Raw genomic sequence first — 230,686 nt, forward strand, 5'->3', positions numbered from 1 at the left:
GTAATCAACATCACACTCACAAACAATAGATACACAATTGACTAAATATTATATAAATAACCATCAATACACCAGTAACAATAATAGTAGTATAAATTATTGCGTAAGCAGGTACATCAAAACATACAATCAATCCATATATCGTTACTGATGCCCTTAATGATTCAAATTTTGATAAAAATGTTTGGAAAAATTAACAGTAATTTACATATAAAATGATGTATCTGTGCTTCTAATTATGGTGAAAGAATTAATCGAGCAAAGAGGTATTAGAAAAATGGAAAAAGCTGATATTCCAGGTAAATGGAATTTATATGAATTTGCAGGGTTACCTGATTTTTTTCACTGGGACAGAGGAGAAAAGGCCGATCGTATCTATAGTGAACGTACTGAGAAAATTGAAAAAACACAACTTTTGTATAAGCGAATCACTATTTTATCGCTTGTGTTAGGAATTTGGCTTTCACTGGCAATCATTGGAATTCCATTTCTGTTTGTTGCCTTTATCTTCAGAAAAAATGGTAGGTTAGGAAAGAAACTGACAGCCGAGCTTAATGAATCACAAAGACAGTTTAAAAAGGTTTGGTATGCCCATACGGATATTTTTGTAGAACCATTAGCGAAAAAATTCATGCATGGACAGTGGAAGATGTTTAGACACAACAGGATATGCCTAATTTATAGCAGTGAGAGGATTATTTATTTTGATGTGGACGAAGAACTGTTAGTGGTTTACAATATCCAAAATATTAAAGACGTAAGTCGAGAACGCTTGCATACGGGTGCTCAGACAAATGGCATGTCTAATTCAGTTGGTGGAGCAACAGTTGTCGGTAATACAGGATTAACAGTTGGTGGCGCGCAAACTGCCACACAATCAAATACAATCGATTTTTATGAATGGCATTTTGATATTTTAACCGATTTTTTTGATTATCCTAAAGTATCAATGGTATTACCAGACTCACAAAGCGTTGAAGATTTCATTGGTAAAGCGTATGCAATCTTGAAGCCTTAATGATGTATAGTTGTTCATTTATAGCAATCAGTGTGAGTTTTATTATAGATTTGAAGGAAAAATATGAACAGTTTAAAAATGAAGCAGTTATTATCCAGTAAGCGCGTGTTAATAGGAGGTGTTGCATTTTTTTTGGTAAGTACTATTATTTGTATGATATTATTGCTACCAAAACATCTACAAGGGAAGTATTCACATACTACAAATATGTTTTTAGTTACATCAACTGATACTTTGGAATTTAATGGAAACAAGGTTACTGAGTACACCGATGGACGTAAAACAAATATTGGTACTTATAAATTATCTGATAAAACATTAGAAATTAAAATTAATGGGTATTCAATGACCGCAAATCTCTCAAATGATAAAAAATCTTTTACCGTTAAATCTGCTAGCGGTGTTGCTGAGCTAGCTAAAGGTTTTGAATATACTAAATCGAATAAATAATTTATTTGTGGCTAACTACCAAAGTACAATTTGAAAAGAAATAAAACATATCTTTTGACATTATTCGATACAAATGATACTATTATGGTATAGGAAGCAACAACTCTAGCAAAAAAGCCGTGATAACGGATAATCGCATCGCACCTATCTAATGATAACGTGACGGGTGCGATTTTTGATATACAGAAGCGCCCCGTCCAATTGGATGGGGCGCTTTTATGCATTACAGAGTATCAATGGTAACTGTTAGAGATGACTTTATGACAAATACTAATTAAACCGAACTGAAGGAGAATCTGATGAAAAATAAGAATAGCTGTATTTGTAAAGATACAAAAGTAGATAGGTATAAGCACTCAATGATAAGTAAAGATAATTTATCCATAATAGAAATTAAAAAAAGTGACATTTTAAATGCCATTGATATTTTGGAATCCGAGGTATTCTGTCATTGGTCAATCATCAAATTAAGGTTCCCACAGATATGTATTCCGCTGGGCCCAATAACTATTAAGGTTATTGGAGAAAAAGAGTATATTCATTGTTTGCATGATTTAATAGCCCTTTTATATGTTAGAAATTGGAATCAAATGTACAGTCGAAAATAGGTATTCAATTATTTATTGAAATACGACCAAACAAAAACCACGATGTCGTTAAACTCTTGGTAGCAACGAAAGAAACTACAATAAAGTAGTTATAGGTATATTTTTATGGCTTTACAAAATACATGGGCGTTTACTCAAACAACGTTCAACGATAATAAGTTTAAGAACCAAACAAACAATCAGTTTGTTATGGTTTCACAACGACCTTATGCGAGCAAGAAAAATCCTCAAGATATTGGTGTGTCACTGACTCTCCAAGTTGTCAAAGATACTGGTGATTATGGATTTGATAAGCATACTGGTATGAAGCGAGACAATAATGTTTTTAACACATTTGATGTTACGATATTGAATCGCGTTCAACATCTTGATGCACAAAAGGGTGATATCATTCGCCTGGGTGACATGATTACTGAAAAAACCTTCATTATTGGGTTTGATCTCATTCTACGTTATAAGAATGTACAGGTGATTAAGCGTGAAACGAAGTAAAATAAAAACGTCGCGTTATTTGCGTGGACAACTTTTGCTGATGTTGGAATCCTTGTTACTAGTACTTGTAACAGGGATTTTCCTTTTAAACAAGTTCTTGTCGTTTGATATATCAGCGACCATATTTGACAGTATTATTTGTTTATTCTTTACTATTCTGCTATCTTCAATCGTACTTTGGGGATATCGAAACCATCTTTTTAAAGGCGTCAAATATGCTTTTAGACACTACATAATTTGTTTATCTATTAGGCGTTCTTTAATTGACTCTGATTATTTTGTTATACGTCAATTTTTTGAGAATGATGTAATTAAATTGCCAAAAATTAGTTTGTTGTTCGAAGATAACTATCAACGAGCGATACTGTTAATTGAAAACAGAGTAAATTATATACATCGGTTGGATAATGTTCAGTTGTCAAGTGCTTTGAAAAGTTTTGTTGTTGAAAACTCGTATTTAACAAAAAACGAAAACTATTATTGCTTTGAGTTATTTGATAGTCAATTTGAACGACGGTTAACTTTTGATTCTGTTGCGGATATGTATGCTTTCAGTTCTCATATCAGTAATACCGAATTATTCATTGATAAAATTACACAAGTTCCATTACATCATTCGCTAATAGTTGGTCAAACTGGCTCAGGGAAAACATATGGAGTTTATTCATTCTTGCTCCAGATGCTCAATAAGCCGATAAATTATCATCTATTTTTAGCTGATCCAAAAGGGTCAAGTCTTTCAGTTATTGGAGATATTTTAAATCAAAAATGTACTGCGGAAGATGTTGACGAAATTATTAACTTGTTACGTCAGTTTAACAATAAAATGGAATATCGAAAATCTAAGTTGAAGGCTAAGTTACCTTCAAAACTAGAAGCTTCATATATAGATTTTGGATTTCCTCCATATGTGTTTATATTTGATGAGTATGCTGCTTTTCAAAGTGTAGTTCAGACAATGGACAAAAAGCATCGTGATGAAGTAAATAAGTTAATCTCTCAAGTTGTTCTTCAAGGACGTCAACTAGGTTTCTTTCTTTTTATTGTGATGCAAAAGAGTGATAGTAGTTCTTTGCCTACGATGATTCGAGACAATTTGCCATTGAAGATTGTTTTGGGCAATGCTGAACAACAAACTTACGTGACGGCTTTTGGAACAGGCGTAGAAATTCCAAACTATAATTTTCGTATTGGGGAAGGTGTGTTCACTTATCCGGGCATTGCTAACAATCCCAAAATTTGTGCATTTAGTAATCTTAATTTTGATATTAATGATGCTTTTCAGTCCAAGCGGGGGTTATGTAATAACCCCCGCTCCATGAAAAAAAGAGGTTGATAATGAATCCAATACTATTACTCGGAATTGATGAATTCACAATGGTGTTAACTATAAGTAAAACGAAAATTACAACGCTGGCTGAGTGGTCAAACATCGCAATAAAATGCATTAAAAAATTCAGCCAGATGACTGATCTGGAAAATATATTTGGGAAGCAAGCACCATTAGAAAGCAAAACACCTCAAGGGTACACTATGGGTTATCAATATGGAAATAACCCATTCTATTTTGCAATAGCATACCACCCAGATAATATTCAAATGGGTATTGTCGTTAAGTTTTCAGCATATGCATGGGCATATTATTGTGAACAGTATCAATCATATTATCAGAAATCAATGAACATCAAACAATTTCTAACTGTGACTGATACGGATGATTTTCATTCTCGTCTAAGTCGAATTGACTTTACTGCCGACTTTCAAAATTGGAATTTCACAGTTGATGATATATATCGCCACATAACAGATGGGTCGTGGATAATTAAAAATGCTGAGGGAAAGAAAAATCCATCAGGTATTTCAGCCCATGAAATTAACAAGGTTGTTGAAACGTTCTACGTTGGTTCAAAGAGAGGTAATACCAGACTTTTTTTGAGAGTTTACGATAAGCATTTGGAACAGATGGAACAACCTAGTTTTAGGTATGAAGAAGCTTTGTCTGTAAGTAGTTGGGTGAGGCTCGAAGCAGTGTTTAAAGGTAAATATGCTCACCAAATTACAGAGAGCATTCGCACAGAACTAAATTATGAAGAAACTGCTTTAAAGGCGTTTATAGCTAGTAAAATGATGGAAAAATATCGTTTTGTGAGTATAGATGATAATATGTATGCCGAACCAACTGTAGCATTAGTGAATGCTGTTGAAGACTATCAGTTTGGCAGTTTGCGTTTAGAAAGTCCTCGTGATAATGAACTCGTCAAATCAATACGACATCTTATGAAAACATCAGGTCTGTATACAACTATGTATAAATGTGATGAAATTTGGGGTAAAAATGCAGGTATGGAACTTATATGGCGTTTAGCTCATGCATATCAATTTTGGAATCATCCATCTGATGATGCTATTCGTTGGGTGAATATTCATCGTAAAGAGATGGAAAAAACAACATTACAAGAATTATTTATGGATATTGGAATTAATCAAGAAGTAGTGCAGAAGAATAAAAAAGAGACCATTACTACGCCTCCTAAAGCAAATAGTAATGGCTCTATTCCTGATGTAGAGTTTTAATCTACGCATATATTATCTCATGCTTCTTGTTCGAATGAAAGAAATGAGAACAAAAATATGAAATCTACAATTTGTAAACAAGACTTGGTTCAATTAGGGTATAAAGAACATACGGCCCGTAGTTTGATTTGCCAAGCCAAAGCTATTATGGTACAACAGGGTTATCCGTTTTACAACAATCGACGTCTGGGACGTGTCCCGACAAAAATTGTTGAGTCAATTATTGGCACAAAACTTTATTTAAATAGTGGAGTGATTAATAATGATGAATAAAATGCAAGAAACTACAAAATATAGTGGAGTCTTTAAAGATTTGAAAAGTGGAATGTATTTCTACCAAACAGAACTTGGAATTGACCGAATAACTGGTAGAAGGGTGAGAAAGAAGTCACGTAAAGATTTAACAGGGCGCCCATTTAAAACGGCTATATCTGCAAACAAAGAACTAACACGGGTTAAGAGAGAGTATTACCAAGCTAACAGCTATGCTAATTATCAAATGACGTATCGTGAGTTTTTAGAACAAATATATATTCCTGCATATAGAACGGAAGTTGAAACAAGCACATTTTTAGTTCGTAGAGGGGCGTTAATGAAATTTTGTGAACGTTTTGGCGCTAAACAACTACGAAATATTAATATTGAAGATGTTCAAAATTATCGTACGTACTTATTAACTGATAGGGATGTGGGCGGCGCAGGATATTCGCAAGCGTATGCCAGTTTGATATTTGGAATGTTTCGAAAAACTTTAGATAAAGCAGTTGCTCTGAGATACTTAGAATATAATGTTTCTAAGCGAATTGATGCCATTCCAAAGTCAAAAGCTATTGTTCCTTACTGGACTGCTAACGAATTTGAGAAAGTTATTAAACAAATTTATGTTGGTGATTTTTTAGAAAATCTTTATTTCGTTATGTTATGGGTTTACTTTATGACAGGCGTACGTGTTAATGAAGGTATGGCACTTTACTGGGGCGACGTTGATTTAGACAAGAAGTTTATGCGAGTACATCACATGCTGTTTTTACAATCCCGTAGAAATTGGACACGTAAAAATTATACTAAGACCACAGGTGGAAAACGTACTATTTCTTTAGATGATACAACGATTGACATTCTTAGAAAATGGCGAAGAAGACAAACACAAGTGGGGCTTGGTAAAGACCATAATTTCATTTTCACTTATGATGGCTTGCCTATGATTAAATCAACCTTATCTCGTGTCATCCAACGATACGCAAAAGCTGCAGGTGTGCATTCTATTCAAGGGAAGGGCTTGCGTCATAGTCACGCTTCATACCTCATTAATGAGTTTAATGTTTCAGTTCTAGTTTTATCTAAGCGTCTTGGGCACAGTGGCCCAGATATTACTTTAAAAAACTATGCACATATGTGGGTAGGTGCTGACAGTGCTATCGTAGAGCAAATGAATGGAAATATCAAAGTAAACACTGCTGAAAAGACTTTAGTAAAGTTTCATGGAAATCAATCTATAATTGGTTTGGGTAAACTTGATTCCCCACCAACCTCCCCACCAAAGCAGTGAATAGATGATTAATTTGCTGATATATCAGTGCTTTCATAGATGGTTTACCTATTGAGTGGGAATAGACTTCAATTAAAAATAAACCTCTTTTGAGGTTTATTTTTTTTCGACAAATTAGCTATCTTGATTTAATTAATATTACGTCCAGAAGGACTTTTTATTTCAAAAAATTATTGCGGTTTTCCCAGAGATATGAAATTGCTAAGATAAGCAATCCTAAGTTAGAAGCAATAATAGCAAAAGTTGGCTGGCTCATAATCCAACTAATCAAAGATGCAAACATAAGTATGAGTGAAATCATTAAAACAAAAACAGATACTTTTTTCATAAAACATTCTCCCTAATTTTGATTGCTTAAAAATAAATGTAAAACATCGGATACAACTACTACCGTTCATGTTATCACAGCAATTATTTTTATTCAAATAGCCCGCTTTTGTAAACAAAGCGGGCTATTATTTGGCCTAGTAAAATTAATTTTTATAGTGATGGAATAAATATGAAGCACAGATAGATGAGCACAATAATTTGTACTACAATGCCAACAACAGTGGTGATGATTATATAACGATTGTGAAGAATCAATCCAGCGATTAAAAATGATGTTAATAGCAGGGTTAGAATAAGTAATAATGAAAAGGGCACTATCATATTCTCCGATGTTTTTGCTATTGCTATTTTATCACAAATAAGCTGAGAAAAATCCAACGGAATATGGATTTTTATACAGTTACTGAGTCTGAATTGGTAGATAATTTAGGTGAACATAAAGAAACGAAAAAAGCAAAACAGTATAGTTTGAATAGCAATACCAAACGAGGTGATCATGATTGTTCCGCGGCTATGAATTATAATTCCAACGAATAAAAAAGTCATTAAACAGAGTGTTACGAATAAAATAAAAATATAGAGAAAAATAATTGTCATGATGACTCCTTATTAAGCTTAGTAAAAATTATATCAAATTCTGTAAAGAGCGTACACAATCGATTTTGAAAATAAATTCTGATATAGACAGACCATCCACAAAAATGAGTGAATGGCATGTGACGTGAAGATATAATTCGATTATTAACGAGGATTAACTATAAATTAAATGACTAATTGCTTTTCTATGATGAAAGAGCAGGTGTTAAGTATACAAAGGGACTTACTGTGCGTTATTTACAAGCGCTTACATTTGAGTTATACTGGACTTGTAACATCAAATAAAGTTCAAGGAGGACATTATATGTCAGTTGAAGAAAAGTTTGATAATGCTAAGGACAAGGTTGCTGGTAAAGCAAAAGAAGTTGAAGGCAAAGTTACCGGTGACAAGAGTCGTGAAGCACAAGGTAAGGCACAGGGACTTTTTGGTAAGGCAAAAGATAAATTATCTGATGCTGCCGAAGCCGTTAAGGATTCTGCTGAAGATGCAGTTGATGCTGTCAAAGATGGTGTTGAAAAGTTGAAAAAATAGTCAGTAAAACCGTCCGACTACATCCTTAGTTGGACGGTTTTTGAGTGATTTATAACACGAGCAGTTACAATGCTTAACCTAATTATGGTTAAGTTCTTTTTTATGGTAAAATAAAAAATATATATTTTACAGAAAATATTGAGAGTTGCGATGACAATTAATTATCCAGTCGGTACTCATCATTTCAAGACGTTAAAAAATAACACATTGCGTACCGGTAAAACAACTAAAAAAGTATTATTTGGTAAGCGAGGTATGGGGCTGGAAGATGAAATTAATCTTGCAAATGACTATTACCTTGCTAATCGTTTGGCAGTAGTTCATAAAAAACCTACACCAATAACTATCGTAAAAGTTGACTATCCTGTTCGCTCTGCTGCCAAAATTACAGAAGCTTATTTTAAACAAGCTTCTACAACTGATTACAATGGTGTTTATCAAGGAAAGTATATTGACTTTGATGCAAAGGAAACAAAAAATAAAACGTCATTCCCTTTGAAAAATTTTCATGAACATCAAATTTCTCATTTAGCAAGTATTTTGTCCCAAGGTGGCGTTGGGTTTGTTATTATCAAATTTACGAGTTTAAATGAGAATTATGTCTATCCTGCTAGCGAATTAATACAACAGTGGCAACATTTGAATGGCAAACAATCAATTTCTTATCAAGAAATAGTTGATAAGAGTTTTGTTGTGCCTGAAAGTTTAAATCCGAGTTTGGATTATCTTACAGCTGTGGATAAAATGCTTGAAGCATTACATTAAATTTTAGGAGTTTTCAATAGTATGGCAAATGACAAAGCGAATCAATGGTCGCGTGTAAATCGTAATCACAAAATGTACGACCAATATCCTGCACAAGAACCACCACGTCCACCAAAACCAAATGATCCAAAGGGCAGTGGACCCAGAAAGCCAAGAAAAACTAAAAAGAAACGTCGTTGGATATTAGCCATATTTTTGTGGCTATTTACTCTTGGTTTGATTGCTGTGTTAGCGGGAACAGCAGTATTCTTCACTTATGCAAATGATGCGCCTAATATTACAGAGTCAGATTTAGCTTCGGAAAACTCCACACAACTCTTAGATTCTAAGGGAAACGTCTTTTGGAGTATGGCTACTCAGGATCGTGATTATGCTAATTCTAACGAGATACCCAAACAATTGAAACAAGCTGTGGTTTCTATTGAAGATCGACGTTTTTACAAACATCAGGGTGTAGACCCAATACGTATTGCCGGAGCTGCAATTTCAAACATCAAGGGTTCCTCTTTAGGGATGCAAGGCGGATCTACTCTGACTCAACAATTAGTTAAACTGTCTGTCTTTAGTACATCAACGGCTGACCAAACATTTAAACGTAAGGCGCAAGAGGCATGGTTAGCTTTACGTGTGGAAAAGAATTTTAATAAAAATCAAATTTTGACTTTTTACATGAACAAAGTTTACATGGGCCACGGCGTTTACGGAATGAAAACAGCTTCAGAATACTTTTATGGTAAAGCGTTAACTGATCTTTCCTTGCCGCAATTAGCCTTGCTTGCTGGTATGCCACAATCACCAACTTACTATGATCCTTATTTAGAGGACGCCACGGCTGCAAAGGAACGTCGTGACACAGTTTTGAAAGCTATGGTTACCTATGGTGCGATTACATCAAATCAAGCAACAGAAGCCATGAAAGTACCTGTCAACGATGGTTTACAAGATTTAAATGCTAAAACAGAGGCGGCTAACAGCACTCGTCAAATTACTGATGGTTACGCTTCATCAGTAATAGCGGAAGCTAAAAAACTCGGTTATGATACAACAAAAGCTGGTTTGAAAATCTATACTAATATGGATTCTAATTTGCAACAATCACTTTATGATAATGCTAATGATGGTTCTGTTGCTTTCACTAGTGATGAATTACAAATCGGTGCGACAATGACAGATCCAAATAATGGACACGTTATAGCCCAAATTGGTGGACGTAATGTGAATACTTTGCAGGCGCTTAACCGAGCAACTAGCCAAAACCGTTCATCTGGTTCGTCGATTAAGCCATTACTAGATTACGGACCAGCAATTGAGTACCTTAACTGGCCAACTTACCGAACAGTTGAAGATAAGAAATACAAATATAATGGCACCAATATAAATGTTTACAACTGGGATAAAAAATACATGGGAAACATTACCATGCGTACAGCATTAACACAGTCGCGAAATGTTCCTGCAATTAAGACCTTAGAAGAGGTTGGTGGTTCGAATGCCGAAAAGTTTGTTAATGGGTTAGGTATTATGACAAACTCAACACCGGGTGGGTCAATGGCGATTGGAATCGATCTTTCAACCGAACAAGAGGCAGCAGCTTTTGGTGCTGTTGCTAATGGTGGTGTTTATTATAAGCCAACTTATATTTCTAAAATTGTCACCGCAGATGGCACAACCCATAACTACACGTCAAATGGCACACGTGCGATGAAGAGTAGTACAGCCTTTATGTTAACGGACATGATGAAGGGGGTTATCAAGCCTAATGCAACCGCAGCAGATGCTGAAATTCCTGGGTTATATCAAGCTGGTAAATCTGGGTTAGTGGCTTATGCAGATGATGCTGGAATGCCTGATAAAGCGATATCAGATGCGTGGTTTACCGGATATACAAAATCATACGCGCTCTCTGTATGGACTGGATTTGATGTTCCTAGTAAAAATTATATTCCATGGACAGAACAAGATTTACCGGCGCAGTATTATGCCAAAGTGATGGCGTATGCTATGCAAAACAAGTCCAATGTCGATTGGACTGTACCAGATACGGTTAACGCTAAAGTGAAGGGGAACATTGTTGAATATGAAGTTAAAGATGCTTCTTGGAGCAATGGTGGGCTGCCGAGTGTAAACTCTATTGCGCAATCTGGGGAAACCCCATCTGAAGCAGGAATCAGTGCAAACTCTGCTTCGACTGGGTCTACAACTGGCAACAATTAACTTATATTGTACTGGTCTTGCTTTAATGGCAAGACCTTTTCTTATAGAGGAGGATACCATGCGACTTTGGGTAACGGGTTATCGAAGCTATGAGCTAGGAACCTTTGGTGACAAAGATCCTAAAATTAAAGTTATCAAGTATGCATTACATCAAACGCTAAAAGAACAGATTGATAATGGATTGGAATGGGTTATCACTGGGGCCCAATTAGGCATCGAGCAATGGACAATTGAAGTCGTTGCTGATATGAAGAAAGAATACCCGCAGCTTAAATTGGCTGTGATGTTGCCTTTTAAACAGTTTGGCAGTCAATGGCGTGAAGATAATCAAGTTAAATTGCAGAAATTGATTGCACAAAGTGACTTTTCTGAAAGCGTATCGACTAAACCCTTTCAATCACCAATTCAACTCAAAAATTACCAGAAGTTTATGTTGGCACACACAGATAGTGCATTGTTCTTTTATGATACGGAATTTGAAGGCAAGACATTGTTTGATTTCCAAGTTGTAACAAATTATCAAACACAAACACCATATCCGCTTGTTCAAGTGGACATGTATCAGTTACAAGAGTATGCATCGGAACTTGAAGAAAAAATAAATGAAAGCCATTATGATTATTAGTATTAAAAACACCTTGTAATTTATTAGAATTATTGGTAACATAGATTAAGTAAAAAAATAATCGAGGTATGGCTTGTGGAACAAGTAAAATACACGCAAAAAGACATTTTGGAACGCGTCTTTAAGCAGAAACGTATGGGGGTCGGTTATGACCCTGCTGATGTTGACAGCTTTCTAGATGATATTATTAAAGATTACGGTGCATTTGGTAGCCGTGTTGATCAACTAAAAAGTGAAGTGGCTCGTTTACAAGTTGCTTTGAAAGATGCACAAGATCAACTAGTTGCTGTTAAACAGCAACAAAGTGTTGCACCGCAACAACCAGTTCAAACTGTTTCTCAATCTCAGCCGGTTGAGGATCAAAGACAAGTAGCAGTCGCACAGCAAGCGGCAGTAACTAACTTAGATTTGATTAAGCGTGTTGCTAATTTGGAACGCGTAGTGTTTGGACGCGATCACAGTAGTGCTGAATAAATAAAAAGATAATAATTTTTGCAAGTATCGGGTAATTGCGCGTTATATTTCTAACGTGAGGAAGGTCCATGCTCGTACACTCTGAGATGAGCGTAGTGTTTGTGCTGGGATAAAAAATAAACCCAGGAACAGTGATGTTACGGCAGTCGAAAAGGCTAAGGCTTAGGCTATGTCCGAATAGGCTCGAAGGTGCCATAGAAACGTATATGCTAGTGAAAGCTAGTATTTGAGACGAGGTAAACCCCACAAACGGGCAACCCAAACTTTTGGTAGGGGCGGCTGGCCTAGTGAAATGAAGCGATGGTCGGTATGGTTCGTTTTAGCGAACTTAGATAGATGATTACCGAAGGTGTAATGTTACCTGCATTACACTGGAACAAAACATGGCCTATAGATACTTGCAACAGGTGGACTCGCTTCGGCGAGTTTTTTTGTATAAAAAATTTAATTATTCAATATATTTTGGATATCTACGTTTTTTTATTGTATAAAAATTCAAATCAAGGTAAAATTAGTAATGTTGTTTCACATGAGGAGAAAATAAATGAATAGTATAATAAAAAAAATATCAATCGTGATAATGACGATTACAATGTTACTGCCATTGTTAGCAGTTTTACCAACTCACGCTGATGCTGCGACTACAGATCCAGCCCTGGCTAAAATAAAGAAAAAAGGGACATTAGTAATTGGTCTGTCAGCAGATTATGCACCATTTGAATTCCACGCTACGGTCGACGGACGTGATCAAATTGTTGGTTTTGATGTTGAGATGGCTAAAAAAATCGCTAAGGATCTTGGTGTTAAACCTGTTATTAAAGAAATGGGATTTGATGGTTTAATCGGTGCTTTGCAAACGGGTAAAATTGATGTCATTGTTTCAGGTATCAACTCTACGCCAGAACGAGAAAAAGTGGTCGATTTCTCAAATCCATATATGAAGCCTTTACAGACTGTAATGGTTTTGAAGAAAGATGCTTCTAAATATAGTGGCAATCTGAATTCTTTTTCTGGTAAGAAAATTGGTGCACAAAAACAAACGACTCAAGAAACTTATGCTCAAGAACATATGAGTGGATCAACAGTAGTCAGTCTGCAAAAAGTTCCTGATTTGGTTGCACAATTATCTACTGGCAAAATAGCTGGAATTGTTCTGAATGAACCAATATCTAAAGCCTATACACAACAAAATAAAGCCTTTAAAATTATTTATCCAAAGCCTTCTTCTGGAGAAGGGGCAGTTTCAATCGCAATGCCTAAAGACTCTCCAGTTTTGAAATCCAAAATCAACAAGTCACTTGACAATATCATTAAGTCAGGTGAATTAGAAAATTATCAAAAGAAAGCTAATAAATTAATGTTTGCGGATCAAAGTTTCTGGGCTAAATACGGTAATTTGTTTGTTAAGGGAACATTGTTGACACTGGCCTTAGCTGCAGTAGCAGTAGTTTTGGGTATCGTTCTTGGAACAGTCTTTGCATTATTCAAGTTATCTCCCAACGCCATTTTAAGAATTATTGGTAATGTTTATGTTGAGTATGTTCGTGGTACACCGTTGCTAGTACAAGCGTTTATGGTATTTTTCGGTACGCAAGTCATTGGTTTGAATTTATCAGCTTTTGCTGCTGGTGCTCTGGCAATGGGACTTAATTCAGCTGCTTATGTTGCTGAAATTATTCGTTCAGGAATCAATTCTGTTGACTTTGGGCAAACTGAGGCATCGCGCTCACTTGGATTGTCAAAAAGTAAGACAATGCGATTTGTCATACTACCACAAGCGGTGAAAAATATTTTACCTGCTCTAGGAAATGAATTCGTGACAATTATCAAAGAAGGTTCGGTTGTCTCTGTTATTGGTGTTGGTGAATTAATGTTCCAAACTGGTGTCGTTCAAGGCGCTAGTTTCAAACCATTTTTCCCATTAGTAATTGCATCGTTGATTTACTTCGTTTTGACATTTGGAATCAGTCGTTCATTGGGCTACGCCGAAAAACGTATGAATCGTAGTTCACGATAAGTTAATTTAATGTAAATAAAAAAGGATACATCTATTAATGATGTATCCTTTTTCATTATTCAAATAATACGCGAACACCTTCTGGAACTGTGAAGTCTTTTTGAAGCAGTGATAATTCGCCGGACTCGTTGTCACGAGCGTATAATGATACGTTGTCGGTATCTTGATTAGCAACCACTAAGAATTGTTCTGATTCATCCCAATTCATGTCTCTTGGGAACTTACCTTCGGTACTAATTAATTGAATCCGTTCGATTTCAGATCCAAGATTAGTGGTTTTGAAGACTGCTACTGAGTTATGACCACGATTTGAAACATATATGAAGCGACCATCTTTACTAATTCGGATTGCAGCAGCCCCGTTATGTGCTGTCCAATCTGATGGTATAGTTGGTGCTGTCTGTACGTGTTCAAAAGAACCATCGTCACTATTGTATTTCAAAACACTGAGTAGACTTGATAATTCACCGAGAAGGTAAGCATACTGACCATCTGGTGAGAAGCGAATGTGACGAGGGCCAAAACCATCCTCTGCATTGAAACGTGAAGCTTCAGATAATTTACCATTATCTGATACGTCAAAGGTAATCACTTCATCCGTACCTAAATCAACTGCAACTAAACGGTTGTCGGGAGTTAAATTGCTAAAATGAATATGTGAAGATCCTTGTTCAGGACGAGGACCTGAGCCTTCATTTTGCCAAGTGTCAGTTAAACTCAAATTACCATCATCCTTGATTTGGTAAACTTCAACAGTTCCACGGTGATAATAACCTGCATAAACGAGTTGACGATCTTCATCAACACCAATATATGCTGGTGCAGATCCTTCACTTAATTGTGCATCAATTTCAGCAAGAGGGCGAACAGAATTGTCAAATGTAACAACACCACCTTGACCATCACGGTTCTCAACCGCATAGATTTTACTAGCTTTTGACATTGCCAGATAAGTTGGATTTGTCAAACCGCCAACAAATGTTGAGTTTTGTAATAATTTTTTCTCTGTATCAAGCTCAGCTTCATATATGCCTTTTGACACACGCTTTGTGTACGTACCAAATAGAATTTTATAGACTGCCATTATATAGTAGCTCCTTTGATTGTCTGTTTTAATTATACTTGTATGTAAGCATTTACACAAATATAATTTTAACCTGAATTAATTATCACATCATCGTAAAAATATTGCAAAGTAACAGCCATTGGCAATTCTATGGTAAAATAATTACAATTGTATAGCATGAGAAGGGGCATTTTTATGAAAAAACCAGAGCAACAGTCATGGTATAGTCGTTGGTTTTCTGGCAACGACTTGTTAAATGGTCTGATTGTCATTTTATTAGTTTTGTTAATCATTTTTTTGGCTTGGCAGGTACGTTTTTTGTTTGAGCCAATTCGTGCACTATTTACGGCTGTTGGTGCACCTATAATGATTAGCGGTGTGCTTTATTATTTGCTGAGTCCAATCGTCAGTCTTTTGGAAAAATATGTGCATTTACCAAGAAACTTATCGATTGGTGTAGTTTTGATTGTACTATTAGCTATTATTGGGGTGGCCATTGCTGCTATTGTCATGGTATTGCGCAATCAAGTCATTCAATTTATCGATAACTGGCCAAATTACTGGAAAACCACCGAAACTTTTATTAATGAAACTTTTGCTAGTGAACAATTTAAGTTTATTAGAGATTATTTGAATCATACAAGTTCTGATCTTAATCAAAACGTATTAGATTGGAGCAAGAAATATTTGACGAGTGGATTTGCGGGTATTAGTTCATTTGCCTCACTTCTTACATCAATTGGTGTGACCATTGTTTCAACGCCGTTTATTCTTTATTATATGCTGTTAGATGGACACAAATTTTCATCATTTGTTTCTAGTAAGTTTCCAAATAACTCACAATTATCAGTGCGTTATTTATTAACAGAAATTAGTAAGCAAATCGCTCAATATATTCGCGGGCAACTTGGTGTTGCACTCGCTGTAATGATTATGTTTTCGATAGGGTATACGGTTATTGGTTTACCGTACGGTATTTTATTAGCACTGATGGCAGGGTTCTTTAACTTAATCCCGTATGTTGGATCAATTATTGCACAAGTACCGGTCTTCACCGTTGCCTTGATTGCTGGTGGTCCAAAGATGCTGATATTAGCTATTATTGTGCTAGCTATTGAACAACCAATCGAAGCACATGTTATTTCACCAAAAATCCTTGGGGAGGCGTTATCAATTCACCCTGTTACTGTTATTGTTGTGTTATTGAGTAGTGGACATATTTTTGGTGTATTAGGTATTGTATTGGCGGTACCATCATACGCTGTAGCAAAGGTATTTGTTACGCATATCTATGATTGGTGGCGTGCCAATTCAGATTTATTTGAAGTAGAGGAAGTAGCTGAAAAATGACGAATCATATTGTTTTATTTGAACCTTTAATGCCTGCTAATACGGGAAATATTGCTCGTACGACTGCTGGGACCGATGCAGTTTTACATTTAATTGAACCGCTAGGTTTTGAACTTGATGACAAACACGTTAAACGTGCTGGATTAGATTATTGGGATCATGTACAGCTAGTGAAACATCCAAGCTTACCTGATTTTCTAGATAGTTTAACAGAAACAGATAACTTATATTTAGTGTCTAAATTTGCTAATCAAGACTATACACAACCCAATTACGCACAAAATGATACTGATAATTATTTCTTATTTGGAAAAGAAACTACAGGATTACCGGAAGTATTTATGCGTCAAAATCCTGAAAAGGCTATTCGTATCCCACAAGATGATTCACACGTTCGTTCGCTGAATTTATCGAATACAGTTGCAATTGTACTTTATGAAGCATTACGCCAACAATCTTTCTCAAATTTAGAAACAACTCACACATATGAGCAAGATAAATTGAAATAAAAGGTTGACAGATATAAAATTCCCTGATAAACTAATATAGTTGTTTCGTTACAACGAACAACTATTGACCATGGCTCGTTGGTCAAGTGGCTAAGACGCTGCCCTTTCACGGCGGAATCGAGAGTTCGATTCTCTCACGAGCTACTAAAAAGCGCAACGCTAGTTGCGTTTTTTTGTGTTTAAAAATTAAATTTTCGAAATAGAGTTAAGCGAAGCTTAAGAATTTAACGTGAACGTTTGTTCGGGTTTTAAAAATGATAAAATTAAGTGTTAGAATGAACTGACTAAGAGGTGGAACTTTGGCGACAAGAAAGACTACACAAAGACGACGTACAACACGTGGTAAAAATAGTAAAAAAAAGAACCCTTTAGTTCAAAATCTATGTTTTTTGGGTGGTATTGTATTAGGTATATTAGGTGTATTTAAGCTTGGTATATTAGGTGTGTTTATCGCCGATATTTTCCGCTTTTTCTTTGGAAATATGTATCTTGTGATTTTAATACCTACAACACTATTTTTGGGATACTATTTCATTACTCGAAAGACACCTAAAATAGCAACTCATTTTTGGATTGGCGCTTTTATGATGTTCATTGCTGTTGAGATAATCTCATCATTGTTATTTTTTGAATACACGCTAAAAAATGCGAATGGATATGTTGGCGAAGTGGCACGGTTAATTGGTCAAGATCTTGTTAATCAATCAGCAAACACGCCAGTTGGCGGTGGAATAATTGGTGCAGCTTTGTATCATTTACTCTTTATGTTAATGTCTAGCATCGGTACGTGGATCGTAACAATAATCTTATTATTCAGTGGTATTGCAATCTTTTTCCGTATTCCAGCTCGTGACATTGTTCAGCAAGGTGTTGAAAAAGCTCATGAAGGGGTTACCCATATTCAGGAAAAACGCGCTAACGAAAAGCCAATTCGACAATCGATTTTTAAACGTGATAGACACAAAAAGGATATCACTGATTATGGAGATGATCCATTAGGTGTGAACGGAGATGATAGCTTATCAACGGATGTTATTCCTAAAGTAGAAAAAGACATCAATACATCTAGTGTTCAAGAGAATTTCAATGAACCTGAAATTAAATGGAATGGCCCTATAGTGCCTCAACCAACAAAAAAGTTATCCAAAAAACAGATTGAAAAGCCTTCTGTTAGTGATGGGAAAATTTCTACAGATATGTTGGCAAAAGAAAATCCAGATTATCAGTTACCAACAGCTGACCTATTGACACAATTAGCGCCGACAGACCAAACAAAAGAGTTTAAAGGTTTGACTGAAAAGTCACGTCTTGTTCATGATACACTGCAAAGTTTTGGGGTTGAGGCAGAAGTGACCAGTGTTTCATTAGGACCCACGGTAACACAATATGAATTGAAACCGGGGCAAGGGGTAAAGGTAAATCGAATTGCTAACTTATCGGATGATTTGGCATTGGCATTGGCTGCAAAATCAATACGAATTGAAGCACCGATTCCTGGTAAACCCTATGTCGGTATAGAAGTTCCCAATGATACTCAGGCAACTGTCGGGTTCCGGGATATGATTGAGAATGCGCCATTTGATGATAATCCGCTCAATGTGCCACTTGGTCGAGATGTAACAGGAAATATTATCATGGCAGACTTATCTGCTATGCCTCATTTGCTGATTGCTGGATCCACTGGATCTGGAAAATCAGTGGGGCTTAATGGCATTATCGTTTCTATTCTTTTGCGTGCAAAGCCTAATGAAGTTAAATTAATGATGGTTGATCCCAAAGTTGTTGAGTTGTCGATTTATAATGGTATCCCACACTTGCTAACACCAGTTGTTTCGGAACCACGCAAAGCAGCGAAGTCTTTACAAAAAGTTGTTGATGAAATGGAAAATCGTTACAAGCTTTTAGCTCAATTTGGAAAACGTAACATTGGTGAATATAATGCGGCGGTTGAAAAGCAGAACGCTGAAGCCAAGGAAACAGATCAGCCAGTTATGCAACCGATGCCATATATTGTCGCCATTGTAGATGAGTTTGCTGACTTAATGAGTACAGTAGGTAATGAAATTGAAGTTTCTATCGCGCGCCTTGGTGCTAAAGCTCGTGCAGCTGGTATTCACATGATTTTGGCCACACAACGACCAGACGTTAAAGTGATTAACGGTACTATAAAAAGTAATATTCCTGGTAGAATTGCTTTTAGAACAGCTTCTGGAATTGATTCACGCACTATCCTGGATAGTAATGGTGCTGAAAAACTGCTCGGAAAAGGGGATATGATTTTTGCACCGCCTGGTAAAGCGACGCAACGTGTTCAGGGTGCATTTATTAGTAACACTGATGTGACTAACATTGTTGAATTTGTTAAGTCGCAACAAGAGGTCCAGTACTCAGATGCAATGACTGTTACAGATGAAGAAATTGCTCAAGATAATTCGGAAAATAGTGATGGAAATAGCGATGATGAGTTGTTCCAAGAGGCTTTGCAATTTGTTATTGAACAACAGAAAGCTTCAACTTCATTGTTGCAACGCCGTTTCAGGATTGGTTATAATCGAGCCGCTCGATTAATTGATGATTTAGAATCAGGTGGCTATATTGGGCCAGCGGATGGATCACGGCCAAGGCACGTCAATATTTCAGATGGTAGCTCAGGAATAGAAAGTTAGCATTAATTGCAAACTAAGTAGTTTAATTATATTTTTTTGAGTATAATTAAATGATTAAGTAGATAGGAGAATAATAAAAATGGCACTTACAAAAAATCAAATTGCTGCATTACAAAATGTTTTTGATAATGGTATTTTAGATCATGATTCCGAGGCATTAGAAGCGTTAAAAGTTGTATTAACAGATTTAAAAAAATAATTGCAACACAGCAAAAAAAGTGTTATGATGATTCTCAGAAACATTGATAAGGACAACTCGATTGTCATGCATTTAAAGAGAGTTCATGTTTGGTGAAAATGAGCAGTGCATACATAAGAGACTACCTTTGAGTGGTGATTTATTAGTTTTAAATGAAAAGTTACCCGGGTGATACCGTTATATATCATTTGAGAAAAATAGGTTTTTTCCTGTTTTAAACTTGGGTGGTACCACGGTAAAACGTCCCTTTAGATCCTTATTAGATCTAAAGGGACGTTTTTGTTTTATTAATGTAAAATACTACAATGGAATTTGAAAGGAAAATAGCATGGCAGAAATCAGTCTTACATTCCCAGATGGCGCTATTAAAAAATTTGATGAAGGAATTAAGCCAATTGGGGTTGCTGAAAGTATTTCAAAGTCATTGGCAAAAAAGTCAGTGTCAGGAAAAATAAATGGTTCGTATGTTGGTATGAACGATGTTATTACTGAAAGTGGCGATTTTCAACTAATCACTACATCTGATAATGAAGCATTAGATCTACTTCGTCATTCAGCATCTCATTTATTAGCACAAGCGTTAAAGCGAATTCCAAAATTTGCTAATATTCATTTTGGCGTTGGTCCTTTTATTGAAAATGGTTTCTATTACGACACAGATAATGGTGCTGGCAATCAAGTATCAATCGAAGATTTCTCTGAAATCGAAGCGATGATGCACAAAATTGTGAAAGAGGATCTACCCATTCTTTCTCGCGAAATCACACGTGATGAAGCATTAGAAATGTTTGCTGATGACCCATATAAAATTGAGTTAGTAAATGATTTACCAGTTGATGAAAAAATTACAATTGCAGTTCAAGGAGATCATGTCGAGCTTGATAAGGGTGGTCTGGTACCATCGACGGGTTGGATTAAGCATTTCAAGCTTACTTCAGTGGCTGGCGCATACTGGCGTGGAAATTCAAGTAATCCAATGATGCAACGAGTATATGGAACAGCCTTTTGGAAAGCAGCTGACGTTGAAGCCGAACTTGCTCGTCGTGAAGAAGCTAAGGAACGTGATCACCGTGTTATTGGACGTGACCTTGATTTATTCTTTACTAGCCAAGAAGTCGGCTCAGGCTTACCAGTTTGGTTGCCAAATGGCGCAACAATTCGCCGCCAAGTTGAAAGATATATAACAGATAAAGAACTATCAAATGGTTACCAGCACGTTTACACACCAGTATTGTCTAATTTGAACTTATATAAGACATCTGGTCACTGGGATCATTACCGTGAAGATATGTTCCCACCGATGGATATGGGGGATGGCGAATTTTTGGAATTACGTCCAATGAATTGTCCATCACATATCATGGTCTTTAACCATAAGCCACGTTCATATCGTGAATTACCAATGCGTATTGCTGAATTGGGAATGATGCATCGTTATGAAAAATCGGGTGCTTTGACAGGATTATCTCGTGTTCGTGAGATGACATTAAACGATGGGCATACATTCGTTGAACCAGAAAAGTTAGAAGAAGAATTTAAGTCTATTCTAACAATGATGATGGGCGTCTATCGTGACTTTAATATTAAAGATTATCGTTTCCGTTTGTCTTATCGTGATCCCAAAAACACAGAAAAGTACTTTGATGACGATGATATGTGGGAAAAGTCACAAAAGCAATTGAAAACAGCAATGGATGATCTTGGTCTTGATTATTTCGAGGCCGAAGGTGAAGCTGCCTTCTATGGTCCTAAATTAGACGTTCAAACAAAGACGGCTTTAGGGAATGAAGAAACATTGTCAACTATTCAATTAGATTTCTTATTGCCAGAACGATTTGATTTGAAATATATCGGGCGTGATGGTCTGGATAATCATCGCCCAGTGATGTTACATCGTGGAATTGTCGGTACGATGGAACGTTTCACAGCTTACTTGATTGAAATGTACAAGGGTGCTTTCCCAACGTGGTTGTCACCTTTACAAGTACAAATCATTCCTGTTAATTTAGGTGCTCATGGTAATTATGCAAATGCTGTACAACAGAAGCTACAAGATGCTGGATTGCGTGCCAATGTTGAAACGAAAGATGCAAAAATGGGCTACCTTATTCGTGAAGCGCAAACGAACAAAATTCCGTATACGTTGGTGCTAGGTGATTCAGAGGTAGATAGTAATACGGTTACGGTTCGTAAGTATGGTGATACAAAGACAGTTACTATGTCATACGATGAATTCCAATATTTGATTTTATCTGATGTTTCTAATTACTCACGTGAAACCGAATCAGCAAAATAGAGTTGTTTATTTTTAGAAAAAAATCAGCATACTAGATAAATGTATGTATGAAAAGTCAAAGCACCCTGAGATAATCGAGGGGTGCTTTGCAATAGGAAAGGGAAATTTATATTATTATGTCCGATTCAAAAGGCGACAGTAACCTTCCGAAACGAGGTTTACAAAACAGACACGTTCAGTTAATAGCCATTGGTGGAACAATTGGTACTGGTCTATTTATGGGGGCAGGAAATTCAATCCATTTTGCTGGACCGTCTATTTTATTGGTTTACTTGGTTATTGGAATTTTTATGTTTGTTGTAATGCGCGCCATAGGTGAACTATTATATGCTGACCCCAGTCAACATACTTTTATTTCTTTTATTACTAAATTTTTAGGCAATCGTGCTGGATTTTTTGCACGTTGGTCCTATTGGTTGACTGTTGTATTTATGGGGATGGCAGAGTTGACTGCAGTGGCAAAATATATTCAGTTTTGGCTGCCGGATTTACCAAGTTGGTTGATTCAAATCGTCATGCTTGTTTTGCTAACGTCAATCAATTTAATTGCTGTAGCACTTTATGGTGAAACTGAATTTTGGTTTGCCATGATTAAGATCATAGCTATTTTAGCGTTGATTGTGACAGGTATCATCATGGCTTTGACAGGTTTTGAAACACCAGTTGGAAAAGTTGCTTTTAGTAATGTTTGGCATCACTTTGAATTATTTCCTAATGGGGTTGGTAATTTTATTAATGCCTTTCAAATGGTGATGTTTGCATTTGTCGGTATGGAATTTATTGGTATGACAACGGCTGAAACAGAAAATCCTCGTTCGGTTTTGCCAAAAGCAATTAACCAAATTCCTTGGCGTATATTATTTTTCTACCTTGGTGCATTGTTCATTATTATGACGATTTATCCATGGCAAAAAATACCTGAAGATCAAAGTCCTTTCGTGATGGTTTTCCAGTTAGCAGGTGTGAAATGGGCTGCTGCTTTAATTAATTTCGTTGTATTAACGAGTGCTGCTTCGGCATTGAATTCGGTTTTGTTTAGCGCAAGCCGCAATTTCTTTGCTTTATCTTTCCAATCTAAGGCTAAATTCTTACAACCATTTAGAAAAACATCAAAAACACAATTACCAGTTAATGCCGTCTTGGTGACATCATTGATGGTTGCTTTTTCAGCCTTAATCTCGATTATTCCATCAATCACCAATGCATTTAGTTTTGTGACAAGTGCATCGACTGACTTGTTTTTGATGATTTATGTACTTATATTATTTGCCTATATGAAGTATCGTAAGTCAGATAGTTACATGCCTGATGGTTTTCTTGTCATAGCACCCAAGACATTAGTACCATTGGCAATTCTGTTTTTCAGCTTTTTATTTGTTACGCTCTTCTTTAATCCAGAATCTCGTCTACCAGCAATTGGTGCCACCATATGGATGGTTGTTTTTGGATTTATTTCAATGAGGCAACCGAAACAGGCATTGAATAAATAAGATGAAGTGATGTTGCTGGTTAGAAGAAAAGTTATATTTTAACATGCCATATTCAGATATGTGGTAAAATGTTATTATTCGTACTTTAGGGGAACTTTATGTCATTTCTAATTGATTTTATTTTGCATATTGATGTCCACATTGGCAATCTTGTGCAAGCGTTCGGGTTATGGACGTATTTGATCTTGTTTGTGGTCATTTTCATCGAAACTGGTAGTGTAATTATGCCATTTTTGCCTGGAGATTCATTGCTGTTCGCTGCAGGAGCTATTGCTGCTACACCTGCTGGGCTAGATGCCGGACTTAATCATTGGGTTTTTATGGTTGTATTTTTCTTAGCAGCTGTTATTGGTGATTCAGTCAACTTTTGGATTGGTCGTACAGGTGGTTATAAAATTTTGCACCATCGTTTCTTTGGTCGTTTCATTAAAGAACAACATATTAAAGAAGCTGAAATTTTCTTTGAAAAACGTGGTGCTGCGGCAATAATCATTGGGCGCTATATGCCGATTATCCGTACATTTGTTCCGTTTGTGGCAGGCATCAGTCAATTTTCATACAAGCACTTTTTACGTAATAGTTTGATTGCTGCGTTCTCTTGGAGTTTAATTGCAACTGGTGCAGGTTATATGTTTGGTAATATTCCATTCGTTAAAGCACATTTTTCGGTAATTATTATGGGCATTGCGTTGGTTACATTAATGCCAACAATCATCGGTGTTGTTCGTTCAGCAATGATTTCAAAAAAACAGAAAAAAATAATATCGAAATAGCCGCCATTTGTGGCGGTTTTTCTGTATAATTATAGCTATGAATAACTTAAAAAAACTACAAGAACTAACTGGAATTTCAACAATAGAGATCGCTGATGCATTAGATATTGAGGTAGAAACTGTTGAAGCATGGCAAAATGAAGAAAAAGTCCCCAGTGTGGGTGATTTTGAAGCCTTAAGTGGCATCTTCTCCTCTCAATTGGATGCTCAAGGAATCGACACCCAGTCTACTAAGCATCCAATTCATATCCGTTTATCTGTGGACTATTTATTGAACCTTGGAATAACACTTTCAGATTGGATTACCTTAAAGTGGGCCTTTGAAGGTCAGTGGAATAATGATCAGTTAGTCGTCGGATTTTTTTCTAATAACCAATTAGTACGCGTTATTAGCACTGAAAGTGAATTTTCGAATGCTTTTGCAGGCTATCTGATTTTACAAACTGAAGGTGAATTTGAACCATATATTGATGAATTTGATAATGACACGGAATACGATTGGCGCTTGTTACGTTTGAATGATAAAAAGTTTGTTGATATAACTAATAATTTAATTGCAGCCAATTTACCAGTCATCAGCTAACAGCAGAGAAGTATACAAAGTAGTGACGTCAGTATCATATTATGATACACTACAAACAGATGATAATACCTGTGGGACAATTGAATAAATTTGTCGATAATAAGGGTATTATTTTGTCAAAAACACAGTTTTCGTAATGAAAATTGTGTTTTTTTTGTTCCGATAATAAATTTTGGAGGATAATATGTACTTAGGCAATGATTTTGTTACTCGTTTAGGAATTGAAAAACCACATGATTTAGAAAGAGTTCGCGGTGGCGATATTAACGAGGCGTTTTCACTCTATTCGAATAACCAACGCTATTTTTTAAAGATTCAACAAAATGCTCAAGCAAGTTTTTTTGACCATGAAGTTGCTGGTTTAAAGGCTCTCGGAGAAAAGGTGATTGTACCAGATGTTTTAGCACAAGGTCAGTTACAAGGACACGCTTACTTAGTCTTGTCGTGGATTAATCAAGGCAATGGATCACAACCTGAATTGGCACGGTCACTGGTTAAAATTCACCAAGCTACAGCACCTAAGTTTGGATTTGATAGTGATAATCTAGTAGATTTTGTGCCTAAGAATAATACTTGGCGGTCTTCTTGGGCTGAATTTTTTGTGAAACAACGCTTGGATCCGCTAATGGCACAAGCGCAAAAAAATAATTTTTGGCTGACTCAACGTGGGGATCACTATAGTAATTTACGTGAAACCATATTAAATGATAATCACTCGCAAACAGTTCAACCATCATTACTGCATGGTGATTTCTGGGCAGGAAATTTTATGTTCAATAAGCAAGGTAAACCTGTATTTATTGATCCTAACGTATTCTATGGTGATCGAGAATATGATCTAGCGATTTCAAGAGTGTTTGCTGGCTTTAGCCAATCGTTTTATGATCAATATATGCAAGAGTGGCCATTGGACGATGGTTGGCAAAAACGTCAAAAATGGTATGAATTTTATTATATACTGATGCACTTTACACGCTTTGGTGATATTTATGCACCGAGAATGAACAAATTATTAACGTCTTTTTAAAATAAAATAATTACTAACAAAGAATTAAACGAAAAAAACTTGACATTCAATAATGATTCAGTCATAATAATGACAGAATAAAAAATATTTCACATAGAGGTCGCGATTGACAATACACTTACCGGAGTTGCTGTAGCAATTGATAGTAAGCTTAGGGGATATCGCCGAAATCAAGGTTATCTACAAATAACCTTGATTGGGCTAATAGTTAAGAGCTATTAGACTGTCGCAGAGATGCGGTGAGCTATGGAAACTGTCAAAAATGCTAACAATGCCCTTTGATAAGTCCGTTTTGCGAACCTATCAAAGGTTTTTTTGTGTAATTCAAGGGGAAATGATGACATATCCAACAAATGAAAAGCAACATCTGACAGTTGATGGTGTTGATACAATCGAACTGGCAAAAGCATATGGCACGCCGTTAGCAGTTTACGACGTAACACTTATTCGTAAGACGATGAGGGCGTTTAAGCGCATTTTTGAACAAGAAGGTGTCCCATATGTAGTAAGTTATGCTGGTAAAGCTTTTGCTACGAAAGCAATTTATCAGGTGGCGGCTCAAGAGGATATTCACGCTGATGTCGTGTCTGGTGGCGAATTATACACGGCAATTAAAGCTGATTTTCCAACCCATCATCTTAGCTTTAATGGTAACAATAAAAGCTATGATGAACTTATGATGGCTGTTGAAAATGGTGTAGGAACAATTATTGTTGATAATTTTCTTGAGCTACAGTTACTATCAGAAATCACAACGGAAAAAAATGTTGTTCAAGATATTTTACTACGTATTTCACCAGGAATTTCAGCCCATACGCATGAATTTATTAGTACCGGCCAGCAAGATAGTAAATTCGGATTTGATTTACAAACGGGTCAAGCCAAGCAGGCTTATGATATTGCGATAAAAGATATTCATCTTCACTTGCGTGGCTTACATGCCCACATCGGATCACAAATATTTGATGTGACTGGTTTTGAGAAAAATGCAGCGTTACTAGCAGATACGGCTTACTCATGGGGATGGCAACCAGAAGTCATTAATACTGGGGGTGGATTTGGTATTCGTTATACTGATGAGGATCAACCTTTGCCAGAAAGCGAGTTTGCTGACGCTATTATCCGTGTTTTGAAAGAAAAGGCTACGCAATACAATTGGACAATGCCAGAAATATGGATTGAACCTGGTCGTTCGATTGTCGGACCAGCTGGGCAAACTTTGTATACAGTTGGATCTCGTAAAGATATACCAGAAATTAGAAATTATTTAGCTGTAGATGGTGGTATGGGAGACAATATTCGTCCGGCACTTTATCAAGCGAATTACGAAGCGGTTTTAGCTAATCAACCAAATGCTAAAAGTGAAGAGATTGTGCGAATTGCTGGTAAGTATTGCGAGTCTGGTGATGTATTGGTGTGGCAGGAAGAATTACCAGCAACAAAGCCAGGTGATATTTTATCTGTACTTGCAACAGGTGCGTACGGTTACGCAATGGCTTCGAATTATAACCGAAATCCACGACCGGCCGTTGTCTTCGTGGAAAACGGTCAACATCAAGTGGTTGTTGAACGTGAAACTTTTGAACATATGATCAGTTTAGATCAGAATTACACTCTAGGAGATAAATAACATGGCTGAAAACGAAGCACAAAAACTAATTAATTTCATTGCAAATGCAAAAAAAATTACCCCAGTAAAAGTTACCTATAAAGGTACATTGGCAACTGAAGTGCCGGATACTGTGCAACAATTTGGCAATGAATCATTTGGACAATTAATTGGTGATTGGTCTGAAATTGAATCATTAATTAAGAATCTACCACCCACAGATGTATTTATTGAAAATGATTCACGTAACTCTGCTGTTCCTTTGCTTGACAAAAAAGAAATTAACGCGCGTATTGAACCAGGTGCTATTATTCGCGATCAAGTTGAAATTGGTGATAATGCGGTGATTATGTTGGGTGCTGTGATTAATATTGGTGCAGAGATTGGTGCCAACACAATGATTGACATGGGTGCTGTACTTGGTGGCCGTGCCATTGTTGGTGAAAATTCCCATATTGGTGCTGGTGCAGTATTAGCTGGTGTGATTGAACCAGCATCTGCTCAACCTGTTCGAGTCGGGAATAATGTTTTAGTTGGCGCTAATGCTGTTGTTATTGAAGGCGTACAGGTCGGTGACGGCGCAGTAGTTGCGGCCGGCGCAATCGTCACAAAAGATGTACCAGCAAATACAGTAGTTGCTGGTGTTCCTGCAAAAATCATTAAGGAGATTGATTCGAAAACGCAACAAAAGACTGCGTTAATTGATGCATTGCGAGGATTATAATGCCAGTTAGTGAAGAAGATTTAAAAACCTATCGTCGTGACTTGCATAAAATTCCAGAACTTGCTTTAGCGGAAGTTAAAACGCATCAGTATTTACTAGGAAAAATTCAATCCTGGCAAACTGATTTTATGACAATCCGTCAAGTAGAAGAACTACCTACGGCATTGTTTGTGAAATTCTCTGGGACCAATCCAAGACGGACGATTGGATATCGTGCTGATATTGACGCGCTACCAGTTACAGAAGATACTGGGTTACCGTTTGCATCAACTCACAAAGGTGTTATGCATGCATGTGGTCATGATGTTCATATGTCTTTAGCTTTGGGATTAGTTCAGTATTTTAGTAAACATCAACCTCAAGACAATTTAATTATCTTTTTTCAACCGGCTGAAGAGTCAAAAAGTGGTGGCAAATTAGCTGTTGATTTAGGTATTTTTGAAGGTGAGTGGTGTCCTGATGAGTTTTATGGCATTCATGATCAACCCAATTTGCCTGCTGGAACTTTAAGTACATTAGCGGGTACTTTATTTGCCGGAACGGCTGAACTCGAAATCGACATCTACGGTCAAGGTGGTCATGCGGCCTATCCTCATTTAGGTAAGGATCCAATTGTTATTTCGGCTGAATTAATTATGTTATTACAAACGGTTGTATCGCGTAACGTCGACCCGATAGAAGGTGGCGTAGTGAGTCTTGGAATGATTAGCGGCGGCTTTACAAATAATGTTATTCCAGACACTGTGCATCTTGCCGGAACAGTTCGTAGTATGACCAAAAGCGGCTTGGATAAAATGACAACACGAATTCGTCAAATAGTTGAAGGCGTAGCATTGGCAAATGATGTCAAGATTAATGTTCGACTTGAAACAGGAAGTTATTTACCTGTTGAAAATAATCCTAAATTAGCTAATAATTTGTTGAGTTTCATGGAACAGCGTCAAGATATTGCATTTGAAGAAGCAAAACCTGCGATGACGGGTGAGGATTTTGGTTATATATTACAACACATTCCTGGTGTCATGCTTTGGCTTGGTGTCAATGATAATCATTCACTGCACAGTGCGAAGTTAAACATCGATGAAGCAGCTTTGTTACCAGGATTCAATGCTTTGAAAGATTTTATTGAGTGGCGAATGTCACAAGGAGAATAAGCATGTACGAAGGAATTAATTTAATTACGGCAATTATTACGCCTTTTACAGTAAACGATGAGATTGATTATGAGTCATTAGAGAAATTAATTGAACACCTATTAAATCATGGTTCACAAGGATTTGTGATTGCAGGAACAACGGGTGAATCTCCAACATTGTCTTTTAAAGAAAAAGTTGAATTAACACAGTTTATTGCAAAACAAGTTGGTAATCGCGCACTTTTGATTGCTAATGCAGGTTCCAATAATACGAAGGAATCCGTAGAAGCAGCCAAAGCGTTAAGCAAAATCGAGCATATCAACGGTATCTTGGCAGTAACACCATATTATAATAAGCCAAGTCAAGCTGGAATGATTGCACATTTTAAAGCTATCGCTGATGCTTCTGAAAAACCAATTATGTTATATAATATTCCTGGACGTACGGTTGTCGGCCTGACTGTTGAGAGTGTGCTTGAATTAGCCCAACATCCTAATATTAATGCAATTAAAGAAACAACATCAACTGAATTTGTTGAAGCAGAGGTAGAAGGAACCACGGGATTTGCAGTCTATACTGGTGAGGATGCGATGACCCTTGCGGCCTATACTGTTGGCGGTGCTGGAACAATTTCGGTAGCTTCACATATTTATGGTGACGAAATGTCTGAATTGTTTAGTGCTATGAATGCAAATAACTGGCGTGAAGCTGGGCGCTTGCAACGTTACCTAACCCCACGAATGAATGCTCTATTTGCCTATCCTTCCCCAACGCCAGTTAAGACAAAATTAGCTGAAAAAGGGTTTGTACGTGAAGATGTACGTCTACCTCTCATTCCTTTAAGTGATGCACAAAAATTACATTTGAATGAATTATTGGAGAAATAATGACAAAAATAATTTTAGCCGGTGGTTTTGGTAAATTAGGCCAAGCTATTCAAGATAACTTGAGTGAAGAATATGAAATTGTTGGTATTGTGAGTGGACATCAACATGAGAGTAAGATACCTGTGTGGACTGCCTTATCAGATATAAATGTAGCGGCAGATATTTGGTTGGATGTTAGTACGCCAGCAACTGTATTTGACAATGCGATGTACGCCATTGAACACAACATGCCGTTAGTGATTGGTACCACTGGTTTGTCAGATGAACAAATAGCAACATTGCGTGAAAAGTCATCAAAAGGTGTTTTAATTGTACCAAACTTTAGTTTGTCAGCAGTTTTGTTAATGCAATTCTCACAATTAGCGGCCAAATATTTTCCCGATGCAGAAATTATTGAAGCGCATAACCCCAAAAAGGTAGATGCACCATCTGGGACAGCTAAGCAAACCGCAAGATTGATTGCAGAAGCCCGTATCGAGGAACCAACATCAACAACAGCAGCAACAGCTCGCGGTGAACAGATTGATCGTGTACCGGTTCATGCAATAAGGTTACCTGGCTATATCGCACAGCAAAGCGTTTATTTTGGTGGCGTGGATGAGCAATTCACGCTGACCCAAAGTACAACAAGCCGCTCAGCTTTTGTACCAGGTGTAATTCGCGCTTTAGAAGCTGTAAAAAATATAGACGGTGTTGTCATTGGATTAGACCAAATTATTTAATTTAAGAATTGTGATGTTAATAGTCGTATTAGCATCATTTTTTATTTTAAAATACATGTGAATAGCAATTTTTATCGTACAATAGAATTATGAAAAAGATAACTAAAATTTCAATTCAAAAAAAAGCGGGTCGCTATAATATTGATCTAGATAATCAATTCGCTTTTGGTGTGGCGGAAAGTGTTCTCATTAAATTTGGCTTGGCAAAAGGGCGAGAATTAGATGAAGAATTAATCGCAGAAATTAAGCATAGTGATTCTGTTGCCAAGGCGTTAAGTATTGCGCTTAACTTTCTTAGTCATTCGTTGCACACAGTCAAACAAGTGAAGCAGAGAATGAGTGAAAAGGAAGTGCCAGAGAATATTCAGGATGAAGTTATTGCTCAATTATATGAGCAAAAATATATCGATGATTTAAATTATGCACAACACTATGTTTCAACCAAAAAAATTATTAGCCCTAAGGGACCTAATGTTGTCAAGATAGATTTGAAGCAGGCGGGTGTTCATGATGATGATATTGAAACAGCATTGTCTGACTATACTCACGAGGAGCAACTTGAAATTGCAGAGAAACTTGCTTTAAAATCTGCTAACACATACAAAAGAGAATCAACTCGAGCTAAGAAACAAAAAATTGTACAAGCTTTAGCTGCAAAAGGATTCTCTTTTGACATTGCAGAAATTATTGTTGACAAGGTTATTACAGAGAATGACGATGATATTGAACTAGAAAATATCAAGCGTCAAGCGGAAAAAAGCTGGCAACGCTATCGTAAGGAAATACCAAGTCAAAGAATATATAAAACAAAAAACAACTTGTATACCAAAGGTTATCACTCTGAATTAATTAATGTGGTAATTCACGAGTTAGAAGTATCTGCAGATGATTGAAATGTGGTACAATTAAATAGGAATTCGGTGTTAGAAGAGTAGGTAGCGTTATGAACGTTGATAGACCCAGTCGTGGACCACGAGAAGGTGACTTCATCACGATCAAAAGCTATAAGCATGACGGCTCGTTGCATCGAACTTGGCGCGATACCATGGTACTAAAGACTAGTGAAAACTCTATCATTGGCCTAAATGATCACACTTTGGTAACGGAAGATGATGGTAGACGATGGGTTACCCGCGAACCTGCTATTGTTTATTTCCATAAGAAATATTGGTTTAATATCATTGCGATGATTCGTGATAATGGTGTATCGTATTATTGTAATTTAGCTTCTCCCTATGTACTTGACAAGGAGGCGTTAAAATATATTGATTACGATTTAGATATTAAAGTTTTTCCTGATGGCGTTAAACATTTACTTGATGCAGATGAATATGCAGCTCATAGTAAAAAGTGGCATTACCCGTCAGAAATCGATAAAATTTTGAAAGCCCATGTCAAAATTTTGGTTGATTGGATAAACGAAGGTTCTGGACCATTCTCACAAGGATACGTTGATGTTTGGTATACACGGTATCAATATTTGATGCAACAGCGGTTGAAAGATCGTCGTTGAGAAAAAGCATTCGATTTATCGAATGCTTTTTCTGATGCATACGAATAAGTTGATTCATTTATCACACAACAAAACAAAAAAACCCATAATCTGTTAAAATAAAGATTATGAAGGCATTAAAAGAACAATATCAAACAGCACCGATAACGACAATTATATTTTTGATAACTACATTTGTATTCCTAATTGAGCTTGTATTAAGTCGCGGAATGACGGAGAATAGTGAATTCTTAATTAATATGGGTGCAAAATGGGGACCATATATCCAGTTAAAACATGAATACTGGCGCTTGTTAACGCCGGTTTTTCTCCATGCTGGTTTTTTACACATTGTCACTAATATGATTACTTTATGGTTTATTGGACCACTTGTTGAACGAGCATTTGGCAGTGCAAAATTCTTTGGACTATATTTTTTTGGCGGCATTATTGGTAATATTTTTTCATATTTATTGGCGCCGTCGAGTGTTTCTGTAGGTGCATCTACAGCACTTTTTGCCATGTTTGGTGGCCTTATTTTGTACGCCATTCGTTTTAAAGAAGATCCTCAAGTTAAGTCGATGGGCACAATGCTGGGCCTTTTTGTCATTTTAAATTTAGTTACAGGCTTTTCATCAACTGATATTGATATATGGGGGCACATCGGTGGCTTAATCGGTGGAATGATGTTTGCAGTAATGTTTGGTTTTTATGGGCACAGTGGGAAATACGCTCTTCGATGGCGCTTAATCATAGGAGCTATAACAATATTGCTGATTATTTTAACTTTTTGGGCAGGTGTAAGAATATGAAAACATTTTATGATGTATTACAGTATTTAAAAGAATTCGGTGTCTATATTCATGTTGGGAAGCGTCTGTGGGATATCGAATTGGCAGCACTAGAAGTAGACAATCTTTTCAAAACGGAAATTCTAAATGCAAAAGATTATGCAACAATTAAGTTGATTTTATCACATGAACACACCATCGAATCCGAGAATCCCAGTGATTGAAAACATTTAGTGAAAATGATGAAAACGCTTGCACTATGTAAGCACTTTCTGTTAGAATATGTAGGTAATAAATTTTATGGAGGAAATATGCATTGCGTTGATTAATCATCACATAAGGCGATTAATTTGTTGTTAGAAATGCGCTTTGCACTTTAATAATCATGGCAAAAGATAAACTTATTGGCGTTGATCTTGGTGGTACAACTATCAAGTTTGCAATTTTGACTGATCAAGGTGAAATTCAACAAAAATGGTCAATTAAAACAAATATTTTGGATGATGGTGGACACATTGTTCCAGATATTATTGAATCCATTAATCATCATTTAGACCTTTATCAACTGGATAAAGAACGTATTATTGGCATTGGTATGGGGACACCTGGAACTGTTAACCGTGAAAAAGGTACAGTCACAGGAGCATTTAACTTAAATTGGAAAACAGAGCAACCGGTCAAAGCAGATATTGAGTCAGGAACAGGATTTACTTTGACAATTGATAATGATGCTAACTCTGCTGCTCTTGGTGAAGCATGGAAGGGTGCTGGTAATAATGATGACGAAGTTTCATTCATTACCTTAGGCACTGGTGTTGGTGGTGGCTTGTTAGCCAATGGTAAGCTAATTCATGGTACAGTTGGAGCCGGTGGAGAAGTCGGCCACATGATTGTTGAACCTGATGGATATTTGTGTACATGTGGCAATCGTGGTTGCTTAGAGCAATATGCTTCAGCTACTGGTGTTGTTCATTTAGCGCAAACTATTGCCGAAGAATATGTGGGTAATTCGAAATTAAAGAAGATGATTGACAACGGTGAAGAAGTTACATCAAAAATTGTCTTTGATTTAGCAAAGCAAGGCGATTTTTTGGCAAATAAAGTTGTTGACAAAGTTGCTTATTACTTGGGATATGCTACAGCTACCATGTCTAATATCTTGAATCCATCAGCTGTTGTTATTGGTGGTGGTGTTGCTGCTGCAGGAGAATTCTTACGTGCACGTGTTGAAAAACATTGGACTAAGTTTGCGTTCCCAACAGTGCGTCACTCTACACGTGTAAAGTTAGCAGAGTTAGGTAACGATGCTGGTGTGATTGGTGCGGCGAGTTTGGCTCGAATGCCTGCTTAAAGTGAATACAAATAAAAAAAGCTGCTATATGATAGCAGCTTTTTTTATTTGTATTTATTTATGCTAAATTAACTGATGCTTCTTCATTTTTTTCTGACACATCATTATCTGATATATGGGGTAAAAATGCAGGTAGCAAATCGTTAACAGAAAAATCTGTCAATATTTGCGTTTTTAAATCGATCGCATCATCGATCGCCACCGTAGCCTGAACTTTTGGCATCATACCGTGAGCGAGTTGTTGATCTTCTAGTATGGACAGCTTCGTTTCTTTTGAATTACGATTGTACAGAAAGTCTGTAATGTTGAGGCCTACTTTTTTAGCAATGTTGACGACTAAGTTGCGTGAGTATTTCTGATGACCAATTGTCAGCGCTTCTTGTAAATTGATGAGTAAGGCCCGTGCTTTTTTATTACCTTCAATTTGAGCAGCTTTGAAATCGAGAGTTAGGCGATAGACTAAACTAGCTTTGTCGGTAGGCTCATCGGCACATGTTGACTGATTATCCTTAATCATTTTCAGAATTGGTTCATTGATTAAAGGGACAAAAAATAGATGATGTGAACGATGGATTTGTTGACTAATTTTTTGTAGATATTGCTCTGTAATTAAGCAATTATCAGACAGTGGCGTATCAAAATGATATATAGATAGCATGATTGTTCTCCTGAATTATTAACTTATTTAATATACAAAATATTAGTATAGCCGTCAAGGGTGTACTTGACAAATGATACGCTCATAAATATGTTAAAATAGAATAGTAGTAATTAAAAAATATGATAGAGGATGACAGTATGAATTGGGATCATTTTTTTATACCATATATTCAAACCGTCTCAGAGCTTAAAGTAAAATTACGTGGTTTGCGTCAGCAATACGAGAAATCTGGTGAAGATTCATCAATTGAATTTGTAACTGGTCGTGTGAAATCTCGAGCGTCAATTGAAGAAAAGATAATTCGTCGACATTTAGATGAGAATCGGTTGGCTCTTGACTTACAAGATATAGCCGGTGTCCGTATTATGACAAAGTATGTTGAAGACATTTACACTGTGGTTGATTTATTGCGTCAAAGAACAGATTTTCAAATTTTAGAAGAACGTGATTATGTCAGTAATGCTAAACCTTCAGGATATCGATCGTATCATCTTGTGATTGAATATCCTGTCCAAATGTACACTGGAGAATTAAAAGTACTGGCAGAAATTCAAGTACGAACAATGGCCATGAATTTTTGGGCTACGGTAGAACATGATTTGCGTTATAAGCATGGAGAGTTGAACGAAGATTTAGCCAATCGACTGACTAAGCTATCAGAATCAACTTTTGCTTTAGATCAAGAACTGAGTGAGATAAGAGCAATAGAATGAAAATCGCAATCTTCAATAATCATGCTGAACATAGTGTGGTTATTGCCAAAAAATTGATATTGGCAATGAAAAAAAATAATGTCGATATTGATGATAGAAATCCGGATATTGTCGTTTCCGTCGGTGGGGATGGTACGCTTTTGGGTGCCTTTCAGAAGTATGTTGACCAAACGGAAAGTGTGCGTTTTGTTGGCCTTCATACAGGCCATTTAGGGTTTTATACGGATTGGTTAAGTACAGAACTTGATCAATTTGTTGAAAGTTTAATTCATGATAATGGACAAAAAGTTAGTTATCCACTACTTGAACTAACTGTTGTCAGAACTAGTGGAGAATCTTACAAGTTTTTAGCGCTTAATGAAGCAGTTATAAAGCAACCTGTTGGTACTTTGGTTGCCGATATATATTTAGGCGGTCATGCTTTTGAACGTTTTCGTGGAGATGGTATTGCTGTTGCAACGCCAACTGGGTCAACAGCTTATAATAAGGCTAATGGTGGTGCGGTATTACATCCAAGTTTGCCAGCAATTCAAATGTCTGAAATAGCCTCAATCAATAATCGAGTATTTCGAACATTAGGTTCACCGTTAATTGTGCCACAAGATCAAGAAATTATTATGAAACCAAAAAGCAACAATTTCTTGGTCATGTATGACCAAGAAGAGATTAAGGGACACAATATTACTGAACTACGCTTTAAGGTCTCCGAAAAAAATGTCCATTTTGCTCAATATCGGCATGTGGATTTTTGGCGACGCGTACAGAATGCCTTTATCAGTGAAATTGAATAGATCAAAAAGCTAATAATTGTCTCAAGGGACAGAGTTTTTATACATAAATTTGAGAGGAAATTTAGTAATAGTTTGTTCCAGGGCGGTACAAGCGAATTATTATATAATGCGATTGTTGTAGTATATAATTTAAGTTATTGAATAAGATTAAATATGAAATTTACTTGGAAATATAGTGGTAATGAACAACGTAAAGTACGTACTTTTTTGCAAAATCATGGCGTTTCACATAGAATGTTTAGCCAAATGAAGCATAATGGCGGCGCAATCCTTGTCAACGAAAAACCAGTTTATACATCTGATTATTTGACGAATGGTGACATGGTTACGATTGTTATGCCTACGGAAAAAAGTAATGACTTGGTTGCTCCAGACTATAAACCATTAGACATTATATTTGAAAATGAACATTGGCTACTTGTCAATAAACCATATGGTGTCACAACGGTTCCAGGGCATGCTGACCGTCTGCATACCTTGGTCAATCAAGTTAAAGGACATCTCGAAACTATTAAGGCTGATGATTTAGTTCCGCATGTTGTTACTCGTCTTGATCGTGATACATCAGGAATTGTTTTGTTAGCCAAGCATAGATTTGCTCATGCAGTTTTGGATCAACAATTACAAGAACACACAGTTGAAAAATTTTATTTAGCTTATCCATCAGGAATTTTAACGAATGACCATGGTGATATTAATGCACCAATCGGTCGTATGGATGGTGACTTTATAAAAAGAGAAGTCCGTGATGATGGCAAACCATCGCGCACAGAATATTGGGTCGAACGTCGTTATGAGGACGATGAACAGAATATGACTCGTGTGAAGGTACAATTGCATACAGGACGAACACACCAAATTCGTGTTCATTTTGCCAATATAGGGCACCCTTTGGTGGGAGACACTCTGTATGGTGGACCAACATGGCATGGACTACAAAGACAAGCGTTGCATGCTTATCATATGAAATTTTATGACCCTTTTATTGAGGAATACCGAGAATTTAATACGCCCTTACCAGAAGATTTAAAAACTTTGAGAGATATAGAGTAAACAGTGGAAGAAAAATCAGAACAACTACATCAAAACATCGCTCATCTTTCTGATTTATTACATTCAGGACAAGATGAGGCTTTTGTGACGTCATTTAATGCGCTACACGACTTTGAAATGGGACAAGTGTATAGTGGATTACCTGAACAATTACGTGCCGTAGCATGGCGATTGCTGGACAATGAAACATTAGCAACTGTTTTTGATAACATAGATGTTGACGATGAAGATATTGATGACCTACTGCAAGAAATGCCACCTCAAAAAGCTGTTCAAGTTTTGCGCAATATGTATGCCGATAACGAGGTCGATCTTCTTCAGGAAATGCCAACGCGGTTAGTTGCGACTTATTTAAGCTTGATGCCAAAAGATGAGGCCGAGGATATTCGTAAGTTGATCAATTATGAGGAGCAAACTGCTGGTTCATTAATGTCAATTGAGTACTTGGCAGTTGAGGCAGATTTGCGTGTTGATGAAGTGATGCGTATAGTTAAGCAGCAGGCACTTGAAGCGGAAGCCATTAACTACGTTTATGTATCGGATAAACAAGACCGGCTAGTTGGTGTCATTTCTCTTCGTGATTTGTTAACGCATCCGGATGATATGCTGGTTTCGGAAATTACGAAAGATAGAATTATTAGCGTTAAAGCTGGTGACGACCAGCAGGACGTTGCGCAAATTGTGGCCGATTATAACTTTATATCTATCCCGGTTACAGACGATAATGACCGATTATTAGGCGTCATTACAGTTGATGATATTGTGGATGTTATTGATGAAGAGGCTGTTGAAGATTATTCTGGATTGGCTGCCGTTAACGTTAGTCAAACAGATGATACAGCATGGCATTCAGCAATTAAACGTATTCCTTGGTTGATTGCACTTTTATTGTTAGGAATGTCAACGGCTACACTAATTAGTTCATTTGATGGTCTGGTACGAAAAGCATCAATACTGGCTGTGTTTATTTCTCTGATTACTGGTACAGCTGGTAATGCTGGAACACAAGCCTTGGCCTTGGCTGTCCGGCGCTTAGCCGTAGGTAGTAGTAACAGTGCTCTTAAAAATTTCTTAAGTGAAATATTTGCAGGGTTTTTAGTAGGGACAGCAACCGGTTTCTCAGTTTTTCTAATTGTTACTTTTTGGAAGCAGAATTATCAATTGGGTCTTGCAGTAGGTATAGCGATGGCAGCTGCTATTATGGTAGCTAACCTCGCAGGCTATTTAATTCCTGAAATTATTGATAAATTGGGTATGGATCCGGCAGTAGCAAGTGGTCCATTTATCACGACCTTATCCGACTTAACATCAGTTCTAATTTATTTTAATATTGCCCAATTATTTATTTCACACTTTACTGGTGCATAAAACTCAAACATAGAAAAAGCAATAGCGGTTCTCATCGCTATTGCTTTTTGTCTATATGATTTTAAATATTGGTTTGATTTGTTTCGCGAAACTACCATCAGGGTCATTTACAAATGAAGCGTAGTCTTGCCAATATCTGTCTGATAAAATAATTGGTTCAGCAATGTTATCGGGGATGTATTGACGAGGAATCGCACCATCCTCAGTGACGGGGCCGTCATAATTGTTGATGAAATCTTGCATTTTTTTCTCAATGACAAGTGCTTGTGGGCCAAACCAATTATATGGTTCTCGATGGATAGTACCTTCATCAATATCAAATAATTTGTTGTGATTAATCACTTTAAATGGATGGACCAAAGTAATCAATTTAACTTGACCAGTGTTACTAATTTCGGCTAGTGCGCCTGCCATTTCAGAAGGTAAGTTTGATTGTTGATGCAACGTTGTTGCTAAAAGTAGTTGGCCTGTATAAGAAATATCTATAGAAAGGGGTTGCCCAATCACCATTGTCAATAATTTTTCTGGGGAAATACTTAATGCTCTCATTTTTTAATCCTGTATTTTTATAAATTCAAATTTTTCGAAATCGAATAGACCTTGATCAGTAATCTTTAAACTAGGAATAACTGGTAATGCCATGAACGACAAAGTTAAAAATGGATCAAATCGCACGTCACTGATTTCTGAAAAAGCTTGTAGTAATTGCTGATTAGTTTTGATGACATTTTCAAATGGTTGATCTGACATTAAACCACCAATTGGTAGTGGTAGTGTCGTAATTTTACCATGATTGACGACAACTTGACCACCACCGATTTCATGAAGCGTATCTGCTGCTAAAATCATGTCGTCGTCATCTACACCTGCTATAATCACGTTATGGGAATCATGAGCGATTGTTGAAGCAATCGCACCGTTGCGCATGTTAAATCCTTTGATGATACCGACACCATGCCCGAGATTGTGATAACGCTCTGCGACGACAATTTTAGCAAAAGTTTCATCCGCAACGAACTGTTCTTGCTCGATAGCTACTTTTTCCACAGTGTGTTCAGTGGTGATATGATGAGGTGTGATATTGATGATATGCGCTGGCTTATCAGTTTGAAGCGGCAAGGTGATGTCAGATTTGTTTAATGAGAAGTTTAATGATTGGTTAGCTAACGGTGTGACAATTGATTGGTTGTCTTCGTACCAATGACCACCAATCATGACTTTTGGTGAATTCAAATGTGATAAATCATCAAATACAGCTAAATCAGCCACAAACCCATCTGCTAACGCACCAATGTTTTGCAGTTTATGTGCTTGAGCAGCATTATATGTTGCTATTGTAAATGCTATTGCTGGGTCCATACCATTTTCAATGGCAAGTTTCACACTATAATCAATGGATCCTTCGTTTTGGATATCGTTAGCTGTTTTGTCATCTGTTGCAAAAGAAAAGTGTGATTGATTGGCCATTGTAATTGCAGGTAGTATTGCTTTTTCATCACGCTCAACTGTACCTTCACGAACGAATATAGAGAAACCGGCATTTAAACGTTCTAATGCTTCTTTTGCATTCTCACTTTCATGATCGGTATCAATACCGACTTTTCGATAAACTGCAAGTTGCTTTCGAGTTAAACCGGCTGCGTGTCCATCGACATGCCGTCCAGCATCTTCAGCATCCTTAATTTTTTGTAACATATCGGGATCCAGATTTGCTACAGCAGGAAAATCCATAACTTCTGCTAAACCGTTGACTTCTGGAACGCTATAAAATGGCTTCAAAGCATCAGCGTGTAGCGTGGCACCAGCATGTTCAAAAGGTGTGGCGGGTACTGAAGAGGGTAGCATATAATGAATATTTAGCGGGGTCTGCTTAGCATCTTCCAACATATATTGAATACCAGATACACCAGCTACACTAGCAATTTCATGGGGATCTGCAAATATTCGTGTAATACCATGTGGTATAACTAGTTTTCCGAATTCGCTGGGCGTGAGTAGTGAACTTTCAATGTGTAAGTGGGAATCAATCAATCCAGGCACAATATATCTGCCACCAGCATCAAAGGTATTTTTAGCTGTTAAGTCGCTTCGCTTCCCTCGGTATAAAATTTGATTATCATTAATCCATAATTCTGTATCATCAAATTTTAAATTAAATACATCTAGAATTTTGGCATTTTTAATGTGCCACGTAACGATTTTTGTCACAATATGTCTCACCTTCAATTTTTGTATATGATACCATAAACTCATAATGTATAGAAGAAATAATCTAAAAAGTAATATTATACCAATCACTTTTTATGAGGTATACCAATAACTGAAAAGTTGTTTGACAATGCTTTTTAAGCTGTGTAAAATAGCACTTGTAAGCAAAATGAAAAATAAAACCATTTTTGAAAGTAGGACTATATAAATGTGTGGAATTGTTGGATTTACTAGTTTTAATCAAGTGTTACCAACGTTGTTGAAGGGTCTAAAAAAGTTAGAATACCGTGGTTATGATTCAGCTGGTGTATATGTAAACAATGGTGATCAAGAAGATTATTTGGTCAAGGAAAAAGGCCGTGTAGCTGATTTGGAACGCGTTACGGAAAGTAAAAATATCAGAGGTACTTCGGGTATTGCTCATACACGTTGGGCAACGCACGGTGGTGTATCTGTCGAAAATGCACATCCTCATGCTTCAGAAGACGGACGCTTCTACTTGGCGCATAATGGTGTGATTGAAAATTATGATGAATTACGTGATACATATTTGCAAGATGTAAGACTACATTCTCAAACAGATACAGAAGTTGCTGTTCAATTGATAGATAAGTTTGCGAAAGAAGAAAACTTATCAGGAGTCGATGCTTTTAAGAAAATGATTTCTTTATTAGATGGCAATTCAGCATATGCGTTCTTGTTGATGGATCGTCAAAAACCTGGCGTTATGTATACCGCTAAAAAGAAAAGTCCTTTACTAATTGGTGTGTCAGATCAAGGGAATGTCGTAACCTCTGATGCCGCTGCTATGTTGGATGTCACTCATGATTTTATTGAATTGATGGATGATGAAGTTGCGATTGTGGAAAAAGATAAAGTGACTCTATTTGACGCACAAGGTAAATCCATTACACGGTTACCATTCCATCTCGATATTGATGCTGCAGAGACAGATAAAGGTGTTTATCCATATTACATGCTTAAAGAAGTGGATGAACAAGCAATTGTTACTCGTACGCTTGCTCAATATTATTTTGATGCTGAGAATAATATTCAAAATATCGATGCTGAAATTATCGATGCAATGAAAGCGGCCGACCGCTTATATATTGTTGCTGCAGGAACATCGTATCATGCCGGATTAGTTGGTAAACGGTATTTTGAACAATGGGCTAAGATCCCGACTGAAGTGCATATTTCTTCAGAATTTGCTTATGATCAACCAATGCTCAGTCAAAATCCCTTCTTTATTTTCTTGAGTCAATCAGGCGAAACGGCTGACTCTCGTGAAGTTTTGGATAATATTACGAAACAAGGCTATCCAACCTTGACTATTGCTAATGTTATGAACTCAACATTAACACGAGAAGCCGACTTCGCATTGCCTCTGCTCGCCGGACCGGAAATAGCAGTTGCTTCTACCAAGGCATATACAGCTCAAATAAGTGTTGAGGCTATTTTAGCCCATGCTATTGGTGATTCAGGATTGGATTTGAAGCTTGAATTAGCAAAAGTAGCTGTTGAAATGCAAGTGATCATTGATCAAAAAGAAGACTTTAAAGCAATAGCAGAAAGTGCACTATCTGGACAACGCTCAGCATTTTATATTGGGCGTGGCTTAGATGCTGCCGTAGCTGTTGAGGCGGCACTCAAGTTAAAAGAAATCTCTTACGTGCAAACGGAAGGATTTGCGGCTGGAGAGCTAAAACATGGTACAATTTCACTTATTGAAGAAGGAACTCCTGTTTTTGCACTCCTTACACAATCGAAGACGGCAGGATTAGTTCGAGGTGAAATTGCACAAGTTGCTGCACGTGGTGCTAATACAATTGTTATAGCAACTAAAGAACTGGCTAAAGATGGCGATGCCTATATTTTGCCAGAAGTTAATGAATTACTGATGCCATTATTGGAAGTGATTCCAGCGCAATTAATCGCTTATTATGCGACTCTGGATAGAGCGTTGGATGTTGATCGACCTCGTAACTTGGCAAAGAGTGTAACAGTTCAATAAAATATAAAAATCGATAGAAATATTCTTATCGATTTTTTTGTACGCAGCGTTCCATTCTGGTAAAATGTATTAGATACCATTATGCAAAAAAATATTGCATACGAAGGAGGAGCGTTTTGGCGCTTTTTAAAACAAAAGAGAACACTGTTTGCGATACTACGCAACTTAAAATTCCAGAACATATTGCAATTATCATGGATGGAAACGGGCGATGGGCAAAGAAACGCTTAATGCCGAGAGCTGCGGGACACAAGGCTGGCATGAATACTGTAAAGCGCATTGCGTCTGTAGCAAGTGATATGGGCGTTAAAGTCTTGACACTATATGTGTTTTCTACAGAAAATTGGTCACGCCCCAATGATGAGGTCAATTTCCTGATGCAGTTGCCGATCGCTTTTTTTGACGATTTTGTACCTGACTTGATTAAAAATAACATTCGAGTTGCTGTTACTGGGAATGTTGATGCGTTACCAGCATCAACTAAAGATGCTGTTAATAGGGCGATTAAAGAGACTGCTAGTGGTACAGGTATGGTTTTGAACTTTGCAATGAATTATGGTGGGCAAGTTGAGATTGTTGAGGCTACAAAAAAAATAGCCGAAAGAGTGGCCAATGGGTCTTTGGCAGCGGATGATATTAATTCGGAGGTTTTCGCTGCAGCCTTACAAACAGCACATTTGGGAGAGCTGGCCACACCAGACCTAATGATTCGAACCTCTGGTGAATTGCGCTTAAGCAACTTTTTGCCATATCAAGCAGCTTACGCTGAATTATATTTTACTGATGTTCTATGGCCTGACTATTCTTCGGATGATTTAATGGCAGCCATAAAATCTTATACAAAAAGGGATCGCCGATTTGGTGGTCTCAATGACGAAAGTGAGAAACAAGCTTAATGAAAACACGTGTTATTACAGCAGTCGTTGCTTTAATTATCTTTGTGCCATTGTTAATAATTGGTGGTACACCTCTTTTGATTTTGACGTTAGCCATGGCAGTTGTTGCGATGGGCGAAATTCTACGTATGAAGCATCGCTTTTTCGTATCTGCCGAAGCATTGTTGAGCTTTATTGGTGTTATTGTATTCACGTTACCAAAAGCGACTTGGCAAGATATGCCCTTTAATATTAATGGAAACGTCATTTTTTACATTATTGTTTTCTTACTTTTGTTACACACCGTTTTGAGTCGTAATCATTTTAATTTTGACGATGCAGGAACATTGGCGTTGACGATTGTATATATTGGTACAGGATTCCATTACTTTTTTCAAGCAGATAGTAAAGGGATTGCTACGGTCATGTTCGGTATGTTGATTGTATGGATTACTGATTCAGGTGCTTATATGGTTGGACGTGCGATTGGCAAAAATAAGTTGGCGCCTAAAATCAGCCCTAATAAAACTTGGGAAGGTTCTATTGGTGGCAGCATGGTAGCTATTATTGTTATTCCGGCACTATTTACTATCTTCAAATGGTTACCCAATTATAACTTTATCGAATTGCTGGCGTTTACGGCTATTTTGTCTATTGCTGGTCAATTAGGTGACTTAATTGAATCCGGCTTCAAACGTCATTATGGCGTGAAGGATTCTGGTAATATTTTGCCTGGACATGGCGGGATATTAGACCGCTTTGACTCAATGTTAATCGTTATGCCCATGATGGCCGTATTGGGTATACTCAATTAAAAATGATTTTGAAAAATGTTAGATTTGTTCAAATCAAGTAGGTGCTAAATTTATGAATGTTACATCAATTATTGCTTTTATATTTGTTTTTGGCGTGCTCGTTACAGTGCATGAATTTGGACATTTTTTTGTCGCGAAAAAGTCTGGTGTATTAGTTCGTGAATTTGCAATTGGAATGGGTCCAAAGCTGCTTAGTTGGAATCGGAATCACACAGCCTATACCATTCGCATCCTACCTGTTGGTGGGTATGTTCGCATGGCTGGTATGGACGAAGAACCTGATCTGGATGCAGGTCAACGACTAAGATTGACCTTTAATGAACAGGGGAAAGTCATAAAGATAGATACGCAAGTAGATGAAGCTGGAATTGGTGTACCTTTTCAAGTGGATTCGTTCGATCTAAGTAATTCTTTGACTCTGACAGGATATTCAGATAATGCCACAGAAATGACGACTGTATATGTTGATCATGATGCAACGATTATTGAGGAAAACGGTGTTGAGGTTCAGGTTGCGCCACGAGATGTATGGTTACAAAGCGCAAGAGTATGGAAGAGGGCGTTAATTAATGTTGCCGGTCCGGTGATGAACTTTATATTAGCCTTAGTTATATTTTCAGGAATAGGGTTTGTGCTCCCTAATGTAGGTTTAAATGAACCTATTATTGGTACCGTTCAAAAAAACATGCCGGCTGATCGAGCTGATTTAAAAGCTGGCGATGAAATCACACATATTGATAATGTGAAAACAACTACATGGAACCAAGTTGCCAATGCTATTGGGAACGCTGAGAAAAATCAGCTCACTATGACAGTGTTACGTAATGGTCATAAAACGCAAGTTGTAGTGAAACCAAAAACTGTTAAAATAAATGGTGTGGAAACGAAACAAGTTGGTATCGTCGAAAAAACATATACGGACACCAATTCACGTCTGAAGTATGGTTTAATAAATACCGGTGCAACAATTAAACAAATATGGTATGGTCTGAGCCATCTATTTACTGGTGGCTTTAGTTTAGATAAGCTTGGCGGACCCGTTTCTATTGCTAAAACAACTTCATCTGTAGCAAAAACAGGATTCTTGAATATATTAGTATTTATGGCTATGCTCTCGCTTAATTTGGGTATTATGAATCTAATTCCAATCCCAGCATTGGATGGCGGTAAACTCATTTTGAATCTATTGGAAGGTATATTACGTCGACCATTGCCACAAGCATTTGAAAATGCTGTGACTATCGTTGGCGCTGTATTTATGATTATTTTAATGATTGCTGTCACTATAAACGATATTTTAAGATAAATACTGGTGCTAGCGGCACCGTACATAACAACAAAACATAAGGGGAACTCATGAAACAGTCGAAATTATTAATGCCAACAATGCGGGATATCCCAGCAGAGGCTGAAGTAAAAAGCCATCAGCTTTTGCTAAAAGCAGGGTATATTCGCCCAATTGCAGCAGGAATGTTTTCCTATTTACCATTAGCAAAACGTGTTTTAAATAAAATTGAAACAATTATTCGTGAAGAGATGGATAAAATTGATGCCAATGAAATGTTGGTGCCTGAAGTCTTGCCTGCCGAGTTATGGCAACGTTCTGGACGTTATGAAACATACGGACCAGCTTTGTATAAGTTTAAAAATCGACAAGATCGTGATTTCATTTTAGGCCCTACGCACGAAGAAACTTTTACGCAATTAATTGCTGATGAAATTAAGTCATACAAGAAATTACCGTTGACTGTTTATCAAATTCAGGCAAAATTCCGTGATGAAAACCGACCACGTTTCGGTTTATTGCGTACACGTGAATTTATTATGAAAGATGCTTACTCATTTAGTGCTGATCAAGATGGCTTGGATGAAGCATTTCATAATATGGAAGAAGCCTACACTAACATATTTGATCGGCTAGGACTCGAATATCGCGCAATAGTTGGTGATGCTGGTGCTATGGGTGGATCGGATTCCAAAGAATTCTCGGCACCCGCTGCAGCCGGGGAAGATACGATTGCTTATTCTGATGCAACAGATTATGCGGCTAATCTTGAAATGGCTAAAGACTTTTATGAACGTCAAGTTGCAACAGCTGAGCAATTGGCACTTGAAAGAATTTCAACTCCGAACGAAAAGACAATTGATGATATTGCAACATTTTTGAATAAGCCAAAAAATGAATTAGTTAAAACGATTATGTTTGTTGCAGACGACGAACTAGTGGCTGTTGTGACAACTGGTGATTTCGAGGTCAATGAAGTCAAAGTTCAAAATTATCTAAATGCTGATTCGTTTGCAATGGCTGAAGAAGCGGATGTTCGCAAAGCGGTCGGTGCAGGATTTGGTTCATTGGGACCTGTTGCATTGCCGGAAGAAGTTAAGCTTCTAGTTGATGAGAGAGCTGCTGATTTAGCTAATTTCGCTGCTGGTGCTAATGAAGATGGAATGCATTATGTCAACATTAACTGGAATCGCGATGTTGACTTACCCGCAGAAAATGTTGGTGATTTCCGCACAGTACGTGAGGGTGATTTAGCTATAGACGGTAAGGGTAAATTACAGTTTACTTCAGGTATTGAAATTGGTCACATTTTTAAACTTGGTACACGATACTCAAAAGCCTTAGGTGCACAGGTGCTGGATAATAATGGACGACAAACAGATGTTATTATGGGATCGTATGGTATCGGTGTGTCACGTTTGTTGAGTGCTATCGCAGAGCAAAAAGCTGATGAAGATGGTCTAGTTTGGCCTGCTAGCGTAGCACCATTTGACATTCATATTGTACCAATTAACATCAAGGATGAAGACCAATCTCGTGTGGCCGAACAGTTAGAGACATTGTTGGTAGCACAAGGCATGGAAGTGCTAGTTGATGACCGCAAAGAGCGCGCCGGAGTGAAGTTTGCTGATGCAGACTTGATTGGACTACCAATCCGTATTACAGTCGGAAAAAAGGCTAACGAAGATGTCGTAGAAGTTAAAGTTCGAGCAAGTAACACAAATATTGAGATGCGAGTTAGCGAAGTTGTAGATTCTGTCTCAGTACTGCTAAATGCGTCAGAAAAATAAGTATATTTAAAATTGCCGATATTTTATCGGCTTTTTTACTCAAGTAGAGGATAAAATGAAGTTAACGCAACAAGAACAATTACAACACTTACTTACGCATATTCAACTACCAGAAGAAATCCATCATTATTTTGATGACGGCTGTTTATCTCAAGTTGATGTTTCAGTTAGTCAAAAAATGTGGCTTTTTCATGTCGAAATTGGACAGATACTACCGGTAAATGTGTACATGCAATTTCAGCAGTATTTACGAAATGCGTTTACTAGTATAGCATTGGTTCAACTTAAAATCACCACGCCAGTGCAACAAGTTAACGAAGAAGTCGTCAACTCTTATTGGCATTTAGCGCTACAAGAATCAATTTTGAATCACGCGACAACGCAGCAACTTGCTAGCAATACGGTACTAAAGACAATTGCAACGAATCATTTTGGCGTTGCAGTCGGCGCATCAATTTTGTATCGCGCACTGACGGCTGAGGCGATTAATTCAATTACGACAGTTTATTATTCTTTTGGATTGCCAAAAGTTAAGTTGACCCCACAATTGGATGAACAACTTGAACAAGAAATTCAAGAAAATGTGGCACAACATCATGCTAAAGCGCGTGAAGATTTGCAAAAAGCAATTGTTGCCAATGAACAATCAAAGCCTAAAGTTTCCAGTGAAGGTGTTGCATTAGCTTTAGGGCGTAAGATACCTGCTGATGCTGAAATTACACGTTTGGATAGTATAGATGGTGAAGAAAATCGTGTTGTTGTAGAAGGGTATATTTTTGCGGAAGAAATAAGAGAGTTACGTTCTGGACGGAAATTACTGACGCTTAAGTTGACGGATTATTCAAGCTCGATTTCTGCAAAGAAATTTTCAAACAATGAGAATGATGAGGCCGTTTTTGACGGTTTAAAGTCTGGATTGTGGGTACGACTAAGTGGCAATATTCAAGAAGATCAGTATGCACGTGAATTGGTGATGAACATATATGATTTACAGGTCGTAGATCATGCTAATCGACAAGAAGATTATCAAGGTGAAGAAAAACATATTGAATTGCATGCCCACACTAATATGTCAGCGATGGATGCAGTTACTGATTTTTCAGGTGTTGCGAAATTAGCAAAAAGTTGGGGACAAACTGCTTTGGCTGTTACAGATACTGGTAATGTTCAGGGATTCCCTGAGGCATCAGCAGCGGGTGCAAAAAATGGTTTGAAAATGATTTATGGCATGGAAGCTAACTTGGTTGAGGATGGTGAGCCCATTGGCTTTAACTTAGATCAAACCGAATTATTGAATAAAGATACTATTTTTGTAGCTTTTGATTTGGAAACAACTGGTTTATCGGCAGTGACAGACCGTATTATTGAGTTGTCAGCGGTCAAAATGCAATTGGGTAACGTAATTGACAAGTTTTCAGAATACATTAATCCTGGATTCCCACTTTCTGAGTTCACCACCAAGTTAACTTCTATTACTGATGCTATGGTTGCTAATTCAGATACCGAAGAAAATATTATTAAACGCTTTCGCGAATGGTCTGGAAATGCGGTCTTAGTTGGACATAATGTTACTTTTGATGTTGGCTTTATGAATGCTGCTTATACGCGCTATAATCAACCGATTATCACGAATGCTATTATTGATACGTTACCATTTACACGATGGTTATACCCTGATTATAAGTCTTATAGGTTAGGTACAATTGCCAAGCGTTTCAATATTAATTTGGAACAAGCGCATCGTGCTATTTTTGATGCAGAAACCACTGGACATATCGCTTGGCGATTAGTTAAGGAAGCACACGAACGTTATCATTTAAACCGGCATAATGAGTTGAATGATCATATGACTGAAGGTGATGCCTGGAAGCATGGGCGTCCCGTGCATGCCACTCTGTTAGTTCAAAATGCTACTGGTTTGAAAAATTTATACAAACTAGTGTCTCGATCAAACATTGAGTTTTTTGCTCGGGTACCGCGCATTCCACGTTCTATATTGGAACAGTATCGCGAGGGGCTACTTGTAGGAACTGGTGATACCAGTGGTGATGTGATTATTTCTTTGATTGAAAAGGGTATTGAGGAGGCAGAGAAAAAAGCAGCATATTACGACTATATTGAAATACAACCAACGGCAAATTATCAACCGATGATTGAGTCAGGATTAATCGCAACTGAAGAAAAGTTACAGAGCATTTTAAAAGACATGGTAGCGATTGGGGATAAACTAAAAAAGCCCGTTGTAGTTACTCAAGATGTAAAGTATACAAATCCTGAAGATAAAATATATCGCAATATTTTAATCGCCACACAGCCTGGTAATCCGCAAAATCGTACAGCTTTACCAGATTTGAATTTTAAGACAACCCAGGAATTACTTGATGATTATAGTTTTATGGGTATCGATTTAGCAAAAAAGTTGGTCATTGATAATACACATTTGGTTGCTAATATGCTTGAAGATATTGAACCTTTAAAAAGTGGATCTTATCCACCAAATATTCCTGGTGCTGGTGATGAATTAACTGATAAAACTTATCGAACAGCTAAACAGTGGTATGGCGAGCCGATACCCAAAGAAATACAGGCACGTATTGATCAAGAACTGAAAGCGATTATTGGCAATGGTTTTGCGCCACACTATATCATTGCGCAAAGGTTAGTTGCTAAGTCAGTTAAGGACGGCTATTTAGTCGGTTCACGTGGATCAGTTGGCTCTTCTTTTGTAGCTACAATGTCTGGAATTACAGAAGTGAATCCACTACCACCACACTATCGTTCAGTACATGGGGACTACTTTGAATTGGTTGATCCGAAAGAATATGAATCTGGTTATGATTTGCCTGAAAAAGAAGATCCAAATCATCCAGGTGAATTTTTGATTGGGGATGGACAAAATATTCCTTTTGAAACTTTTATGGGCTTCACAGGAAATAAAGTGCCTGATATTGATTTGAATTTTTCGGGTGATTATCAACCAATTGCTCATAACTATATGAAGGTTTTGTTTGGTGAACATAATGTGTATCGCGCTGGAACCATTGCAACCGTCGCTGAAAAAACAGCATTCGGCTATGTTAAAGCTTATGAACGTGACCATGACCAACACTATCGTGGCGCTGAGATAGAGCGTTTAGCGCAGGGAATGACAGGTGTGAAACGTACTACCGGACAACATCCGGGTGGTATTTTGATTGTACCCCGTGAATATGAAGTCTATGATTTTACTCCGATTCAGTATCCTGCAGATGATCAAAAGTCACTTTGGCAAACTACGCACATGGATTATCATTCAATCCACGATAATTTGCTCAAAATGGATATATTGGGTCACGATGATCCTACAATGGTACGTACATTAAAGGATATGTCTGGTATTGACCCACAGTCAATACCTGCAAATGACCCAGGTGTATTAAGCTTGTTCACTTCAACTGAAGCTTTAGGTGTTACGCCAGAACAGATTTTTTCTAATACTGGTACACTAGGATTACCAGAGTTTGGTACAAACTTTGTGCGAGGAATGTTAGCAGAAACACAACCGCATACCTATTCAGAATTATTGCAAATTTCTGGCTTGTCACATGGTACGGATGTTTGGTTAGGCAATGCTAATGAATTAATTGAAAATGGGACGGCCACCATTGGGACAGTAATTGGAACACGTGATAAAATTATGACTGATTTGATTAATTGGGGTGTGCCTGCTGCAGATGCTTTTAATATTATGGAAAAGGTACGTAAAGGAAAAGGGATAACAGAGGAATATCAGAAGCAATTACGTGAAGAAAAAATTCCGGAATGGTATATTCAATCAATGCTTAAAATCAAATATATGTTTCCACGGGCGCATGCTGCTGCCTATGTGTTAATGGCATTGAGAATAGCGTACTTTAAGGTTTATTTTCCAACAATCTATTATGCGACTTACTTTTCTGTACGTGCCGATGCGTTTGATATTGTAGCCATGAGTCGTGGTAAAGATGCCACCAAAGCAGCTATTCAGAAGTTAAAGGCACTTGGAAATGATGCAACAGTTGGGGACAAAAACTTATTGACAGTTTTAGAAATGGCTAATGAAGCCTTAGAACGCAATATTACTTTCGCTATGGTTGATTTGAACAGGTCTGAGGCGTTAGAATGGGTAATTGATGGGGATACCTTGATTCCACCTTTCGTTTCTTTGCCGGGATTGGGTGATAACGTTGCTAAGCAAATTGTAGCTGCACGGACTGAAAAACCATTTATCAGCAAAGAAGATTTAAAGAAACGTGGTAAAGTTTCACAAACAATTATTGAGTTTATGACATTGCACTCGGTTTTAGATGAATTACCAGATGAAAATCAGTTAAGTTTGTTTGATTTTTAGTTATTATGTTAAACTTTTAATACAGATACGAAGTTGTTGTTCATCTATTTGTTCATATTTAAAGGGAGAAAAAAATGAAACATGAATGGCATCAAAAAGTTGCTGGATATTATGAGTACGTTTTGAATATTATGATGATTTTGATTGGTATCGTAATATTTGGATTTTTAATACGTGAAATTTGGAATTTAGCACAGATGCTATCGCTCAAGAATATCTCAGGACATTTTACCGAATTAGCTGAACAAATCTTGATTGTGTTTTTGTTTTTTGAATTTTTGGGGATTGGCAGAGAGTACTTTGTCAAAGATGCCCATATTTCTACTGATAATTTCTTATATATTGGTGTGACAGCAATAGTTCGTGCTATGCTTGTATATCATGATCAATCCTATAAAACCTTAATGCTGGCAGGTGCGATATTTTTATTGATTTCAGCACAAGCTATTTATCGCTATTTTCGGCCTAAATACAGATCTTAAAAACTGATTATTAGTTTAATAATTAGTTTTTTATTTTGTACCTATAAAATAATGTGAGTCATCTACACGATTAAACAACTATTTCATGGTATGATAATAAAAGAAATTTTATCAAAATTGGACGGAAATATGACTAAAAACATTGTCGTACTCGGCAGCTTGAATGTCGATAATATTATGAAAATGCCACGTATGCCACTTGTTGGCGAAACGATGGCGCTTACTGAAGTAACAACAGCACCAGGCGGTAAAGGTGCAAATCAGGCAGTTGCTGCATCACGACAAGGAGCAAATGTTTCGTTTATTGGTGCTGTTGGGAATGATGCGAATGGGCAGTTTATGAGAGCTACACTGCTCACTAATGGTGTCAACGTGGACGCAGTATCAACAAATAGTGATGTGCCAACTGGGTCAGCATACATTATGTTGCAAGAGAGCGGTGCAAATACAATATTAATTCATGGTGGGGCAAATCAAGCTTTAACGATTGAGGATATAAATACATACTTAATTGCTCAAGCGGATGTGGTAATTGCACAATTTGAAGTACCACTCGAAGTTATTTTGGCGGCATTCAAAATTGCGAAAAAAAATAATGTACAAACAATTCTAAATCCAGCTCCGGCTGTTTATGAACTTACGCCAGAACTAATGGCTGTTACTGATATTGTGCTTCCAAATGAAACAGAAGCGCAATTATTGACAGGCATCAATGTTATCAATGATGAGGGTGTTTTAAACCGAGTTAGCGATGCCTTACAATCAAAGGGAGTTCAACGAAGCATTATCACATTAGGGGAAGCAGGCTCATTTATCGCTGATGGTCAAAAAAGATGGTGGGTACAACCTGAAAAGGTAGATGCACAAGATACTACCGCGGCAGGTGACACTTTTATTGGTACATTAGCTAGTGTCATAGCACCTGATTTTAGTAATTTAGATGATGCCGTGCAGCGGGCTAACATTGCTAGCGCAATTGCTGTAACACGTCCAGGTGCGATTCCTTCCATTCCTACAGACAAAGAGGTTGATAACTATTGATGTTGCCTGAAAACTTTAAAAATAAATACAATCGGCTTCTCGGCGATGAGTATAAAGATTTTTTATTGAGTTTTGACGAATCGGTTCAAAAAGCCTATCGTGTGAATCCGTTAAAGCCACATCCTGTCATCAGTGATACAGAAGATCACGGTAATCTTCCCTATGGTAAATGGGGCCATTTTGGAGCTGTTAACGGACATTCAGTAGACCACGTTACCGGTGTCGTCTACTCTCAAGAACCGTCAGCACAATTTGTAGGTGAGGTTGTTCGGCCAAAACCCGGCGAACGTGTTTTGGATTTAGCGGCTGCACCCGGTGGAAAATCAACGCACTTAGCAGCATTCATGGGACAAAAAGGGCTATTATGGTCTAACGAAATATTTTTAAATCGTGCTAAAATTTTAAGTGAAAACATCGAACGTATGGGCATTAAAAATGCAATTGTTAGTTCCCATACGCCAGCAGAGCTGAGTTCAAAATTACCTGGTTTTTTTGATAAAATTTTATTAGACGCGCCTTGTTCTGGTGAGGGAATGTTTCGTAAGGATCCTGGTGCGATAGCCTATTGGCACGAACAATATCCAGCAGAGAATGCCATGAGGCAGCGTGAAATCCTTACAGATGCGGTTAAAATGCTTCGTCCGGGAGGGCAGATAGTTTATTCGACTTGTACATTTGCTCCAGAAGAGGATGAGCAAATAATCAACTGGCTCATGTCGACGTATCCTGAATTTAGCTTGGTTTCGATTGAAAAGCCAGAGGGTGCTAATCTTAGTGATGCACGTCCGGAATGGATAGATGAAGCTTTTGTCAGTGGAGAAAATGAGCACAGTACAACGGCTACAAAAGATGTGATGAAGAAAGCTGCAAGATTGTGGCCCCACCAGTTGGAAGGGGAAGGACATTTTGTCGCGAAGCTTGTTAAGAAGGCTGATGATGATCAAGCTATTGTTAAACCGCTTAAGAATAAGCCATTAGCTAAACAACAACTTGAAATCTTGTCCAGTTTTTTTGAGGAAACAGTGATTGCATTTAATCAAAAAGTGAATCAATATGTTTTGTTTGGTGACCATTTGTATATGGCACCAATTGGTACACCGGACATTTCGAATATGAAAATATTACGTCTCGGTCTTGAATTAGGTCTATTCAAGAAAAAAAGATTTGAGCCAGCACATGCTTTAGCTCTGGCGTTAAGCCCTAATGAAGTTAAACAGACCTATGAAATGAACTCTGAGGAGTGGGCACAATTTGTCCATGGAGATGTCATTCAGACAAGGAAGAACTTAGACAAGGGCTGGGTATTAATGACTAGTAATGGCAATGGCGCTGGATGGGGACGGTACGTTAACGGACAAATTAAGAACTTTTTCCCAAAAGGACTGCGATTTGTGGTTAAAAAATAGAATTGGTTTGGACAATGTTTTTTAAAAACAAGGACCGAAAATGGCCTTGTTTTTTCTTTTTGGTCACGTAAAATGTAATAATGTTAGCATTTGAAAAATTGTTACACTAAAAAATATTTATTCAGAACAAAGTGAAACGGGAGAAATTATCATGAATAGATCAACAAAAATTTTTACTGGTTTAGCAGCTGTTGCTGTGATTGCAGGTGGTATTTACATAGCTACTAGCCACAACTCATCTAGCTCAAACAATGCAAATAAAAATGCCACCTTAGGATTAGTTTTAGATGTTGGCGGTGTTGATGATCATTCCTTTAACCAGTCAGCATGGGAAGGCGCAAAATCTTATGCCAAGGAAAATAATTTAAAAGCTGGGCAAAATTCAGCAGTAACATATTTTAATACAAAAAGTCAGTCAGATTTAAATCAGAATTTTAATTTAGCTACAAAAAGCAAAAAATATGATATTATCTACGGAATTGGTTACTCATTAAACCAATCAATTAGCAAATCAGCAAAGCTTAATCCAAAACAGAAATTTGTACTAGTAGATGATGTTGTCAAAAATCGTAAGAATGTAGCCAGTGTGATGTTCCGTTCGGAGCAATCTTCTTATTTAGCTGGTGTAGCTGCAGCAACTAAAGCAAAAGAAAATGGTGAAAAAACAGTAGGCTTTATTGGTGGTATCCATGGAAACATCATTGATGCTTTTGATGCAGGATTCGAAGCAGGCGTGAAAGCAACAGATTCATCATTGACGGTTCAAAAACAATATGCAGATTCTTTCTCTGATTCTGCCAAGGGGAAGACGATTGCCGCTGCTATGTATGCTTCTGGTATTCGCACAATCTTTGCGGCTGCAGGATTTGTCGGGAATGGTGCATTTGCTGAAGCTAAAGCTGAAAATACAAAGTTAGATGCAGACTCAAAAGATCGTCTATACATTATTGGTGTTGACCGTGATCAAAAATCTGACGGATCATATACATCAAAGGATGGTAAAAAGGTCACATCAACGATGGCTTCTTCAATTACTTCAGTTGGTGATGGTGTGAAAAACATTGCTGATAAATATAATAAAGACAAGAAATTCCCTGGTGGTAAAACAATCGCTTACGGTTTGGACGATCATGGTGTTTATTTAACAAAGTCTGAATTGACTGAATCACAAAAGGCCGCAGTTAAAAAGGCAGAAAAGTCAATCATTAATGGCAAAATTACGGTACCAAATCATCCTAAGGGCTCACAATTTAATCAAAACTTCTAAATACTAAAAGCTATTCATTTGAATGGCTTTTTTTGTACTTATTTTCTAATGTTTGGTATTATATTCGTCTAAGAAGTTTATTGGTAGCAAAGCATTTGACTTAAATACTTGTTATAATATTAATTAGACTAATCAGGGAGAAAATAAGACATGGCTTTTGACAAAACGGTAACAATACCAGGCGATAAGACATACAAGCTCAGTAATAATGTTAAAAAATATACACTTGGAGACCTTGGCTTTATCACAAATAAAGCTGGTGTACATATTTTACATCGTGCTTTAGAACCGCAAAAAGCACTCGATAATGCTATTCAACTGAAAGTCTCAATTAATCAAGAGTTAACTGGATTTAAAATGAGTACAGTTTCTGCTGGAGATGTTGTACGAGTTGATATTTTCAAAAACAATAACGCTGCTGAGCTATCAAAACTTTATTATTTTTTTGTGAATGAGTTAATCGAACGAGGCGTTCTGGAAAAAATAAATGAATAAACTTCTTTTGAAATGGTTAATGCAGGAGGCCATAGTAATTAAATTATGACAAATTTTTATTTTGTACGACATGGACAAACTGAGTGGAATCTTGAGCGTCGTTTTCAAGGCGGGCATGGTGATTCAGAATTATTGCCTTCAAGCTACAGTGATATGAAAAAAGTGGGCAAGTTCTTGAGTGAAATCAAGTTCGACCACATTTATGCTTCGCCAATACGTAGAGCGCGCATTACCGCGATTAACATCGCTAAACAGCTAAAATATAAACCTGCTTTATCGTTACGGTCGAATTTAGCTGAAGTTGGTTTGGGCGCATGGGAAGGTGAACTAGTTGCTAATGTAAAAGAACAGTATGCATCAAGTTATGACAACTACCGTAATGATTTAGATAAATTTGAAGGTGCAGAATTTGGTGGTGAGGGATATACGAAAGCTGAATATCGTTTTGTGCGGTTTATTAAAGCAACCGCTAACAACTTCCCAGAAAGCAATATTTTAATTGTTTCTCATGGCATGGAGCTGTCTTTTGGATTAAATGGATTATTAAAGCAACCCCGTATGAGTATTCGTGAACGAGGAGGCTTAACAAATACATCAACGACTATTTTATCAACGACCGACGGTGAGAAATTTGTGGTAGAGGACTGGAATAATACCAGTTATCTGAATAAGAAACAGGACGATTCGACAACAATTTGATGGCATATCCGGAAAAACAATTAGATAAAATAACTGGCACGTTACAAAACGTTATTTTTTCATCGACGGAATCTTATTTTAAAATTTTGTCGGTACATATTGAAGAATCAACTTTAGAAGATTGGCAAGAGCCAGAAATGATTACCACTGGAACATTTGCTGACGTCCAAGAAGGAAGTGTATACGGATTTTATGGCCAATTGGTTCGACATCCAAAGTACGGACAGCAATTTAAAGTCGATCATTACGAAAATGAACTGCCTCCCGATGAAAACGGGTTGATTAAGTATTTTGCTAGTGGCCAATTTACTGGAATTGGTAAAAAAACGGCTGAAAAAATTGTTAATCATTTAGGATTAAATGCTGTTAATTTAATTCTAGATGACGCAAAAATTCTTGATGGTATCGTAAAAGCAGAAACAGCTCGAAAACTGGCGCGCACGTTGCGACTTAACCTAGGTTTAGAACGTTTGTTCCAAATCGGTAATCAATTTGGTATTGGTGCGGATATTGCCGGACGTTTATATGATCAATACGGCAATGAGGCACAAGACATTTTAACGCAAGATCCTTACCGTTTAGTATTTGAATTCGATGGCATTAGCTTTAAAAAAGCCGACGATATTGGCCATAAGATTGGTGTAGATAAATTCGATAAGCGACGTATGCAAGCCGCTGTTTATGCAACAATTATGAATGTGACATTTCAACATGGTCATATGTTTTTATCACATAATCAACTATTATCGTCAGTCGAGAAAATGTTGCACCAAAACAACACCGAAATGTCCGATCAAATTCAAAAGGCTATCCAGGGCTTAATTGAAAGTAATATTTTGGTTAATGATGATGGCCGTTATTATGCTAAAAGGTTATACGATGCTGAAAAAGAAACGGCTGTTAACCTAAAGCGTTTATTAAATACAAATTCTCCATTAAATATAACGGCAAACGATATTGATGAATCATTTGTGACGCCTGGACAAATGACGCTTGATCAAACACAAGTGGAGGCGGTTAAAACTGGGTTAAAATCACAAATTTTCTTGTTAACAGGTGGACCAGGTACTGGAAAAACAACAATTATCCGGACAATAGTTGCCACTTGGAAAAAAATGATTCAAAGTCGAGCAAAGTTTGCAGATAATACTAAAGATTTTCTCAAAAACTATCAAGTCAGAATGGCTTCACCAACGGGCCGTGCAGCAAAGCGTATGACTGAAGTAACGGGTTATGATGCTTCAACAATCCATCGATTATTGGGTATTACTGATTTAGAAGAGCCAGAGTTTAATGCGGATAATCCTATCGCAGGTGGTCTACTAATAATAGATGAAGCATCAATGCTAGATATTGAATTAACTTCAAAGTTACTGGCAGCAGTTCCAAATGGAATGAAAGTCATTATCGTCGGGGATAGCGATCAATTACCTTCGGTTGGACCAGGGAATGTATTAGAGGATTTAGTTAATAGCGGAGACATCACTCATATTGAATTAGAAGTTATTTATCGGCAAGGCCGTGGTAGTAGTATTACTGAACTTGCAAAGCATATTAAGAATGGTGAGTTGCCAGCAGATTTCTTAGAAAATCAGTCAGATCGTTCGAGCTTTATGGTGAAATCAGAGCAAGCTTCGCAAGCGATTGAACAAGTAGTTGCATTGGCAATTAAAAAAGGTTATACGCAAGATGATTTACAAATATTAACACCAATGTACAAAACATCTGCTGGCGTAATTACTTTAAACCAAATGGCTCAAAAATTATTCAATCCGCTTAAACCGAATCAAAAAAATTTGCAGTTTGGGATGACTATTTTCCGAAAAGGCGATAAAGTTTTACAGTTAGAAAATGATAGCGAGCGAGATGTTTATAACGGAGATATGGGCAAAATAATTGCTGTCCAGTACAAATCCGACATGGGTAATGATGATAATGAAGACCGCCTCATTGTTGATTTTGATGGTAAAGAGTTGGCTTATCCTAAAAAAAATTTGAATCAACTCTCATTAGCGTACGCTACAACTGTTCATAAAGCACAAGGCAACGAATTTCAATTAGTTATCATGGTCTTGACCAATCAATTTGGCTTAATGCTCAATCGAAATTTATTGTATACCGGAATTACCAGAGCTAAAGAGGCTTTGATTCTTGTAGGAGAGTATGCTGCTTTTGAACATGCTTCACGCACACTGGTTCCGAAGCGGTTTACATTCTTGCAACAAAGGCTTAATGATACTAAGACTGAAGTGAATGCGCACAACAGTATAAACGAACCGACAACTACCTATGAAAAAACACCCTATTTGACAACAACTATGGTTATGAATGATGTGGTTAATCCGATGATTGGAATGGAAAGTATTACCCCATATGATTTCATGTAATCGTTTTCATATAGTATAATGTATATTATAATAATGAATGGAGAACTTTATGACACCAGCATATGAGTTATTTAACCTTGGCAGTAATGATGAACTGGCAAGTGAAATATCAACAAATTTAGGTGTACCATTAGCCCCAATTGATATCAAAACATTTGCTGATAATGAGGTATATGAGCGAATTGAAAATACCGTTCGTGGTCGGAATGTATATGTTATTCAAGGAATTACAGCACCGGTGAATGATAATTTTATGAAATTAATGATTTTTATTGATGCAGCACGTCGTGCTTCGGCCAATTCAATCAACGTCATTATTCCCTATTTCGGTTATGCACGTTCAGACCGAAAAGCTCGTTCTCGAGAGCCAATTTCGGCACGAATGATTGCCAATATGTTGGAATCGCAGGGTGTAAAACGAGTCATGACGATGGATTTGCATGCGGATCAGGTTCAAGGATTCTTTGATATTCCAGTCGATCATTTGTTGGGCATGCCAGCATTGGGCCATTATTTTTATGCTAATGACTTATTAGGGGATGACTTGGTTGTTGTTGCGCCGGACCATTCTAGTGTTGCTCGTGCGCGCAAATTTGCCAAACTGTTACATGCAGATTGGGCACTAGTTGATAGACGTGTAGATAGTGTCCGTCCAAATATACCATACCAAATTACTGGTAATGTGGTGGGTAAACGTGCTATTTTGATTGATGATATCATTGATACAGGAACAAGTATGGTTCTTGCCAGCGAGGCGGTTGCTAATGCTGGTGCTGTCAAAACTTATGCGGTTGCTACACATGCTGTGTTGTCAGATAACGCGGTCGATCGTCTTGAGAAAGCACCAATTGATCATATTATCGTAGCAAATACTGTTGAAATAGCCGAACATAAACAAATGAGTAAGTTGAAAGTCTTGTCTGTGGCCGAGTCATTTGCTGAAGCAATCAGACGTATCAATGTGTTTGAAAGTATTGAGGATGTGCTGAAAAGCCCAGACAATGTGGACGTAGTATTATGAAAATAGTCAATCTAGAACCTTTTTTATCTCCAGAATGGGGAAAAACAAGTAATGGATTTGTTACAACTCAATTTGGCGCAGCATTGGTATTTATGGTTCAAGGTGCGCGAGAAGTTACTTTAAAGTTTGCACAAAAATACGAGGGTCTCTCGCTAGTATTGTCTCTTAACGGAGAAAATTGGCATGAAATTAATGTTGAAAATAATGTAACTAAATTATCAGTAACTGACGGCCGCTATATGGTATTACTACGTGCTATAGCTGGTAATCAAATGACACTATGGACTAATCCAATTACGTTAGTTTCTGCTCAAATTGATAATGGAAAGCTAGCCCCAATTGTAACCGATGTAAATTATATTACATTTATTGGCGATTCAATTACTGCTGGTGAGGAAATGGATGAACATGAGTCGCATCCTGAGTTTAGCTATCCTGAATTGGTTTCTGAAATGCTCCATAGACCATTAGCTCGAATTAGCTATGGTGGTTCAGGTTTAACACCAAGTGCTCCTTTTCAGGAGCCAACGGCTGTTGAAGCATTGTGGCATGTTGCTCCTAATGTTGAGCGTCCTAGAGTATCTTCTGATTTAGTGATTGTTAATTATGGCACAAACGACTATAATTATGGTGCAACGATGCAAGATTTTTGTTTTGGGTTACGCGTGTATTTGCTGGAGCTAGTTAAACGTTTCCATGATGCTAAAATAGTGTTACTAGTGCCGTTCAATGGTGCGTTTAAGGAAGTTTTTGAGCAAGAGATAAAACGCTTTGATTGTTTTGTTTTATTGGATACTACGTCGTGGAAAATTTCTCCACAACAAGTACATCCAAATATTATGGAGCACAAGCGCGCGGCAAAACTACTTTTAGGAGGATTGATTTAAAATGGTATATGCAGCAGATGAACAACGTTACGAAAAGTTGCCTTATCGCCGAGTTAGTGATTCTGGTCTTATTCTACCAGCAGTTTCATTTGGATTGTGGCGTAATTTGGGTGATCAAATGCCACTTGAAAATTCTAGGAATGTGATTTTGAAAGCGTTTGATAGTGGTATCTTTAGTTTTGATAACGCATCAAATTATGGGCCAAGCAATGGTACAGCCGAAGTAACATTTGGGAATGTTTACCGCAATGATTTAAAACCTTATCGTGACGAATTGGTGATTACAACAAAAGCCGGTTATCATATGTGGCCAGGACCTTTAGGCGAATTTTCCGGTAAGAAAACATTGGTTGCTGCGCTGGATTTGAGCTTACAACGTATGGGCCTAGACTATGTTGATATTTTTTATGCACATCGTTGGGATCCAAACACACGTTTAGAAGAAACCGCTCGTGCGTTAGACTTGATTGTAAAACAAGGCAAGGCGCTTTATGTTGGTGTTTCAAACTATACTGCTGAGCAAACAAGAGCAATCGCTAAAATATTCGATGAACTTGGTACACCCTTTATTGGTAACCAGGTATCTTATAACATGTTGAATCGTACAGCTGAACAGGACGGTCTTCTGGATGTTTTGGATAAAAATCATGCGGGTCTTATAGCATATGGACCACTTGCGGAAGGCTTACTGACTGATCGTTACCTCAAAGAGATTCCTGCTGATTATCCAATCCACCCAACGAACCAATTCTTATTTAAGAATGGTAAGGATGCGCTTATTGCTAAGCTAAATGCTTTGAATGCAATCGCGCAGGGTCGTGGGCAGAAATTGTCACAAATGGCATTATCTTGGTTATTAAAAGATGAACGTGTTGCAACAGTTGTTATTGGTGCAAGTAAAGTTGAACATTTAGTAGATAATTTGAAGTTTTCCGATAATTTAGATTTCTCCGCGGCTGAATTGAAAGAAATTCAAGCTATTTTAGACAAATAATTACCCAATATGTCAGAAATCAGTTTCTAACTGGTTTCTTTTTTATCGTCTAAAAGAAACCGTTTACAATCCAAACGTTCGACAAATCTTGTCAGATCGCAAAATTATATGTCAAAAAACGAACTATATCTTTGTTTATTATAAAAATATAATTTAAAAACATACAAAAAAGTTAATATAATTGTTAAACTATAGTTATTAACAAACAAAGAGGCCATTCATGACAAAAGTTTTGATTATCGGTTCTGGTGCGCGTGAGCATGCACTAGCACAGACATTTTTAAAAAGTCCACAGGTAGATGAAGTCATCGTTGCACCCGGAAATGTTGGGATGACAGATAAACATTTGCGACGAGTTGAGATTCCAGTGACTAATTTAATTGAACTAAGGGATTTCGCAAACCAAGAACACGTGGATCTCACGTTTGTTGGTAATGAAGAGCCGTTGACGCTAGGCATTGTGGATATATTCACAGAATCCTCCTTAAAAATATTTGGTCCAACGAAAAAAGCAGCTCAACTTGAAGGTTCCAAATCATTTACTAAGAACATTCTTCAAAAGTACAATATTCCAACGGCGCAATCTTTGACCGTAACTTCTTTGAATGAAGCTAATCGAGCTATTGCGAAATTTGGCTTTCCAATTGTTTTTAAGCTAGATGGACTGGCTTTGGGTAAAGGGGTAACTATTATTAATAATGCCGCTGATGCTCAAGTTTATTTGGAAAAATTGTATACGCAAAATACAGATACCAAATTGGTTATTGAAGAGTATCTGAAGGGGGTTGAGTTCTCTGTATTCACATTAGTAGGTCAAAATGGGGTGATGACTCATGCGCCTTTAGCACAAGACCACAAACGTCGTTTTGATGGTGATGAAGGGCCTAATACTGGTGGAATGGGGGCTTATAGTCCAGTGAAATGGATTTCAAACCAGATTCGTCAGGAGACTATTGAAAAGCTAGTGAATCCAACAGTGAAAGCCATGGTTGCAGAGGACGCCCCATTTACTGGTATTTTATATACAGGCGTCATGCTAACTGAAGAAGGTCCGAAAGTGATTGAATTTAATGTACGCTTTGGTGACCCTGAGGCACAAGTAGTATTACCTCAATTTGAAGGTGATTTTTATCAATTAATTTTGCAGCTATTGTCAGGTGAAAAACCAACGTCACATTGGCAAGACGAAGAAGTGTATATTGGGGTAGTTCTAGCAGCAAAAGGTTATCCTGAGCTTCCTCAAAAGGGGGCGATAGTGCCCCAAATACCATTATTGACGAATTATGCTGGCGTTACATTGACAGACAAGGTATTACGTGCAAATGGCGGACGTGTAGCGACTATTGTTGCTCATGACAAAAATGTAAAAGTGGCGCAAGAAAAAGTTTATAATGTATTAGATACGACACCCATGGACTTACAATATCGTCATGATATTGCATATCAAGCTGTTCAAAAATTGTAAAAGGAAACAAACATGCAAACAGATATTGAAATTGCCCAATCTATTGACATAAAACCAATCACTGAAATTGCTGCTACTGCAGGATTACAGTCCAATGAAATCGAGCCCTATGGATACGACAAAGCAAAAATTAATTTAGATTCATCTATCGTGCGTAAGCAAGAATTAGGTAAATTAATTTTGGTTACGTCAATTAATCCAACTCCGGCTGGTGAAGGAAAATCAACAGTCACGGTTGGTCTTGCTGATGCGTTGAGTTTGGCCGATAAAAAGACGATGATTGCGTTACGCGAACCTTCCTTGGGACCTGTGATGGGACTTAAAGGTGGTGCAACTGGTGGTGGATTTGCGCAAGTCGTGCCAATGGCTGATATTAATTTACATTTTACTGGAGACTTTCATGCACTAACCTCAGCTCATGATACACTTGCAGCATTACTAGATAATAGTATTCATCAAGGTAATCCGCTAAACATTGACCCACGTCGTATTTTGTGGAAACGTGTGGTGGACATTAATGATCGCGCATTACGTCATGTTACTGTTGGTTTAGGTGGGCCAACTTCAGGTGTTCCGCGTGAAGATGGTTTCGATATTACTGTAGCCTCTGAATTAATGGCTATTCTAACACTATCAACCGATTTAATGGATATGAAAGAACGTATCAAGCGTATTGTTGTTGGTTATACCTACAGCAAAGAACCAGTGACTGTTGCTGATCTAGGTGTTGCTGGAGCTTTAACTGTTTTGTTGAAAGACGCTATTAAACCAAATCTCGTTCAAACCCTGGCACACACACCGGCAATTATTCATGGTGGGCCATTCGCTAATATTGCTCAAGGAACGAACTCGATTTTGGCAACTAAAACAGCTTTAAAATTGGCAGATTATGTTGTAACGGAGGCAGGCTTTGGTGCAGATTTAGGTGGCGAGAAGTTTTTAGATGTCAAGGTACCGTTGCTTGGTAAAACGCCAGATACGATTGTTATTGTCGCGACTGTGCGTGCCTTGAAACACCATGGTGGCGTTTCATTATCAAATTTGAATAATGAAGATGTCACTGCACTTAAGAATGGCTTAGAGAATTTAGGTCAACATCTGACAGCAATGAATCGTTATGGCGTACCAGTATTAGTAGCCATTAATCGCTTCACCTCAGATACAGAAGCAGAGCTTCGGGTTATTAAAGACTACGTTCAACAATTTGGTGCTAGAGCTTATACAACAGAAGTGTGGGCAAAAGGTGGTGTGGGAGCCCAAGAGTTGGCTGCGGCTGTTATTGAAAAATCAGCTCAAGAAGCAGATTTCACACCGCTATATCAAGCTAACGATTCAGCTATTGATAAACTAAATAATATCGTGCAAACAATATATGGTGGAGCTGGTGTTGAATTATCAACTAAGGCACACAAACAATTACAAGATTTTGAAAAATATGGTTGGGATAAATTACCAATTATTATGGCAAAAACGCAGTACTCATTTACGGATGATGCTAAAAAGCTTGGTGCACCTAAAAATTTCAAAGTACATATCCGTGAATTTGTACCGAAACTTGGTGCTGGCTTTTTAGTCGCATTGACGGGAAGCATCATGACAATGCCAGGATTACCAAAACATCCCGCAGCATTAGATATTGATATTGACGAGGATGGTACGATTACTGGCTTGTTCTAGACTAAAAAATGGCTTTTAGGCCATTTTTTATTGTTTAGACATACGGAACACCAGGAAATCTGTAACTCAAAATGTTACTGATCTAGTTTATGTTGATTCAAACCATCTTAAGTCATAAACACAGTGTTTCCATCAAATCCGTCTGCCATTTTCTCGTGAAGAATGAGCTCTTTTTAACGTTGCGCTTGAAGCGTTTTAAACCAACAATATAAAGGTGTGTTATACTATACTTATGAAAACAGGAACAGTAAAAATTTGGCAAAAAGAACGTGGATATGGATACATTACACCTGATGAAGGTGGGGATGATGTCTTTGTTCATTTTAATGGTATTGATATGGATGGCTTCAAGTCATTGATTCAAGGCGAAAAAGTAGCGTACGTACTGGTACAAGGATATAAATCTTATCAGGCAGCACAAGTCCGTCCACTTTCGGTTGAGGCTGCAGACGTTTAATGGTAGCGTATCGTGAGACAGTAACATCGTCTAAGATAATTTATGAGGGACCAATTTTTAGTGTTGAAACACAAGAGGTTGATCTCTATAATGGAAAAAAAGCTAAAAGAGATATTGTTAGGCACGTGCCTGCAATTGGCGTTTTAGCTTTTGTTGATGATGAGCATATTATTTTAGAAAAACAATGGCGTGCCACAATTGGGGATTTTATTTTGGAAATTCCTGCTGGAAAATTGGATCAACGTGATTTTGACGAACCACACCATGCAGTTGAACGTGAACTTAATGAAGAATTACGTATGGCAGCGGGTTCTATTGAAAAAGCGTTAGGTTTTTTTGAAACCGTAGGCTTTTCGGATGCTTATATGCATTTATATGTTGCGAGAAATTTGACACCCATTGAACAAAAGCAACAACTACCACGTGACCTAGGCGAGACAATGGATTTAGTAACCGTATCTTTTAGTGAAGTGAAATCGTTGTTTGATTCAGGGAAATTGATTGATCAAAAAACTGTCACGGCCTTTTTGTATTGGAATTACTTGCGGGGTTAATTTATGGATAAAATGTCACGTAAAGCAGCCAAAAAAGAGCAGAAGGCGCGTGAAAAAGAACGTATTAAAGTTGAAAAAGAATACGCTAGAAAACATCCAACTCAAGTTGAAATTGTTCAACCAGAAACTCGAGAAGAGATGCGGTTAACACGTAAAGGGCGTTATGAATTAGGGTCAGATGGTAAGTTAACAGCGAAAGGCAAATCAAAACGCTTAACACATCGTTACAATGTCATTATTATTGTTTTAATTTTATTAATTATTGCAACGTACGCCGCCTTTTTTTTAATTAACTAGTAAATTTGGAGAAAAAAATGAAAATAGGAATTATCACGCCAATGGCGGAGGAAAAGATTGCATTGTCCGCAATTCTTGAAAACACAGAAACAAGACAACACGGTAGCACAACGATTACTTCAGGAACTTATAAAAATCATGAAGTAATGCTAACTGAGTCTGGTATTGGTAAAGTTGCTGCAGGTTCTGCTGCCACAGTGATGATTGATAATTTTAATCCTGATTTGATTGTTAACACTGGCTCTGCTGGTGCACTAGACCCTGATTTGAAAATTGGGGATGAAGTTATTGGCACACGTATTGCGTATTCAGATGTCGATGTGACGGCATTTGGATACGCTTATGGACAATTACCAAATAAGCCCTTATATTACGAAGCAGATCCAACAGTAGTTGCTGATTTTAAGAAGTTAACAGCAGGAAAAGAAGGGTTGATTGTTTCTGGTGATCAATTTGTTCAAGATGATGGTAAACAGAAAATATTGTCTCATTTTCCCGAGGCACTAGTTGCTGAGATGGAAGCAGCAGCAGTGGCACAAGTTGCTACACAGTTTGGGACCCCGTTTATCGTATTACGTGGTGTTTCTGATTTAGCTAATGGAGAATCTAATATCGTCTTTGATGATTTTGTAATTGAAGCTGGTAAAGCTTCAGCCCAGTTGTTAATTAACTATATGGATCAAAAGAACTAAGCCGACAGGCTTTTTTTTATACTGATAAGTTGTTGTAATATTAGAAATAGCTGATTTCTGTGATAGTTGGTATAGGGGTTAGGGTGCAAGTAAGTAAAGAATAATGTAAAATAGAAAATATATTAAATTTAAGGAATATAATAAAATGATTACTTCATATAACCAAAAATCTTGTGGGGACATACTTGTCGTTACACTCGCTCCTAACGCAGAGAAACAAATTGTGACTACTAGCAGAAACGTAACACGAATAAGTAATGCTGAAACAGATCAGGTAACCGGATTTAACATTGCCAACGTGGGTGCCGAACTAGGGATTATTGGAGAAAATGGTCAAATATTCTTAAACGAAGAGCAAGTAAATATGCTTAATACTACTATCAAATCGGCCGGATTTGATGAATTATTGAAGGTTTCACCTTCAAAGCTTGTTATTGGTTTCGTTGAAAGTCTTTCGAATCATCCAGATTCAGATCATTTACACATTACACAAACAAAAGTTAGTGACCAAAAAAGCTTGCAGATTGTCTCTGGATCACCAAATATGAAAACAGGGATTAAAGTTGTAGTGGCACAGCCAGGAACAATGATGCCTTCAGGTGCATTGATATGGGATGGCGCATTACGCGGTGTGCCATCTTCAGGGATGATTGTTTCTGGGAGAGAGTTACATTTGCCGGGGGCTCCTGAAAAACCTGGTGCTTTGGTTTTACCAAATGACTTTGGTGAAATTGGTGATGTGTTTGACTTTGAAAAAGGTGCAAAACTTTATACAAATGGATTGGTTGACACAAATTATTAAGACGGGGGAAGTGCAGCTAGTGTTAATTATTATAGCTGCACGTGTTAATAAATGGTAGATAAAATTAGAAACGCACCGCGCGTTTATCGAACATTCAATGATGAAAGTACAAAGTATCGGAAATTGATGTTTGAGTTACGAAAAGGTGAGTTACAGTATTTCACGTTTGTGATGGAGATTGTAAAAAAATGAGTAAGAAGTATTATTTTATTGGCATTAAAGGAACCGGAATGGGACCGCTAGCGCAAATTTTGCATGATCAAGGAAACGAGGTACTTGGTTCAGATATTGATACGTATACATATACGCAAGCTCCGTTAGAGGCCGCAGGTATCAAAATATTACCATTTGGTGCAAAAAATGTTGATGCTAATCGAGATGCTATTTTTGTGAGGGGAAATGCTTTTAATGATGATCAAATTGAAGTGGCTCGGGCATTAGAAATTGGTGTAACCATGGTTTCTTATCCAGAGGCTGTTCAAGAACAAATATCACAAACTACATCTATAGCGGTTGCTGGAGCCCACGGTAAAACGTCTACAACCGGATTACTGGCACACGTGTTGAAAAATATTGCCCCTACTTCATATCTTATCGGAGATGGCACGGGACGAGGAGTGCCTAACTCACAATTTTTTGTTGTTGAGGCAGATGAATATCGCCGTCACTTTAAAGACTATGCTCCAGATTATGCAATTTTAACAAATATTGATTTTGATCATCCTGATTATTACACAGGCATTGAAGATGTAACATCTGCATTTGCTGATTTTGCTAATCATGTTAAAAAGGCTATTTTTGCTTGGGGTGATGATACACGCTTACGTTCTTTGAAACCCTCAGCAGATGTTTACTATTATGGTGTTAATCCAGATAGAGATGACTTTGTGGCAACTGATATTCACAAGTCAACTCAGGGGTCACATTTTAACGTTGTTTTTCGTGGTCAAGACTTAGGTGAATTTGCCGTTCCTTTATTTGGACAACATGGTATTTTAAATGCGTTAGCAGTGATTGCTGTATCTTATATGGAAGAAGTTGACCTTGATTTAATTCGTCAATATTTGCTGACTTATCAGGGTGTTAAACGTCGTTTTAGTGAAAAGCAAATTGCTGATATTACAGTAATTGATGATTATGCTCATCACCCAACAGAAATTACAGCGACAATAGATGCAGCACGCCAAAAGTATCCCAATAAAAAGATTATTGCCATTTTTCAGCCACATACTTTCTCACGCGTAATTGCGTACAAAGATGAATTTGCTAGTAGTTTAGAAGCGGCAGATCAAGTTTATCTAGCCAATATTTTTGGCTCTGCACGGGAACAAGCAGGAACAATTACTTCCAAGGACTTAGGAGCTGAAATTAGTAAGTTTGGTGGCATTATTGAAGAAAATGACATGAGTCTATTAATGCCATATGAAAATGCTGTAATGATCTTTATGGGGGCTGGTGACATTGAAAAATATGAATTTGCTTATGAAAAGTTACTTGGCCAATTGAGAACGGACCTGACTTAATGTTTATTTAATGTAGCTTCTGTTATAATTAGTATAACCAGAATTGTTTAAAATACTGGAGGTAAATAGAAATGGATAATTTTAATATGAACGCCCGTCGTGATGTGACGGGTGTAGATGAAGGAATGCGCGCATTCTTTAAGCAAACCTATAGCTTTATGGGTATAGCAGTTTTGCTTACCGCAGTGACAGGCTTTATAGTACAAACCTTTTTTTTAGAACAAGTGGCTAAGTTGCTTGTCGGTAATTTTATTGGTCTTTTGGCACTGTTGGGCATTCAAATGTTGATTATAACGATGGTTGGTCGTGCAACTTTTAAAAACCCTGCCCGTGCTTTTGGCTTATTAATGGCTTTTGCAGTAGTTGAAGGTTTAACACTCGGCGTCTTGTTAGCTGTTTATACAGGAGCTTCTGTGTTGATGGCTTTCGTTTCTGCATCCGCGGTTTTTGGTGGAATGGCGGCCTATGGTGCTTTCACAAAACGTGATTTGACCGGATTAGGTTCAATTTTGTTTGGTCTGTTAATTGGTTTGCTGATAGCATCAATTGCTAATATGTTTTTCTATAGTGGCATCGTTTCACTATTGCTTTCATGGGTTAGTGTCGTTGTCTTCTCATTATTTACAGCATATGATAATCAGAACCTAAAAGTGATGTATGCACAATTTGCCGGTCAAGCAGATACAACCGGTCTTGCAGTAAATGGTGCCTTGAGATTATATTTAGATTTTGTCAATATTTTCTTTGCACTATTACGTATCTTTGGCGTTGTCAATGGCTCGCGCGATTAATGAAAAAGACCCATGTGGGTCTTTTTTTTGTGAAAAAATTAGTTATAAACAAAAGTTTTAATTGTAAATAATCACGTATAATAAAGTAGTTATGAAAACTGCTTTTGGGGAATATTATGGATTTGAATCGTAGAAAAAGCATATTTTTGGTGTCAATTATCTTGGTAGTAATGGCCATTATTTTTGTACAGGTAGCACGTTATTATCATGATACATATGTAACAGAAGTCGGGTATGCCAGAACATCTGCACATGTTCCTAAAAAAGAAAAAACTGTAGATGGTAGTGGGAAAATTATTTCTCATTCACACAGTTATAAATACAAATTTCACTTTATTACCAAAAAAGGTGAAAGAAAAATAATCAATTATGAGTTGAGCGGAGAAAATGTGCGACCATTGAAAGAGAATAGTTTTATTAAAGCTGACATTAGTGATGAACGGGTGGTAAAAGGGCCATACAATATCAGTAAGTCAACAATTCCAGATAATATTATGTGCAAGCTGAAATAATATTTTTAAACACTTTCAAAAATACTGCCTACCATAGTTCGTTGCTTTCAAAGCGTTATCGTTTTAGAATACTATATGTGCTTTTCAACTCTACCGAAAAATGCACACTCTTGAATGTAGGGCCACACACTTGCCTTATGTGTGGCTCTTTTTTATTTGGTATAAATGATTAACGTTTGACAAATAAATTGTTTCAGGTAAAATAAATCTTATGCGCAAATTTAAGGGAGATAGTATTTTTATGACATTTACAAGACTACTAAAGGTAGCCGGAGCAATGTTTTCACTGTTTTTCATCAGTGTTTCATCTGTTATGGCGGGGACTGTAACATCAAACGAGTATCAACAATATTATCATCATAATATTGAGCAAGGAGTTATGAACGATATACAAAGTATTTGGCAAGATGCATCAGGATACTACCATATTTACTACTTAGCTGATTTGAATTATAAGCATGATGACGATGGCACGGAGTGGTATCATGTTAAGACAAAAGATTTCGTACATTATGAGAAACTAGGTATCGCTATTCCAAAGTTTCAAAATAAATGGGAAGCCGTTGCGACGGGATCAATCATTAACAACACAAACCATTTCTTTGCTGATTTACCAAAAAAAGCAATAATTGCCTATTTCACTAGTTATACGCCAACTGGGCAAAAACAATATGTGGCATACTCTATTGATAATGGTGTGACCTATCAACCTTATTCTGATGGAGCCATTATGTCTGCAACATCTGAAAAAACTCACTGTAGAGATCCCTACGTTTTTTTCAATAAAGAAACAAAAAAGGTGACAATGTATCTTGCTGAAGACGATAAAATAGGTGTGTATACTAGTGGTGATGGTATACACTTCGATTACGTCGGTGCTACATTATTGAATAGCGGTGCTTTAAATGGCAAGGATTTAGGATTGATTGAATGCCCAAATCTAAAAACAATGTGTGATGCAACTACGGGTACAACTAAATCGGTACTATTTTTCGGTGCTAATGGCTATAATTACGGTCAGACAAGTGGTTCGTATTATATGGTTGGCCATCTTGACAATACTGGTGTATTTGTTGCTGAGCAACAGCCAAAACGTGTTGATGATGGTTCAGATTATTATGCTAGTAACTATTTTCAAACATCAGATAATATGAATATATTGTCAATCGGTTGGTTAGGTAATTGGGAATATTCATGCAAAAAAATAGTTGATGCGAATGGTGAACAGTCATATAAATTAGGATCATTATCTTTAGCGCATCAATTGAATCTAACCCAAGTTAATGGTGAGTATACGATGGTATCTTCGCTGATTAAACCTTACGATAGGCTGACACAAACGATAAAAGACACGATTAGTACAAGTCAATTGGCTAAAAATAACAAGGGGTATTATCAACTATTAAATACGCAACGTTGGATAAGTCAAAGCTTCTATTTACAGATGAAAAATAAAAAGAAAGGGACTGTCTGTGGAGAAATTCATCTATCATTTAAGCAAAAAGATGCAACTGTCGACTTAAGGTACAATGCAGACACTGGTTATTACACGGTAACACGACAAACAAAAAACATCGCTGACAGTGGTGCCAATACTGAATATAATAGAACATTTATCGAACAAAGTGGTGTCATTAATCCAGATGTTTTTAAGCTACATGTATACACTGATAAAACAAGTGTTGAGATTGAATTTGAAAATAGTGGACGTACTTATTCATTATTAAAGTATTCGACCGAAGATGATTTATTATTTAATGTTGAAACTAATAGTGAGAACGATTTGTTCTATTCAATGAGCAATGTTGATAATTAATAATCTTTGCTAACAAATAATATTTGTAACTCAATAAAGAAGCATGTAGAACTTTTAGCTGATGAATTTGGCTAAAAGTTTTTTAACTGTAACAACATAAAAATACATACAAAAATTGACGCATAAGAAATTACTATGCTTAAGTGATATATCGACGTGTGTTACACTTAATATAGATAAATATAAGATGGGACATTAAGATGACCAATAAAAAACTATTACTAATTGACGGGAATTCTCTTGCTTTCAGAGCTTTTTATGCGATGTACAATCAGTTGGACCGTATGATTTCGCATGAAGGTTTACATACAAACGCTTTGGTAGCATTTAATAATTTTTTAGATAAAATTGTAGATCCAATGGCTCCAGATTTAGCATTAGTAGCTTGGGATGCTGGTTCTGGAAAAGAAACACATCGTGGGAAGTTATTTCCTGAATATAAGGATGGTCGTTCTAAAGTACCAGAAGAATTTAAAGAGCAGTTTCCGTATTTGCGAGAAATGGTTATGTTACATGGCTTGCGGAATTATGAACAGGTCGGTTTAGAAGCTGATGATATCATTGGAACCTATTCACGTATGGGTGAAGCAGCAGGATATTCTGTCACTATTGTAACTGGTGATCAGGATTTGACACAATTAGCCACGGAAAATATTACTGTAAACGTGACCAAAAAAGGTGTCACGGATATTGAAAGTTATACACCAGCTTATATAAAAGAAAAATTTGGGCTGACACCGGATCAAATTATTGATAAGAAGGCATTGACAGGTGATACATCTGATAATTATCCTGGCGTTACAAAAGTTGGTGAAAAGACAGCATTAAAGCTACTTGCTGAATATCATAATATTGACAATTTGTATGATAATATTGACAAAATGAAGCAGTCAAAAATGAAAGACAATTTGATTAATGACCGTGAATTAGCTTTCCAAGCACGTGAATTGGCCACGATTTTAACAGATGCACAATTAACCTTACCACTTGAAGAAATGGAATACCGAGGTGTCGATTTTGAGAAAATTATTCCATTTTATGAAAATTTGGATTTCAAGCAGCAATTAGCGAAAATAAAAGCGTTACGCAAATCGGGGCAACTTGAGAACACAAAAGAATTTGACAATGGTATAAATTTTGTCGAATTGAAAGAAAATAATTTAAAAGCAATTGCTATGCTAGGTAATAAGATAGCAATTCATATTGAATTTGTGGGCGATAATTATCACGAAGGAGAAATGATTGGTTTTGCCATCGGTAATCCCGAAGTTGGCTATTATGCTAGTCGTGATATCTCCTTGTTACAGACTGAAGAGTTGAAATCAGTGATTGAAAATGATCAGATTTTAAAAAATGTTTTCAATGTTAAAGCACAGCTTGTATTATTTAAACGATTGGGTTTGTCTCTTAAGGGTGTGAATTTTGATTTTATATTGGTTGCGTATTTGCTCGATACAGTAGCTAATGATAACGTTTTGTCAACTTTAGCGCAGCGTTTTGATGTTTACTTGACTCCTGATGAAGATATTTATGGTAAAGGCGCCAAATTCGCTATTCCAACCGATACCAATCTATTACTGTCGCATATCGCTCATAAAGCAGATGGTCTTTTCAAATTAGAAGAACCAGCGTTCACAGAATTAAAAAAACATGAGCAAACACATCTATATACGGACATCGAGCTGCCATTAGCGTTTGTTTTAGCTGATATGGAATATCAAGGTATTAAGGTCAATCCTGAGTACCTACGAAATAAAGGCAAAGACTTATCCGAACGAATAGCTGATATTCAGTCAGCTATCTATATTGAAGCTGGCGAAGAGTTTAACCTCAATTCGCCAAAACAATTGGGTATATTGCTGTTTGAGAAAATGGGTTTGCCTGTAATAAAAAAAACAAAGACAGGCTACTCAACGGCTGTAGATGTGTTGGAAAAATTAGCACCGCAAGCGCCTATCGTTGATCATATTTTGCAGTATCGTCAACTAGCGAAACTAAAATCAACTTACATTGACGGCCTGCTTTCAGTTATATCTTCCAAAGACAGTAAAATTCACACGCGATTTTTGCAGACGTTGACACAAACTGGTCGACTATCGTCAGTTGATCCTAATTTGCAGAATATTCCAATGCGTTCAGAAGAAGGACGCCTAATCCGGACAGCATTTGTCCCCAGTCATCCAAATTGGCAAATATTTGGTGCCGATTATTCCCAAATTGAATTACGTGTTTTGGCCCATGTTACGGGGGATAAAAATATGCAAAAAGCCTTTCTCAACGGCGAAGATATTCATGCCGAAACAGCTCGTGCTGTTTTTGGCTTAGAGGAAAGTGCGGTAGTTGATCCACTTAAGCGTCGTACGGCTAAAGCTGTCAATTTTGGTATTGTGTATGGTATTTCTGATTATGGTTTGGCTAATAATTTGGGAATTTCTCGTGCTGAAGCGAAGCGTTTTATTGATACGTATTTCCAAGAATTCCCTCAAATTCATGAATGGATGAATACAATCAAGGCTTTTGCACATGAACACGGTTATGTAGAAACAATTGCCCATAGGCGTCGTTATTTACCAGATATTCAAGCAAAGAACTTTAATTTACGGTCATTTGCTGAACGTACTGCGATGAACTCGCCCATACAAGGTTCAGCAGCAGATATTATCAAAATTGCGATGATAAAGGTTAATGAGGCTTTACGAGAGAATAACTTACAGGCGAGAATGTTGCTTCAAGTACACGATGAATTAATTTTTGAAGCACCCGTAGATGAAATTGATGAATTGACCGAAGTTGTTACGAATGTTATGGATTCAGCCGTTGCATTAGATGTGCCATTAAAAGTTGATGCACATCATGGTGACACTTGGTACGATGCAAAGTAGAAATGACAAGAATTCAAGTGGGGACAGATTATTATGATGATAAAATTGCCTTCGGTATTAGCGGCGGCTAGTGATAACATGACAGTATGGGAAATTACGCAAAAAATAGGGATATATGTTGCCATTTTTGTGATAATTTTTTTGTTAGTTGCTGCTAGTCAACTCGTAATTTCAAGACTACGTCATAAGCAGTTTAGTCATCATCATTTGTTTTACGATGCACTGTTTACTGCAAGTTTCATCTCGTTACTTGTCCTTGGAGGTTCTTATTTATACCAAAAAAATGTGGCAGGGATCAAAACAGCTATTTTGAAACCCATTCATAAACAAGAACGCAAAACAGCTAATAAAAAAGCAGCAGAGGATATAACTTCTCGTACCCTTATTCGAAAAATGGTTATGCGAAATGCCACAAAAAATTTTGAGAAACAAGGATTCGTATCGATTCCAAGTGCAAATATCTTATTACCAATTTACAATGATGCTTATAGTGCCGAAGGATTGAACCTTGGTGCAAATTACGCGAATAAATCTGAAAAAGACCCAGAAGGGCAACAAAAGCCAGTTATGGGACAAGGGAACTATGGACTAGCAGCCCACAATTTTAATGATGGTCAGACTGGATTTAGTGCGTTGCAACAGATAACTAATAATGATTCACCATATTTACAGAATGGCAAGTTGAAGGGGTCATCATGGCTAAATGGGAAAAGCATTCTGTTGGCTAATGGGGAGGGCATTTACCGATACGAAATTACTAGCCAAAATACAGTTTTATCAACAGAGGTATCAGTGTTAAATCCAACTAAGGAAGCAAGGTTAACAATTATTAGTTGCCTTTTTCCATCAACGACCTATCGGATTATTACACATGCTGAACTGAAGAAAACGTATACGTGGGACAGTGCACCCGAAAAATTGGTTAGCGAATTTAATTTAAAAGTACGCAATACTAATGCTCGTGTAAGTTGGTGGAATCCGGGTGTAGAAGAAGGTGCAAATGGTGATGCTGGTGGAACAAAATAAATTAAATTAATTGAGTAAAATGGTTTCAGGTCGTGAAACCATTTTTTGATAAATAAAATGCATGGCTATTTATTTATACTGTGAACAGCGCTATAATAAGCGAAAATATAAAAGTAGTGTCAAACACGTTTTAGTATACGTAGGGATAAAAATGATTGATAAACAAATACATAAGGATGCCTCACTAATATTTAAGCGACAATTTTTTGATGTGGAAGCACAAGAATATTTACCTATTTCTGCTGATGAACTATTATCTCAGCACTTGCTAATTACTGGTGTGACCGGTAGTGGAAAGTCGTCTACTGCGTTAACCATTATAGAAGAGCTCAAAAATAACCAACAGAATGTTATTGTATTGGATCCGACAGGTGAATTCCAAGCAATACTCAATGTACAGCGTATTATTTTGGGGGATGATGGTTTCTTTGATATTACTCATTTAACGAGTGAGCAAATTGCTCATCTATTAAATATTACAGATAAATCGTTACTGGCACATTTACCCGCTGCAATTGAAAGTTTGCAAATACAAAACAATGTTGTAACCAAACCAGGAATCTATAAAAAAATTAATAGAAGACAATTTGAACATGATCATCTAGTGGACCAGCTTAAAATAAAGGATAAACACTTTGATTTAAGCTTGTTGGCAAATCAATTGCAAGAAGAATTTATTATACCGTATGCTGATGAGCGTGCTGATTTTTCATTATTAGGACAAACTTATGATAAGGAAGCGATTGTCAAAGCATGGTCAAGCCTTGCACAATTAAGACAAACCTTAAAAAATAAGCAAATACGCAGCTTATTGTCAAGATCAAAGAAACAAGAAATCGTGCACTATGATGTCGAGTATTTACTGCGATTGTTCACAACACGTCAGGCGACGAAACAGAGTTTGATAATCGATTTATCTTTGTTTAGCCACGAACGAAAAATAAATCAAATACTTGTTGAAATTTTAATTATGCAGATGATGAACATAGCGAAACCTAGTAGACCAGGCTTCCCTGTAATAATCTTCATCGATGAAGCACATCGATACTTGTCTAATAGTGGCCATGGCAATCAGGGCATTTTTTCGTTAATTCGTGAAGGAAGAAAACTGGGGTTGGATTTGATGATGAGTACACAAAGCCCATTAGATATTCCTGTTGAGCTACTCGGACAATTCGGTAGCGTTATTGTGCAGCGACTCAACACAAGAAATGAAATCGAAAATTTGTTAAACATCAAAGAGAACCTAATTGACACAGTAACAAATTTAGCAACTGGGGAAGCACTTTTAAAAACAGTTACGCACCAAGAGCTGAAGAAGGTGAAGGTTGAACAGAGTACAATTAGCCATCAAACCAAAAATATTCATTTTGGTCTATAACTAAACCTGATGTCAGGAAACATGACACATAATTTGCAAAGGTTATTACTTTCGTTTAGAATAAAAGTATCTTAAGCGGAGGTATTGTGATGAGCGAACGCGAATTGAGACGTAATTTATCAATTTTACCAATTGGTACTGTACGCGAGCTCACGTTATTGACTGATCGTCAGATTAGATACTATGAACAACAGAAATTAATTACGCCGGGTCGCGGCAAAGGTGGCCAGAGACGTTTTTCATTAAATGATGTTGATCGTTTGCTCGAAATTCGTGATTTCTTGGATGCTGGAGACTCTATTAAAGATATTCAAGAAATTTTCGCCAAGCAACGCCGTAAAGCACAAGAAAAGCAAGATTCAGAAGCAGCACTACGCCGTTCACTACAAAAAGAATTCGCCCAACTCGGACGATTCGGGGCTCATTAAGAAAGGACAATCATGGCTCGCAAAACTTTTACCAAAGAAGAAATTAAGCAAATCGTGGCAGACGAAAACGTGGAGTTTATTCGCGTAACATTTACAGACGTCTTGGGCGCTATTAAAAATGTCGAAGTGCCCACATCACAGTTAGATAAAGTGTTAAATAATAATTTGATGTTTGACGGTTCATCTATCGAAGGATTTGTACGTATTAATGAATCAGATATGTATCTATATCCTGATTTGTCAACATTCATGATTTTCCCATGGGCGACTGACGGACATGGCGGTAAGGTGGCACGATTAATTGCTGATATTTATACAGCGAACCGTGAACCATTTGCTGGTGATCCACGTCACGCACTACGTACTGTGTTGGCAGAAGCACGTGAAGCCGGATTTACTTCATTTAACGTTGGTACTGAGCCTGAATTCTTTTTGTTCAAGCTTGATGAAAAGGGCAACCCAACCACAGAATTGAATGATAAGGGTGGCTATTTTGATTTGGCACCTTTGGATATGGGTGAAAATGTTCGTCGTGAAATCGTCTTAACATTGGAAAAAATGGGATTTGAAATTGAAGCAGCTCACCACGAAGTTGCTGAAGGTCAACACGAAGTTGACTTCAAGTATGCAACGGCATTGGAAGCAGCAGATAATATTCAAACATTTAAGCTTGTTGTTAAAACAATTGCGCGTAAGAATGGTTACTTTGCAACATTCATGCCAAAACCAGTTGCTGGCATTAATGGTTCAGGTATGCATACAAACATGTCTTTGTTTACAAAAGAAGGCAATGCATTCGAAGATGTTTCTGATGAAATGGGACTTTCAAAAGCAGCTTATAATTTCTTGGGTGGTGTTTTGGAACACGCTACAGCCTTTACAGCTTTGGCAAATCCAACTGTTAACTCATATAAGCGTTTGACACCCGGCTTTGAAGCACCAGTTTATGTTGCTTGGTCAGCCTCAAATCGTTCACCAATGGTACGTGTACCAGCATCACGTGGGCAATCAACACGTTTGGAACTACGTTCGGTAGATCCAACAGCTAACCCTTACACATCTCTTGCAGCAATTCTTGCTTCGGGATTAGATGGTATTAAGCGTGAGTTGGAACCATTGGCTTCGGTTGATAAAAACATCTATTTGATGGATGAAATTGAACGTGAACGTGCTGGTATTACGGATTTGCCAGATACATTATTGGCAGCGGTTCGTGAACTTGCGGCTGATGATGTCGTGCGTACAGCAATCGGTGAACACATTGCCGACAAATTTATTGAAGCAAAGAAAATCGAATATGTATCATATCGTCAGTATGTTTCTCAATGGGAAACAGATACATATTTGGAAAAGTATTAATGTCGTAGAAGCAGAAATGCTTCTTTTTTTTTGCTCTAAATTTTATACGAACGTTCAGCTTTGATGTTTTTGTAAACGGATACATTGTTAACGTTCGGATAAAAACAAATAAATGTTAAAATAGTTCGTTATTAACGAACTATTTGTTGTTTATTGTGAATTTTCTTATTTTAAAACGAACACAAACGAACGAAAATCTGTTAAATTGTAATTGTAAACGAACGATAACTTTGTAAATCACGAAAATTGTACAAATTGGAGAAAAATATGCCTCAAGTTGCAGTTGTCATGGGATCAACTAGTGATTGGCCCAGCATGAAAAAAACGACAGATATTTTGGATATATTAGGCGTTACTTACGAAAAACATGTTATTTCAGCGCATCGTATGCCTCAAGAATTGCAATCGTTTGGGAGACAAGCTAGAGAAAATAAGCTTCAAGTAATTATTGCTGGTGCTGGCGGTGCAGCACATTTGCCTGGTATGCTGGCAGCTAATACGACGCTACCAGTTATTGGTGTACCGATGCAATCACGAGCATTGAACGGTCTAGATTCTTTGCTCTCTATTGTTCAAATGCCAGCGGGAGTTCCCGTTGCTACGGTTGCTATAGGTGATGCAGGTGCAAAAAATGCGGCAATCTTAGCTGCACAAATTATTGCTTTAAATAATGATGACATATTGCAGGCCTTGGATAAATATCGAGAACACCAAACAAAGACTTCTGTAGAGAGCGAGGCAGAATTGATATGACGCGAATAATTTTACCGCCGGCAACAATTGGTATCATTGGTGGTGGTCAATTAGGTCAAATGATGGCTCTTTCTGCAAAAGAAATGGGGTATCGTGTCGGGATATTGGATCCCACGAAAGACTCTCCAGCTGGACAAGTATCAGATTTTCAGATAGTTGCTGATTATGATGATGTCGAAGCATTAAATGAATTATCACGACGCAGTGAAGTATTAACATATGAATTTGAAAATGTTGATCGCGATGCATTGAATGAGCAAAGCGAGGCAGAGTTACCGCAAGGTACAGAACTGTTAAGAATCACAAGCAATCGTATTATTGAAAAAAAGTTTATTCGAGATCGTGCTAAAGTACCAGTCACGAATTTCATTGAAGTAAATTCACCCGAAGATTTACGAAAAGTAACATTTCCAGCCATCTTAAAAACAGTGAGTGGTGGATATGACGGGCACGGTCAGTGGTCAATTAATACAGCGCAAGATATTATTAATCTTGAAAATGATTTTCCATCTGGACAATTAATTTTGGAACAAGTTGTGAATTTTAAACAAGAATTAAGTATTATGGTTTCACGTTCCCAAGACGGAAAAATTGTGACCTGGCCGATTGTTGAAAATATTCATGAAAACCACATTTTAAAAATGACAACGGTACCTGCTGCTATTTCACTGACACTCAAGAATAAAATTGAGGCAATTGCTGAGAATATTGCTGATTCACTTAAATTACGTGGTGTACTTGGTATTGAGTTATTTGTCGCTGACGAGGAAGTATGGGTTAACGAATTAGCACCACGACCACATAACTCTGGACATTATAGTATTGAAGCGACCAATGTATCACAGTTTGAAGGACACATTAGAAGTGTCGTCGGTCTACCAATACCACCTATTGAGCTGCAAAGCCCTGCTATAATGTTAAATTTGTTAGGCAATGAGTTGACACAAGCTAGAGAAGATTTAGTCCATCATCCAGAGTGGCATTTTCACGATTATGGTAAATCTGCAATAAAACATAATCGTAAAATGGGGCATATTACAGTATTAGGAACAGAAAATGGTCAAAAGTTAAAAGAATGGAGTGATTTGCATGAACAATGCAACTGAATATGAAGGTAAAACTGTGATTCGCGGAGAACTAAAATACCAGGGTAAGGCGAAACAAGTTTATTTCACAAATAATCCTACAATTTTGTGGGTTCATTATATGGATCAAGCAACCGCTTTAAATGGTAAAGTGCATGAAAACATACCAGAAAAAGGCCGGTTAAACAGTGCAATTTCGCATATATTATTTAAGTATTTAACCCGTCAGGGTATTGAAAATCATTATCTTTCTTCGGTTTCTGAAACAGATGAATTAGATTTAGCCCTTAAAATTTTACCCATTGAAGTTGTTACGAGAAACTATGCATCAGGACATTTTGTAAGTAAATTTAATGCAACGCCAATGCAAAAGTTAACACCAGTGGTTCAAGAATTTTATTACAAATCGGACGAGCTAGATGATCCTTTTATAAATGATTCTCAAATTTTAGCTCTTGGTTTTGCAACATTATCAGAACTTACAAAATTACGTGATTGTGCTCAAGAAGTGAATCAATTGCTCAAAGAAGTCTTTGATGAAATTAATATTGACTTAGTTGATTTTAAATTAGAATATGGTCGTGATAGTGAGGGCAAGCTGATCTTGGCTGATGAGTTATCACCAGATAATATGCGCTTGGTGGACCAAAAAACAGGTCAGTCACTTGATAAAGATGTATTTCGAAAACATGTTGGTGATGTTACTGTTGGTTATCGTGATGTACTATCACGTTTAGAAAATTTGGAGAAATAATATGTACTTAGCAAAAATATATGTCACATACAAGCCATCAATCCTTGATCCACAAGGAGAAGTGATTAAAGCGGCATTGAACCGTATGGATTATAGTGGAATTGAGCAAGTATCACAAGGTAAATATTTTGAAATCAAGCTGAAAGCAACCGATGTTGATGCTGCTACTTCAGAAGTTGAAAGTTTTACTGATGCGCTGTTAATCAATCAAAATACAGAAACCTACCGCTTTGATTTGTCTTTGGTAGCTGAGGACGAGGTATTATCATGAAAGCTGCCGTGATTAGTTTTCCAGGATCAAATTGTGATTTTGATATGTTATACGCATTGCAAGAATTTGGTGTTGATGCAGAAATTGTTTCTGCAAAACATAATAATTTGAAAGACTATGATGCAATCTTTTTACCTGGTGGTTTCTCATACGGAGATTATTTGCGTACAGGAGCAATCGCTCGTTTCTCGCCAATCATGAGTGCTGTGACGCAAGCGGCTAATGATGGCAAGCTTATTATTGGTATTTGTAATGGATTTCAAATTTTGACGGAAGCCGGTTTGCTACCAGGACAGCTATTAACAAATCAAAAACCAGGATTTATTTGCGACGAGATAGCACTCTCAATTGCAAATCCAAACACTGCTTATACAAATGCTTATGAGGCTGAAGAAATAATTAATATTCCTGTGGCGCATGCAGAAGGAAATTATTATGCTGATGCGGAGACATTGACGAAACTTGAAGAGAATAATCTGATTATTTTCCGATATGTGGATAATCCTAATGGGTCAGCACATGATATAGCAGGGATTATGAATGAAAATGGTAATGTCTTTGGTATGATGCCACACCCAGAGCGCGCAGTTGATGCAGTGACTGGTAATGATGATGGTAAGAACTTTTTCAAAAGTATTTTGAGCGGTATTCTCGCAGGAGCCTAATATAATGACAACAAATGAATTATCACCAGAAGAAGTACGAGATACTAAAATTTATCTAGAATGGGGCCTTACCGACCAAGAATATGATTTGATTGTTAAGGAACTAAAGCGTCTACCTAATTTTACAGAGACAGGTATTTTTTCGGGAATGTGGTCGGAACACGTTTCTTATAAGAAATCAAAGCCAATTTTGCGTAAGTTCTGGTCAACGAACGAACGTGTTTTACAAGGACCAGGTGAAGGTGCGGGTATTTTAGATATTGGTGACAACCAAGCAGTTGTATTTAAGGCAGAAAGCCATAACCATCCGTCGTTTGTTGAACCTTATGAGGGAGCAGCAACGGGTGTTGGTGGTATCTTGCGTGATATTTTTTCAATGGGGGCACAACCCATCGCTGTGCTAGATTCACTACGATTTGGGGAATTAGACAATGCGCATACAAAACATATTGTTGATGGTGTAATTGCAGGTATTGCAGGCTATGGGAATGCAATTGGTATTCCTACAGTAGGTGGTGAAATTGGTTTTGATTCAGTTTATGCAGGAAATCCATTAGTAAATGTCATGGCTGTTGGTTTAATGGATCAAAATGCTATGCAAGTTGGTCAGGCAAAAGGTATTGGAAATTCAATTATTTACGTTGGAGCCAAAACGGGCCGTGATGGTATTAATGGGGCTTCCTTTGCTTCTGCGGAGTTCTCTAGTTCAGAAGCGTCTGATCGTTCGGCTGTTCAAGTTGGCGATCCATTTTTAGAGAAATTAGTGATGGATGCAACCCTTCAAGCAATTCGTGAACATTCTGATATTATTGTTGGTATTCAAGATATGGGTGCTGCTGGCTTACTTTCTTCAAGTTCTGAAATGGCCGCAAAAGCAGGGATGGGCATTAATCTTGATTTGGATATGGTTCCTCAACGTGAAACAGGGATGACACCCTATGAACTCATGCTGTCAGAATCACAAGAGCGTATGGTGCTAGTTGTTAAGAAAGGTGAAGAACAAGCTATTATTGATTTGTTCCAAGAAGCTGATTTGGATGCTGTAATCATTGGCCAAGTTACTGATGATGGTCGTTATCGATTAAACTTTAAAAATGAAGTTGTTGCAGATGTGCCTGTTGATTTCTTAACGCATGCACCAAAGCAAGACTTACCAATGAATGAACCGGCCAGATTAGCGACCTTTACAGATGAACAATTTGAACCAGACATGGGTAACGTTAAAGAAACGATTTTAACATTACTCGCGCAACCAACAATTGCTTCTAAGGCATCATTATTCCGTCATTTTGATTCTCAAGTACGTGCTGATACGGTTATTAAGCCTGGTGGTGATGCAGCGTTGATTCGTATTCGTGACACGCAAAAGGCATTAGCGATGACAACAGATGTCAATGCTCGTTATTTATATCTTAACCCACGTGTGGGGGCCAAAATGGCAGTTGCTGAAGCGGCTAGAAACATTGTATCTACAGGGGCAAAACCAATTGGCATTACAGATGGCTTGAACTTTGGGTCACCTGATAATCCAGAAGTTTACTATGAATTGGATCAAGCGGTTTCCGGTATTAATGACGTAGCTAAACAATTAAATACACCAATTATTTCTGGAAACGTGTCCCTTTATAATGAAACAGATGGGCAAGCAATTTATCCCACACCAATGATTGGCATGGTTGGTTTGCTTGAAGATATTACAAAAGCAACACGAACGGCATTTCAAAAATCAGGCGATAACATTTATCTTGTAGGACGAACGCAAGATAGCTTTAACGGTTCAGAAATTCAAAAAATGCAAACAGGACATATTGACGGACGATTATTTGATTTTAGTGATGCGGATGAGTTAGCAGTGCAACAATTAATTTTACAGGCCACGGATCAACGTTTGCTTAATAGTGCGCATGATTTATCTGAAGGTGGTTTAATTGTTGGTCTTCTTGAAAGCGCCTTCGCTGGAAATCTTAGTTTTGATATCTCGGTAAACTTAGCTGATAAGTATCTATTTTCGGAAACACCAAGTCGTTTTGTAGTCAGTGTGTCTCCTGAAAATAGGACGACATTTGAAGCAATAGCCGGTGATCGAGCAACAAAATTAGGCACGGTTAAAGCAGATGATGCTATTAATATCAAAACGACAACAAACGATATTCAATTGTCACTCGGAGAAACAAAGAAGATCTATCAGGAGAGTATCGCATGGAAGCTAAACGCGGAGTAACAATGATGAACGAACAAAAAAATGAAACATCGCGGCTTAATGTGCGTAGTTTGAATGAAGAATGTGGCATTTTTGGTGTCTGGGGTCGATCTGATGCGGCACAATTAACCTACTATGGACTACATGCATTACAACATCGTGGCCAAGAGGGAGCGGGTATTGTTGCTAACAATAATGGCCATTTGTGGCAAGAACGAGGCCTAGGTCTACTCAGCGATGTTTTTCGTGACACATCTCGTATTGAGGCTCTAGCTGGAGAAAGTGCCATTGGTCATGTACGCTATGCCACAGCTGGATCTAATGGATTAGAAAACATTCAACCTTTGATGGTGAATTTTCATGACATGCAAATCTCATTGGCGCACAATGGGAATTTAACAAATGCACTAACATTACGTGAGAATTTAGAAAAAGAAGGGGCTATATTTCAATCATCTTCTGACTCTGAAATTCTATTACACTTAATTCGTCGGTCTAAAGCTGACAAATTTATTGACAAGCTAAAAGAAGCTTTAAATATTGTGCGTGGTGGATTTGCATTCTTGTTATTGACGCCATATGGTATGTTTGCCGCATTGGATCCACATGCATTTCGACCCTTTGTGATTGGTCAAATGCCTGATGGTCACTATATTGTGACATCTGAAACGGCTGCTATTGAAGTTGTTGGCGCTAAGTTTGTGCGTGATGTACAACCCGGTGAACTAATCGCAATTGACGACAATGGATTAACCATCGATACATATACTGATAAAACCACTTTAAATATTGACTCGATGGAATATATCTATTTTGCTCGCCCTGACTCAATGATTTATGGTGTGAATGTCCACAAGGCACGTAAGCGGATGGGGGCAGCCTTAGCAGCGGAACAACCTGTTCCAGAAGCAGATATTGTTGTTGGTATTCCAAACTCTAGTTTGAGTGCAGCCGCTGGCTTTGCTGAGGCCAGTGGGTTACCCAATGAGATGGGATTAGTCAAAAATCAATATATTGCGCGAACATTTATAGAGCCGACACAGGATAAAAGAGAGCGTGCTGTCCGTATGAAATTAAGTGCTGTTCGAGACGTTGTTCTTGGTAAAAATGTTGTGTTGATTGATGATTCAATTGTCCGTGGTACGACATCGATGTTTATTGTACGTATGTTAAAAGAAGCCGGAGCAAAATCTGTTCATGTTCGAATAGCTAGTCCAATATTTAAGTTTCCGTCATTTTATGGTATTGATATGCAAACAACAGAAGAACTGATGGGCGCAAATCATTCATTGCGTGAAATGACTAAAATGATTGAGGCTGATTCACTTGGATTTTTGTCAGTTGGCGCGCTAGTTAAGGCGATTGATTTGCCGTATGATGGAGAAGGAACTGGGCTAACAACTGCTTACTTTGATGGTCATTATCCAAGTCCAATTTACGACTATAAGCCAAGCCTAGATAAATTTATTCGTGATGGGGAAGTTGATTTTGTTCCTGAACCGACGACTACCTACCACCCTCGTCAAGTGGCTTCATTACGAAACCAGGAACGCTTGTCAGATGGCACAATCCATTTAGATTCACAAACAATTCAAGGGGTGGAAATATGAGTGAGAAAAATGCGTATCAAAAGGCTGGCGTTGACATTCAGGCAGGAGAGCGTGCTGTTGATTTAATGAAAAATGCAGTTGCAGATACTTATAATGACCAAGTTCTTGATGGTATTGGTGGCTTTGGCGCCGCATTTGCTTTAGGAAAAGGATATACCGATCCTGTTCTGGTTTCAGGCGCTGATGGTGTAGGAACAAAGTTGCTGCTAGCTATCGCTGCGGATAAGCATAACACGATAGGGCAAGACTTAGTAGCAATGGTGGCTAATGATATTTTGGCTCAGGGTGCAAAACCAGCTTTCTTGCTTGATTATTTAGCTGTAGACAAAATGAGACCAGAAGTTGTTGCTGAAATTGTCACTGGTATCGCCAAAGCTGCCAAAGCATCAAATATGTCTTTGATTGGTGGTGAAAGTGCCGAATTACCAGGATTGTACGCGGAAAAGCACTATGATTTAGCAGCCTTTGCTGTTGGTGTTGCAGAACGTCAGCAGTTATTGTCATCACAAAATGTTTCTGAAGGGGATATTTTGATTGGATTACCATCTTCTGGTATTCATTCAAATGGTTACTCACTAGTACGTCATGTTTTTGATATTCATTCAGATGATGATTTTAATCAATTATCATCTGAAACAAAAGAAACACTTCTGACACCAACAGCCTTATATGCTAAATCTGTTTGGCCACTTGTGGAAGCTAATCTAGTACAGTCAATGGCACATATTACTGGCGGTGGAATTGTTGAAAACTTGCCTAGGGCGTTACCAGAAAATGTCTCTGCAGAAATAAGTTGGGGTTCATGGCCTATCTTACCAATTTTTAATGAGTTGCAGACTAAGGGAAAACTGTCATTGGAAGATATGTTATTGACTTTTAATAATGGACTTGGAATGATTTTGATTGTAAAACCACAGCATCTAGCAGATGCAATGACATTACTGACGCAACAAAATCAAACAGCTTACGTACTTGGAAAAATAACGTCTGCTCAGAACGAAAGAGTTGTGTTTACAGGTAATCAACCATGGTGAGGAAAATTAGATTAGCAGTTTTTGCCTCTGGAACAGGGACCAACTTTCAAGCACTAAATGATGCCATTTTACAACGAGGTCTTAATGCTGAGATAGTACGCCTGATAGTCGATAAATCAACTGCCGGGGCTTTGAATTTAGCTAAAATATTCGGTATTCCTGCTACAGCGATAAAATATTCAGATTATGAAACAAAGCTTGAAGCGGAACAGGTCATTATTAATCAACTTAAAACAGATCAGGTTGATGGTATTTTGTTGGCTGGCTTTATGCGTATTTTGACGCCAAAGTTAATCGATGCTTATCCAGGGAAGATTATTAATCTCCATCCGGCCATGCTACCTAAATTTCCGGGACGACAGAGTATCTTAGATGCCTTTGAAGCTGGTGTTACAGAGACAGGAGTAACTGTTCATTTTGTGGATAATGGTATTGATACTGGCGAGATAATAGCTCAAGAAGTTGTACAAATTTATGATGATGACACGCTGGATTTACTAGAAACACGTATTCATAATCTTGAACACGTACTGTATCCTAACACACTTGCAAAGTTAATAGATGAAGGAGTATTTTTAAAATGACACGAGCATTACTTAGCGTTTCTGATAAAAGTGGCTTAGTCCCATTTGCCAAAAATTTGGTTGAATTAGGCTATGAATTAGTCTCCACTGGTGGTACACATAGGGTATTGGCAGAAGCTGGGTTAGATGTTATTTCAATTGATGAAGTAACTGACTTTCCAGAAATGTTGGATGGCCGTGTAAAAACGTTGCATCCACGTGTTCATGCGGGCTTACTTGCTCGTCGTGATTTACCAGAACATATGGCTAAATTAACAGAATTTGATATCACACCAATTGATATGGTAGTTGTGAACTTGTATCCTTTCAAATCAACTATTCAAAAAGAGGGTGTTACAGAAGCAGAGGCCATTGAAAACATCGATATTGGCGGTCCATCAATGTTACGTTCTGCTGCAAAAAATTTTGCATCAGTTTTGCCAATTGTAGATCCAAAAGATTATGATGCTGTTGTCAATAAGCTAAAAGCCGGTGAAGTTAATCGTGAATATCGTAAGTTATTAGCCGCAAAAGTATTTCAACATACCGCCAGCTACGATGCTTTGATTGCCAATTATTTGACGGAAACATCGTTTCCTGAAAATCTGACATTACCTTACGAAAAATTTGATGATATGCGTTACGGTGAAAATCCACATCAACCAGCTGCTGCTTATCAGACAGCCTTACCAGAAACCTATTCGGTTTTGAATGCTGATATTTTGCACGGTAAGCAATTGTCGTATAATAATATTCGTGATGCTGATGCGGCACTTAGAATAATTGCTGAATATGAAGAAACGACAGTTGTTACAGTTAAGCACATGAATCCAGCTGGAATAGGGCAGGGACAAACTTTGGAAGCTGCTTGGGATCAAGCTTTTGCTGCTGATGATGTTTCAATTTTTGGTGGTATTGTTGCGCTTAATCGTGAAGTTGACGCAGCAACTGCAGAAAAAATGCATGCTATTTTCCTTGAGATTATTATTGCACCAAGCTTTACACCGGAAGCATATGAAATCTTAGCAGCTAAGAAAAATCTTCGTTTATTAACGTTACCATTTACAACAAATATTCCACAAAAATTAGAAGTCACTTCCGTATTGGGTGGAGTTGTTGTACAAGAACGTGATTTGGTTGGCGAGTCTGAAGATAATTTTACCGTGGTTTCAAAAGCACAGCCTACCAAAGAACAGTTACAGGCAATGATTTTTGCTCAAAAAGTAGTGAAACATGTGAAGTCAAATGCTATTGTTGTCGCTCGTAATGGTCAAACATTGGGTATCGGTGCAGGACAGCCTAATCGTATTGATTCAGTTGTTTACTCAATCCAAAAGGCAGAAAAAAAACCAGGATTTGATGAAGCTGTATTAGCTTCAGATGCATTTTTCCCAATGGATGATTCTGTCCAGTATGCAGCGGAACATGGTATTAAAGCGATTGTTGAACCTGGCGGATCTATCAAAGATAAGGATTCAATTGCCAAGGCTGATGAATTAGGCGTTGTCTTAATCTTCAGTGGTACACGACACTTTAAACATTAAAATTTTGCCTAAAAAAGCGCTATTTAGAGCGCTTTTTTAGTTGAATCACAATATTTTTTTAGGTATACTTATTTATACGAACAAATATTCGCTTAGGAGATCATATGAAATTTATTCATGCAGGTGATGTGCATCTTGGTAATCCTTTTTCTGGTCTGGATAAGCAATTGCCATTTATGCTAAAAAAAACAGTTCAAACAGCAACCATTAAGGCATTTGAGCAATTAATTGATGATGCTATTTCTGCTGAGGTTGATTTTATCTTATTCCCAGGAGATTTATATAATTCAGCTGAGAATAGTCCATTTATTCAAGAAGTAGTGAGCAAACAATTTCAACGACTTTCAGATATGAAGATTGATGTTTTTTTAAGTTTTGGTAATCATGACTTTGAAGCAGATACGAGAAACCATCTGCCCTGGCCAAGCAATATCCACGTTTTTAATCAAGAAGTAGAAACAAAAATAAAAGTACTTCATTCAGGAGAAAAAGTTGCATTGACGGGCTTTAGTTATCAAACGCAACGTCAAACTGAAAAAATTATTGATAGTTTTCCTAGTAAAGGGGATGTTGACTATCAAATCGGCTTGTATCATGGTGCACTTGGTGTTGTTGGTAATCCTTACGCACCTTTTTCTGTAAGTGATATGTTGCAAAAGAACTATGATTACTGGGCCTTGGGACACATTCATATACGTCAGACGCTAAATAAACAGCCCTTTATCGGTTATTCTGGTGTTTTGCAGGGCTTAAATCGTAAAGAAACCGGGGACAAAGGCTATTACTTGGTTCACTCTGAGAATCAACGTTTGATGCCAGAATTTAAACGTGTTGCGCAAATTAATTGGGATAGTGCGACGATTTCATCAATGACAGATGAGGCTGATCTAATTGATCAAATTATCAATCTCAAAAATGACAAAATAACTTTTTGGTCAATCACTATAACTGCTCAAATTGATGCAACCATTATTGAACGAATTAATAGCGGTGTGACATTAGACAAAATTCGTGATCAACTACCAACCAATATGTGGGTCGTTCGTTTAAATGTCGCTAATGCTGGACAGTTATCATTAGTTACTGACAATATTGATCAGCAATACTGGACGGACGCGATGAACAAGGTATTTGAAGCATCTAACATAATCAATTATTTGCCAAATCAAGTTCCTGTATTTATTCGTGAGTATTTCATGAGTGATGATGGTCAGGAAGAGCTTCAAAATGCTATGAAACAATTAATTGCAGAAAGGCGACAAAATAATGAAGATTAAACGCTTAGAAATTAGCGGATTTGGCCGTTGGTCGCAAGAATCTTTTGATTTATCAGATGGTATGCAGGTTATTTTCGGACAAAATGAGTCTGGAAAAACGACCTTAAGAGCATTTATTGTAGGTATCTTATTTGGTTTTCCAACAAAAAAAAATGGTCATAACGTTTACGATCCAAAGGACGGAAGTCAATACGGTGGTAGTTTAATTTTGGAAACAGATGAGGGTGATGTCAAGATAACGCGTTTGAATCGTACGAAAACAACTTTGACGGTTACACGTTTAATAAATCAAACGGAAATTATTGATCCAGAAAAGTGGTTAAAACAAAAATTATCGCCACTTACAAGAGAAGCATTTGACGATATTTTTAATTTTAATCAAGAAGACTTAACCCGAATAGCTCAAATCAAATCAGTAGATTTTCAAAAGCTATTATTAAATATTGGTGCTGTAGGAAGCACAGGTTGGTTAGATGTCATGGATGAATTTGACAAGTCTGCTGATAAATTATTTGCTCCCCGAGCAAATAAAAGACCTTTAAATATTGCTATTAAAGAATATGAAAATGCAACAGAAGAATTACATCGAAAAAGTGCTGAATTAGATGAATTCATGTCGACAGAACAAGTACTAACTGATTTAGAAACTAGACAACATGAGCAAGAAGAAAAATTGCTTACTGTTAGCCAACAACTACAAGAAACACAACAGCTCATACAGCAATATCAATTATTTGAATCAGCTAAAAAAATAGAGATTGAAAACGTACCATCTATTGATGAAAAACAGGTGGTACAAGCACGGCGATTACAAATTGAAGTTGATTCGTTAAGTGAAAGTATTTCACAGCATAATGAAGCGTTAAACAATATTGAAGTGCCTCGTGAAAAGAGTGATGATAGCACCGACCAAATGATTTTGACCAAAGCACAAGTAGCACAACGAGATTTGGCAGTGAATACTGAGAAGCGTGCTGATTTGCTAAAACAAAGGGAACAAATTGAAGCTCAGTTTGAGGGGGATGTTCCAAAAGGGTTAACAGAAACTGAGTTGCAAAATTTATCTGCTTCAAATGTGTATTTGCTGTTGACTGGTGTGTTGATTTTAATCCTATTTGTTAGTGTTTTTATAATGCACTGGTCTGCCCTGTGGATGATTGCTTTATCAGTAATTGCAGCCATAGGCATCTTCTATAAGCAACAAAAGAGAAATCAAATACGCCAAACAATTCAAAAAGCTTATAGTCCGCTTAATGTACAAAACATTAAAAAAATACAGCTTGAGATAGACCAATATGAACAACAAAAAAAGGATATTCAAAGATTAAATGAACAAATTGAAAATCAATATGATAGGCTGATTGAACTGATACAGCCAATTGCATTGAAACTTGATATTCAGATTCTTTCAGATTCGCTAGAATTAACTATTGCACAATTAATCAGTGTGCAACAACAAGAAAGTCTTTCAGAGCAAAGTCAGCGAACTATGCATGTACAACAGCAAAATCAAATCGTTACTGAAATACAACGACAACAGGAAAAATTGTCTGATAAGTTAAACGAACAGAAAATCATTTTTAAGAAATATCATGTTGCAGATTTGCATGAACTGCAACATGCATTAGATCAATATAATAAAAATGAACAATTAAAGCAGCGCTATCAAGATATCATGAACCAAATTGATGAAAGTATGCGCCAAAAATTGTTAAAGTATGATAACGAAACACAATTGCTTGAACGAAAAAAACAGCAACAAAATGACCTAACAATATTGCAAAAACATGCCTTTGAACTACAAAGTGACATTGCACATTACAAAGCGCAGCAAGAGCAAAGAACTAGTAACGATCAGTTCATGATGTCACAACAAGATCTTGCTAACCAAAAGACAGAGCTCATCCAACAATTTGGCGAATATTTAGCAAAAAAAATGAGCGTAAAATGGATAAATCAAGCCTTGCAAGACGCATCTCAAAATCGCTTTCCAAAGATGCAACAGCTAGCAACGGATTACTTTCAAAAACTTACAGACAGTCGATATGTGGATATCCAATTCGACAAAAATACATTGCAGGTCGTGAGAAATGATCGACAAAAGTTTAGCGTAGTAGAATTATCTACCGGAACACAAGAACAATTATATGTGGCTTTCCGTTTAGCATTAAGCCAAGTTATTCGGGATATTATTAACATGCCTATTCTAGTAGATGAAGGCTTTGTTAATTTTGATTTTGGTCGCAAACAAAACGTTATAGCGTTATTAACTGATATTGGACGAAATCAGCAAGTTATTTATTGGACAGCTGATATGCATAACGAACACTTTGACAAAGTGTTAGAATTATAATTAATTAAGCTGGTAAGGGGCCATGAGATGAAAAAATTATTAGCAGAGTATCAAGATACAGAACATATTGATACTTTTGCATTAATCAAAGCAGCAGAGGTACGTTTGACAAAAACTGGGAAAACTTATATCAGTGTACTGTTTTCGGATCGCTCAGGGGATTTACCTGGTAACCTTTGGGATGCTACTGATGAACAAATTAAGACTTTGGTTCCTGGGAAAGTCGTTAGTTTACAGGGTGTTAGGGGATCATATCGTGATCAACCTCAGATACAAATTACCCACATTAGGTTAACTGAAGCTGGGGAACCAGATAGTCCTTCGGATTTTATGACTCATGCGCCAGTGAAAGAAGCTGATATGAGCGAAGAACTGAGTGACTTTATCTTATCCATTGCTAATCCGACCTGGAATAGATTAGTTAGAAAGCTATTTACACAATATAATGATTTATTTTTAAAATATCCTGCTGCAAAAATGAATCATCATGCATTTGGAGGAGGACTGAGTTTTCACTCGTTGTCGATTGCTAAACTAGCAAAGAATATTGTTTTACAATACCCGCAACTTAATCAGGATTTGCTGATTTCTGGTGCCTTGTTGCACGACCTGGGAAAAGTGATCGAACTTTCTGGACCAATTGCTACACAGTATACATTGGCGGGAAACTTAATTGGTCATATTACATTAATTGATGAGCAAATCGTTTTGGCAGCAAATGAGTTGCATTTTGATTTGCAAAGTGAAGAAATGATTGTTTTACGTCATGTGGTGCTAGCACATCATGGTTTACTAGAATTTGGATCTCCTGTTCGTCCGGCATTAATAGAAGCAGAAGTTCTTCATCAACTCGATGAATTGGATGCAGGGATTCAGATGATGACGGGGGCTTTAGAAAAAACAAATTCAGGGTCATTTTCTGATAAAGTATTCGGCTTAGACAATCGGAAGTTTTACAAACCTGAAGAGAATTGGTAACCAAAATGATGATATAAAAATCCAGCATAAGTTTTTTTATTTGTCTATATAGTACTGAATCTAAGTTAAAGTACAGTGTTGAAATACTAATATTATATTTTTGAACGTCTGTCATTTCAGTGATACAATAATCAAATATAAATATTTGTCATTTGACGAGAAAGAAGAAACATATGACTGTTAAAAACCCGTTAATAATTGTATCTTTTGATGCTATGGGTGCTGAAGATGTTGCAGAGCATATTGATTTGATGCCTAATGTTGCTGATTTAATTGCTCGGGGAACCCATGTAAAAAAAGTTGAAGGTATTTATCCAACGCTAACTTATCCTTCACATACAACTATTATGACTGGTGTTTATCCCGCCAAGCATGGCATTATAAATAATACAAAAATCCAGCCGGAATTGGGAGATTCACCAGACTGGTTTTGGTACGCGCGAGACATAAAAACGCCCACTTTATTTGATTTGGCACACGATAAGGGCTTGAAAACAGCTGCCTTTTTATGGCCTGTTTCAGCGAAAGCACCAATTACATGGAATATTGCTGAAATTTTCCCTAATCGGATTTGGACCAACCAATATTTTGTGTCTTTTCATGCTAGTTCACCCTATTTTTTGTTTGACATGAACAGAAAATTCGGTAAATTACGCAAAGGAATTGCTCAGCCTCAGCTAGACCAATTTATCACAAAAGCTGCAGTAGACACCATTAAACATAAAAAGCCAGATATGACAGCTATTCATTTAGTTGATATGGATTCACATCGACACAAATATGGCGTGCATTCTAAGCAAGCTTATGAGGCTTTAAAAAGGCTAGATAGCAATCTGGGTGATATTATTCAAGCAACAAAAGATGCAGGTACTTTTGAACAAACTAATTTTGTTGTTTTGGGTGATCATTTTCAAATTGACGTTGCGAATATGATACATTTAAATAAACTGTTTGCCATTAATAATTGGCTCACTGTGACTGACAAAGGACTAATTGCAAATGATTGGCGAGTATTAGCCAAAACAACTGATGGGTCCACATATATTTACATAAAAGATCTGTCACTAGTAGAGGAAGTTCGCGCTGCTATACAGCAAGTACCAGGTATCGAAATGATTTATACTTCTACAGATATTATCAAATGGCACATTAATCCAGAAGCCACTTTTATTGTTGAAGCGCAAAATGGCTTTTTCTTTACAGATGAAGTTGATCGTCCAGTGGTTGTGGAGGCTACAGACGAGAAGGAGTTAGGTCAAAGTGATCGCTATAAAGCAGTACATGGATTCAGGCCGGACAAAGAAGGCTATCAGACTACACTTGTGATGGCTGGACCAGATATTGCGCATGGCATCGTTGAAGAAGCGAGCTTAGTAGATGAAGCACCTACGATGGCACAATTACTTAATCTGGAATTCGAAAATGTTTTAGACGGCATACCGCTCACCAAAGCGTTTAAATGAAAATATCTTTTTTGGAGATTTACTGTGGATAAGAAAATGGATAAAAGCGAGTTGAAAGTTTCAACGCGCTACAAGACAGTATTAAAAAGTCTGGACAATACATGGCGTATTCTAGATAAAGGTAGGGTGGCTGTACTAAAAGAGGTATTGACGTGGTTAGGGCATCCCGACAAGTCATTAAAAATTATTCATATTGCTGGAACCAATGGTAAAGGGTCAACAGGTACAATGTTGGGATCAATTTTAAAGACCAATGGATATACCTATGGTCATTTTTCAAGTCCTTTTATCATGGATGATCGTGAACAAATCCGTATTAACGGGGAAATGATATCCAAAAGAGATTTTTTAAAATATTATGATCAGCTAGTTGTTCTTTTTAAACATCACGACGTGCCACTTTATTATTTATCTTATTTTGAGTATTTTACGATTATCTCATTGCTGGCATTTGTTGATCAAAAAGTAGATTTGGTTATTTTTGAAACGGGGTTAGGTGGTCTTTGGGATGCTACCAATGCGATTGAAACACCAATGTTAACTGTTTTTACTAAAATTAGTATTGATCATCAAAATTTGTTAGGCCATAATGTCGCCGAAATTGCTCAGAATAAGGCTGCTATTATCAAACCAGGTACATGGGTAATTGATTATCCTGGACAAGATATTGAAGCCAAAAAGGTATTAAGAGCACGAACAGAAAAGGTTGGCGCACGTTGGTTCGAATATAAGCGGGATGAAATAATTATAGCTAATACCTCGCCATCCGGGCTTGATTTGATTATTAATGGCAAGAGTGGTTATTTCTTAAGTATGGCTGGCGCTTTTCAAGTTCATAATTTCAGTATCGTATTAAAAACAAAAGCGGCATTAATTGAAAAAGGATATCAATTTGACGCCGAAAAGACTCGTAATGGTATTGCTAATGTGAAAATGTTGGGGCGAATGAATTATCATGCTGATAAAAACATTTTGTTTGATGCTGCTCATAATGTTGATGGCATGCAAGCATTAGTCTCTGCATTGAATTCCTGGCACTTAAAAATTAAGCCGACTTTGATTTTAGGTGTTCTCAAGGACAAAGATTATCATGAGATGCTGGATGAAATTATACCGTTTGTTCAGCGCGTCATTACTGTCACACCGAATAACAAAACAAGAGCATTATCTGCAGACGAATTGGCAACTGATATTTTATCGAACTATCCAAGTATTGAGGTTGAGATTGCCAATGATGCTTCTGCAGCTATCTCGCTTGCAATGCGTGTTCGTGAATCTTCTCAAGCATTGATTGTTGTTACTGGGTCATTCTACACGTTAAGCGCAATTCACAGGGAAGGTCGTATTTAGTGCTAATTTAAAAATAATGTTGCGTATTAGTAACCTGAATCAATGACCTATTCACTTTTTGGGTTGTTAATATTTTGTGAAAATGTCTTTCTCATGTTAAAATGGGAGAGATATTTTTATGAGTATGAAACTTTATGAGGCAAAATAATGTCAGAATTAAACCAAAACTTTTTCTGGGACGAAGTCGTTGCAAAAGTACAAAGTAATCACGAGAGTAAACAACCTTTTTTTAGTATGGCACCAATGGAAGCCGTAACCGATACAGTTTTTAGACGTGTTGTCGCCAAAGCAGCAGGACCAGACGTTTATTATACTGAGTTTACTAATGCTAGTTCAATGGTTCATCCTAAAGCCAAGTTTTCTGTTCAGGGGCGATTAGCAGTTGCTGAAGGTGAACAACAGCCAGTTGCACAGATATGGGGATCAAGACCGAATGAAATAGCTGGGTCAATAGAAGTTTTAGCAGACATGGGTTATCAGGCTGTTGATATTAATATGGGTTGCCCAGATGGCACAGTGATAAAAAATAGTTCTGGCTCTGATTTGATTAGGCACCCTGAGTTAGCTGAAAAAATTATTGTTGCCGCACAAAGCGGTAGTTTACCGGTCTCAGTAAAAACAAGGCTGGGATTTTATAAACCAGAAGAGTTTAGAGAGTGGCTAACAATTATTTTGCGACATCAGGTAGCCGTTTTGACAGTTCATCTGCGCTCTCGTAAAGAGATGTCTAAAGCGCCAGCTCATTATGAATATATTGATGAAATATTGGCAATGCGTGACGAAATAGCGCCCAATACATTAATACAAATTAATGGTGATATTAAAACTAGAGCACAGGGAATAGCATTAGTTCAAGAGCACCCAGGTATTGATGGTATTATGATTGGTCGAGGGATTTTTGAAAATCCGTATGCTTTTGAAAAGCAACCGCGACAACATACATTAGAAGAATCAATTTCGTTGTTGAATCTACAGTTAGACTTATTTGATGAAGTTAGTGAAACCGTAACTACAAAGCATTTTGAGGCTTTGAAAAGATATTTTAAAATTTACCTACGCGGTTTCGCTCATGCATCAGCATTGCGTCAAATGTTAATGGATACACATACAACGGCTGAGGTTCGGGAAATTTTAACCCGAGAATTGACCAATGTTTATGCTGCAGTTGCTGATGATAAGCATATCTACCGTGATAATGCTGCTGCTAGTGCTGATATGGCATTGTCAGCAAATAACCACAAATAAGAAAGTAATTAAAAGTTTGTGCGACTATTGCACAGCTTTTTTAGTATAATGAAATTATGAAATTAACAACTGAAACAATTCAAAATTTATTAGTGGCTCATAATCTATTGTTGAATGCACCAGACGTTGATATGACGTTTGATTTTTTACACTATGATACGCGAGAAGTGCAAAAAAATACGTTATTTGTTATTAAGGGTGCCTTTAAAAGAACTTACTTGGATAATGTACATGGTATTACGGGATTAATTACAGAAACAAAAATTGATGTTGATTTACCGCAATGGCAAGTAACGAACGTTCAGAAGGCGTTATCGTTGCTATCAATGGCTTTTTTTGACTATCCACAGAAGCAGCTATGGATAGGTGCTTTTACGGGTACTAAAGGTAAAACGACTGCTGCTTATTTTGCCTATACAATGTTGAAAGAGGCAACAAACAATCATACAGCTTTATTTTCCACAGTTGATCGCATTACCGGCCCGCAAGTATCCGATAAGAAAAAGTCCGATTTAACGACGCCTGAGTCGTATGAATTGTTTAAGGATATGCGTCAAGTTGTCGATAATGGTATGACTCATCTTGTGATGGAAGTGAGTTCACAAGCCTACCTTAAAAATCGTGTTTATGGACTTCGCTATGATGTAGGCGTCTTTTTGAATATATCCCCGGACCATATTGGCCCTAATGAGCACCCAACATTTGAAGATTATTTGGCACACAAATTGATGTTACTAGATCACTCAGATGAAGTAATTGTTAACGCTGAAACTGACCATTTTGATCAGATTTATACCTATGCTAAAAAAACGCATCATAAGGTTTATACATACAGCCATCAAATGTTTACTTCTGAAGAAAGTGCCATTCATGAAAGTAAGTTCACGGTTGTTAAGAGTGAATTCAACGAGATGCTCGGTTCGTATCGTCTAAATGTTCCAGGGGACTTCAATGAATCAAACGCAATGGCAGCAATGATGTTAGTTGCTTTTGCCGGTGTTAAACACCAATCGATGATGAAAGGCTTGGACGAAGTGTTTATTCCTGGTCGAATGCTTAGTTTGCCGATTAAAGGACATGGTGTTGCTTTCGTTGATTATGCGCATAATTTTGTCTCCATGCGAGCCTTACTTAGCTTTGCACAAGCCCAATATCCAAATGGCAGAGTGCTTGTTGTAGTTGGTTCTCCAGGTAATAAGGGTGTTTCGAGACGTGCTGATTTTGGACACGTAGTGAGTGATTTGGCTGATGTAGTTTATTTAACCGCTGATGATCCACAATTTGAAAGTCCATTAGATATTGCACATGAGATTGCAGCGCACATCAATAATGATAAATTAGAAGTGCATTATGAAATGGATCGTATTGCCGCCATCCATCAAGCGATTTCTGCTGCACATGAAAACGATATTGTGATTGTTGCTGGTAAAGGTGAAGATCCCTATCAAAAAATAGACGGTGTTGATGTGCCTTATATTGGTGATTTCGCCGTTGTAAAAAAATTTAAAGACCAGATAAAGAACCTATAAAGGTTCTTTTTTGCGCTGTAAACGCTAAAATTGCTCATTTTTTTGGAAACTAGTGGTACAATTAAATTGTAAGGTGTAAGCGGTTACAAAAAAGGAGCTGATGATATGCAATTTATTAATTACTTTAATCAAGATGCCTATACTAATATCGCTATGGATGCTTGGTTATTAAAAAATTTAAAACCAGAGAAACCAATTTTTGCATTATGGCAGAATAAAAAAGCGGTCATTGTTGGTGAAAATCAAAACACCTTTTCAGAGGTAAATCAGGCGTATATAGCGTCAGAGAATGTTCAAGTTGTTCGTCGTGTTTCAGGGGGAGGCGCAGTTTATCATGATTTGGGCAATATTTGTTTTACATTTTTTGTTCCAGTTGCGACTAGCGCCAATGTGGATTTTCATCGGTTTGTTAAACCAATGGCAGATGCTTTAGAGTCACTTGGCATACATGTTGATATCTCCGGACGGAATGATTTAGAGATTGAGGGAAAAAAGGTTTCCGGAAATGCCCAGAGATATGCGGGCGGCTATCTAATGCACCATGGCACATTACTCTGGGACACTGATGTGGATGCTATGGTACGTTCTCTTAACGTGGCTGACGAAAAATTCATATCTAAAGCGGCTAAATCAGTTCGTGCTCGTGTTGGCAACATCAAAGATTATGCACCTGAAGGGTTAACTATTAGTACATTTATTGATCAGTTGAAATATTATTTAACAGACCAGGGTAAAGACACTGAATATGTGTTGAATGAAGAACAAAAAGCCGCTATCAAAAAGATGCGCGATGAAAAGTTTTCACAGTGGTCATGGAATTACGGAAAAAGCCCACAGTTTATGTATAATAATCATGCTAAATATAGTGGTGGGGCAATTGATGTACAAATTGATGTTAACAATGGTGATATTACAGATATAAACTTTACAGGAGACTTTCTAGGGGTTAGAGATTGGCGTGAAATAAAATCAGCATTCATTGGTATACCATTTACTCATGATGCAATTGCCGAAGTACTTGATAGAAATAAAGATGGGCAATACTTTGGAAGTATCACCAACGATGAGCTTTTAGAAACATTCTTTCAGAAAGATGAGGTAAAAATAAATGGCTGACATAACAGCAACAAATAAGCAAATACTTGACTTTAATTATCAGCTAACTGCGCAAGCCGACAGTTTTCCAACATTAAGTGTATTAGATAATACTGGAAAAATTGTTGATAATGAAGCGTTTGAGCGTGCTGAGTTGTCTAATGATGACCTAATCAATATTCTAAAACGCATGATTTTAAGTCGACAATTAGATATTCGTTCAACAAAGTTAGCTAAGCAAGGAAGATTTGGATTTTTTGCACCAACAGCTGGTCAAGAAGCATCGCAGATGGCTTCCTCTTATGCTTTTACTGATGATGATTGGCTAATGCCGGGTTATCGTGACATCCCGCAAATTGTTATGAAGGGATGGCCGATTTGGAAGGCAATTTTGTGGTCCCGTGGGCATGTTTTAGGGAATGTATACACTACCGAAGACGATAAACCTGTAAATTCATGGATGCCACAGATTATCATTGGGGCTCAATATGTGGAGGCAGCTGGTATTGGATTGGGGTTGAAAAAACGTAAGAAAAACGCAGTCGTGTATGCTTATACAGGTGACGGTGGTACATCGCAGGGAGATTTTTATGAGGGTATAAATTTTGCCGGAGCGTATCACGCTAATGCAGTGTTCTTTGTTCAAAATAATGGTTACGCTATTTCTACACCACGCGCTGTGCAAACAGCAGCACCGCATTTAGCTGCAAAAGGTTGGGCGGCTGGATTACCAAGCTTAGTAGTCGATGGAAACGATCCAATCGCTGTCTATTTGGCTTCTAAAGAGGCTCGTTCATGGGCGGTAAATGGTAATGGCCCTGTGCTAATTGAAACGATTACTAATCGTTTGGAGGCTCATTCGACAGCCGGAGATGATCCGCTACGTTACCGAACGAAAGATGATATTGAAGAATGGTGGGAAAAAGAACCACTTATTCGTATGCGTAAGTTATTGCAGGATCAGGGTATTTGGAACGAAAAACAAGAAGATGATTACGTAAAAGAAGTTAATCAACTAATTGATGACCAAATTAAGATTGCAGATAATGTCGACAAACAAAAAATTTCTAACTTTATTAAAAATACACTCGAAGTCCCAAGTCAAGCAATGAAAGAGCAAATAGCTAAGTTTGAAAGCGAGGGAAAGTAACATGGCTGTGAAAAGTTATATCGATGCCATCCGTGAAGCAATGGACTTGGCATTGGAAAAAGATGATGATGTGATTATATTTGGTGAAGATGTTGGAAAAAATGGCGGTGTTTTCCGTGCCACTGATGGTCTTCAAGCTAAATATGGCGAAGATCGTGTATTTAATACACCTTTAGCAGAATCAGGTATAGGTGGTATGGCAATTGGTCTGACTACTCAAAATTATCGTCCAATTATGGAAATTCAATTCTTTGGCTTTCTATTTGAAGTAATGGATTCGATAGCAGGTCAAATGGCACGAAATCGTTTCCGGTTTAATGGTACACGAAGCATGCCAATTGTTGTCCGTTCTCCTTATGGTGGCGGAACTAAAACGCCAGAAATGCATGCTGATAATTTAGAGGGCATGGTAGCACAAATCCCTGGTATCCGGGTTGTGATGCCAGCAAATCCCGCCGACGCAAAAGGGTTGCTACTAAGTTCTATTGCATCCAATGATCCAGTTGTATTTTTAGAAAATTTACATTTGTATAGATCATTGAAAGGTGAGGTACCGGAAGGATACTACACAACACCATTAGATAAAGCTGCAATTGCACGCGAAGGAGATTATATATCAATCATTTCGTATGGCGGTGGTGTACCCGTTGCCTTGAAGGCTGCGGAAGAATTATCTAAGAACGGTATTTCAGCTGAGGTGCTAGATCTTCGTACAGTTTCACCACTCGATATTCAATCAATCGGAGAAACAGTTGCTAAAACAGGCCGAGTAGTTGTTGTTCAAGAAGCACAACGAATGGCAGGTGTTGGTGCCGCAGTTATGAGTGAAATTTCTGAACGATTTATTTTGAGTTTAAAAGCACCTATCGGTCGAGTAGCTGCACCAGACTCTGTTTATCCATTTGGGCAAGCAGAAAACGATTGGATGATTAAGTCTGACGATGTTGTGGCCAAAGTAATGGAGGTTGTAAATTATGACTGAGATTTTTAAGATGCCAGATATTGGCGAAGGTATGGCGGAAGGAGATATTACTTCTTGGCTAGTTAAAGTTGGTGATACGATAACGGCTGATGACCCAGTTGCAGAAGTGCAAAATGACAAACTGATTCAAGAAATTTTGTCTCCTTATACTGGTCAAGTGACAAAACTATTTGTTGATGCCGGAACAACGGTTGAGGTTGGTGATCCATTAATTGAGTTTGATGGTGACAGTAGTGGTGAAAACAATCTCGATAACAGTCAAGTTTCACAATCAAGTATCTCTTCAAATGTTGTAGAGACAGAAAACAGCACACCTCAAAATACAATTATTAATGAAAACAATGCTGTTCAAGTGGCAAATGGACGTGTATTGGCAATGCCATCAGTACGCCATTTAGCCTATGAGAAAAATATAGATTTAACAAAAGTACCAGCTACTGGTCGCCATGGCCATGTTACATTGGCAGACGTTGAAAACTTCCAAGAATTAGATAGTTCAGCATCTACTCAACCGAAAATGTCAACCACATCTCAACATGAGCCGTCTGTAGCTGCTTATGAGAAAAATGAATCAGCTCCAGTATTACGTGAAGGCCGTCAACCAATGACACCAGTACGTAAGGCAATAGCCAAGGCGATGGATACGCAAGTTGCTATTCCAACAGTGACAAATTTTGACTCTGTTGATGTTAGAAAATTGGTTGATCACCGTAATGCGTTTAAGGAAATAGCTCGAGATGACAAGGGGCTGCGTTTAACATACCTAGCCTATGCTGTTAAAGCGTTGGCAGCTGTCGCAAAGAAATTCCCAGAATTAAATGCTAGTGTTGACATGAAGGCACAGGAAATTGTTTATCACGATGATGTTAATATGGGTATCGCTGTGGATTCTCCTGCTGGTTTGTTTGTGCCAGTCATTAAGAACGCAGATCGAAAATCTATTTTCACAATTGCGCAAGAAATAACTGATCTTGCTGAATCAGTTCGTGATGGGTCAATTACGTCTAACCAAATGCAGGGCGGAACAATCACAATTTCTAACCTTGGTTCGGCTCGAGGTACTTGGTTTACACCAATCATTAACGGAAAAGAAGTAGCTATATTAGGATTAGGTTCAATCTTAAAAGAACCTATTGTCAATGATGACGGAGAGTTAGCCGTGGGCCGGAATATGAAATTGTCATTGACCTATGATCATCGTTTGATTGATGGCATGTTAGGACAGTCGGCTCTGAATTATTTGAAGCAGTTGTTATCTGATCCGGCCTATATGTTGATGGAGGTATAATTATGGTTGTTGGCGCACAAGCACGTGAAATAGACACAGTAGTTATTGGATCTGGCCCTGGTGGTTATGTTGCTGCTATTCGGGCTGCCGATCTTGGAAAAAAAGTCGTTATTATCGAGCGTGATAATATTGGTGGTGTTTGTTTAAATATTGGCTGTATTCCATTAAAGGCATTAATTAATGTCGGTCATCGATACCGTGAAGCAACTGAGGAAACACCGTTTGGATTAATCACTTCTGGTGCCACACTAGACTGGCAACAGACACAAAATTGGAAACAAAATAAGGTGGTACACACACTAACTTCCGGTGTAGAGATGTTATTAAAAAAACATCATGTTGAAATTGTTAAAGGAGAGGCAGTATTCAATGACAATGAGACCGTGAATGTTTTACAAGAGGATGGTCATGAATTATTGCAGTTTAACAATGCGATAATTGCTACAGGCTCGAGGCCAATTGAAATTCCAACTATTCCGTTTGGTGGACGCATTGTTGACTCTACAGGTGCTTTAGCTTTTACCGAAATACCAAAAAAATTAATTATCATCGGTGGTGGCGTTATTGGGTCTGAGATTGGCGGTGCTTATGCTAATTTAGGCGCACAAGTAACCATTATTGAGGGTTTGGATCATACATTGAACGGTTTTGATTCGGAAATGACGAAACCAGTATTAGATGATTTTAAAGCTCATGGTGGTGTGATTGTGACATCTGCAATAGCTAAGAAAGCAACACAAACTGATACGGAAGTGACGTTGGTCTATGAGGCAGACGGTAAGGAGCAAAGTATTACCGGCGATTACCTTCTAGTAGCTGTGGGACGTCGCGCCAATACTGATGGCCTGGGTTTAAACAACACCGATATCAAAGTAGACAGCAAAGGTTTGATTATAAAAGATGATACAATGAGAACGAGTGTACCGCACATATATGCCATTGGTGACATAGTTGCGGGGCCACAGCTGGCTCATAAAGCAAGTTTTGAAGGTAAAATAGCTGCTGCGGCTATCGCGGAAGATGCACAAGCACGTGATTTACATTACTCATTACCGTCTGTAGCCTATACGCAGTATGAATTAGCAACAACTGGAGAAACGCCAGATTCTGTCAAAGTGAATCATTTGGATGCAAAAATTTCAAAGTTCCCGTTTGTCGGTAATGGTCGTGCTATTTCTATGGATCAAGCTGTCGGTTTTGTACGGCTGATTAGTGATAAGAGTAGCAATGCCTTAATTGGTGCGCAGGTTGTTGGCCCTGCTGCATCGGACTTGATTTCCGAGTTGTCTTTAGCGATCGAAAATGGTTTGACAACGAAGGATATTTCATTGACAATACACCCACATCCAACACTCGGTGAAGCTATTATGGATGCAGCTGAGTTAGCTGATGGGTTACCAATTCATATTTAAGTGCAAAATGCATGTTGAGTTTAAGATTAAAAGATGGCGGGGGTAACTAATGTCAACATTTATAACAAATGATGACGTAAAACTGAATTACAATATATACGGTGATGGACAGCCAGTTATTTTAATTGCAGGTTATTCAGGAAATCAGGCTACATGGTCGGCACAAATAGAACCGCTGAAACAAGCAGGGTTTCAGGTGATTACTTATGATCGTCGCAATCATGGTGAAAGTCAAACAGTTAATTATGGCATGCGCATGTCAAGACATGGGCAGGATTTAGCTGAGTTGATTGCAGCACTGCAGCTAAATCAAGTAATTCTTGTAGGGCATTCCATGGGGGCAAGTACTATTTGGTCTTATTTGTCACTTTATGGCGAAGCAAATATCAAAGCGATTATCACGGAAGATCAAATTCCCAAGATATTGAGGGATGAAACTTGGTCTGTAGGGATTTTTAATGCAGATATAACAATGATATGGACGGCAGCAGAGAAGCTACCACATACTAAATTAACACATGCTAAAATTTCAAGTGATATCAAACGTAAACTTGCGGCAGCTTATCATCCTTTTAACTTTAAATATAATGAACCGTTATTAGTAAATAGTTTTATTGAAGATTGGCGTGACATTGTTAAACGTGAACGCGTACCACATTTATTCTTGGCAGGTAAACATTCTCCCTTATGGCCAGCTGACCATGTTAAAGATTTGACGAATATGTCCACACTTGGTGAAGAACATATATTTGAAAGATCGGGACATATACCGCATATTGAAGAGCCAGAAAATTTTAATCAGGTGACTATCAACTTTTTAAAACGCGTCATTGATTAGTAAAGTGCTAATAGCAATGTATGACATTAACTTATTTTAATGGTAATATGAGATTGTTCAGGTTAAGTACTATAAATAGTACTAGCTTGCGCTTTCTTTTTTATGTCTAAAGTAAAAAATATATTATCCCTGAAGTTTGAGAGAGAGTAGCTATGAAGAAAATAAAATTAAATATACTTTTTAAATGGGCAGTCGCCTTGTTTATTTACAATCTCGTTGCCAAAATAATCATCTATTTTGCTCAAAAAACGTTACCAGACTTTTATCGAGTTGACACAAGTAGTATCACTTCACTGACCAACTCAGCTTCAAAATACTTAGGATCTTTACTGGGAATAATTGCGGTTTATATTGTCCTCTGGTTTATGTTCGCAGGTATTGTATTATACTTTCTTCGTCGTTCGTGGGGAGAAGTAGACGGAAAGAGTTTTACCAAGCAATTATTGTCTTATAAATTACATATTTCAATTGTGTTATTTATGATTTTGATGATTCCTTTAGTTGAAATTGGGTTAAAAGTACCATTTGCTCAATATTTTACATTACCAAAAACATTTGTTGATATGGTTAGTGGGTTTTGGGCAAATACAATTTTTATAGTGTGCTATCTTGTATTGATTTTATTATTAGTTAAATTCCGACACATAAGTTATTTTGCCATTTCTCAAGATCATTCCTTACTAGATGCTATTAAAATGTCTGCAAGAGAGAGCATGGTCTCAGCAGTACAATTATTTTTAAAATCAATAATTCGTTTGGTGGTGGCCAGTGGCATTTGTTTTGCTTTATTATATTTAGTGCAGTTATTGGCTGATAATGTTTTTGACGTAAATACTAAACGCTTCATTGCTAATATCTTACTTGCGACTACAAGTGCATTAATGTATGTGATTACTGCGTACATCTTAAATCTATATGTCACGCTTTTGACAATTGGCCCCAAGAAAGATGCTGGAACAAAATTAAGAGATTCTTCGATACTTTCGCAGGGGTTAATGCTCGTAGTGATTGGGGCAGGCAGTACTTTGATTTCAGGTAATTATTTTATATCCCCAAGAGAAAAATATTTAGTGATTGCACATAAAGGTGTTTCATATCCGAATGCTGTCCCTAATTCGTTAATTGCTTTGAAAAAAACTATCGCTACTCATCCTGATTACATTGAAATTGACATTCAACCCACAAAAGATGGTGTATATGTTCTGACACACAATACTAAAATAAAAACAGTCTCGGGTGAGACTGTTGACATATCAAAAACAAACTGGTCGACTTTGAAAACCAAAAAAGTTATAGAAGATGGGCATCAATTTTATTTGACTAGTTTTTCGAAATACATTGATTTGGCTAATCAGAAAAAGCAAAAATTATTAGTAGAATTGAAGTTAAATCAAACCATAACAGATAAGCAGTTAAAACAATTTGTCAACAAATATGGCAAAAAAATGAAAGAAAATAAAAGTGAAATTCAATCGATGAACCAAAACGTTATTAAACGAATACATCAATATACCAGTTTAACTACAGGATTATTATCACCCGTTAAAAATACAATTGATGGAAACAAAATTAGTCAATTCTATGCGATAGAATATTCAAAGGTGGATGCACATTTATCCAGCCAAATAAGGAACCATAATAAAGATTTGTATAGTTGGACAGTGAATGACAGGTTTGATGTTGAAACGGCCTACATGATAGGTGTCGATGGCGTGATTACAGATAAGCCACGAGAAACACGACAGATTCTAAAAAACGTTAGTGAAAAGTTGACTTATCGTAGAGCGTTTATTTCTATGATTTTGAATCAGCAAAGTGATATTTAATTTAATCTTTTTGAGATTATGTAAGATAGCTATGTATGCCCGCGAGGGCTTTTTTGTTAACGCAATGATTTACGATATCCTGCTGCTTGCGCGTCTGCTTCACTATTAAAATAAACAGCGTTACTATTGTTCATATAGTAGCCAGCTTGGCCAGGAACATGATAGATATGTGATTTTGCATTTCCGATAATTTGTTGGCTTTCACCAGTATAAGTTTGCGTCGCTGCAGATTGGTTCTGCGCTGCTTGTGCAGCTGAAGCTGCTGCTGCAGAATTAGCTGCTGCTTGAGATGATGCGGCGGCTGCCTGTGATACACTAGCTTCACTTGCAGCTTTTTGTGCAGCGGCTATTGAAGATTGTTCTGCTTCAGAACTAGCTTTGGCAGATGATGCTGCCTCAGAACTGGCTCTGGCAGATGAAGATGCTGCCTCAGAGCTAGCTTTTGCTTCAGCTGCTTTCTGAGCAGCTAAGTCAGCCTTTTTGTGTAGTGTATTTTTGGCTGTTCCATCAGCATAATTAATAATTGCGTTTGAACTATTATTATTGAGATAAACTACGGTTGCATCGTCATTACCATCTTCTTCACGATATGAGTTAAGACTAATCTTAACTTTTTTCCCAGAGTTAGAATAACCCACATAAGATAGGCGAATTTGGCGAGGTAAGAGTTCGTTACCACTATACATTGGTGTAACTTGATAATCTAAACGACTCGATTTGTTGTTTTTAAGCCATTTTGTGAGACCTCTTTCATAATAAAGCATAGCTTTTTTGTTACTGGCATTTGATTTTTTAAGTGCACCAGTATTGAGGTAAGCTGTTTCTGGAACTAAGTTCTTTGCTTCATCATTTAAACCGCTAAATTGATAACCAATAAGATGCCCACGATTGAATAACCATGACTTACCAATAGAGGCGTTAGCTTTCTTATATTTGAACTTATAGTTGTGCCAACCAACAGGATTGTAATTTAGCTTTGTTGCTTGTTTTGCAGTTGGTTCATCAGCGTAATTAAGCTGAATATGTGCATCAACTGCACGATTTTGACTATCTTGATCAGATAAAACGAGTTGTTTTTCGTCTTTGAAATCAAGAGGATGCTGCTCGGCACCACTTAATTTGTCATTCTGATAACTGTCAGCAGCAACACCCAGTGCAGGATATACTGTACTAGTGGCAACAACTAACAGCATACTGATAGTCACTCTTTTTAGTAACTTTAACATAATAAATTCTCTCCCGAACAGTTTAACGTGAATATTTGGCACGTATTAAAAAATAGGGAGAATCTTTTAAGTATAAGTTGCCACACTTCCTTGAGTATAGTACGCTTAACGTATGACATGCAAATATATTTGTACAGTTTAGCTATTAGATGTGTAAACTTAAAATAGTTATATTATAAAAGGCAATAAAGTCATTGACGAAACTTAGAATGCTGATATAATTATGTTGTAAGCGCTTCCTTTTTGCTAAATATTTGTTTACACATTAATAATTTTCTGACAACGAGTCAGATGCTCCTTAAATAGGTATGCTGAAATGTGTACAATAAATAAGATGTGGCCGCGGAAAAACATATCTTATTTTTCAAGTTTAATTTATGATGTTTTGATGATATAATTTAACTTGGTTGTGACCTACGATAGTTTCGAAAACATAATGATGTAAAATTACCAATTTTATTTCAAAGCACTATTGTGGGGCATTACTGTCTGGACCATTAGCTCAGTTGGTTAGAGCAAACGGCTCATAACCGTTCGGTCGTTGGTTCGAGTCCAACATGGTCCATCAATTTTATTTTTCATTCAGTAAAAATCTGTGAAACGAAATAGCAAAATAGTATAAAGCCAACCAAACGAAGTATTTTGGTTGGCTTTTGTTTTCAAAAAGTAGATGATGAGATATTTCTAAAGTATATTAAACACTAGGAATAATCCGAAGTGAGAATAGTTCACTAAAAGCGTATAATATAAAATAAGTAAAAAGGAGGATAAATAATGTCAGACGTATTTTTAAAAAAACTACGTAATATTATCGGGTTCGATGCTATTGTATCAATCATTTTTGGTGCTCTAATACTTTTTTGGCCAACGCACAGTGCTTCAGTAGTAGCCGCTTTGATTGGGTTAGCTTTCATTGCGATAGGCATATCGCACATTGCATCAGTATTCGATCGAAAAGATGAAGACGGTTGGGCTCGTGTAGGTAATTTGGTTATTGGGGCTGTCTACTTTATCGCTGGTGTATTCACTTTTATCAATTTGTATGCAGCAACCACCTATTTGTTTATAATTGTTGGTCTGCTTGTTGGTATGACATGGATACTCGAAGGAATTATCGAATTTGGATCACTAAAGTACTATACTCAAAAAGGGTGGGCGATGTTTTCTGCTTTCATCAGTATTATTGGTGGGATTTCCTTATTGTTTGCACCTTTGATTAGTGCAATCTTTCTCTGGCAATTACTGGGAGCCTCTTTATTAGTAATAGGTATTATTAAACTAATACATTTCTTTGCTTGGAGAAGATAAAATTTATTTTCAATGATGCCGTCTGTTTAGATTAATTCTGGATAGACGGTTTTATGTTATAATCAAATCAATTTTAAATTATAAAGTCTTAAACAATTTGATTAGTGACTGATGTAACAGAAAATATTATATTGAAATATAAAAGATCGCGAGGAAATTTACTTTGGCAGAAACCAAAACAGCAACAAAAAAGAAAAAGGCAGCACCACGAAAGAAATCTAAAATTAAAAAAAATTTAGTTATTGTTGAAAGTCCATCAAAAGCAAAAACAATTGAAAAGTATTTAGGTCGTAACTATAAGGTAGTCGCTAGTCTTGGTCATATACGTGATTTACCTAAATCTACCTTAGGTGTTGATGTCGAAAACGACTATGAACCCAAGTATATCAATATTCGCGGAAAAGGCGATGTTATTAAGGGATTACGCAAGGAGGCAAAAGCTGCAAAAGCTGTTTATCTGGCTTCCGATCCGGATCGTGAAGGAGAAGCAATAGCTTGGCATTTACAGCATATTTTAAATTTGAATCCTGAACAACCCAATCGAGTTGTTTTCAATGAAATCACAAAAGATACGATTAAAAATTCCTTTAAAACACCACGTATTATTAATCAAGATCTTGTTGATGCACAACAAGCACGTCGTATTCTTGATCGATTAGTAGGTTATTCAATATCACCGATTCTTTGGAAAACTGTTAAGCGCGGGTTATCAGCTGGCCGTGTACAGTCTGTGGCCTTAGGCTTAATCATCGCACGTGAACGTGAGATACAGGCTTTTCAACCAGAAGAATATTGGACACTAGATTCTATATTTAAAAAGAATCGCTCCAAATTCAAATCAACATTCTACGGTTTTGATGGTAAAAAGCAGCCATTGCCAGACAATGATAGCGTGCAAGATGTATTGAAGCGAATGAATAAAGATGATGATTTTGATATTGTTAAAGTAGATACGAAGCAACGCAAGCGGCAGCCACAGCCACCATTTACAACGTCAACAATGCAGCAAACAGCCAATACGCAGTTAAAATTTAGAACGCGTAAAACAATGATGGCTGCACAGCAATTATATGAAGGGATTAATCTGGGCAAGGGCTTAGGCCAAGTAGGATTAATTACTTATATGCGTACAGATTCGACACGTATTTCCTCCGTTGCGAAAAATGCTGCAGCTCAATTTATCCACGATACATGGGGTGAAGAATACTCACAGCATAAACCGGTACAAGGGAAACTACAAGAAGGGGCACAAGATGCCCACGAGGCCATACGACCATCTGATGTCAATCGGACGCCAGAATCTATCAAAGATAAATTGACTCCTGATCAATTTAAACTATATTCTTTAATCTGGTCCAGATTTGTTGCCAGCCAAATGACACCAGAAATTTTAGATACGATGGCTGTGACAATCGAACAAAATGGGGTTATTTTCAGAGCTAATGGTTCAAAAACGAATTTTGAGGGATTTACAAAAGCTTATCCAACTGCAAAAAAGAAAGATAACGTTTTACCTTCGCTAAGTGAAGGGGATAAAGTTCACTTGGCAAATACAGATCCTGAACAACACTTCACTTTGCCGCCAGCACGCTATTCTGAAGCAACGCTAATTAAAGCTTTAGAAGAGAACGGCGTAGGGCGTCCATCAACTTACGCGCCAACGCTAGATACAATTCAACGACGGAACTATGTTCGTATTGATGCGCGTAAGTTTGTGCCAACTGAATTAGGAGAAATTGTTCAAACGATTGTTGAAGAAAGTTTTCCTGATGTGACAAATATGAAGTTCACGGCCGCGGTTGAACATGAATTAGATGAGGTCGAAGCGGGTAACAAACATTGGGTACCAGTTATTGATTCATTCTTTAAACCATTTCAAAAAGAAGTCGAAAAAGCTGAGACATCTCTTGAAAAAATTATTATGCATGATGAGTTGGCTGGGATGGATTGCGAGATTTGTGGAGCACCCATGCTAATTAAAATGGGGCGTTATGGTAAGTTTTATGCTTGTGCACGCTTTCCGGATTGTCGTAATACAAAAGCAATTGTTCAGGAAATAGGATTGTTATGTCCAAAGTGCCATAAAGGTCAAATTGTTCAGCGAAAAACTAAACGTGGACGTACGTTTTATGGTTGCCAAAGATACCCCGATTGTGACTTTGTAACTTGGGACAAACCTACTGAAAACACATTAGCCGATGGCACAACACCAAAAGATAATGAAAAAAAAGAACCAGTCAAAAAATAAAAGCCACAATTTTATATTGTGGCTTTTATTTTAATTTGAATATTGATTTTTTGGGACGGAGATAAGAAAAACCCTCGCCAAGCTGCTCTTGCGTTGTAAATATGGAAACAAAAGCCTTTGGATCAATCTGATCAACAATATGTCGAACGGTGCTGACTTCTGAAGGGTCAACTACGGCATAAACAACACGTTGATCTCGATGAGAGTAACCTCCTTCAGCTTTTAGCAAACTAGTGCCCCGATCGAGTTCATCCATAATAGCATGTGATATTTCTTCTGGATACTGGGTAAAAATCATAAAGGACTTGGCATCATAAGCACCTTGTTGCGTCATGCTAACGACCTGTGAAAATACAAATGAAGCAATCAGTGTGTACATCATGTGAACAATATCAATGTATACTAACGATAATAGTAAAACACAGGCATCCAAAATAAACATTGTGCGTCCAATAGGAATGCTAAATTTTTGTTCTATGATACGAGCAACAACGTCACTACCACCTGAAGTGCCGCCAAATCTAAATACAATACCTAAACCAAATCCCGCAATGATACCAGCGATGATACCAGCAATTAACATGTCATGGTGAAGTGCAGGTGGTGTGGGCATAATTTGCCATAACCAAAGCCAAAATGATAGCGATGCAATGCCCCAAATGGTATAAATCAGGGCACGACGCCCTAAAATACGATATCCAATAAAAAGTAAAGGGATATTTAGAAGTAAATTAGTATAAGCAGGATTCCACTTAAAAAGCGCACGTAAAATTAGCGTGATACCCGAAATACCACCTTCGGCTAAATCATTAGGAATATTAATGTTAATCAGGCCCCAACCATACATAGCAGTACCGAGTGCAATCATAATTAAATCTTTGATAGAAATACGTTCTAAATTAGTTGTTTCCATAGTTAAAACCTCGTAATGTATCGTGAAATTAATCATACCATACATATGACGGGAAAATTATTACTTTATTTGATATAATAATTAATGATTAGAGGTTAATATGGCAGATTATAATAATTATAAACGACCGCAATTTTATAAGAAAAAGCATCCGATACGTAATTTTTTTATCGTGCTTGTAATTTTAGTTGTCGTAGCATTGAGTATTTTTATTTACATGAATTATTCAACAGCACAAAAAACAACCACACCAATTGAGCAGAAAACTAATACAAACAGTACAATCGAAGAAAATTCTGATTCAACATCTGAAGACAGTAGTTCCTCAGATGACAGTGAATCAAACGATTCTGAGTCATCGACAAGTGAATCAAGCTCGTCATCATCTTCAAGTAGCTCAAGTAGTGTTGCTGATTCAGCACATCTAAATGGCAAAAAAATTAGTGAAGCAATTGCATGGGCTAAAGAAAATAGACGTACTTATGCATGGAACATTATATCAGGTGGAAATGATGCTATTGTGACACAAATAACAGATGATGGACAGAATATTAGTTTCACGGCATCGGCTGATCAATAATGGTTAAGAAGTTACTAACAATCGCTGGATCTGATTCACTTTCAGGTGGTGGCATTCAAGCTGATTTAGCTACGTTTAACGAATTTGGTTACTTTGGATTAAGTGTGATTACAAGTATTGTGACCGTAACTAAAGATGATTTTACAATTTATCCGACAGATTTAAAAATTATTCAAGCACAACTTGATTCGACGTTAGCATTAGCTGATATTGCTGCGATTAAAGTTGGCTTATTGCCCACAGTTGCTACAATTGATTTGGTTGTTGCGTATTTAAAAAAAGTCGACATACCTATTATTATTGATCCCGTGATGGTGTTCAAAGAAACAGACAGCACAAATACCGATTTTTTGGTACAAGAAATCAAAAATCAATTATTACCATTAGCCACAATCGTAACGCCAAATCTATATGAAGCGCAATTATTGTCTGGTCTAACAATTGAGAGTGTAGACGATATGAAAGCTGCGGCAAAAGTTATTGGTAGTTTTGGAGCCCAGAGTGTTGTCGTTAAAAGTGGCGCACGACTCGCTGGTAATCAAACAGTTGATGTTTTGTTTCATAATAACCACTACACAATATTTGAACAGGAAAAAATAATGTCAACCATACCCATGAATAACGGGGCAGGTTGTACTTTTTCATCAAGCATTGCAGCTAATATTGTAACGTCCAGTGTTACGGATGCAGTAGCGGATGCAAAAGCATTTGTACTTGCGGGTATTGAAAATGGTGTGATATTAAATGAAAATTTTGAAGTAGGCAATGTTTGGCAGGCTGCTAGGCGTCTGCATAACAACTAAAATAAAAGCGACAGATCAGCATCTGTTGCTTTTTATATGTTAAAGGCACATGTGAAATGGTAATCATAGACGAGATGATACGATATCGACGCACGTTAAGGTCGATAGATCGTAGTTTATTAAATCAAATGTTAGATAACGTTCGAGTTGCTGCATTTTTTGAAACTAGTGATAAAAAAAGCACAATGTATGCGTTTGGACAAAAAAAATTATGGTCAAAAATGCCAGATAAAACAGATTCGATTATTTTTGGAGCCAGCTCTTTTGATGATCAGTTAGAAGCAGGCATCATGAAAGGTTTTTGGTTTGAACCAGAATTTTTAGTTATATTGCAAGATAATCAATTGTTATCTAGTACCACGGATATTGACAACTATTTGGAACAATCTAATCCATCAAAAGAACTAGAAGCGCCACGAATTATCGATGAAAGTTCTGAGCCTGATTGGCAAGTAAGAGTGCAGACTTTAATTAATGAATTACGTATTAATCGAAGTTTAAAAAAAGTGGTTTTTGGTCGACAACGGCAAGTCACCTTATCATCAGCATTAGTTTTGTCTAAAGTCATACCAGCATTGCAAAAACAGCAAGATGTTTATCATGTGGCTATCAAAAGGGATACTGAACTATTCATAACGGCTACACCAGAGCGACTAGTTAAAATCAATAATAAACAAGTAGAAACAGCAGCTGTGGCTGGTACGATTCGTCGCGGACAGATAGACTTAGAAGATGTTAAACTAGGTAAAGAGCTATTGAACAGCGAAAAAAACAATCAAGAGCATCGTTATGTTGTAGATAGTATTGTTCAGCAGTTGGGTAGTTTAACGACGCAATTGCATGTGCCTAGTAAACCTTTACTGTTGAAAAATAAACAGGTGCAACATCTTTATACACCAATACAAGGAACATTAGCGACCGACGTTTCTATTAAAGATGTTGTCCAAAAATTGCATCCAACCCCAGCCTTGGGCGGTTTACCAAAAAAGAGTGCCTTGGCCTATATCCGTCATTATGAATTGCATCCTCGAGGCTTATTTGCGTCCCCAATAGGGTATTTTACAAAAAATAGTTTTGGTGAATTTGTTGTCGGCATTAGATCAATGTACGTTAATGGTCAAAAATCTGTTCTGTTTGCAGGTGCTGGTATTGTTGCTGAATCAGATAGTCAACAAGAGTTTCGAGAAACGACTTTAAAGTTTCAACCAATGCTTGAATTACTGGAGGAACTATCGAATGACGGATACACTAACTTTTAATACAAAGCACTTACTTCAGGCACTATTTAAAAGTGGCATTCGACATTTTATTGTGTCTCCTGGATCCAGAAGCACGCCGATAGCATTGCTTTTAGCAGAATACGCAGAACAAAATAATGAAATTAAATTATTTGTTGATGTTGATGAACGTTCAGCTGGATTTTTTGCTTTAGGAATCGCCAAAACACTTTTAGAGCCTGTTGCTCTATTAGGAACATCTGGTACTGCGATTGCAGAGTATATGCCAGCAGTGGCAGAAGCGTATGCTTCAAATATACCATTAGTCGTATTATCAACTGATAGACCCCAAGAATTGCAGTTCAATGGAGCGCCACAGACCATACCACAAAGCAACTTGTTTGGACAATTAACAAAACAGGCAATTTTAATACATTTGCAGGACTTACATGGCGATGTGACAGAGTATATAGATTTCATGGTACAGAAAGTGATTAACTTATCTATTACTGCGCCACGTGGACCTATTCAAATTAATTTACCACTTCGCAAGCCGTTAATGCCTGTTTTAGCTCGCCAAGATGAGGTGCATGTGCAACGAGTAGTTTTTGAAAAACAATCCGGGCAATATTGTTTACCACCAATAACTGCCAAAAAATTATTAATATTGGCTGGTCCAAATGTTTTGAATAGCTATGATGATAGTTTGAAAAAGTTCGCTATTAAAAATAATGTACCTGTCATTGCCGACGTGCTGAGTCAAAGCAGACACACATATACAATTCATGGTATAGATGTTTTACTTGAGGCACATCAAATTAGTGCTGATTTGAAACCTGATTTAGTTATTCGGCTTGGTAAAACACCAGTATCTGCACGCGTATTACAGTGGTTAAAAGAAGAAAATATTGTAACTTGGCATGTTGATGAAGATGCCGGTGTTGATCATACAAGGCATATTGCACGAGCAATCAAAATGTCGCCAAATAGTTTCCTGGAAAATACGCATTTGTTGTTGTCTAAAAATCAGGTTGATTTTAATCAAAAGTGGCTTTCTTTGCCTAGCGTAACAAAAACTCGTAACGAAATGAATATTATAACTGCTTTGGATGATGCTGTTCCAGATGACACGCATATTTTTGTGGCTAATAGCATGCCAATACGTGACATGGATAATTTTTTTACTGGCAAACATACACAGCGTATTTACGCAAACCGTGGAGCTAATGGTATTGACGGTGTGATATCGAGCGCATCGGGTATGAGCGCAGTGACTAAGCAACGGAGTGTTTTATTAACAGGTGATTTAACGTTATTTCATGATATGAATGGGTTAATGATGGCTAAAAACTATCAGTTACCCTTAGATATTATCGTCATTAATAATAATGGTGGTGGCATTTTTTCATTCTTACCACAAGCTGGTGAGCCAAAGTATTTTGAACAATTATTTGGTACGCCGCTAAATATAGACATAAAAAAGATTGCTGATTTATATGATATAGACTATCATCAACTGAATGATCCAGAAGCATTAAGTCAAATTTTACAGATGCCTTCCAAAACGACGAGAATAATTGAATATAAAAGTAATCGTCAGCGAAACAGAGATGACCACCGAAAAGTAGTGGGGATGCTAAAATGATTATTAACGTCAATAATTATCCGTATCAGGTCTATCTAACGAAAAATAATGATGAAAATCAAAAGTGGCTATTATTACATGGTTTTATGGGATCTCATCGTGATTTTAATCCTATTATTAGCCATTTACCAGGGCAAGTACTGACTTTGGATTTACTGGGGTTTGGAAATAATACACCTTTAGTTGAAGTTACTAGATTTGAAATGACCCATCAAATACAAGACTTAGCAATGCTATTGGATCACTTACATTGGGAAAATATTAACCTACTAGGCTACTCAATGGGTGGTCGATTGGCTTTAGGTTTTACCACGGTACACGGCGAATTGGTTCAGCGATTATACCTAGAGAGCACAACTGCCGGCTTGAAAACTATTCAAGAGCGTCATGAACGGTGTGTTTCTGATTACAAAAAGGCTGAAAAAATTCAGCAACACTTTGCAGCGTTTGTTACGAATTGGGAGCAACTGCCACTATTTGCGACACAACAGCATCTTAGTCAAGCGCAAAAAAAATTTATGCATCAACAACGAATAAATCATAATCCAATTAACGTTGCAAACTCGCTCCGTTATATGGGTAGTGGTGTCCAGCCAAATTATTGGCCTTGTTTAAAATCGTTAAACATACCCACACAAGTCATTGTAGGTGAACAAGATGTTAAATTTAATCTTATTGCCGAAGAGATGGTAAACTTACTGCCAAACGCAAAAAAAAGTGTTGTGCCCAATGCTGGACACAACACGCACTTTGAGAGACCAACAGCATTTATTGAGGCACTCGATGTATCAGATTAAAAAAATAACTTTAATACCCATTGCACTGACTATGTTGCAAGCTTTTAAGACTGCGCATCATAGCATTAGCAAACGACCGTTAACTATTGTCACCATTGAGCTGATGGACGAAAAGAGTGGTGAAGTAGGTCTAGGTTATGGTGAAGTACAGTCGTTTGCAGATTTCTCGTATACACTTGAAAATCAACACGTCAGTCGAGAAATTTTAAAAAACGTTTTATTACCACAAATTCGAAGCTTTTCTTTTAGTAATCCGCAATCATTTTCGATACGTCTAAATGAACTGACACCATTTGCTTCATTTGCTAAAGCTGGTTTAGAAATGGCTGTTTGGGATGCGATAGGTAAACTAACGCATCAATCACTACAACAGATGATTCAAGGTCAAGGGGTAACAGTGCCAGTCGGTATAGCTGTGGGTATGGCAGATAGTATTGATGAAGCATTAGCACAAGGATATCAGCGCATTAAGCTTAAAATTGATGCTCATGTAGTTGACTTTGAACATTTGAACCGACTGCTAAAAAAATATCCTGAACAACAATTTTCAATTGACGCCAACAGTAGTTTTACAGATGAAAACATTGTACAAATTAATAAATTGCCTGAAAATGTTATCTTCATTGAACAACCGCTTGGTGAAAATGATTTTGTACAGCATGCGATACTCCAAGCGCATACAAGTAAAATTATTAGTTTAGACGAATCAATTAATAATCTTAATGATGTTGCTACGATGTTGACATGTCGCTCTGCGAAGGCTTTAACGATTAAGCAGGGTAAGATTGGAGGTATTTCCAGTGCCTTGAAGGCTATTCAACTTGTCGACAAACCATGGGTTGGCGGCATGCTAGCCAGCGGTTTAGGTAGGAGCGTTGATATAGCAATTAGTAGTTTACCTAAGATTGCTTTCCCCGGAGATATTTCAGATAGTAGCCGTTATTTTGAACGTGATATTATTGAGGAATGTTTGCGTGTGAATCATGGGAATATATCGGTGCCAAGGAAGTACGGTGTTGGTGTAACAGTTGATTTAAATGCACTTTCAGATCTGCAAACGGAAAAAATGTTTACAATTACGGATTAAAAACGAGGTTATTATGGAAACAAACTATGCACAAAAAATGCTTGATGCCCTATCCAGTGGGCAGCTAGATGATGCGAAAAAGTTTTTTGCACAGTCATTGCGAAAAGATAATGATGATTTAATATACAGTTTAGCAGAGGAATTATACGCTCTTGGATTTTTGAACCAATCACGGCGTGCCTATAAAAAATTGTTAGAAAAATACCCTGGGGAGGATGAACTTCGTACGGCATTAGCTGACATTGCGATAGAAGATGGTGAGATTGACGAAGCACAAGACTACTTAGCACAAATTAACCCTGATTCACCTTCATACCTACAGGCTTTACTCGTCAAGGCAGATGTCTATCAGTCTGAAGGATTAACGGAATCTGCAGAACACAGTTTATTGCAGGCTGAAAAAATATCTCCAGATGAAGAGGTGATTCAATTTGCCTTAGCTGAATTTTATTATGCAAATCAAAGTTACCCCAAGGCAATTCCACGCTATCGTGCGTTGCTGAAAAAAGGCCAACGAGAAATTAGTCGAGTTGATCTGGTAGCACGAATTGGTATGTCGTACGCTCAAGTAGGCAATTATGAACATGCAGTTGGTTATTTGGAACAAATCAAACCAGAACAGATGACATTGGACACACGATTCCAACTAGCAGTCCTATATCAAGAAAACAAGCGGACGCAAGAAGCAATTGATTTGTTTAATGATGTATTGGAAGTGGATCCTAAATATACGTCTATTTATCCGATATTGGGACAAGCGTATGAGCAAGAACGACAGCTTGAGGATGCTTACCGAGTTTATCAAGAAGGGTTAGCTCAAGATGAGACCAATACGGTATTATACCGTCTAGCAGGTTTAGCAGCAGAAAAAATTGGAGATGATGCTAAAGCCAAAATGTATTATCAAGATGCTTTGAATTTAGATGATACAGATGTGACCTCAATAATTGTTTTGTCTGCTTTGCTATTAAAGCAACGAGAATTCGAAGCAGATATTCAGTTATTAGAGAAACATATTCAAGAAGATGTTATTGATCCGGAGTTTTACTGGCACCTGGCACGTGCCTATTATCAGGAAGGTAATCAAAAGCAAGCTACTAAATATTGGGAAATGGCTTTACCCTTTTTTCAAGATAATACTTCATTTTTGCGTGATATTATTGATTGGTACCATGAAGAAGGTGAACATGAGGATGAGATTGATATGATGGCTAGATATTTAAATATCGAACCAGATGATGCTGATATGCAAATGCGATTTGAAAATGCAAAATATTAAAGATACGCAATTGCCACTCTTTTGGTAAAATAGAATTATATGAAAATTAAACAATTACCTCAAGAATTTATAGATGCGCAACCAATATTAACAAAGTTAGAAAATGCTGGATTTGAAGCTTATTTTGTTGGTGGGTCAGTACGTGATACTGTCATGGGAAAAAAGATTCATGATGTTGATATTGCAAGCAGTGCTTTTCCAGAAGAAGTTAAATTATTGTTCCATAATACTGTTGACACGGGTATCCAACACGGAACAGTAATGGTTTTGGACCATGGAATAGGATATGAAATTACGACTTTTCGTGTCGAGTCAACTTACACGGACTTCAGGCGACCGGATCATGTTACTTTTGTACGTAGTCTTGAAGAGGATCTTAAAAGGCGTGACTTCACAATTAATGCGCTCGCAATGCGGCATGACGGTGAAATATTGGATTTTTTCAATGGCCTAGAAGATATGAAAAAAGGCGTTATTCGAGCAGTTGGTGATGCCGAAAAACGATTTACAGAAGATGCTTTGAGAATGATGCGTGCCCTGAGATTTAGTGCCCAACTTGGTTTCAACATTGCGTCTGACACTCAAAAAGCATTGGTAGATTTGGCACCGAATTTGGCTAAAATCGCAGTTGAACGAATTCGAGTTGAATTTGAAAAATTATTGTTAGGAAGTCAAGCAGCGCAGAGTTTGGAATTTGCACTGCGCGCTCAGATCATGCATTATTTGCCAGGACCGCACATTGAAGAATGGTCTAACATTATAGATGATTTAAATAAAGGCCAAGCTACAAATTACACCGTGGCTTGGACACATATACTGTCCAGAGCGCAATTTGATGACGAAAAACTTCATCAATTCATGTACGATTGGAAAATGAGTCGTACTGTGATGAAAACAATCAGTGCAATTGTGCCCCTTGTAAATCATCCAGAGGAATCAACGGTATTTGATATATATCAAATTTTAGCTTATCAAAAAGAGTTACTTGAAGTTTTATTACTAACTGGTAGTCGTCCAGAGACAATTCAAAGAATAAGTCATATAATAGAGATGTTACCGATTACAAAAGCTGCTGATCTTAATATTAGTGGTGGTGAATTAGTCCGTTCTGGTATTTTAGCACCTGGACCGGTGTTAGGACGTGTACTTAAAAAAATTGAGTACGCAGTTGTTGTTGGTGATATTTCAAATGATCACGACGCACTTGAAAAGTTTGCAAAGGAGTACGTAAATGACCAAAATTAAAATGGTATGGGCTGAGGATCGCCAACATGCAATTGGAAAAGATGGTGGTATACCTTGGCATATGCCTGACGATCTTAAATTGTTTAGAGATGAGACAGTCGATACGTTAATGATTATGGGGCGCCCAACATGGCTTAGCATTGGGCGGCCACTTCCTAAACGAACAACTGTAGTTATGACTAGGCAGGAAGACTGGACAACGAGTTATCCAGAAGTACAAGTTGTTCATTCAATCGACGAAGCAAAAGATTTGATAGCTAAAGAAAAGAGAGACATTACAATTGCCGGTGGTGCAGCAATCTATCGTGAATTTATGCGCTACGCAACAGATTTAGTTATAACTCGGGTTGACGGTGAAATCGATGGTGATACTTTTGTTGATGAAGTAGACTTAACACAATTTCAGCTAAAGTCCCGTGAACCACATGCGAAGGATGATAATCATGATTACGCATTCGTTGTTGAACGCTATGAGCGCATATAAGGAAAGAGTATGTCAAATATTAAAATCGTTACAGATTCAGCTGTAGCATTAACGCCAGAAGAAATTAACAAATATGATATCAAAATTGTGCCACTATCAGTGCAAATCGATGGGACGGTCTATGAGGACGGCGTCACTATTCAGCGTGATGAATTTCTTGAAAAAATGATTGAAAGTAAGAGCTTTCCTCAAACATCACAACCATCAATTGGCACATTTCAAGCTGTTTACGATGATATTTATCATAAATTTCCTGATTCCGAAATTTTAAGTATCCATTTATCATCCGGATTGTCAGGAACTGTTCGCGCTGCCGAACAAGCAGCTGCATTGACAAGTGCTAAGATTACAACGTTTGATACATTGGCAGCTGATCGCGCGCAAGCATTTGTTGTCTTACAAGCAGCTGAGATGGCCTCTCAAGGAGCTACAATGGCTGAAATTATGCCAGCGGTTGAAAAAGCGCGAGAGGAATCGCATATCTTTTTGAGTTTTACCTCTTTGACAAACATGGTTGCCGGAGGCCGCTTGAGTAAAACACAAGGAATTATTGGTAACTTACTTAATATAAAAGTAGGTGCTGGTGTAACGAAAAATGATGGTACCGTTGAAGTGCTTCTTAAAGGTAGAGGTATGAAGACTATCACTAAATTCAACAATAATGTTATTGCTAAAATGCAAGAGTATAAGGAAGTATTGTCAATAGGTATTTCTCATGCAGGAATCCCAGAGGAAGCAGCTCAAATTGCAGCACGATTAAAAGCGATTTGGCCTGATATTGACATTCCAGTTTTAAATACAACACCAATTATTTCTACTCATACAGGCGTAGGTGCATTAGCAATTTTGTACCGAGCACGCTAAAATAAAAACCTCAGAATTTTATTTCTGGGGTTTTATTGTTGCATTAAAATTGGTACACTTAAAAAGCATTTATCAAACAAAGTCGGCAATCGTGCCGGACTGGTTCGGAAAATCCCAGAATAAAAAACCAAGTGTGATTGTATTGTATCAATAAAATCACATATAACAGAAAGGAAAGATAAAATGCAAAAAGTTATAATTGACACAGATCCAGGAATTGATGATAGTTTAGCACTTTTGGTCGCATTAAAATCGCCAGAACTTGATGTTATCGCCATTACTGTGGTCGAGGGCAACGTTCCAACAAAAATCGGTGTTCAGAATGCCCTCAAAGTACTTGAAGAAGCAGGAAGAACTGATATTCCTGTTTTTGAAGGCGCACATGAGCCCTTGCAACATGAGTATGTCAGCGCACAAGATACTCACGGATTAGATGGGTTAGGAGAAAGTAACATTGCTGATCCAGTAATAGAGGCCAGCACGATAAGTGCTCACTCAGCATACAATCAGTTGCTCACTAATCATAATGATGTTTGGGTACTGGCTTTAGGACCGTTAACAAATATTGCGCTAGCCATGAAAGAAAATCTCGAGGTTTGGCAAAATATGTCACGCTTAATCATTATGGGTGGAGCCTATCTGTCAAATGGGAATACTTCGCCAGTTGCCGAATATAACTTTTGGGTAGATCCGGATGCAGCTGACTATGTTTTAAAAAACAGTCCTATTGTTGCTGAAATCGTACCCTTAGATGTTACTCGAAAAATATTAATGACACCAAATATCTTGTCACTCATGCAACGATTAAGTCCAGAACAATCAATATTTATTACTAAAATCATTAATTTTTATTTTGACTTTCATTGGCAACAAGAACACGTATTGGGGGCGGTTATTAATGATCCGCTTGTGATGATTCATGCGTTATATCCTGAGTATACTCGTGGTATTAGTAAGTATGTTACTGTAGTAACAGAAGGAGTAGCTCTGGGACAAAGTATAGTTGATATAGCTGACTTTTGGAAAAAAGAAGCAAACGCAGTGATTTTAACCGAAGTAGATTCTTTGCATGTTATGGCTGAAATCATAGCTCGCCTATTAGGAATTTCGTCAGCAACCGTGTTGACTGAATTAACCAATATTGCCACAGATCTTGAGGTGTTATCATGAAAAAGCTATCTACTCAGCGTATCACGTTAATTGCTCTGTTTACTGTGACTAATATTGTTGGTGGTCACATTGCTTTGTTTGCAAAGTTGCCAGTTTACTTAGACACAATTGGTACGCTTTTAGGTGCATCTTTTTTTGGTCCAGTTGGTGGGCTAATTGTTGGTATTTTGACAGCATTAATAAATGGTACGACAGGCGACCTTTTTTCAATTTATTACATGCCTAGCCAAATTGTTACTGCTCTTGTGGCAGGGTTGATTTACACAAAAGTCAACGCTATTGATATTAAAAATATTTGGTGGTCAGCCTTAATTATTTCCGTACCAGCGACAATTGTGAGTTCGGTGATTACGGTAATTCTTTTTCACGGCATTACTTCTTCTGGCTCAAGCACCATTGTACAGGTACTTCACGGTCTTGGACTCAATCAAACACTTTCGGTATTTCTAGTACAGATTGGAACAGATTATCTCGATCGTCTGATCGGTATGTATGTTGTAGCCGTAGTATATCGTATTATCGTGTCGCGTGTTCATGTAATTTGAATATCATTCTATAAATAAAGAGCGAGAACGACCGCTCTTTGTACATAATCGTCATTTACGCTATAATGGTTACCAGTTAAGTTTCAGGAGAATTGCACATGCGGAAGTTTGCCATTAGTTTAATAGCTATCTTATTAATTGGTGTTGGAGGATTTTATGGCATCAAAACTTGGGAAAACCAAAAAAACAACTTGAATCAACCTCAAAAGTCGGTGCAAAAAGTATCACATATTAATCTAGTTGCCTTGGGGGACTCATTAACAGAAGGTGTTGGCGACGAAAAAAATATGAAAGGGTATTCTGGGCGAATTGCTAAGAAAATTCAATCACAGTACAATGTAGGTGTCACTGTTAGCAATTTTGGTAAAGCCGGTGATCGTTCTGACCAAATCAAAAAAAGATTGGATACACAGCAAAAATTTCAAAAACGGTTACAAGGGGCTAATGTAATTGTTATGACCTCTGGTGGTAACGATTTACAACAGCTACTTTTGAAAAATGTTTGGGCAACATCTCCAAAAACATTATCAGCTGCTGTTAAAGCAGGACAACAATCTTATCAACAAAAGTTATCTGCTTTGATAGCAGATATTCGCTCTTATAATGCTGAGGCGCCCATATTTATATTTGGAAATTACAATCCTTTGTATGTTCATTTTGCCGATCGTCCTGATTTTAATGATGATGTTAAGCTATTTAATAGCATCAATGCTCAAGCTGCTAAAGAAGATGGTAATGCATATTTTGTGAGTATTTTCAATCTAACATATGGCCAATTTAAAACAACAACGCAACGAGAAGGACTTATTACGGAATCAGCTAGCTCAAATAGCAATTCAAATTCGAATGCTGCTATGACAGCTGTTTTGACGGGTAAAAACAATGTCAACAACGCCTGGATTAGTACAGAAGATAATTACCACCCTAATAATAAAGGCTATAATTACATAACAGCCCAATTATTTAACAAAATGAAAAAGGAAGCAAAACAATGGCTGATCAAACACTAGCTAGATCAAATAAAGTAGTCAAAAAAAAGAAGCCCATTTGGTTCTGGCTTTTCTGGGCTCTAATTTCTATATTATTGATAGGCGGAATCTGGCTTTTCAATAATGCCACCGGACCAGTAAAAATAAAGGACAATGTATCCAAGATTAGTAAATCAGACGCTACGTTTGATGTCTCCTTAAATAAAAAACAAATCAATGCCCTAGTTGCTCATTATCTTAACGATACAGATAACAGCGGATATACTTTTAAAATTGGAGATGACGTGATGATGTACGGTAGTGCCAAACTTTTAGGTCAAAAATTTAATTTTGGCATGGCTCTAGATGCTCAATTAACGCCTAATGGCAATATCGTTATGCAGGCCAAGTCTTTAGCAATTGGTAATCTATCGTTGCCCATTAAAACTGTAATGAGTTACGTCAAATCAAGTTATGATGCGCCAGAATACGTCACAATTGCACCGAAAAAGAAACAGATATTTATTGATATGAGTAAGTTACCCACAACGCAAGGCATTAAATTTAAAGCAAAGGTTATTAATATAAAAGCAGATCAGTTTGTTTTCCAAGGAGGCCTTGCTAATGATAAAAAGTGATCGTTCCTTTTACAATTGGTTAATGACAAATCGTAACGCTATGGCAGCCAACGAAGTGCAACAATTTGCAAATAATGCCTTTTTAGATTCATCATTTCCAAAACAAAGTAGTGATTTTGAGGAATTGTCAAAGTATCTGGAAGAGAATACAGTCTATTTAATGAGTATGACAACATTTGATGAAGCTTGGTCGCTATACAACGCTGAGCGTTAATGTTAGAAAGGACATATATTTAATGGCACAAATAATTCAATGGTTTCCTGGCCATATGGCCAAAGCTTTCCGTTTGATGCGGGAGAATTTAAAACTAGTCGACGTTGTTTTTGAGTTGGTCGATTCCCGTATTCCCGAAAGTTCCCGTAACCCAGAAGTGGATAAATTAATTGGTAATAAGCCCCGTTTGTTAATTATGACTAAAGCTGATTTGGCAGATCCTGATCAAACCAGAGCATGGAAAAAGCATTTTGAAGCACAAGGATACACAGTACTTGTGCTTGATACGCGCGACCCAAGGACTCCACAATTAGTAACTAAAGCAGCTCGGCGAGCAGTTGAGGCAAAAAAAGCTGCACAATTAGCAAAAGGAATCCAAGATCAGCCTATTCGTGCTATGATTTCTGGTGTACCAAACGTTGGTAAGTCAACATTATTGAATCACTTGGTAATGAAAAATGTTGCGCCAACAGCAGATCGACCAGGGGTAACGAAGAAAATTGCTTGGCTAAAAACGCCAACAAAATTAGAACTACTTGATTCCCCTGGCGTACTATGGCCAAAGTTTGAAGATCAAAACATCGGTATGAAATTGGCATTAACAGGTGCGGTGAAAGATACAATTTTCGCCAAAGATGATGCAGCACTGTTTTTGATTGACTTTTTTCGAAAATATCGACCAGAAGCTATTATTGAGCGATATCATTTGAATGATAACATTTTTGATCAAGAAAATGTCGATGTCTTATTATCTATCACAAGCAAATTAGGATTTAAAGATGATTATGACAAGGCTAGTGAACGAATACTAAATGATCTTAGGAAAAATAAATTAGGGGCGTTTACACTTGATTTAATTGAGACGAAAAATGACTGACACGATTGCAAATATCAAACGACAACTCAAAAATATATCGCCTGACGATGAGCAGTTATTGATTTGGCAACAAGATAAGCGTGTTGGTGTACAAAATGCTTTAAAGGCTTGGCAAAAAAAGCAAGTGCTATTGCAGGAAAAACGTGAGCATTTTTTATCTCGTTTTGATATTGAACGTCAGTACTGGATGCAAGGTTACGATTTAATTGCCGGTGTGGATGAAGTCGGTCGGGGTCCTTTAGCTGGTCCAGTCGTTGCAGCAGCAGTTATTTTACCGCATGATTTTGATGTTTTAGATGTTATAGATTCTAAGCAGCTGTCTGCAAAAAAACGAGATGAATTGTACGACAAAATTATAGCAAAAGCAATTTCTATAGGTGTTGGTAGTGTCGAAGCCTCGATTATTGATAAAATTAATATTTATGAAGCAGCTCGTGTTGCGATGACTGACGCAGTTAATCAGTTGGCGCCCGTACCTGAAGCTTTATTAATTGATGCTATGCGGTTAGATATAGATTTGCCGCAAGAATTTTTAATTAAAGGGGATGCGCGAAGTAATTCAATAGGTGCAGCCAGTATTATCGCAAAAGTAACACGTGATCGCCTAATGGCGTCCTATGGTTTAAAATATCCTGGTTATGGTTTCGAAAGAAACGCTGGATATGGTACTAAAGAACATCTTGAAGGTATAAAAAAAATCGGCATTACACCGATTCATCGTAAAACGTTTGCACCCATTAAAGATATAATATGATGCACTGTAATATGAGCAAGAGACTGGTTGCAATTACCCAGTCTCTTTTTTTGATTGCAATTGGTTGAAAGTGTGATCGATCGGCATTTTCCGTAAAACCATGCGAAGCCATAGCTTCTGCCAAACGAGTTGACCACCGCAGTGAGACCAAAATAGCTTTGAAAAATAATTGTGGTGAGTAAAATGTTAAAGATTCACCACGCATTAAAGCCGCTGTCCGGATAGTTTGAACTTCTTGTTTAACACGAGGCACAAAAGATAATGCACCGCGAAGACCGTAGACAAAAGTGGTTGGTACACGGAATTTTTGTTCGAGTGTGTCCAGCAATAAGATCATGTCAGTGGTGAACGAAAAAGCGGCTCCTAGGAATATGTAGGCAACAATTCGAGTCATCATGGTAATTGCCATTTCATGGGAACCAAACGTTGTAAATGATGTCCATGCACCTAAGACGGGCAAGATAGGCATGGTAATTAATAACAAATAACGTTTCCAGGACAGTTTTGAAAAAACAAGATAAATCCCAGTAATAATTGCTACAATAAGATTGACTTGATAATTAAGGACAAAGGTTAGCTCAATGCTAACGATAAGTATAAGTAGAAATTTAATACTTGGATTCATAAAAAATGCTCCATATATTGTAAAGTTTGATTAGATAGATGTAAATGATAATCAATGACAGGACATAGCTGATTAAGTTGATGGCTAATAATAATAAAACGTTGTTGGCCGTTATCTGCGATTTCTCGTAAAATTTCGCCCACAACACGAACAGAATTTGCGTCCAGACCAGCAATTGGTTCGTCTAATAATAATACTGGTGTGCCGATGATTAACATCAATAAGAGTTGAACTTTTTTCTTTTGTCCACCAGAGAGCTGATAGACAACGTGATCTTGTAGTCCATCCAAATTTAAGCGCTCTAAGTAATGATTGATGGTGTTCTCGGACCAGTTTTCTGGTCGTTGTGCATGTTTCAAGCTCAATGCGATTTCCTCACGAACCGTCATTCGTAAAAATTGACGTTCGGCATTTTGAAAAAGCAAAGCTACTTGTTTTGCATATTTAACAGCATTAAATTTTTTGATATTTTGGTCAACATACGAAATGTCACCTTGGTAAGACTTTAGGCGAGTTAGAGCATTAAAAAGGGATGACTTGCCTGTGCCATTTGCTCCAGTAAATAGTGTAATACCTCTAGGAGCCAAAGGTAGATCAGAAAGGCTAATTAATCGGCGTTTCCCAACAAAAAGCTCAAAATTTTCTAATTGCAAAACACCTGTTTGAGGTAATTCTAGGTGGACGTTTTGTTCTGGTAAAATACGATTCTGAAAGTTACTAACAGTTGTTACTTTTTTGTGGTGTACTTCCCATACCTGATCAATAATTGGTTCGTATCCATGTAAATCATGATCAGTGACTAATATAGTGGTATGCCTCTGTTTTTGTAGATCTTTCAATTTAGCTAATAAATCTTGGCGAGATTGGTTATCGATATTCGCAAAAGGTTCGTCTAATAATAAAAAGTTACTTTGCATGGCAACAATGATAGCTAACGCAACTTTTTGCTTTTCACCACCTGATAAGGTATCAATGTCCTGATGACTTAAATGTAAAATGCCAACAAAGTCTAGGGCGTGCGTTGCACGTTCCTTGATATCAGAAGGATGAACTTGCAAGTTTTCTAAAGTGAAAATCAATTCTTCGAGTGGTGTTTTCATAACAAATTGGGTTTCTGGATCTTGAAATAAAAAGCCGACGACTTTTGCTTTCTCGTTAGCCGGCAATTGGGTAACAGCCTGATTGTTAACAAGTACTTCACCTTTTAGTTGGGGGTATAATCCTGCAAATATGCGAAGAAGGGTTGATTTTCCAGAGCCAGAGGGACCGATTAAGAGATTAAAACTATTGTGAGATATTGACATATTAATATCATCAAGTATTTTGTTGTTGCCATACGACAAACTGATATGTTTTAAATGAGTAACCATAATAATTTCCTATGTACGCGGAAAACTCCGCTTATTTATATTTATCTGTTTTTTTTGCAATGGTTAAAACATCAGAATCTGTAGCCATGTTTATTTTGCTGTATACCATGACGGGGATATTGCTAATTTCTGCTGCGACCTTGGGCAAATTTTTTAAAATATCCATAAGTTGATCATAATCACCTTCAAGAGTTGATTCGAAAGCCCCCACCTGATAGTTGACATTACTTTTGTCAATATAAGCAATCACATGATCAACTATGCGAATAATTTCTTCTGTATCAGCTGTCATTGGTAATACTTGGACTGCAATGCTTGATATCATGAGACCACCTCGTTTGTATTGACCTCTAGAATACCTGATTTAGCAACTAGTTTTTGTGTGAAATAAACAATTACTCCTGCAAAAATAGCTGCTGAAATAAGGCGAGTGATGAATAATCCAATCAATAAACCAAATGAGTAGTCAGCATAACCATTACGGAAGAGGTCCCAAATAAATGTCACAATAGTAACCGTGATCACAGACATTGACAAACTAGTTTTGTCCCAGCGACGGTAACCAAATACAGCAAATCCAAGCTCGGTACCAAGTCCTTGGATTAGTGCAGAAACAATGTTCATGACACCCCATTGAGAGCCAAATACCATTTCAATTGTGCCACCCAGTGTTTCACCTATAATTGATGCGCCAGGGCGACGTAAAATGAATCCGGCCATGGGACCAGCCATAAGCCAAGGACCCAATGTTGCATCATTAGCATATGCGCTTAATCCGAATGGTGTCAAAAAAGCAGCGATGACATTATAACCAAATGCCCAAGCCCAAAATATAAATCCAAAGAAAACACCGATTAGCGCGATGAAGATAACATCGCGCAGCGACCATTTGTTTGCAGTCATTTGCAAAGCCTCCTAAAATTTTCGATACTAACCAATAAGTTAATGAACTCAACTGCGTACATAACTTTGTTGGCTAATAATTGGTGTCAATAAACCGAAATTACCGCAAAATCGAGTACAAATTAGAAAAAGCCAGACTTCATAAGGAAGACTGGCTTGAAAAATTGTGGTCATGATTTCAATGCAGAAACGGTACTTAAAAAATGTGTAGTGTCAACATCATACATTGTATAGTATTGACATTACAAAACATAGTACCATCAAGATATATCATTTCATTAAGACATTTTCAAGTAAATCTCCCTACGCTAGTATTAACTAGATCAGGTATGATGGGTTTTATCTCAGCACAACGGCACCCCAGATTTTGGTGTTTTCAGTTATTTGTGAAAAGCTCACGCCTAGAGTGTAACATAAGACTAATTATCGTGCAAACTATTCAGACGCAACAAAATTTTATTATAAAAATTATGTTATATTTTCTAACATTATTATATTTTTAAGTAAGAAATTTGAGTATGATATAATTTGTGGTCTTTTACTAATTAAAAGTACATGATATCAGCGAGATATTGACTTATTTGTTATACTAAAATGAGTAAAAAAACAACTCTAAGGATAAACAATGGACAGTATTCATCTTTCACCACGGCTTGCAGCTGTGGCTTCATTTGTACCCAAAGGCTCAAGATTAGCCGATATTGGCTCTGATCACGCCTATTTACCTGCTAATCTATTAATCAATAACAAAATTTCATTTGCAGTTGCTGGTGAGGTTGCTAAAGGACCTTACGAAAACGCACAGCACGAAATCGTTCGAAGAGCATTAACTACACAACTCGAGGCGAGATTGGCGAATGGATTAGCGGCAATTAAAGATGAGGATCATATTGACACGGTCACGATTGCTGGTATGGGCGGTGTCTTAATTACAGACATATTAGAAGCAGGTTTTTTAAGAGGAAAAAGCTTTGAAACGCTTATATTACAGCCAAATACTGATGAGCATATTGTGCGAACATGGCTGAATAACCACCAGTATAAAATTAATGATGAGGTTATTGAACAAGAGAATAACCATTTTTATGAAATTATAATTGCTACAAAGGGTACACAAAGTTTATCAAGTCTTGATAAAAAATTTGGCCCAGTCTTACGAAAAAAGAAAACGCCAGTTTTTGTTTCTAAATGGCAGAAAGAATTGGATCGTATCGATACAATTTTTGAAAATCTTGAATTTGCTGGAAAAACTGATTCATCTATTTATCAAGATTGGAAAAACAAGTATCAGCAAATTAGGGAGGTTATCAAGTGATTGCACAAGAATTAATTGACAAAATTGAGTTTTTTGCCCCTAAACAATTAGCTGAGGAGGGTGACCCAACGGGATTACAAATTGGTGATCCTAAGCAGCCGGTACATCGGGTCATGACAGCCCTTGATGTTCGTCCAGAGGTGGTTCAAGAAGCAATTGCTAATCATGTCGATTTTATATGGGCACACCATGAGGCCATGTTTTTTCCTGCAAAAAACTTAGACTTATCACAGCCTCAAAATCGAATGTATGCAGATTTGATTCAACATAACATTGTTGTTTATGCTTCACATACTAATATGGATAGTGCAGAAGGTGGCATGAATGATTGGTTGGCCGAAACACTTGGTATTCAAGATGCAATACCTTTGATACCAAATGTGGATAAGAAAACTGGGCTTGGCAGAATTGGACAATTAGAGCAACCAATTTCTGTACGAGAATACGCTGTGAAAATTCGTGATTTGTTTCATGTTCAAGCAGTGCGCGTTATTGCTAGCGATGTGACAAAGCCAATTCAAAAGATTGCTGTGCTAGGCGGAGATGGTGGTCGTTGGTGGCGAGTAGCGCAACAAGCAGGAGCTGACGCCTATATTACAGCCGATGTCTACTACCACGTTGGGCATGACATCTTGGCTTCCAACTTTATTGTGATTGATCCTGACCATCATATGGAAGCCATTGCTAATGAAAAAATGGTTGATAAGGTTAAAGAATGGTTTGGTGATACTGTTGATGTAGTTGCTACAACAATCAATACTGATCCATACAAATATATCTAGTTAACAGTTAAAACAGTGAGCAAATGCTCAAAAGGAGTAATATATGACAAAGTATCCCGAATTAACAGAACGTTTTTTGAAATATGTAAAAATAGATACGCAATCCGATGAACATTCAGAAACAGTGCCTTCATCACCTAAAGAGGTCGCTTTTTTAGCAGATCTAGCAGAGGAGTTAAAAGCTATTGGCCTTGAAAATGTACGTACCATGAAGGATGGTTATGTATTTGCGGAATTATCAAGCAATATTGATGACAGTGCTGTGCCTGTAATTGGATTTATTGCCCACGTTGATACTGCAGATTTTAATGGAGCGAACATTAACCCACAAATTATTGAAAATTACGACGGCCAATCGTCAATTAAGTTGGGAAATAGTGGTTACGAATTGGCAACTAACGAATTTCCTAGTTTAAAAAAATATGCGGGACATACTCTAATTACAACTGATGGCACAACACTATTAGGTGCTGATGATAAAGCAGGAGATGCTGAAATTATTACCGCAGCTCAGTATTTAATTGCACATCCAGAAATCAAGCATGGTGATTTGCGGTTTGCTTTTGGACCAGATGAAGAGATTGGTATTGGTGCCGATCATTTTGATGTTGAATCATTTGGTGCTGATTTCGCTTATACAATGGATGGCGGACCATTAGGCGAGCTTGAATGGGAGACATTTAATGCTGCGAGCGCCGTTATCACAATTCAGGGACGAAATGTTCATCCGGGAACTGCAAAAGGTACAATGGTTAATGCCATTCAACTAGCATTTGATTTTCATGAACAACTTCCTGTCCATGATCGTCCAGAAAATACTGAAGGAACAGAAGGATTTTGGCATCTTCTAGCAGTTGACGGTAATCCTGAAGAAGCAATCCTACGATATATTGTTCGTGATCATGATCGAAATATATTTGAAGAACGTAAGCAAAGATTATTAGATATTGCGGATGCCTTTAATCAGAAATTAGGGGAAGAGCGTATAAAAGTAATATTGAAAGATCAATACTACAATATGGGTGACATCTTGAAAGATGATATGCGTTCAGTAAATTTGGCTGAAAAAGCGATGAACAGCTTGGGGATTGAACCGATTATTGAACCTGTTCGTGGTGGTACTGATGGTTCAAAAATAACTTTTCTGGGACTACCAACACCAAATATTTTTGCAGGTGGCGAAAATATGCATGGTCGTTTTGAATATGTTTCTACAACAGTCATGGAGCAGGCAACAGACGTTATTTTAGAAATTGTAAAACTTGCACAAGAAAAATAAATTTTAGACAAATAAAAAAGAGCTCAAGCGAGCTCTTTTTTGTTTTGTGATCTACTCTTCAGACGCCACTTCTTTTGGTGCAGCTGATCCTGAAATTGCTGGAATTGCAATGACCGCAATTTCACCAACAATAACAGCAATGACAGCAACAGTAACAAAATCATAAGTGCCTGAATTCAATTGGGATACAATATAACCCAAAATTTCACCAAATATTGCAGACCAAATTGCTACCATAATGTATTTCATGATTTTTACCTCTTTACTGTCATTATAATACACCTTTTTTCACAAATCGCAAGTTTTTAAAGGAATTTAAACAAGAAAAGGGAAAATGTCTTTTCTGTGATTTTGTGGCATCCTAATATTTGTTAAAATCAACGACTTTTCTGTTATTTTTCTGTATAATTAAAGAAAACGGATGTTCGTATAAGGAGTTGAGATGTACGCACCGCTTCAAATTTTAAGCAGTTATAGCTTATTAAAAAATCCAAATACAATTGAACAAATTGTCCAAACGGCAAAGACTCGCGGCTATGAAGCTATTGCACTGGCTGATATTAATGTAATGTATGGAGCGATAGACTGGTTTCGACAAACCAAAAAGCATGGGATTAAGCCTTTATTTGGCTTGACATTAATGGTCAATGGACTGGTGAATTCAGCTACACTATTTCCAGTTTTACTATTGGCTGAAAACCAAACAGGCTATCAAAACCTAATGTGGTTATCATCAGCCAAGATGAACAGTCAAGGCGATTTTCAGTGGGAAACAATGGTTAAACACTTAGCTGGTATAAATATTATTTTCCCAGCTGACAGTGAGTTTGTTCAGCTTATCGCTTCAGGTTATGAAGAAGTTAATAACTATTGGCAACAACTTATCACCCTTGTTGACAAGCAACATGCTTTTATCGGCATTAATTCACAAATGGCACCGCAGATACAAGAGAGATTAGCGCAATTCAGCGAACAGAATGGCGGTCATATGATTGCTTTAGATGATATTGACTACCTTAATTCAGATGATGCTTTCACTACCCAAGTCTTAAAAGCAATTGATGCGAATGTTAAATTGGACGATATTAAAATTTTATCGCAACAACAAGGCTCACATATTTTAAGAGATCTAACTGTCGTTCGACAAGAATACCAAAGCACAGAAGTCCTAAAGACGGCTTATATTAATAATGAGTTATTAGTTTCCAAAAGCAATGTCAATATTGAATTTAAAGATACAGCGTTACCACCCTTTGAAACACCATCTGGGGTAACCAATGTACAGTTTTTAGAAACAATTGCTAACAGTGGATTAAAAAAACGATTGCAAGGACGTAATGTGACTTTGAACTTGTACGAAGAAAGGTTGCAGTACGAATTAAAAACCATTGAAGCGCTAGGATTTAGCGATTACTTCTTGATCGTTTGGGACATTGTGAATTTTGCGCATAAAAATCGCATTCAAACTGGTCCAGGACGTGGTTCGGTCGCTGGGTCTCTGGTTGCGTATAGTTTACAAATCACCGATGTAGATCCCTTGCAATTTAACTTGCTATTTGAACGTTTCCTAAATAATGAGCGAGTGCAAATGCCTGATATTGACATTGATTGGCCACCAAGCAAACGTGAAGAATTATTTACCTATCTCTATCAAAAATACGGGAAAAGAAACTTTGGCCAAATTATTACATTTGGTACTTTAGCTTCTAAACAAGCGTTACGTGATGTAGGCAGGGTATTTGGATTACCGACTCCGACACTGAGTAAGTTGAGTGCTAGCATACCTGAAGGGAAAAATGGCCGTAAAGTATCTATTAACGATGCGCTTCAATCACCACAATTACAGAATACCCTTCGTGATATTGACAATGGTAAATTATTATTGCAAACAGCATTGAAAATCGAAGGATTACCAAGAAATTATTCTACACATGCGGCAGGCATTGTACTTAGTGCAAATCCTTTGGTTCAAACGTTGCCCGTACAATCTGGTGCCGAGGGGCGTTTATTGACACAATTTGAAAAAGATCCAGTTGAACAATTAGGGTTACTTAAAATTGACATTTTAGGGCTACAAAATTTAGCTATTTTAAGCCAAACACTTTATTACGCTCAAAAAGAGCTGCCAAAAGGATTTGACATTACAAAAATAGCTTTGGATGATGCTAAAACCTTAGCACTATTTGCTAAAGGTGATACCAATGGCGTTTTTCAATTTGAATCTGCAGGAATTAAAAATGTACTGCGAAAGCTGAAACCAGCTACCTTTGAACATGTTGTGGCTGTTAACGCGCTTTATCGTCCTGGCCCTGCGCAAAATATTGACAAGTTTATCGCTCGACGCCATGGTAAAGAAGCAGTCATGATTCCAGATCCTAGTTTGAAAGCAATCTTGGCGCCAACTTTTGGTATTATTGTATATCAAGAGCAGGTTATGCTAGTTGCGGAATCGTATGCTGGATTTACGCTAGGTGAGGCGGATATCTTACGAAGTGCCATGTCTAAGAAGAAAGTCGACAAAATGCAAAAATTGCATGAGCAATTTATTGCAGGTTCTTTGAAAAATGGACACGATCAAGAACAAGCAGAGCTTATTTTTTCTTATATTGATGAATTCGCTAACTATGGTTTTAATCGTTCACATGCAGTTGCTTATAGTAAATTAGCTTTTGAACTAGCTTATCTAAAGGCTCATTATCCAGTTGCCTTTTTCACAGCACTATTAAATGCAAACCTGGGTGAACAGAAAAAAGTGCAACAATATGTATCTGAAGCCAAAAATCGTGGCATTGTAGTATTAGCGCCAGATATTAATAGGTCATATAAGTTTTGGACATCTATTGAAAACCAATTACAAATGGGCTTGAACAACATCCGTGGTGTTCGTACAGACTTTGTGACAGCTGTGTTAGAAGAGCGCCAGAATAATGGTTCATTTCAGACCATCCAGTCTTTTGTGCGGCGTTTGCCAGAAAAAATGCTTAAACGCGAAGCGGTAGAGCAATTAGTATATGCTGGGGCACTTGATTCGTTTGGCTACAATCGGCGTGAATTAATCGAAAATCTAGCTAGCCTGATTGAAGCTGCAAGTTTTGGTAACCTAATTTTAGAAGAAACGAAAATTAAGAAGTATGATGATTTTTCTTTGTCCGATCGTTTAAAAAAAGAAAAAGAGGTCATTGGCGTAAATTTATCTGGACATCCTTTAGATGCGTATGGTGATTTCACTTCGAAAAATGGTTTTAGTCAAATAGGAAATATCGTACAGCCAAGTCAGGTTGAGAAAATAATCGCAATTGTTGACAGTATTCGACAGATTCGGACTAAAAAAGGGGATGACATGGCTTTCGTGAAAGTCTCTGATACCACTGGAGAAATAAGTGTAACCATATTCCCACAGCTATTTAAAAAAATCAGCAATTTTCTAAAACCTGGAGCGATATTGAGTATTGCTGGTAAATCAGAGCGTGATATGCGTAATGAGATCGCAATTGTGGCTAATCACATTAATTTAGCGCCAGAACTGCAGTATCTCGACCCCGTTCAAGGGACATGGTTTCTTCAGCTTGACGAGGTGCATGATACACCGGAAAAACGTGAAGGAATCAGTCAAATCATGAAAAAATATCGTGGTCATAATCCAGTGGTGATTCACTGGCAAAAAGATGGTAAAAGTCAAAAACTTGATCAAGAATTTTGGATGAGTAGTGAAACCGTTATCATGCGCGAATTAGCAGCTTTACTAGGGAGTGGAAATATTATTTTTAAACAAACTTACTGATAATATGACTTGTACAAATGGGGCATAATGTATAAAATAGAGATTGGGTAGAGTTGCACAAGCAACAACCAAGATAACTAAGGAGCTATTTAACCATGAAAAAGACGAAAATCGTCTCAACACTTGGTCCGTCATCATCTGATGTCGAAACAATCGTAAAGTTAATCCAAGCAGGCGCTAATGTATTCCGTTTTAACTTTTCACACGGTGATCACGAAGAACATTTAGGCCGTATGAATGCTGTTCACGAAGCCGAAAAGATTACTGGTAAGACAGTTGGTATTTTGTTGGATACTAAGGGTGCTGAAATCCGTACAACAAAGCAAGCTGACGGTAAGATTGAATTCCATACAGGTGACACATTGCGTATCGCAATGGATGAAAACCTTGAAGGAACGAAAGAAAAAATCGCCGTTACATACGCTGGTTTGTTCGATGATGTTAAAGAAGGTGGACAAGTCTTGTTTGATGATGGGTTGCTTGGTACAACTGTTATCGAAAAAGATTCAGCCACTCGCGAATTAGTTGTTCGCGTTGATAATGATGGTATTTTGGGATCACGTAAAGGTGTTAACGCACCCGGTGTTTCAATTAACTTGCCAGGTATTACTGAAAAGGATGCCGATGACATTCGTTTTGGTTTGGATCACGAAATCAATTATATTGCTGCTTCATTCGTTCGTAAGCCTGAAGACGTGCTAGAAATTCGTGCATTGTTGAAGGAAAAGAACATGGAACATGTTCAAATTATTCCTAAGATTGAATCACAAGAAGGTATTGACAATCTTGATGCAATTTTGGAAGTTTCAGATGCCTTAATGGTACCACGTGGTGACATGGGTGTTGAAATTCCTGCAGAAAATGTGCCTTTGGTTCAAAAGGACATGATCCGCAAGATGAACAAGGCAGGGTTGCCAGTTATTACTGCAACACAAATGCTTGACTCAATGGAAGAAAACCCACGTCCAACACGTGCCGAAGCTTCCGACGTTGCCAATGCTGTATTTGATGGTACTGATGCAACGATGTTGTCAGGTGAATCAGCTAATGGTGATTATCCAGTTGAAGCTGTTGCAACAATGTCAGCAATTAATGAAAAGGCTGAAACTTCACTACGTGAAAATGGACGTCATGAAGATATCTTATTTGACGAGTCAGATTCAACAGAAGCCGTTGCTGCCTCTGTAGCGCGTATTGCACGTAATGTAAATGCTAAGGCTGTTGTTGTATCAACAAACTCTGGTTATACAGCACGTATGGTTTCAAAGCATCGCCCTGATGTCAACATTTTGGCTGTTACTTATACAGAACGTGTACAACGTGGTTTGACTTTGAACTACGGTGTTGTTCCGGTAGTTTATGATGCACCAAAGACTATTGATGAAATGGTTGATTTGGCTAAGAAAGCTGTTAAGGAACAAGGACTAGCTAACACAGGTGATACAATTGTTATTGCAGCTGGTGTGCCAATGTCACAATCTGGTACAACTAACATGTTAACTGTACAAACAGTATAATAATTCTAGTTTAGACATTAAAAAAGACTATAATGATTTGGATACCAAATCATTATAGTCTTTTTTAATTTAATGTAAGCAAAGCTATCACAGTTTAATACTAAAAGTTAACGAACTGCTAATATTAATTTAATAAAAAAATAGGTAGGAGTGATGTGATGAATAGTGGTGATTTGGCTTGGGTTTTAGTTTCAGCTGCGTTGGTCTGGTTGATGACACCTGGATTAGCTTTGTTTTATGGTGGTCTAGGTGAACGTAGAAACTTGTTACACACGATGTTTATTCCAGTTATGATTATTGGAATTGCGTCGCTAGTATGGTTTATTATTGGATATACTTTATCATTTGGCGGCAGTGGTAATATCATTGGGAATTTTAAACATTTATTCTTAGCAAATGTTTCATTTACGCATTCTACTAAAAATTTAACAATTCCTGACGGTGCATTTGCATTGTTTCAAGGTATGTTTCCGATAATTACCTCGGCAATTATTACCGGTTCCGTAATCGGTCGAGTTAGAATTAAAGCATTGCTCGTATTCATTACGCTTTGGTTGATTTTTATTTACTCACCGTTGGCACATATGGTTTGGGGTGGTGGATTCTTGGCTCAGCTAGGCGCAATTGATTTTGCAGGTGGAACTGTTGTTCATATTTCTAGTGGTGTAACTGGACTGGTGTTAGCTTTGATGATTGGACATCGTCATACTGACAAACATATACCTGTACGACCTTCCTATGTTTTGATTGGTGGTGCGTTGTTGTGGGTTGGTTGGTTTGGTTTCAATTCCGGATCAGCTCTTGCAGCAAATGGTACAGCGGTTCTAGCCTTACTTAACACTTGGTTGGCATCATCGGTAGCTGTGTTGACTTGGGGCCTTGTTGAATACAAGTATCATGGACGTGCTACATTATCAGGTATTACTAGTGGTGGAGTGGCTGGTCTAGTTGCTATAACCCCTGCTGCTGGGTTCGTGGCGCCATGGGCAGCCGTAGTGATGGGGCTCTTAGCTGGAGTGATAGGCTTTGCTGGCATCACCTTTGTTAAGAATAGCTTTGGATATGATGATACACTAGATGCTTTTGGTATTCATGGCATTGGTGGTGCTGTGGGTGCAATCTTGACAGGCATATTTGCTGATAAAAGCGTTGGCGGAGTTGCTGGTCTAATCAACGGGAATATGGCATTGGTTGGTAAGCAATTAGTCGCAATTTTATTTACCATCGCATTTGCTGCGATTGGGACATATATTTTAGCTAAAATAACAGAAATCGTTGCTGCGCCACTTCGTTTGACAGCTGATGAAGAAGCTGAAGGGTATGATACAATTATGCACGATTTGACTGTGGAATAAAGGACAATAGTCCTTTTTATTTTGCTTGATATTTAGCTCATAAACTACCATCAATCACGGCAATATGGTAAAATAAAGGAAACATATAAAGGGGATTTGCTTTTTGACAGCACAAGTTCAGCAAATTTTTACATTTGAAAATGTGGAGCAACAGACCAAGTTGCTTGGCGTTAATGATAATTTTTTACAGTTAATTGAAGAAGGGTTAACTGTGCGACTTCATGCACGTGGCGACCAGATGACTATCTCAGGTGATGAGGATAAAGTGCCATTAGCTAAAGCTGTACTACGTGAATTAACTAATTTAATTAAGCATCAAATAAGTATATCAGACACTGACGTTGTGAGTGCAATAACAATGGCACAGCGTGGCACATTAGAATATTTTGGTGACCTATACTCTGAAGTACTAATTCGTGATAATAAGGGGCGTTCCGTTCACGTTAAAAATTTTGGTCAACGCCAGTATGTCCAATCAATTCGTAAAAATGATGTTACTTTTGGTATTGGGCCAGCTGGAACAGGGAAAACATTTCTAGCCGTTGTTATGGCAATAGCAGCCTTAAAGCGTGGTGATGTTGAAAGAATTATTATCACACGTCCTGCTGTTGAAGCCGGCGAGTCACTAGGATTTCTCCCGGGAGATCTGAAAGAAAAAGTAGATCCATATATGCGTCCCATTTATGATGCTATGAATACATTAATTGGTGCGGAACAGACCCAACGGTTAATGGAACGCGGTGTAGTCGAAATTGCGCCACTAGCTTATATGCGTGGACGAACGTTAGATGATGCATTTATTATTCTAGATGAAGCACAAAATACAACAAATCAACAAATGAAAATGTTCCTAACCCGTTTTGGATTTGGTTCGAAAATGATTATTAATGGGGACGTTTCTCAAATTGACTTACCTCATGGTGCAAAATCCGGGCTTATTTCGGTTCAACGTATTCTGAAAGACGTGAATCAAGTATCATTTATTCATTTTGGTAGTGCTGATGTGGTCCGCCATCCAGTAGTCGGTTTAATAGTAGGTGCCTATGACGCAGCTGAGAAAAAATTAGCTGAATTAAAAAAGGAGCAAATTAACTAATGGATTTGGCTATTATTGACCAAACAAGAGTTGGTGTTAATCAATATCATCAAGATCTAGTTCGTTGTGTACTAGACTATGCTGGCAAATATTTAGAGTTACCAGATAATACAGAAATGTCTGTAACATTTATGAACAATGAAGCAATTCATCAATACAATAAAAAATATCGTGGTATAGACAAGCCCACTGACGTCATTAGTTTTGCAATTGAAGAAGACGGTGATGACTTTCCGGTTCTACCAGATGAACTGATGGAGGCTGAGTTGGCTAAAAATATTGGTGACATCTTAGTTTCTGTGGATATTATTAACTCTCAAGCAGAGTACTTGGGACATAGTTATGAACGTGAGTTAGGCTTCTTAGTGGTGCATGGCTTCTTACATTTGAATGGATACGATCATATGTTAGGCGATGCAGAAGAAAAAGAAATGTTTGATTTACAACGAGAGATTTTAGATAATTATGGCCTCAAAAGATAAAAAGCTAGAGGGTGCGCCTAAAGATTACAATAAAAAGGTACAACGAAACAGTACATTTTTTCGGGCCATGAGAAATTCTCTGCATGGTATTTGGCTGATTTTAGTCAGAGAACGCAACATGCGAATACACATATTGCTAGGGTTTCTCATTTTACTTGTGGGTCTACATCTTGGCTTAAATCGTGCAGATTGGCTATGGGTTGCAGTTGCAGTATTTACAGTGATATCAAGTGAGTTTTTGAACACAATTATTGAAGCTGTTGTTGATTTGGTTGTTGAAAAAAGATACCATCCACTTGCTGGGTTGGCAAAAGATGTCGCTGCTGGTGGCGTTTTAGTGGCTGTTGGTTTTGAAATTATTATTTTATTAATTGTATTTCAACCCTATGTCTGGCGACATTTTGGTATTGTTACTAATTTTTCACAATTTATTCATGACTTTAGTAAATAAAACATACACAGGAGAGTACGGTCAAAAACCGTATATATAATATGACAGAATCTACTTTTAAATCAGGATTTGTGGCGATTATTGGTCGTCCAAATGTTGGTAAATCAACACTTTTAAACCGTATTGTTGGCGAAAAAATTGCCATTATGTCAGATAAAGCACAAACTACTCGTAATAAAATACAAGGCATCTACACAACAGATGATGCACAGGTTGTCTTCATTGATACGCCAGGTGTACATAAACCACAAAACTCACTCGGTGATTTTATGGTGAAGTCTGCATTTTCTGCGCTTCATGAAGCAGATGCAATCTGGTTTGTGGTAGATGCTTCAATGGCACGTGGTCGAGGTGACGATTTCATTATTGATCGATTACAAGAAGTTAAAAATACACCAATTTATTTACTAATCAACAAAGTTGATTTATTAGCACCAAATGATTTACTTGATGTTATTGCTAGCTATCAAAATGATGCACCTGAGTGGGCTGAAGTATTTCCAATTTCTGCCACAGAAGGTGATAATGTTCCAGAGTTGTTGGATAATATTGTGTCCCACTTAGATGAAGGGCCTCAATATTTCGATGCAGACCAATTAACGGACCACCCTGAACGTTTTGTTATTGGAGAATTAATTCGCGAAAAAGTATTACAGTTAACACGTCAAGAAGTACCGCATTCAGTTGCTGTCGTTATTGACAAAATTGCTCGTGAAAATGAAGAAAAGATTCACATTCAAGCATCGATTATTGTTGAACGACCAACACAGAAGAATATTATCATTGGTAAACAAGGTGCGATGATCAAAGACATTGGTACGAGAGCGCGTAAGGATATCGAACGACTACTCGGAGATAAAGTTTTCCTTGAAACCTGGGTTAAGGTTGAGCCTCGCTGGCGCGATCGACCTCAAGCTTTGCAGACATTAGGATATCGTGAAGAAGATTACTAAAATGATGATGTAACAATGTACTATGTCGTCATAAAAAAAATTGTGATCGATTTAGTGGAGTCATTATGGCAATTATTCGTGGCATTGTATTATATACACGGCAATATAAAGATAATGATTTATTAGTTCGCATACTAACGGAAACGTATGGCATGCGAACTTTTTTGGCACGAGGCGCAAAAAAAGCTACTTCTAAACTCTCAGCTGGCACACAACCTTACACAGTTGTAACTTTTGATGGAGCTCTACCAAAAAGAGAAACTGGACTGGGTTACATGAATGATGTTCAAAATACAAAAGTATATTCAAGGCTTATCGAAGATATAGAAGCAAATGCTTATGCCGCGTTGATTGCTAGTTTAATTGATGCTTCTTTCGAAGAAGGGGAAAAGATAACACGTTGGTATAATCAACTTGATGTTGCTTTACAAAAACTTGCTGAAGGACTTGATCCTCAAATTATCGCTAATATTTTTGAAATTCAATTACTTGTTCCTCTCGGGGTGGCTCCAAACTTAAAAGCTGACCCAATTACGGGCCAAGTAGATGGAAAATTTGATTATTCTGAAAAATACAATGGTATTATTTCTGAAAATCACTTTAATCTGGATGATCAGCGACTAATGCTTGATCAAAAAACGGTGTTTTATTTACGTCAATTTAGTGTTATTGATATGCGCCAAGTACATGATATCAGAATATCAGCGATCACCAAACGTGGTTTGCAACGTGTTATTGATTATATTTACGAAAAACAAGTTGGTTTGAAGCCACGAGCAAAATCATTTATTGAACAAATGCATTCGTGGCAAAATACGTTAGTTAATTTTAGAAGGAATAAATAAGTATGAAAAAAATTTTGGTTTTGCATACCGGTGGTACAATTTCGATGCATGAAGATGTGGATGGAGATGTTGAAACAGGAGCTGAAAATCCTTTAATTCAAGCAAAGATTACCTTTCCAAATATCGAACTAGAAGTTGAAAACATTTTTAATTTACCAAGTGAGCATATTGGTCCATCGCACATGCTACAAATACAGAAGCGTATCTCTGAAGCCAAAAATGATTTTGATGGTATTGTTATTACTCATGGTACAGATACCTTGGAAGAGACGGCATTTTTTCTGGATAGTACGTTAAAAGTTTCGTTTCCTATTGTTATAACGGGCGCAATGCGTTCGTCCAATGAGCTTGGTTCAGACGGTTTATATAATTATCAATCTGCGTTACGTGTTGCTGCAGATGATACATCCAAAAATCGTGGTGTGATAGTTGTGATGAATGATGAAATACATGCCGCTAGATTTGTAACTAAAACACACACGACTAATGTGGCAACGTTTGCTTCACCACTTAGTGGCATAATGGGGCTACTAACAAAACGACAAATTATTTATTTTTATGACCTTCCACAACGTGAAGTATTGCCGAATGTGGATATTAACAAAAATATTCCTGTTTTAAAGGCATATGCAGGCATGGATAGCCAATTATTGAAACTTTTGGCTGATGCTAACATTGACGGCATTATTATTGAAGCGCTTGGTGCGGGTAATTTATCTCGCGAAGCAGCTCATGGCGTAGCATATTTATTGTCGAAAAATATACCAGTAGTCATTGTTTCAAGAAGTTTTAATGGTGTTGCTGCACCCGTATACGATTATTTAGGTGGTGGCGTTCAATTAGAGAAGTCTGGCGCAATCTTTGCTTCCAGTATTAATGGTCCTAAAGCCCGATTGAAGCTGCTAATCGGGCTATCAAACAACTTAAGCAAAGAGCATCTAGAAACATATTTGCATGGTATTTAACACACTATGAGAAGAATCTTTAGCAACAGTACAACAAAGGATGAAAACAGCTTTTTATCAAATTATTGACTTAAGCTTACTGTTCCATTATTTAACAAGTGGTTATTTCAATTTTATAGACTGGCAAAAAATGGAAATGCCGGATGTATATGTTGGTTTATTTAACGAAAATAACCAATGTATTAGTTTAACAAAAGAAGCGTATTAACTTTAATAGTTAATACGCTTCTTTTTAATGTCATTTAAAGATATTTGTATAAATTGCTTCTACAGCACTATCAGATAAGTCGGGCTGAATTCCTAACATAATGGAAATTTCACTCGCTCCCTGATTGACCATTTGTAAGCTGATATTACGCTCTTTAAGGGGCGCAACAATCTCTGTTAAGGCACCGACACGATTACGCATTCCCTCACCAACGACCATAATAATACCGTAACTTGGAATCCACTTTAATGTATCAGGCTTAATTTCAGCAGTAATGTCGCTTAACATGTTATCAACTTGCTCTTGTGTTAACATTGTTTTATCAAAAATAATTGTCAAATCATCAATACCAGAAGGCATATGCTCGTAAGAAATATTATGACGTTTCAAAATATCAAGAATACGAAGGGTAAAACCAACTTGTTTATTCAATAAGTACCGATGTAAATATAGGGCGGCAAAACGATTGGAGTTGGCAATACCAGTCACGGGACGTGTTTGCTGAACCTCTGTAGGCGGTACAATAAATGTTCCAGGGGCATCGGGATCGTTGGTATTTTTAATGTTGATACGAATACCACCTTGAATGGCTGGAATGATGGCTTCATCATGGAATACAGCGAACCCAGCATAAGACAACTCACGCATCTCATCGTATGTCATTTGTTGAATGGCTGCTGGTTGTTTGACAATTGAAGGATTAACGGCATAGATGGCACTGACATCGGTAAAATTTTCATATAAATCAGCTCGTAGTCCGCGTGCCATAATAGCACCAGTGATGTCTGAACCACCACGTGAAAAAGTAGCCATATCACCATTCTTAGTATAGCCAAAGAATCCAGGGACAATTAGTCGTTCAGAGGTTGACAGGTCTAACTCGCCGATTGTGGTATAAGAAGTGGTATCAAATGTTGCTGATCGCGCATTATCATCTACGAGCAAACCAATTTCTTTAGGGTCTACAAAACGAGCTGGCATACCTAAATGGTTAAAGACTTTAGCAATTAATTGCGCATTTAGATATTCACCGTGAGCAGCGAATGCTGCATATAAATAATCAAATGATCGGTAATGTTTACTTGCTAGATGTTCAATTTGTTCATCTAGGTCAGCTAATTCATAGTCTGGTAATTCGAAGTGTTCACCAATGGAGTGATAGCGGTGTTTAATCGTTTCAATGATTTCAGTAGTATCTTCTTCGGCAAGTGTAGCTTGCGCATATGATATCAATAAATCGGTCACTTTGCGATCATCTTTGAATCGTTTACCAGGTGCTGAAACAACAACAACTTTGCGATCATCATCAGCACGAATGATATCGTAGACACGTTGTAACTGTTGACCGTTAGCTAGTGAAGAACCACCAAATTTTGTAACTTTCATAATATGTAAGTGCTGGAAAGCACATATTCTCCTAATTATTTTTAATAATTTGCAAACCAGTATAATCTGGCTCTAGTAATAATAGTTTTCCTGGCAAAGCCATGTTTGTCAGTTTTTTTAATAGCTTAATTGCATTATTCTGCGGTACAAGAGTGATAACAGTTGGGCCCGCGCCAGACAGATAGGTGCCGACGATGTCTAGTTGATGAGCCGCATCACGAATAATTTTTAGGTGTGGTGCTAAATACGCACGGGCCTGTTCATGAAATTGGTCCTTTTCAATTAAAACACGAGCCGTATTGAAATCACCTGTAGTCAATGCTGCGACTAAGGTATTACTGATAGCGCTAGCAGCAACACTATTTTTAAATGTCATATTAGCCGGTAATGCATGGCGTGCTTCAGTTGTGAGCAGTTCGTAATTGGGGATAAAAGTCAAGAAATTAATATCTTTTGGTAAACTCAATGGCGCATGATAGACTTGTTCGCCATCGTAAAAGGCTGCTACGCTACCGCCAAGTAATGCAGGAGCAACGTTATCTGGATGACCTTCTAAAGTCGTTGCTTGCTTCAACAAAGCATCATCGCTTAATCCCAAGTCGGCCAAAACATTGGCCATTGCTAGGCCGGCTAAAAGTGCGGAAGATGATGAACCTAATCCGCGTGCCAGTGGAATATCAGATTTTACAACGATGCGATGTGGTGTTAAGTTTGGGGCTAATAAAATTGCTGTTTTGACGATGAAATTGTTCATATCACTGGGCATATTTTCGCCGTAATCATGAATTACTTGCCATTCGGAGGTCTTTTCATGTACTTCTAAGGTTAAATATAGTTTTAGGGCCACGCCAAGAGAATCAAAGCCAGGGCCAATATTGGCGCTGGTAGCTGGTACAGTTATTTTAATCATGAGAAAATTTTATACTCCGCTGCTAAGTTAATGCCATCAGCATTTCGAATTGTTGTACGAATAACATTGAGTTGCGCATCAGAGGCGGCGTGTGTCAAAGCAACTAATCGCGCAAAGCCATTTTTTGCTGGGGTTTGCTTTAAGTCAGTAAAGCTTATTTTTGCAGAAGCAAACATACCGGTGACGGAATACATTGCTCCTGGTGTGTCAGCTACTTCTACAACAATAAAACGTCTTGCCACGCGTTGTGAGGGTTTAGCTAAATCTAAGTCTTGGTTAAAAGTATTAAATGGTCTTCCTGGCGTATTCAGTGCTAGGTTAGTAGCGACGTTGGTTAAATCACTTAATACCGAATTAGCAGTAGGCATTTCACCAGCACCGGGTCCATATAACATCACTTCACCAACTGACTCGCCATTAACTAAAACAGCATTGTTTTCATTGTTAACGGTCGCTAAAGGATGATTGAAAGGAACGAGGTGAGGGGAAACCTCGATACTGAGTGCATTATCAACTCTTTGTGCAACACCTAACAATTTGATTGCGTAGCCAAAACTATGTGCATCGTTGATGTCCGAATCTGTTAGATTGGCAATACCAGTAATAGCTACGTCGTTCATAACAGGTTGCACACCAAATGAAAAGTTAGACAAAATAATTAACTTATATGCTGCGTCAAAACCTTCTACGTCATTTGTAGGGTCAGATTCAGCAAAACCCTTGTCTTGAGCTAATTTAAGTGCTTCTGCATACGTTAAGCCATTTGTAGCCATTTGCGTTAAAATGAAATTACTTGTGCCATTAATGATACCGGCAACAAGTGAAATCTCATCTGCTGTAAAACTGCTTGAAAGCGTACGTAGGATAGGTACCCCACCAGCAACAGCAGCTTCATAATATAAATCAACACCATTTTGGTTGGCTAACTCAGCTAACTCTTGTCCGCGACTTGCAATTAAATCTTTGTTTGCCGTGACGACGTGTTTTTTTGCCATGAGAGCACGTTTAATAATATCGTATGCATAATCGATTCCGCCCATGACTTCAACTACGATTTGTATATCATCGTTATCCAAAATATCTTTAGGATTATTAGTGATTGGAAAATCTTGTGTAAAACCAGTGCGTGGTTTATTAAGATTATGTACGACGGCATGACGTACGACCAAATGAGATCCAGTTCGTTGGGTAATTTGATTAGCGTTTTGTTGTAAGATTTTTACGACACCACTTCCAACTGTGCCGAGGCCAAAAAGACCAATGCCTATTTCCATGTGATATTCCTTTTATTTTTAGTATTTTATATATGTTCTTCTTATGATTTTATCATTATAATATCTAAAAATAAACAAATTTGTTATAATTGGTTAAATTATAAAAAAGGAAATGAATTACTATGAATTATGTATCAACACGTGGACAGGCTCCTGCAGTTACATCTAGCCAAGCAATCATAAACGGTATTGCGCCAGATGGCGGACTTTACGTTCCAGAAAAATGGCCCAAATTAAAATTAGATTGGAAAAATTTAAGTCAACAAAGCTATCAAGAAATCGCCACGCAAGTATTTGATGCCTTTTTTGATGATTTTACAGTTCAAGAAATTGATCATATTATTTCAAAGTCATACGGTAATCAATGGGATGATGAACACATTGTGACCTTGCACAATGAGAACAAGTTACATTATATTGAATTATTTCATGGCCCTACTTTAGCATTCAAAGACGTTGCACTACAAGCATTGCCACATCTATTAACGACAGCTGCTAAAAAACAATCACTAAATGATAAAATTGTTATTTTAACAGCTACATCAGGCGATACAGGAACAGCTGCTATGAGTGGCTTTGCAAATGTCGAAAATACTGAAATAGTTGTTTTTTACCCAGAAGTTGGTGTCAGTGATATTCAGCGGCAGCAGATGCAAACTGAAGAGGGACAAAATGCTCATGTCACGGCAATAACTGGTAACTTTGATGATGCCCAAAAAGCTGTGAAATCTATTTTGAGTGATGAGAAATTAATTCAAGAATTATCAGAAAAAAGTATGCGCTTCTCATCTGCTAATTCAATTAATATTGGTCGACTAGTACCACAAATCGTATATTACATTTATGCTTACGCCCAATTAGTTAAAAATGATGTTGTAGTTCCTGGTGAAGAAATCAATATCGATGTGCCAACCGGAAACTTTGGTAATGTACTTGCATCGTATTATGCTAGTCAGTTAGGGTTACCAGTGCATCAGTTTGTTGTTGCTTCGGATGAAAATAATGTGTTAACTGATTTTTTCAACACCGGTACTTATAATCGTCAACGTGATTTTAAAGTCACGAATTCACCAGCAATGGATATCTTAGTATCAAGTAACTTGGAGCGATTATTGTATTTTGCTAGTGGACGTAATGATGAAGAAGTGCGTCAGTATATGCATTCGTTAGCTGAAAGTGGCCAATATACTTTGACTGATAAAACGCGTAATTATTTGCAAAAATTTACAGCCAAATTTGCGACACAATCTCAAGTGGTTGATACGATTAAAGACGTCTTCGAAAATAGCGGTTATTTAATTGATCCACATACAGCTGTTGGCCGTTTTGCTTACGAAGAAGCAACGCATCAAACGTTACTTGCAGCAACAGCAAGTCCTTATAAGTTCCCCCAAACAGTTTTAACAGCATTGGAGGAAAAGAATGAAGGGGGTGTATTAGATTTACAAAAGCTGGCTGAACGAACCAATACAGTTATTCCAGCACAAGTAGCAACGTTATTTGATAAAATGGTTGTACACACTAAGATCATCAAACCGGAGATGATTATGCAATCTATTAAAGACGAACTATCTATCTAATAATTATAGTATTGTTTGCTATATTGTGACGTTTTTTATGATTCAAATCGTTGATTTTTTAATGTATAATTAGGTTATATCAACCAAGGAGAATCAAATGTCATATAAAGAATTAGATCCTATTGTCTGGAGTGCAATTCAACAAGAGAGTGCGCGTCAGAACCGTACAATCGAATTAATCGCTTCTGAAAACTTTACATCGCAAGCCGTACGTGCCGCACAAGGTTCAGTATTGACAAATAAGTATGCTGAAGGATACCCCTATAAGCGCTATTATGGTGGTACAGAGTACGTGGATGTTATTGAACAGGTAGCCATCGATCGTTTAAAAGAACTCTTTGGTGCCGAATATGTTAATGTTCAACCGCATTCTGGATCCCAAGCGAATGCTGCTGCTTATATGGCATTTTTAAAGCCAGGTGACAAGATATTGGGTATGAGTCTTGATGCTGGTGGACATTTGACTCATGGAGCCAAGGTCAGTTTCTCTGGAAAAGTTTATGAATCACATACTTATGGACTAAATTCAGAAACAGAAACCTTAGATTATGAAGCAATTGCTAAGCAAGCACGTGAAGTAAAGCCACAGATGATTGTGGCAGGTGCTTCTGCATATTCACGAATTATTGATTTTAATAAATTCCGTGCGATTGCTGACGAAGTGGGCGCCTATTTAATGGTTGATATGGCGCATATTGCTGGACTTGTAGCTGCTGGATTACATCCTAATCCAGTAGGCATTGCAGATGTTGTGACATCAACAACACACAAAACACTGCGTGGTCCGCGTGGTGGTGTTATTCTATCACAAGAAAAGTATGCCAAGCAGCTTAATTCAGCTATTTTCCCTGGATCACAGGGTGGACCACTGGAACACATTATTGCAGGTAAAGCAATTGCCTTTGGAGAAGCGCTACAACCTGAATTCAAAGATTACGCACAACAAGTTATTAAAAATGCGCAAGCTATGGCAAAAGTTTTCAATGATACGGTAGATATTCGTGTTGTAGCTGGTGGTACTGACAATCATTTATTCAATTTGGACCTAACTAAAACAGCGTTGAATGGTAAGCAAACACAAGAATTGTTAGACACAGTTTCAATTACTACAAACAAAGAAGCGTTACCAAATGAGCAATTGAGCCCGTTTGTTACATCTGGTATTCGTATTGGAACTGCAGCAATCACAACTCGTGGATTTGATGAAGCTGATGCTACTAATGTAGCCGAATTGATTGTGACAGCCATTCATCATTATGATGATGAAAAAGTGCTTAAGCAAGTGAAACGTGAAGCTGAAGCATTAGCAATGATGCATTTATTTGAATAATTTAAAAGCCGGTAGAACCGGCTTTTTTTGGTGGAAGTGCCAACCAAATCAGAATAAAAATGAAAAAAAGTAGCTCTTGTTAGAGAAAATCTGATGTTACCAAACAGTTAGTTTTGTGGGATGGATATTATAATCCAACAACTCACCATGTTTTGTATACAAAATAGCTAATTCAATGGTATAGCACTATTCTCAGTTTTTATCAATGTTTGACTTTTGATGAATGTTTTCTTACAATACCAATATAGTAGGTAAAGGGGAAATTATGCTTGATAAAACGATTTATAAACAGATTTTTAAGTCTAGTTTCGACGCCCCAATCGACGTTGAATTTTGGGATGGGGAAAAGGTCAGTTACGGTCAAGGTGACCCAATTGCCACAATCATCCTTCACGAGGTTATACCAATCAAAGATATTATGGCACATGCTTCGCTTACTTTTGGTGAAGCATACATGGATGGAAAAATTGAAATTAAAGGTGATCTGCAACAGTTGGTTAAGATTGCGTATGATTCCAAAGAAAGTTTTTTGAATGGCGCTAAGTTTTCTAAACTTATTCCTAAACATTCACATTCAGAGAATAAGAGTAAGGCAGATGTACAAAGCCATTATGATATCGGTAATGATTTTTATAAAATGTGGTTAGATCCCACAATGACCTATTCTTGTGCTTACTTCGTTAGCGACAAAGATACACTTGAAGATGCACAATGGAACAAAGTACGTCATATTTTGAATAAACTTCATGCACAATCTGGTGAAACTTTATTAGACATCGGGTGTGGCTGGGGAACACTACTATTTACCGCAGCTAAAGAATATAATTTGGAAGCCACTGGTGTCACACTTAGTCAACAACAATATGATTTTGTTTCTAACAAAATTAAAGAAGAAGGGCTTGAGGGTCGCGTTCATGTTTATTTAGAAGATTATCGCGAGTTAAAAGATACTTATGACCATGTAACGTCTGTTGGTATGTTCGAACATGTTGGAAAAGAAAACTTAGGTGAATACTTCAACCAAGTAAACAACCTGCTCACAGAAGATGGTACGGCCTTGATTCACGGTATTACTGGGCAACATGACGGTGCAGGTGTCGATGCGTGGATTAATAAATACATATTCCCAGGTGGTTATATTCCAAATATAGCTGAAAACGTAGGACATATTATTGATGCTTCTTTGCAAGTTGATGATATTGAACCGTTACGTCGCCATTATCAGAAAACATTGGAAATTTGGACAGAGAACTTTCACAAAGTGGAAGAAGAAGTTATTTCAAAATACGGCGAACGTTTTTACAGAATGTGGGATTTATATTTGCAAGCTTGCGCTGGTTCATTTGAAGCTGGTAACATTGATGTTGTTCAGTATTTACTTACCAAAGGGCCTTCTGGCAAGAACTTACCAATGACACGTTCATATATTTATCATGCTGATGTTGCTAGCGGTGTGAAATAGCAGGTCATTTATTGTAATCAAAAAACAGTCAACCATCATTAGAGTTGACTGTTTTTTGATTATTTGTTCCTTGTAACTGATTACCTAAGGTAAAGTCAATATACCAAGAGCTGATCAATATCTTTGTGGTATTTTTGAGTTAACACAATTTGGTTAACAATTGGTAATATAAATCAGTTGTTTTCTACATGTGCGTGCTGTCTTTCTTTAATTTCTACAGTGTTATCACCAATAATTATTCGATCACAAATATTTAAAAACAAGCCATGTTCAACAACACCAACCTGGCTTTCAAGATATTCGGCGAGAGCATATGGATTGTTAATTGTGTTCATGTGACAATCAATAATATAGTGACCAGCATCGGTGATGATGGGCTGATTATTATCAGGGTAGCGCCGCAATTTAGGGAATAGACCTTTATTGGCAAATTGTCGCAGCAACTGACCACTGCCGTAGGGGATAACCTCAACAGGTAGGGGGAAAGAACCTAACGTGTTATGCACTTTACTACGATCAACAATCCAGATATTTTTCTTTGAGTTTTTGGCTACTATTTTTTCCATTAGAAGGGCAGCCCCACCGCCTTTTATACCGTTAAGGTAGGAATCGACTTCGTCTGCACCATCAACTGTAATATCAATATGGTCAATATCATCAATATCAACAATTGGAATATTTAATTCTGCACATCGTTGACTAGTAATAGTTGAAGTGGTCACACCAATGATATTATACTGAGAAGCAGCTAAAGCATCTAGAAAATAAGAAACAGTTGAACCAGTTCCTAATCCGACAATCATATTGGTCTGGATATAGTTTAAAGCAGTGAGGGCAGCTTGCTTTTTCTGAAATTTTTTTTCATCCATGACAAGCCTCATTCTACCATCGCAGCATTAGCAAGCAAACCAGTGTCAACATCGCGTTTATTTGGAATTGAGGCTATTGCACCAGAACGGCTGACAGTTATGGAACTAGCAAAGCAACTACGGCGAATGACACTTGGTAAATTCGACAAGTTTCTATCAATATTAGCTGCAAAAGTACCAATGAAAGTGTCACCAGCAGCAGTGGTGTCAACGGCATTTACTTTGAAAATAGGTACAATATCTGTTAATTCATTAACATGATAGTAAACGCCATCACTACCAAGTGTGACCACTACGTTAGGAAAACCTGCTTTATTTAATTTAGAAGTAATCACCGATAATGCTGATTTTTTTGTGGTAGGCTCAGTATGAGCTAAGGCAGCAGCTTCAGTTTCATTTGGTATAATTAAATCAGTAGATGAGATAATATTTGGATCAATATGTGACGTGATAGGGGCCGGATTTAAAATAGTTAGTACGCCACTTTTCTTGGCTATGTTAAATCCGGCAAGAATGGCTTCACTAGGTACTTCAAATTGTGCTACGACAACATCGGCATTAGCAATTATATTGTGTGCTTTTTCCACATCAGTACTGGTCAAATTCATATTTGCGCCACCATATACCATAATTGTGTTATGTCCATCTGGTTCCAACATGATAGTTGCAGAGCCGGTAAACTGGCTCTTTGTAAAAATGTAATCTGTTGAGATTCCTTCATCATTTAACAATTGTTTGAAGGCACGTCCACGGTCATCATCACCTACAGCACCAATCATTGTTACATCAGCCTCTTGACGAGCAGCTGCAACTGCTTGATTAGCACCTTTACCGCCAAATGTACTTGCTTGATTGTTAACAGTAATGGTTTCTCCTTGGTTAGGCAATCTATCAATCATTTGAATAGTATCAATATTAAGACTACCGATAACAACAACTTTCTTTTTCATAATGACAACTCCTTAAAGTGTTAAGTAGGTTAAACGTTTTACTAGATTAAGGGTTGTGTCCAGTTTAAGTTATCTTAAAAATAATGTCAAGAAAAAGCAACCAAGATATCTTATTGGTTGCCTTTTGTATGTCTAAGTGGCCCAGTCGATTCACGAATGACCAATTTAACATCGAAAAATTCGGTTTGTAAGGGGAGATTAGGATGATCAAGACGTCGAATGATCATTTTTAAAGCTGTTTCACCAATTTTCCATGCAGGTTGTGCTATGGTAGTTAGTGTAGGGATCATAAATTCTGCATAATCTGTATCATCATAACCCATAACAGAAATGTCCTCAGGTACTTTGATCTCTTGATAAGCCAAACCACGCAAAACACCGATAGCCATTTCATCATTTAAAACGAATGCTGCTGTAGATTTACTTTGAATGAGCTGAGGAACAGTTGCCAAGCCACCATGTTTCGATAAAGTCGTCGTAATGATTGTTTTTGGCGTTAAATTTGCTGTAGATAATGTGTCTAAGAAACCTGCTCGACGTTGTCGCATGTTATCAGTTAAATTGTTTGGTAAAATTAGAGCGATATCTCGATGGCCAAGTGACATTAAATGACTAGCTGCCATGCTTCCGCCTGTAAATTCATTGGTCTGAACCATATCATGCGCATTTATATCGGCATTTTGATCAAGCACCAAATATGGTATATTACGTTTTTTTAAAAATGTATTCACTTCAGATCGATTGGGAATATGCCGGCCGAATACTAATGCTTCTACCCCACGCTCAACCAAGGAAAAAATTACATCTTGTAAACTCTCGTCAGTTGATCCTAGAAATACTAAATTAACATCGGACGGTGCACTCATCTGCATACTTTGAATAATATCGGCAAAAAACGGCATTCGGAAGGAAGGAACTATGATACCAATCAAACGTTTTTGCCTGCTTTTAAGGTTTCTTGCAGCGCTGTTAGGAATATAGCCTAACTCATCTCGTGCTTGAAATACTTTTTCGATTGTTGCCTCAGAAAAACGTTGGCCCTTATTATTTAAAATTTGAGATACAGCAGCAATCGAGACGCCTGCTTTTTGGGCAACATCTTTTATTGAGATTTTGCGCATCACATTTTACTCCTTAGTTTAGAAACATTATTCTTAAACTATTGTACCAGTAAAAATCAAATGGAAACGCTTTCATTTTTAAAAAGTTGGTGCTATAATGTTTGTGGTTAAACGTTTTACTAACTTGCACTTTGTTCAAGAGAGGAATAACTCATGTTTTTATTTGCTAATATTCTTGGTATCTTTGTTTTTATTGCCATTGCAGCGCTGTTTTCAAACGATCGCAAAAATATTCAGTGGAAATCAGTCGGTATTGTACTGGCACTAGAGATTTTGCTAGCTTGGTTTTTTACTCAGTTCAGGTCTGGACAAATCGCTGTACAAGCTGCAGCTGATGGTTTCAATTGGCTTGTTTCTGTGGCTACTCAAGGAATTGCGTTTGCGTTGCCCGAATGGTTGACCTCTAATAATGGGGGACCAAACTTTGTTACTTCTGCTTTGTTACCAATTTTATTGGTTGTACCCTTGTTTGATATCTTAACCTACATTGGCTTACTACCATGGTTAATTAAGTGGATTGGTAAGGGTCTTGCTTTTATAACTGGACAACCAAAATTTGAAGCATTCTTTTCGATTGAAATGATGTTTTTAGGAAATACAGAGGTATTAGCTGTGTCAAAAGCACAACTAGATATGATGTCTGCACGCCGAAACTTTACACTCGCAATGATGTCGATGAGCTGTGTCACATCTGCTATTATTGGTTCGTATACTCAAATGGTTCCTGGTAAGTATGTGTTAACCGCCATCCCACTTAATATACTAGGCGCTATCATTATTGCTACAATTTTAAATCCAACTAAAGTGACACCCGAAGAAGATGTCATTGTCAGTGTTGCATCAGATAATGGTAAAAAAGAACCGTTCTTTTCATTCTTAGGTGATTCAATTCTTGGCGCTGGAAAGTTGATTTTGATTATTACGGCTACTGTTATTGCGTTTGTTTCTTTAGCGGCATTGATTAATCAATTATTCAGTTTAACTGGGCTGCACTGGTTAACATTAGAAAACATTTTTGGCGTAATCATGTTTCCGTTTGCATGGTTACTGGGATTCAATGTTCACGAGGCTTTCCAAATTGCGCAATATATGGGTACAAAACTGGTAACTAATGAGTTTGTTGTCATGGGTGAAGTTTCAAAATCAATTATGGCCGGTAAAGGCCTTTTTGCAAATGAACATGCACGGATTGTATTGACAGTGTTCCTTACTAGCTTTGCTAACTTTGGTACTTTAGGCATGATTATTGGTTGCTTCAAAGGACTTGTCAGTAAAGAAAAAAATGATTACATTAGTGCTCGAGTGCCTTACATGTTGTTGTCCGGTATATTAGTTTCACTGCTGTCAGCTGCAACCGCAGGCCTGTTTGTTTGGTAATCAAAAGGGAATGTTTTGTAAAGGAGAAATGATGATACCTATAATTTTAGATATGGATCCAGGGATGATGATGCCGTTGCTTTATCGATTGCGCTTAGCAATCCTAGTATTGATATCAAGTTGCTGACAAGCGTTGCGGGGAATGTTAGTGTTGATAAAACAACCAATAATTTATTAAAGTTACTAACATTTTTTCATCAAACACAGATTCCAGTTGCAAAAGGCGCCGCTGCACCATTGAAAAAAGAGTTCTCTGATGCTGCTTATATTCATGGTGAATCAGGTATGCCTGGATACGAATTCCCCCAAGTAACGAAAAAAGCGATTAAATTAGATGCAGTTACTGCAATGGCTGAAGAACTGGAAGGAGCCACTACACCACTGACTATTGTGGCTACTGGATCATATACAAACATCGCACGATTAATACAGAGATATCCAAGTTTACTTCATAAGATTGAAAAATTTATTTTGATGGGTGGCTCTTTGTCAGGCGGAAATGTATCTTCAGTTGCAGAATTTAATGTGTTCACTGATCCAGATGCAGCCGACATTGTTTTCAAAAGCGGTGTGCCAATTGTTATGATTGGTCTTGATGTAACGCTCAAGGCGTTATTACCTTTTAAAACGATAGATGCCATTGGAAGTCAAGGAAAAGCAGGTGAAATGTTACAAAAAGTTATGACAGCTTATGGTGATACTGCAGAAGGTGGCAAACCTATGCATGATGTCAATACAATTTGTTATTTATTACATCCTGAATTCTATACAGTAAAAGATTACTGGGTTGATATTATTATTTCTGGACCAGCTACGGGTGCAACAATTGCTGATACGCAAAACCGATGGTCAGGGGGTCAGTTAAACGCACAGGTAGCAGTTGACATTGATAAGGCAGCATTTGAAAAATGGTTTATTGAGCAAGTACCAAAGATGAATCAACTAGAAAGATAGCTATTACGATTAGTAGATTGTTGTAGTGGCAATCTTTTTTTGTCTAGTTATTATATAATAGTGAGGTGATTCAATATTTATCAGAGAGATAGGGTGAGTGCTTGTCATGAAAAAGACATTGCAGAAAAAAAGCGTTAAATCTAATCAGAGTAATTGTCAGTTAATGGTTTTAATTGGTGGGACAGTTTTGATTGGCATCGTCGTCGGTCTTAGCTCTCTTTTTTTAGGGCTTTTACTAGAGTATGTGGAACGATTCTTTTTGGGCTATGAAGAAACTGCTTGGCAACCAGCTCCAACCGGAACAATGCCTGTCCGTCGATTATTTTCAGTACTTATTGGTAGTGTGATTGCTGCTGCCATTTGGTGGTTTTTAAGAACAAAGTCAAAACCAACGGTAGGCATTAATAAAGCATTATCAGGAGAGAAGATGCCTGTTTGGCAAACCATTCTTCATGTCACGACACAAATATTTTATGTAGGCACCGGTGGTTCAGTCGGTCGTGAGCTAGCTCCTCGAGAAGCTGGTGTTATGCTTGCGCAAAAAGTAGCAGTTATATTTGAAAAATTCAACTTGCCTCAGCTATCTAGTGATGATCGCAAACTACTTATTGCATCAGCCGCAGGTGCTGGTTTTGCAGGAATATACATTGCGCCAATAACCGGGATGTTTTTCTGTACTGAAATTTTATTAAAAAAAATGACAGTACGCACAGTTGCGGTCAGCTTAAGTATGTCAACAATCGCAATGCTTATCGGGTCACTTGCTAAAGGCTTTAAGCCGTATTACTTAGTTGGGGATGCAAAATTATCAGTGGTCACTCTGTTGGCGGTGTTAGTGATTGCACCGTTATGTGGTATTGCTGGCGCATTATTTCGAAAATTATGCCAGTGGGCAGAAAAAAATCAAGCACGCAAAAATAACATTCTATGGCAATTGCCAATGATGGGCTTGACCACGGGACTAATTTCCATAATATTTCCAGAAGTGATGGGGAATGGCCGGTCATTAGCACAATTGGCTATCAACAGTGCAGGTTTTCTTTCTGTGAGTTTATTGCTATTGGGTGCTGCGACAAAAATGTTGGTTACAGTATTGACCATTCGATTTGGTGCTGCTGGAGGGACCCTGACGCCATCAATTGCCATTGGGGCCGTCCTTGGCGCATGGATTGGTAGTTTTTTATTATACTTAGTTCCAGGTATCCCTATGTGGGAAGTTGCCATATTAGGTGCTGGTACGTTACTTGCCGCTTCACAACAAGCGCCACTAATGGCTTTATTTATGATATTTGAAATTTGCCATTTAAATTATGTCATGTTATTACCACTGGGTCTAGGCGTTTTAATATCAATTATTGTCTCACGAAAAATATTGTATCAATTCAACTGATTTATGTTTACATCAAAAAAAGGCTGGATTTTCCAGCCTTTTTGGTGCAAAAGTGATATTATTCTAGTACATCATGAATGGTGACCACGCCGACAACTTTTTTATCATTATCCAGAACAACCAAGTTGGAGATATTATAATTAGCCATTTTTCTCCAGGCTTCACGATTTCTTTTATTTTCACTAATGCTAATAAAACCTTGTGTCATATAATCTTTTGCTGTCGATCCTTTGACCCTACTGATATTGAGAAACTTTTTTCGAATATCGCCATCAGTGATAATACCAATGACATTTTCTTGTTCATCTTTGACCAAAGTAATACCAATACCATAGTCACTGATGCGATAGATTACCTCATTAATTGAAGTATTGACATGAACATAGGGAATTTTAGTATGCATTGAGTTTTTAACGTTTTGAAGCAATATTTTTCCAATAGAGCCGCCGGGATGGTACATAGCGAAGTTTTCACGATTAAACTCTTTGGCAGTTTCGATGGCAACTAGTAAGGCATCTCCCATGACAAGTGTTGCTGTGGTTGAACTAGTTGGTGCTAATTTTGTGATATCGGCCTCTTCGGCAATATCAATTGAGAGCACAATATCTGTATTTTTTGCGAGAGTTGAATCTTCAGAACCTGTCATGGCTATAGTTGCCAAGCCATGATTGTAGATATTTTGTAGTGATGACAGCGCTTGCAGTACTTCTTGTGTTTCACCACTATTAGATATGAATAGCACAACATCATCAGCTGACACACGTCCCAAATCACCATGATAAGCTGTTCCTGCATCAATATAGAAACTTGCTAAACCTACTGAAGAAAATGAAGCAGCAATTTTGTCAGCAATGATACCAGATTTTCCAATGCCAATAAATATTACGCGACCTTTAGTAGATAAAATTTTATCTACCGTCTCATCAAATGATTTACCCAGTGAGCTTTTGACACGATTCAATGCTTCGATTTCAGCATCAAATGTTTTCTTTGCATTTTCATAATAAACTTTCATGATCATAAACCGCCTTCATCTTAAGATTTTGGTGGAAAAGATCGTTAGCTACCTCTAAGATTGGACGTATTTTGGAAAGGTATAATTGACTATCCTGATCAGAAATAGCCTTTGGTGGGTTGGGGTGTACTTCCGCAAAGATACCCGCAACACCAATTGTTAAGGCTGCGCGCATCAACGGGAATGCATATTCTCTATTACCACCAGAATGGTTACCGTAACCACTAGGTATTTGGATAGAGTGAGTAGCATCATAAATGATAGGGAAATTAGTCTCACGCATTTGAATAAGGCTGGTCATATCAACTACAAGTTGATGATAACCAAACATACTACCACGTTCAGTAACTAAAATATGTTTGTTAATGTCTTCTACTTTATGCACAGCACTTTGAATATCTTCAGGTGCCATGAATTGGGCTTTTTTAATATTAACGACACGGCCGGTTTTGGCAGCAGCAACTAAGAGATCAGTTTGCCGACTAAGATAAGCGGGAATCTGTAATACATCAGCGACTTCTGCGACTGGTTCACATTGGTAAGATTCATGAACATCAGTAACAATAGGGACATTATAAGTCTTTTTTATTTTTTTTAAAATTTCAAGGCCGTGAGTCATTCCTGCACCTCGGTCGGAATCAAGTGAACTACGATTGGCCTTATCGAATGATGATTTGAAAACAAAATTAATACCTAATTCATCAGTAATCTTTTTTAACTTTTCGGCAACCTCAGCGCATGTCTCATAGGATTCGATTGCGCATGGGCCAGCTAATAACGTTAATTGATTATCTGAAAAATTGTACTCTTGGAAAACCTCACTGATTTTTGTCATAAAATATCTCCTTATATAGATACAAGGGTATGCATATATTCTCACAGTATATGCCACAACCCCAAGTATTGAGTGAAGAAGCTTTGTAGACTTATTGTAGCATTTTTAAATTTAGAAGTAATAAAAAATGACTTTTTAAATTTGAAGGAAACAAGTGGAAGTGACTCCTGTTTTAAAACAAAGCAGTAGACTAAAAAAGCAATATGAGAGATAATAATGATTAAGTAAATTTGATGAATAATGAAAGTGTAATACTATGATAGATGAAGAGACACAATACAAAAACGGTTTGGATATCTTACAAAAAAGCGAATTTCGTGTAACGAAACAACGTAAAGATCTTCTCAAGTACTTATCAAAATTTGAATCGCAATACGTCTCAGTGACTGATGTCGATAGTTTTATGCAAGAACTGTATCCTAATGTTAGCCATACAACAACTTATCGCAATATCAAAGAATTCTCTGAGCTGGGAATCGTTGAGCAACGTTCGGAAAATGGTCAACTGAATGTCAAATTCCAATGTGACTTTGTTTCGCCACAACACGGACACTTTTTTTGCCAAAATTGTCATCGAGTGATAAAAATAGATTCAAGTATGTCTCCCGCACTAAAAGAATCAATGAAAGAGTTTTTAGTATTAAACATAAAATTAGAATTGTTTGGTCTGTGTGACCGGTGTCAACAAAGTAATAAAACAGCATAACATTCAGTTATCTCATATATGAAAAGGAGCAGTTATATTGTAAAGATATAGCTGCTCCTTTTTTCTTTTAAAGTAATCATTACTTTTTGTTGACTTTAATAGTAATGGTTACTATAATGAAAAGGAAATATTTTTACCACTAAACAGAGAGAAGGAAGTTCATATGTTTCAAACTTAAATAAAGCTTTTATCTTTACACAAATTCTAGAATGGATGAGAAAGTAGAAAAAATGATGAAACAAAAATATTTTTTTAGTAGTTTGATTGGCGCTATTTTAGCGCTCTTCGTATTTGTTGTTGGTAATGTTACAGTGAGGGCTGATACAAGCAATATTCAGGTAGTTTCCTCAGTTGATTTTTACGGTGAAGTAGCTGAAAAAGTACTCGGTCAGTATGGTACGGTTAAATCAGTCATTACAAATCCCAATGTTGATCCACATGATTATGAACCAAGCGCTAAAATTGCTGCAGCAGTTTCCAAGGCTGATTTAGTCGTGTACAACGGTATTGGTTATGACTCTTGGATGACTAAACTAGCAAAAAATTCAGATGTTCAATCTGTTCGAGTTGGTGAAGATGTTTTAGGTAAGAAAAATGGTGATAATCCACACCTATGGTATCAAAGTCAAACTATCCCTAGACTCGCAAACTATTTAGCTGATAGGTTTTCAAAAATAGATCCTAAACATGAGGCTGAGTTTAAAGCGAATGCTAAAAAATATATTGCCAGCTTGAAACCTGTTCAAACAAAAATAGAGTCGCTAAAAAAGAATTCAAATAATAAGTCTGTTGATGTAAGTGAACCGGTATTCGATTACGCTTTGGAAGAACTTGGGTATTCTAAAAATAATACACATTTTTCAAAGTCTGTTGAAGATGGTACAGACCCATCACCCAAAGATATTAAAACAATGCAAGATGATATTAAAAGTAAAAAAATCAGTTTCTTTGTTCAAAACACCCAAGCAACTGACAAAACAGTTGGACAATTGGTAAAGTTAGCAAAAAAACATGATGTACCCGTGCTAAATGTTACTGAAACCATGCCTAAGAATAAAAACTACAAACAATGGATGTTGAGTCAGTATAAGCAGTTAGAAAAAATTCAAAAATCAGAACAGTAGCCAACGTATGATTGAAAAAATTTTAGAAGTTAAAAAGTTAACTGTCGAAGTGCCAGGAAGTGTGTTAATTCGCGAACTTTCTTTTTCAGTTTATTCAGGGACACTATTATGCATCACCGGAGACAACGGAGTTGGCAAAACAACTTTAATTAATTATTTACTAAAGGCTGCAAGAGACAATAAAGGTTATCAGTCAGAAATTAACCTGCATATTAACTTTGAAGATATTCAATTAGTACCACAGTTTAGAGATATTGATGCAGAATATCCACTTAGTGTAAAGAATTTTGTCGTTTTGAACTTAACGCGTGCTCTTACACCTTGGTTGACTATCTCAGAAAAGAAACGGTTAGAAAAAATTATTTCAGTCACGAATTTAAATAGTATTAAGAATCGTGCATTAGGTCGTGTTTCGGGTGGTGAAAAGCAACGTGCTTATTTAGCACAAGCATTAATGGGAAAGCCTAAGATACTGATTTTAGATGAAAGTACTTCTAATTTGGATTATGAGTCACGAATTGATCTTTTGAAACTAGTTAAAAAAGTTATTGTGCAGGAACAGTTAGCTGTTATTTTCATTACACATGATCCGGAGTTGGTTAATTTGTTTGGTGACTATGAACTGCACATTAGTAATTACCGCGGTGAGATGAATAAATTGCGTTCTTCTGAAGAAAGAGGTACACATGTTTAATTACCCATTCATGCAGTATGCGTTCATTGCAAGCTTTTTTATATCAATTATTTGTGCAGTAATTGGTGTTTTCGTTGTGGCACGTAAAACATCTTTTTATGTTCATACGTTATCTGAAATTAGTTTTTCAGGTGCTAGTTTTGCTATTTTCGCCGGAATATCACCCATTAGTGGCATGCTATTATTTACAATACTAAGTTCAATATTTGTCTCTCTATCAGGCAATCGCCTGAGTCAACGGGAATCTTCTATTAGTGTTTTTTCAGCTATATTCATTGGATTAGGTGTTTTATTTTTGTCACTGTCGAATAAGCAGTCTAGTTATGCCACTAATATTTTATTTGGTAGTATTGTTGGTATTAGCCAAGAAAACCTATATGAGCTGTTAGTGTTAATTATTGTTATTTTATTGATTACGCTACTAATGTATCGCAAGCTCAAGTATGTATCATTTGATACAATCGGTTCTGATTGGAATGCTAAAGGTACCGTTTGGATTTCTTTACTATTTTTAATACTAGTAGCATGTACTGTTAGTGTGACCGCGCAAATTGTTGGATCATTATTGATATTTTCTTTGTTAACGGTTCCTGCATCCTCTGCCAAATATATTGCTAGATCTGTTCATCATATGATATTGCTTTCTTTTGTGTTTGCACTGTTTGGCACCTGGACGGGCCTATATTTGAGCTATATTACTAATTGGCCTGTTAGCTTCTTTATCACCATTATTGAGGGAGCTATTTATTGTTTATCATTGTTGTATTATAAAATCAATAAGTCACATCGTTAATCATTGAGCGAGTGTATTGTTTGCCATAAGCATTTGCCTGAACTATAATTGCCATGAATACGTAGGAAGAGCAATAAATTGGAGGAAATTCTATGACACAGCAGTACGATTATGATGTTTTGTATTTGGGCAGTGGCCACGGTACGTTTGATGGGGCAGTTCCACTTGCTCAATCAGGGGTCAAAGTCGGTATTATCGAAAAAGATTTGATTGGTGGTACATGTCCAAACTACGGTTGTAATGCTAAAATTACACTTGATGCGCCAGTTACTTTACTTCGTGAATCAGAGCGTTTCTCAGGTGTCGTTGCGGGTAACTTAAAAATCAACTGGAAAGAGAGTGTTGCGCACAAACAAGAAGTGATTGATGATTTGCCAGGGATGATTAGTGGACTTATCAAGCGTTCAGGGATTGATATTATTCAAGGAACGGGCATCTTTCAAGATAATCACACGATTCTAGTAGACGGGCAGCCAAAAACAGCTGATAAAATTGTCATTTCGACTGGCTTACGTCCACATAGGATTGATATTCCTGGTAGTGAGTTGGCCCACGATAGCCGTGAGTTTATGGATTTAACTGAATTACCCAACAAGATTGTTATTATAGGATCTGGCTACATTAGTATGGAATTTGCAACAATTGCCAATGCTGCAGGTTCTGACGTTACAGTGTTGATGCACGGAGAAAAAGCGCTTAAAGAATTTTATCAGCCATATGTCAACAAAGTGATTGATGACCTTAAGAAACGTGGTGTAAAGTTTGTTAAAAATGCTAAGATTTCAAGTTTTGAAAAATCCGGTGATCAAGTTATCGTCAATTACGGCGATAATCAATCACTATCAGTTGAATGGGTGTTAGATGCGACTGGTCGCATCCCCAATACCGATGGTCTGGGATTAGCAGAGATTGGCGTGAACTACAACGAAAAAGGTGTGGTCGTTAACGAGTATTTGCAAACTAATATTGATAACATATACGCATCAGGGGATGTTATTGATAAAGTACAGCCTAAATTGACACCAACAGCAATTTTTGAATCAACTTATTTGTTTAAGCGTTTTTCTGGCCAAAGCAGAGAACCTATCATATATCCTGTAATTCCATCAGTTGTATTTACATCTCCTAGAATTGCTAAAATTGGTGTAACTGTTGATGAGGCAAAACAAAACAATTATCAAATTGAAGAGAATGATTTGGTTGATGATTGGTATCGTAAAGTGAATAAAGAAACAATTAGTGAAAACACTTTAATTTTTGATGATGAACATCGATTGCTTGGTGCAACAGAAGTTAGTGAGCAAGCAGAAAATGTTATTAACACATTGTTACCAGCCATTGAATTTAAATTTAATAAAGAAGAAATGTCTCGACTAGTTCACTTGTTCCCTTCAATCAGTGCTTCTACTTGGGATTTATTATAAGCTAGTAGCAATTTAAACCTTTCAAAGTACTGTGATTATAAAATAAAAACACCGAAAAGATATTATTTATCATTTTGGTGTTTTTTATTTGTTTTTGCCAGACGTCTGGTATTTGCAAATGTTAGTTGCCAGATACTGTATGAAATTGTCAACAGACTAATCAGCATCGTAAAATAATTACTGTCATTTACTGTAGCCGTAATCTTTAAGTGGTTAGAACCTTTCGGGATTTTTAATTTAAGTGCGTGGCTGTCCGCAAGTTTTACTTTTTTGTGATTTAACGTAACATTGTAATGAATACCTGAGTATACAGCAATTGGTAGAGAGTAGTATCCTTCCTTTGCTGTAGTGACGATATAATCAGCACTATTATAAGATTGTGATTGTATTTTCAGGGAAGGGATGCTTGTATTTTGTAAAGCAGTTATTCTAGATTGTAGTTGATGTTTATTGTTTGCAGGTAAATAATCAATTCCTATTGCGCTATTTTTAATCGTTTGGTCATAGTTAGTTTTAGTTAGCCAAAACCGGTAACCATCCTTTGTAGCTATGTTGTGATAAGTGTGTACTGCATTTAAACTAATTGCAATCAAAGCTATGGTAACCACAAAATTAATGTCTTTGTGTTTTAAAGGATACTGGTCAAAATAATACATAACACTAATAGCTAGCAATAGGGAAGAAATGAACAATAATCTCCCCAAAAATTGAATCATATTGATAGGTGTGCCAGTAAGGTTTTGCCAAGGTAACCAGTCAAAAGTGCTAAAAAAGACGATAATTGTTGCAATTGTCCAATGGCGCCATAAACCGGACTTATTTGTAAATAACATAACCATAAGGAAAAACAAAAAGAAGGTATTAATTGGTCCCATGTTAAAGCTAACCGAACGTTCAATGATACTATTATCAAGCAAAGCTTGCCAGTATTTTGTTGCATTTAGCGGTACTAATTTTGGTGTCGGGCTCATTAACAAATTCGTAAATAATAGCGACGCAATGTTAGTAAGTGTATAAAAAGACGATAAAATGGCTAAAATAGTTGCTTTTGTATAATCGGTGACTTCTTTTTGTGTTAATTGATGTCGAAAAATTCTGGTAAAACAGAAAATAACAATCATGGTTGTTACAATAATTAGAGAAAGAATATGACTATTGGCGATGGCGCCCATACCAAAGCCTAAGTATAGCCATCCTTTCGATGAATTATGCCATATTTTGAGACATCCTAACAGTACTAAGGGTAAAAAAGCATAAGCCAATGCTTCTCCAAGCGCATTACGGGAATAAAGTACAGCCATATGATAAGAACTAAATTGGTATATTGTTACGCCAAGTATTTGAATCCATCTTTTATGTGTTATAAACTTAGCTAGTAGGAAAACATTGAAAATTGTTAAAAAGTTTAAAATGATAAATCCAACCATCAATGCAACTATCGGATTATTAAACAATAATTTGGGGATTATAAAAATAATGCTTGTTATCCATGGATACATACCGTTCATAGCAAGACCAGTATGGTTGAGTCCAATAAAGTTTACAAGAGGGGGGAGAGACACATGGCTAAGTGCTTGTGTGATAGCGTCGTAGCGTGCCAAGTGAATATTACCATCGTAGCTCAATTTGAATGTATTGTTGGTAAAAGCGGGTAACGTTGATAAGAATGATAATATACAAATAATGACAAAAATAATGAAGTGATGCAACCATACTGAGGAATGACGTCGTGACATGATAGATCCTTTTTAGTTCGATGTTATACCTACCATAATAAAAACAGCGTCAAATAGCAACTATAAAAAGAATAAAATGTCATTATGTATAAATATGTCTAAAATTAATATTCATTTTATGTTACAACGATAGTATTTTTCTGGCATCTAATCTTAGTTATGTCATACACAAATAGGGGAAGTCATGTCAACAATTTTACAGCAGGTTAAAAAACTATGGCCAATTACCATTCTATTACTGTCGTCAATGCTGCTTTTAATACCATTCTTCTTAAATCATGCAATGATTGTCGGGTCTGATGCTATTTTCCATTTTAATCGCTTTTATGATACAGCTATGCAGATAAAACATGGGAACTTTCAATATTTTATTTCCATGTATGGATTTCAATCTTCAGGTCGAATTGTCAATGCTTTATATGGACCATTTATGGCCTATATTCAAGGGCTGATTGTATTAATTAGTCCGTCTTGGTTTGGTTATCAGGTAATTTCAAATGGTATTTTGTATTTTCTTTCTGGATTGTCTCTGTACTTTCTTTTAAAAAAGGCTGGCGTACAACTTGTCTATAGAATCCCATTGGGTATCTTGTACATGACAACATACTCCGTACAGTATTGGACAATGCGACAAGGATTTTCCAGTTGGGGAGCAGCGTTATTTCCAGTTTGTCTTATACCGCTAATCGACTTAATGGAGAAAAAAACACTTCACCCAATTCAAACAGCTATATGTATCGGTGTTATGTGTCAAATCCATATGTTATCAGCATTTTTACTTGTGATTGTGTATGCATGTTTTTTCTTAACAGCTTTTTTTGCTAATAATAAGCACACCAAGGTTAAGCTTTTGAAACAGCTAGGGCTAGCTATTGTTATCTTTGGCTCTCTAGTATTAAATGTGCTCTATAGCTTTATAGCTATTTACAGTGAAAATAACATTGCTCAACCATTTGTCAATAAATGGATGGCAAAAACAACGATTTTTAAAGGTAGTAGTTACTGGTTATTTTATCCGCCTGTCTTGATGATTATTGTTCTGTTTGCACTATGGATGGTTTGCAAGCATTGGAAAAAAGAGTCACAATTATTAAAAGTAACAGCGGTTACTTGCGGATTTTTATTTATTTTATGCACAGATCTATTTCCATGGAAGTTATTGAATGATTCCCATAATCAATTAATTGAAATGATTCAATTTCCATTTCGTTTTTTTGTGCCTTTCACAGTGTTATTGCTCTTAGCAGTTGGTTTGCTTCTAGAAAAATGGCATACTAGGTCGGTCAATTTTGGACTTATCAGTTATGGATTATTGTTATTGTCGTTGTTTCAAACAGGTGTTTCAACTAACAGTGCTTTGAATGTGTGGCAGCAAACCGAATTCTTTTTAAATTCTTCTGTCCACACACATTTTACATCTGAAAACGCTAGTGACATCAAAAGGTCCTTCTTCATAAAAAATAAAGCACAGGCTTTACAATACGTGGTAAAGTCTACTCCAGACTATTTACCTGTCCAAAAAGTTCAGTGTAAAAATAAATATTCACTTTATCATCATCAAGTGATTAGTAAACAAAAATACTTTCACAAGTCTGTTAAAGGCAATAAGTTGGTAGTCACGTGGGACGGTAGCAGCGTTAAAAATATTCAGGTGCCGATTATAAAGTATACAAATACTATTTTGCGATTAAATCAAAAAATGTTAGACACAAATGTCAAGCTTAGCCGGATAGGAACGCCAATCGTCAAACAAAGAAAAGGTCATAATGAGTTAATTGTTTATTATCGTAAGGATTGGATCCTAGATGCGATACTCATATTTAATTTTATAAGTTGGTTGATTGTATTTTATATAAATTACAAGTTCAAATCTTTGAACGGCTGAGGATGAACTAAAAAGCCTATTCCCTTTAAAGGAATAGGCTTTTCTTAATTTTCGGCAGCGTATTGTTCTAACTCTTGTAAATATAACTTTTTCTGTTCAGTACTAATCCAAGCTGATTCAAAAGAATTACGAGCTAACTGAATTAGTTGTTCCTTACTTAAATTGAACGCGGTAGCCATTTTATAGTAATTGTCACTAATATATCCACCAAAATAAGCTGGATCATCAGAATGAATAGAAATTTTAACGCCTTGGTTTAACAAGGCAATCAATTCTTTACCTTTCATGTCTGGTGTAACAAAGGAATTTGAGAGTGGGCAAGATGTCAAGCCAATCCCTTTTTTAATAACTAAGTTGACTAAGTCTGGGTCTTCGACAATATTAGTACCATGGTCAAGCCGCTCGACTTCCATGATTTCAAGTGCTTGACGAATATGTTCAATGGAATCTTTTTGGTCAATATCACAATGGGTGGTGAGGTGCAGGCCATAGGCTGCCGCATCTTCAAACTGACGAGCAAACTTTAAAGGCGGATTGTTATGTTCATCAGAATCAAGTCCAACACCAATAAACTTATCTCTGTAAGGGAGTGCTTCGAGAAGTGTTTGACGAGCGGACTCTTTTGGTAAGTCACGCAAGAAGCACATAATCAGTGCAGCATCGATATTTAAAGCGCGTGCATCTAAAATGGCTCTATGAAGGCCAGTAATGATTGTTTTAAAGGCAACACCTCGCGTTGTATGCGCTTGAGGGTCAAAGAAAATTTCGACATGACGAACGTTATTGTCAGCGGCTCTTTGTAAATAGTCAAAAGCCAAATCATAGAAATCTTCTTCCGTTATTAAAACTGACATTCCTGGATAGTAAACAGCCAAAAAAGACGCTAAATCGTTAAATTGATAAGATTTTCGTATATCTGTGACGGTTGTTTCAGGTAGCGTGATATGATTACGTTGGGCTAACTTAAGCCTTAGTTCTGGTTCAATAGTTCCTTCAATATGTACATGTAACTCACATTTTGGTAATTTTTTTGTGAATTCTTTGGTAATTCTAGTTGTCAATGTTTTGTGCTCCATTTGCTGTATTATTCGTTTTTTATCAATGTATTTTATTTTATCATACTATCTTAATTGAATATTTATGATAAAAACGTATTCATTGTTTTGTTTATTTTATATTGTTCGTTTATTGTCATTAAACACTTTGATAGTTTATTATTTGTTAATTTGATACAATGCACTATAGGCAACTATTATGGTGCTTTGTCATAGTTAACCATGGCAATAAAAAGAAGTAGGGGGATACAATGGTATCTGTTATATGGTTTCGCAGAGATCTTCGATTAGAGGATAATATTGCATTATTTAATGCATTGCGACATAATAATGAAATTTTTTGTGTGTTTCATATTAATCCGGAACAAGTAACAAAAAAGAACACCGTGAATCAAAGTGCTTTTTTTGCGAGCGTCTTGCATTTTAAAAACACACTCAAAACACAAGGCATTACCTTAAACATAATGTATGGTGATATTAATGATTGTTTTGCCTCTCTAAAACAAAAGTTACCAGATTGGCATGACATTTTTTTTAATTTTGATGAAAGAGGTTTTGGGAGAAACAGAGATCAAAAAATTGTAGCTTTTTTCGAGAATAAGTTAAAAGTTAAAGCACATCCTTATATTGATTATAATCTACACGGTGCCACCGAAGTAAAAAAAGATTCTGGGGAAGGGTACAAAGTATTTACTCCTTACTTTAAAAAGTGGATACATGCAGAAAAACCAGCACCGGTAGGCTATGTGATTGATAAACGAGTTAAAAATGCCCAATTACTTTTTCCAGAAAATGAGCCATTACTGGAAACATTTATTGATCATCGTATTTCCTTTATAAAAAAAGACTTAGGCAGTGAGACGGCTAAAAAGGTACTCAAGCAATTCATTAACGAAAATTTAGATCGGTATGATGAAGAAAGAGATTTTCCGGCAAATGACGGTACAAGCCATTTATCAAGATATTTACGGACTGGAGAAATATCAATTCGAACAGTTTGGCAAGCAATTGAGCAGTCTCCTAATAGTGATGGTAAAATCACGTTTATGAAAGAGCTTTGTTGGCGTGATTTCTATAATATGATTTATGTAATGTACCCAAATCAAAACGTTGAATCGATTAATAAAGATTTTCAACATGTTGATTGGATAAATGATGAACAGCAATTTGAAGCTTGGCGAACAGGCCAAACTGGATTTCCAATTGTAGACGCTGCTATGCGGCAATTAAATGAGACTGGATGGATGCATAATCGTTTAAGAATGATTGTCGCTTCATTTTTGACTAAAGATTTACTCATCGATTGGCGGTGGGGAGAGGCATATTTTCACAGTAAATTGTTAGATTATGATGCAGCAAGTAATATTGGCGGTTGGCAGTGGGCTGCTTCTACGGGTACAGATAGTGTTCCTTATTTTCGAATATTTAATCCTACTTTACAATCGAAAAAATTTGATTCAAATGGATTATTCATTAAAAAATATGTACCAGAACTAAAGAATGTGGATAACAAAATGATTCATGAACCAGGAAAACTCTCGGAATCAGAACAGATACGATTTAATGTTAGAATGGGTCAGAACTATCCTTTTCCGATTGTAGATCATTCATACGCAAGGAAACGCGCAATTAGTATTTATGAGAGCAGTAAAGATGTTAATTAAACAACTAGAGAGACAAGGAGGTATAGTATGTTTTTGGCATTAAGAGAAATCAAGCATGAAAAATTACGTTATGGATTAATTGTTACGTTGATACTTTTTATTAGCTATTTAGTTTTTATTCTAAACGGTCTTGCTACAGGACTATCTGATTTGAATAAGTCGGCGATTACGCAATGGCAGGCATCAAAAATACTGCTAGATAAAGATGCTGAAGGACGGCTGACGCAATCATTTCTGGATAGTGATGACCAAAAGAAGGTTAGTGGACAAGGGACGCCAATTAGTCAGTATAGCACCTTGGTCAAGAACAGCCATGCTGATAAAACTAACGCACAAATTTTAGCAATCCAAAATGATGGATTTATCTATAAAAATATAAATATCGTATCTGGGAAGCGTTTTAGTGAAGATAATACAGCGACTGTATCTGATGAATTGAAAAAATCAGGTTTCAAAATTGGGGATGCGATTACGATAGCTAATAGCAACGAGAAATTGAAGATTGTTGGATTTACTTCGAACGCCTCCCTGAATGTGGCTCCGGTTATTTATACGTCTTTTAAAACTCTAAATAAAATTAATCAGGCACCCGTTAACGCTTTCGTTTTTAACAAAAAGATTACAGGAAATACAGATTTTAAAAATAGCAAATTATACACGATAAATAGTTTTATTGAAAAGTTACCTGGTTATCAAGCCCAACAGTTAACTTTTAGATTTATGATTGGTTTTCTTTTTGTGATTGTTTTGATTGTTATTTCCATCTTTTTATACATTTTGACAATTCAAAAATTACCCAATTTTGGTGTTATGAAAGCACAGGGGATTTCTACTAAGTATCTGGTATTAAATACGCTCACACAAACGTTCTTGATGGCAGTAGTAGGTATCGGATTAGCTATTATTTTTACAATTATAACTTCGTACGTTCTCCCTAGTGAGGTACCTATAGCCATTTCAACCACACAAGTGGTCGCCACAAGTCTTGGTATTTTAATTATGTCACTACTTGGTTCTTTATTACCAATTAGACAAATAATTAAAGTCGACCCATTTGAAATGATAGGAGGTTAATAAGATGTCACGTTTAAAGTTTGAAAACGTTAGTAAAAAATATGGCACCGGAACCAGTGAATTTTTGGCGTTAGATAATATTAATTTCAGTGCTGATGCCCAGCAATTAATATTAGTTGTTGGTCCGTCAGGTTCTGGGAAGACGACCTTTTTAACAATTGCTGGTGGATTACAGTCTCCAACATCGGGTATGGTGAAAATTAATGGTGAAATAATAGGCGAGCTATCAAAAAAAGAGCAATCGGATCTCCGATTAAATACGGTAGGATTTATTTTGCAGTCATATAATCTAGTGCCTTACTTAACGGTTAATGAACAATATGAACTAGTAGATAAAGTGAAAGAACAACATTTATCTCATGAAGAATTTCGTGTTGTTTTAAAAACACTAGCTATCGAAGATTTAGGAGCCAAGTACCCTAACGAACTATCTGGTGGTCAAAGACAGCGTGTTGCTATTGCACGGGCTTTGTATGCTGATCCGGAATATATTTTAGCTGATGAGCCAACCGCTTCATTGGATACGGCTCGGTCTAAAGAAGTGATGTCGCTATTACGTGAATTGGCTCATAAGAATGACAAAACAATTATTGTGGTGACACATGACTTACGTTTGAAGGAAGATGTCGATAAGGTTTATCAAATTATTGATGGCAAGATGACCGAAATTGATAACAATACACTTAGTGAGATGCAGTAAAAAAGAGGCATACTAGATAATCTGTAAGCGCTTGCAATAATGATGATGATATTGTATAATTTAACTATAGATTAGAAGAAGTCCTGTAGAAATGCAATTGCTAGATTTATTTCACGTAAGTGGTATCAATGGATTTCGGCTAATCCATAAGACAACTTGCTCGTTGTTTATATTATGAAGTTAAGTGAATGCTACGTGCATGATGTTAATTGACTAGTTTAAGCAGAATAATAACTATTTGACCAAGTAAATCCTTGGAAAATATTGTTAGAGAGTGAGTTGTTTTTTATTGTTTAGAGTATTCTTACGCTTAAGGTAGTGGTGAGATTTAACAGCTTATGTTTATTGGAAAGGAAACGCTCATGATTAATACAATTGTTGTTGCGACTGATGGTAGTGAGGCAGCTATGAGAGCTGTGGAGTACAGCACTCAGTTAGCAAAAAAATTTAATGCAAAGATAGAAATTGTCAGTATCATTCAATATTCTACTGTTGCCTATCATGATGGTAGCCAGATTTTTTATGCCTCGATGACAGATAGCCTAACGAAGTTAGCATCAGATAATCTTTCCAAAGCAGCATCTGTTGTTGAGCCTGCCGGTGTATCATTTGACACACATATGTTTAAAGGAGATGCTCGTTTTATTTTGGTTAACGAGGTCATAGAAAAATATAATCCAGATTTGATTGTAATGGGAAAAACAGGTACAACAGTCTTGACGCGAATGTTTATTGGTTCTACTGCACGCTATGTATCTGAACGGGCAGATACAAATGTGTTACTTGTAAAATAAGTTTATTTTATAAAAAAACATCTAATCATAAAAATTAGGTGTTTTTTTGATGATTAAACTGGCGGAAATTCAACTATTTATGATGATGCATCCAGAATAAATAGACACCCATAATAGCTAGTATTACTGTAAGCAGCGCATAAATAAGGATATAAATATATCTGATGTGTGACACGATGTAATTTAAAAAAAAGGTCATATTTTATCTCGCTTATTAATATTTTTTATTATAAATTTATGTTGATGGGTATATCCAATAAAAGTATCGATTATACTTCGGTACATAAAGCTGAATGGTTTTCAACGCGGCTATATCAATGTTTACTATAAAACTTTTTGAGCTAGTAATTTTTGTACATCTGTCAATGCTTGTCCCTTTTTAAATTGTATGTTCTCCGATGGTTCAGTTTGTCCGGATATCCAAATTTTTACTTCTCCATCGAGATCAAAGTGACCACTAGTTTCGGTAGAGAATTTCGAAATAGAACGGTAGGCAATAGATTTATACGCAACCTTTTTGCCTGTAAAACCTTGAATATCACTTAAAATAAGTCTTTTATTTGTAAAAATAACCAGATCACGTACAAGCCGGAAAGCATCTTCGACTATTTCTGATTCAATCAAAAGGGGTGCAATTTCTTTTTGGACACTTGCGACAGGAACACTTGAAGCATTACCCATTAATCCGTTTAATAAACCCATATCTAGTCCTTTCATCCATCCGTATTTGAAAAGTTATCTATTACTTTTATTCTATCAATAGAAAAATAAAAAGCAAAAGAACTGCATAAAATATTAAAAGATAACAAAGTACAATTATACATATTTTTGTTTTGTCAGTCAGAAAACAAAAGTACCTAAGTTGTTTCGCGGTTATTAATATCTTGAATAGAATGAAAATGATAAACGTTTCTCATTGTTTATTCTTTTTTATTCACCTATAATAAAGCGTTTATTCAGTTATGTTACAATAGAAGTATCATAATAATTAGATAAAAATAGTCATATTTATTTCTCTTTTATCATATTTTCATATATTATGGGAATATAAACTTTGGCAGTGAAGAGCGTAACCTCGTTAATTAGAGATATATAATGTCTGATTTAAGTTGGTAATGCTTCATTTTTATCTATAAGATGCAATAATTAATCAAATGAGTAGTAGAGCATCTGATTAATTTCATAGGCAGTAAACAAAAAGGAGGACACTAAATGGAAGCATTCCGAAAAGGTGTTAAAGAAACAATTTCATCACATCAAGTTGATATGGGGACAGGCTTAGATACTGAGCAAGTTGCTAAAAATCGTGAAAAACATGGTGCCAATGTTTTTGTAGCCGAAAAAAAAGTTTCATTGTTGAAAAAAATCTTAATCAGCCTAAATGATGTTGCTACAATCATTTTGCTAATCGCTGCGGTTATTTCATTTGTTGCTACATATTTAGAAGACACAGGAAACTATTTTGAAAGTCTCTTAATTATTGGTATTGTCGTTATTAATTCGGTCTTAGCAATTGTTCAGGAAGGAAAGGCTGAGGATTCACTAGCGGCCCTGCAAAATCTTAATCGAACAAAAGTTAAAGTTTTACGTGACGGACAGATAGAACAGATTGACGCGGACGATGTTGTGTTTGGGGATGTATTAGTTGTCGAAAATGGTAGCGCAATTGCCGCTGATGCTCGTCTAATTGAGGCTATTGAACTTCAAGCTGAAGAATCTGCTTTAACAGGAGAAAGTTTGCCGGTTGAAAAAAATGCAGATGCCACGTTTAAACCAAATGATGAAGTTGGTCTTGGAGAACGAATTACGATGGTGTATCGTGGGACAACAATTGTTAACGGTCATGGACGAGCAATCGTGACGGCCGTTGGTATGCAGACTGAAATGGGTAAAATTGCAAGTCTACTGAGTAACGAGTCAAAAATTCCACTAACACCATTGCAGAGACGTCTAGTTCAATTAGGAAAAAATATTTCTTGGGTTGCTATAGGTGCTGCGGTAGTTGTGCTTGGGCTAGGTATTTACCAAGGTATGGATTTGAAGCACATTTTTTTGACAGCTATTTCGTTAGCTGTCGCGGTTGTTCCAGAAACATTAGCAGTAATTGTGACAATGACACTGGCACTGGGTGTTCAACGAATCGCACAAAAACATGCAATTATTAGACGGTTGCCAGCAGTAGAAACTTTGGGTACAACAAATGTCATTGCTTCCGATAAAACGGGTACATTGACACAAAATAAGATGACTGTTCGAAAAGTTTGGCAAGATGAACAGGATCATTTAGCCGATATTTCAAATGGATTGGATGATGCTACTAAGGAAGTATTGTCTTTGGCGGCCATATCAACCAATGTCTCAGTTAAAACTGTTGCTGGGCAGACTGATTATGATGGGCTACCAACAGAAGTCGCGTTAGTAAGAGCTATTGAAGAAGAAGAATCTCGCGAAGAATTGTTAGAAAAGTATCCGTTAGTGGAACAGATACCGTTTAATTCAACGAAAAAAAGAATGACCACTGTCCACAAGCAACCAGAAGGTGGTTACATTGCGATTACCAAGGGCGCATTTGATGTTTTGCTACCAATGATTAAACACGGAAATCACGATAAAGCTGAAAATGTTAACAGAACTTTCGGTGAACAGGCATTACGTGTTTTGACAATAGCTAAAAGAACATTTGATGTTATGCCGGAAGCGCCAACACAAGAGTTTTATGAACAAGATTTGACATTAGTCGGGTTAGTTGGTATTATCGATCCGCCACGCCCAGAATCAGCACCAGCAGTTGAAAAGGCACGTCTTGCAGGTGTTAGAACAATTATGATCACTGGGGATCACGTTGAAACAGCTAGTGCAATTGCACGTGAAATTGGTATTTTACGTACTGGAGATCAAACAATTACAGGTTCAGAATTAGCTAAACTATCAGACAAAGAGCTCGATGCTAATGTGCAAAAGTATAGTGTATACGCCCGTGTGACACCAACTGATAAAATTAGAATTATTAAATCATGGCAAAGGCAAGATGCAACGATTGCGATGACTGGAGATGGTGTCAACGATGCCCCAGCATTAAAAGCAGCAGATGTTGGTATTTCGATGGGTGAGACAGGGACAGATGTTGCTCGTGAAGCTTCGGATATCATTTTGACTGATGACAATTTTGCGACGATTATTAATGCTATTTCTGAAGGACGTGGTGTTTATGTTAAAGTTCGAAAGACAATTAATTTCTTATTAAGTGCCAATATATCAGAGTTGTTAGTGATCCTGATAGCTATGTTGCTAGGATGGGGATCACCATTGCTACCTGTGCATCTGTTGTTCATTAACTTGGTATCAGATGGTTTGCCAGGATTTGCTATTAGCCGTGAGCCAATGTTAACCAATGTTATGAACGAACCACCTATGCCTAAAAATACTAGGTTATTTGCACAAGGGTTAGGTCGTCAAATTGGTTTAAATGCTGCTTTATTTGCAATTGTCACTTTGGCAGCTATCTGGGTTGGACAAAATGTTGTCTTTGGTGGCTTGCAACCTAACGAACAAATTGGTCAAACAATGGCTTTCACCCTTCTGTCATTGACTTCTATATTCCATGTGTTCAATATTCGCTCGGAAAAGACGCTTTTTGCTATTAGTTATCGTGCTAATCCTTCATTAGTTAACATGGCAATTTTAGCGACAGTAATTACCTTGGTGATTACGTTAATACCTCTTACACAGTCATTATTTGGTTTAACAGCACTTTCATTAGGACATTGGCTCGTGATTATAGTTCTCTCTTTAGTACCTACAATTGTTATTGAATTGTTGAAGTATATACGCCCAACATTATTTAAAGTGTGATAAATAAAAAATAAAAAAGCTTTGTTCCAAAGACAAAGCTTTTTTATTTATTTTAAATCTATTTATAACCTTTAATTCAAAATATTTTGATGTACTTTTTTCTGCAATAGCGTTTGGTAAATTAATACAATAATTGTCAGAATAATCAATAACCAGAATGCTGTTAAGAATGGGCTGGCATGTGTCGTTAATGAGTTCATTTTTCCTAATTCACTTAAGAACAAGGGAGTTGAGAAGGATCCAAGGTTTGCACCAATTAATAGCGTTGAGTTAGCCAATGTTTCTGATCCTTTTGGTGCTATGACACTGACCAGCGAGAAGATATAAGATCCTACAAGTGGATATGACATACCACAAACGATAGCACCAAGTGTAACACCAAAAACACTGTTAACACTAACCATGATTAATGAACCAAGTGCCATAAATAAAATGCCCAATGGTAAAATGAATTTTTTAACAAAGCTATAGATACGTCCGAAAAGTATGCCCATGACCATACCCATCAATGTATTAGCCGAAATAATCAAGCTTGAAACAGCACTTGATTTTGAAAAATCAGTGACGATGATATTTGGAATTTGAATAATAACTGCTGTTGAACAGGCAACCATAAATGCTAGCAACACCGTCATAATAATAACCGGTAAGTTAATACGTTGTTTCCTATTGTCGTTACCTTGTGGAACAGGTGGTTCGGGCACTACTTTTAAGAAGAAGGCGAGTAGTGGGAAAGCTAAAAGATAGATTAAAAATGATGCGTGCCAGTTAATTAACACAAGTACACCCACGACAACATTTAAAATTGAAACACCTATTTGTTCAGTAGCAGAACGAAAACCAAGCATTTGAGAACGTGCGGGATCTTCGTAAAATAAATCAATAATGGTGATGGCAAGTGAGTTAAACAAACCAATACCACAGCCAACAATTAACCTTGAAATTAAAATCAAAATGAAGCTATGTGAGAAAAATGGAAATACACCAGCTACGCCTGTTAAAATCAATCCAATTGTAATGGTTTTTTTAATACCAAGCTTTTTCGAAATGATACCAGAGAGAAGCAATGTTGTCATAACTGAAAACTGCTGTATGGTAGCAATCATATCAATTTGTGATACAGAAATATCTGGAAAACTTTTCGCCATTTCAGGCAATGCAGAGGAAATGGCTGTACCTGTTGTAATCATGACAGATACTGATAAAACAGCTAAAACAAAAATTTTAGAATGAGGATTTTTTTGATTCAAAATAGCACCTTCTTTTTGTCAGAAAACTTAATTATTTTGTTAAAAGATAAACTTTGCTTTCATATGGACGTAAGGTTGTTCCTTGATCATCTGAATAGTTATTGATTAACAATTCTGCCGATTTCGTCTGTTCATAGTCACGAGTGACTACTTTATCAGTGAAGTTACTCAACACAAGGATAGACTGATCTTGATAATGACGAAGGTATGCGTATACCTGGTTGTCTTCAGGATCAATTGCTTCAAACGTTCCGTATCTAACAATCTCTGAATCACGACGAAGTTGTATTAATTTCTGGTAATGATAGTAAACGGAGTCGTTATCAGATAAAGCATTTTCGGCATTAATGGTTGTGTAATTTTTGTTTGGTGCATACCAAGGTGTCACCTTTGAAAATCCGGCATTTTGTTGGTCATTCCATTGCATAGGAGTTCTCGCATTATCACGCGACACATTAGCTAAATACTTTAGCATGGTTGTGCTGTCAACAATCTTTTGCTTATCAACGAATTCATTATAAAAGTTGATCGATTCAATATCTTCATATTGTTCCAAACTTTCAAAATGACCGTTAGTCATGCCTAATTCTTCACCTTGATAAACATAAGGTGTACCTTGCAACATATGCAAGGTGGTTGCTAACATTTTAGCAGATAATACTCTGAATTCAGGTTGATCATTTCCAAATCGAGAAACGGCACGTGGCTGGTCGTGATTATTCCAATAGAGGCTGTTCCATCCTTTGCCATCTAAGTCAAGTTGCCAACGATTTAGGGACTTTTTTAACTCTACTAGTTTAATAGGTTCGTCATTCCATTTGCCAAGTCTAACGTCTGGATTGCCACTAAGCGAAACATGTTCAAATTGGAAGACCATGTTCAATTCATGGCTATCTAATCCAGTGTACTTAATCGCATCTTCAGGAGTTGTGCCAGGCATTTCACCAACAGTAATTGTGTCATATTGGGATAATACTTCGTCGTTCATTTGGCGTAAAAATTCATTAAGCCGGTGTCCATCTGCTACAAAGTCCATGGTTGTTCCAGAAGTTACTGGCCCTGTGACGTCAGGCAAACCTTCAGGTTTAGAAATTAAATTGATTACATCCATTCGGAATCCATCAACACCTTTATCCAACCAAAAACGTTCAATATCGAATACGGCTTCGCGAACTTCCGGATTTTCCCAATTAAGATCGGGTTGCTCTTCGGCAAACATATGCAGATAGTATTGCTTTCGTTCAGGAACATATGTCCAAGCAGAGCCGCCAAATGCTGCAAGCCAATTATTTGGTTCATGTCCGTCTACTGGGTCTCGCCAAATATAATAATCGGCGTATTCATTTGATTGGCCTTTGCGACTCTCTTTAAACCAAGCATGTTGATCCGACGTATGATTAACAACCAAGTCCATCATGATTTTAAGATCTAGTTGATGTGCTTGTTGAAGTAAATCTTCAAAATCTTGCATTGTACCATAATCTGGGTTGATATTACGATAGTCAGCAATGTCATATCCATTATCTTTATTTGGAGAAACATAAATAGGATTTAACCAGATTACATTAGCACCCAAGTTATGAATATACTGTAATCGTTGTGTAATACCAGCAAGATCGCCAATACCATCGTTATTACTATCTTGAAAACTCATCGGATATATCTGATATACTACCGAGTCCTTAAACCACTGTTTTGTCATTGTTTGATTCTCCTCTTTATTTTATACTCATAGGATACCATTTTGCGTAAACGTTTACAATCCTTTTATACCAGTTAAGTAAACGTTTACTTTGTTTGAAGATTGATGTCATCATAAAGATACGATAAAAATAAGAATTTATTTAATTTATCAGATTGAATGGTGTTGAGATATAATAAAATAAGCTAGTAAGTCAGAAAACGGAGTTAATAATGTCAGTTACAATTAAAGATGTTGCTAAAAAAGCTAATGTTTCAATCGCAACTGTTTCCAGAGTATTGGCGGGTAAAAAAGAAGCATACGCTCTAACAACTGAAAAGAGAGTAAACAAAGCAATCCAAGAATTAGGTTATAAAAAGAATAAAACTGCGGTAGAATTAGTGACCATGAAAAGTAATGTTATTGCGATTCTAGTATCAACTCCCAAAACAAATTTTGCGATGAAAATCATTGAAAGTATTCAAAAAAATGCCTATGAAAAAGGTTTGAGTGTGATAATTTTATTTGTTGGTGATAATGACGAGGAAACGCAAATCAAAGCACTTAATACTGTTATTGAACGACCAGTTAAGGGCATATTATTAATTTCCGTAGAATTATGTTGTGATGCCATCAATTTACTCAAGAATAGTGGTATTTCGAATGTATTCGTTTCAACTGCAATGAGTAAAAAATCAAAGTTTGTGTCTTCAGATGACTTTCAAATAGGGTATGAAGCAACCAAGTTTTTAATTAATAAGGGTCACAAAAAAATTGGTCTATCCAGTTTGGATGTCGATAAATTTATAGGGCAACAACGATTAGCTGGTTATTTGTCAGCTTTGCAAGAATATCATATTCCTAAAAGTGATGATTGGATTTTTGAGGGTGATTACTCATATGAAAGTGGTGTAGCATCAATGCAATATTATGCAACGCAAACGGATATAACAGCAGTTATTGGTACGAGTGACTTGGCAGCAATAGGGATTATTAACACAGCTCAAAAACTAGACATTAAGGTGCCTTCGCAACTAGCAGTGATTAGCATCGACGGCACCTATTTAGTTGATATTGTTAGTCCTCGCGTTACTAGTGTTACACAGTCATTCTATAATATGGGAGCAACTGCTTTGAATATGTTGTTTGGTGAAGACAATGGGGACAGCCATATTTATACTTCCTTTAAAATAGACGAACGTGAGAGTAGTTGAATCAAAGTAGAATGATGACAGATCATATGTATTTTAACAAGACCTCACTGTATCCATAGTGTGATTGTAATGTGAGGTCTTGTTATAGTTAAAGCCGCGTATTGTCTAGATTCTTGGAGAGATAAGTTGTAGTAGATGGACTTAATTATTGCTAATGCAATCACAACTTTAGGGTTGATAAATCAAGTCTGTAAATAAAGGATATAAATGATGAATTATAAAATTTTTATAGTTGAGGATAACCAAGAAATCGTGAGCCTGTTGAAAAAGGGGTTGGTTAGTTGGGGACTAAGCACAGTCAGTTGTAAAGATTTTAATCATGTTGAAGAAGAAATCGAAATGTGTTCGCCCCATTTAGTTTTGATGGATATTAATTTACCATATTATAATGGCTTTTTTTGGACACAGAAAATACGTCAAAATAACATGATACCAATCATTTTTTTATCTAGCCGTGATGAAGAAAGCGATATGATTATGGCTATGAATTTTGGAGCAGATGATTATATTACTAAGCCGTTTAATATAGATTTATTAATCGTCAAAATTAATGCATTGCTAAGGCGCGAATATAGCTTTGGTGTGGAGAAAAAGCATTCAGAATTTCAAGGTTATACCTTGAATATTATTGATAATCAGTTAGTATATGATAATCGAGAGGTTGTTCTCTCTAAAAATGAAACAAAGCTACTGTACCTTTTATTTGCGCATCCAAATCAACTTGTTACCAGAGAAGATATCATGGCTACTTTATGGGATAACGAAATGTTCGTTGATAAGAATACACTATCCGTTACGCTAACAAGATTGCGTAACAAAGTGACAAAAATTGGATTTTCAAAGTATTTACAAACTGTTAAAGGTAAGGGGATTAAACTCAGTGATTAAAAATATATTGAGATTAGCTTGGCAATTTTTATTTGATTTTTGGTATCTGTACGTTTCATTTGCGTTAACTTTTCTTTTACTAATGTGGAGCGTAATCATGCGATCACTAAGTCTAGACTCGATGTTCGATGTCCTTTGGGGCGGTTTTTATATTTTAATTATTATTACTTGTATTTTATTTTGGAAATGGTACCGAGCACATAGGATGCTGATTCAGTTAATGTATGAAGAAGAGGGACATGGATTATCAAATATTTTAACTTTGTCTAGTCACGAACGAATCTACCAACAATTGATTAAAAAACAACAATTGAATCAAGAAAAAATGCAGGCACAGTTAAATGAAGATGCAAATGACATGCAAGATTACTATGCAATGTGGGCCCATCAAATTAAAGTGCCGCTGTCAGTTTTAGATTTGATGAACCAAACTGGGACAATTGAAAAATATGAAACTAGTAATCAATTGTTAGTGGTCAACCAGTATTTGGATATGATGTTGCAGTTTATCCGTTTAAAAAATTTTAATCAAGATATAGCGTATCAGCATATGAGTGTCCAAAAGTCTTTAAGATCAGTAATCAAAGACTATAAATATTGGTTTATCCATAAAGATTTGGCTGTTAGCATAAATGAATTTGATTTTTCTGTTGTTAGTGATGCGAAATGGCTTAGATTTGTATTCGAACAGGTTATATTTAATGCAATTAAATATACACCACATGGCAAAATAAATATTATTTGTCAAAATGATAATCAGGTTATTATTAAAGACACAGGCATTGGTATTGCTCAAAATGATTTACCGATGATTTTCAATCAAGGTTACACAGGATTTAATGGGCGTATTAATGGCAATGCAAGCGGTCTTGGTTTGTACATGGTTAAAAGAATTTTAAATAATTTAGGTCACGATATAACCATTCAATCTGAAGTGAATATTGGTACAACAGTCATAATTAATTTTCAACAAACTGCAATTAAATAGTCCTTACAAAGTTGTAAGGTGTGGAGATGATATGTAAGGTTAATCATCTCTTTTTTAATTTAAAATAGAATTATGATAAACGATATAGGAGAATAAAATTTATGACACTACTTAAAGTTGAGCATTTGAAAAAGGAATATCAGAGTAAATTTAAAAACAATACGGTTGTTGCCTTGGCTGATGTCAGTTTTGAGGTAGAAAAGGGTGAGTTTATTGCCATTATGGGTGAGTCTGGTTCAGGTAAATCGACTTTGCTAAACTGTATAGCTACACTTGATCAACCAACAGCAGGAACTGTTTCTTTAAATAATCAGAATTTCAAACATTTATCAGATAAACAATTAGCTGCTTTTCGTCGCGATCATCTGGGGTTTGTGTTTCAAGATTTTAATCTGCTTGATACAATGTCAGTTGCGGATAATATATATTTACCGCTTATATTAGCTAAAAATACAAATAACAAGGAGCAGAAACTGAACAATCTTGCTAAGCAGTTGGGATTACAGGATCTATTGAATAAGTACCCATATGAGTTATCTGGCGGACAAAAACAGCGAGTGGCTATTGGTAGGGCTTGGATCACAAATCCAGAAATTTTATTAGCTGATGAACCGACAGGCGCTCTAGACTCTAAGAATTCAGCTGATATTTTGTCAATATTTGAACAATATAATCAGCAAAATCAAACAATATTAATGGTTACGCATTCTGCTTTGGCCGCTAGTCGTGCTCAAAGAGTTTTATTTATTAAAGACGGAAAAGTATTTCATCAAACATACCGAGGCAATAAAACGGAACAAGAAATGTTACTGACAATTAGTGATGCGATGACTAATTTATTAGGGGGAATTGCTTAAAATGTTGTATTGGAAATTAGCTTGGCAATCAATTATAAAAAACAAGTTAGAGTACCTACCATTTATGTTAGCAGGCAGTGCTGCTGTCGCTTTGAACATGGTTATTCAGTTACTGATTTTTTCAAAGGGTGTCAAAAAAATAGCAGCAAACGTCTCTGTAATTGAAATGCTTACGTTTTCTCAAATCATAATTGCTATTTTTTCTATTATTTTTCTGCTTTATACATATAGTTTTCTAAGTAAACGAAAAAAGTCTGAGTTTGGCCTTTTCAGCATTTTAGGCTTGCAAAAAACTGATTTGATTAAAATTAGCTGGAGACAACAATTTATTTCTTTTATGGCAATTACTTTTTTTGGTCTCGTTAGTGGTGTCGTGTTCAGTAAAGTATTAATATTACTATTTATGAAGCTGGTGGGCGGTACAGAATTTCAGTTAAACATCACAATCGTGTCAATAATATTTATTGTTGTATTTTTTATGTTATGTTTTTTATTTTTGCTGACAACAGATATATTTTCGATTCTTAAACTTAAAACAATATCTTTATTGCATGCAACTGAAAAGGGAGAATCAGAACCCAAAAGTCACTGGGTATTATTCGGCCTTGGCCTCGTTCTGTTAACGGTGGGATACTATATGTCCGTAACAGTTCATTCACCTTTAAAAGCAATTAGCCAATTTTTTATAGCTGTACTGCTAGTTGTTTTTGCGACATATATTCTGTTTATTGTAGCTTCGACGATTATTTTAAAAGTAATGAAACGAAGTGGAAAGTATTACTACCAAGCAAATCATTTTATAACTGTGTCGAATATGTTATTTAGAATGAAGCAGAGCGCAACGGGTCTGGCTAGTATTACGCTATTAACCACTATGTCACTGGTTGTGATTGTTACAACAGTTTCAATGTTTGTTGGACAAGAAGACTATGTCAATCAAAAATTCCCACGAGCTGTTATTTTGACAAATACATCTGACCGAAAAGTCCCCGTCGAATCTGTAAGAAAAGAAGCTAGGAAGAATGGTATAAAAATAAGTAAACCATACAGATTGGAAATTAGTACTGCGATTGCTGGTAATTTAACAAATCAAGGAAAGTTACAACCTTTAACTGGTGATTCTGTTGGAAGTGTTGATAATTGGTCTGAAATCCAGTTTATAACAGAAAAACAGTATAAATATATGGATAACAGTAGCGCGAACAGCTTACAGGCTAATGAAATCTATGTCTATGATAGACAAGGAACATTCAATGAGCGCAGCATCACTTTTTTGAATAAAAAATATCATGTGAAAAGTGTGTTAAAAAAGATTAAAGGAATCCCTAGCGTTCAGCCTAATATGACGCATTCACTGATAGTAGTTGTGCCTTCTAAGAGTGTTACAAGTACGCTAGGAAATGCGTTTAATGATATAGGTGATACAAAACAGAATATTATTTATAAAAACCAGTTATTATTCAATGTAACAGGTACTAAGCAGCAAAGAGAAGAATTCTTAAAAGAAGTATCTCAGACATACAATATTACGAGTGAAGATAGATTTTCAACAATGTCGGTACTAAAAGAATTTTATGGTGGATTTTTCTTTATTGGTTTAGTCTTTTCAGTTAGTTTTATTATGGCAACTGGTTTGATTATTTATTACAAGCAAATATCTGAGGGACGTTCTGACCAAAAGCAATTTGATATTTTGCAAAAAATCGGTATGTCCAGTCAAGAAGTTAAGAAAACAATTCGTTCACAAATCATTTGGATCTTTGGTCTGCCTGTTGTTGTTGCGATAGTGCACTTATGTTTTGCGATGCCAATGATTCATAAAATTCTGCAATTGTTTGGTATAATTATTGGTCCAGTAGTTTATCTGACCACTGTACTAACAGTGATATCGATAGTTGTAATTTATTACTTAATCTATCTGAAAACATCGAAAACATATTATCATCAGGTTTCAAGAAGAATATCTTAGCAGCGTGTTAGGGAAAATAAAAAAAGCGATTTCATTTATTGAAGTCGCTTTTTAATGTTTTTGAAACGACAGTTACATTACCGTCAAGACCGTCAAGCATAAAAACAGTATAATTGATTAACCTGCTATATAATTGAGCTAATTAATACTTGATTGAAGTTAGAAAGGGAAATCATGTCACATAATCAAAAAGAAAGCAATAAAATTATGAAGCTGGGCATTGGTACCAACAAGGTAGGTGGCCATAATTTATTTGATGGTTTAAAAGATGCAGACGGCTTTGATATAATTCGTGAAGCGTTGGATTCAAAGGTGCAAATGATTGATACAGCCTATATGTATGGTCTTGGTCGTTCGGAAGAAATTATTGGTGAAGTACTGAAAAAGTACTCTCGATCAAACTTTAAAATTGCTACCAAAGCGGCACAAGATCCAGATAATGAATTGAAAATAAATAACACACCAACTTTCCTTAAAAAGGCAGTTGATGATGCTTTGATAAGACTTCAGACGGACTATATTGATATTTTCTATATTCATTTCCCTGATGAAAATACGCCCAAAGATGAAGCAGTTGCTGCTCTAAATGATTTGAAAGAATCTGGGAAAATTCGTGCAGTGGGTTTGTCAAACTTCAGTTTAGAACAAATTAAAGAAGCTAATAAAAATGGTCAGGTAGACTATGTAGAAGATGCATATAGTTTAGTACATCGCGAAGCGGAAAATAAATTATGGCCCTACTTGCAAGAAAATCATATTGATTTTGTACCATATTTCCCATTAGCTTCTGGGCTTTTAACAGGGAAATACAGCCTGGCAGATGCTGATAAGTTTGATCAGTTTACAAAAGCGCAATTTGAAACAATTATCTCTGCCTTAAAAATTGTTGAGAAAATAGCGGAAAATCACAATGCTTCAATTTCACAAACTATTCTGGCTTGGTACGTTGCTAACCCTAGCATTAGTGCGGTTATTCCTGGGGCACGTAACGCAAGCCAAGTGTCTAATAATGTTGCTACATTAAACATCGACTTAACTGAAACCGAGTATCAGCAAATTGACCGGGCATTTGAAAAGTTTTAGTAAATCCTGTTTATAAATCTATATAAAAAAGTAAGTCATATGGCAGGCTTGCTTTTTTGAGGTCTGCTTACTCTAGAAAAAGGAAATGAAGATGAAGATACGATATTTGATGAATGGACCGTGTTGAATAATGCTGTGTTTTAAGAAAAGTACTGATTGTAAACAGTCAGTTTTTTTATTGACGATTCTTATGTTACTGATAAGATTTGTAATACTATAACTGAAAGTGATAATTATACTATAATGCATATAATAAAAAAGAGTTCTTGATTTTTCAAGAACTCTTTTTTATGTTCGCCGTGTTACTTTTTAGTGTAGTGAGACAATATCCTATCAAATAATTGGGTGGTATTAACATCATTTAAATATTCTGTAATGTTATAAGCCTCTTTTATCTTCTTCTCGTTATTATAGTAAATTCCGGTTAGAAATAATTTCCATAGTTGTTGATTCGTGTTGAGTGATATTTTTTCCATTTCCAATTTGTTAAGTAAAAAAATAGTAATGTTATCGTTCTTTTGCATGATACTGGTTTCCAAATATTTAATTATTGTATTAGAAATTATGTCAGGGTAGCACATGACATTAGATTCGTTGTTGTATTGTAGCAAAATGTCTAAGAAATACGATTTTGTTTTCTTAACAGGAAGCATGTTAATGGTAGATTCAAACAGATAAATATCGTATAGACGCCAATTAATAATTTTATCAAAATACGAAAAAAGTATATTTTGATCAATTTCATCCGCTGATTGAAAGAAAAGATGATAAATAGTTGATTGTACCATTAGCATGCGATGCTTTGTTGCTATATCTAATGAATTATGATGCTTATAGTGTGACAATATTTTGCGTAATTCATCAGTATTCCCTTGCTCGTAGAGCTTATCAAGCTTATTTCTAAAATTTGTCGTATTTTGCTCTGGACCAAATACACTATAGAAATATTCTTCAACAGTAATCTCAAGTTTGTTACAAAGAATAAATAATGTTTGAACATTTGGTAAAATTTGCCCATTTTCTATTCTGGAAACCATGGCCTGGGAACCAACAATATCACCCAGTTGTGCTTGAGACATATTTCTTAATTTTCTTTTTTCTTTGATAATGTTGCTTTTAAATTCTCGCATAATTATAAATCTCTACCCCATTGCTATATAAAATTTAGTAACTAAAAACTAGCACGGTATGTGCTAGTTTTTTTGCTTTATTCAATATTGCATATACTATTATGCATAAATCGCAAAAGAGAAGAATAAGGCTTATAGAATGAAATGGTAAAGGTTCGACATTTTTATAGGTACTTTACGGTAAGAATATGAAGTGAGGTAAAATTTCATGAGAGACAAAAGCATAATATGCGATCGTAAAAAATTGTATAAGTCTGGAAAAATGTTAGTGACAGCTGGTATTTTTTCTGCTATCATTTTTGGCGTTTCCACAACTAACATCAGCGCTGATAGCACTGATGTTACAGTATCACAAGCAACGCATACAGTGGCCGACGCGCCAATTGTAACGGACAAAGTAGCCGACACACCAGCCACAACAGAAAAAGTGGCCGATACACCAGTTGCAACAGAAAAAGTAGCCGACACACCAGCCATAACAGAAAAAGTGGCCGATACGCCAGTTGCAACAGATAAAGCAGTTGACACACCAGCCACAACAGAAAAAGTGGCCGATACGCCAGTTGCAACAGATAAAGCAGTTGACACACCAGCCACAACAGAAAAAGTGGCCGATACACCAGTTGCAACAGAAAAAGTAGCCGACACACCAGCCATAACAGAAAAAGTGGCCGATACGCCAGTTGCAACAGATAAAGCAGTTGACACACCAGCCACAACAGAAAAAGTGGCCGATACGCCAGTTGCAACAGATAAAGCAGTCGACACACCAGCCACAACAGAAAAAGCAGCCGACACACCAGCCACAACAGAAAAAGTGGCCGATACGCCAGTTGTAACAGAAAAAGCAGCCGACACACCAGTTGCAACAGAAAAAGTAGCTGATACAAAGGCGACAACATATAAAGTAGCTGACAAAAAGCCGGCGGTAGCCGATACACCAACAACAACAAATAAAGTAACGGGCAAACCAGCCACAACTTCAGAAAAAGCAAAAAGCATTAAACAAATTGATGGTAAAACTTATTTCATAGGTGATGATGGTCAACCTAAGAAAAATTTTACGGCTATTGTTGATGGTCAAGTATTATATTTTGACAAAGATACTGGTGCTTTGACACCAAATAGTGGTCAATATACTGATGGTTTGGTCAATATAGGAAATGAGCATAATGCTGCATATTCATTATCTTCAGATAGTTTTACACAAGTTAATGGTTATCTAACGGCTAATAGTTGGTACCGACCTAAGGATATATTGAAAAATGGTACAACTTGGACGGCTTCAACAGCAAACGATTTTCGACCATTATTGATGTCTTGGTGGCCGGACAAAGATACCCAAGTTTCATACTTAAAGTATATGCAATCTGCAGGATTATTGTCAGATGATGTTGTGTTATCAAATAGTGATAGTATGGACAGTTTGACAGATACAGCTATGACTGTTCAAAAAAACATTGAAGAAAAAATTGGTTTATTGGGTAGTACTGACTGGCTCAAGACCGATATGAACAAAATGGTTGATTCACAATCGAATTGGAATATTAGTAGTGAGTCTAAGGGAACAGATCATTTGCAAGGTGGTGCGCTCTTATATGTTAATAGTGATTTGACACCAAATGCCAATTCCGATTATCGTTTATTAAATCGCACACCAACTAACCAAAAAGGTCAAATCACAACAGATAATAATCAAGGTGGTTATGAAATGCTGTTGGCCAACGACGTTGATAATTCTAACCCAATTGTTCAAGCGGAACAATTAAATTGGTTATACTACATGATGAACATCGGTAGCATTGTCCAAAATGATCCAACAGCAAATTTTGATGGTTACCGAGTTGACGCTGTTGATAATGTTAATGCTGATTTGTTACAAATTGCTGGAGACTATTTTAAAGCAGCCTATGGTACAAATCAAAGTGACGCTAATGCAAATAGTCACTTGTCTATCTTAGAAGACTGGGACAACAATGACCCAGCATATGTAAAAGCACATGGGAATAATCAATTAACAATGGATTTTCCAATACATTTGGCATTGAAATATTCATTGAATATGCCAACTAATGCCCGTAGTGGTTTGGAACCAACCATTTCAACAAGCCTCGTAAATCGAGCAACTGATAGCACAGAAAATGAGGCCCAACCGAACTATTCATTTATTCGCGCACATGATAGTGAAGTACAGACGGTTATTGCTCAAATTGTTAAAGATAAAATTAATCCTAATTCCGATGGATTAACTGTCTCAACAGATGAAATCGCCAAAGCATTCGAAATATATAATGCTGATGAATTGAAAGCTGATAAAGAGTATACCGCATATAATATACCTTCATCATATGCATTGATGCTAACTAACAAAGATACCATTCCTCGTGTATACTATGGTGATTTGTTTACGGATGATGGACAATATATGTCTGCGAAATCACCATATTATGATGCGATTACTTCGTTGCTTCAATCGCGAGTGAAATATGTTTCAGGTGGTCAATCGATGAAAATGACTTACCTTCATGATAACCAAGGTCTTGTGACATCTGTCCGCTATGGAAAAGGCGCCATGACAGCAACGGACACTGGTACTACTGAAACACGTACCCAAGGTATTGGGCTGATTGTCGGCAATAAAACTGATTTAAAGCTTAATAATGATGAGCAGATTGTCCTTGATATGGGTACTGCACACAAAAACCAAGCTTATCGCGCATTAATGTTAAGTACCAAAGAAGGTTTGAAAATTTATAATAGCGACGACGAGGCACCAGTGTCGTATACAGATGACCAAGGCCGTTTGATTTTTAAATCTGATATGGTTTATGGTGTGAGTGATGCTCAAGTTTCTGGTTATTTGGCAGCTTGGGTGCCGGTCGGTGCAAGCGATACCCAAGATGCCAGAACAGAAAGTAGTACAACAGTATCAACAGATGGTCATACCTATCATTCAAATAGTGCCTTAGATTCTCAAGTTATATATGAAGGCTTTTCAAACTTCCAAGCTATGCCAACGCAAGCTGACGAGTATACCAATGTCAAAATTGCCGAAAACGCACAATTATTCAAGAGTCTTGGAATAACAAGTTTTGAATTGGCACCACAATACCGTTCAAGTACGGATAACAGCTTCTTAGATTCAGTTATTCAAAATGGCTATGCCTTCACGGATCGTTACGACATCGGTTATAACACGCCTACCAAGTATGGTACAGTAGATCAACTATTAGATGCTTTAAGAGCATTACACGCTCAAGGTATTCAGGCCATTAATGATTGGGTTCCAGACCAAATTTATAATTTGCCTGGTGAAGAAATCGTGACAGCCAGTCGAACAAATGGTTCGGGAAAATTGAATGAAAATTCAGTTATTAATAATACGCTATATGATTCTCGTACTGTTGGTGGCGGAGAGTACCAAGCAATGTATGGTGGTGCTTTCTTAGATAAATTAAAACAAGATTATCCTGAGCTGTTTGAAACAAAACAAATTTCCACAGGTGAAGCAATGAACCCTGATATTAAAATCACTGAATGGTCAGCTAAGTATTTTAATGGCTCAAATATTCAAGGACGTGGTGCATGGTTTGTGCTCAAGGATTGGTCAACAAATCAATACTTCAACGTATCAAGTGGTAGTGAATTCTTACCTAAGCAACTGTTAGGTGAAAAGACAAGTACAGGGTTTACAACCGTTGCTAATGGCAAGACTGAGTTTTATTCTACGAGCGGTTACCAAGCAAAAAACACATTTATCCAAGATAATGACAATTGGTATTATTTTGATAATGATGGTTATATGGTTGTTGGTGGACAAGAGATTAATGGCAAAAAATATTATTTCCTACCCAATGGTGTAGAGTTACAAGATGCTTACTTGTTCGATGGGACCAATGAATATTACTATAATAGTGATGGTCGTCAAATCTCTAATCAGTATTATCAAGGATCAGATAACAAATGGCGTTATTTCTTTTCAGATGGACGAATGGCCATTGGTTTAACAGCAATTACTGCAGACGATGGAGCGATTAATCAACAATACTTTGATGCCAATGGTGTGCAACTTAAAGGTGTTGCCATTAAAGATAATAATGGAAATGTCCGTTATTTTGATGGTAAGACAGGAAACATGGTTATAAATTCCTGGGGTAAGATAAGCGATGGTTCATGGTTATACTTGAATGATAACGGTATAGCGGTCACGGGACAACAAAACGTTAACGGTCAGAATCTTTACTTCAATGAAGACGGTATTCAAGTAAAAGGGGAAGCTGTTACCGATAACAGTGGAAACATACATTATTATGACCGCAGTACAGGAAATATGGTTGTGAATTCATGGGGTGAAACGAATAATGGTTCATGGTTATACCTAAACGACAAGGGTAATGCCGTTACAGGAGAGCAAGTGATTGCCGGTCAAAAACTATATTTCAATAGTAATGGTATCCAACTTAAAAATACATTCAAGAAGTTATCTGATGGTTCATGGCTATATTTGAATGATAAAGGTCTTCCAGTGACTGGTGCACAGGTAATCGACGGACAAAAATTGTATTTCGACTTAGATGGAAAGCAAGTCAAAGGTGATGTTGCTGCAGATGAACAAGGAAACATGCATTATTATGACAGTAACACAGGAATGATGGTTACTAATTCATGGGCAAAATTGCCGGACAGTTCATGGATGTATCTAGATAATGATGGCAATCCTTTGACGGGACAGCAAACGATTGATGGTCAGTCACTCTACTTTGATGATGATGGAAAGCAAATTAAAAATTCATTAGTTAAATTGGATGATGGATCAACGATTTATCTTGATGATAAAGGTGTTTCATCAGTTGGTGTTCAAAAAATCGATGATAAGATATATTATTTTGGTTCTGATGGTAAACAAGTAGTATGTCGATTCGAAGAATTGCCAGATGGCTCATGGATGTATTTAGATGATGACGGTGTTGCTGCTACAGGTGTGCAAAATATTAACGGTCAGGAATTATACTTCGACAATAACGGTAAACAAATTAAGAACGACAAAGTAATTAATGACGATGGCACAATAAATTATTACACAGGTACGAGCGGGGAAAAACTAAAAAATGATTTTGGTGAATTACCAGACGGTTCATGGATGTACTTAGATAACCAAGGAAATGCTGTAATAGGGGCCCAAAAAATTAACGGCCAAAATCTATACTTCAAGACAGATGGCAAACAAGTTAAGGGTGAAGCAAACATTGATTCATCAGGTGAAATGCACTTTTATGATCCTGATTCTGGTGAGCTAATTACAAATAGATTTGAACAAGTTGCTAGTGGTGTATGGGCTTACTTTGATGCCAACGGTGTTGCTGTGACTGGAGAACAGCGCATTGGTAAGCAAAATTTATTTTTTGATCCATCTGGTTATCAAGTGAAAGGTGACAAACGAACAATTGATGGCGTTCTCTATACTTTTGATAAAGACAGTGGGGAGAGACAGACCTTAAATTTTATTCCGGCGTTACCCATCAATGGACAATACACAACTGATGAGAATCAAAATTGGTATTACCAAGTCAACGATAAAAAAGTAAAAGGGTTATATACAAATAACGAAGGTCAATTACGTTATTTTGATTTGACCACTGGTGTGCAGACTAAAGGTGATTTTGTGACCATTGGTAGTAATACCTACTACTTCACTAAGGACCAGGGTGATGGTCAGATAGTTTCCGAAGTTACATCAGGACATTATGGTACTATCCAATTGAGTGATAAATCATCTGCATGGATTTACCGCGGTGCAAATGATCAAATTTTGAAAGGTCTGCAAAATATTAAAGGCCATTTGCAATATTTTGATCTAAGCACCGGTGCACAATTAAAAGGCGGTACTGCGAACTACGATGGTAATCTTTATTATTTTGAACCAGCAGCGGGTAACCTAGTCAGTAAAATTCAACAATCTTACGCAACCGGAAATTATGTGACCGATGGCAATAAGGTAACATACGTTGATGAGCAAAATAACCAAGTTACAGGATTAGCACAAATTGATAATCAATTACAATATTTCAATCCCAGTGATGGTAGTCAAGTCAAGGATGAGCAGGTAATAGTTGATGGTGTGACATATTACTTTGATAAAGATGGTAATGGCCAATATTTGTTTACAAATACCGCAACCATGTCAACCAACGAAATGACCAAACACAGTGCTGCTTATAGCAATGATAGTTTTAGTTTCAAGAATACAATAGATGGCTTTTTGACAGCTGATACTTGGTACCGTCCCAAAGATATATTGGAAAACGGACAGACGTGGGTTCCTTCTTCAACCAACGACATGCGACCACTAATAACAGTTTGGTGGCCAAATAAAGATGTTCAAGTCAATTATTTAAATCTTATGAAGCAAAATGGTTTGCTAGAGACAACTAGTCAATTCAATCTACAATCTGATCAATATGATTTAAATGTTGCAGCGCAAAAAGTGCAAGCTGCCATTGAAAAGCGTATTTCAAAAGAAAAAAGTACAGATTGGTTAAATGATATGTTGTTTAAAGCTCATGAATAGACACCTTCATTTGTGAAACAGCAATTCATTTGGAATAAAGATTCTGAATATCAAGCTCAAGGGGATGCATGGTTCCAAGGTGGTTATCTGAAATATGGCAACAGTGAATTAACGCCAACAACGAACTCAGATTATCGTGAATCAGGTAATACATTAGACTTCTTGCTTGCTAATGACGTTGATAACTCTAACCCAGTGGTTCAAGCTGAAAACTTGAATTGGTTACATTATTTAATGAACTTTGGCACAATTACGGCTAATGATGCTGATGCCAACTTTGATAGTATTCGTATTGATGCTGTTGATTTTATTCATAACGATACTATTCAAAGAACGTACGATTACTTACGTGATGCTTATAAAGTTGATACAAGTGAAGATAAGGCTAACAAACATATTTCACTAGTTGAGGCAGGATTAGATGCTGGTACCTCTACAATTAAGAGTGATGCTTTGATTGAATCTAACTTCAGAGAAGCAGCTACGTTATCTTTAGCAAATAAACCAGGAAATAATCATGCATTGACTAACATGTTGCAAGACATCGATGGTGGACAGATTATAGCTGATCATGCTAACAATGCAACAGAAAACGATGCAACGCCAAATTATTCAATTATTCACGCTCATGATAAGGGAATCCAGGAAAAAGTTGGTGCTGCAATCACTGACACAACTGGTGCAGATTGGACTAATTTCACTGATGAGCAATTGAAAGAAGGATTAGCAGCTTATTATCAAGATCAACGTTCAACGGACAAAAAGTATAACATTTATAACTTACCTAGTATCTATGCTTTGATGCTCACCAATAAGGACACCGTTCCACGAATTTATTATGGTGATATGTATCAAGACGATGGTCAGTATATGGCAAAGCAAAGTATTTATTATGATGCCATCGTTTCGTTGATGAATACTAGAAAGCATTATGTAAGTGGTGGACAAACCATGGATGTAGATGAACATGGTTTGCTGAAAAGTGTTCGTTTTGGTAAAGACGCAATGACAGCTAGTGATCTTGGTACGGATGAAACACGTACGGAGGGTGTTGGTGTGCTGGTGGGCAATGATTCATCATTAACACTAAATGATTCAGATACGGTTACTTTAGAAATGGGTGCTGCTCATAAAAACCAAAAGTATCGAGCTGCATTGTTAACGACTAGTGATGGTATTGTTACATTTGATCATGATAATGATGCACCAACAGTCTGGACAGATGACCGGGGTACGTTGACGTTCTCAAATAAGGAAATTGCTGGCCAAGATTATACTAGTGTACAAGGATTTTCTAATCCACAAGTATCAGGTTACTTAGCAGTTTGGGTACCCGTAGGAGCTAGTGATAATCAAGATGCTCGAACAACAGCATCAACAGATTCAAATACCGATGGTAAAGTACTGCATTCTAATGCGGCATTAGATTCAAACTTGATTTACGAAGGTTTTTCTAATTTTCAGCCTAAAGCAACTACTAAGGATGAACTGACTAACGTAGTAATTGCCAAAAATGCTAATTTATTTGAAAAGTGGGGAATAACAAGTTTCGAAATGGCACCGCAGTATCGTTCAAGCGGAGACCACACGTTCTTAGATTCAACTATTGATAATGGTTATGCATTTACTGATCGTTATGATTTAGGGTTTGAAACGCCAACTAAGTATGGTACAGATAAAGATTTGCGTGCTGCAATTAAAGCACTGCATCAATCAAACATGCAGGTTATGGCTGATGTAGTTGATAACCAGGTTTATAATTTGTCTGGACAAGAAGTCGTATCAGCTTCACGTTCCGGTGTTTATGGAAATGATGTACCAACTGGATTCGGTACACAACTCTATGCGGTTAATAGTGTCGGTGGTGGTAAATATCAAGCTCAATATGGTGGTGAATACCTGAATGAATTGAAGCAGGAGTACCCCGATCTATTCGAAGCTAAGACATATGACTATTGGGTTAAAAACTATTCAAATGACGGATCAAATCCATATTACACATTATCGCAAAACACACGAAAAGATATGCCAAGTAGTGAAGCCATTAAACAATGGTCAGCTAAATATATGAATGGTACTAATGTATTAGGGAATGGTATGGGATACGTCTTGAAAGATTGGAATACAGGTCAGTATTTTAAAATCGGAGAAAAAAATACTGATTTTATAATAAATTAATCAATAAGGATTTCTTATAATATTGAGAAAGGAAGTGTGATTTTTAAATCATACTTCCTTTTTTGATTTTCTTCATCAAGTACTAGCAAATTGTATTTTCAAGTACCTAGGCTGATTTTTTGTAACCGCTCGCTACTAATGATATAGTAAGCGTAACAAACGAAATGTTTGCTAAACAATGTACATGTTCTTAGTGTATGTTAACAGTATGCTGTGTATTGTATGAAAAAGGGAGGAATTTTATGACAAACATAAATGGAAAATATGGCAAGCAGAATTTTCCAAAACAGAGTCAACCTGAACCAGGATTACAAAGCAAGATGTCGCCAACACCGGATGATGGTGCAACAACCTATGTAGGGCATGACCGACTAAAACATAAGAAAGCACTAATAACCGGTGGTGACTCAGGAATCGGCAGATCTGTGGCGATAGCGTATGCACATGAAGGTGCTGATATTGTGTTAAATTATCTTCCTGAAGAAGAGGCCGATGCACAAGAAGTTAGAGGCATTGTTGAAGCAATAGGTCGTAAAATCAAACTAGTGCCGGGTGATTTAAAGAATGAAACATTCAGCCAAAAGTTGATTGAAGAAACAGTTTCATTTTTTGGTGATTTGAGTATCTTGACATTGGTAGCTGGTAAACAACAAGCGGAAGTTGATATTGCAAATTTGTCGACAGAACAAATAACTGATACTTATGCAACAAATGTTTTTAGTATTATTTGGCTTGTGAAGGCAGCTTTGCCACATATGCAACCGGGTAGTAGTATTATAACAACGAACTCTATTCAGGCGGAGCAACCATCGTCATTTCTTGTGGATTATGCAGGTACAAAAGCTGCTATCAAAAATATGACGATGAGTTTGGCTAAACAATTAGCTAATCGGGGAATTCGTGTGAATAGTGTGGCACCTGGTCCTATTTGGACACCTTTGCAGATTATTGGTGGACAGTTACCGGAAAATATTCCGACATTTGGTCAATCGACACCTATTGGTAGGGCTGGTCAACCAGCAGAATTAGCCGGTGCTTATGTTTTTTTGGCTTCAGATGAATCTAGCTATGTAACGGGCGAGTCAATCAATGTTACTGGTGGTTTAAAGTAAATCATGAGTTTCTTTGAATTTCGTTGATATTAACTAAGCAGTGTTATTTGATTAACGAAGAAAGTGAAGAAAAGATGGATAAAAAAAATAAAAGATTCAGTTTTTGGGATAAACTGTCGATGCTTTTGGCGTTGTCTCAATTATTATTCAGTTTCTATTATTTTGTCAGAAATTGGAAGAAAACAAACGAAGATTAATCAATTTTCATGTTAAGCATAAAGGAGAAAAACTATGTTAAAAAGTGTATTGAAGGTATTGTTGGCATCAACATTAATTCTTGGTGGTATAGTAGTTGGCGGGACCATATTTGCAGCAAAAGGTATCGATAAAGCTGGGGATCGTTTGGAAGAAGAAATTCACAATTAAATCATTCAAAAATAATAACGACAGTAATTTATTAATGAGAAAATGTCGTTATTTTTTAATCTTTACCAAAAACCACAAATCTCTTCTTTTGTAAAGGGGTAAGCGTTATTTTTGTAAACACTTTTTATTAGTGCTATATTTGGCCTAGTGAGTTAGCTACCATAATTCATAGGAAAAAGAATGGAGGAAAGATTATGATTTGGTCATTAATTGTAGGTGCAATTATCGGTGCCATTGCAGGCGCCATTACAAATCGTGGTGAGTCAATGGGGTGGATTAGCAATATTATTGCTGGTCTAATCGGATCGGCTATTGGTCAGGCTTTGTTAGGGCAATGGGGGCCTAGTTTGGCGGGAATGGCAATCATTCCTTCAATAATCGGGGCTGTGATTCTTGTATTAGTCGTGTCAATGGTGTTTGGGATACGAGCAAAACAGTAGCATAAGGTAATAGAGAGGTATGATATGAAGAAAAGTAAAAAAATAATTCTGAGTATTTTCAGCCTCGGATATTTAATTGGGCTTTGTTTGTTAATATGGCCAAAAATAATTGATGAAATATTTCAATTTTTAGCAGCGTTTAATATACATTTGGACTTTAAAAGTGAATCTTTCATTTATTACTACGGTCTTGTACTACTGGCACTGACCGTTCTTGTATTTTTACTCATACTACTGTGGCCAGTAGAATTACCAGATATTCCTTTAAAGCAAACAAAAGAGGGACGTCTTGCTTTGAGTAATCATGGCATCAACCAGTTTATTCAAACAAAACTCTCGGGCGAAGATTTATCGAATATTAAAGTGAAATTGAAAAATACTCGTCGTCAACGAAAATTTTATATTGTTGCTGATTCAGTGTATAAACAGACGACGGTTGAAGAGTTACCACGTATTTCAAACGATTTAACGAAAAGCCTGAATAATTTACTCGCTGGCATAAATCGAATTCCCATTAAAGTTGATATCAAAGTAAATCAGAAATCAAACTCAAAGCGTAAAATCACTCGTGTGATATAAAAAGGAGTGCGGATACAATGAAAGACAAAAAATCAATTAATATTTGGGTTGGTGGTCTTGCGGGTTTCATTCTGTCAACTTTATTAGTAACTGTAGGATTTTGGAAGACGATTTTAATTATAGTTGTTACCCTATTAGCAGGTTGGATCGGCTACTTGCTCGAAGCGTATGATGTCGATTTATCAATTGTCTCTAAAATATTTACGCGTAAAAATTAATTATTTAGATATAGAAAGGATTTAATTATGACTACAGAAAAAGCAACTACACAAAACACCACAACAGAGAATCGTCAACCTAAAGGTGAATTAACGTTTGATGACAAAGTGATTCAAAAGGTAGTGGGCTATGCAATTGAAAATGTGAAAGGGCTGCTAGGTGTTGACGGTGGTTTTGTCGCAAATATTAAAAATAAAATTGTTAATACTGATAACCCTACTGATGGCATTGGTGTTGAAGTCGGCAAAGAACAGGTTGCTGTTGATTTAGATATTATCATGGAATATGGACATAATGCACATGATATTTATAAGCAATTAACAGAAGTAATCACAAAGCAGGTACGAGAAACAACGAGTTTGACGCTAGTTGAGTTGAATGTTGAAGTAGTTGATATTCAAACACACAAAGAATTTGACGAATCACAAACTAGTTTACAAGATCGCGTAACAGACGCTGGCAGCACAATCAAGCAAAAGACTTCAGAGGGTGTTGATGCCGTGAAAAAAACAACTTCTCAAGTAGTCAGCGATAATGATAATCGTGTTAAGTAAAAAGTATTGATACTTGTAATTTATGGTAGCAGTTCAAAGCACAACAGTAAAAACGTTGTGCTTTTTAGCTCTAAGAGAATATGATGAGACAACAAGCTAAATATTTGCGGAAAAAATATGACAGTGGTAGTCTGGACTTAGGTTCTGATAGAGAATCGGAAGGAGAAATATCATTATGGGATTAATTTGGACACTTATTGTAGGTGCAATTATCGGTGCTATTGCAGGTGCAATTACAAGCCGTGGTGCAGCTATGGGCTGGATTAGTAACATCATTGCTGGTTTAATTGGTTCTTGGTTGGGTGAAAGTCTTCTTGGATCATGGGGACCAAGCTTAGCGGGAATGGCACTTGTTCCTTCAATTATTGGTGCAGTTGTATTAGTATTAGTCGTATCTTGGATTACTAGTCGTACAAATAAGTAATTTACAAAAGCTCACTGTGTAAAACTATCATTAACTGTGTTACACAGAAAGTAGGTATAGGAGAAACTTATCATGACAGAAAACAAAAATAAAGAAGAACAAGTTAAGGATCAACAAGAAAAGATTGATCCTGAGTCAACTGCCGAAAATACGAATCTGTATGAACATAATCCCAAAAACGCTGATTATAAGAAAGCTGATTAAGGATTTTATCAGTATTGCCATTAAAGCTTAAATTTGTTGATTAACAAATTAGGCTTTTTTATAAACCTTTTTACGGTAGAATAGGAGCTTTTTAATGAGTTTGAATGAGTTATATGAACTAAATGATGGGCATCACTTACCAAAAATAGGCTTAGGGACTTTTCAAATCCGAGGTTATCAAGGTGTTGACCAAATTTTAAATGCTATACAGAACGGTTACAGATTACTGGACACGTCTACCAATTATGATAGTGAAGGTGCGGTTGGAGAAGCTATTCGTCGTTCCGGTGTGCCACGTTCGCAATTTTATGTAACGACAAAACTGCCTGGCAAATATCACCATTTCGACGATGCTTTGAAGATTATTGAGGAATCGTTGCTTCGCCTAGGCTTAGACTATTTGGATCTTTATTTGATTCATTGGCCACTTCCTAAACGAGATCATTATGTAGAGGCTTGGCAAGCATTGATTGAGGCACAAAGGCGTGGATTGGTTCGTTCGATTGGGGTGTCCAACTTTGAAAAGGAACATCTGGATAAGATTATTTCAGCAACGGGAATTACACCTGCTGTTAACCAAAATGAAATTCATCCATATTGGCCGCAGGAATCATTGGTGGCTACTAATCAAGAGTATGGTATTGTAACTGAGGCTTGGAGCCCATTAGGACGAGGCAGTAGTGAATTAACAGAACCATTAATTTTAAAACTAGCCGAAAAATATGATAAAAACGCTGGTCAAATTATTTTGAGATGGCATATACAACGTGGTATTTTACCAGTTGCTAAAGCCACCACTCCTCAGCACCAGTGGCATAACTTAGATATTTTTGATTTCAGACTGACAGAGACTGAGGTTAGTCAAATATCCGATTTAAAACGTAAAGACGGGCGTGTGGATGACCAAGATCCAAACGAATATGAAGAATTTGTTTAAGTGATTGATGGTTTTCTCATTTTTAAAATTTTTATAAAGGAATGTTGAAAAATATGAAAACTAAATCAAAAAAAGTTAAACTAAATTTTTTGCATTACTGTGTTTATGTTATATCATTAGGTGGTTTTCTATTTGGCTATGATACCGGTGTGATTAATGGTGCACTGGCATTTATGAGTCGTCCGGATCAACTGAATTTGACGCCAACCTTACAAGGCGTTGTGTCTAGTTCACTTGTTATTGGTGCTTGTTTTGGGGCACTCGGCTGTGGCCGAGTTGCTGATAGCATTGGTCGCCGTAAAACACTACGAATCATTGCAGTCGTATTTACAATAACTACGGTGTTGTGTGCTGTTGCTATGAATTTCTGGTTTATGTCACTTTTTCGATTTGTATTAGGGTTAGCAGTTGGTGCTGCATCAAGTTTGTCACCGATGTATTTAGCAGAAATTTCACCGGAAAATTTAAGAAGTGCTAATGTTAATAAAAATGCTATTTTTATTGTACTTGGTCAGTTGTGTGCTTTCATTGTAAATGCAATATTAGGCAATATTTGGGGACATTGGGGTCCGATTTGGCGTGTTATGGTAATTTCAGGTGCAATTCCGTCAATTATTTTGTGGGTTAACTCATTTCGAATTAGTGGTAGTCCGCAATGGTTACTTTTAAAACATCGTTTTAATCGAGCACGAAAAATATTCCGCCGCTTAGGATTTGAAAATACTAACCAGCTCATCAAATCTCAAGGTAAGCAAAGTGATGATGAATTTAATTGGTCAACAGCATTAAAAAATAAGAATTTATTTTATTTGTTATTGACCGGAATTGTGATTGCGTTGATTCAGCAAATATCAGGTGTAAATACCGTAATGTACTACGGTACAATCTTACTTGAAAAGGTTGGTATGGGCGAAAGTGGTTCCTTGTATGCCAACGTGCTAATTGGTGTCGTTTCTGTTATTGCTAGTATATTTGGTACACGATTGATAGAACATACCAATCATCATCGGATATTGGTTATTGGCTTGATTGGTAACGTCGTTTTCATGTCACTACTTGGAACGATTATGAAATCTAATATCTTTTCTCAAGGAGTAACTAATACTTTGGTGCTTGTTAGTTTAATGTTGTTTTTGGCTAATCATCAAGGCATTGTAAGTCCTGTTACATGGCTCTTGTTAGCCGAAATGTTTCCTGGAAATGTTAAGGCGCAATTTATGTCCGTGGCAACTGCAACAACTTGGATAACAAATTTCATCATTAGTTTGATTTATCCGCAGTTAGTTGCCATTCTTGGAACAGCGCTGGTATTCTTCGTTTTTGCTATGTCAAATGGATTAAGTATCTTATTAGCAAGTCTATTTGTCAATAGTAAAAAAATGTCAAAGGCTTATGATGCAGCTAGTCTATCATAGCCTACAAAAAAGGAGTGTAGTTAATGGCTAATTTTTATATTGATACGACAGCGGTTGTACATAAGATTCCACAAACTAGTCGACCCAGGTTTTATATGTTTGGTGTACCAAGTTATACAAATATGGGTGATCAGGCAGTCTCATTGGCCGAAAGAAAATATATTGAGAACGAGTTTCCAAACTATCAATATATCGAGATTATTGAGGAAGACGCTGATGAAGCGATACCTGTCGTCCAGGAGAATTTGCACAAAGATGATGTGATTGCGTTTACTGGTGGTGGTAATATGGGTAATTTGTATCACAATCACGAAGCGGCAAGGCGCAAAGTCTTTTCGACATTTGTTGACAACCTTACGATTTCATTTCCCCAATCAATCCATTTTGAGGATAATGAGGATGGTGAGATTGAAAAGAAAAAAAGCCAGGAAGCTTATAGCAAGAATTCAAACCTTGTTCTTGTAGCGCGCGATGCACAAAGCTTTCATCGTATGCTTACGACTTTTGACAATAAAGTTATTTTCACGCCAGACATGGTATTATATATGAATTCAGTAGACTGGAAGTTTGAACGTAGCGGGGCTTTGTTTGTTTTGCGCCATGATTCAGAGAAAGTGGTTAAGCAGACTACTATTAATAAAATAAAAAAAGTACTCAGTAGCGGTAGACCAGTGGAACGTGTTGACACCGTGCTAGATGAACCAAAAGAAATCACGCCAATCACACGCGAAACTTTATTTGAACAACAGCTAGAATTATTTTCACACCAAGAGATTATTATCACAGATCGTTGGCATGCTATGGTTTTCTCCGTTCTCACTGGTACACCTTGTTTGCTCTTTGGAAATAGTTATGGAAAAGGTAAGCACGCTTACTTCGATTGGTTAGAACATGTGAATTGGATTGATTACACCGATGAGACTGATATCGACCGAATTAAAAGTAAGCTGAGGGAACTGATGAAGCAAACTTGTCATGACTATAATGTGAAAAAAGACTTTCAACAACTTCATGACATTATTGAAGCCAACCAATCTAAATAATACCTTTAAGAACTTAGTCTTTTTTGGCTAGTCTTTTTCGCTTGGACACGCAGGTACTAAGTCACGAATTATGTAAGCGCTAACAATAAATGATATAATTTTGGTATAGATGTATTTTTATTCTTAATACGAAATGAATGATTGTAGTAAAAACAAAAAGGAGTTGTAAGTATGGACACAAAATTTGATATATCCTTTGTACAAGGGCTAACTGTTCGTGAAAAAGCGGAATTAGTAACAGGAAAAGATTTTTGGTTTACAGCAGAAAACCATGAAAATGACATACCAAAAATCATGCTTACAGATGGTCCTTCGGGATTGCGAAAACAGGCAAGTAGTTCAGATGCATTAGGCTTGAATCAAAGTGTTGAAGCTATTGCTTTTCCAAGTTCAGCATTGATGGCTAGCTCATTTGATATGGACATGCTTTATGAATTAGGTCAAAATCTTGGTCAAGCTTCTAAAGCCGAAAATGTTTCAGTTTTGCTGGGACCCGGCATTAATATTAAGCGTTCCCCATTAGCAGGAAGAAATTTTGAATATTTTTCCGAAGATCCATATCTTACTGGTGAACTAGGAAACGCTTATGTGAAGGGGGTTCAGTCGCAAGGCGTTGGCGTAAGTGTCAAGCACTTTGCAGCCAATAATCGTGAAGACCAACGTTTTACCTCTTCCTCAAATGTTGATGAACGTACTTTGCGTGAAATATACTTACTGGCTTTTGAAAAAATTGTTAAAGAGTCACATCCAGCAACATTAATGTGTTCTTACAACGCGATTAATGGTGTGCTCAATTCTCAAAATTACCGTTTGTTAACCGAAATACTGCGAAACGAATGGGGATATACTGGCGTTGTTATGTCAGATTGGGGAGCGGTGGCTGATAATGTTGCCTCCCTAAAAGCAGGTCTAGACTTAGAAATGCCTGGGAATGGTGAATATTCGATTGATAGTATTGTATCTGCTGTCCAAAATGGTCAGCTAGAAGAATCAAAATTGGACATCTCAGTATTACGTGTATTGGCATTAGTTGAAAAATTCCGTTTTAGTGGTGATGATATTACGGATTATGATAAAAATAAGCAACATGAGTTTGCTCGAAAGGCAGCAGAGGATAGTATTATTTTACTTAAAAATGATGATGATATGTTACCAATTAAACAAACTGAAAAAATTGCATTAATTGGTGAATTAGCCCAGAATCCAAGATATCAAGGCGGCGGTAGTTCACATGTAAATGCATACAAAGTTGTTACACCACATGAAGTTGCCAGCAACAGTGATTATAATATTACCTATACTGCAGGGTACAACTTATCTTCGGGAAAAGATAATCCAAATTTAGAAAAACAAGCAGAATTTATTGCTGAGTCGAGTGACAAAATCATTTTCTTTGCTGGTGTCCCAGAACAAGATGAGTCGGAGGGATTTGACAAAAAAAGCATTGATTTACCGGAAAATCAAGTCAAGTTAATTCAAAAACTAGCAACGATTAATCCTAATATCATTGTTGTTCTTCAAAATGGATCAGCGGTCGCAACACCTTGGAGAAGTAAGGTCAAAGCAATCGTAGCAACTTATTTAGCTGGTGAAGCTGTCGGTGAGGCGACATGGAACATTTTGACTGGTCAAACCAATCCTTCAGGTAAATTAGCAGAAACTTTTCCTGAAAAAATTGAAGACACACCGGCGTATGGTACGTTTAATGCTAGTGTAGATGAAGAAAACTATCATGAAGGGATATTTGTTGGTTATCGGTACTATGATTTAAAAAAGAAAGCAGTTGCGTTTCCGTTTGGACATGGATTAAGTTATACAAATTTTAAGTATGAAGATTTGAAAATAGTGGCTAACACGAAGAACCATGTCACGGGAAAGCTCAAAATAACCAATGTGGGCCCAATATACGGCAAGGAAACTGCTCAAATTTATATTCAAAATCTCGCAAGTCATGTTGAAAAATCTCGTCAAGAATTAAAAGCATTTATTAAAGTTGCCCTTAATCCTGGAGAAAGTAAGACTGTCGAATTTTCCTTAAATCGAAGGAGCTTTGCTTGGTATAACGTGAAAAAAAGTTCCTGGCAAGTTGACCAAGGTGATTATATTATAAAAATAGGTAGTTCTTCGCGCGACATTAGATTAGAAAAAAATATTTCTTTAGAAATGGGTATGATAAATGAACGTCCAATCAGCGGAGACACCTATATTAGCGAAATTATTAACCGAGATGGGTTGCATGAACCACTCGTGGCATCGGGTTTGCAAACAGCTATTGAGAGTATTAGTTCGTCCGATAATAATCGAGAGTTAATGGAAAATTTGCCATTGCGAGCAATTATTATGATTGGAGTAAGTGTGGACCAAGTAAATAAGTTTATTAAACTAGCAAATAATTGACCCACTCGTTTATAAGCCACGTTGAAAAGGTTTACTCAAATTAGCTTAGTTAGTAAATATACAGATATCAATAGAGGCTTGCAAACCGTTAATTTTCATTGTATACTTACTTTTAGTAATTAGAAAGAAGGTCACATAAATGACAAAATTTGGTATTATTGTTGGTTCGATTCGTGAAAACTCATTTTCAAAGGGAGTAGCTGATGCGCTTGTTGCTGGCCTGCCTGAAGATGCTGAGGTAAATTACTTAAACATCAGTAATTTGCCACTCTATAATCAAGATTCTGATGCCGATTCACCTGAAGAATTTACAAAATTCCGTGCAGCAGTTGCTGAGCAAGATGCATTTATCTTTGTCACACCTGAGCATAACCGCAGCATTTCAGCTGCTCTAAAAAATGCCCTAGACGTTGCTTCTCGACCTTGGGGTGAAAACGTATGGGCTGGTAAACCAGCGCTAGTTGCTTCACAATCGATTTCTGGGACATCTGGTGTATTGGCTCATCACGTGCTACGCCAATCTTTGGTATTCTTGGATATGCCCACTTTACAGCAACCAGAACTTTATATTGGTAATATTCAAAACTTAGCCGATGAAAATGGGCACATTACTAACGTTGATACGCAAAATTTCCTTGCAGATGCAGCAAAGCAATTTGTTACATTCGCACAAAAGTTTTAATTACGAGTATAAAAACCTGACTTTAGCAATAAGTCAGGTTTTTTATATACTTTGAAATGCGATTAAAATTAAAATGAAGGTATAATAAAGATAGAGGACTTAAATAATATGAGTAAAAACCAATTTGAAAATAGAAACGATGATTTAGGCTCAGAAGACAAGGAATTCAATTCATTTTTTTCTGAAGTACTGCAACGATTTCCTGAGAAAACCTCAAAGATTATACAAAATTCATACGAAACATCAAAATCCAGAGCAGAAAAAATATTAGTTAAGAGTCGATCGAATTTTGATCAAGTTTTTGATACTTTTTTGACGGGAGTTGATCAAAAAACAGCTCAGAAGTGTCATAGAATTATTCATGCTGCATCGTTGAGTGCCGCAATTGTAGGCTGCTCGCCAATTCCTTTTTCAGATGCGTTCTTACTTGTACCAATCCAATTAACGATGATGTCGCGATTGCATAAATTGTTTGGGCAATCATGGTCAGAAGGTTTAGGTAAAAGTTTATCTAAGGAACTTGTAGTGGTAGGTCTTGGTCGTAGCGCAGTAGGAAATGTTATTAAATTCATACCGGCTGTGGGCACTGTATCAGGTGCTATAATAAATGCTTCCGTAGCTGTTTCAATCACTGAGGCTTTGGGTTGGGTGACAGTTAAAATGTTAAATGACGGTGAGGACATATTTGAACAAGCTATGTCATTTCGAGGGCAGTTTGAAATTCTTTTTAAAACACTTAGAAAGGCGAAAAAATAGTTTTAAAGTATTTGATATATTGCATCTTTATTCATTTTTTCATTGGTCATTGGCGAAATTATTAACAGAACATGCACTGAACATCATGGCATATCTGAGAAATAGATTGAAAATAGCCAGGTAATTATAAGTTTGATATTTCATGTTGAATTATCTAACGACGAGACTTATGCGTGGACGAATATACCAATATAAGGGATTAAGTTCACAACTGAAATTTTGGATTATTGTTACTTCTGCAAGCTTAGGAAATAAAAAATAGAACGTAACATAAACCAGTCCTCCGTAAATCTAACTTCTGTTTGTAGTATATCAGAAGTTAGATTTGCCCGGTCTTCATAGAAAACAAAAAATTTGAAATTGTAGATATGAACCTAACAAATGCGGGGGTATTAAAGAAACGGTATAGTATTATAGTATTAAGGAGCATAAAATAATGAAAATGGAATTTCAAGGTTTAACATATGAAGTGATTGGTGAGGGGATTCCTATAGTATTCCTACATGGGCTGTATTTGGACAGAGAATCAACGATGTCCTTCTTCGAACCGCAAGTGAATTTTGACGGTTTTAAGCGTATTTATATTGATTTACCGGGGATGGGGTATTCTATTGCAACGTCATCTGCATCTGCTGACAGCATCTTTGATAGTTTACAGAACTTCATCATGAATATTATTGGGCAAAAAAAATTTATTCTTTTTGGACACTCATATGGTGCCTATATGACTCAAGCACTGGCTTATCATTTTCAAGATCAAGTACTTTCTCTTTTTATGACTTGTCCGGTAATTTATGCTGATAAGAACAGAAGAATACTTGGAAAACACATTAATATTTCTGAGGAAAAAATAGGCACTGATAAAAATAGTCAATATTTTGATGATTTTAAGAAGATGAATGTTGTGCTTAATCAAAGAAGTTGGCATGATTACCAAAACTTAATCATTCCTGGACTACAAAAAGCTAATAAAAACTTTTTGAGTCAATTGCAAGATAATTCTTATTCACTTAGCTTTGAAAACGAGTTACATCATCTGAGCTCGAAAACCGCAGTTTGTATTCTAGTGGGGCGTCACGATCAAGTTGTTGGATACGAACAACAGCTGAAATTGATTGAATTATCTGAATCTACTGAAGGAGCTCTAGTTAATAAGGCCGGACATAATTTAATGATTGATCAGCCTGATCTTGTGCTTTTTACTTTGAAAAAATGTTAGCATCATTAGCGAAAATTCAATTAACTTCTAACTAGATTTTCGTAAGTTTGACTATTACTGTAATAATACCAATTGATTTTGCTTACCCTCTAAAAAAGATGACATTGCAATGATTTGTATATTAAATAGAATCGAGTTACAGTTGATGGTTTAAAAAATTGTATATAAAAAGCAGAAAAAAATTATTTTTTCTGCTTTTTATATTTGGTTATTTACTTGATAAAAATTCTTTTATTGCATCAAATCCTAATTGTCGATTACCGGCCTGACAATGTTGATCACCACCCGATGCTTTATCAAACATAATTGACTTGACGGAAGCAGCATTAATTAATTTGCTATCAATTTCTACTAAGCGGCTACTTGGCACATATTGATCATTTTCGCCAGCTAGTAACAGAACATCCTGATTAATAAGTGGCATAATCGGTTCCATATTATATTTTTGGAACTGTTGTAATAATTCATAAGGTGATTGGGCGCCGACGTTTTCCATACCTTTATTGATTTTCCAGTTAAGATCTAAATTATTGGCCATCATACTTTTGAACATTAGGTTAACTGTGTTAGCATCCTTTGCAGCTAGTAATTGTTCAATTTTAGTAATTTGATCATAAGGCATTCGAATACGTAATGCATCAAAGAAACTATAGAAAATGTCAAATGCAACAACCTTATCCAATCGTTTTTCAAATGCGGCGGCGCGCATCACTAAATATCCACCTAATGACATACCAACTGCACTAGCTCTTTTAAGGTTGAAGTAATCCAATATGACACTTACTGGATTTTCCCAATTATGTATCAAGTGAATTCCTTGACGCAAAGCAGTTCCTTGACCAGGCCCATCAAACACATAAATATTGTAATCAATACCTTTCAAAAATTTTGACATTTTGACCATTTCTTCCATATAGGAATCATATCCGGCAAAGAGTAGTAGATTCTTAGTGGCATTTGGTGTAACTAGTTTTACAACTGGTAGATACCCATTTTCATAAGGGACTTCATACCTTTCGTATTCAAAGTCATTGAAACCTTTATAAAAGTTTTCACGATACTTTTGGTAAGCATTTTCATCTCGAGGATCCTCAGGTGACAAATAAAACTCAGAAGCTTGATAATAAGTTGATGCGATAGAGAAATCACTATCTTGTTCTCTTTCTATAGCTTTGTCGTTCCATGCATTAAACCATGATTCTTCATCTTTTAACTGAGGAATAATAGTTTTTAAATCTTCCTGTACCTTTTCATCATTTTCGTACTCATCGTTGATGAATCGGTTAATTTGTAAATTGAATTGTTCATTTTTAACATACTGTTTAAACATGCTGTTCCTCCTTCTGTTAAGTATATTTTGACATGATGAGGTTAAAATACAACTGGCAAAAGTGGTAATAAAGAACGATATCGTACTGAAAAAAGAAAACAGTATGATATTATTAGTATATATAAATAGAAGGAGCAGCATTGTGTCAAAAGACAAAAGAGTTATCAAAACAGAGAAATTGATTACTGAAACAATGATGCGGTTGTTGGCGACCATGAGTATGTCAAAAATCACTGTCAAGAAAATATGCGATGAAGCATTAATTAGTAAATCAACTTTTTATGATCACTATGTTGACAAGTTTGATGTTGTTGATAAGATTGTTGATGGATATGCGATGGCATTTGATCGTGAAATACGACAAAGATTTGATGCAATACAACAGAACAATACCTTTGAAATTTTTAATAAAATTATTAAAGATATGGCTAATCAAGATAGTGATTTATTGATTTTAATGTCACTTGAACACAATGCACGCAGTGTCCAAGATCGTTTTCACAAAATATTATACGATAATGCCCACATTTTCTTATCAAAACAAAAAATGAACAATCGTTTTTCAGTTGCTTTCTTATCAGAAATTTATGCCGATTTAGCATTAACCTCAATTTCTTTTACGTTAAAACATGCTGAAAGCGAAAAGCTACTAGAAGAGCAAACTGATTTTATGAATTTAATGCAAGAAGTCATTATTTCTAACGTTAAGCGGTAAACATTTTTTATTGGCAAATTGATGAAATTGTTTAATTGGATATTTTGACTAATGAAGATAAGTGTAGTGATTTTAATTTTATAAGCTACTGATTGCCTACAAATTATAAACAACAATGGTAGTCCATGCGATATCGTTGTTACTTTTTAAAAAATCTAATCTAACTTGTAAAAAATATAGTTCGACTAAAAGAAACACATTAAAGCCAGAAAAAGTAGGCTTTAATGTGTTTTATTGTACTAATTATTTTTTTCAAGCGTTGTCACTGTACCGGACGGTATGATTTGAGTTTTGGTAAAGAAAACAGCATGTGGTGTTAATTCTTTTTCGTCTAGAGCCGAAACAGCTAACTGTCCCATTAATTGAAAGTCTTGCTTAGCAGCACTAAGAATGGGGCGTGTTATTTGGGCGACTTCGGTGCCGTCAATTGCTATAATAGACAAATCTTTTGGGACATCGATTTGAGCATCTTTAGCACCATTAAGTATACCAACGCTAGTGATATCGGCAGAACCAATTGCTGCTGTAAAAGGTAGTGGTTTGCCAAAATGTTTGATAGCATCTATACCAGTTTGGTAGTTATTCTCTGTTCCCCATATAAAATCGGGGTGATATATGATACCGTGCTTTGTAAGGGCATCAATAAATCCTTGTCTTCGTAACTTGGCAACAATTGAATTTGGATTAGAAGCACCAATGAGTGCAATTTTTTCGTGACCATTTTCGTAAAGATGATCAACAATTTGATGCATCATCTCATAATTATCAGAGGAAATGGAAGGGATTTTGTTATTTAATTGATTCGAAACACTAAGAAGTTGGACCTCGGCACTAGTCAACAAGTTAAAGACGGGGTCATCAATATCAAGATCCACCGCTAGCATGACAATTGCCAATACTTTTCGAGACAATAAAGAACGAACAGTTTGGAGCTGCTGCTCCTTGTTCGTGTCGACAAAGGCAATGAGTAGTTCGTAATTAAGCTTATATGCTTTAGACTGCATACCTTTAATAATTTCATCAGCAAAATTAGTATGTTCGTTTGGTATTAACACGCCAATAACGCGGCTTTGTTTTTGTGATAGATCAGCTGCTGATTGATTTTTCAGATAGCCCATTGACGCTGCAAGTTCACGAACTCGTTTAGCTGTATCCGCATTAAAACGCCCTCGATTAGTTAAAATTCGAGAGACGGATGCCGGGGAAAGGCCAGCTTTATCTGCAATGTCTTTAATAGTAATAGCCATATTAAATATTATAACCCAAAAAGGTTGACTTTCAATATGAAAGCGGTTACAATATTTAGTGCGTAAACGTTTACTCAAAAAAGCAAACAATAACAAGGAAGGTTACCATGGAAAAAATAGAATGGTGGCAAAAAGCCGTTGTCTATCAGATTTATCCCAGAAGCTTTCAAGATAGCAATGGAGATGGTGTCGGAGACATACGCGGCATTATTGAACGGTTGCCTTATTTGAAAACCCTTGGCATTCAAGTCATTTGGCTAAGCCCAATTTATCAGTCACCAAACGATGATAATGGCTATGACATCAGTGATTACCGTAAAGTTTTACCAGAATTTGGCACAATGGCAGATGTTCAAGAAATGTTTGAGGTCGCGCATCATTTAGACTTGAAAATTATGATGGATTTAGTTGTCAATCATACTTCTGATGAACATCAATGGTTTAAAGAGAGCCGTAAAAATAAAGATACCCCTTATCGTGATTATTACATTTGGCGTGATCCTGTCGATGGGCATGAACCTAATAATTGGCTGTCAGATTTTGGTGGATCAGCATGGGAATTTGACAATAAGACACAACAATATTATTTGCACCTATTTTCAAAAAAACAACCAGATCTGAATTGGCATAATCCTGATTTGCGACAAAAAATTTACGATACAATGAAATGGTGGTTAGATCAAGGTGTTGATGGTTTCCGCATGGATGTTATTAACCTAATTGCAAAACCAACAGATTTACCAAATGATCCCAATGTTACCTTAGAAAACCATGGTTCATCAATGAATTTTGTTGCTAATGGTCCCAATATTCATGAGTACTTACAAGAAATGAATCAAACGGTGTTATCAAAGTATGACATTATCACTGTTGGTGAAACGCCAGGCGTATCAACAACAGATGCAATGAAATATGCTGGATTTGATTCACATGAGTTACAGATGGTCTTCCAATTTGAACATACTGAAGTTGATAACAGTCATGAGGGATTAGGTAAATGGAGCGATGAACGTTTCAATCTGGTTGATTTAAAACGTATTTTATCTAGGTGGCAAAATGATTTATATGGTAAAGCTTGGAACAGTCTCTATTGGAACAATCATGATCGACCAAGAGTAGTTTCACGATTTGGAAATGATTCAGATGAATATCGTGTGCTATCTGCAAAAATGTTGGCCGCAACTTTGCATTTCATGCAGGGAACACCTTATATTTATCAAGGTGAAGAAATTGGTATGACCAATATTGACTTACCATCTATTAAAGACTACCAAGATATTGATACTTTGAATGCATATCATGACCTAGTTGTCCAACAAAAACGAGTTACTCCAGATAAAATGATGTCCTATGTTCATCACTCTTCAAGAGACAATGCACGAACACCAATGCAATGGGATATCACTAAAAATGCTGGATTCACTGAAAGCCATCCATGGTTAAGTGTTAATCCCAATTATCAGACTATCAATGTGGCAGATTCATTAGCTGACCAGCAGTCAATCTTTTATTTTTACAAAAAACTCATCGCGTTAAGGCAAGAGCTATCAATTATCACGACTGGAAAGTATGAAGTGTTGGATCTGGAAGACGAATCGGTCTATGCTTATAAGCGAATTGACAATGAAATGCAATTGCTAATTATTAGTAACTTTACTGATCAAAAGCAAACACGTCATTACGATCAAAGCCAAACTGCACAATTAATTATAAGTAATTATTCAGATGATCAGGGCGATACACTCAGACCTTACGAATCAAAAGTGTATAAGTTTTAATTTTTTCAGTAAAATGTAAGCGGTTACTTTGTTTAGAATTTTTTGTAGAATCACTTAATTAAGGAGAGTGAATATAATGAGTACGAACGCACATAAGAAAGGCCAGCTTCCGATGCTGACTAGCATGCAGCTATTCTTAATGACTTTTGGCTATGCAGGTGTTCAAGTGGCCTTTTCAGTTCAAACTGGTAATATGGGGAGAATATTCCAGACCTTGGGTTCCGACCCGACTAAATTAGGATTTTTTTTCATCTTACCTCCTTTGGCAGGTATGATTACGCAGCCATTAATTGGTCTGTTTTCTGACAAAACATGGTTACCTAAAATGGGTCGGCGAATGCCTTATCTCATTGTTGGGTGTTTTGTATCGTTGATTGTTTTACTATTATTACCTAACACAGGTTCATTTGGTTTTGGTTATGGATCCATGACGGCTTTGTGGTTTGGCGCGGTAACGGTATTATTCATGGACTTGTCTTCAAACGTTTCAATGCAGCCTTTTAAGATGATTATTCCTGATATGGTCAATGAAAAGCAAACTGACAAAGCATGGAGTTTACAAAATATATGGGGAAGTTTAGGTGGCGTGATTGCCTTTGTCTTTCCATTTATCTTAACTTCTTTTGGTGTTGCCAACACTGCAGCACGTGGAGTTGTGCCTGATTCAGTAAAAATTTCGTTTTATGTTGCGGCTGCAATATTGTTATTGTCAACCATTTTTACCATCATAAATGTAAAAGAGTACGACCCAGAAACCTTAGCATATTACCATGGTTTTAAGTCTGATGATAAGAAACATGAATCATTCATTGATATTTTGAAACACGCACCAAAAGTGTTTTGGACCTTAGGTATCGTCGAATTCTTTGTCTGGTTTGGTATTCCATACATGTGGACTTATTCAACCGGTGCTCTTTCAGAAAACATCTGGCGAGTTTCAGATCCTGCATCTGCAGGGTATCAAGAAGCAGGAAACTGGTTTGGTATTTTGCAGGCAGTGTATTCAGTTGTTGCAATAGTAGTTGGTATTTTGTTTCAAAGATTAAACGATAAAACAAGAAAAATGACGTTTTTCTTAAGTTTGATAACTGGTGGCTTAGGATTTATGATTGTTGCTTATGGGCATACTCATGTATCATCGCTAATTGGCTTTATACTGATTGGTATTGGTTGGATTGCATTGATTTCTATTCCATTTACTATTCTGACGAATGCGTTAGATGGCAAACATGATGGTGTTTATCTAGGTTTGTTTAATTGCTTTATCTGTATTCCTCAAATCGTTGCTTCAGTAGCAAGTTTCGCTATTTTCCCAGCTGTTGGAAAATCAATGGCCCACATGTTAGCAATTGCAGGTGTTTTCCTGATGATTGGTGGTTGTTTAATTTGGATTGTTAAAGAAGAAAAAATACAAGTAGATGTGACACAAAAAGGAGAATGAAAAATGACAGAAGATATTAAATGGTGGCAGAAGGCAGTTGTTTATCAGGTTTATCCACGATCATTTCAAGATGCAAATGGAGATGGTATTGGAGATCTTCAAGGCATAGAGCAAAGACTAGATTACATTAAAAAATTAGGTGCCGATGTTATTTGGTTAAATCCAATATATGCTTCACCTGACAAAGATAATGGCTATGATATTTCTGATTATGAAGATATTAATGCAAAATTTGGTACGATGCAAGACTTTGATCGATTACTTCAGAAAGCCCATGACAAAGGCATTAAACTTTTGATGGACTTAGTCGTTAATCACACATCAGACCAACACCAATGGTTCATTGAAAGTCGTTCCTCAAAAGATAATGATAAACGTGATTTTTATATTTGGCGTGATCCAGTTGATGGACGTGAGCCAAATAATTGGGGCTCGTTCTTTTCAGGGCCAGCATGGAAATTTGACGAAAAAACGGGGCAGTATTACTTACATTTATTTGTGGAAGGACAGCCCGATTTGAATTGGGTAAATCCTGAAGTACGTCAAGCAGTATTTGATATGATGAATTTCTGGGTTGATAAAGGAATTGATGGCTTCCGCATGGATGTTATTTCTTTGATATCAAAACCAGATGGTTTGCCAGACGGTGAGGTTCCTGAAGGCGGTGAGTATGGTAATGCAGATAAGGCAGTAGCTAATGGTCCCCATGTTCATGAGTATTTGCAAGAAATGCGTGAAAAAGTGCTAAAGCGAGCTGATATGATGACTGTTGGTGAAGCATCTGGTGTTGATATCAATAATGCTATCAAGTATGCTAACACAGACGGATCAGAATTAAATATGGTTTTCCAGTTTGAACATATGGGACTTGATAATAACCCAAATCCAGCTTTGGGAAAATGGTACAATCAAAAAGTTTCTCTAGTTGACTTGAAGGAAAACTTATCCAAGTGGCAAAATGATCTAGCCGGTAAAGCCTGGAATTCGTTATATTGGGATAACCATGACCAACCAAGAGCGGTAAGCCGCTATGGAGATGACCGACCAGCGTACCGCGTGGTTTCAGCAAAGATGGTTGCAACCTTATTGCACTTTATGCAAGGAACACCATACATCTATCAGGGCGAAGAAATTGGAATGACCAATGCTTATAATTTGAAACGTGAAGATTTTGATGATGTTGAAATTAAAAATGCTTTTAAGTATTTAATTGACAAGGACCACTTGATCGACGAAGACACAATGTTGAAGTACGTACATGCGAAAGGACGAGACAATGCACGCACGCCAATGCAATGGGACAGTACAGTCAATGCAGGATTTACAACAGGAACCCCTTGGCTTAAATTAAACAATAATTACGACACAATAAATGTTGAGCAAGCATTAGCTGATAAGGATTCTATTTTTTACTATTATCAAAAACTAATTCAATTGCGACATGATTTGCCAATTATCACTACTGGAAAGTATCAGTTGTTGGAACCAAATGACGAACAAGTCTATGCTTATCGACGTGTGGGAAATAACGAACAACTGCTTGTTATCAATAATTTTACTGACACAACCGTTACGCGAAATTATAGTGTACCAGCAAATGCAAAAATTTTGATTAGTAATTACGATGATGACCAAGCGGAAACACTTCGTCCATATGAGTCTAAAGTCTATCAGTTTTAAAAGTAGTATCTTACCTTCTTCATAAAGGATATTAATTTTTTATTGAAAATTAATTTATTTAAGCTATTGTAAACGCTTTCATTTTGATATATAATAACATTATAAAGTTGGATTGTAACTATCGTGATTTTAGCGATAGGCAAAACCAAATGATAAGGGAACTATACACCTCATAATATTGGATGGTGATAGGAAACTATTATTTGGTTTTTTATTTTCAAAATATAGGAGCAGACCATGCTGGTAAAAAGAATTTTTAATAATAATGTTCTACTAGCTGAGAATAATGAACAAGAATTGGTTATCGTCGGGCGCGGTGTTGGTTTCAAGCAAAAGATAGGTCAAACAGTTGATTCGAGTAAAATTGAAAAAACTTATTATCCGCAGGACGAAAATTGGACGAGAATGTTTAACGAAATGGTTGATACGATTTCCTCGGACTATGTCGAAATCGCCTCACATATTATTTCAACTGCGGAAAAAAATTTAGGCTTGTCATTTGACGGATACTTGTTAATCGGACTAGCAGATCATATACAGTTTGCGGTAGAACGCCTACAAAAAAACTTACCCATTAAAAATGAACTATTATGGGAAACGCAGCACTTTTATCCTGATGAATATCGTATCGGTACACTCGCTGTAGACTTTATTAATGAACAAATGAGTGTGCAGTTACCTGAGGATGAGGTTGGCTTTATTGCTTTGAAATTTGTTGAAAAACGTGCTGGTCCAAATTTCAATGAAAAAGCTACCAATATGACACAGCTCATTGAAAGTGCATTAACACTGATTCGTCATGATTTACTACCTGATATTGATTCTTCTAATCTCAATTATCAGAGATTAATTGTTCATTTGCGTTTCTTCGTAGATCGATTATTAGATGAAAACCACATTCAAAAAGGAGAGAATAATTTTGATAACGTCATGTCGCAGCACTTGTCAGAGAGCCTGCAGAAACGTTACAAAAGTTCATACCAATGTGCACAACGTGTGATTAATTATCTGGAGAAACAAACTAAACAAAAAACAGGAGTCAACGAACAAGTTTACCTAACGATGCATTTACAAAGGATTGTTGATTCTTCAATTTAAATTAGGGATTGTAACTATTTAATTAGGCAAAACCCAAAAGATATCAGTTATGTGATATCTTTTGGGTTTTTATTTTATAACATAGTGAGGTAAAAAAATGGATTATGAAATTCTAGCTAATAAGATATTGGCTGGTGTCGGTGGCAAGGATAATATCGGATCAGCCTGGCATTGCGCTACCCGTTTGCGGTTTAAATTAAAAGATGAAAGCAAAGCAGAAACTGAAAAAATAGAAAAGATGGATGGTGTGATTACTGTTGTTAAATCAGCAGGTCAATACCAGGTTGTTATTGGAAACAATGTTGCGCGAGTTTTTGAACCTTTAGCCGATGCAATTGGGTTAGCAAGAGACGATGCTCAGAGCGATGAGCAAGCAGAAAAAAAGAGAGAAAACATTGTTAATCGTTTCGTTGGTTTTATTTCAAGTGTTTTCACACCTTTTTTAGGAGCGATGGCCGGAACTGGTGTTTTGAAGGGGCTACTGGCAGTTTTTGTGACACTAGGATGGTTGCAAGAGTCTAGTGGAACGTATCAAATTTGGTATGCCGCTGGTGATGCCTTCTTCTACTTTTTACCAGTCTGGCTAGCTTTCACAGCTGCGGCGCAGTTAAAAGTGAATCAGTATGTTGCAGCAGCTTTGGCCGGTGCATTACTTTATCCAAATTTGATTACGTTATTAGCAGGTAGTAAGCCTGTAACATTCTTTGGTTTGACTGTTGTCGGAACAACGTATAGTTCGAGTGTTATACCAATATTATTAGCAGTTTGGATGTTATCTTATTTACAACCAATTTTGGATAAGTTTTTCCATGAATCTGTTCGTAATATCTTTACACCGATGGTCAGCCTAATTATTATGGTACCAGTCACATTATTAGTTGTTGGTCCATTAGGTACAAGTGTTGGAACTATACTATCGTCATCAGTCGAGAGTGTTTACCGTGTGGCACCTTATGCTGCTGGTGCTGTAATGGGTGCTTTGTGGCAAGTATTTGTTATCTTCGGCGTGCATTGGACTTTCGTACCAGTTATGACCAATAACATTAGTCAGTTAGGATACGACTACTTGCTACCAATGCTAAGTGTTGCTGTTTTAGCACAATCAGGTGCTGCACTTGGTGTGTTTCTTAAAACAAAAGATGCAAAGATGAAATCTTTAGCAGGATCATCGGTTCTTACAGGTGTACTAGGCATTACTGAACCAGCTATATACGGTGTTACACTTAAACTAAAGCGACCATTTATTTTTGCAACGATTGCTGGTGGTATTGGTGGTGCCATCGCTGGTGGGGGTGGCGCACACGCGAATGCCTTTACCTTGCCTAGTTTATTAGCCTTACCTACATATTTGGGTAAAGGATTTACCAGTGTAATTATTGGTTTGGTTGTTGCCTTTGTTTTGTCAGCAGTTGCTACTTATCTATTCGGTGTACCCAGCCAACGAAAAGAGGGTCAAGAAGAAAATAAAAAAACCGAAGAAATGCAAGATAATTTAGTCATTGCGCCCGTGCTTGGCACTATTATTCCACTAGAATCAGTAAAAGACGAAGTTTTTGCTAGTGGCGCAATGGGTAAAGGAATTGCTATCGTACCTGATGATGATCAAATTGTTTCACCAATAGTAGGTACAGTAGCTGCCGTTTATCCAAGTAAACATGCTATTGGTTTAATCTCTGATGTTGGTGTAGAGGTATTGATTCATATAGGGATTGACACTGTACAACTAAACGGAAAGTATTTCAATCAATTAGTTGAACAAGGAAAAAAGGTTTCTGTTGGTACGCCATTAATAACTTTTGACCGTCAAGCTATTCAGGAAGCTGGATATGATCCAACGGTGATGGTTATTATCACAAATACAGCAGATTACGAAATAACTGAGACTAAAGATACGGTAGCCAACCAAAATTGGTTACTACAACTAAAAGCATTGTAAAAGGAGAATAACATGTATAGTAAAGAATCAATCACAGGATTTCCAAAGGACTTTTTATGGGGTGGCGCAACTGCTGCTAATCAAATTGAAGGGGCGTGGCAAGTAGATGGGAAGGGCTTAACAACAGCTGAAGTGGTACGTAAAGCTGAGAACCGACGTCACGGGTCAATGGGAGATGTTAACGCAGATACCTTACAAGAAGCTATCGCCGATCATTCGGATGTACATTATCCAAAGCGTCGTGGCGTTGATTTTTATCATCACTACAAAGAAGATATTGCACTATTTGCAGAAATGGGTTTTAAAGTATTTCGACTTTCAATCGCTTGGTCACGTATTTTTCCAACTGGTTTAGAAGAAAATCCAAATGAAGCTGGGTTAGCTTTTTATGACCGAGTATTTGATGAACTAGATAAATACCATATTGAACCACTTGTGACGCTTTCGCATTATGAGATGCCAATTGAACTAACGAAGCGTTACAATGGTTGGTTGGGTCGTGAGACCATCAAGGCATTCAATCACTATACAGAAACTGTGTTTAAGAGATACAAGGACCGAGTTAAGTACTGGTTGACATTCAATGAAATTAACACTAGTGCTTGGGGATTTCATGAAACTGGCGCTATGGATAGTGATTTGAGTATGCAAGAACAGTTGCAAGTGCGCTATCAGGCAGTTCATCATCAATTTGTTGCCAGCGCTATTGCGACTAAGCAATTAAAGGAAATTGCGCCCAATGCGAAAATTGGTTCAATGTTAGCTCGCATGCAAACGTATCCAGCAACAGCAAACCCAGTTGATGTACAAGCAGCACAGGTTGAAGATCAGAAAAATTTGTTTTATACCGATGTTCAAGCACGGGGTGAATATCCAGAATACATGAATCGATATTTTAATGAAAATGGTATCGTCATCAATATGTCTGTTGATGATGAAAAAATTTTGAAACAGTATCCGGTTGATTTTATTAGTTTCAGTTATTACATGACCAATGTGACAGGAGTAGATGGCGTTGAATCTGGAATTGGTAATATGAGTTTGGGTGGTCGTAATCCTTATTTGAAGGAATCGGAGTGGGGATGGCAAATCGATCCGATTGGTTTGCGAGTTTCCCTAAATGTCCTGTGGGATCGTTACCGTAAACCATTATTTATTGTTGAAAACGGCTTGGGAGCAGTAGACGAAATAACAGCAGATTACAAAGTGCACGATGATTATCGCATTGATTACCTTCGGTTGCATATTGAACAGATGAAAGAGGCTGTGATCGACGGCGTCGACTTAATGGGCTACACAATGTGGGCACCACTAGATATCATTAGTTTTAGTACTTCAGAGATGAGTAAACGTTATGGCTTAATTTATGTAGATCAAGACGACGCAGGAAATGGTACATTAAAGCGTTACAAAAAGGATTCATTCTTCTGGTATCAAAAAGTTATTGAAAGTAACGGTAAAATATTAGAATAAAATTAAAAAACGACACGAATGAACAGTGTCGTTTTTTAATGAGGTAGTTATTTAGGTTGACTAACACATATTTGATAATTTACTAGGAACTAGTTTTATGTTAATATACTTATAAATAATAAGTGTGTCATTTTAATAAAAGAGGTGTATTTATGAGTAAAGTTATAAGTTTGGTCGGTCAACAGTTAGATGCGTTATTGGAAAATGAAACGAATGTTGTTTCTAATCTAGCAAATGCTGCCGCCTTATTGTTTCAAAACTACGAGGATTTGAACTGGGCAGGTTTTTATATCTACAATAATGCTACTAAAGAGTTAGACTTGGGTCCATTTCAGGGTAAAGTAGCATGTATGCATATTCAGCCTGAATCTGGCGTAGTTGGGACGTCTTTTGCTAACGGAGAAAGCATTGTCGTACCAAATGTACATGATTTTGCTGGACACATTGCTTGTGATGCTGATAGTAATTCGGAATTAGTTGTACCCATATTTAAAGATGGACAAATTTATGGAATGATTGATATCGATTCACCATTATTGGATCGCTTTGGTGAGAAAGAAAAAAATGAAGTAGAAGAGCTTGCTGAAATCTTAGCAAATCATATTTAATTTGCATACTATACATTAAAGGCAACTGATTTCATCAGTTGCCTTTTTATTTGGATAGAAAAGTATATTAGCGCTACTTATTTTTGAAAACATCTAGTATGTGGTATCTTTTGTAAATAACCAATAGTAGTAGACCACCTAGTGAGCCAACTAATACCAGAAAAATACCTGAACCAACTCTAGTATCTGGAATAAAGCGGTTTAATAATAGACTTAGTCCAGTAAACAGGATTAATAACATCAATGAACTAATATATATAGTATTTAACACCTTCGTATTTAAAAAGTTAAGAAGATCAAAACGATGCTGAATATAGCTTCCCATCATAATAGTAATAATCACCAGAGAAATTAATGTTGATAATAGAGCACCTAAGGAGTTTGTCAAACCAATCATAATAGGTTGGCATAGAATTTTAACAATCATGCCCCAGCCAATTGCTCTAAGTGCTATGTTAGTTTTACTGAGTCCTTGCAAAATCATAGCTAGAACAGATGTCAATCCCATGAATAGAGCGATCACTGCTGAAATTTGTACCATTGGTATATATAAGCTTTCTGCAGCATAATTGCCATAAAATAGGATGTAAACCGGCTTACTTAACGAGTACAGTGCTGCACAAGCTGGTAGGGTGATGGCACAAAATAATACATAAGATTGACTGACATACTTTCTTAGTATCACATGATTGTACCTGTTTTTCGAAATTAGGGGTAGAATAGTCGATGCAATTGAAACAGACAATGAAACCACAATCATAATCAGCTTATTACTATTAAAGTTGAATAAACCAAAAATTGTTTCGATTTTGTCGCTGGATAATGTAGTATTGAATTTTGACATCAATACGTGAAAGCTGAATTGATCTATCCATTGGTAGGCAACTAAAAAACCGCCAATGATAACGAAAGGTAAGGACTGAACGACAATCCGTTTAAAACTGATGATTTCTGGTTCAGCATTTTCTTTAAGGAAATCACTAACTAACGGTTGTTTTTTTGAAAGTGTGCAAAATAATAAGTAAATGGTTGCCACCCAAGCGCCAATAGATGCTGCAAATGTTGAATGTACAACTACAGTTATCCAACTACCATGCTGTAATTGTAAAATAACATATGCAGATCCTAACATATAAGCCACACGGACGATTTGTTCAATTACATCAGATTTGGCGATTTCAGCCATCCTTAGCTCGCCTTGCAGTTGCCCACGTAAAACAGATAAAAATGGAAAAACTAATACAGCCCAAGAAAGAGATCGCAGTACAGGAACCAACTTTACGTCACTAGCAGAAAGGATAGGGGCTAAAGACCATAATGCAACGCAACAAAGAAACCCTGCAATCCAACTTAGTCGTGTCGCGCTTTTCAAGAATTGCTGTTTGCTATTACCTTCAAGTCGTGCCGTGAATTTAGCAACAGCTGAAGGTAGTCCAGCGGTTGATAACATTAAGAAAAATTGATATAAATTATAGCCTTTACCCATCAATGTGTTAGCTTGTAGCGATAGTGCGCCTAACATCATTGTCCAAGGAATAACATACAATGCACCTAAAGCTCTCGAAGTAATATTGCCAAAAGCTAGCCATGCGGTACCGTTGGTGAGTTGGTTTTGGGATGGATTTTTTTGTCTCATTTTATTATTGTAACACTAATCATTATTTCAATATATTAGTCGTCTCATTTTGAAAATGGATGACATAATGATAGTTACAAAGTTGTTATGCCTTTAACAAAATGAACTGGTAAGGTGATACGCTCGTGAGATGATGTAGTAGTAGTTTGATTCATTTGTGATAATAATTTTTCTACTGATGATTTGGCGATTTCGGCAGTAGGTTGTTTAATTGAAGATAAAAAAATTTGTTGTCGTGAATAAATACGAGCACCATCAAATCCTATTATTTGTACATCTGTAGGTACATTAACGCCTTTTTGAGTTAGCAAAAAGTAAAAATCACTCGCGAATTCATCCGAATCAGAAAAAATACCGTCATAGTTAAATGTTGTATTTACAGTA

General features: G+C 36.9%; 199 protein-coding genes, 2 tRNA genes, 1 other RNA gene, 3 pseudogenes, 1 riboswitch and 1 other annotated feature (2 of these 207 cut by a window edge). Of the genes and pseudogenes, 175 read left to right on the plus strand and 30 right to left on the minus strand.

Going from position 1 to position 230,686, the window contains the following annotated elements:
• The 9 genes from GJV51_05695 to GJV51_05735 form a co-directional block, all read left to right on the plus strand.
• A protein-coding gene (locus GJV51_05695) for a hypothetical protein (protein ID QGM25491.1) crosses the window boundary here: on the plus strand, positions 1 to 4 show its final stretch. The gene continues 698 nt to the left of window position 1, outside the view; the window shows 4 of its 702 coding nt (coding positions 699–702); its start codon lies beyond the left edge, outside the window; its stop codon occupies positions 2 to 4.
• Positions 5 to 277: 273 nt separating this feature from the next.
• A complete protein-coding gene (locus tag GJV51_05700; GenBank protein QGM25492.1) occupies positions 278 to 1,018 on the plus strand; it encodes a hypothetical protein in 741 nt (246 codons plus the stop codon).
• A gap of 63 nt (positions 1,019 to 1,081) precedes the next feature.
• A complete protein-coding gene (locus GJV51_05705) occupies positions 1,082 to 1,468 on the plus strand; it encodes a hypothetical protein (GenBank protein QGM25493.1) in 387 nt (128 codons plus the stop codon).
• Positions 1,469 to 1,767: 299 nt separating this feature from the next.
• On the plus strand, positions 1,768 to 2,076 hold the full coding sequence (locus GJV51_05710) for a hypothetical protein (GenBank protein QGM25494.1): 309 nt from the start codon (positions 1,768 to 1,770) through the stop codon (positions 2,074 to 2,076).
• Positions 2,077 to 2,181: 105 nt separating this feature from the next.
• A complete protein-coding gene (locus tag GJV51_05715) occupies positions 2,182 to 2,568 on the plus strand; it encodes a hypothetical protein (protein QGM25495.1) in 387 nt (128 codons plus the stop codon).
• Positions 2,555 to 3,904, plus strand: a complete 1,350-nt coding sequence (locus GJV51_05720) for a cell division protein FtsK (GenBank protein QGM25496.1) — start codon at positions 2,555 to 2,557, stop codon at positions 3,902 to 3,904. The genes GJV51_05715 and GJV51_05720 overlap by 14 nt, the downstream gene beginning before the upstream one ends.
• A gap of 2 nt (positions 3,905 to 3,906) precedes the next feature.
• Positions 3,907 to 5,142, plus strand: a complete 1,236-nt coding sequence (locus GJV51_05725) for a hypothetical protein (GenBank protein ID QGM25497.1) — start codon at positions 3,907 to 3,909, stop codon at positions 5,140 to 5,142.
• Between the two features lie 57 nt (positions 5,143 to 5,199).
• Positions 5,200 to 5,415 (plus strand): DUF3173 domain-containing protein, encoded by a 216-nt coding sequence (locus tag GJV51_05730; protein ID QGM25498.1) that lies wholly within the window; start codon positions 5,200 to 5,202, stop codon positions 5,413 to 5,415.
• A complete protein-coding gene (locus GJV51_05735; GenBank protein ID QGM26108.1) occupies positions 5,408 to 6,691 on the plus strand; it encodes a tyrosine-type recombinase/integrase in 1,284 nt (427 codons plus the stop codon). Before GJV51_05730 ends, GJV51_05735 begins: the two co-directional genes overlap by 8 nt.
• Positions 6,692 to 7,171: 480 nt before the next feature.
• Here the strand turns inward: GJV51_05735 and GJV51_05740 are convergent, their stop codons facing one another.
• Entirely contained in the window at positions 7,172 to 7,342 is a 171-nt protein-coding gene (locus tag GJV51_05740; GenBank protein QGM25499.1) for a hypothetical protein, read from the minus strand.
• 580 nt (positions 7,343 to 7,922) lie between these two features.
• On the opposite strand from GJV51_05740, the gene GJV51_05745 reads away from it, so the two are divergent.
• From GJV51_05745 to GJV51_05775, 7 genes are all read left to right on the plus strand, one after another.
• Complete coding sequence (locus tag GJV51_05745) at positions 7,923 to 8,150, plus strand: CsbD family protein (GenBank protein ID QGM25500.1); 228 nt, start codon at positions 7,923 to 7,925, stop codon at positions 8,148 to 8,150.
• 150 nt (positions 8,151 to 8,300) lie between these two features.
• Positions 8,301 to 8,915 carry a Holliday junction resolvase RecU gene (gene recU / locus GJV51_05750; GenBank protein QGM25501.1) on the plus strand — a complete coding sequence of 205 codons (615 nt, stop codon included), beginning with the start codon at positions 8,301 to 8,303 and terminating at the stop codon, positions 8,913 to 8,915.
• Between the two features lie 21 nt (positions 8,916 to 8,936).
• On the plus strand, positions 8,937 to 11,129 hold the full coding sequence (locus GJV51_05755; GenBank protein ID QGM25502.1) for a carboxypeptidase: 2,193 nt from the start codon (positions 8,937 to 8,939) through the stop codon (positions 11,127 to 11,129).
• Between the two features lie 58 nt (positions 11,130 to 11,187).
• Entirely contained in the window at positions 11,188 to 11,754 is a 567-nt protein-coding gene (locus GJV51_05760; GenBank protein QGM25503.1) for a DUF1273 family protein, read from the plus strand.
• 75 nt (positions 11,755 to 11,829) lie between these two features.
• On the plus strand, positions 11,830 to 12,228 hold the full coding sequence (locus tag GJV51_05765; protein QGM25504.1) for a DivIVA domain-containing protein: 399 nt from the start codon (positions 11,830 to 11,832) through the stop codon (positions 12,226 to 12,228).
• A 23-nt stretch (positions 12,229 to 12,251) separates the two neighbouring features.
• An RNA gene (gene rnpB, locus GJV51_05770) (RNase P RNA component class B) lies at positions 12,252 to 12,624 on the plus strand.
• 148 nt (positions 12,625 to 12,772) lie between these two features.
• Positions 12,773 to 14,245 carry an ABC transporter permease subunit gene (locus GJV51_05775; protein ID QGM25505.1) on the plus strand — a complete coding sequence of 491 codons (1,473 nt, stop codon included), beginning with the start codon at positions 12,773 to 12,775 and terminating at the stop codon, positions 14,243 to 14,245.
• Between the two features lie 55 nt (positions 14,246 to 14,300).
• Here GJV51_05775 and GJV51_05780 read toward each other — a convergent pair whose 3' ends face one another.
• Positions 14,301 to 15,329: a beta-propeller fold lactonase family protein gene (locus GJV51_05780; GenBank protein ID QGM25506.1), complete on the minus strand. Its 1,029-nt coding sequence runs from the start codon at positions 15,327 to 15,329 to the stop codon at positions 14,301 to 14,303.
• A gap of 177 nt (positions 15,330 to 15,506) precedes the next feature.
• Between GJV51_05780 and GJV51_05785 the strand changes: the two genes are divergently transcribed.
• The 19 genes from GJV51_05785 (at position 15,507) to GJV51_05875 (ending at position 34,916) form a co-directional block, all read left to right on the plus strand.
• Positions 15,507 to 16,661, plus strand: a complete 1,155-nt coding sequence (locus tag GJV51_05785) for an AI-2E family transporter (protein QGM25507.1) — start codon at positions 15,507 to 15,509, stop codon at positions 16,659 to 16,661.
• On the plus strand, positions 16,658 to 17,170 hold the full coding sequence (locus GJV51_05790; protein ID QGM25508.1) for a tRNA (uridine(34)/cytosine(34)/5-carboxymethylaminomethyluridine(34)-2'-O)-methyltransferase TrmL: 513 nt from the start codon (positions 16,658 to 16,660) through the stop codon (positions 17,168 to 17,170). The genes GJV51_05785 and GJV51_05790 overlap by 4 nt, the downstream gene beginning before the upstream one ends.
• Before the next feature lie 72 nt (positions 17,171 to 17,242).
• A tRNA-Glu gene (locus tag GJV51_05795) sits at positions 17,243 to 17,314 on the plus strand.
• 155 nt (positions 17,315 to 17,469) lie between these two features.
• Entirely contained in the window at positions 17,470 to 19,836 is a 2,367-nt protein-coding gene (locus GJV51_05800; protein QGM25509.1) for a cell division protein FtsK, read from the plus strand.
• A gap of 233 nt (positions 19,837 to 20,069) precedes the next feature.
• Positions 20,070 to 20,286, plus strand: a binding site (T-box leader).
• A gap of 77 nt (positions 20,287 to 20,363) precedes the next feature.
• Entirely contained in the window at positions 20,364 to 22,331 is a 1,968-nt protein-coding gene (gene thrS, locus GJV51_05805) for a threonine--tRNA ligase (protein ID QGM25510.1), read from the plus strand.
• A 116-nt stretch (positions 22,332 to 22,447) separates the two neighbouring features.
• Entirely contained in the window at positions 22,448 to 23,821 is a 1,374-nt protein-coding gene (locus GJV51_05810; GenBank protein ID QGM25511.1) for an amino acid permease, read from the plus strand.
• Between the two features lie 98 nt (positions 23,822 to 23,919).
• Positions 23,920 to 24,594: a cytochrome O ubiquinol oxidase gene (locus GJV51_05815; GenBank protein QGM25512.1), complete on the plus strand. Its 675-nt coding sequence runs from the start codon at positions 23,920 to 23,922 to the stop codon at positions 24,592 to 24,594.
• A 37-nt stretch (positions 24,595 to 24,631) separates the two neighbouring features.
• Positions 24,632 to 25,177, plus strand: coding sequence for an XRE family transcriptional regulator (locus GJV51_05820; protein QGM25513.1), 546 nt, complete (start codon positions 24,632 to 24,634; stop codon positions 25,175 to 25,177).
• A gap of 184 nt (positions 25,178 to 25,361) precedes the next feature.
• Positions 25,362 to 26,204: a phosphotransferase gene (locus tag GJV51_05825; protein ID QGM25514.1), complete on the plus strand. Its 843-nt coding sequence runs from the start codon at positions 25,362 to 25,364 to the stop codon at positions 26,202 to 26,204.
• 337 nt (positions 26,205 to 26,541) lie between these two features.
• The gene (gene lysA, locus GJV51_05830) at positions 26,542 to 27,834 is read left to right on the plus strand and encodes a diaminopimelate decarboxylase (GenBank protein ID QGM25515.1); all 1,293 of its coding nucleotides are present in this window, start codon (positions 26,542 to 26,544) and stop codon (positions 27,832 to 27,834) included.
• A gap of 1 nt (position 27,835) precedes the next feature.
• Positions 27,836 to 28,537, plus strand: coding sequence for a 2,3,4,5-tetrahydropyridine-2,6-dicarboxylate N-acetyltransferase (gene dapD / locus GJV51_05835; GenBank protein QGM25516.1), 702 nt, complete (start codon positions 27,836 to 27,838; stop codon positions 28,535 to 28,537).
• On the plus strand, positions 28,537 to 29,691 hold the full coding sequence (locus GJV51_05840) for an amidohydrolase (GenBank protein QGM25517.1): 1,155 nt from the start codon (positions 28,537 to 28,539) through the stop codon (positions 29,689 to 29,691). Before dapD ends, GJV51_05840 begins: the two co-directional genes overlap by 1 nt.
• 2 nt (positions 29,692 to 29,693) lie before the next feature.
• Complete coding sequence (dapA, locus tag GJV51_05845) at positions 29,694 to 30,560, plus strand: 4-hydroxy-tetrahydrodipicolinate synthase (GenBank protein QGM25518.1); 867 nt, start codon at positions 29,694 to 29,696, stop codon at positions 30,558 to 30,560.
• The gene (locus tag GJV51_05850; GenBank protein QGM25519.1) at positions 30,560 to 31,282 is read left to right on the plus strand and encodes a 4-hydroxy-tetrahydrodipicolinate reductase; all 723 of its coding nucleotides are present in this window, start codon (positions 30,560 to 30,562) and stop codon (positions 31,280 to 31,282) included. The genes dapA and GJV51_05850 overlap by 1 nt, the downstream gene beginning before the upstream one ends.
• Positions 31,283 to 31,371: 89 nt before the next feature.
• Positions 31,372 to 32,175 carry a recombination regulator RecX gene (recX, locus tag GJV51_05855; protein ID QGM25520.1) on the plus strand — a complete coding sequence of 268 codons (804 nt, stop codon included), beginning with the start codon at positions 31,372 to 31,374 and terminating at the stop codon, positions 32,173 to 32,175.
• A 50-nt stretch (positions 32,176 to 32,225) separates the two neighbouring features.
• Complete coding sequence (locus tag GJV51_05860; GenBank protein ID QGM25521.1) at positions 32,226 to 32,795, plus strand: DUF402 domain-containing protein; 570 nt, start codon at positions 32,226 to 32,228, stop codon at positions 32,793 to 32,795.
• A 107-nt stretch (positions 32,796 to 32,902) separates the two neighbouring features.
• Positions 32,903 to 33,586: a rhomboid family intramembrane serine protease gene (locus tag GJV51_05865; GenBank protein ID QGM25522.1), complete on the plus strand. Its 684-nt coding sequence runs from the start codon at positions 32,903 to 32,905 to the stop codon at positions 33,584 to 33,586.
• Positions 33,583 to 33,789, plus strand: a complete 207-nt coding sequence (locus GJV51_05870; protein QGM25523.1) for a DUF910 family protein — start codon at positions 33,583 to 33,585, stop codon at positions 33,787 to 33,789. Before GJV51_05865 ends, GJV51_05870 begins: the two co-directional genes overlap by 4 nt.
• A 161-nt stretch (positions 33,790 to 33,950) precedes the next feature.
• The gene (locus GJV51_05875) at positions 33,951 to 34,916 is read left to right on the plus strand and encodes an ROK family glucokinase (GenBank protein ID QGM25524.1); all 966 of its coding nucleotides are present in this window, start codon (positions 33,951 to 33,953) and stop codon (positions 34,914 to 34,916) included.
• A gap of 58 nt (positions 34,917 to 34,974) precedes the next feature.
• Here the strand turns inward: GJV51_05875 and GJV51_05880 are convergent, their stop codons facing one another.
• Positions 34,975 to 35,574: a DsbA family protein gene (locus tag GJV51_05880; GenBank protein ID QGM25525.1), complete on the minus strand. Its 600-nt coding sequence runs from the start codon at positions 35,572 to 35,574 to the stop codon at positions 34,975 to 34,977.
• Positions 35,575 to 35,714: 140 nt separating this feature from the next.
• Here GJV51_05880 and GJV51_05885 point away from each other — a divergent pair, with 140 nt between their 5' ends.
• The 4 genes from GJV51_05885 (at position 35,715) to mgtE (ending at position 39,502) form a co-directional block, all read left to right on the plus strand.
• Entirely contained in the window at positions 35,715 to 36,290 is a 576-nt protein-coding gene (locus GJV51_05885; protein ID QGM25526.1) for a GTP pyrophosphokinase family protein, read from the plus strand.
• The gene (locus GJV51_05890) at positions 36,287 to 37,081 is read left to right on the plus strand and encodes an NAD kinase (GenBank protein QGM25527.1); all 795 of its coding nucleotides are present in this window, start codon (positions 36,287 to 36,289) and stop codon (positions 37,079 to 37,081) included. The genes GJV51_05885 and GJV51_05890 overlap by 4 nt, the downstream gene beginning before the upstream one ends.
• Positions 37,082 to 37,234: 153 nt before the next feature.
• Positions 37,235 to 38,134, plus strand: a complete 900-nt coding sequence (locus tag GJV51_05895) for an RluA family pseudouridine synthase (protein ID QGM25528.1) — start codon at positions 37,235 to 37,237, stop codon at positions 38,132 to 38,134.
• 3 nt (positions 38,135 to 38,137) lie between these two features.
• Positions 38,138 to 39,502 (plus strand): magnesium transporter, encoded by a 1,365-nt coding sequence (gene mgtE, locus GJV51_05900; GenBank protein QGM25529.1) that lies wholly within the window; start codon positions 38,138 to 38,140, stop codon positions 39,500 to 39,502.
• A 51-nt stretch (positions 39,503 to 39,553) separates the two neighbouring features.
• Here the strand turns inward: mgtE and GJV51_05905 are convergent, their stop codons facing one another.
• On the minus strand, positions 39,554 to 40,051 hold the full coding sequence (locus GJV51_05905) for a hypothetical protein (GenBank protein ID QGM25530.1): 498 nt from the start codon (positions 40,049 to 40,051) through the stop codon (positions 39,554 to 39,556).
• Between the two features lie 3 nt (positions 40,052 to 40,054).
• Positions 40,055 to 41,710 carry an adenine deaminase gene (gene ade, locus GJV51_05910; GenBank protein QGM25531.1) on the minus strand — a complete coding sequence of 552 codons (1,656 nt, stop codon included), beginning with the start codon at positions 41,708 to 41,710 and terminating at the stop codon, positions 40,055 to 40,057.
• A gap of 208 nt (positions 41,711 to 41,918) precedes the next feature.
• On the opposite strand from ade, the gene glmS reads away from it, so the two are divergent.
• From glmS to GJV51_06190, 56 genes are all read left to right on the plus strand, one after another.
• Positions 41,919 to 43,724, plus strand: coding sequence for a glutamine--fructose-6-phosphate transaminase (isomerizing) (gene glmS / locus GJV51_05915; protein QGM25532.1), 1,806 nt, complete (start codon positions 41,919 to 41,921; stop codon positions 43,722 to 43,724).
• 116 nt (positions 43,725 to 43,840) lie between these two features.
• Positions 43,841 to 44,620: an isoprenyl transferase gene (locus GJV51_05920; GenBank protein QGM25533.1), complete on the plus strand. Its 780-nt coding sequence runs from the start codon at positions 43,841 to 43,843 to the stop codon at positions 44,618 to 44,620.
• On the plus strand, positions 44,620 to 45,414 hold the full coding sequence (locus GJV51_05925) for a phosphatidate cytidylyltransferase (protein QGM25534.1): 795 nt from the start codon (positions 44,620 to 44,622) through the stop codon (positions 45,412 to 45,414). The genes GJV51_05920 and GJV51_05925 overlap by 1 nt, the downstream gene beginning before the upstream one ends.
• A 52-nt stretch (positions 45,415 to 45,466) precedes the next feature.
• Positions 45,467 to 46,720, plus strand: a complete 1,254-nt coding sequence (gene rseP, locus GJV51_05930; GenBank protein QGM25535.1) for an RIP metalloprotease RseP — start codon at positions 45,467 to 45,469, stop codon at positions 46,718 to 46,720.
• 50 nt (positions 46,721 to 46,770) lie between these two features.
• Positions 46,771 to 48,489, plus strand: coding sequence for a proline--tRNA ligase (locus GJV51_05935; protein QGM25536.1), 1,719 nt, complete (start codon positions 46,771 to 46,773; stop codon positions 48,487 to 48,489).
• Positions 48,490 to 48,544: 55 nt separating this feature from the next.
• Entirely contained in the window at positions 48,545 to 52,858 is a 4,314-nt protein-coding gene (locus GJV51_05940) for a PolC-type DNA polymerase III (GenBank protein QGM25537.1), read from the plus strand.
• Between the two features lie 74 nt (positions 52,859 to 52,932).
• Entirely contained in the window at positions 52,933 to 53,340 is a 408-nt protein-coding gene (locus tag GJV51_05945) for a phosphate-starvation-inducible E (protein ID QGM25538.1), read from the plus strand.
• Positions 53,341 to 53,469: 129 nt separating this feature from the next.
• Positions 53,470 to 54,381: a ribokinase gene (gene rbsK, locus GJV51_05950; protein QGM25539.1), complete on the plus strand. Its 912-nt coding sequence runs from the start codon at positions 53,470 to 53,472 to the stop codon at positions 54,379 to 54,381.
• Entirely contained in the window at positions 54,381 to 55,787 is a 1,407-nt protein-coding gene (locus GJV51_05955; protein QGM25540.1) for an RNA methyltransferase, read from the plus strand. Before rbsK (GJV51_05950) ends, GJV51_05955 begins: the two co-directional genes overlap by 1 nt.
• A gap of 151 nt (positions 55,788 to 55,938) precedes the next feature.
• Entirely contained in the window at positions 55,939 to 57,054 is a 1,116-nt protein-coding gene (locus GJV51_05960; GenBank protein ID QGM25541.1) for a BMP family ABC transporter substrate-binding protein, read from the plus strand.
• Between the two features lie 150 nt (positions 57,055 to 57,204).
• Positions 57,205 to 57,549: a cysteine desulfurase gene (locus tag GJV51_05965; protein QGM25542.1), complete on the plus strand. Its 345-nt coding sequence runs from the start codon at positions 57,205 to 57,207 to the stop codon at positions 57,547 to 57,549.
• A gap of 45 nt (positions 57,550 to 57,594) precedes the next feature.
• The gene (locus GJV51_05970; GenBank protein QGM25543.1) at positions 57,595 to 58,248 is read left to right on the plus strand and encodes a histidine phosphatase family protein; all 654 of its coding nucleotides are present in this window, start codon (positions 57,595 to 57,597) and stop codon (positions 58,246 to 58,248) included.
• Positions 58,248 to 60,635 (plus strand): ATP-dependent RecD-like DNA helicase, encoded by a 2,388-nt coding sequence (locus GJV51_05975; GenBank protein ID QGM25544.1) that lies wholly within the window; start codon positions 58,248 to 58,250, stop codon positions 60,633 to 60,635. The genes GJV51_05970 and GJV51_05975 overlap by 1 nt, the downstream gene beginning before the upstream one ends.
• Positions 60,636 to 60,684: 49 nt before the next feature.
• Complete coding sequence (gene prs / locus GJV51_05980) at positions 60,685 to 61,656, plus strand: ribose-phosphate diphosphokinase (protein QGM25545.1); 972 nt, start codon at positions 60,685 to 60,687, stop codon at positions 61,654 to 61,656.
• Positions 61,653 to 62,543 carry a lysophospholipase gene (locus tag GJV51_05985; GenBank protein ID QGM25546.1) on the plus strand — a complete coding sequence of 297 codons (891 nt, stop codon included), beginning with the start codon at positions 61,653 to 61,655 and terminating at the stop codon, positions 62,541 to 62,543. Before prs ends, GJV51_05985 begins: the two co-directional genes overlap by 4 nt.
• Position 62,544: 1 nt before the next feature.
• A complete protein-coding gene (locus GJV51_05990) occupies positions 62,545 to 63,537 on the plus strand; it encodes an aldo/keto reductase (GenBank protein ID QGM25547.1) in 993 nt (330 codons plus the stop codon).
• 220 nt (positions 63,538 to 63,757) lie between these two features.
• Entirely contained in the window at positions 63,758 to 65,002 is a 1,245-nt protein-coding gene (gene purD / locus GJV51_05995) for a phosphoribosylamine--glycine ligase (GenBank protein QGM25548.1), read from the plus strand.
• 12 nt (positions 65,003 to 65,014) lie between these two features.
• Positions 65,015 to 66,679 (plus strand): formate--tetrahydrofolate ligase, encoded by a 1,665-nt coding sequence (locus GJV51_06000; protein ID QGM25549.1) that lies wholly within the window; start codon positions 65,015 to 65,017, stop codon positions 66,677 to 66,679.
• 232 nt (positions 66,680 to 66,911) lie between these two features.
• A complete protein-coding gene (locus GJV51_06005) occupies positions 66,912 to 67,136 on the plus strand; it encodes a cold-shock protein (protein ID QGM25550.1) in 225 nt (74 codons plus the stop codon).
• Positions 67,136 to 67,690: an NUDIX domain-containing protein gene (locus tag GJV51_06010; protein QGM25551.1), complete on the plus strand. Its 555-nt coding sequence runs from the start codon at positions 67,136 to 67,138 to the stop codon at positions 67,688 to 67,690. Before GJV51_06005 ends, GJV51_06010 begins: the two co-directional genes overlap by 1 nt.
• Positions 67,691 to 67,693: 3 nt before the next feature.
• Positions 67,694 to 67,987: a hypothetical protein gene (locus GJV51_06015; GenBank protein QGM25552.1), complete on the plus strand. Its 294-nt coding sequence runs from the start codon at positions 67,694 to 67,696 to the stop codon at positions 67,985 to 67,987.
• Between the two features lie 17 nt (positions 67,988 to 68,004).
• Positions 68,005 to 68,679 (plus strand): 5'-methylthioadenosine/adenosylhomocysteine nucleosidase, encoded by a 675-nt coding sequence (locus GJV51_06020; GenBank protein ID QGM25553.1) that lies wholly within the window; start codon positions 68,005 to 68,007, stop codon positions 68,677 to 68,679.
• Between the two features lie 145 nt (positions 68,680 to 68,824).
• Positions 68,825 to 69,481, plus strand: a complete 657-nt coding sequence (locus tag GJV51_06025) for a DUF4479 domain-containing protein (GenBank protein QGM25554.1) — start codon at positions 68,825 to 68,827, stop codon at positions 69,479 to 69,481.
• 188 nt (positions 69,482 to 69,669) lie between these two features.
• Positions 69,670 to 71,004 carry a UDP-N-acetylmuramate--L-alanine ligase gene (locus GJV51_06030; GenBank protein ID QGM25555.1) on the plus strand — a complete coding sequence of 445 codons (1,335 nt, stop codon included), beginning with the start codon at positions 69,670 to 69,672 and terminating at the stop codon, positions 71,002 to 71,004.
• A 71-nt stretch (positions 71,005 to 71,075) separates the two neighbouring features.
• Positions 71,076 to 71,795, plus strand: a complete 720-nt coding sequence (locus GJV51_06035; GenBank protein ID QGM25556.1) for a BAX inhibitor (BI)-1/YccA family protein — start codon at positions 71,076 to 71,078, stop codon at positions 71,793 to 71,795.
• A 116-nt stretch (positions 71,796 to 71,911) separates the two neighbouring features.
• Entirely contained in the window at positions 71,912 to 72,307 is a 396-nt protein-coding gene (locus GJV51_06040; GenBank protein QGM25557.1) for a DUF1093 domain-containing protein, read from the plus strand.
• Positions 72,308 to 72,548: 241 nt separating this feature from the next.
• Entirely contained in the window at positions 72,549 to 74,123 is a 1,575-nt protein-coding gene (locus GJV51_06045) for a glycoside hydrolase family 32 protein (GenBank protein ID QGM25558.1), read from the plus strand.
• A 200-nt stretch (positions 74,124 to 74,323) separates the two neighbouring features.
• The gene (gene polA / locus GJV51_06050; protein QGM25559.1) at positions 74,324 to 77,005 is read left to right on the plus strand and encodes a DNA polymerase I; all 2,682 of its coding nucleotides are present in this window, start codon (positions 74,324 to 74,326) and stop codon (positions 77,003 to 77,005) included.
• A gap of 33 nt (positions 77,006 to 77,038) precedes the next feature.
• Complete coding sequence (locus GJV51_06055) at positions 77,039 to 78,031, plus strand: sortase (GenBank protein ID QGM25560.1); 993 nt, start codon at positions 77,039 to 77,041, stop codon at positions 78,029 to 78,031.
• A 151-nt stretch (positions 78,032 to 78,182) separates the two neighbouring features.
• Positions 78,183 to 79,412: a DUF853 family protein gene (locus GJV51_06060; protein QGM25561.1), complete on the plus strand. Its 1,230-nt coding sequence runs from the start codon at positions 78,183 to 78,185 to the stop codon at positions 79,410 to 79,412.
• Positions 79,413 to 79,501: 89 nt separating this feature from the next.
• Entirely contained in the window at positions 79,502 to 79,840 is a 339-nt protein-coding gene (locus tag GJV51_06065; GenBank protein ID QGM25562.1) for a MerR family transcriptional regulator, read from the plus strand.
• Between the two features lie 12 nt (positions 79,841 to 79,852).
• Positions 79,853 to 81,199, plus strand: a complete 1,347-nt coding sequence (gene glnA / locus GJV51_06070; protein QGM25563.1) for a type I glutamate--ammonia ligase — start codon at positions 79,853 to 79,855, stop codon at positions 81,197 to 81,199.
• 267 nt (positions 81,200 to 81,466) lie between these two features.
• On the plus strand, positions 81,467 to 81,952 hold the full coding sequence (purE, locus tag GJV51_06075) for a 5-(carboxyamino)imidazole ribonucleotide mutase (protein ID QGM25564.1): 486 nt from the start codon (positions 81,467 to 81,469) through the stop codon (positions 81,950 to 81,952).
• Positions 81,949 to 83,058 (plus strand): 5-(carboxyamino)imidazole ribonucleotide synthase, encoded by a 1,110-nt coding sequence (gene purK / locus GJV51_06080; protein ID QGM25565.1) that lies wholly within the window; start codon positions 81,949 to 81,951, stop codon positions 83,056 to 83,058. Before purE ends, purK begins: the two co-directional genes overlap by 4 nt.
• Entirely contained in the window at positions 83,042 to 83,791 is a 750-nt protein-coding gene (locus GJV51_06085) for a phosphoribosylaminoimidazolesuccinocarboxamide synthase (protein QGM25566.1), read from the plus strand. The genes purK and GJV51_06085 overlap by 17 nt, the downstream gene beginning before the upstream one ends.
• 1 nt (position 83,792) lies before the next feature.
• On the plus strand, positions 83,793 to 84,062 hold the full coding sequence (gene purS / locus GJV51_06090; GenBank protein QGM25567.1) for a phosphoribosylformylglycinamidine synthase subunit PurS: 270 nt from the start codon (positions 83,793 to 83,795) through the stop codon (positions 84,060 to 84,062).
• On the plus strand, positions 84,059 to 84,727 hold the full coding sequence (gene purQ / locus GJV51_06095) for a phosphoribosylformylglycinamidine synthase subunit PurQ (GenBank protein ID QGM25568.1): 669 nt from the start codon (positions 84,059 to 84,061) through the stop codon (positions 84,725 to 84,727). The genes purS and purQ overlap by 4 nt, the downstream gene beginning before the upstream one ends.
• 4 nt (positions 84,728 to 84,731) lie before the next feature.
• The gene (purL, locus tag GJV51_06100; GenBank protein QGM25569.1) at positions 84,732 to 86,948 is read left to right on the plus strand and encodes a phosphoribosylformylglycinamidine synthase subunit PurL; all 2,217 of its coding nucleotides are present in this window, start codon (positions 84,732 to 84,734) and stop codon (positions 86,946 to 86,948) included.
• Entirely contained in the window at positions 86,927 to 88,537 is a 1,611-nt protein-coding gene (locus GJV51_06105; protein ID QGM25570.1) for an amidophosphoribosyltransferase, read from the plus strand. Before purL ends, GJV51_06105 begins: the two co-directional genes overlap by 22 nt.
• A complete protein-coding gene (locus tag GJV51_06110) occupies positions 88,534 to 89,571 on the plus strand; it encodes a phosphoribosylformylglycinamidine cyclo-ligase (GenBank protein QGM25571.1) in 1,038 nt (345 codons plus the stop codon). The genes GJV51_06105 and GJV51_06110 overlap by 4 nt, the downstream gene beginning before the upstream one ends.
• Entirely contained in the window at positions 89,565 to 90,155 is a 591-nt protein-coding gene (purN, locus tag GJV51_06115) for a phosphoribosylglycinamide formyltransferase (protein ID QGM25572.1), read from the plus strand. The genes GJV51_06110 and purN overlap by 7 nt, the downstream gene beginning before the upstream one ends.
• Positions 90,152 to 91,678, plus strand: a complete 1,527-nt coding sequence (gene purH, locus GJV51_06120; protein QGM25573.1) for a bifunctional phosphoribosylaminoimidazolecarboxamide formyltransferase/IMP cyclohydrolase — start codon at positions 90,152 to 90,154, stop codon at positions 91,676 to 91,678. The genes purN and purH overlap by 4 nt, the downstream gene beginning before the upstream one ends.
• A gap of 104 nt (positions 91,679 to 91,782) precedes the next feature.
• Complete coding sequence (locus tag GJV51_06125) at positions 91,783 to 92,955, plus strand: DNA repair exonuclease (protein ID QGM25574.1); 1,173 nt, start codon at positions 91,783 to 91,785, stop codon at positions 92,953 to 92,955.
• Positions 92,945 to 95,308, plus strand: coding sequence for an AAA family ATPase (locus GJV51_06130; GenBank protein ID QGM25575.1), 2,364 nt, complete (start codon positions 92,945 to 92,947; stop codon positions 95,306 to 95,308). Before GJV51_06125 ends, GJV51_06130 begins: the two co-directional genes overlap by 11 nt.
• 27 nt (positions 95,309 to 95,335) lie before the next feature.
• The gene (locus GJV51_06135) at positions 95,336 to 96,286 is read left to right on the plus strand and encodes an HD domain-containing protein (protein ID QGM25576.1); all 951 of its coding nucleotides are present in this window, start codon (positions 95,336 to 95,338) and stop codon (positions 96,284 to 96,286) included.
• Between the two features lie 173 nt (positions 96,287 to 96,459).
• Entirely contained in the window at positions 96,460 to 97,749 is a 1,290-nt protein-coding gene (locus GJV51_06140) for a sulfatase-like hydrolase/transferase (GenBank protein QGM25577.1), read from the plus strand.
• 24 nt (positions 97,750 to 97,773) lie between these two features.
• Entirely contained in the window at positions 97,774 to 99,099 is a 1,326-nt protein-coding gene (locus GJV51_06145) for a bifunctional folylpolyglutamate synthase/dihydrofolate synthase (protein ID QGM25578.1), read from the plus strand.
• A gap of 147 nt (positions 99,100 to 99,246) precedes the next feature.
• Complete coding sequence (locus GJV51_06150) at positions 99,247 to 100,344, plus strand: tRNA-dihydrouridine synthase (protein ID QGM25579.1); 1,098 nt, start codon at positions 99,247 to 99,249, stop codon at positions 100,342 to 100,344.
• A 56-nt stretch (positions 100,345 to 100,400) separates the two neighbouring features.
• The gene (gene murE, locus GJV51_06155) at positions 100,401 to 101,873 is read left to right on the plus strand and encodes a UDP-N-acetylmuramyl-tripeptide synthetase (GenBank protein QGM25580.1); all 1,473 of its coding nucleotides are present in this window, start codon (positions 100,401 to 100,403) and stop codon (positions 101,871 to 101,873) included.
• A gap of 105 nt (positions 101,874 to 101,978) precedes the next feature.
• On the plus strand, positions 101,979 to 102,989 hold the full coding sequence (locus GJV51_06160) for a lipoate--protein ligase (GenBank protein QGM25581.1): 1,011 nt from the start codon (positions 101,979 to 101,981) through the stop codon (positions 102,987 to 102,989).
• On the plus strand, positions 102,982 to 104,118 hold the full coding sequence (locus tag GJV51_06165) for a pyruvate dehydrogenase (acetyl-transferring) E1 component subunit alpha (protein ID QGM25582.1): 1,137 nt from the start codon (positions 102,982 to 102,984) through the stop codon (positions 104,116 to 104,118). The genes GJV51_06160 and GJV51_06165 overlap by 8 nt, the downstream gene beginning before the upstream one ends.
• Position 104,119: 1 nt before the next feature.
• Positions 104,120 to 105,100, plus strand: a complete 981-nt coding sequence (locus GJV51_06170; protein QGM25583.1) for an alpha-ketoacid dehydrogenase subunit beta — start codon at positions 104,120 to 104,122, stop codon at positions 105,098 to 105,100.
• Positions 105,093 to 106,388, plus strand: a complete 1,296-nt coding sequence (locus GJV51_06175) for a dienelactone hydrolase (GenBank protein QGM25584.1) — start codon at positions 105,093 to 105,095, stop codon at positions 106,386 to 106,388. The genes GJV51_06170 and GJV51_06175 overlap by 8 nt, the downstream gene beginning before the upstream one ends.
• Positions 106,389 to 106,390: 2 nt before the next feature.
• Positions 106,391 to 107,800 (plus strand): dihydrolipoyl dehydrogenase, encoded by a 1,410-nt coding sequence (gene lpdA, locus GJV51_06180; protein ID QGM25585.1) that lies wholly within the window; start codon positions 106,391 to 106,393, stop codon positions 107,798 to 107,800.
• Between the two features lie 49 nt (positions 107,801 to 107,849).
• The gene (locus tag GJV51_06185; GenBank protein ID QGM25586.1) at positions 107,850 to 108,638 is read left to right on the plus strand and encodes an alpha/beta fold hydrolase; all 789 of its coding nucleotides are present in this window, start codon (positions 107,850 to 107,852) and stop codon (positions 108,636 to 108,638) included.
• A gap of 152 nt (positions 108,639 to 108,790) precedes the next feature.
• Complete coding sequence (locus GJV51_06190) at positions 108,791 to 110,464, plus strand: glycerophosphodiester phosphodiesterase (protein ID QGM25587.1); 1,674 nt, start codon at positions 108,791 to 108,793, stop codon at positions 110,462 to 110,464.
• A 56-nt stretch (positions 110,465 to 110,520) separates the two neighbouring features.
• Here the strand turns inward: GJV51_06190 and GJV51_06195 are convergent, their stop codons facing one another.
• Entirely contained in the window at positions 110,521 to 111,690 is a 1,170-nt protein-coding gene (locus tag GJV51_06195) for a DNA-entry nuclease (GenBank protein QGM25588.1), read from the minus strand.
• A gap of 491 nt (positions 111,691 to 112,181) precedes the next feature.
• On the opposite strand from GJV51_06195, the gene GJV51_06200 reads away from it, so the two are divergent.
• The 3 genes from GJV51_06200 to topA all read left to right on the plus strand — a co-directional run bounded on the left by GJV51_06200 (position 112,182) and on the right by topA (position 115,246).
• Positions 112,182 to 112,255: transfer RNA gene (locus tag GJV51_06200), tRNA-Ile, on the plus strand.
• 209 nt (positions 112,256 to 112,464) lie between these two features.
• Positions 112,465 to 112,998 carry a hypothetical protein gene (locus GJV51_06205; protein QGM25589.1) on the plus strand — a complete coding sequence of 178 codons (534 nt, stop codon included), beginning with the start codon at positions 112,465 to 112,467 and terminating at the stop codon, positions 112,996 to 112,998.
• 163 nt (positions 112,999 to 113,161) lie between these two features.
• Positions 113,162 to 115,246: a type I DNA topoisomerase gene (topA, locus tag GJV51_06210; GenBank protein ID QGM25590.1), complete on the plus strand. Its 2,085-nt coding sequence runs from the start codon at positions 113,162 to 113,164 to the stop codon at positions 115,244 to 115,246.
• A 25-nt stretch (positions 115,247 to 115,271) separates the two neighbouring features.
• On the opposite strand, the gene GJV51_06215 is transcribed toward topA, so the two are convergent.
• Positions 115,272 to 116,159 carry a DUF2179 domain-containing protein gene (locus GJV51_06215; GenBank protein QGM25591.1) on the minus strand — a complete coding sequence of 296 codons (888 nt, stop codon included), beginning with the start codon at positions 116,157 to 116,159 and terminating at the stop codon, positions 115,272 to 115,274.
• 100 nt (positions 116,160 to 116,259) lie between these two features.
• Between GJV51_06215 and GJV51_06220 the strand changes: the two genes are divergently transcribed.
• From GJV51_06220 to GJV51_06300, 17 genes are all read left to right on the plus strand, one after another.
• A complete protein-coding gene (locus GJV51_06220) occupies positions 116,260 to 116,739 on the plus strand; it encodes a hypothetical protein (GenBank protein QGM25592.1) in 480 nt (159 codons plus the stop codon).
• On the plus strand, positions 116,739 to 117,542 hold the full coding sequence (locus GJV51_06225) for a bifunctional hydroxymethylpyrimidine kinase/phosphomethylpyrimidine kinase (GenBank protein QGM25593.1): 804 nt from the start codon (positions 116,739 to 116,741) through the stop codon (positions 117,540 to 117,542). Before GJV51_06220 ends, GJV51_06225 begins: the two co-directional genes overlap by 1 nt.
• A 104-nt stretch (positions 117,543 to 117,646) precedes the next feature.
• A complete protein-coding gene (locus GJV51_06230; protein ID QGM26109.1) occupies positions 117,647 to 118,801 on the plus strand; it encodes an isochorismate synthase in 1,155 nt (384 codons plus the stop codon).
• Positions 118,779 to 120,404 carry a 2-succinyl-5-enolpyruvyl-6-hydroxy-3-cyclohexene-1-carboxylic-acid synthase gene (gene menD, locus GJV51_06235; protein QGM25594.1) on the plus strand — a complete coding sequence of 542 codons (1,626 nt, stop codon included), beginning with the start codon at positions 118,779 to 118,781 and terminating at the stop codon, positions 120,402 to 120,404. Before GJV51_06230 ends, menD begins: the two co-directional genes overlap by 23 nt.
• Positions 120,401 to 121,201: a 2-succinyl-6-hydroxy-2,4-cyclohexadiene-1-carboxylate synthase gene (gene menH, locus GJV51_06240; GenBank protein QGM25595.1), complete on the plus strand. Its 801-nt coding sequence runs from the start codon at positions 120,401 to 120,403 to the stop codon at positions 121,199 to 121,201. The genes menD and menH overlap by 4 nt, the downstream gene beginning before the upstream one ends.
• A complete protein-coding gene (gene menC, locus GJV51_06245) occupies positions 121,188 to 122,288 on the plus strand; it encodes an o-succinylbenzoate synthase (protein ID QGM25596.1) in 1,101 nt (366 codons plus the stop codon). The genes menH and menC overlap by 14 nt, the downstream gene beginning before the upstream one ends.
• A gap of 13 nt (positions 122,289 to 122,301) precedes the next feature.
• Entirely contained in the window at positions 122,302 to 123,567 is a 1,266-nt protein-coding gene (locus tag GJV51_06250) for a tetratricopeptide repeat protein (GenBank protein ID QGM25597.1), read from the plus strand.
• Between the two features lie 39 nt (positions 123,568 to 123,606).
• Positions 123,607 to 124,812, plus strand: coding sequence for a CCA tRNA nucleotidyltransferase (locus tag GJV51_06255; protein QGM25598.1), 1,206 nt, complete (start codon positions 123,607 to 123,609; stop codon positions 124,810 to 124,812).
• Positions 124,799 to 125,296 (plus strand): dihydrofolate reductase, encoded by a 498-nt coding sequence (locus GJV51_06260; protein QGM25599.1) that lies wholly within the window; start codon positions 124,799 to 124,801, stop codon positions 125,294 to 125,296. The genes GJV51_06255 and GJV51_06260 overlap by 14 nt, the downstream gene beginning before the upstream one ends.
• A gap of 9 nt (positions 125,297 to 125,305) precedes the next feature.
• Positions 125,306 to 126,160, plus strand: a complete 855-nt coding sequence (locus GJV51_06265; protein ID QGM25600.1) for a DegV family EDD domain-containing protein — start codon at positions 125,306 to 125,308, stop codon at positions 126,158 to 126,160.
• 183 nt (positions 126,161 to 126,343) lie between these two features.
• The gene (locus GJV51_06270; protein QGM25601.1) at positions 126,344 to 127,330 is read left to right on the plus strand and encodes a nucleoside hydrolase; all 987 of its coding nucleotides are present in this window, start codon (positions 126,344 to 126,346) and stop codon (positions 127,328 to 127,330) included.
• Complete coding sequence (locus tag GJV51_06275) at positions 127,327 to 127,875, plus strand: ECF transporter S component (protein ID QGM25602.1); 549 nt, start codon at positions 127,327 to 127,329, stop codon at positions 127,873 to 127,875. The genes GJV51_06270 and GJV51_06275 overlap by 4 nt, the downstream gene beginning before the upstream one ends.
• Before the next feature lie 98 nt (positions 127,876 to 127,973).
• Positions 127,974 to 128,885, plus strand: a complete 912-nt coding sequence (locus GJV51_06280; GenBank protein ID QGM25603.1) for a lysophospholipase — start codon at positions 127,974 to 127,976, stop codon at positions 128,883 to 128,885.
• Positions 128,867 to 129,481 (plus strand): DUF2140 family protein, encoded by a 615-nt coding sequence (locus GJV51_06285; protein ID QGM25604.1) that lies wholly within the window; start codon positions 128,867 to 128,869, stop codon positions 129,479 to 129,481. The genes GJV51_06280 and GJV51_06285 overlap by 19 nt, the downstream gene beginning before the upstream one ends.
• Positions 129,468 to 129,695: a YozE family protein gene (locus tag GJV51_06290; GenBank protein ID QGM25605.1), complete on the plus strand. Its 228-nt coding sequence runs from the start codon at positions 129,468 to 129,470 to the stop codon at positions 129,693 to 129,695. The genes GJV51_06285 and GJV51_06290 overlap by 14 nt, the downstream gene beginning before the upstream one ends.
• A 22-nt stretch (positions 129,696 to 129,717) precedes the next feature.
• Entirely contained in the window at positions 129,718 to 130,572 is an 855-nt protein-coding gene (ylqF, locus tag GJV51_06295; GenBank protein ID QGM25606.1) for a ribosome biogenesis GTPase YlqF, read from the plus strand.
• On the plus strand, positions 130,565 to 131,326 hold the full coding sequence (locus tag GJV51_06300; GenBank protein QGM25607.1) for a ribonuclease HII: 762 nt from the start codon (positions 130,565 to 130,567) through the stop codon (positions 131,324 to 131,326). Before ylqF ends, GJV51_06300 begins: the two co-directional genes overlap by 8 nt.
• On the opposite strand, the gene GJV51_06305 is transcribed toward GJV51_06300, so the two are convergent.
• Genes GJV51_06305 through GJV51_06320 form a run of 4 tightly spaced genes read right to left on the minus strand, consistent with a single transcriptional unit; the run spans position 131,310 to position 134,224 of the window.
• Positions 131,310 to 131,951 carry an energy-coupling factor transporter transmembrane protein EcfT gene (locus GJV51_06305; GenBank protein QGM25608.1) on the minus strand — a complete coding sequence of 214 codons (642 nt, stop codon included), beginning with the start codon at positions 131,949 to 131,951 and terminating at the stop codon, positions 131,310 to 131,312. The genes GJV51_06300 and GJV51_06305 overlap by 17 nt on opposite strands.
• Positions 131,948 to 133,321: an ATP-binding cassette domain-containing protein gene (locus GJV51_06310; protein ID QGM25609.1), complete on the minus strand. Its 1,374-nt coding sequence runs from the start codon at positions 133,319 to 133,321 to the stop codon at positions 131,948 to 131,950. Before GJV51_06310 ends, GJV51_06305 begins: the two co-directional genes overlap by 4 nt.
• A gap of 31 nt (positions 133,322 to 133,352) precedes the next feature.
• Complete coding sequence (locus tag GJV51_06315; GenBank protein ID QGM25610.1) at positions 133,353 to 133,646, minus strand: thiamine-binding protein; 294 nt, start codon at positions 133,644 to 133,646, stop codon at positions 133,353 to 133,355.
• Entirely contained in the window at positions 133,643 to 134,224 is a 582-nt protein-coding gene (locus GJV51_06320) for an ABC transporter permease (protein ID QGM25611.1), read from the minus strand. Before GJV51_06320 ends, GJV51_06315 begins: the two co-directional genes overlap by 4 nt.
• 283 nt (positions 134,225 to 134,507) lie before the next feature.
• Positions 134,508 to 134,597, minus strand: a riboswitch (TPP riboswitch).
• 252 nt (positions 134,598 to 134,849) lie between these two features.
• Here GJV51_06320 and GJV51_06325 point away from each other — a divergent pair.
• The 3 genes from GJV51_06325 to pepT are packed head-to-tail and all read left to right on the plus strand — an operon-like array spanning position 134,850 to position 137,600.
• The gene (locus tag GJV51_06325; GenBank protein ID QGM25612.1) at positions 134,850 to 135,539 is read left to right on the plus strand and encodes a tRNA (adenine-N(1))-methyltransferase; all 690 of its coding nucleotides are present in this window, start codon (positions 134,850 to 134,852) and stop codon (positions 135,537 to 135,539) included.
• Complete coding sequence (locus GJV51_06330) at positions 135,536 to 136,321, plus strand: Nif3-like dinuclear metal center hexameric protein (protein QGM25613.1); 786 nt, start codon at positions 135,536 to 135,538, stop codon at positions 136,319 to 136,321. Before GJV51_06325 ends, GJV51_06330 begins: the two co-directional genes overlap by 4 nt.
• Positions 136,322 to 136,364: 43 nt before the next feature.
• Positions 136,365 to 137,600 carry a peptidase T gene (gene pepT, locus GJV51_06335; protein QGM25614.1) on the plus strand — a complete coding sequence of 412 codons (1,236 nt, stop codon included), beginning with the start codon at positions 136,365 to 136,367 and terminating at the stop codon, positions 137,598 to 137,600.
• Positions 137,601 to 137,651: 51 nt separating this feature from the next.
• Here the strand turns inward: pepT and GJV51_06340 are convergent, their stop codons facing one another.
• Positions 137,652 to 137,849 carry a DUF2929 family protein gene (locus GJV51_06340; protein ID QGM25615.1) on the minus strand — a complete coding sequence of 66 codons (198 nt, stop codon included), beginning with the start codon at positions 137,847 to 137,849 and terminating at the stop codon, positions 137,652 to 137,654.
• 193 nt (positions 137,850 to 138,042) lie between these two features.
• On the opposite strand from GJV51_06340, the gene dnaE reads away from it, so the two are divergent.
• The 10 genes and pseudogenes from dnaE (at position 138,043) to GJV51_06390 (ending at position 149,253) form a co-directional block, all read left to right on the plus strand.
• Complete coding sequence (gene dnaE, locus GJV51_06345; protein QGM25616.1) at positions 138,043 to 141,381, plus strand: DNA polymerase III subunit alpha; 3,339 nt, start codon at positions 138,043 to 138,045, stop codon at positions 141,379 to 141,381.
• Between the two features lie 95 nt (positions 141,382 to 141,476).
• The gene (gene pyk / locus GJV51_06350) at positions 141,477 to 142,898 is read left to right on the plus strand and encodes a pyruvate kinase (protein QGM25617.1); all 1,422 of its coding nucleotides are present in this window, start codon (positions 141,477 to 141,479) and stop codon (positions 142,896 to 142,898) included.
• Between the two features lie 158 nt (positions 142,899 to 143,056).
• The gene (amt, locus tag GJV51_06355) at positions 143,057 to 144,253 is read left to right on the plus strand and encodes an ammonium transporter (protein ID QGM25618.1); all 1,197 of its coding nucleotides are present in this window, start codon (positions 143,057 to 143,059) and stop codon (positions 144,251 to 144,253) included.
• 103 nt (positions 144,254 to 144,356) lie between these two features.
• Complete coding sequence (locus GJV51_06360; protein ID QGM25619.1) at positions 144,357 to 145,349, plus strand: AAA family ATPase; 993 nt, start codon at positions 144,357 to 144,359, stop codon at positions 145,347 to 145,349.
• Positions 145,349 to 145,831, plus strand: a complete 483-nt coding sequence (gene ybeY / locus GJV51_06365; GenBank protein QGM25620.1) for an rRNA maturation RNase YbeY — start codon at positions 145,349 to 145,351, stop codon at positions 145,829 to 145,831. The genes GJV51_06360 and ybeY overlap by 1 nt, the downstream gene beginning before the upstream one ends.
• A complete protein-coding gene (locus GJV51_06370) occupies positions 145,815 to 146,282 on the plus strand; it encodes a diacylglycerol kinase family protein (protein ID QGM25621.1) in 468 nt (155 codons plus the stop codon). Before ybeY ends, GJV51_06370 begins: the two co-directional genes overlap by 17 nt.
• A gap of 41 nt (positions 146,283 to 146,323) precedes the next feature.
• Positions 146,324 to 147,235: a GTPase Era gene (locus GJV51_06375; GenBank protein QGM25622.1), complete on the plus strand. Its 912-nt coding sequence runs from the start codon at positions 146,324 to 146,326 to the stop codon at positions 147,233 to 147,235.
• Between the two features lie 65 nt (positions 147,236 to 147,300).
• Entirely contained in the window at positions 147,301 to 148,080 is a 780-nt protein-coding gene (gene recO, locus GJV51_06380) for a DNA repair protein RecO (GenBank protein ID QGM25623.1), read from the plus strand.
• A 2-nt stretch (positions 148,081 to 148,082) separates the two neighbouring features.
• On the plus strand, positions 148,083 to 149,045 hold the full coding sequence (locus GJV51_06385) for an asparaginase (protein QGM25624.1): 963 nt from the start codon (positions 148,083 to 148,085) through the stop codon (positions 149,043 to 149,045).
• A gap of 10 nt (positions 149,046 to 149,055) precedes the next feature.
• A pseudogene (locus GJV51_06390) lies at positions 149,056 to 149,253 on the plus strand (histidine phosphatase family protein).
• Positions 149,254 to 149,283: 30 nt separating this feature from the next.
• Here GJV51_06390 and GJV51_06395 read toward each other — a convergent pair.
• From GJV51_06395 to GJV51_06405, 3 genes are read right to left on the minus strand one after another with little or no spacing between them, the layout of a single operon-like run.
• Positions 149,284 to 150,639 (minus strand): aspartate kinase, encoded by a 1,356-nt coding sequence (locus tag GJV51_06395; protein QGM25625.1) that lies wholly within the window; start codon positions 150,637 to 150,639, stop codon positions 149,284 to 149,286.
• 31 nt (positions 150,640 to 150,670) lie between these two features.
• Positions 150,671 to 151,549, minus strand: a complete 879-nt coding sequence (locus tag GJV51_06400; protein QGM25626.1) for a homoserine kinase — start codon at positions 151,547 to 151,549, stop codon at positions 150,671 to 150,673.
• Positions 151,546 to 152,823, minus strand: a complete 1,278-nt coding sequence (locus GJV51_06405; GenBank protein QGM25627.1) for a homoserine dehydrogenase — start codon at positions 152,821 to 152,823, stop codon at positions 151,546 to 151,548. The genes GJV51_06400 and GJV51_06405 overlap by 4 nt, the downstream gene beginning before the upstream one ends.
• Positions 152,824 to 152,945: 122 nt before the next feature.
• Here GJV51_06405 and GJV51_06410 point away from each other — a divergent pair, with 122 nt between their 5' ends.
• The 3 genes from GJV51_06410 to GJV51_06420 all read left to right on the plus strand — a co-directional run bounded on the left by GJV51_06410 (position 152,946) and on the right by GJV51_06420 (position 157,195).
• Positions 152,946 to 154,403 carry a threonine synthase gene (locus GJV51_06410; protein ID QGM25628.1) on the plus strand — a complete coding sequence of 486 codons (1,458 nt, stop codon included), beginning with the start codon at positions 152,946 to 152,948 and terminating at the stop codon, positions 154,401 to 154,403.
• 97 nt (positions 154,404 to 154,500) lie between these two features.
• On the plus strand, positions 154,501 to 155,733 hold the full coding sequence (locus GJV51_06415; GenBank protein ID QGM25629.1) for an aminotransferase class I/II-fold pyridoxal phosphate-dependent enzyme: 1,233 nt from the start codon (positions 154,501 to 154,503) through the stop codon (positions 155,731 to 155,733).
• 265 nt (positions 155,734 to 155,998) lie between these two features.
• The gene (locus GJV51_06420) at positions 155,999 to 157,195 is read left to right on the plus strand and encodes a methyltransferase domain-containing protein (protein ID QGM25630.1); all 1,197 of its coding nucleotides are present in this window, start codon (positions 155,999 to 156,001) and stop codon (positions 157,193 to 157,195) included.
• A gap of 173 nt (positions 157,196 to 157,368) precedes the next feature.
• On the opposite strand, the gene rpiA is transcribed toward GJV51_06420, so the two are convergent.
• From rpiA to GJV51_06435, 3 genes are all read right to left on the minus strand, one after another.
• Positions 157,369 to 158,064, minus strand: a complete 696-nt coding sequence (gene rpiA, locus GJV51_06425; GenBank protein ID QGM25631.1) for a ribose-5-phosphate isomerase RpiA — start codon at positions 158,062 to 158,064, stop codon at positions 157,369 to 157,371.
• Between the two features lie 8 nt (positions 158,065 to 158,072).
• A complete protein-coding gene (rbsK, locus tag GJV51_06430) occupies positions 158,073 to 159,014 on the minus strand; it encodes a ribokinase (GenBank protein ID QGM25632.1) in 942 nt (313 codons plus the stop codon).
• A 110-nt stretch (positions 159,015 to 159,124) separates the two neighbouring features.
• A complete protein-coding gene (locus GJV51_06435) occupies positions 159,125 to 160,135 on the minus strand; it encodes a LacI family DNA-binding transcriptional regulator (protein ID QGM25633.1) in 1,011 nt (336 codons plus the stop codon).
• Between the two features lie 153 nt (positions 160,136 to 160,288).
• Here GJV51_06435 and GJV51_06440 point away from each other — a divergent pair, with 153 nt between their 5' ends.
• The 3 genes and pseudogenes from GJV51_06440 to GJV51_06450 all read left to right on the plus strand — a co-directional run bounded on the left by GJV51_06440 (position 160,289) and on the right by GJV51_06450 (position 163,856).
• Positions 160,289 to 161,512, plus strand: coding sequence for a NupC/NupG family nucleoside CNT transporter (locus GJV51_06440; protein QGM25634.1), 1,224 nt, complete (start codon positions 160,289 to 160,291; stop codon positions 161,510 to 161,512).
• A 31-nt stretch (positions 161,513 to 161,543) separates the two neighbouring features.
• Positions 161,544 to 162,466: pseudogene (rihC, locus tag GJV51_06445) on the plus strand (ribonucleoside hydrolase RihC).
• Between the two features lie 106 nt (positions 162,467 to 162,572).
• Positions 162,573 to 163,856, plus strand: coding sequence for a chloride channel protein (locus tag GJV51_06450; GenBank protein QGM25635.1), 1,284 nt, complete (start codon positions 162,573 to 162,575; stop codon positions 163,854 to 163,856).
• 58 nt (positions 163,857 to 163,914) lie between these two features.
• Here GJV51_06450 and GJV51_06455 read toward each other — a convergent pair whose 3' ends face one another.
• Complete coding sequence (locus GJV51_06455) at positions 163,915 to 164,877, minus strand: KpsF/GutQ family sugar-phosphate isomerase (protein ID QGM25636.1); 963 nt, start codon at positions 164,875 to 164,877, stop codon at positions 163,915 to 163,917.
• Entirely contained in the window at positions 164,855 to 165,706 is an 852-nt protein-coding gene (kdsA, locus tag GJV51_06460) for a 3-deoxy-8-phosphooctulonate synthase (GenBank protein QGM25637.1), read from the minus strand. The genes GJV51_06455 and kdsA overlap by 23 nt, the downstream gene beginning before the upstream one ends.
• 256 nt (positions 165,707 to 165,962) lie before the next feature.
• Here kdsA and GJV51_06465 point away from each other — a divergent pair, with 256 nt between their 5' ends.
• From GJV51_06465 to GJV51_06485, 5 genes are all read left to right on the plus strand, one after another.
• Positions 165,963 to 166,412 carry a transcriptional repressor gene (locus tag GJV51_06465; GenBank protein QGM25638.1) on the plus strand — a complete coding sequence of 150 codons (450 nt, stop codon included), beginning with the start codon at positions 165,963 to 165,965 and terminating at the stop codon, positions 166,410 to 166,412.
• Between the two features lie 233 nt (positions 166,413 to 166,645).
• The gene (locus GJV51_06470) at positions 166,646 to 167,536 is read left to right on the plus strand and encodes a metal ABC transporter substrate-binding protein (GenBank protein QGM26110.1); all 891 of its coding nucleotides are present in this window, start codon (positions 166,646 to 166,648) and stop codon (positions 167,534 to 167,536) included.
• 7 nt (positions 167,537 to 167,543) lie between these two features.
• Positions 167,544 to 168,230, plus strand: coding sequence for an ATP-binding cassette domain-containing protein (locus tag GJV51_06475; GenBank protein ID QGM25639.1), 687 nt, complete (start codon positions 167,544 to 167,546; stop codon positions 168,228 to 168,230).
• Positions 168,223 to 169,023, plus strand: coding sequence for a metal ABC transporter permease (locus tag GJV51_06480; GenBank protein QGM25640.1), 801 nt, complete (start codon positions 168,223 to 168,225; stop codon positions 169,021 to 169,023). Before GJV51_06475 ends, GJV51_06480 begins: the two co-directional genes overlap by 8 nt.
• Before the next feature lie 92 nt (positions 169,024 to 169,115).
• Positions 169,116 to 170,447: an NAD(P)/FAD-dependent oxidoreductase gene (locus GJV51_06485; GenBank protein QGM25641.1), complete on the plus strand. Its 1,332-nt coding sequence runs from the start codon at positions 169,116 to 169,118 to the stop codon at positions 170,445 to 170,447.
• A gap of 62 nt (positions 170,448 to 170,509) precedes the next feature.
• On the opposite strand, the gene GJV51_06490 is transcribed toward GJV51_06485, so the two are convergent.
• Complete coding sequence (locus GJV51_06490) at positions 170,510 to 172,183, minus strand: hypothetical protein (GenBank protein ID QGM25642.1); 1,674 nt, start codon at positions 172,181 to 172,183, stop codon at positions 170,510 to 170,512.
• Between the two features lie 184 nt (positions 172,184 to 172,367).
• Between GJV51_06490 and GJV51_06495 the strand changes: the two genes are divergently transcribed.
• Positions 172,368 to 174,068, plus strand: a complete 1,701-nt coding sequence (locus tag GJV51_06495) for a hypothetical protein (protein QGM25643.1) — start codon at positions 172,368 to 172,370, stop codon at positions 174,066 to 174,068.
• A 44-nt stretch (positions 174,069 to 174,112) separates the two neighbouring features.
• Here the strand turns inward: GJV51_06495 and add are convergent, their stop codons facing one another.
• The gene (gene add, locus GJV51_06500; protein ID QGM25644.1) at positions 174,113 to 175,144 is read right to left on the minus strand and encodes an adenosine deaminase; all 1,032 of its coding nucleotides are present in this window, start codon (positions 175,142 to 175,144) and stop codon (positions 174,113 to 174,115) included.
• A 230-nt stretch (positions 175,145 to 175,374) separates the two neighbouring features.
• On the opposite strand from add, the gene GJV51_06505 reads away from it, so the two are divergent.
• The 4 genes from GJV51_06505 (at position 175,375) to GJV51_06520 (ending at position 179,355) form a co-directional block, all read left to right on the plus strand.
• Positions 175,375 to 176,787 carry a deoxyribodipyrimidine photo-lyase gene (locus GJV51_06505; protein ID QGM25645.1) on the plus strand — a complete coding sequence of 471 codons (1,413 nt, stop codon included), beginning with the start codon at positions 175,375 to 175,377 and terminating at the stop codon, positions 176,785 to 176,787.
• A gap of 27 nt (positions 176,788 to 176,814) precedes the next feature.
• The gene (locus GJV51_06510) at positions 176,815 to 177,861 is read left to right on the plus strand and encodes an FtsX-like permease family protein (GenBank protein ID QGM25646.1); all 1,047 of its coding nucleotides are present in this window, start codon (positions 176,815 to 176,817) and stop codon (positions 177,859 to 177,861) included.
• Positions 177,862 to 177,865: 4 nt separating this feature from the next.
• Positions 177,866 to 178,561 carry an ATP-binding cassette domain-containing protein gene (locus GJV51_06515; GenBank protein QGM25647.1) on the plus strand — a complete coding sequence of 232 codons (696 nt, stop codon included), beginning with the start codon at positions 177,866 to 177,868 and terminating at the stop codon, positions 178,559 to 178,561.
• A 362-nt stretch (positions 178,562 to 178,923) separates the two neighbouring features.
• Positions 178,924 to 179,355 carry a universal stress protein gene (locus GJV51_06520; GenBank protein ID QGM25648.1) on the plus strand — a complete coding sequence of 144 codons (432 nt, stop codon included), beginning with the start codon at positions 178,924 to 178,926 and terminating at the stop codon, positions 179,353 to 179,355.
• A gap of 324 nt (positions 179,356 to 179,679) precedes the next feature.
• Here the strand turns inward: GJV51_06520 and GJV51_06525 are convergent, their stop codons facing one another.
• On the minus strand, positions 179,680 to 180,057 hold the full coding sequence (locus tag GJV51_06525; protein ID QGM26111.1) for a PH domain-containing protein: 378 nt from the start codon (positions 180,055 to 180,057) through the stop codon (positions 179,680 to 179,682).
• 510 nt (positions 180,058 to 180,567) lie between these two features.
• On the opposite strand from GJV51_06525, the gene GJV51_06530 reads away from it, so the two are divergent.
• Positions 180,568 to 183,207 (plus strand): HAD-IC family P-type ATPase, encoded by a 2,640-nt coding sequence (locus tag GJV51_06530; protein ID QGM25649.1) that lies wholly within the window; start codon positions 180,568 to 180,570, stop codon positions 183,205 to 183,207.
• Between the two features lie 71 nt (positions 183,208 to 183,278).
• On the opposite strand, the gene GJV51_06535 is transcribed toward GJV51_06530, so the two are convergent.
• Positions 183,279 to 184,457 (minus strand): MFS transporter, encoded by a 1,179-nt coding sequence (locus GJV51_06535; GenBank protein ID QGM25650.1) that lies wholly within the window; start codon positions 184,455 to 184,457, stop codon positions 183,279 to 183,281.
• Positions 184,458 to 184,488: 31 nt separating this feature from the next.
• Positions 184,489 to 186,159, minus strand: coding sequence for an alpha,alpha-phosphotrehalase (locus GJV51_06540; protein ID QGM25651.1), 1,671 nt, complete (start codon positions 186,157 to 186,159; stop codon positions 184,489 to 184,491).
• Positions 186,160 to 186,371: 212 nt separating this feature from the next.
• Between GJV51_06540 and GJV51_06545 the strand changes: the two genes are divergently transcribed.
• The 6 genes from GJV51_06545 to GJV51_06570 all read left to right on the plus strand — a co-directional run bounded on the left by GJV51_06545 (position 186,372) and on the right by GJV51_06570 (position 193,137).
• Entirely contained in the window at positions 186,372 to 187,352 is a 981-nt protein-coding gene (locus tag GJV51_06545) for a substrate-binding domain-containing protein (protein QGM25652.1), read from the plus strand.
• A 210-nt stretch (positions 187,353 to 187,562) separates the two neighbouring features.
• Positions 187,563 to 188,240, plus strand: coding sequence for a response regulator (locus GJV51_06550; GenBank protein QGM25653.1), 678 nt, complete (start codon positions 187,563 to 187,565; stop codon positions 188,238 to 188,240).
• Entirely contained in the window at positions 188,233 to 189,228 is a 996-nt protein-coding gene (locus GJV51_06555) for a sensor histidine kinase (protein ID QGM25654.1), read from the plus strand. Before GJV51_06550 ends, GJV51_06555 begins: the two co-directional genes overlap by 8 nt.
• Before the next feature lie 101 nt (positions 189,229 to 189,329).
• A complete protein-coding gene (locus GJV51_06560; GenBank protein QGM25655.1) occupies positions 189,330 to 190,085 on the plus strand; it encodes an ATP-binding cassette domain-containing protein in 756 nt (251 codons plus the stop codon).
• Position 190,086: 1 nt separating this feature from the next.
• Positions 190,087 to 192,054: an FtsX-like permease family protein gene (locus GJV51_06565; GenBank protein QGM25656.1), complete on the plus strand. Its 1,968-nt coding sequence runs from the start codon at positions 190,087 to 190,089 to the stop codon at positions 192,052 to 192,054.
• Positions 192,055 to 192,228: 174 nt separating this feature from the next.
• Positions 192,229 to 193,137 (plus strand): oxidoreductase, encoded by a 909-nt coding sequence (locus tag GJV51_06570; protein ID QGM25657.1) that lies wholly within the window; start codon positions 192,229 to 192,231, stop codon positions 193,135 to 193,137.
• A gap of 302 nt (positions 193,138 to 193,439) precedes the next feature.
• Here GJV51_06570 and GJV51_06575 read toward each other — a convergent pair whose 3' ends face one another.
• On the minus strand, positions 193,440 to 194,267 hold the full coding sequence (locus GJV51_06575; GenBank protein QGM25658.1) for a helix-turn-helix domain-containing protein: 828 nt from the start codon (positions 194,265 to 194,267) through the stop codon (positions 193,440 to 193,442).
• Between the two features lie 208 nt (positions 194,268 to 194,475).
• Here GJV51_06575 and GJV51_06580 point away from each other — a divergent pair.
• From GJV51_06580 to GJV51_06655, 16 genes and pseudogenes are all read left to right on the plus strand, one after another.
• Positions 194,476 to 203,013: pseudogene (locus tag GJV51_06580) on the plus strand (glycosyl hydrolase).
• A 242-nt stretch (positions 203,014 to 203,255) separates the two neighbouring features.
• Complete coding sequence (locus GJV51_06585; protein ID QGM25659.1) at positions 203,256 to 204,125, plus strand: SDR family oxidoreductase; 870 nt, start codon at positions 203,256 to 203,258, stop codon at positions 204,123 to 204,125.
• 17 nt (positions 204,126 to 204,142) lie between these two features.
• Complete coding sequence (locus tag GJV51_06590; protein ID QGM26112.1) at positions 204,143 to 204,322, plus strand: hypothetical protein; 180 nt, start codon at positions 204,143 to 204,145, stop codon at positions 204,320 to 204,322.
• Between the two features lie 34 nt (positions 204,323 to 204,356).
• Complete coding sequence (locus GJV51_06595; GenBank protein QGM25660.1) at positions 204,357 to 204,491, plus strand: hypothetical protein; 135 nt, start codon at positions 204,357 to 204,359, stop codon at positions 204,489 to 204,491.
• Positions 204,492 to 204,685: 194 nt separating this feature from the next.
• The gene (locus GJV51_06600; protein QGM25661.1) at positions 204,686 to 204,931 is read left to right on the plus strand and encodes a GlsB/YeaQ/YmgE family stress response membrane protein; all 246 of its coding nucleotides are present in this window, start codon (positions 204,686 to 204,688) and stop codon (positions 204,929 to 204,931) included.
• A gap of 24 nt (positions 204,932 to 204,955) precedes the next feature.
• A complete protein-coding gene (gene amaP, locus GJV51_06605; protein ID QGM25662.1) occupies positions 204,956 to 205,510 on the plus strand; it encodes an alkaline shock response membrane anchor protein AmaP in 555 nt (184 codons plus the stop codon).
• A 17-nt stretch (positions 205,511 to 205,527) separates the two neighbouring features.
• On the plus strand, positions 205,528 to 205,728 hold the full coding sequence (locus GJV51_06610) for a DUF2273 domain-containing protein (GenBank protein ID QGM25663.1): 201 nt from the start codon (positions 205,528 to 205,530) through the stop codon (positions 205,726 to 205,728).
• Between the two features lie 27 nt (positions 205,729 to 205,755).
• The gene (locus tag GJV51_06615) at positions 205,756 to 206,283 is read left to right on the plus strand and encodes an Asp23/Gls24 family envelope stress response protein (GenBank protein ID QGM25664.1); all 528 of its coding nucleotides are present in this window, start codon (positions 205,756 to 205,758) and stop codon (positions 206,281 to 206,283) included.
• Between the two features lie 175 nt (positions 206,284 to 206,458).
• The gene (locus tag GJV51_06620) at positions 206,459 to 206,707 is read left to right on the plus strand and encodes a GlsB/YeaQ/YmgE family stress response membrane protein (protein ID QGM25665.1); all 249 of its coding nucleotides are present in this window, start codon (positions 206,459 to 206,461) and stop codon (positions 206,705 to 206,707) included.
• A gap of 298 nt (positions 206,708 to 207,005) precedes the next feature.
• Positions 207,006 to 207,848 (plus strand): aldo/keto reductase, encoded by an 843-nt coding sequence (locus tag GJV51_06625; GenBank protein ID QGM25666.1) that lies wholly within the window; start codon positions 207,006 to 207,008, stop codon positions 207,846 to 207,848.
• Between the two features lie 53 nt (positions 207,849 to 207,901).
• Positions 207,902 to 209,263 carry a sugar porter family MFS transporter gene (locus tag GJV51_06630; GenBank protein ID QGM25667.1) on the plus strand — a complete coding sequence of 454 codons (1,362 nt, stop codon included), beginning with the start codon at positions 207,902 to 207,904 and terminating at the stop codon, positions 209,261 to 209,263.
• 23 nt (positions 209,264 to 209,286) lie between these two features.
• Positions 209,287 to 210,306: a general stress protein gene (locus GJV51_06635; GenBank protein ID QGM25668.1), complete on the plus strand. Its 1,020-nt coding sequence runs from the start codon at positions 209,287 to 209,289 to the stop codon at positions 210,304 to 210,306.
• A gap of 171 nt (positions 210,307 to 210,477) precedes the next feature.
• Positions 210,478 to 212,703 (plus strand): glycosyl hydrolase, encoded by a 2,226-nt coding sequence (locus tag GJV51_06640; protein QGM25669.1) that lies wholly within the window; start codon positions 210,478 to 210,480, stop codon positions 212,701 to 212,703.
• 139 nt (positions 212,704 to 212,842) lie between these two features.
• The gene (locus GJV51_06645) at positions 212,843 to 213,385 is read left to right on the plus strand and encodes an NAD(P)H-dependent oxidoreductase (GenBank protein ID QGM25670.1); all 543 of its coding nucleotides are present in this window, start codon (positions 212,843 to 212,845) and stop codon (positions 213,383 to 213,385) included.
• Positions 213,386 to 213,493: 108 nt separating this feature from the next.
• Positions 213,494 to 214,141, plus strand: coding sequence for a DUF697 domain-containing protein (locus tag GJV51_06650; protein QGM25671.1), 648 nt, complete (start codon positions 213,494 to 213,496; stop codon positions 214,139 to 214,141).
• Positions 214,142 to 214,577: 436 nt separating this feature from the next.
• On the plus strand, positions 214,578 to 215,360 hold the full coding sequence (locus GJV51_06655; GenBank protein ID QGM25672.1) for an alpha/beta fold hydrolase: 783 nt from the start codon (positions 214,578 to 214,580) through the stop codon (positions 215,358 to 215,360).
• 208 nt (positions 215,361 to 215,568) lie between these two features.
• Here the strand turns inward: GJV51_06655 and GJV51_06660 are convergent, their stop codons facing one another.
• Positions 215,569 to 216,690 carry an alpha/beta hydrolase gene (locus tag GJV51_06660; GenBank protein ID QGM25673.1) on the minus strand — a complete coding sequence of 374 codons (1,122 nt, stop codon included), beginning with the start codon at positions 216,688 to 216,690 and terminating at the stop codon, positions 215,569 to 215,571.
• A gap of 142 nt (positions 216,691 to 216,832) precedes the next feature.
• Between GJV51_06660 and GJV51_06665 the strand changes: the two genes are divergently transcribed.
• Positions 216,833 to 217,405 carry a TetR family transcriptional regulator gene (locus GJV51_06665; GenBank protein ID QGM25674.1) on the plus strand — a complete coding sequence of 191 codons (573 nt, stop codon included), beginning with the start codon at positions 216,833 to 216,835 and terminating at the stop codon, positions 217,403 to 217,405.
• Between the two features lie 239 nt (positions 217,406 to 217,644).
• On the opposite strand, the gene GJV51_06670 is transcribed toward GJV51_06665, so the two are convergent.
• A complete protein-coding gene (locus tag GJV51_06670; GenBank protein QGM25675.1) occupies positions 217,645 to 218,652 on the minus strand; it encodes a LacI family DNA-binding transcriptional regulator in 1,008 nt (335 codons plus the stop codon).
• Positions 218,653 to 218,759: 107 nt separating this feature from the next.
• Here GJV51_06670 and GJV51_06675 point away from each other — a divergent pair, with 107 nt between their 5' ends.
• The 7 genes from GJV51_06675 (at position 218,760) to GJV51_06705 (ending at position 228,666) form a co-directional block, all read left to right on the plus strand.
• Entirely contained in the window at positions 218,760 to 220,430 is a 1,671-nt protein-coding gene (locus GJV51_06675) for an alpha,alpha-phosphotrehalase (protein ID QGM25676.1), read from the plus strand.
• Positions 220,431 to 220,506: 76 nt separating this feature from the next.
• On the plus strand, positions 220,507 to 221,871 hold the full coding sequence (locus tag GJV51_06680; GenBank protein ID QGM25677.1) for an MFS transporter: 1,365 nt from the start codon (positions 220,507 to 220,509) through the stop codon (positions 221,869 to 221,871).
• 3 nt (positions 221,872 to 221,874) lie between these two features.
• Positions 221,875 to 223,551 (plus strand): alpha,alpha-phosphotrehalase, encoded by a 1,677-nt coding sequence (locus GJV51_06685; protein QGM25678.1) that lies wholly within the window; start codon positions 221,875 to 221,877, stop codon positions 223,549 to 223,551.
• 237 nt (positions 223,552 to 223,788) lie between these two features.
• On the plus strand, positions 223,789 to 224,649 hold the full coding sequence (locus tag GJV51_06690) for a PRD domain-containing protein (GenBank protein ID QGM25679.1): 861 nt from the start codon (positions 223,789 to 223,791) through the stop codon (positions 224,647 to 224,649).
• A 97-nt stretch (positions 224,650 to 224,746) separates the two neighbouring features.
• Positions 224,747 to 226,585: a PTS beta-glucoside transporter subunit IIABC gene (locus GJV51_06695; GenBank protein QGM25680.1), complete on the plus strand. Its 1,839-nt coding sequence runs from the start codon at positions 224,747 to 224,749 to the stop codon at positions 226,583 to 226,585.
• Between the two features lie 12 nt (positions 226,586 to 226,597).
• Complete coding sequence (locus tag GJV51_06700; protein ID QGM25681.1) at positions 226,598 to 228,058, plus strand: family 1 glycosylhydrolase; 1,461 nt, start codon at positions 226,598 to 226,600, stop codon at positions 228,056 to 228,058.
• Between the two features lie 152 nt (positions 228,059 to 228,210).
• Positions 228,211 to 228,666, plus strand: coding sequence for a GAF domain-containing protein (locus tag GJV51_06705; protein ID QGM25682.1), 456 nt, complete (start codon positions 228,211 to 228,213; stop codon positions 228,664 to 228,666).
• A gap of 73 nt (positions 228,667 to 228,739) precedes the next feature.
• Here the strand turns inward: GJV51_06705 and GJV51_06710 are convergent, their stop codons facing one another.
• Positions 228,740 to 230,302: an oligosaccharide flippase family protein gene (locus GJV51_06710; GenBank protein QGM25683.1), complete on the minus strand. Its 1,563-nt coding sequence runs from the start codon at positions 230,300 to 230,302 to the stop codon at positions 228,740 to 228,742.
• Between the two features lie 74 nt (positions 230,303 to 230,376).
• Positions 230,377 to 230,686: the 3' end of a LacI family DNA-binding transcriptional regulator gene (locus GJV51_06715; protein QGM26113.1), read on the minus strand. 665 nt of this gene lie beyond the right edge of the window; 310 of the gene's 975 nt are visible here — the last part of the coding sequence; the start codon falls outside the window, past its right edge; its stop codon occupies positions 230,377 to 230,379.

The sequence above is a fragment of the Leuconostoc mesenteroides subsp. mesenteroides genome (assembly GCA_009676745.1).
Lineage (GTDB): Bacteria > Bacillota > Bacilli > Lactobacillales > Lactobacillaceae > Leuconostoc > Leuconostoc koreense.

Bases quoted from the DNA above. Each gene is read 5' to 3' on its own strand.
- GJV51_05895 (QGM25528.1), top strand. From the start codon at position 37,235: ATGAAATTTACTTGGAAATATAGTGGTAATGAACAACGTAAAGTACGT.
- GJV51_06475 (QGM25639.1), top strand. From the start codon at position 167,544: ATGATTGAAAAAATTTTAGAAGTTAAAAAGTTAACTGTCGAAGTGCCA.
- GJV51_06645 (QGM25670.1), top strand. From the start codon at position 212,843: ATGACAAAATTTGGTATTATTGTTGGTTCGATTCGTGAAAACTCATTT.
- GJV51_05785 (QGM25507.1), top strand. From the start codon at position 15,507: ATGAAAAAACCAGAGCAACAGTCATGGTATAGTCGTTGGTTTTCTGGC.
- purQ (QGM25568.1), top strand. From the start codon at position 84,059: ATGAAAGCTGCCGTGATTAGTTTTCCAGGATCAAATTGTGATTTTGAT.
- GJV51_06510 (QGM25646.1), top strand. From the start codon at position 176,815: ATGTTTTTGGCATTAAGAGAAATCAAGCATGAAAAATTACGTTATGGA.
- GJV51_06640 (QGM25669.1), top strand. From the start codon at position 210,478: ATGGACACAAAATTTGATATATCCTTTGTACAAGGGCTAACTGTTCGT.
- prs (QGM25545.1), top strand. From the start codon at position 60,685: ATGACACCAGCATATGAGTTATTTAACCTTGGCAGTAATGATGAACTG.
- GJV51_06690 (QGM25679.1), top strand. From the start codon at position 223,789: ATGCTGGTAAAAAGAATTTTTAATAATAATGTTCTACTAGCTGAGAAT.
- GJV51_05745 (QGM25500.1), top strand. From the start codon at position 7,923: ATGTCAGTTGAAGAAAAGTTTGATAATGCTAAGGACAAGGTTGCTGGT.
- GJV51_06325 (QGM25612.1), top strand. From the start codon at position 134,850: ATGGACAGTATTCATCTTTCACCACGGCTTGCAGCTGTGGCTTCATTT.
- GJV51_06130 (QGM25575.1), top strand. From the start codon at position 92,945: ATGAAGATTAAACGCTTAGAAATTAGCGGATTTGGCCGTTGGTCGCAA.
- dapD (QGM25516.1), top strand. From the start codon at position 27,836: ATGGCTGAAAACGAAGCACAAAAACTAATTAATTTCATTGCAAATGCA.
- GJV51_06140 (QGM25577.1), top strand. From the start codon at position 96,460: ATGACTGTTAAAAACCCGTTAATAATTGTATCTTTTGATGCTATGGGT.
- rbsK (QGM25632.1), bottom strand. From the start codon at position 159,014: ATGAAAAAGAAAGTTGTTGTTATCGGTAGTCTTAATATTGATACTATT.
- GJV51_05840 (QGM25517.1), top strand. From the start codon at position 28,537: ATGCCAGTTAGTGAAGAAGATTTAAAAACCTATCGTCGTGACTTGCAT.
- GJV51_05850 (QGM25519.1), top strand. From the start codon at position 30,560: ATGACAAAAATAATTTTAGCCGGTGGTTTTGGTAAATTAGGCCAAGCT.
- GJV51_06675 (QGM25676.1), top strand. From the start codon at position 218,760: ATGGAAAAAATAGAATGGTGGCAAAAAGCCGTTGTCTATCAGATTTAT.
- GJV51_05815 (QGM25512.1), top strand. From the start codon at position 23,920: ATGTCATTTCTAATTGATTTTATTTTGCATATTGATGTCCACATTGGC.
- GJV51_06575 (QGM25658.1), bottom strand. From the start codon at position 194,267: ATGCGAGAATTTAAAAGCAACATTATCAAAGAAAAAAGAAAATTAAGA.
- menD (QGM25594.1), top strand. From the start codon at position 118,779: ATGACGGATACACTAACTTTTAATACAAAGCACTTACTTCAGGCACTA.
- GJV51_06615 (QGM25664.1), top strand. From the start codon at position 205,756: ATGACTACAGAAAAAGCAACTACACAAAACACCACAACAGAGAATCGT.
- GJV51_06250 (QGM25597.1), top strand. From the start codon at position 122,302: ATGGAAACAAACTATGCACAAAAAATGCTTGATGCCCTATCCAGTGGG.
- purL (QGM25569.1), top strand. From the start codon at position 84,732: ATGACAACAAATGAATTATCACCAGAAGAAGTACGAGATACTAAAATT.
- ylqF (QGM25606.1), top strand. From the start codon at position 129,718: ATGGCACAAATAATTCAATGGTTTCCTGGCCATATGGCCAAAGCTTTC.
- GJV51_06385 (QGM25624.1), top strand. From the start codon at position 148,083: ATGAAAAAAATTTTGGTTTTGCATACCGGTGGTACAATTTCGATGCAT.
- purS (QGM25567.1), top strand. From the start codon at position 83,793: ATGTACTTAGCAAAAATATATGTCACATACAAGCCATCAATCCTTGAT.
- GJV51_06410 (QGM25628.1), top strand. From the start codon at position 152,946: ATGAATTATGTATCAACACGTGGACAGGCTCCTGCAGTTACATCTAGC.
- GJV51_05880 (QGM25525.1), bottom strand. From the start codon at position 35,574: ATGCTATCTATATATCATTTTGATACGCCACTGTCTGATAATTGCTTA.
- GJV51_06225 (QGM25593.1), top strand. From the start codon at position 116,739: ATGGTTAAGAAGTTACTAACAATCGCTGGATCTGATTCACTTTCAGGT.
- lysA (QGM25515.1), top strand. From the start codon at position 26,542: ATGACATATCCAACAAATGAAAAGCAACATCTGACAGTTGATGGTGTT.
- GJV51_06660 (QGM25673.1), bottom strand. From the start codon at position 216,690: ATGTTTAAACAGTATGTTAAAAATGAACAATTCAATTTACAAATTAAC.
- GJV51_06065 (QGM25562.1), top strand. From the start codon at position 79,502: ATGAGCGAACGCGAATTGAGACGTAATTTATCAATTTTACCAATTGGT.
- GJV51_05925 (QGM25534.1), top strand. From the start codon at position 44,620: ATGAAAACACGTGTTATTACAGCAGTCGTTGCTTTAATTATCTTTGTG.
- GJV51_05730 (QGM25498.1), top strand. From the start codon at position 5,200: ATGAAATCTACAATTTGTAAACAAGACTTGGTTCAATTAGGGTATAAA.
- GJV51_05760 (QGM25503.1), top strand. From the start codon at position 11,188: ATGCGACTTTGGGTAACGGGTTATCGAAGCTATGAGCTAGGAACCTTT.
- GJV51_05905 (QGM25530.1), bottom strand. From the start codon at position 40,051: ATGAGAGCATTAAGTATTTCCCCAGAAAAATTATTGACAATGGTGATT.
- glmS (QGM25532.1), top strand. From the start codon at position 41,919: ATGTGTGGAATTGTTGGATTTACTAGTTTTAATCAAGTGTTACCAACG.
- GJV51_06450 (QGM25635.1), top strand. From the start codon at position 162,573: ATGAAAAAGACATTGCAGAAAAAAAGCGTTAAATCTAATCAGAGTAAT.
- GJV51_05940 (QGM25537.1), top strand. From the start codon at position 48,545: ATGAAGTTAACGCAACAAGAACAATTACAACACTTACTTACGCATATT.
- GJV51_05890 (QGM25527.1), top strand. From the start codon at position 36,287: ATGAAAATCGCAATCTTCAATAATCATGCTGAACATAGTGTGGTTATT.
- GJV51_05735 (QGM26108.1), top strand. From the start codon at position 5,408: ATGAATAAAATGCAAGAAACTACAAAATATAGTGGAGTCTTTAAAGAT.
- GJV51_06595 (QGM25660.1), top strand. From the start codon at position 204,357: ATGTTAAAAAGTGTATTGAAGGTATTGTTGGCATCAACATTAATTCTT.
- GJV51_06310 (QGM25609.1), bottom strand. From the start codon at position 133,321: ATGGTTACTCATTTAAAACATATCAGTTTGTCGTATGGCAACAACAAA.
- purK (QGM25565.1), top strand. From the start codon at position 81,949: ATGACGCGAATAATTTTACCGCCGGCAACAATTGGTATCATTGGTGGT.
- GJV51_06515 (QGM25647.1), top strand. From the start codon at position 177,866: ATGTCACGTTTAAAGTTTGAAAACGTTAGTAAAAAATATGGCACCGGA.
- GJV51_05780 (QGM25506.1), bottom strand. From the start codon at position 15,329: ATGGCAGTCTATAAAATTCTATTTGGTACGTACACAAAGCGTGTGTCA.
- GJV51_06495 (QGM25643.1), top strand. From the start codon at position 172,368: ATGTCAACAATTTTACAGCAGGTTAAAAAACTATGGCCAATTACCATT.
- GJV51_06150 (QGM25579.1), top strand. From the start codon at position 99,247: ATGTCAGAATTAAACCAAAACTTTTTCTGGGACGAAGTCGTTGCAAAA.
- GJV51_06685 (QGM25678.1), top strand. From the start codon at position 221,875: ATGACAGAAGATATTAAATGGTGGCAGAAGGCAGTTGTTTATCAGGTT.
- GJV51_06485 (QGM25641.1), top strand. From the start codon at position 169,116: ATGACACAGCAGTACGATTATGATGTTTTGTATTTGGGCAGTGGCCAC.
- GJV51_06320 (QGM25611.1), bottom strand. From the start codon at position 134,224: ATGACTGCAAACAAATGGTCGCTGCGCGATGTTATCTTCATCGCGCTA.
- menH (QGM25595.1), top strand. From the start codon at position 120,401: ATGATTATTAACGTCAATAATTATCCGTATCAGGTCTATCTAACGAAA.
- GJV51_06505 (QGM25645.1), top strand. From the start codon at position 175,375: ATGGTATCTGTTATATGGTTTCGCAGAGATCTTCGATTAGAGGATAAT.
- rbsK (QGM25539.1), top strand. From the start codon at position 53,470: ATGACTAAAAACATTGTCGTACTCGGCAGCTTGAATGTCGATAATATT.
- GJV51_05700 (QGM25492.1), top strand. From the start codon at position 278: ATGGAAAAAGCTGATATTCCAGGTAAATGGAATTTATATGAATTTGCA.
- ybeY (QGM25620.1), top strand. From the start codon at position 145,349: ATGGATTTGGCTATTATTGACCAAACAAGAGTTGGTGTTAATCAATAT.
- GJV51_05935 (QGM25536.1), top strand. From the start codon at position 46,771: ATGAAACAGTCGAAATTATTAATGCCAACAATGCGGGATATCCCAGCA.
- GJV51_06680 (QGM25677.1), top strand. From the start codon at position 220,507: ATGAGTACGAACGCACATAAGAAAGGCCAGCTTCCGATGCTGACTAGC.
- polA (QGM25559.1), top strand. From the start codon at position 74,324: ATGACCAATAAAAAACTATTACTAATTGACGGGAATTCTCTTGCTTTC.
- GJV51_06055 (QGM25560.1), top strand. From the start codon at position 77,039: ATGATGATAAAATTGCCTTCGGTATTAGCGGCGGCTAGTGATAACATG.
- GJV51_06195 (QGM25588.1), bottom strand. From the start codon at position 111,690: ATGTTAAAGTTACTAAAAAGAGTGACTATCAGTATGCTGTTAGTTGTT.
- kdsA (QGM25637.1), bottom strand. From the start codon at position 165,706: ATGACAAAAATCAGTGAGGTTTTCCAAGAGTACAATTTTTCAGATAAT.
- GJV51_05955 (QGM25540.1), top strand. From the start codon at position 54,381: ATGTTGCCTGAAAACTTTAAAAATAAATACAATCGGCTTCTCGGCGAT.
- dapA (QGM25518.1), top strand. From the start codon at position 29,694: ATGTACGAAGGAATTAATTTAATTACGGCAATTATTACGCCTTTTACA.
- menC (QGM25596.1), top strand. From the start codon at position 121,188: ATGTATCAGATTAAAAAAATAACTTTAATACCCATTGCACTGACTATG.
- GJV51_06135 (QGM25576.1), top strand. From the start codon at position 95,336: ATGAAAAAATTATTAGCAGAGTATCAAGATACAGAACATATTGATACT.
- GJV51_06525 (QGM26111.1), bottom strand. From the start codon at position 180,057: ATGGGTTTATTAAACGGATTAATGGGTAATGCTTCAAGTGTTCCTGTC.
- GJV51_05865 (QGM25522.1), top strand. From the start codon at position 32,903: ATGAAGGCATTAAAAGAACAATATCAAACAGCACCGATAACGACAATT.
- GJV51_06265 (QGM25600.1), top strand. From the start codon at position 125,306: ATGTCAAATATTAAAATCGTTACAGATTCAGCTGTAGCATTAACGCCA.
- GJV51_05715 (QGM25495.1), top strand. From the start codon at position 2,182: ATGGCTTTACAAAATACATGGGCGTTTACTCAAACAACGTTCAACGAT.
- GJV51_06625 (QGM25666.1), top strand. From the start codon at position 207,006: ATGAGTTTGAATGAGTTATATGAACTAAATGATGGGCATCACTTACCA.
- GJV51_05790 (QGM25508.1), top strand. From the start codon at position 16,658: ATGACGAATCATATTGTTTTATTTGAACCTTTAATGCCTGCTAATACG.
- dnaE (QGM25616.1), top strand. From the start codon at position 138,043: ATGTACGCACCGCTTCAAATTTTAAGCAGTTATAGCTTATTAAAAAAT.
- GJV51_06110 (QGM25571.1), top strand. From the start codon at position 88,534: ATGAGTGAGAAAAATGCGTATCAAAAGGCTGGCGTTGACATTCAGGCA.
- GJV51_05870 (QGM25523.1), top strand. From the start codon at position 33,583: ATGAAAACATTTTATGATGTATTACAGTATTTAAAAGAATTCGGTGTC.
- GJV51_06220 (QGM25592.1), top strand. From the start codon at position 116,260: ATGGCAGATTATAATAATTATAAACGACCGCAATTTTATAAGAAAAAG.
- GJV51_05820 (QGM25513.1), top strand. From the start codon at position 24,632: ATGAATAACTTAAAAAAACTACAAGAACTAACTGGAATTTCAACAATA.
- GJV51_06560 (QGM25655.1), top strand. From the start codon at position 189,330: ATGACACTACTTAAAGTTGAGCATTTGAAAAAGGAATATCAGAGTAAA.
- GJV51_06465 (QGM25638.1), top strand. From the start codon at position 165,963: ATGATAGATGAAGAGACACAATACAAAAACGGTTTGGATATCTTACAA.
- recX (QGM25520.1), top strand. From the start codon at position 31,372: ATGAAAAAGATAACTAAAATTTCAATTCAAAAAAAAGCGGGTCGCTAT.
- GJV51_06545 (QGM25652.1), top strand. From the start codon at position 186,372: ATGTCAGTTACAATTAAAGATGTTGCTAAAAAAGCTAATGTTTCAATC.
- GJV51_06600 (QGM25661.1), top strand. From the start codon at position 204,686: ATGATTTGGTCATTAATTGTAGGTGCAATTATCGGTGCCATTGCAGGC.
- GJV51_05885 (QGM25526.1), top strand. From the start codon at position 35,715: ATGAATTGGGATCATTTTTTTATACCATATATTCAAACCGTCTCAGAG.
- GJV51_05725 (QGM25497.1), top strand. From the start codon at position 3,907: ATGAATCCAATACTATTACTCGGAATTGATGAATTCACAATGGTGTTA.
- GJV51_05875 (QGM25524.1), top strand. From the start codon at position 33,951: ATGGCAAAAGATAAACTTATTGGCGTTGATCTTGGTGGTACAACTATC.
- GJV51_06710 (QGM25683.1), bottom strand. From the start codon at position 230,302: ATGAGACAAAAAAATCCATCCCAAAACCAACTCACCAACGGTACCGCA.
- GJV51_06185 (QGM25586.1), top strand. From the start codon at position 107,850: ATGTCAACATTTATAACAAATGATGACGTAAAACTGAATTACAATATA.
- purD (QGM25548.1), top strand. From the start codon at position 63,758: ATGACAAAAGTTTTGATTATCGGTTCTGGTGCGCGTGAGCATGCACTA.
- GJV51_06470 (QGM26110.1), top strand. From the start codon at position 166,646: ATGAAACAAAAATATTTTTTTAGTAGTTTGATTGGCGCTATTTTAGCG.
- GJV51_06020 (QGM25553.1), top strand. From the start codon at position 68,005: ATGAAAATAGGAATTATCACGCCAATGGCGGAGGAAAAGATTGCATTG.
- GJV51_06670 (QGM25675.1), bottom strand. From the start codon at position 218,652: ATGGCTATTACTATTAAAGACATTGCAGATAAAGCTGGCCTTTCCCCG.
- purH (QGM25573.1), top strand. From the start codon at position 90,152: ATGACACGAGCATTACTTAGCGTTTCTGATAAAAGTGGCTTAGTCCCA.
- GJV51_06705 (QGM25682.1), top strand. From the start codon at position 228,211: ATGAGTAAAGTTATAAGTTTGGTCGGTCAACAGTTAGATGCGTTATTG.
- GJV51_05965 (QGM25542.1), top strand. From the start codon at position 57,205: ATGGCTTTTGACAAAACGGTAACAATACCAGGCGATAAGACATACAAG.
- amaP (QGM25662.1), top strand. From the start codon at position 204,956: ATGAAGAAAAGTAAAAAAATAATTCTGAGTATTTTCAGCCTCGGATAT.
- GJV51_06270 (QGM25601.1), top strand. From the start codon at position 126,344: ATGCAAAAAGTTATAATTGACACAGATCCAGGAATTGATGATAGTTTA.
- GJV51_06695 (QGM25680.1), top strand. From the start codon at position 224,747: ATGGATTATGAAATTCTAGCTAATAAGATATTGGCTGGTGTCGGTGGC.
- GJV51_06530 (QGM25649.1), top strand. From the start codon at position 180,568: ATGGAAGCATTCCGAAAAGGTGTTAAAGAAACAATTTCATCACATCAA.
- GJV51_06550 (QGM25653.1), top strand. From the start codon at position 187,563: ATGAATTATAAAATTTTTATAGTTGAGGATAACCAAGAAATCGTGAGC.
- GJV51_06635 (QGM25668.1), top strand. From the start codon at position 209,287: ATGGCTAATTTTTATATTGATACGACAGCGGTTGTACATAAGATTCCA.
- glnA (QGM25563.1), top strand. From the start codon at position 79,853: ATGGCTCGCAAAACTTTTACCAAAGAAGAAATTAAGCAAATCGTGGCA.
- GJV51_05755 (QGM25502.1), top strand. From the start codon at position 8,937: ATGGCAAATGACAAAGCGAATCAATGGTCGCGTGTAAATCGTAATCAC.
- GJV51_05710 (QGM25494.1), top strand. From the start codon at position 1,768: ATGAAAAATAAGAATAGCTGTATTTGTAAAGATACAAAAGTAGATAGG.
- GJV51_06630 (QGM25667.1), top strand. From the start codon at position 207,902: ATGAAAACTAAATCAAAAAAAGTTAAACTAAATTTTTTGCATTACTGT.
- rseP (QGM25535.1), top strand. From the start codon at position 45,467: ATGAATGTTACATCAATTATTGCTTTTATATTTGTTTTTGGCGTGCTC.
- GJV51_06040 (QGM25557.1), top strand. From the start codon at position 71,912: ATGGATTTGAATCGTAGAAAAAGCATATTTTTGGTGTCAATTATCTTG.
- GJV51_05990 (QGM25547.1), top strand. From the start codon at position 62,545: ATGGTATATGCAGCAGATGAACAACGTTACGAAAAGTTGCCTTATCGC.
- GJV51_05810 (QGM25511.1), top strand. From the start codon at position 22,448: ATGTCCGATTCAAAAGGCGACAGTAACCTTCCGAAACGAGGTTTACAA.
- recO (QGM25623.1), top strand. From the start codon at position 147,301: ATGGCAATTATTCGTGGCATTGTATTATATACACGGCAATATAAAGAT.
- GJV51_06290 (QGM25605.1), top strand. From the start codon at position 129,468: ATGATAAAAAGTGATCGTTCCTTTTACAATTGGTTAATGACAAATCGT.
- amt (QGM25618.1), top strand. From the start codon at position 143,057: ATGAATAGTGGTGATTTGGCTTGGGTTTTAGTTTCAGCTGCGTTGGTC.
- GJV51_06165 (QGM25582.1), top strand. From the start codon at position 102,982: ATGGCTGACATAACAGCAACAAATAAGCAAATACTTGACTTTAATTAT.
- GJV51_06030 (QGM25555.1), top strand. From the start codon at position 69,670: ATGAGTAAGAAGTATTATTTTATTGGCATTAAAGGAACCGGAATGGGA.
- GJV51_06280 (QGM25603.1), top strand. From the start codon at position 127,974: ATGCGGAAGTTTGCCATTAGTTTAATAGCTATCTTATTAATTGGTGTT.
- GJV51_06340 (QGM25615.1), bottom strand. From the start codon at position 137,849: ATGAAATACATTATGGTAGCAATTTGGTCTGCAATATTTGGTGAAATT.
- murE (QGM25580.1), top strand. From the start codon at position 100,401: ATGAAATTAACAACTGAAACAATTCAAAATTTATTAGTGGCTCATAAT.
- GJV51_06480 (QGM25640.1), top strand. From the start codon at position 168,223: ATGTTTAATTACCCATTCATGCAGTATGCGTTCATTGCAAGCTTTTTT.
- GJV51_06455 (QGM25636.1), bottom strand. From the start codon at position 164,877: ATGATCATGAAAGTTTATTATGAAAATGCAAAGAAAACATTTGATGCT.
- GJV51_06620 (QGM25665.1), top strand. From the start codon at position 206,459: ATGGGATTAATTTGGACACTTATTGTAGGTGCAATTATCGGTGCTATT.
- GJV51_06125 (QGM25574.1), top strand. From the start codon at position 91,783: ATGAAATTTATTCATGCAGGTGATGTGCATCTTGGTAATCCTTTTTCT.
- GJV51_06060 (QGM25561.1), top strand. From the start codon at position 78,183: ATGATTGATAAACAAATACATAAGGATGCCTCACTAATATTTAAGCGA.
- GJV51_06205 (QGM25589.1), top strand. From the start codon at position 112,465: ATGTCAGACGTATTTTTAAAAAAACTACGTAATATTATCGGGTTCGAT.
- rpiA (QGM25631.1), bottom strand. From the start codon at position 158,064: ATGGATGAAAAAAAATTTCAGAAAAAGCAAGCTGCCCTCACTGCTTTA.
- GJV51_05960 (QGM25541.1), top strand. From the start codon at position 55,939: ATGAATAGATCAACAAAAATTTTTACTGGTTTAGCAGCTGTTGCTGTG.
- GJV51_06405 (QGM25627.1), bottom strand. From the start codon at position 152,823: ATGGAAATAGGCATTGGTCTTTTTGGCCTCGGCACAGTTGGAAGTGGT.
- GJV51_06440 (QGM25634.1), top strand. From the start codon at position 160,289: ATGTTTTTATTTGCTAATATTCTTGGTATCTTTGTTTTTATTGCCATT.
- GJV51_06395 (QGM25625.1), bottom strand. From the start codon at position 150,639: ATGAAAGTTACAAAATTTGGTGGTTCTTCACTAGCTAACGGTCAACAG.
- GJV51_06175 (QGM25584.1), top strand. From the start codon at position 105,093: ATGACTGAGATTTTTAAGATGCCAGATATTGGCGAAGGTATGGCGGAA.
- GJV51_06520 (QGM25648.1), top strand. From the start codon at position 178,924: ATGATTAATACAATTGTTGTTGCGACTGATGGTAGTGAGGCAGCTATG.
- GJV51_06105 (QGM25570.1), top strand. From the start codon at position 86,927: ATGGAAGCTAAACGCGGAGTAACAATGATGAACGAACAAAAAAATGAA.
- add (QGM25644.1), bottom strand. From the start codon at position 175,144: ATGGAGCACAAAACATTGACAACTAGAATTACCAAAGAATTCACAAAA.
- GJV51_06275 (QGM25602.1), top strand. From the start codon at position 127,327: ATGAAAAAGCTATCTACTCAGCGTATCACGTTAATTGCTCTGTTTACT.
- GJV51_06005 (QGM25550.1), top strand. From the start codon at position 66,912: ATGAAAACAGGAACAGTAAAAATTTGGCAAAAAGAACGTGGATATGGA.
- GJV51_05975 (QGM25544.1), top strand. From the start codon at position 58,248: ATGGCATATCCGGAAAAACAATTAGATAAAATAACTGGCACGTTACAA.
- GJV51_06045 (QGM25558.1), top strand. From the start codon at position 72,549: ATGACATTTACAAGACTACTAAAGGTAGCCGGAGCAATGTTTTCACTG.
- GJV51_06570 (QGM25657.1), top strand. From the start codon at position 192,229: ATGTCACATAATCAAAAAGAAAGCAATAAAATTATGAAGCTGGGCATT.
- GJV51_05945 (QGM25538.1), top strand. From the start codon at position 52,933: ATGAAACATGAATGGCATCAAAAAGTTGCTGGATATTATGAGTACGTT.
- pyk (QGM25617.1), top strand. From the start codon at position 141,477: ATGAAAAAGACGAAAATCGTCTCAACACTTGGTCCGTCATCATCTGAT.
- GJV51_05860 (QGM25521.1), top strand. From the start codon at position 32,226: ATGAACGTTGATAGACCCAGTCGTGGACCACGAGAAGGTGACTTCATC.
- GJV51_06610 (QGM25663.1), top strand. From the start codon at position 205,528: ATGAAAGACAAAAAATCAATTAATATTTGGGTTGGTGGTCTTGCGGGT.
- GJV51_06540 (QGM25651.1), bottom strand. From the start codon at position 186,159: ATGACAAAACAGTGGTTTAAGGACTCGGTAGTATATCAGATATATCCG.
- GJV51_05775 (QGM25505.1), top strand. From the start codon at position 12,773: ATGAATAGTATAATAAAAAAAATATCAATCGTGATAATGACGATTACA.
- GJV51_06160 (QGM25581.1), top strand. From the start codon at position 101,979: ATGCAATTTATTAATTACTTTAATCAAGATGCCTATACTAATATCGCT.
- GJV51_06025 (QGM25554.1), top strand. From the start codon at position 68,825: ATGATTACTTCATATAACCAAAAATCTTGTGGGGACATACTTGTCGTT.
- GJV51_06490 (QGM25642.1), bottom strand. From the start codon at position 172,183: ATGTCACGACGTCATTCCTCAGTATGGTTGCATCACTTCATTATTTTT.
- pepT (QGM25614.1), top strand. From the start codon at position 136,365: ATGACAAAGTATCCCGAATTAACAGAACGTTTTTTGAAATATGTAAAA.
- thrS (QGM25510.1), top strand. From the start codon at position 20,364: ATGGCAGAAATCAGTCTTACATTCCCAGATGGCGCTATTAAAAAATTT.
- GJV51_06085 (QGM25566.1), top strand. From the start codon at position 83,042: ATGAACAATGCAACTGAATATGAAGGTAAAACTGTGATTCGCGGAGAA.
- GJV51_06170 (QGM25583.1), top strand. From the start codon at position 104,120: ATGGCTGTGAAAAGTTATATCGATGCCATCCGTGAAGCAATGGACTTG.
- GJV51_06015 (QGM25552.1), top strand. From the start codon at position 67,694: ATGGATAAAATGTCACGTAAAGCAGCCAAAAAAGAGCAGAAGGCGCGT.
- GJV51_06700 (QGM25681.1), top strand. From the start codon at position 226,598: ATGTATAGTAAAGAATCAATCACAGGATTTCCAAAGGACTTTTTATGG.
- GJV51_06370 (QGM25621.1), top strand. From the start codon at position 145,815: ATGGCCTCAAAAGATAAAAAGCTAGAGGGTGCGCCTAAAGATTACAAT.
- GJV51_06285 (QGM25604.1), top strand. From the start codon at position 128,867: ATGGCTGATCAAACACTAGCTAGATCAAATAAAGTAGTCAAAAAAAAG.
- GJV51_06215 (QGM25591.1), bottom strand. From the start codon at position 116,159: ATGGAAACAACTAATTTAGAACGTATTTCTATCAAAGATTTAATTATG.
- GJV51_05985 (QGM25546.1), top strand. From the start codon at position 61,653: ATGAAAATAGTCAATCTAGAACCTTTTTTATCTCCAGAATGGGGAAAA.
- GJV51_06655 (QGM25672.1), top strand. From the start codon at position 214,578: ATGAAAATGGAATTTCAAGGTTTAACATATGAAGTGATTGGTGAGGGG.
- GJV51_05705 (QGM25493.1), top strand. From the start codon at position 1,082: ATGAACAGTTTAAAAATGAAGCAGTTATTATCCAGTAAGCGCGTGTTA.
- GJV51_06585 (QGM25659.1), top strand. From the start codon at position 203,256: ATGACAAACATAAATGGAAAATATGGCAAGCAGAATTTTCCAAAACAG.
- purN (QGM25572.1), top strand. From the start codon at position 89,565: ATGGTGAGGAAAATTAGATTAGCAGTTTTTGCCTCTGGAACAGGGACC.
- GJV51_06305 (QGM25608.1), bottom strand. From the start codon at position 131,951: ATGAATCCAAGTATTAAATTTCTACTTATACTTATCGTTAGCATTGAG.
- GJV51_06260 (QGM25599.1), top strand. From the start codon at position 124,799: ATGACCAAAATTAAAATGGTATGGGCTGAGGATCGCCAACATGCAATT.
- GJV51_06420 (QGM25630.1), top strand. From the start codon at position 155,999: ATGCTTGATAAAACGATTTATAAACAGATTTTTAAGTCTAGTTTCGAC.
- GJV51_05825 (QGM25514.1), top strand. From the start codon at position 25,362: ATGTACTTAGGCAATGATTTTGTTACTCGTTTAGGAATTGAAAAACCA.
- lpdA (QGM25585.1), top strand. From the start codon at position 106,391: ATGGTTGTTGGCGCACAAGCACGTGAAATAGACACAGTAGTTATTGGA.
- GJV51_06565 (QGM25656.1), top strand. From the start codon at position 190,087: ATGTTGTATTGGAAATTAGCTTGGCAATCAATTATAAAAAACAAGTTA.
- GJV51_06400 (QGM25626.1), bottom strand. From the start codon at position 151,549: ATGATTAAAATAACTGTACCAGCTACCAGCGCCAATATTGGCCCTGGC.
- GJV51_06650 (QGM25671.1), top strand. From the start codon at position 213,494: ATGAGTAAAAACCAATTTGAAAATAGAAACGATGATTTAGGCTCAGAA.
- recU (QGM25501.1), top strand. From the start codon at position 8,301: ATGACAATTAATTATCCAGTCGGTACTCATCATTTCAAGACGTTAAAA.
- GJV51_06255 (QGM25598.1), top strand. From the start codon at position 123,607: ATGAAAATTAAACAATTACCTCAAGAATTTATAGATGCGCAACCAATA.
- GJV51_06300 (QGM25607.1), top strand. From the start codon at position 130,565: ATGACTGACACGATTGCAAATATCAAACGACAACTCAAAAATATATCG.
- GJV51_06415 (QGM25629.1), top strand. From the start codon at position 154,501: ATGTCATATAAAGAATTAGATCCTATTGTCTGGAGTGCAATTCAACAA.
- GJV51_06035 (QGM25556.1), top strand. From the start codon at position 71,076: ATGGATAATTTTAATATGAACGCCCGTCGTGATGTGACGGGTGTAGAT.
- GJV51_06435 (QGM25633.1), bottom strand. From the start codon at position 160,135: ATGCGCAAAATCTCAATAAAAGATGTTGCCCAAAAAGCAGGCGTCTCG.
- GJV51_05740 (QGM25499.1), bottom strand. From the start codon at position 7,342: ATGATAGTGCCCTTTTCATTATTACTTATTCTAACCCTGCTATTAACA.
- GJV51_06375 (QGM25622.1), top strand. From the start codon at position 146,324: ATGACAGAATCTACTTTTAAATCAGGATTTGTGGCGATTATTGGTCGT.
- GJV51_06315 (QGM25610.1), bottom strand. From the start codon at position 133,646: ATGATATCAAGCATTGCAGTCCAAGTATTACCAATGACAGCTGATACA.
- GJV51_06010 (QGM25551.1), top strand. From the start codon at position 67,136: ATGGTAGCGTATCGTGAGACAGTAACATCGTCTAAGATAATTTATGAG.
- purE (QGM25564.1), top strand. From the start codon at position 81,467: ATGCCTCAAGTTGCAGTTGTCATGGGATCAACTAGTGATTGGCCCAGC.
- GJV51_06000 (QGM25549.1), top strand. From the start codon at position 65,015: ATGCAAACAGATATTGAAATTGCCCAATCTATTGACATAAAACCAATC.
- GJV51_05970 (QGM25543.1), top strand. From the start codon at position 57,595: ATGACAAATTTTTATTTTGTACGACATGGACAAACTGAGTGGAATCTT.
- GJV51_06190 (QGM25587.1), top strand. From the start codon at position 108,791: ATGAAGAAAATAAAATTAAATATACTTTTTAAATGGGCAGTCGCCTTG.